Raw genomic sequence first — 230,686 nt, forward strand, 5'->3', positions numbered from 1 at the left:
GGCAACAGCATTGGCGAGCTGAAGGGGGGCTTGAGTGTGGTTATAGCCATATTGTGAACAATAAAAATAGTTCAATTCCCAATAACCTCAATACCTTATGTGTAGATTTAGAGTTAACGTACCTCTCTGCAGACCCTACTAACGCCAGTACACTAATGTCCCAGTATCAAATGGCGACGTTGAAAAAAAATATTCTGTTTCAACGTGAGAGAAGTCCAGGAGCCATTCGTTCTACTTCAGATTTAATTGTGTTTGGCTCTACACTTATTTCTCCACCAGATCCCGGGCCTAAAAATAGTGATGGGAAATATGAATGCGCGGCTATCGCTGTTGCTAAGTATATTATTGCTACGGCGGGAGTGACAAATAATGGCGTTGGGAGTGCTATTCAAAAACCCAGCACTGCTTTTGACAATAGTACCGACTGCGCGCCGACGCATAAAACGGGCAGTAGTGTACAAAGCGGTATTTGGAAAAATAGCAGCGGTCTTTATGAAGCAGTTGATGTCAAAAATGATATTTACCGAGATGAAACGCTAAACCCATTTAAAGATCTCTTTGGTTACGAACGGGGAGAATGGGAAAAAGCACGCGACGATACTGAATTTAAGTTCTTGAGTTACACGATGACCAGTGGTGATGTCGATTGTGTTTCGAAATTTAAAGGTGCTTTGGTTCTTGGTCAGCCCAACCAAGTATGGATTGATGGCAGCTGTCAACTGAACCAAGCATCGATTGATACAATCTCAACCATCCAAAATGCTCATCCTGGGACTTACCTTTTTTTGTTGGTGCATAATGGCGTGTTAGGGATTCGAGGGAGTGGCAGCATTCAAGGGGTGCTCTTTCACTTTAATAGTGGATTTGCCACTGATACGGTAAATTGGAATGGATTTGATGCTGAATTCATCGCGGATCTCAATGCTAATTTTGATGCACCGATAAAAAAACTGTACGACAGCAGTACCATTTTGACACCAAAGCACGCTACCTACTTACAGTCGGGATCCTTTCAATTTACCGGAGGAATGGCCTTTGATACCCAAGGGCAGATAGCACTATTTTATAACTCGCTAAGTTTGCAATATAACAGTGATATTGAAAGCAGTTTTTCCTTTTCGGTTCCACCTAGATGGCAAAAAGGTTCATGGAATGATCTCTAAACAGCAAGGATTTAGCCTAATAGAAGTAATGATATCGTTTGTTCTAATTGGTGTTGGGGCACTGGGGTTGGTCAAATTACAAGTGTTGGTTGAGCAAAAAGCGGATTTTGCCGTTCATAGTATCGAAGCACTACATTTGGCCGAACAAAAATTGGAATGGTTTCGTACCCGTGGCGCTTCTGCCGCGATTTCTACTCTCACGCCAGCGGATTTTGATAGTGATATTGTCAACGGACAAGATCACTCACACCCTTTTTATACCCTCAGTTGGTCAGTACCAACGGTCTCTCTATCTGGCTCACTGAAAACCATTTATATCGAGTCTTATTGGTATGATCGTCAGGGAAATAAGCAGTCGGTTGAGCTGAAAACCATGATTTCTCAGTTCAGTGAGTTTGATTAGTGTCTCGATGCTTATGAAAAAATGAAATGTTTGGCTTTGCAAATTGGTTGCTAAGTTGTATAAAAAAAGAGCATTTTAATGTGTTTAGATTGTTGTGGTGGAAGGTTATTTTTGCAAAATATGTCCCCGTTTTTGTAAAAACATGTGCAAGCTTGTGTTTTGGTGGTGGCTTTTTTATAGAATAACCGACGATTTATAGGCCGGCTAAATAAACAGATATAGGCCTACAGCAGCAACATCACATATGGAGTTACGAATGAGTAACCAAGTCGTAAAACAAGCACCATTTCCGAAGCCGAGCGGTATGGATCGCTTTTTAAATTTTATTGAACGTGCAGGAAATAAAATTCCTGACCCTGCGATTTTGTTCTTCTGGGCACTGATTATTGTTTGGGTTTCATCGGCACTGTTATCGAATGTGACGTTTGATTTGACCAACCCTCGAACGGGTGAAGCACTGCAAGTGAATAACTTGCTGACAGGTAAAGCGCTCGCGAGTTTTCTAGCCAATATGGTGACCACATTCACCAGCTTTGCGCCGCTAGGTATCGTGCTGGTTGCCATGCTCGGTGTGGGAGTGGCTGATTCTTCTGGGTTTATCACCACCGGCCTTAAGAAAATGCTAAATTTCACGCCAGCAAAACTATTGACACCGATGCTGATTTTGGTGGCGATAGTGTCGCATACGGCTGCTGATGCTGGTTATGTATTGGTTATTCCTCTCGGTGGGATTATTTTCCATGCGGCAGGGCGTCATCCACTGGCCGGTATTGCAGCCGCATTTGCTGGTGTTTCTGGTGGCTTTTCAGCGAACTTTATCCCTTCTGGTATTGATCCTTTACTCGCTGGTTTTACACAAACCGCCGCACAAATTTTGGATCCTCAATACATAGTGAACCCGCTGGCGAACATTTTCTTCACGGGTTTTTCTTCGGTGATCATCGTCGCGATTGGTTGGTATGTGACTGAGAAAATCATTGAACCTCGTCTAGCGAATATGCCTGTTGATGAGGATGCAGAGGTAGCGCCTGATCTAGGAACATTCAGCGCAACGGAATCGAGAGCATTTCGTTTTGCTGGCTGGGCAATGGTGGTAGGTATTGCATTACTAGTAGCGGCTTTGATCCCAGAAAACTCAGCGCTGCGTTCGCCTGATGGTGAGCTAACGGCCTTTTCTGCGCCAGTGATGAAGTCGATCGTTCCTTTAATTTTTATCTTGTTTATTATTCCTGGAATTGTGTATGGCCGAGTGGCTGGCACCTTTAAAAACAGTAATGACGTGATAAAAGCGATGTCTGGCACCATGGCTACGATGGGTGCATACATAGTGATGTCGTTCTTCTGTGCTCAGTTCTTATCGGCGTTTGGTCAGTCTAATATTGGTACTATGTTGGCATTGTATGGCGCCGAAGGCCTAAAAGCGATGGACTTACCCGGCCAAGCAACGATTGTGGGGATGATTTTACTCACGGCTAGCGTTAATTTGCTGGTGGGTTCGGCCTCGGCAAAATGGGCATTGATTGGTCCAATTCTGGTACCTATGTTGATGGCGGTAGGGATTTCTCCCGAGCTATCGCAAGCGGCTTACCGCGTCGGCGATTCGGTTTCTAACATTATCTCTCCACTGATGGTTTTCTTCCCATTAGTCGTGGTGTATTGTCAACGTTATGTAAAATCGACGGGCATTGGCACCTTGGCTTCAATGATGATGCCTTTCTCCATCGCGATGCTGATTGGTTGGACGCTGTTCCTGCTCGCTTACTGGGCTTTTGGTATTCCGCTAGGGGTGCAAGCACCTTACACATACAGCTTGTAGCGTTAACGTTATTTATCGAGTCTGAATTAAAAGCCCGCGAGTGTATCGCGGGCTTTTTCAATCTTATTTGTGCAGATGTTGCGCGTGAAATGCTAAGTGATCATCAATGAAACTTTGAATGAAAAAATAACTGTGATCATAACCTTTATGCATTAAAATCGTCATTTGTCTTCAAAAGTTAGGTTGCTGATGGATTTTCTGGCAGAACAGTTATCGTCCGCTAACGGTAAAGGCTAGTGAAAGAGAAAATAGGATATATGAATACACAGTTTACCTTTCAAGATCAAGAGTTTATGCGCCGAGCCATCGCGCTTGCCAATCTTGCAGAACAAGCAGGTGAAGTGCCTGTGGGCGCTGTGCTTGTTAAAGATGGCGAAATTATTGCTGAAGGTTGGAATACCTCTATTGGTCAACATGATGCGACAGCGCACGCTGAAATTCAGGCTCTGCGTCAAGCAGGTCAACGGTTACAAAATTATCGTTTGCTTGATACTACCTTATACGTCACTTTGGAGCCCTGCCCAATGTGCGCAGGCGCACTGCTGCATAGCCGAGTCAAAAGGATTGTCTTTGGCGCTCCAGATCTCAAAGCTGGGGCGGCCGGTACGGTGCTGAATTTATTTGAAAGCCAAGCCTCCTATCATTACGTGACGGTCGATAAAGGATTGTTAGAAGAGGAGTGTCGGGAGCAACTGCAATCTTTTTTAGACGAAGACGCGCAGAGATACAGGCGGAAAAACAGCGGAATAAGCAACAGAGTGAGGGTTTTTAGCAAACATCCACTTTGGGTAGATGTTTGCCGCTGAAGGTTAAACAGAGATTAATTGCATAAACGCACGGTTACGCCAGATAATTTTCTTTTTATTATTGGATAACATACGTTTACGACGGTTCGCTGCCACCGTTTTATTAAGGTGTTTTGATAGCTTTTTACGTTTCAGCATAAACAACCTCCTACTACTGAGTTTTGACAATGATCCCTAATGGTTTAGGGTGCCTTATGACAATTTTAATCTGCCTTTATAGCTCTGGATTGTTACCATAATATGAAACTTAGGAAACGATCTTTTTCACGTTTTGATGTATGGGCTGCACACTTGGAAATCAAGTGTGCAATTTTTGTTCAATGTGGAAGATTTAGCTATCCTTATGCTTATCGAGCTGCGGGGTCGAGATACTGATTATCCTGCGCCTCATCGGCCGATTGCATAGCTTCTACCGCGGCTTCCTCCTCCTCAATACTGATCACAACCAAATCATCAGTACCTGAACTATTGTCTATCCGTTTTTGTTGATCAACATGGCCAATAATACTTTGATAATAGCGACGAATATTTTCAACGTAGGCTTTAGCTTCATCACCTCGTGCATAACCATATCGGGTTTGGCTGAAGTATTTTTTCTGCCTCAACTGGGGGAGGCGATCTTTGACTTCGGTCCAGGAATCAGGGTTGGCACCTTGCTGTTTAGTTAAGCGCCTTGCATCCATCATATGCCCATAGCCGACGTTATAGGAAGCAAGAGCAAACCAAATTTTCTCATGTTCTGGGATCGAGTCTGGTATACGTTGCACCATCCGACGTAGGTATTCGACACCACCACGGATCGATTGTTCCGGATCGAGCCGATTGGTTACACCAACACTTTTAGCCGTTGGGAGGGTTAGCATCATCATGCCGCGCACTCCCGTGGGAGATTTAGCCAAGGGATTCCAGTGGGATTCTTGATAAGCTAAGGCGGCAATCAATCGCCAATCAAATTCGTCAGAATATTGTTGGAAAAGAGGCGACCATTTGGGGAGGCGCACATCGAGAGCTCTAATAAAGGCGCGCGTATCGACATAATCAAATGTACCGACGTGACCAATATATTTCTCTTCCAAGGCTGCTAGTTGGCCAGATTGTTTAAGGTTGCCAAAAAACTCAATCATCAAGGCGTATAAGCTTTCATCTTCAGAACGACGCATATACCAAGCGATGGGCTGATCTTCAGTTAATTCAAAGGCGATGGCTAAGTCAGGGTAGATTCGCTGCGATAGCGAGACTTCGACCGAATCAGCCATGGTAAACAGCAGTTCGCCATTCGAAACTTGTTTTAAAAGGTCGTTAACGTCGGCGTTATTATTCACATTGTACTGAAACTCTGGGTGGATCTGTTTAATGTCGCTGAGCGTATTTTCAAAGTGGGATTCATTCACGATAGCAAAAACGCTGTCACCTTCATGACCAGCAATCAGTTCCGGTTGTTTTTCCAGTAATTGTTTTAAATTTCTTGGACGCCAGTTGCCTTTCTTATAGACGACTTGTTGGCTGACATAGTAATAAGCGGGCCCTGTTCTGAACTCATTCAGATGTTGGTTGGACTGGCTTAATCCTGCTGCAATAACGTCGATTTCCCCATTTTTCAGTGCAGGAAAGAGACTCGATAACCGATAAGCGGGTTTCATCTCCAATTTAACCCCAAGCTGATTGGCAAATTCACGCGCCAGCTCGTAGTCAAGCCCCGCGGGGCCATCAGGGCCAATGTAGTAGGAGAGCTGATTGTTCAGCGTGCCCACTCGCAATACGCCACGTTCACGAATATGATCAAGCTCGCTTTTAGGATCGGAATCGATTTGGCAACCGACGACAAAAAGAGTGAGTAGGAAAATGGACAATGAGCGATGAAGCTGAGTCAGATAATTCTTTGGCATTTATGAGCGATCTCTTACATCAATTACTACCTTTATATCAAAGGCGGCCATATTGGCAAAGTTTCAGATCAAAAACGGATGAAAAAGTGTCGGTGATCACGCTAATGTGGTTGTATTTCAAATTTGACAAAAAAAGACGCAAACGGTTGCTTTTGGTGTTACGTCACAAAAAGAATTCCTTTATAATGCGTCCGAAATGACGAGGTGAAATTGGTATGTATTCGGTTTTCTTTTATTAAATTATTGTATTTTAATGATTTTGAATTTATTCCAATTACACTTCAACCCACTGTATAAGAGACCTAAGCACATGAGAATTTTGCGTGGCTCCCCAGCGCTTTCTGAGTTTCGTGTTAACAAACTCGTTGAACTTTGTCGTGAACAGCAACTGCCTGTATCGAGTATTTACGCGGAGTTTATGCATTTTGCTGATCTCTCTGCGGATTTAGACGCTCAATCCCTTGAAAAATTAGAGAAACTACTCACTTATGGTCCAACCATTCAAGACCATGAGCCACAAGGTCTTCTTCTGCTTGTGACGCCTCGTCCGGGCACTATTTCTCCTTGGTCTTCCAAAGCAACAGATATTGCACACAATTGTGGTTTAGTGGATGTGAAGCGTTTAGAGCGGGGTACGGCTTATTATATTGAATCCGAAGTCGCGCTTTCTGCCGAGCAAATCAACTCTATCCAAGCAATTATTCATGACCGAATGATGGAAGTCGTGTTTACCGATTTCGAATCGGTAACAGCACTGTTCAAAGTCGCAGAACCTGCCCCAGTGGCGTACGTTGACTTGCTGAATGGCGGACGTGCAGCGCTTGAAAAAGCAAACGTTACCCTTGGGCTTGCACTGGCTGAGGACGAAATTGATTATTTGCTCGAAAGCTTCATCACCAAGCTTGAACGTAATCCAACCGACATCGAATTAATGATGTTTGCGCAAGCAAACTCTGAGCATTGCCGCCATAAAATCTTCAATGCCGATTGGACTATTGATGGCGTTAAGCAAGACAAATCGCTGTTCAAGATGATCAAAAACACTTATGAAGTAACTCCTGATCACGTGCTGTCTGCCTATAAAGATAATGCCGCCGTCATGGTGGGTTCAGAAGTTGGGCGTTTTTTCCCTGATCCAGAGACACGCCAATATGGTTATCACCATGAAAAAGCGCATATTTTAATGAAAGTGGAAACACACAACCACCCAACGGCGATTGCTCCTTGGCCGGGCGCTTCAACGGGTTCTGGTGGTGAAATTCGTGATGAAGGCGCAACGGGGATTGGTGGAAAACCTAAAGCTGGGTTAGTCGGTTTTACTACTTCAAACTTGCGTATTCCGAATTTTGTGCAACCTTGGGAAACGGATTTTGGTAAACCGGGGCGCATTGTTACGGCACTCGATATTATGCTGGAAGGCCCGCTCGGTGGTGCGGCTTTTAACAACGAATTTGGTCGTCCCAACCTGCTAGGTTACTTCCGTACTTACGAAGAGAAAGTCAATTCTCACGCAGGTGAAGAAGTGCGTGGTTATCACAAACCAATCATGATTGCTGGTGGGATGGGGAATATCTGCGACGAGCATGTGCAGAAAAAAGAGATCCCTGTTGGCGCGAGCTTAATTGTGCTCGGTGGTCCGGCAATGAACATTGGCCTTGGTGGGGGCGCCGCTTCTTCTATGGCATCTGGTCAATCTGCGGAAGATCTTGATTTTGCCTCGGTACAGCGTGAAAACCCAGAGATGGAACGTCGCTGCCAAGAGGTGATTGATCGCTGCTGGCAACTCGGTGAGGCGAATCCGATCGCCTTTATCCATGATGTGGGCGCTGGTGGTATCTCAAACGCATTGCCTGAGCTTGTTGATGATGGTGAACGTGGCGGTATTTTCCAACTGCGTGATGTACCTAACGATGAGCCGGGAATGAGCCCGCTTGAAATTTGGTGTAATGAATCACAAGAGCGTTACGTACTGGCTGTAGCGCCAGAAAACATGGCGCGCTTTGACGCCATTTGCCAACGTGAGCGCGCGCCTTATGCTGTTGTGGGCATTGCCACTGAAGAGCGTGAACTGAAATTGGAAGATTCACATTTCGACAATACGCCAATTGATATGCCGATGGACGTATTGCTTGGCAAAACACCTAAAATGTATCGTGATGTGAAGACGCTGAAAGTTAATAATCCAGCACTTGATCGCCGTGATATCGAATTGAACGAAGCGATTGATCGAATACTGCGTCTCCCTGCGGTTGCAGAAAAAACCTTCCTCATCACCATTGGTGACAGAACCGTCACTGGTTTGGTCGCTCGTGACCAAATGGTTGGTCCATGGCAAGTGCCAGTAGCAAACTGCGCGGTCACTGCGGCAAGTTATGATACTTACCACGGCGAAGCGATGTCGATGGGTGAGCGCACGCCAGTTGCCTTGCTGGATTTTGGGGCATCGGCACGTTTAGCCGTGGGCGAAGCGATTACCAATATTGCCGCTACCCATATCGGTGATATCAAACACATTAAGTTGTCGGCGAACTGGATGTCACCAGCGGGTCACCCAGGTGAAGATGCTGGTTTGTATGAGGCAGTAAAAGCGGTCGGTGAAGAGCTTTGTCCTGCGCTCGGCCTGACTATCCCAGTGGGTAAAGATTCGATGTCGATGAAGACCAAATGGGATGAGAATGGCGAACAAAAAGAAGTGACCTCTCCGCTATCCTTGGTGATTACGGCATTTGCTCGTGTTGAAGATGTGCGTAACACCATTACGCCTCAGTTAAGAACCGATAAGGGCGAAACCTCACTGGTTTTGATTGATTTAGGTAATGGTAAGAATCGCTTGGGCGCAACGGCGTTAGCACAAGTTTACAAACAGTTGGGTGATAAACCCGCAGACGTAGATAATGCGGCGCAGCTTAAAGCCTTCTATGAAGCGATCCAAACCTTGGTCGCGAATCAGCAGATTATCGCCTATCACGATAAAGGTGACGGTGGTTTATTCGTTACTCTAGCTGAAATGGCCTTTGCTGGTCATTGTGGCGTGAAAGCCGATATTGCCGCGCTAGGCGATGATGCATTGGCCGCGTTATTTAATGAAGAGCTGGGCGCAGTCATTCAAGTTCGTCACCACGATTTAGAGACGGTGATCTCGACGCTAACGGCGCATGGTTTACAAGCGTGTTCACACGTTATCGGTCGTGTTGACGCTTCTGATGAGCTAGCCATTACCGCTGGTGAACAACCTATTGTTGTGCGTAACCGCACCGAACTTCGCACCATTTGGGCTGAAACCACGCATAAGATGCAAGCGCTGCGCGATAACCCGCAGTGCGCGGACCAAGAGTTTGCAGCAAAACAAGATAACAGTGATAAAGGTCTTAACGTCAGTTTGAGCTTTGACGTGCAACAAGATGTTGCGGCACCGTATATTGCTAAAGGCGTGAAGCCAAAAATGGCTATTTTGCGCGAGCAAGGGGTTAACTCACACGTTGAAATGGCGGCAGCGTTTGATCGCGCAGGCTTTGAAACAACCGATATACACATGAGCGACATCTTAACGGGTCAAGCGGTGCTTGAAGAGTACCAAGGCCTCGTCGCATGTGGTGGGTTCTCTTATGGTGACGTATTAGGCGCGGGCGAAGGCTGGGCGAAATCAGTGCTGTTTAATGTACAAGCTCGTGAACAGTTCCAACGTTTCTTCCAACGTGAAGATACTTTCTCGCTAGGAGTGTGTAACGGCTGTCAAATGCTGTCGAATTTGAAAGAGTTAATCCCTGGTGCGGATTTATGGCCGCGTTTTGTGCGCAATGAATCAGAGCGTTTTGAAGCGCGCTTTAGCTTAGTGGAAGTGCAGCAATCTGATTCACTGTTTTTTAATGAGATGGCTGGCTCGCGCATGCCGATTGCGGTTTCGCACGGCGAAGGGCGCGTTGAAGTTCGTGATACGGCACATTTAACGGCGATTGAACAATCGGGCACCGTTGCGCTGCGTTTTGTGGATAACAACGGCCATGCCACGCAGCAATATCCGAACAACCCAAATGGTTCACCCAATGCGATTACAGGCTTAACGACTCAAGATGGCCGCGTGACGATCATGATGCCGCACCCAGAGCGCGTGTTCCGCACGGTAGCGAACTCTTGGCATCCTGATTCTTGGGGTGAAAACAGCCCATGGATGCGTATGTTCCAAAATGCACGTAAGAACTTAGGGTAACTCACCTTGTCGCCAGTGAGAGAAACGACTTAGTCTTGTTATTCCAGCCGCTGCAACTCAGCGGCTTTTTTGTTTACTTTGAGGATGAATTTTTTGTAAAAAATGCAGAAAAAAATTGTGATTTGTGCTCTAATGCCGCGCTTACCAAGGGATGGTGTTCAACATCCGCCGCCATATAATATAATGGCGCGCGACAAACGTTGATGAGTAATCCCTTATTATTCCCTTAGGAAAACGAAAATGTCAGAAAGTAAAAAATTTACCATCAAAGTGACTGAAAAGCGCAATGGTTGGGCGGCGGAAATCGTACGTCAAGTGACCTCTCGTAGAAGTGTTGTTTCAAAGCGCGAAATGGGTTTTGAAAGCGAAGCACAAGCACAAGCTTGGGCGGAAAAAGAGCTCAGTGGCTTTATTGAGAACCAAGCAAAACGCAATGAGCGTAAGGCTCTGGCAAGAAAAGAGAAAAAAGCTTAGTGCAAAAAATCTGAGTGCTGTGCTTTAAGAACGGTTATTTGAACGAAAACCCGCTTTAAATTAGCGGGTTTTTTTATGCCTTAACGAAATTGACCGATTTGCGGTAAAAACTCAAAGCCTGCACTGGCTAAGCGAGCCTCTAATGCCGCGCGATCGATATCAAAGTCATCCGCCAGTTTATCGAGATCGCCATTAAAATCATCACGTAGCTTCATATTGATGATGCTCATCAGCATGATTGGATCCATCGAGGCAAAATTGGCTAAATTCATCACTTATCCTCGAAATCAGAAATCAGCAAGTTAGCTGCCGCAAAGGCTGCTTGCTCTCGAACCGCTTTTGGCAGCGATTCGTCTGCTGCGACATCATTCAAGGTTTTGATGGCGCAGGAGATTGCTTGAGGAATATAAGCTTGATCACCACTGCCTATCTGCGCATAAAGCTCGCGCACTAATTCACAACAACCGTAAACTTGCATAGATTAAATCCTAACTAATGATAATGGCTCTCAATATACACATTACGTTTGGCAAAGACAAAATCAGAACTTGCGTTTGCGCAAGCTCTGATTGCAGGTGATGAAACTTTAAGCGTTCACTTGCCGATCTAATTGTAGAAATAAAAAAGGTTGCCATTTAGGCAACCTTTTCAATAGCACACTTTATTAGGCTATTTGAGCATTAATAAAGGAGACTATTTCATTCATAGCAACGGCCGACTTCTCACCACTGCGGCGATGTTTATATTCGAAGTTGCCCTCATCCATACTGCGATCGCCAATAATGATGGTATGTGGCACACCGATCAGTTCCATATCTGAGAACATTACGCCCGGGCGCTCTTTACGATCATCAAATAGCACTTCAATACCAGCAGCAGTCAGTTCCGCATACAGTTTTTCAGCAGCTTGTTGGACGCGCTCTGATTTGTGCATGTTCATGGGGACAATCGCCACTTGGAAAGGCGCGATCGCGTCAGGCCAGATGATGCCGTATTTATCGTTGTTTTGCTCGATGGCTGATGCCACAACGCGTGATACACCAATGCCGTAGCAACCCATCTCTAAAATGGTGTTTTTACCATTGGAATCAAGAACGCCACAGTTCATTTTCTCAGAGTAGTTGGTACCCAATTGGAAAATATGACCCACTTCGATACCGCGTTTGAGCATTAGTGTCCCTTTGCCACATGGGCTTGGGTCGCCTTCAACGACGTTACGGAGATCTTCCACTTTCGCTAGCTCAACGTCACGGCCCCAGTTGATGCCAAAGTAGTGTTTGCCATCGATGTTGGCTCCTGCGCCAAAATCGCTCATGACGGCTACGCTGTGATCAACGATAAATGGCAATTCAAGGCCAACAGGGCCAAGAGAGCCTGGGCCTGCGCCAATCAGCGCGCGAATCTCTTCTTCGCTAGCCATTTCTAGCGGAGCGGCAACTTCAGCGAGTTTCTCGGCTTTGATTTCATTGAGTTCATGATCACCACGGATGATCAGTGCCACGATAGAGGCATCGATCTCATCAGAGGCTTTTACAAACAGTGTTTTAACTGTTTTCTCAATCGGTAGGCCATGCTGCTCAACCAATTCAGCGATGGTTTTGGCGTTTGGCGTATCAACCTGCGTCATCTCTTGAGTTGGCGCGGCGCGCTCAACGGCTGGCGCAATGGCTTCCGCTTTTTCGATGTTGGCGGCGTAATCCGATTCAGTTGAGAAGGCGATGATGTCTTCACCACTTTCAGCCAATACATGGAACTCATGCGAGCCGTTACCACCGATAGCGCCGGTGTCGGCTAATACTGGGCGGTAATCAAGCCCCATGCGATCGAAGGCTTTACAGTAAGCTTCGTGCATTGCTTGGTAAGATTTCTCTAAGCCTGCTTTATCAATATCAAAGCTATAGGCATCCATCATGCAGAATTCACGAGCACGCATCACACCAAAACGAGGACGTCTCTCATCACGGAATTTGGTTTGAATCTGGTACAGGTTCAGCGGCAATTGCTTGTAAGAGCTGACTTCGTTGCGTACCAAGCTGGTGATCACTTCTTCTGCTGTTGGACTAAGCACAAACGGACGAGTATGGCGGTCAGTAAAGCGAAGTAGCTCAGGGCCCATTTTCTCAGAGCGGCCTGTCTCTTCCCACAGTTCAAACGGTTGCACAACGGGCATCAAGGTTTCGATTGCACCGGCATTGTCGATCTCTTGACGAACGATGTTTTCGACTTTACGCAGCACACGTAGACCAGTAGGCAGCCAGGTATAAAGACCTGAAGCCAGCTTACGGATCATACCTGCACGTAACATGAGCTGATGGCTCACGACTTCTGCGTCGTTTGGAGTCTCCTTCAAAGTAGAAAGAAGATATTTACTGGTACGCATTCTATGGTATCCGTTTCATGATAGTTAAAAGCGCTCTCCAATGAGAGGCTAGAATTAAGCCGCTAATAATATCAGCCAATCGGCTTTGTCAAAAGCGTTCTATTGCGGTTACTGAGACTAAGTTGTTTGCGATAGTGAATTTTACGTTCAGATCGAACAGATTTACCGCATATTCTTTATGATCGATTTTATGTTTTTTATAGGCTGGGCGAGGGTCTTGAGCCAGCACTTGCTCAATGACGGCTTTAACCATGTCGTGATCTGCTCGCGCATTCAGTACCGTTAACGCCGCTTGGCTAAAGGTCACTGCGATCTTGTCGGGCTCGCTCTCGGCATAGCCACCGCTGGCTGTGGCTATCGAATCTGAATAGGGAATATAGGGTTTGATGTCAATGATCGGTGTGTTATCGACTAAATCTACGCTGCCTAGTTCCAAATAAACCTGATCACCTTGCTGAGTGACGCCTTTCAATTCAACGGCAGACATACCGATGCCGTTAGGTCGAAACGTGGCCCGTGAAGCAAATACGCCGATCCGCTCATTTCCGCCTAAGCGCGGTGGGCGCACCGTCGGTTTCCAACCGGCATCGAGGTTTTGGTCAAACAGAAAAAGTAACCAGACATGGCTAAATTGTTCGATACCTCGCACCGACTCTAAGCAATTAGCGTGACCGATGAGCTTGACTCTCGCGCTTGCGCTCGCCACTAGGCGAGGTTGGCGAGGAACGGCAAATTTTTCTTTATAAGGCGTTTCAATAGTGCCAATCGGAGCAATGGTGTGCATATCCGTACCCGTCTTTTTTCACGTTGGTTGAGAAAAATATCACATTTAAGCTTGCTTTTCTTCTTGGTAATGATTATTAATTGGCATGTTATAACATAACAATTTAAGTGAGAGGAAATTGATGAAAGACGGAATTCATCCGCCGTACCAAAAAGTGGTTTTCCACGACACCAGTGTGGATAAGTATTTTATTGTGGGTTCAACGCTAAAAACTGATCGGACGATAGAGTGGGAAGATGGCAACACCTATCCTTATTTCACCTTAGATGTGTCGTCTGAATCGCATCCGTATTACACCGGTAAGCAGCGAGTTGTTCAAAAAGAAGGACGAGTGGCGAATTTCAATCGTCGCTTTGCTCAGTTTGGTAAGGAGTAAACTATGAAAGTATTAAGTTCATTAAAAAGCGCAAAATCACGTCATCCAGATTGTCAAATCGTCAAAAGACGCGGTCGTTTATATGTGATTTGTAAAACCAATCCAAGATTTAAGGCGGTTCAGCGTTAATGAAGGGGAACGGTTGGACAGGCTAGTGATTGTCCAACCGTCAAAACGTGGTTATTTGTTCGCTTTAGCCAAAATGCGATCCAAATGGTTGGCAAATTCGCGTCGTTCTGTTTGAGAAAGCGCACTTGGTCCGCCAGTTTGGATACCGCTTGAGCGCATCGTATCCATAAAATCTCGAATATTGAGGCGTGCCTTGATTGTCTCTTTGGTATACAGCTCACCACGAGAATTGAGCGCCAAGCCACCTTTGGTTATCACTTCATCGGCCAGCGGAATATCGGAAGTAATGACCAAATCGCCCACTTCTACCCGTTTGACGATTTCGTTATCGGCAACATCAAAACCACTGGGGACTTGCAGTGAACGAATGTTAGATCTTTGCGGAATCGGAACGACATGATTGGCCACAAAAGTACATTCAACGCCCGTCCTTTCGGCTGCGCGGACAATGGTTTCACGAATTACTTTCGGACATGCATCGGCGTCCACCCAAATTTTCATCATTTAATTATTTCTCGGTTAGTTGTGCTTCAAGAGCTGCCACTCGAGCTGACAAAGCCGCTAGTTGTGTTTCAAGTTCGGCTATTTTGTTCGCGCTATTTTCCGTACTAACGCTCACTTCCACTTTGGGTACTCGGTGTGCATTCTTCCAGCTTTTGATGGTTGCAATCAAGGCTGGCATTGGCACTGAGGTGCTAAGACGCGATTTCACCAAAGCCACACTCGGTTCCTTTCCCTGTTTTTGTAAGAGAGTCAAGATGCTGTCTAGTTCTTGAGTGACATCTTTTGTGAGCATAGGTTGTCCTTTTGATGAGTTGCCGTGATCTTACCTTTTATTTGCCAAGAGCAAAAGTGGCGAAGTGTTGTAAGAGATCTCGCACATTGTTTGTAAGAAATCACAGTATTTAAGGAGGTTTTGGAAGATGGTTTTCTTATAACTATCTGTTTTTTATTAAAATATCTATTTCTTTAGGCCATATTGTTAAAAATAACATTTTTAGGTGATTGTTTCTTAAAGTCAAACGGGTAAATTGAACTCTGTCGGAAGGACTCTGACAAGGAATAATAAAGCACCAAGGTTTGGTCTCTTCAGGAAGAAGGCAAGGTTATTCACGAAGAATGATCACGCAGGATGCTAGGACAGCGTAAGGATACAACAGTTGGCAGGATGCGAGCTGCATGGATTGGCGATGGACACCTTGTGGATAAGGCAGGACAATATCGGGATGATGTTATGGACACCGCTCAAGGAACAAGTGATGAGTATTGACCGGAGTGTTAGTACCATGGAAAGTTTGGATACCGCTAGGATGGCGATGCAGGATGAGCCGAAGAATTGGCCACTATTATGGATGATGCATGGAGCACACGATTTAGTAGCCGGACTGCTGCGAGTGAGACTTTAAGCCTCGACACATGCGTGTTGAGGCTTTTCTTATTGCCTGCATTCTGGCTTTAGCGTGTTGTTGCTTCAAAAAAAGATCATATGATAAGTGCCGCAAAATAATAACAACAAAAAAACAATCTAGATCAATTACCTCATCGTTCGGTTGGTTTAATTTTCGGCTTCTTTGCAAAAATAGAGTACCAGATTTTATCTGGGCTAAGGCGTATTGCCCTGAGCCTAGTTGAGTATTTCGGTATCATTTTGCGGCTAACAAGGATTGTACGTGACAACCGTAACAAGAAGAACGCTTCTTCTCCCTTACACCGATTCGTTAGAGTCTGATTTTTTGATGCTCAATTGTTGCGCCAAAAATCGGGCACAGATGAATGGACCTAAAACGGTCGCTTCAGCAAAACAGCTTTTTCAACGAGTGCTTCATGATCCTCATTTGTACGCAATGGCGGTGTTAGATAATTATAACCGCGAATACATGGGACATTTGTTCATTGAATTTGACGAAGAGCGAGCAGAACTCGGTTTTCTGTTTGATAAATTGTATTGGGGCAAAGGTATTGCAACTGAGGCATTGAAGGCTTTTTTACCTAAAGCGGCCTACCAATTGCAACGACAAAAAATTACAGCCACTGCTAATATTGGCCACCATGCCTCTATTGCGGTACTCAAAAAACTCGGCTTTGAGCTGTTGGGTGAGAAAGAAGATGTTTTTGGCCCTTATTGGGAATTTGAGTTTACATCCGATGAGGCGGCAAATGAAAAGCAGATGGCCTAAAGCCTATCATTTGTAATTCACCTTGGTAGCAGTCATCACCTAGCGCAGAAAACTCAAACCAATAAACGGTATGCCAACGCCAGAGTCCTTCTGGCGTTTTGAATTTGTGGCGTCCAAAAGCAACGCTGATCAGCTGTAAGTCGAGTTGTTCACATTTTCGACTGATCGCTGCTTTTGCCAATTCGGCTTGGCGACGCTGTTGCCAGAAAAGAAAGCAGCCCAAGCTGAGTAATAAAATAGCCAATAGATCGCCTAGCATAAACATTCCAGTTATTGAGCTTTAGTTGTTTGTTGTAAGCGAATTAAGGCATCGGCTAATTCGATTGAAGGGCTAGAATGCAGCAGTGGCAGCAGTACCATTCGCAGTTCTGGCAGCATCACTAAATCCGCAAAGAGCTGGTTAAAGAGAGCTTGATTGCCTGTTTGCGCCAAGCGTAATAAAAACGTTTCGGCAAGCAACGGGTTAGACAATACATGCCACGTGCGCCCTGCAATGGCAATTAATATCTCTTGATGGCTCAAGCGTGGGCTTTGCAGAATACGTTCAACCAAGGTCGCGGTGAGTGCATTATCCGCACCTGATAAGGCTCGTATTAAAGCAGAGAGTAAGAACAAATCAGGTTCGTGGCTTTCGATGTGCAACATTGCCATCTCTTGCAAACGCAGCGCCAGCTTATCATTCAACGGTGCGCTATGTTCGAGCGCCCCCAGCAGGGCATACAAAGGCTGAGCGGGGAGGTGGTTTAGTGCTTTTCTTAGCAGCACGCTATTTTGTTCTTTGCTTAAACGAGCACAAATATCAGTAATGCCTTGTAAGCCGACCGTCTGCCAGTTTTCCCACCCTAAAGCCCCACTAAAATAGTGTTGCGCATACTCATAATATTGACTTGATGGTAGGTTCAACTGGGCGCGTATTTGACTGTGGAATACCGCCATTTTGTCGTCGCTCGGTTTAAAGGTATAAGGGTTATTGGCAAGCTTTTGCTGTTGCTCATCACTGAGATCTTGATGTAAACGTGACCCCATCGCTTCAAGTACAAACTTAATGAAGTTACCTATCTCCGCTTGTTTGAGTAGGCCACGTTCATCCAAAGAGAATTTAAGAAACCAGATCCAAGGTTGTTGGGCTTGGTTCCAATACGCGATGGCAAGATGAGCATGACGCTGCAATGGATAGGGATACGGTTGCTGACCTTTTTCTACTTGAGAAAAGTGTGTATTTTCAATCGGGCAGATGCGCCTTCCTAAATCAAAGATCCGATATTGGCTACCACTATTGGTGAGCAATTGGCTAAGCGTGTGAATGGTATCCATCGATAAAGTGGCCCTAATTTGTGTTCTTGAATAACTATCTTTGATCAATAACTCTCTTTGAACAATAAATGGTACTCTATAGCCCATTTTCAAGGTCACTTAGCAAATTAACTTGGTGAATAATGACAGTAAGCACAAAACTTACCCACCTGTTGAAGCAACTAGAAACTCAGTTACGCAATTCTCAGCGCTGGCAATCCCAGCCGCCAAGCGAAAGCGCATTGATGAGCACTGAGCCTTTCTCCATCGATACCCTTACTCCGGAGCAGTGGCTGCAGTGGATTTTCATCCCCAAAATGTTATTGGCAATTGAGCAGCAAGCTGAGCTTCCTCAAGGGTTTTCGCTCACTCCTTATTTTGAAGAGGCATGGCAACATCAAACGGAATTGGCTGAAGTGATTGCGCTGCTGCACCTGATTGATGAGGTAAGCCAACCATGTTAGAGATTCTGTATCAGGACGATGATTTGGTCGCCGTGAATAAACCCGCAGGAATGCTGGTGCATCGCTCATGGCTAGATAAACACGAAACGCAATTTGTGATGCAAACGCTGCGCGATCAAATTGGCCAGCATGTGTTTCCCCTACATCGATTAGATAGGCCAACTTCTGGCGTGCTCGTGTTTGCGCTCTCCAGTGAAGTAGCGGCGCAAATGATGCCGATGTTTGCCAACCATCAAATGGAAAAAACGTACCATGCGATTGTGCGTGGTTGGATTGAACAAGGGGATGTGCTTGATTACCCACTCAAAATCGAGCTAGATAAAATTGCCGATAAGTTTGCCAAACAAGATAAAGAAGCCCAAGAGGCGATCACCGCTTATCAACCATTAGCGACAGTAGAAGTGCCGTATTCAACCGGGCGTTTCCCAACCAGCCGCTACTGTTTGGTGGAAATGAAACCGCAAACAGGCCGTAAACATCAGCTGCGTCGTCATATGCACCATTTGAGTCACCCGATTATTGGTGATACCACTCATGGTGATGGCAAGCACAACCGCCTATTTCGCGATCATTATGACGCGCAGCGTCTGATGCTCCATGCCTCTGAATTACGTTTTACTCATCCGTTTACTGGCCAAACATTAGTGCTTAAAGCTGGTTTTGATGAGATATGGCAACGGCTGTTTACTCAGTTTGAGTGGAGCCAGCCGATATAAAAGCAAAACCCTCGCGATGCGAGGGTTTTGAGTATTGGGATGTAACTGAAAGTGGTGTAGCTTATCGAGCTATTCGGTTCATAAAGCCTTCAGTTAATAAAGCCTTCAGTTAATAAAACCTTCAGTTCATAAAACCGACAGCTTATAAAACGCTCGCTACTTTGCTAAATATTCTTGAATGGAGCGCTCGATGCCTTTGGCATCTAAACCTAATTCGGCATGCAGCTCTTCTTGTGTGCCTTGAGCGATGAATTGATCAGGCAAACCTAGATTGAGTACCGGTTTTAGGATTTTCTCTTTCATCATCAGTTCAATGACGCCAGCACCCGCACCACCGGCAATCGCATTCTCTTCCAAGGTCACGAGCACATCATGCTGCGCAGCCAGTTGGCGAATGAGTGTTTCATCAAGGGGCTTAACAAATCGCATGTCAGCCACCGTTGCATTTAGTTTATCGGCTGCTTCAAGTGCGTTTGGTAGGAAAGTGCCAAAGTTGAGGATCGCGATTTTTTCATGTGCGATAGCCGTGTCACATTGGCGCATAATGCGTCCTTTGCCAATCTCTAACGCACTAAATTGGGTTTGGATTTCGACTCCCATGCCATTGCCACGAGGATAACGCACTGCGCTTGGCCCTGTGTGTTTATGGCCGGTATAGAGCATTTGTCGGCACTCATTTTCATCGGCGGGTGCCATGATCACCATGTTGGGAATGCAGCGCATGAAGCTTAAATCAAACGCACCTTGGTGAGTTTGGCCATCAGCTCCGACTAACCCTGCGCGGTCAATGGCAAACATAACCGGTAAATTCATGATGGCAACATCATGGATCAGCTGATCATAACCCCGTTGTAAAAAGGTTGAGTAGATCGCCACTATCGGATGATCTCCCGCAATCGCCATGCCTGTCGCAAGGGTGACGGCATGTTGCTCAGCAATCGCCACATCAAAATATTGTTGTGGAAACTCTTTTGAAAAGCGAACCATGCCAGAACCTTCACGCATCGCGGGTGTAATCGCCATTAATTTTGGATCTTGCGCGGCCATGTCGCATAAAAAATCGCCAAAGATTTTAGAAAAAGTCGGTTTAGCATTGCTGCTTTTTGGCAGGCTAGTGTGGCTCGGGTCAAATTTAGGAACGCCATGGTAACCAATCGGATCTTTTTCGGCGGGCTCATAACCTTTGCCTTTTTTGGTCATGATGTGCAAAAACTGCGGGCCTTTGAGCTCGCGCATGTTGCGTAATGTCTTGATAAGTTCAATCACATCATGGCCATCTACTGGGCCGATATAGTTAAATCCAAGCTCTTCAAACAAGGTGCCGGGTACGACCATGCCTTTCAAGTGCTCTTCTGTGCGACGTACCAGCTCTTTGATAGGCGGTATGCCAGAGAGCACTTTTTTGCCCCCTTCACGGATCGAGGTATAAAGGCTACCGGAAAGCAGTTGCGCTAAATGATTATTCAGTGCGCCCACGTTTTCAGAGATCGACATTTCGTTGTCGTTGAGCACGACTAACATATCTGGGTGAACGTCGCCAGCATGGTTCATTGCTTCAAAGGCCATGCCCGCGGTGATGGCACCATCACCAATCACGCCCACCACTTTGCGATTTTTCCCTTCTTTACCTGCACTGATCGCCATCCCTAAGGCGGCACTGATTGAAGTGGACGAGTGGCCGACAGAGAGCGTGTCATATTCACTTTCTTCACGCCAAGGAAAAGGGTGCAGGCCATCTTTTTGACGAATGGTCGACATTTGCTCGCGGCGACCAGTTAAGATTTTGTGCGGGTAAGCTTGGTGGCCTACATCCCAAATCAGCTGATCAAAAGGGGTGTTATAGACGTAGTGCAGGGCAACCGTTAATTCAACCGTGCCTAAGCCTGACGCAAGGTGGCCACTCGACTGACTGACGGAATTAAGAAGATAGTTTCTTAATTCACCACACAATGCCGGCAGAACCTCTTTCGGTAGACTGCGCAGTTCATCGGGTGAATTTGCTAAAGCCAGTGTTGGGTATTTTGAAATATCAAGAGTCATAATTTTGCGCGCTTATAGTTTAGTTCTTGCGCTCGACGACGTATCGGGCGAACTCTTCGAGTGATTCTGTATTGTAGGGTATTGCTTCCAAGGCTTGAAGAGCTTCCTGTAACAGACTTTGTGCTTTGTCAATAGCACCTTGTAATCCTAGCAGCGCTGGGTAGGTACTTTTATTGAGTTGTTGATCCGAGCCTTGAGGTTTACCTAATGTCTCGGTATCGCTAACGATATCTAAAATATCATCTTGAACTTGGAATGCGAGACCAACGGCATCGGCATAGCGATCTAATTGTGGTAGTACCGCAAGCCCTTTTTCACCCGCCGCAAGCGCACCTAAACGGATTGCACAACGCATCAAGGCTCCCGTTTTATTGCGATGGATCTCCTCTAATTCCTGCACTGAAACCAGACGATTTTCCGCTTGCAGATCCAACGCTTGGCCTATACACATACCTTGAGCACCGGAAGCTTGAGCCAACATTTGGACCATCTTAATGCGGTTGACTTGCGCATGTTCGGCGAGTTGACCTTCTGCCAAAATAGTAAAGGCCAGTGTTTGCAGGGCATCGCCCGCTAAAATCGCGATGGCTTCGTCAAATTCGATGTGACAAGTGGCTTGACCGCGCCGCAATTCATCGTCGTCCATCGCGGGAAGGTCATCGTGGATCAATGAGTAAGCGTGAATACATTCTACTGCGCAGGCTGGGGTGTCGAGTTCATTTTGTGTACAACCAAGCATTTGCCCTGTGATATACACCAAATAAGGTCGAGCCCTTTTACCGCCAAGTAACAAACCGTAACGCATCGCGTCAATTAGGGATTGTTTTTGATGCGGTAAGCGGCATAACCAAAGGTTTAATTGGTCAATATTTCTTTGCTGATAGGAGCTCAGAGCCTCAATCATAGGGCACTCTTTCTACTAAGTTGTGGTATCTACTAGGTTACGATCGACCGTTTCCCTGTGACTTAATTGACAGGTTCATGTCACATAGCGAGCGATGAGATCGATAAATATGAGTCAGTAATCAGTATGTATCAGTAATACGTGCCTATTACTCAGGTAGTTCAGTAAAGTCAGAGAGTGGCGCTTCATCGCTCGCACTGAGCAAAATACTGACTCGCTGTTCCGCTTCACTTAACTTACTTTGTCCAGCACGAGCAAGGGATATTCCGCGCTCGAATTTTTTTAGCGCATCATCTAAGGCTAAATCGCCATTTTCTAGCTGTTCCACTAAGCTATCAAGTTCTTCGATAGTTGCTTCAAAGGACATATTTTCAGGTTTCTTGCTCGCCATAATCTTTTTATCTTGGTAAATATGCACGAAAGTTACCTTAGGGCGTAGTGATGGTCAAATTTAACCAACGATTTTTGTCTGAAAAGTCCCTCTTTTGGAACTGTCACTATCACAAATAATAAAAATAATAATACGATACTTAGCAACCAGACCGATATTTACTGAAATAGTGACGGTGACTCAGAATCTTGGCCATATCAGTGTGCTGGCAACAGTGCATCTTTACTTGGTTTAGGTATAAACTGAACAGAGAGAATTTCGGTATGATCCAATAATTTACTTAAAATTTTGAATCTATTGCCGATAACGGGTTTAAACTCATTATCGCAGGTGAGTAGCATGAGGAGTGCTTTGTGGATTTAGCAACGCTGTTAGGACTGATCGGGGGCATGGCTTTCGTTATCATGGCAATGATCTTAGGCGGAAGCTTGATGATGTTCTTCGACGTCATCTCGATATTGATTGTTGTTGGAGGCTCAACTTTTGTTGTCTTAATGAAATTTACGATGGGGCAATTTTTTGGCGCGGCAAAAATCGCAGGTAAAGCGTTTATGTTTAAAGCTGATGAGCCTGAAGATTTGATCGCAAAAATCGTGGAAATGGCGGATGCAGCACGTAAAGGCGGTTTTCTTGCACTAGAAGAGATGGAAATTACCAATAGTTTCATGCAAAAAGGGATCGATTTGCTGGTGGATGGCCATGATGCTGACGTGGTGCGTTCTGCGTTGCAAAAAGACATCGCTTTGACTGATGAACGGCATGATAAAGGGTCTAGTGTGTTTCGCGCTTTTGGTGATGTAGCCCCTGCGATGGGGATGATCGGTACTTTAGTGGGCTTGGTTGCCATGTTGTCTAACATGGATGACCCTAAATCAATTGGCCCTGCGATGGCCGTTGCGTTGTTAACCACTTTATATGGTGCAATATTATCTAACATGGTGTTTTTCCCTATTGCTGACAAACTTGCCTTACGTCGTGAACAAGAAAAGCTCAACCGTCGTTTAATTATGGATGGTGTACTGGCGATTCAAGATGGACAAAACCCACGAGTTATTGATAGTTATCTGAAAAACTACATTAATGAAGGTAAGCGTGTTCTTGATGTTGATAGCGAATAACGGAGCTTGTAATGGATGATGAAGAAAGCTGTAAATGTCCCCCTCCCGGTCTGCCGTTGTGGATGGGTACTTTTGCCGACTTGATGTCACTGCTGATGTGTTTCTTCGTACTGCTGCTCTCTTTTTCCGAGATGGATGTGCTGAAGTTTAAACAGATCGCAGGCTCTATGAAGTTTGCTTTTGGTGTACAAAATCGCTTGGAGGTGAAAGACATTCCCAAAGGGACAAGCATCATTGCACAAGAGTTTCGCCCAGGCCGTCCTGAACCGACACCAATTGATGTCATCATGCAACAAACCATTGATATCACCCAGCAGACATTAAATTTCCAAGAAGGTGATTCTGACCGTTCTGGTGGTATGCAGCGTGATGAAGGGCAATTGACTGGGGGGCAATCCCCAGAAACCTCAACACAGAGCAATCAAAATACCGAATCGGAAATGCAACAACAGCAAGCGGAATCCATGTCGCAAGAGATGGAAGTCGTCGAACAAGCCATCAAAAAGGCGTTAGCAAGAGAAATTGAACAAGGTGCAATTGAAGTTGAAAACTTGGGGCAGCAGTTGGTAATCCGTATCCGTGAAAGAGGTGCGTTTCCTGAAGGTTCTGCATTTTTACAACCTAAGTTTCGTCCATTGGTGCGTCAAATTGCCGATTTGGTTAAAGATGTGCCGGGGATTGTGCGAATTTCTGGCCATACCGACAATCAGAGAGTCGATTCTGAGCTGTATCGTTCAAACTGGGATCTTTCGGCTCAACGAGCGGTTTCTGTTGCGCAAGAGATGGAAAAAGTTCGTGGCTTTTCTCATCAACGACTTAGGGTGCGCGGTATGGCGGATACTGATCCTGTAGGGCCTAATGATACCGAAAGTGAACGATCACGTAACCGTCGGGTAGAAATCAGTATTATGCAAGGTGAACCGCTGTACAGTGATGAAGTTCCATCCGTTCAGTAGCTTACGTTGGATTATGTAAAAACACATAGACGAGCGCTAAGGCTCGTCTTTTTTATGGTTATCACCTCGTGTATAATCTTGCGCCCTTAGCGGTGTATCAGTAGCGAGAGAAACGCGCGGCTCATTGAATCACCACATTGCCTAATTAGATTGCGAATAGAACTATGAAATTTATTGTTAAGCCCCATCCGGAAATTTTTGTTAAAAGTGACTCAGTACGCAAGCGCTTCACAAAGATTTTAGAGTCCAATATTCGTATTATCATCAAGCGAAGAACTGAGTCAGTTGCGGTATTTAACCGCCGTGATCACATTGAAGTGACCGCACAAAGTGACCAATATTATCAAGAAGTCCTTGAAATTCTGACTCACACTCCTGGCATCCAGCAAGTACTCGAAGTGCAGCAATCTGAGTTTAAGGATATGCATGACATTTACGAGCAAGTGTTAGCGCTCAGCCGTAATAACATCGAAGGGAAAACCTTTGTCGTGCGTGCTAAGCGTCGAGGAAAGCATGATTTCACCTCAATCGATGTTGAGCGTTATGTCGGTGGTGGTTTAAACCAAGCGGTTGAGAGTGCAAAAGTTCAACTAAAAAAACCAGACGTTACCATCAACATTGAAATAGCCGATGAATTGCTCAATCAAGTGATTGCCCGTTATAAAGGTTTAGGTGGTTTCCCTCTTGGCACTCAAGAAGATTTATTGAGTTTAATCTCCGGTGGTTTTGACTCGGGTGTATCAAGCTATTTACACATCAAACGTGGCTCAAAAGTGCATTATTGCTTCTTCAATTTAGGCGGACCAGCGCATGAAATTGGTGTAAAGCAAGTGGCGCACTATTTGTGGAATAAATACGGCTCTTCAGCCAAAGTGCGTTTTATCTCGGTCGATTTCGAGCCTGTGGTGGCTGAAATCTTAGAAAAAGTAGATGATGGTCAAATGGGCGTGGTGCTAAAACGTATGTTTATGCGCGCAGCTGGAATGATAGCCCAGAAGTTAAATATTGAAGCTTTAGTGACCGGAGAAGCGTTGGGTCAAGTTTCGAGCCAAACTCTAACTAATCTTCGTCATATTGATGGCGTGACCGATACTCTAATTTTGCGTCCTCTCATCAACTGGGACAAAGAAGAGATTATTAAAGTGGCGCGCGAGATTGGGACAGAAGATTTCGCCAAAACGATGCCGGAATACTGTGGGGTTATTTCAAAAAGCCCAACCGTTAAAGCGGTGAAAGCGAAATTAGAAGCCGAAGAAGCAAAGTTTGATTTCTCAATTTTAGAGCACGTTGTGTACAACGCTCGTCAAATGGATATTCGTGATATTGAGAAAGAGAGCCAAGAGCAAGCACCTGAAGTTGAACAAGTGGCTGCAATCGAAAAAGATGCGGTGGTGCTCGATATTCGTAGTCCAGATGAGGAAGATGATAAGCCACTGCTGATTGAAGGCGTGGAAGTGAAACACTTACCTTTCTACAAGCTATCGACTCAGTTTGGCGATTTAGATCAATCTAAAACGTATCTATTGTACTGCGCGCGCGGTGTGATGAGTCGGCTCCAAGCTCTGTATTTGAAAGAGCAAGGCTTTAACAACATCAAAGTGTATCGACCTTAATCATTTTCTAGATACGGAATAGACCGCTCACGTTTTCGTGGGCGGTTTTTTTATAGTGAAAATCTATCAATAACAGCCATAAAAAAACACCGCCCTAAGGCGGTGCTAAAAAATTTGACAGACAGGTCAAAAAATAAATACAGGAAGTATTGCTTTGTTGCAGGGGATAACTGCACAAAACAGGGTGGTAGAATTCTACCCAACTCGAAATACGAGTTTGCAAACACAACATCGCAACAAAAGCCAATTGATTCATAACTGAATCAAGCCGTTCAGGCCTTGTTGCGGGGTGAAATATAGAATTTCTCTAGCCGCTCGGCAATGGACAATTTATAATGTTTCAGATTAAAAAAACTAATCTAATTTTTGAGTGTACCTATGTCCAGAAGATTGCCACCATTAAACTCGCTGAAAGTGTTTGAAGCGGCAGCTCGCCAGCTGAGTTTTACTCGCGCTGCGGAAGAGCTATTTGTGACACAAGCCGCAGTCAGTCATCAAATCAAAGCGTTAGAGGAATTTTTAGGGTTAAAGCTGTTTCGCCGTCGTAATCGTTCTCTGCTATTGACAGAAGAAGGGCAAAGTTACTTTCTCGACATTAAAGATATCTTTACCGCGCTCTCTGAAGCGACCGATAAGGTACTAGAGCGCAGTGAAAAAGGGGCGTTAACCATTAGTTTACCGCCGAGTTTTGCGATTCAGTGGTTAGTGCCACGTTTGGCCGATTTTAATCAACAAGAGCCGGATATTGATGTGCGTATCAAAGCGGTTGATATGGATGAAGGTTCGTTAACCGATGATGTGGATGTGGCGATTTATTATGGCCGAGGTAACTGGCCAGGATTGCGTGCGGATAAGTTGTATCAAGAGTTTTTGATCCCACTCTGCTCTCCTTCTCTGCTGTTAGGTCCTAAGCCTTTAGCAACACTGGACGATCTAACACGGCATACTCTGCTACACGATACTTCTCGTAAAGATTGGAAACAGTTTGCTAAAGAGAACGATCTTGAAGGGGTGAATGTCAACCACGGCCCCATCTTTAGCCATTCGACCATGGTGCTGCAAGCGGCGGCGCATGGGCAAGGTATCGCTCTGGGGAATAACGTGTTAGCTCAGCCAGAGCAGGAAGCGGGTCGCTTGATTGCGCCTTTTGACGAAGTGCTGATGACTAAAAATGCTTTCTATGTGGTCTGTCACGAGAAGCAGGCCGATATGGGGCGCATCGCTACTTTCCGTGATTGGATGCTCAAAAAAGCCAGACGTGAACAAGAGGTATTGTTAGATGAAGAGTAAGTTATTGCTCGCTATCGCGGCTTTTATGGCGGGCGTTGGTGTCGCTCTAGGGGCTTTTGCCGCGCACGGCCTAAAAGCGTATTTAACCCCTTACTTGCTTTCGGTGTTTGAAACGGGAGTGCAGTATCAATCGATTCACGCTTTAGCCATATTAGCGTGTGGTATTTTGCTGCATTGTCGTTTGGGATCGAAAGCACAAAAATATTTTTTCATTGCGGCAATTTGCTTTATCATCGGCGTCCTTTGTTTTAGCGGCAGTCTTTACGCTTTAGCACTCACGGGCATCAAGTGGTTTGGCCCGATCACGCCATTTGGTGGCGTGTTCTTTATGCTAGGGTGGGGAGTGTTTGGCTATGCAGCACTTAATATTCAAGAGGTGGACCAGTGAAACACGTAATGCTCTATTGTCGTGCAGGCTTTGAAAAAGAGTGTGCCGGAGAGATCCAAGATAAAGCGACTAAGCTAGAGGTTTTTGGTTTTCCTCGTGTGAAAAACAATACGGGTTACGTTTTGTTTGAGTGCTATCAGGCCGGTGATGCTGATAAGTTGGTTAAAGAGATCGATTTCCAATCGCTTATTTTTGCTCGTCAGATGTTTGCGGTAGCGGCGGAATTTAGCGATTTACCTAAAGATGATCGTATTTCGCCTATCTTATCTGAACTCGCCGAACTTGAGGGTTTTCCGCGTTGTGGTGACATTCGCATTGAAACGCCAGATACCAATGAAGCGAAAGAGTTGCTCAAATTTTGTCGTAAGTTTACCGTGCCATTGCGTCAAGCGTTACGTGGCAAGGGGATTTTGTCTAACAAAGAGTCGGCGAAGAGACCTGTGCTACATGTCTGCTTTATTCAACCCGGACACTGCTTCGTTGGGTATTCGTACACCAACAATAACTCGCCTTTTTTCATGGGCATTCCTCGTTTGAAATTCCCAGCCGATGCGCCAAGTCGTTCCACACTGAAGTTGGAAGAGGCTTTCCATGTGTTTATTCCTCGTGAAGAGTGGGACGAACGTTTGGCTCCGGGAATGTGGGCGGTAGACTTGGGTGCATGCCCGGGGGGCTGGACTTACCAACTGGTGAAGCGTTCGATGTTTGTTCATGCTATCGACAACGGTCTAATGGCTGAAAGTTTGATGGACACAGGACAAGTGAAACACCATGCCGAGGATGGTTTTAAATTTGAGCCGCCACGCAAGAACGTGACTTGGATTGTGTGTGACATGATTGAAAAGCCAGCTCGTGTGGCGCATTTAATGGGGCAGTGGATCCTCAAGGGTTGGGCGAAAGAAGCCATCTTCAACTTAAAGCTGCCAATGAAAGGGCGCTATGATGAAGTTTTACAAGATATTGAAAATCTGAAAGTTTTTCTGATTAAAAATGAGGTAAAGTTCCGCATGCAGGCAAAGCATTTGTATCATGATCGTGAAGAGATCACAGTGCATGTCCAATGCTTGTCGAACATCTCTCCGCACTAATGTTCTAACTAATGTTCTAATAGGTTAATTTAACGCTCCTTTCTAGGAGCGTTTTGCTATTCTGGATGGGATACTTGCGCTGAAAAGCGAATGTCTTGCAAATTAAAACCGAGCTCTATATCGGTCTTTAGTGTGGCAATGTGTTTGCAGACTCGCGCCATATCGATCTGCTCATCAAATTTTTTACGGTATTTCTTGGCCAAATCAGCACTGGCGTAGGCCTCTTCTATGTCGGGAAATTGCGTTAATATCTCTTTTGCCGCTTTGGGACCAATGCCGGCAATGCCGGGAACTTGGCTTGAACTGATGCCCGTTAATCCCCAAAAATCAGTTAATTGGCTCGGCTTTACGCCAAATTCCTGTTCAATAAAGGGTTGATCTAACCAACGATGCTGAAAGTAGTCACGAATTTGTAAAGTGGGGGAGAGCAGTTGGCAGTAGCCTTTATCGGTTGAAATGATCGTTACTTTTTCAGCGTGGCTTGCCACTTTAGTGGCTAAGGTAGCCACTAAATCATCGGCTTCATCACCTTCAGAGAGCAGTGAGTCAATCCCTAGTTCCCACCATGCTTGCTGAATGGCGTCCAAGCCAAGTTGTAGTGCTTCTGGCATCGGCTTTCGGTTCTGCTTATAAGTCGGTAGAAGTTGTGCTCTCCAACCTCGCTCTTGTAAGTGATGATCAAACACAGCGATGATATGAGTCGGTTGAGCTTCGTTAATAATGCGTTGCAAGGTGCGCGAGGTTGTCTCTATGGTTCTTACCATATCGTTAGGATCGGGTTGTGCGGAGTGCACCCGACGGATCAGATTCAAAGCATCAATGATGACAAGGTGTAAGGACATAACAACCAAAAAATAAGGGCTAAAGTAGCCCTTATTGTAATGATCTCACTTAATATTGCCACTCATCATGGCATAAGTCAGTTTAGCCTTTAATGATTGTGATTATTGGTTGCAATTTTATAGCAAGGTTCATAAGCACTGCCACCGGGTAGCTTCATTCGGTGTTGTGCGACGAAGTCTTTTAATAATAAATCCATTTTTTTCATTAATTGGGCATCGCCATCAATGATGAATGGGCCGTGACGTTCAATTTCTCGGATGCCTTCCGCTTTCACATTTCCGGCCACAATACCTGAAAATGCACGACGCAAATTGGCCGCAAGTACTTCTGGTTTTTGGTTTAGGTGTAAATCTAAATTGGCCATGCTGTCGTGAGTTGGTTCAAAAGTCAGTTGGAACTCAGGCTCGATTTTGAGAGACCAGTTGAAACTATAGGCATCACCACTATCTTTACGATGCTGACGAACCAGCGGCATCGCTTGGCTCATGATACGCGCCGCTTTTTCTGGGTCATCAATGACTATTTGGTAATGCTGGCGTGCTTTTTCACCTAATGTTTCGGCAATGAATGTGTCGATTGAACGGAAATAGGCTTCGCTCTCTTTTGGCCCTGTCAGTACAATTGGCATGGGTTGGCTTGCGTTATCCGGGTGCATCATAATACCCAAAATGTACAGCAGTTCTTCCGCTGTCCCTGCTCCCCCAGGAAAAATAATGATGCCATGCGCCATTCGTACAAAAGCTTCCAGGCGTTTTTCAATATCCGGCATAATCACCAATTCGTTCACAATCGGATTCGGTGGCTCGGCGGCAATGATCGACGGTTCTGTTAAGCCAAGATAGCGTTGTGCGGTATAGCGCTGTTTCGCGTGTCCAATTGCGGCCCCTTTCATTGGCCCTTCCATAGCGCCTGGCCCGCAGCCTGTACAAATATTCAGTTCACGCAAGCCCAGCTCATGGCCGACTTCGCGTGTGTATTGGTACTCGGTGGGGTTGATTGAGTGACCACCCCAGCAGACAACAAGATTAGGGATTGCTCCGGGAATGAGCGTTCCGGCATTGCGTAAAATACCAAACACAAGATTAGTAATGTGAGCGGCGTTGGTTAGATTTAAGCGCTGGTTATCGGCTAAGTGCATGTTGACATAAACGATATCGCGCAGGACCGAAAACAGATGCTCTTGAATTCCTTTGATTATCTGTCCATCTACAAAGGCATGCTCTGGTGGATTTGTTAGTTCTAGCTTGATACCGCGTTCTCGGCGCATGACAGTGACATCAAAAGATTTATATTTTTCAAGAAGTTCTTTCGAGTTATCAGTATGACTGCCGGAGTTTAATACCGCCAAAGTACAATTGCGGTACAACTGGTAGAGATTGCTTGAAGCGGTCTTTTTTAGACGCTCTACTTCGAGTTGAGAAAGCAGAGCCATGCTGCCTGTAGGGCTGATATGAGTAATCATACTGGCCTCCTTAATTGAAGGGTAAGGAAAATGTCCACGCTACGACTAAAGTTTATTTTTTATATATCCGCTTACATGGAGTATAGGTCATAGTTCGTTTAGTGGCGGATGTGCGATAGGAAGACATAACTGATTGAAATTACAGTATCAATCTAGTTCTTTTCGTGATTATTAGGAAATGTTTATACAAGTAGAGTGTGATAAGTAGCACGTTTTGTTTTAGTGTTGGTTAAATAGCGACCATTTTTGGCCGCTATTTTAGGGTTCTTTTTGTTGATGTTCGAACCGTGCTTTTGGTTATTTCCAAACTACTTGGTTATTTCGAAACTACTTGGTTATTTCCAAACTACTTGGTTAGAGCCGAAACTCTTGGCCTCAAGCAAGGAGCGGCGTAAACGTTCAAGTACTTCCTCTGGCGTATCGGAGTCTTTAAAACAGGTACTCGCGGCTGAAAGAGTAATCGTAATGCTTTTGTCTCTGAACTTGAAAGGCAGTTTAGACACATTACGTTGAATATTTTGTACTAGCTTGAAACAGTGATTATCTTCTTGATCGGGAAGTAAAATAATAAACTCTTCACCAGAGAAACGTGCCACGGTATCCGTATCGGATGCCTCTTTCGAAATCGTACGGGCAATAATCTTAAGGGCTTTATCACCTGCAGTATAACCAAAGCTATCGTTGATAGTTTTGAATTTATCAATATCAAACATCACGATTCGGAACGTATGCTGAGCTCTTATCCAGCGGCGATACTCTAGTTCAAGGTGATCATTAAAGGCGGTGCGATTATAGACTTTTGTCAGTGGATCAAGCAGCAAACGCTGTGATTGATCTTCCAATCGACGACGATAATCTTGGGTGAGCTCAAACAGGGCTTCCATTTGATTTTTGCCATAATTTAAGCATTCAATCAGTGCCTGCTCACGTTGCTCAGCATGACTTAAGCGTTCAGAAAGTGACTCCATTTCGCATAATATAGGTGAAATAGAGAGCTTAAGTTGGTCAACTGCCAAAGAGTCTTTAATTATGTTTTGACTTTGAGTGATTAGCGTAGTGAGCTCGGTGTTCATCTCTTGACGGTGTTCAAAGTAACTCTGGCTTTGGTTTGCGTTTTGTGCACTGCTTTTGATGTGTTTGGCCAGCGATGAGTTGACCTGCTCTAAAAATTTTTCTGACGTTTTACGCTCACTATTCGTGCCATCAATCACCAGTTTTAGAATCTCTAACGTCAACTCTAAGAGCGTTGATGTCGATACGCCAATCAATAGCTTGGCGCGGATATCTACCAGCAGATCCCCTGATTCGCCTTCAAAATCCAATTCAGTGATCAGGTGTTGCAGTTCATCGGATAGCTTGGTTAATAGCTCTCTATCTGCGACATGCAGTTCGCTGATGGCCGTGTTTGGGTTTGCGGTGATTATTTTGATTGCACGCTCATAAATCCCAAGCAGTTGAATCGCTCGTTCGGTTTTGGGTTTAGGTTGTGCTTCTGAAAAGCTGAGCAGATCACGCAAATCACGCTTAAGTTTGGCGGGTAAGCCCGCAACTCGAAGTAATGTTTCTCCACTATGTTTGATTTGAGAATCCAAATGAGAGTTTTCTTTTTCTATAGCCAAAGTCTGTTGTTTCAACATGCGCTCCAATACAGCTAAGCGAGGTATGAGCGTACTAACATCTTTTTGTTGTTCAAGCGCTTCACGAAGATCCGATAAATGGCTATTTAGCTGATGATCATCCCCCAGACACGCCAAGCTTAATGATGCGACAATCCGTTTTAGTACAGTGTGTTCTCGTCTAAATTTGAACGAAGTATCCCTGTGTGTCAAACGAACTTGTTCCAACTGAGTTTTCAGCTGCTGTAACTGTGTTTGAATATCCTGTTCGAGAGCGCCCATGTACAACTAAACTAAACTGCGAGGATCGTTAGGATCCTATTAATTGATTTATCGATAATAACAAATAAATTGACTACGTCACTGCTTTAACACATTGAATGCCGAGTAATTACCCATCTTTTAATAGTTTTTTGATACTCTCCTCATTCTTGTAAGAAGAATGCACTTTTATTAGCCCTTGATTGATAGCGTGCTTGCATGATTTGCGAATATTGCTGGAAGCAAAACTAGCGGCTGGGGCGTTATCGATCGCTTTTAAGTAGACCCAATGGCTTTCTTCGTCCCTGATACTTAGCTCACGAGCCGTGTTAGTGGCCATTAGCAGAATATCGAGTAGCTCTTTATCATTAATCGCCATGTAGGCTCTTGGTAAAAACGGGTAGTCGGCGATGCCCATGCGAATGGTACGATTTAAGCGGCGTTCAGGTTGGAATTCCTCTATCCATGCTTGAATTTGATCGAATGTGATCTCCGGAGGAGTATCGCGATCAGAGCTCGGCTCGATATAAAGCAGATTGGAATCGGAAAAGTGATAAATCCGATTCGGCTCATTGATTTTCGATTTTAAAAACTGACCAAATTGGCGCTCCAATTCTAAGCCAGCCGAATAGCCATGTTCTAAGTACATGTTGCGCAGAAAGGGAATGTCAATCATCACAAAGCGAAGGCGGTCACTCAGTGGCTCGTGGATGAGTTCACCAATATACCACTGCTCAAAATGCCGGCTGCTTTTTTGCAATGCCGAAGGAAGCTTAGCATTGAGCATGCGCAGGTTACGCAAGCGAGAGCGAGAATGGGTAAAGAGCGTGCTGTTGAGTTCATCGATTTCTTCATTTTGTAACTGGAGAAGGTAGCCTCTACGCAGTAGCAGTAAAAATAAAATGATTGAGATGATAAACAGAATAAAGGCGATCTTTTTGAACTTATTATACTCTTCTTGAGTTTTGATCAGCGCTTTTTCTTGTCCGACCAAATGTAGAGTTTGTTCTACAAATTCTTTTTGCTGACGAAAAGCATCTTCACTTATCTGGTTGAGTTTCTCTTGGCGTATTTTCGACAGCGCATTACTGCGCTTGATGTTCTCTAAGGCTTGTGCGTACTGACCGTTTTGCTCATAACCGAAGGCCAGTAACCGATAGGCATGCTCTTCAATCTCGTCATCTTGCATTGTTTTAGCAACACTTAAGGCATGTTGAGCGTTGCTGATGACCACATCGGCTTGATTCTGGTGAAAGGCTAATCCTGAATGCAGTAAGTAAGCCTGTGCCTTTAAACGAGGATAATCTTTCAGCTCAAGCAAGTCTTCAGCGCGAGTGAGATATTGGTCAGTTAATGGGTAGTTATAGAGATGAAGGTAGGTCGCCGCCAAACTAATACGCACTTCAATGACTTTTTCCAGATCATTGCGGCTCGTTTCGTGATCGATCACGTTGAAGTAGTGAACGAGCGCTAGATTGTATTTACCTTGTTGATAATAAACATCGCCCATACGCTGTAGTACATTGGCTAATGCAGGAGATTTATTATAACCATCATAAAAATCAGCCGCTTGAGACAAATGTTCTAAAGCTTTATCGAGCACTTTTCGTTCAAAAAAAAGCTGAGCCAGTAAGGTATTGGTTTTAGCGAGCAGGGCGCTTGAGTTGTTTTCAATTGCGCCCCAATAGGCAACTAGCAACTCAGATAAAGCGCGATTGTAAAAGCCATGAGTGAGAAAATGTTCACCAATGATAATCTGATATTCAATCACGGTTTTCGGTGAGGAGATCGAGTCAATGTAAGGTTTTAGATCAGCAAAAAGCTTATTGGCCAGTTCGATATCATTGGCTTTTGAGGCAATTTCTGCTTTGAGCAGGGTAATTTTATAATCGAGACCTTTTGCCAGTTGATCCGCATTTTTGATGGCATCATATTGAATGCTGATCGCGCGTAGCGCCTGTCGAGCTGTGCTTGCATCATTATTATTGAGCCAAATTAGACGAGTTTTGAGTATTTGTACATCAATGGCTAAATAAGGCAATTGATAGTGTTGCGTGAGCTGTTCGGCAAGTTTTAACGCGGCCAGTGCGGCATCCATATTGTGCAACTGGAACTCTGCTTTGGCTAAGATCTTTAATGCATCAATGCTACTACCTGGAGTTCTAATCAGACTATCGCTTTCATCGCGCGCCATCACAGAGGATGATTTTTCTGCTTTTTCGGCTAATTTTCGCTCAGCAAGATACTCAGTGGCTAGGCTCTTGGCTTGATTCGGCGAAATATCAATCAATCCATTGGCCTCATTTAACATCGGCGACGAGTAGATGGTGGCCTGTGAAGCTAATGAAAACAAAGCCAGAGTTAAACTGAGCAAAAGTGTCCAGCGCACGTTGATCATCCTAATGTAAATCCTTTATTGACGAGCCATACGTTGGTTATGTGTTGGCCGTTCTTGTTCGGTTGAGCGAAATGGGTTGATATCCAAACCGCCGCGGCGAGTGTATCGAGCGTATACCGTTAACTGTGTCGGTTGGCAGTATTGCATAATGTCGGTGAAGATACGCTCTACACACTGTTCGTGGAACTCATTATGTTCACGAAATGAGACGAGATAACGTAACAGTGCTTCTCGATCAATTTGTTGACCTTGATAATGAATTTCAACGCTGCCCCAGTCGGGTTGATTGGTGATTAAACAGTTCGATTTCAGTAAATGGCTGTGCAGTGTTTCATTGACTTGCTCACCACGCGCGGCACTTTTCAGTAAGCTAGCATCAAATTGGTAACTTTCAATCTCAATATCTTGCTCATCAATGCATTCGCCTTGCATGGTCACAATCGCTTGGTCAGTATAATCGCTCACCGGGTTGAGAGTGACACTGACTGGCGCGCCAGCACAGGCCGATAAATCGCGGGTTAAGCGCTGCGTTACTTCATCCCAATTGGCTATTTTGCTTTGATTATAGCTATTGAGGTAGAGCTTAAAGGATTTAGATTCAATCAAATTTGCACTTGTCGCAGGGATAGAAACCTCGCCGATTGCCACTTGTGGTAACCCTTTTGCATTGAGCCAAGAGAGTTCGTACAAAGTCCAAATGTCACAACCTTTGAACGGTAAGCTATCTCCCAAATGTAAGTCATCACGGTTCAGGCTGCGAGGTACCGGTTGTAGCAAGCTTGGATCGTATTGTTTTGCGTAGTCGGTTTTTTTGCCAAGGGTTAACCCTGCCAGCGCTTTGGCATCGGAATATTTGCTCATACTTTCACGTCAATTCGATTAGAATAAGCAGAATTTTACGCAATCCTAGGGTTGCTGTCATCACACAAGGCAGCGACTCATCAATTTTGGAGCACTTCATGGCACAAACTGCCGAGCAAGCCTTACTTTCATTTACTCAACGTTATCTTGACGCTTACCAAACAAAGCATGGCGAGTCTCCTCGTAATGATGAGTTGGCTGAGTTGGATTCCCCTTGCGCAGTGATGAACGACCAAGACAGTGTGCTGTGGAAACCCGTCGTCAGATCGGTTGCAGCTGATTTTTCTAACGTAGAAGCAGCGATTGAATTGACTCTACATTCTGATATTAAAGCCTTTTATGGCGTACAGTTTTGTGCGGACATGCCCGCTAAATGGCAAGGCAACGAGCTCGCTCTATTGCAAGTGTGGAGTGAGGATGATTTTGTTCGTTTGCAGGAAAATATCCTCGGTCATTTGGTGACTCAGCGCCGACTAAAACTCAAACCAACCGTGTTTATTGGTGCAACCGATGCGGAGATGGATGTAATTTCGATCTGTAACCTTTCTGGACATGTGATTTTAGAACGTTTAGGTACCGATAAACGCGACGTGCTGGCCGAAAGTGTGGCCGAGTTTTTCGCTAATTTAGAACCTGTGGTATAACGATGTACGTGGTTGAATTGCAGTTTGAGTGTTTTGATAACACGACTATCTCGGCGGTAGACAAAGCGATTAATGGCCTAATGGATGCCTTACGCTATAACGGTCAAGTGCTTGGGCGTGAATTCCCCATCGTTATGGGAGAGGGCGAGTTCTTTGTGCGGGTGGTTTGCCCAGAGCAAGAAAGCTTACACCCTAAGTATCATTCTGATTTTGTTAGGGTGTGCCTGAGTCGCTTGACGGAGGCTAGTTTGCTGGCTCCGAAAGTCCGTTTGTTGGGGCGCGATCTTAATTCCGAGCAAGCCGCTGATGATGTCTTGCTTAGCTGGCAGATACTTTACACCACTTATGTACACACTTGTTCCCCGCTGCGCAGTGGTGACACATTGCTGCCGATCCCTTTATATCGTAATTCTGCGACTTTAAATGGCGATCATAAAGCGGTGATCAAATGGCAAACAGAGTGGCAGGCATGTGATGAACTTCAGATGGCGGGTGGTTGCCGAGCAGAACACGCTGCACTGCACGAGATTTGCGATGTGGACAGTGTGCTGTTTATTAGAGGATGGGATTTACGAGGACGAATTGAGTTTTTGACCCACATCCCTACTTATTACTACCAGTATCGAGTTGGCGGCCAGAGCCTAGCGGACGAACAAGCCAGAAAATGCCCAAAATGTGGGGGAGAGTGGCTACTCGATGAACCGCTGCACGATATTTTCCATTTTAAGTGCGACCCGTGCCGTATTGTGTCCAACATGTCTTGGGATCATATTAAGTAAACAGGTGCGTGTTGTTGATACGAAAAAGCCGATACATCGCGTATCGGCTTTTCTGTTTTTATAGGCTTTTTTGCACAGGTAATAGGTTTATTAATTACCAGCCTTTTACTGCGCCACCGTCAAAAATTTTCGAAGCGGCTTGGTATACTTCTTCTGTTTGGTAGGCTTTAACAAAGTTAGTTACGTTTTCAGCATTCAGATTTTCTGCACGAGAAACAATGATATTGACATAAGGTGACTCTTTATCTTCAACGAACACGCCATCTTTTTCAGGCGTTAGATTAATTGAGCTGGCGTAGGTCGTGTTAATGATAGAGAGCGTGACATCGTCAAGTGAACGAGGCAGTTGCGCGGCATCTAACTCAACAATAGCGATGTTTTTTGGGTTGGCGACCACATCACGTACCGTTGCCAGTAGACCTGCACCGTCACGTAGAGTAATTAGGCCTTGCTGTTCTAGCAGCAGTAAAGAGCGACCAAGGTTGGTTGGGTCGTTAGGTACCGCAATGCGAGAGCCATCTTGAATCTCATCAACCGATTTCACTTGTTTTGAATAGCCAGCAATTGGGTAAACAAAGGTGTTACCTGCAATCGCTAATTTGTAACCGCGGTCAGCGATCTGTTGATCAAGGTATGGCTTGTGTTGGAATGCATTGATGTCAATCGAACCATCATCCAGTGCCGCATTAGGGGTAACATAGTCGGTAAAAGTAACGAGTTCTACATCTAGGTTGTATTTTCCTTTTGCAATTTTTGCTGCAACTTCCGCAACTTGTGCTTCAGCACCGGCAATGACACCCACTTTGATTTTATTGTTGTCGACCGCTTTTTCACCACAGCCTGCCAGCACGAGTGCTGAAGCGCTAACGGCGAGGGTAAGTAGAGCTTTAAGGCTAAATTTCATGATTAACTCCTTGTTATAAAACGAATCTGTGTTTTAACTTTATTGTGATTTAACGGTGGTCGACACGGCGGACAAACTTATCGCCAATCGATTGAATAATTTGTACTAAGACAATCAGCATCACGACTGTGACTGCCATAATGGTTAAGTCGTAGCGATGAAAGCCGTAACGAATAGCGACATCGCCCAAGCCACCGCCGCCAACGGTTCCGGCCATGGCAGAGTAACTTACTAGAGTGACCATAGTAATGGTGACTGAGTTGACAATCGTTGGTAGCGCTTCAGGAAGCAACACTTTACGAATAATTTGAATCGGCGTAGCCCCCATTGACTGCGCTGCTTCGACCAAACCAGTGGGCACTTCCAGCAATGCACTTTCAATTAAACGAGCGACAAATGGAATTGCGCCAATCGTCAGCGGCACAATGGCCGCCGTGGTGCCAATAAATGTACCGACAAGCAGTTTTGTCACTGGAATAATGGCCACCATGAGCACCAAAAATGGCACAGAGCGACCAATGTTAACGATGGCACCAAGAATGCGGTTCAGCTGAGTGTTTTCGAGAAGGCCGCCTTTTTTGGTGGTATGTAAAATAACCCCTAGTGGAATACCAACCACGAAACCGACGATGCCCGCGACAGCGACCATGTAGAGTGTTTGCCAAGTTGCCATTAGTAGAAGATCGCCATTCAGGCTTAACCAAGCGGTGATGGTGTTAAAGGACATAACCAAGTACCTCTACTTTTACGTTGTTTTCGCGAAGAAATTCAAGAGCGGCATTATCGTCCGACTCATTACCAAACAGTTCAGCGACCATCATGCCGAATTTAACGCCACCAGCGTAATCAAGATCTGAACTTAATATACTGACATCAATATTAAATTTTCGGGCAATTTGTGTCATCAAGGGCGCATCAACCGTCGCACCTGTAAACTCTAAGCGTACCAGCGGGTAGCTGTCTTTTACACGAGTGGCTTGTAGGCGAGTTTGGTAATCTTCTGGAATTGATAAATCGAGCGTTGAGCGAATAAATTGATGAGCCAAGGCGGTTTTAGGGTGAGCAAAAATCTCGCCAACTGTGCCTTTTTCAACCAGTTCACCGTCGCCAATAATGGCCACTTCGTGGCAAATACTTTTTACCACATCCATTTCGTGAGTAATTAGCAAAATGGTGATATTGAGCGTGCGGTTGATCTCTTTCAATAGCTCTAAAATCGATTGAGTCGTCGCAGGATCAAGCGCACTGGTGGCTTCGTCACACAGCAATACTCTCGGATCAGAGGCGAGCGCTCGCGCAATCGCAACTCGTTGCTTTTGGCCGCCACTCAGATTGGCAGGATACGTTTCGCGCTTATCCGTCAGGCCGACCAGTTGCAACAGCTCTGACACTTTCTTTTCAATGCTATTTTTTTCGACACCAGCCAGTTCAAGTGGCAGAGCAATGTTGCCAAATACTGTACGTGATGAAAGCAAATTGAAGTGTTGAAAGATCATGCCAATGTTGCGACGAGCTTGGCTGAGCTCTGATTTGCTTAGTTGAGTCAAATCAACGCCATCAACTACAATGGAACCTGTTGTTGGGGCCTCTAGCATGTTGACACAACGAATCAGCGTACTTTTCCCTGCACCTGACGAGCCAATCACACCAAAAATAGTGCCTTGCTTAATGTGAAGATTAATCTCTTTCAAGGCTTGAATTTCCTTATTGCCTTGAAAGAAAACTTTATTTACTTGATTAATTTGAATCATCGGAAAACCTGTGCAGGGATAACAGAATAAAATGTTGAACTCTCTCTCACTTATTGGACGATGCTATGGCTTAAATTGATTTAAGTCAATAGATATTTTTACGTCTAGACGTCTAAACGCCTTGGTGAATTAGGTAGTGATGAAAAAAATAAAGCGTGTAATAATCATCATATCTGGCGTGATATGAGAGAGTTATTTTGGCTAAACCTGCAGTGTTTTTAGATCGCGATGGCGTGATCAACGTTGATCATGGCTATGTTCATGATGAGCATGATTTTGAGTTTATTGATGGTGTATTTGAAGCCACTAAGAAGTTTCAAGACATGGGGTATTTGCTGGTTTTGGTGACCAACCAATCAGGTATCGCTCGTGGGAAATTTAGTGAAGAGCGCTTTTTATCTTTAACGCAATGGATGGACTGGAATTTTGCCGATCACGGTGTCGAGTTTGATGGTATTTATTACTGCCCGCACCATGCAGAGCACGGTGAAGGTAAGTATAAAGAAGAGTGTGATTGCCGCAAACCCAAGCCTGGTATGTTTATCTCCGCACGGGATTTTCTTGATATCGATATGGAAAAATCGGTGATGATAGGCGATAAAGCTGAAGATATGATGGCTGCACAAGCCGCAGGTGTTGGTACCCGAGTGTTAGTGCGTACCGGTAAACCCGTTACTGAGCAAGGTGAATTACTCGCCACCGTGGTACTTGATAGTATTCGCGATGTCCCTGCTTTTCTTGCACCGTAAAAATTCCCCCTTTGTGGAAGGCAATATGAATAAATCATGTCTTTTTATTGGATTCAGTGTTGCTTTTTTAGCGGCATGCTCACCACATTACGCGAACGATTCGCGCGTTGAAAGTGAGAACCAATTCCAGCATTATCAATGTCGCTCTGGTGAGCATTTTGATGTTGCGTATATTGAGCAACAGTCAGCCGTGCTCCGTATTGCTGGTCGCGAATATCCATTAATACAAATTCCAGCGGCCTCTGGCGTAAAATATAGGCTCGACGATAGCCAGCAAACTCAGCCTCAAACCGTGCTTTTACATACGAAAGGCGATGAGGCTTTGCTCGAAGTGGGATCAACGACTTATCAAGGCTGTACCACTCAATAATTCATTTAAGATAAGCGCATGCTATCTTCCATTTTTATTTACGCTATAGGTTCGCATGAGCAGAAAACTGACTATCTTGGATATTGCAAAACTGTCGGGTGTTGGTAAATCGACGGTTTCTCGTGTATTGACGAACGACCCAAAAGTGAAGCCTGAAACACGAGCAAAAGTGGAACGCGTTATCCAAGATTCTGGGTATGTGCCACTGAAATCCGCTCAGTTAATGCGTGGTGGCAGTGAGAAAGTGATTGGCGTGATTATCTCACGCCTTGAGTCACCGTCTGAAAACCGTGCCGTGGGGCGAATGCTACAGGTGTTGTATCAAAATGGGTACGATGTGGTGATTATGGAAAGCCAGTTTGATCGCACTAAAACGAACGAGCACCTTGAGGTTTTACATAAGCGTCATGTGGATGGTGTGATTGTATTTGGTTTTACCGATCTCGATATCACACAACTCAACCTATGGGCATCGCGAGCGGTTGTGATTGCGATGGATGCCGAGAAGGTCTCATCGATTAATTATGACAATTATGGTGTTATTCAAGGCGCGCTTGCTCATTTAACTGAGCAAAATCGAACCAATATAGCCTACATTGGAGTTGATCCTAGAGATAAAACGACAGGTAAATTACGTTTAGATTCGTACTTAGATTGGTGCAAGCAAAGCGGGTGCATTCCTAACTATCGTACTGGACGTTTGCATCATGAAAGTGCCTATCAACTGGTTGATGATGTGCTGAATGAGCAGACTCAAGCGATTGTGTGTGCCAGTGATACTCTGGCGCTTGGCGTGATTAAACGTCTCCAAGAATTGGGCCGAGATGATATTGCCGTCACTGGTGTGGGTGGTAATGAGCTGTTCTCTTTTCTTTTTCCTAATATTTACAGCATTGATCCTGGTTATGCTCAAGCAGGAGAAAAAGCTGCTAATCTTTTGATTTTACAATTAAATTCTGACATGGAACCTGCGCACATCACTCAACAGCCGCTGACAATATAACTCCTTATTTCTTAAAGTGAATTACAATTAGTCTGTGATCTTATTCAATTAATGGGATTGTTCCCATTTTTACCTTTTATTATTTATGTCAATATTGCACTTGCATCTGGGAATGTTCCCATTGAAAAAGAAAAACAGACAGTATTCCAATATAGGGTGGACAAAAGTATGGCCAAGATAGCGAAGCAAGACGTGATACGTCTTATCGAGCTGGTAGGTGGTAAAGAGAACATCGCCAGTGTGAGTCATTGTTTGACTCGTTTACGTTTTGTTCTAAATGATACAGACAAGGCGGATAAAAAAGGGCTAGAACAGCTGAGCATGGTTAAAGGGTGTTTTACCAATGCTGGGCAGTTTCAAGTTGTGATTGGTACTGAGGTGGACGAAGTTTACGCCATCTTAATTGGGCTTTCAGGCAAAGAAGCCGTTTCTAAAGATGAAGCGAAGAAAGCCGCTCGCCAAAACATGAACTTTTTAGAACGTGGTATTTCGCATCTTGCGGAAATTTTTGTTCCTTTGTTGCCAGCGATCATCACCGGCGGTTTAATCCTCGGTTTTCGTAATGTCATTGGCGACATTCGTATGTTCGATGGCAAAACCTTGGTTGAAATTAGCCAATTTTGGTCCACCGTCCATTCATTCTTATGGTTAATTGGTGAGGCTATTTTCTTCTTCCTACCGGTTGGCGTTTGTTGGTCAACGGTGAAAAAGTTGGGTGGGACACCGATACTGGGTATTACTTTGGGTGTGACTTTGGTTTCGCCTCAATTAATGAATGCTTATTTAATCGGTAAGCAGGTACCTGAAGTTTGGGATTTTGGCTTGTTTGTGATAGAAAAAGTTGGTTATCAAGCTCAGGTAATTCCTGCCATGTTGGCGGGTGTTGCTCTAGCGTTTATTGAGACAAACTTAAAGCGCATCATCCCTTCTTATCTTTATCTCGTTGTTGTGCCGTTTATCTCTATCATATTGTCCGTTATTTTGGCTCACGCTTTAATTGGTCCATTTGGCCGCGTATTGGGTGATGGCGTCGCGTTTGCCGCTAAAGCTGCAATGACTGGCGATTTTGCGGTTATCGGCTCAATGGTGTTCGGTTTATTGTATGCGCCACTGGTCATTACCGGGATTCACCACACCACCAACGCAGTGGATCTACAGTTGATGCAAGAAATGGGTGGTACGCCAATTTGGCCACTGATTGCACTGTCAAATATTGCACAAGCTTCGGCCGTTGTTGGGATTATCATTATCAGTAAAAAACAGGGTGAGCGTGATATCTCTGTTCCTGCGGCTATTTCGGCTTACTTGGGTGTAACAGAGCCAGCGATGTATGGTGTCAACTTAAAGTATAAGTTCCCAATGCTAAGCGCCATGATTGGTAGTGCTGTTGCAGCCGCAATTTGTGGTAGTGCCGGGGTGATGGCGAATGGCATCGGTGTTGGTGGTTTACCCGGTATTCTTTCGATTCAACCACAATACTGGGGTATTTATGGCATCGCGATGCTGGTGGCGATGGCCGTCCCAATTCTGCTTACTCTGTTTTTATACAAACGAGCTCAAGCTAAAGGCGAACTAGAGCCAGCAAGTGCATAACCTTTCATTCGAGTGGTGAGTTTTCACCACTCATTTTTATTTTGGTAAGTGAGTTGTCAATATGGTTATAACCAAGAGCGATAGTCAGTGGTGGAAAACGGCCACCATCTATCAGATTTATCCCAAAAGTTTTTGTGATAGCGGCGCTAAAGGAACGGGAGATATCAAAGGGATCATCTCCAAACTGGATTACTTGCACCGCTTGGGAATTGATGCCATTTGGCTGACGCCGATTTACTCGTCTCCGATGATCGATAACGGTTATGACATCTCAGATTATTACGGCGTAAACCCTCAATTTGGTAGCATGCAAGATTTTGATGAACTGCTGGCTCAAGCTCATCAAAGAGGTATCCGCATTATTATGGATATTGTGGTTAACCACACCTCAACCGAGCACGCCTGGTTTCAGTCGGCGTTGGGTGATAAATCAAGCCCGTATCGTGACTATTACATTTGGCAAGACCCGATTAATGGTCAGGCTCCAAATAATTGGCAGTCAAAGTTTGGTGGTAGTGCATGGGCGTTAGATGACACAACAGGGCAATATTATCTGCACCTATTTGCCAAAGAGCAGGCGGATCTAAATTGGGAAAATCCTCAAGTTCGTGAAGAAGTGAAGCAAGTGATTCGTTTCTGGGCTGAAAAAGGGGTGGATGGTTTTCGTCTCGATGTGATCAATTTAATCTCAAAAGCACAGGATTTCAGTGATGATCACCAAGGTGATGGCCGCCGTTTTTATACCGATGGCCCGCGCGTGCATGAATTTTTACAAGAGATCAGCCAAGCGGTTTTCCAACAGTACGGCAGTGTCACCGTGGGGGAAATGTCCTCAACAACGCTTGAGCATTGCCAGCAATATTCAAGCTTGGATGGCAAAGAACTTTCGATGGTGTTTAACTTCCATCATTTAAAAGTGGATTATCCGAACGGTGAAAAATGGACGAAAGCGCCATTTGATTTCTTGCAATTGAAGCAGATTTTCAACCATTGGCAAACGGGTTTAAATGGTAAAGGGTGGGGAGCACTTTTTTGGTGTAACCATGATCAACCTCGTATCGTGAGCCGTTTAGGGGATGATCAACGTTATCGCGTTGAGTCGGCAAAAATGTTGGCAGCATCGATTCATATGATGCAAGGCACGCCTTATGTTTATCAAGGTGAAGAAATTGGCATGACCAATCCCGGCTACACCGCTATTGAACAGTACCGAGATGTGGAAAGTACTAACATTTACGACATCATGGTGAACCAGCAAGGGGTAAGTCATGAAGCCATGATGGCCATTCTTGCACAAAAATCCCGTGACAATTCTCGCACGCCAATGCAGTGGAATGCAGAGCGCTTTGCTGGTTTTAGCCAAGGTAAGCCTTGGTTAGATATCGCAGAAAACTATCAAGAATTGAATGCACAATGCGCGTTAGCTGATGAGCAATCGGTGTTCTATTTCTATCGAGAGTTGATAGCGCTGCGCAAAAAAATCGGTGTAATTACCGATGGTGATTACACCGATTTGCTACCCGATCATAAAGAGATTTTTGCCTACCAGCGACGCAACGCGAAACAGGTGCTGATCTGTATCAATAACTATTATGGCGTTGACACTGAATGCGTGCTGCCAAAAGAGTTACCGATTGAGAAAGCAAAATACCTGTTAGGTAACTATACAGATATAAAACCACTCAAAGTTTTGGAACATCAAGTGCTTCGTCCGTATGAAACACGCGTAATTTTGTTCGATTTAGTATCCTGATTGAGTCCTACCCCTATAGGTTCAGTCATTTTTCAGCCCCGAATTTTCGGGGCTTTTTTATCGACTCTCTCCCATCTTACAGCGCTGTTTTTAAGCGGCGTATTTTTCTCATCCACCAGTGCCACTAAACCGATGGAATGGAGATCTGCCTTCAGCGGTGGGATCCGCTTAAATGACCAGCTCAGCCAAACCAATACTCAATCGAATGTGATGATGGATTACCCACAACAAGATGCTGCAATGTATTTGGACGATAGTGAAGTAGCCTTTCTTTCCACCAGTATCAGTTACTTCTTCTAATTCTTAATCACAGGAAAATTATTATGCTTAAGGATTAACTAGACTACTTAGTGACGCCAGTTTATAGAGCTATGATGTAAAGAAACGAAAAAGCCAGCTCGAAAGCTGGCTTTTTATCGTTCTCAATCGAGAAAATATGGTGGAGGGGGACGGATTCGAACCATCGAAGGCGGAGCCGGCAGATTTACAGTCTGCTCCCTTTGGCCACTCGGGAACCCCTCCGGGTATTTTCCTATTCTAAAAATAGGCTTGAATGATGTTTTCCCAACATATCAGTCAAGGTTTCTCTTACGAGAGAATATGGTGGAGGGGGACGGATTCGAACCATCGAAGGCGGAGCCGGCAGATTTACAGTCTGCTCCCTTTGGCCACTCGGGAACCCCTCCGGGTATTTTCCTATTCTAAAAATAGGCTTGAATGATGTTTTCCCAACGTATCAATCAAGGTTTCTCTTGCGAGAGAATATGGTGGAGGGGGACGGATTCGAACCATCGAAGGCGGAGCCGGCAGATTTACAGTCTGCTCCCTTTGGCCACTCGGGAACCCCTCCGGGTATTTTCCTATTCTAAAAATAGGCTTGAATGATGTTTTCCCAACATATCAATCAAGGTTTCTCTTACGAGAGAATATGGTGGAGGGGGACGGATTCGAACCATCGAAGGCGGAGCCGGCAGATTTACAGTCTGCTCCCTTTGGCCACTCGGGAACCCCTCCAGAGGGTTTTCATACAATGTGACTTATAGTGTTTATAACGACACTATTGGCTCACAGTATGCTTAAACAACGTTTTCCCAACGCATTGCTCAAGTGCGGAGCGCATGATAGCAAACTCGCTCTCTCTGTAAAGCCTTTTTCTTATGATTTTGAATTGAATGCTGCCTTTTTGGGCAAAGGAGTGAGGAATGGATAGTTTTGCTCTATTTATACTCTTCCCACTTGAAGCTGCAGCGGTGTTGGCTACGTTCGCTCACCCCAATCACATAGTTTATCTATGCTCATAGGGATGAACTTACTTGCCGCCTACCTGCAACTTCAAGTTGTTTGGGTATAGCCTGTTTGTGACGCCTAAAAAGCAGCCGGAGGAGGCTAAGTTATGACGTACATTACAGATATTTAATAAGATTTACACTCCTTGACGTTCGAGTGTTGTATAAGCAGTTACAATTCAAGCTGTCTATTTCTTGTTGAATAAAAACCATGAAAAACACGTCTATTCTTTCTTTAATGATGGTTACTTTGCTTACCACACCGTTAAGTTCGTTTGCTGCGCAAGCCTCGCAGGCCGTTGCGGTGGTCGCAGAGCGGGTGGCAACTCATCAAGTATCTCAGTCCCTTTCTCTGATTGGTAAATTAGAAGCTGAACGCGCAGTGGAGATCTCATCCGAAGTTTCGGGAAAGGTCAGTCATATTGCGATTAAAGCCAATCAAGAGGTCAAGAAAGGTCAGCTCTTAATTCAGCTTAATGATGATAAAGCCAAAGCCGCACTTTCAGAGGCTCAAGCCTATTTGAACGATGAACAGCGTAAGTTGAAAGAGTTTGAACGTTTGGTCAAACGGAACGCCATTACCCAAACGGAAATCGATGCGCAAAAAGCGAGTGTTGATATTGCTCAAGCACGTTTAGATGCAGCCAACGCAAATTTAAACGATCTGCACATTAGTGCGCCATTTAATGGCACCGTTGGTTTTATTGATTTTAGTTTGGGCAAAATGGTCAGTGCAGGGACGGAATTGTTGACTTTAGATGACCTATCGGTGATGCAGCTCGATATCCAAGTGCCAGAGCGTTACCTTTCGTTAATCAGTAAAGGTATGACGGTGACGGCGAAGAGTAATGCTTGGGCAAAAAACGAATTTACTGGCAAAGTTGTGGGTATTGATTCACGTATTAATCGTGAAACCTTGAATTTGCGTGTCCGTATTCATTTCGATAACCAAGATGGCAAGCTAAAACCCGGGATGTTGCTTTCTACTAAGTTGAATTTCCCAGCGATTGAAGCGCCCATTATCCCCGTTCAAGCACTCGAATATTCAGGCACTAAACGCTATGTCTATGTGATTGATAGCAATAATAAAGTAATACGCACGGAAGTTTGGCTTGGCGCGCGGATCGGCAATCAAGTGGTGATTGATAAAGGTTTAGCCATTGGCGATAAGATTGTGGTGCAAGGTATCGTGAATATGAGAAACGGTGTGCTCGTCACAGAAGTCAACGTGGATGGCTCACCGATACAAAAGGATGACAAGTAATGTGGTTATCCGATGTTTCAGTGAAGCGCCCTGTGGCGGCGGTGGTACTAAGCTTACTGTTGTGCGTTTTTGGTCTAGTGTCATTTTCTAAGCTTTCGGTCCGGGAAATGCCCGATATTGAAAGCCCGGTGGTTTCAATCAGTACTCGCTATGCAGGGGCTTCAGCTACTATCATTGAAAGCCAAATCACTTCTGTATTGGAAGATCAACTGGCGGGCATTAGCGGGATTGATGAAATTGAATCCACCACGCGTAATGGCATGTCACGGATTACCGTTACCTTTGAACTGGGTTACGATCTCAATACTGGTGTGAGCGATATCCGCGACGCCGTTGCGAGAGCGCAGCGCTCATTACCCGATGAAGCGGATGATCCAACCGTATTCAAAAATAATGGCTCTGGTGAAGCTTCTTTGTACATTAATCTCAGCTCTTCAGAGATGGATCGAACCCAACTGACCGATTATATCGAACGAGCTTTGATTGACCGCTTTAGTTTAATCTCTGGCGTCAGTTCTGTGGATGTGTCTGGTGGTCTTTATAAGGTGATGTATGTCAAGCTCAAGCCGAATCTGATGGCTGGGCGTGGTGTCACGACTTCTGATATATCAAGTGCATTGCGCAGTGAAAATATTGAAAGCCCTGGCGGGGAAGTGCGCAACGATTCGACAGTGATGTCGGTGCGTACCGACCGAGCGTACAAAACGGCGCAAGATTTTGACTATTTAGTGGTGAAGCGCGCAAGTGATAATTCGCCGATTTACTTAAAAGATGTCGCGGATGTCTTCATCGGCGCTGAGAACGAAAACTCAACCTTCAAAAGCGACGGTGTGGTTAATGTGAGTATGGGCATTGTGCCACAGTCAGATGCTAACCCCTTGGATGTGGCGCAGCGTGTCCATCAAGAAGTCGATAATATTCAGCAGTTTCTACCCAAAGGAACGCGCTTGGCCATTGACTACGACTCGACCGTCTTTATTGATCGCTCAATTTCGGAAGTGTATAGCACACTCTTTATCACGGGTGGTTTAGTAATTTTGGTACTGTACATTTTTATCGGCCAAGTTCGGGCAACGCTAATCCCAGCCGTTACTGTGCCAGTATCATTGATCTCTTCTTTTATGGCCGCTTATTATTTCGGATTCTCGATTAACCTTATCACCTTGATGGCGCTGATTCTTTCCATCGGTTTGGTTGTTGATGATGCGATTGTGGTGGTGGAAAATATATTTCATCACATCGAACAGGGAGAGAAGCCACTACTGGCAGCTTATAAAGGGACGCGCGAAGTCGGCTTTGCCGTGATTGCCACCACATTGGTATTAGTGATGGTCTTTTTACCGATCTCTTTTATGGACGGTATGGTCGGCCTGTTGTTCACCGAGTTCTCTGTACTTTTGGCCATGTCGGTTCTCTTTTCATCGCTAATAGCGTTAACTTTAACGCCCGTTCTCGGTAGTAAGATTTTAAAGGTCAATGTCAAACCAAACCGTTTTAATCGTTTTGTTGATCGTGTTTTTGGCCGTTTAGAAGCGGGTTACAAATCCTCTTTACGTTTTGCTATCCGTTGGAAATGGGCTGCACCGCTCATCATCCTTGCATGCGTTGGTGGTAGTTATTTTCTGATGCAGAAAGTGCCTTCTCAGCTCACGCCTTCAGAAGATCGCGGCGTTATTTTTGCCTTTGTGCGCGGAGCGGATGCGACCAGTTATAACCGGATGTCGGCTAATATGGATCTTGTTGAGCAGCGGTTAATGCCCTTGGTTGGCAAAGGTTTTCTCAAGTCGTTTAGTATTCAATCGCCCGCGTTCGGTGGGCAAGCGGGTGATCAGACGGGTTTTGTTATCATGATTTTGGATGACTGGAACGAACGAAGCATTACCGCTCAACAAGCATTAGGGCAGGTAAAAAAAGCGCTAACGGGAATTCCCGATGTACGAGTTATGCCCTTTATGCCCGGCTTTCGTGGTGGCTCTAACGAGCCTGTTCAGTTTGTGTTAGGTGGGTCAGACTATCCTGAACTCAAAAAATGGGCTGAATTGCTAAAAACGGAAGCTGAAAATTCCCCCTTTATGGAAGGTGCTGACACCAATTATTCCGAAAAGACACCTGAACTGGTGGTGACGATTGATAGGCAGCGTGCCGCGGAATTGGGGATCAGTGTCACGGATATTTCAGATACGTTAGAAGTGATGCTCGGCGGGAAGAGTGAAACCAGCTTTGTTGAGCGTGGCGAAGAGTATGATGTTTATCTCCGTGGCGACGAAAATAGCTTCAATAACGCCTCCGATTTAAGCCAGATCTACATGAGAACCGCATCCGGTGAGCTTGTTACACTCGATGCACTTGCGAAAGTGGAAGAAGTGGCATCATCAATCCGCTTGTCTCATTACAATAAGCAAAAGGCGATCACGGTTACTGCAAATTTATCGGCTGGTTACACGTTGGGCGAAGCGCTTGATTTTCTGGATCAGAAAGCCATTGAAACGCTACCTAGTGACATTTCCATTAGTTACTCAGGTGAGTCAAAAGATTTTAAAGAAAACCAATCGAGTGTAGCCATTGTATTTGCGTTAGCGCTGCTTGTCGCTTATTTGGTACTAGCCGCCCAATTTGAAAGTTTTATCAACCCGTTAGTGGTGATGTTGACGGTGCCGATGGGTGTATTTGGCGGCTTTCTTGGTCTATCAATTATGGGACAAGGTATCAACATCTATAGCCAGATTGGGATGATTATGCTGATCGGTATGGTGACCAAAAATGGCATTTTGATCGTTGAATTTGCCAACCAGCTGCGTGACCGAGGGGTTGAGTTTGAAAAAGCAATTATTGATGCTTCAGCAAGGCGCTTACGGCCAATCATGATGACCGCCTTTACTACTTTAGCAGGTTCAATCCCATTAATTATCTCGACAGGAGCAGGCTATGAAAGCCGAGTTGCGGTGGGTACGGTGATTTTCTTCGGTATGGGTTTTGCCACTTTGGTCACTCTATTTGTGATTCCTGCTATGTACCGTTTGGTCTCGGCATCAACACGCTCTCCTGGGCATGTGGAAGCTGAACTTAACCAAGAACTGCTGCACGATGTTAAATCCAGAAGTGTGCACTGATTAATGTACCAAGAGCCTGCGCCCTGCAGGCTCTTCTTTGTTCACCGCTCACACCTATTCCATTCACCGTTATCTATGCCCATTAGATGAACTCACATACGGTCGACCAGTCGAGTTAGCACATCAAGTTATTTGAATATAAAAGCAAGATATCAAATGGTTAATGTGGTTAATGCCATATTCGATAATCTATCAAAATAGCCAGATCTTTTTTCCTATTTAAATCTTAGGTACTAATTATAGATAGACTCAATTTTGAGACACCCATTGCAATGCACCTTGCGATACTCTATCCACCTCTTTAATACAGAGACAAAATGAAGTGAATGCATCAGTAATGGCCATGGAAAATAAAAAACTCTCTATCCTCATCGTATGCATGGGAAATATATGCCGTTCACCGCTTTCTGAAGCTGTTTTGAGCCAAAAAGCGCAACAACAAGGAATTAATTTGTTTGTTGAAAGCGCTGGTACTGTGAATTATCAAGTGGGCCGAAAGCCAGATCCCAAAGCAATATCTGTTGCTGAGCAGCGTGGCTATTCAATGTCAAATTTAAGAGCAAGGCAGGTTTGTTCTGAGGATTTCGAAAAATTTGATCTTATTTTTGCCTTAGATAAAGCCAACTTAGCGGATCTGATTGACATTTGTCCTGCTAGACATAAAGAGAAACTTTCACTGTTTCTATCGCATAGTCACATCGGTGTCACGGAAGTCCCTGATCCTTACAAAGGAAATATTCATATGTTTGAACGGGTTTTGGAACTGATAGAGAGCGGGGCTCAAGGGATCATCGAACATATATCTAAACAATATCAATTAAAGGAAAGTGCAATGAAACTTTGTGTGTAACACATAGAAAGTTTTATATGACTTTTTGAGTACCCACCCAAAAAACAAAGCAACAGTTTGACAATTTATTTCTACTCATCGTTTGTAGGTAGATGATTAAATATGGGTGGTTAATAAGTTTTATCTTATATACATAAAGCAAAAAATGTGAAGAAAATGCGCATTCTAGAGGCGACATCTAGTGGCGGTAGCGTATTTAACCGTTGCTATTCACCATTTTATCTACCTTTTTTGAAGACATAGCGTTGAGCAGTTTGTTCTTAAAAGTCATTTAGTTTAGCCCAAGGAAATAAATAAAGTGAAAAAAATACTCATTGCGTTTGGTACACGACCTGAAGCAATAAAAATGGCGCCTCTAGTTCATCAGCTTAAACAAGATAACCGTTTCGATACAAAAGTATGTGTCACTGGCCAGCACAGGGAAATGCTTGACCAGGTTTTAGAGTTGTTTGAAGTGGTGCCTGATTTTGATCTTAATATCATGGAACCAGGGCAAACACTGACGACAGTAACGACTAAAATCCTGAACGGTATGGAAACGGTTCTAAAAGACTTTCAACCCGACATCGTCTTAGTTCATGGCGATACCGCTACAACGTTTGCGACTTCACTTGCTTGTTATTATCAGCAAATTGCAGTCGGCCACGTTGAGGCTGGGTTACGCACCGGCAATATTTATTCCCCTTGGCCTGAAGAAGCGAACCGCAAGCTTACGGGTGCATTGACTCACTACCATTTCGCACCAACGGCAACATCTCAACAAAATTTATTGGATGAGAACTATTGCCTCGAGAACATCCATATTACGGGGAATACTGTCATTGATGCTTTGCTTATGATCCGTAACAAGATCCACAACGAAAAAGATCTCAACGCTAAGTTAGCTCATCAGTTTCCGATGCTTGATAGCAATAAAAAGCTCATTCTTGTTACAGGCCACCGTCGTGAAAGTTTTGGTGATGGATTTGAGCGTATTTGTGAAGCCTTATCCATCACAGCAAAGCGTCACCCTAACTGTCAAATTCTTTATCCTGTACACCTTAATCCGAATGTTCAAGAGCCCGTCAATCGTCTTTTAAAAGGCATCGAAAACATTTTCTTAGTGGATCCACAACAGTATTTGCCCTTTGTCTATTTGATGGACAGAGCACACATCATTTTAACCGATTCCGGTGGTATTCAAGAAGAAGCACCGTCGCTAGGTAAGCCTGTATTAGTGATGAGAGATACCACCGAACGACCTGAAGCGGTAAGCGCGGGTACCGTCAAACTGGTTGGGACTAACACACAACTGATTTGTGAAGAGTTAGACCGGTTGCTTAGTGATGAGCGCGCTTACCAACTCATGAGTCAAGCACACAATCCATACGGTGATGGCAAAGCCTGTCAACGTATCGCCGACATTCTAGCAAGATAAGATTTAAGGAAAATAAGATGTTTAATAAAGTCTCTGTGATTGGCTTAGGGTATATCGGCCTGCCAACGGCTGCCGTTATTGCTTCTCGTGGTATTGAAGTGATTGGTGTAGATGTTAATCAACACGCTGTCGATACAATCAACAAAGGTGAAATTCACATTGTCGAACCGGATTTAGATATCGTAGTTCGAAGTGCAGTGATGACTGGTAAACTAAAAGCAACCGTGACAGCTGAACCAGCCGATGCTTTCTTAGTGGCGGTACCCACACCATTTAAAGGTGATAATCACGAGCCCGATCTTAGCTATATCGAAGCGGCCGCTAAAGCGATTGCATCAGTTCTGGAAAAAGGCAACTTGGTGGTATTGGAAAGTACTTCCCCAGTTGGTGCGACAGAAAAGCTTTCTGCATGGTTAGCAGAGGCTCGCCCTGATTTAACTTTCCCACAGCATAAAGGTGATACCGCTGACATTAAAGTAGCGCATTGCCCAGAGCGAGTTTTACCGGGTTATGTACTACAAGAATTAGTCAGCAATGACCGAGTGATTGGTGGTATGAGTAAATCGTGTAGCGAGAAAGCGATGGCTCTGTATAAAACCTTTGTTAAAGGCGAATGCATCATCAGCAACTCTCGTACGGCGGAGATGGCGAAATTAACAGAAAACTCCTTTCGCGACGTCAATATTGCATTCGCGAACGAACTTTCCCTTATTTGTGAGAAATTAAAAATCAATGTTTGGGAATTAATTAAATTGGCCAACCGCCACCCTCGGGTCAACATATTAAACCCAGGACCAGGTGTTGGCGGGCACTGTATTGCAGTTGACCCTTGGTTTATTGTTAACAGCTGCCCAGAAGAAGCAAAACTGATTGCTGCTGCTCGTCATGTTAATGATGGTAAACCACACTGGGTCGTTGATCAGGTAAAACAAGCCGCAGATCAGTTCAAAAAACCAGTCATTGCCTGCCTAGGTTTGGCCTTTAAAGCCGATATTGATGATTTACGTGAGAGCCCAGCTTTAGACATCACTTTGCATTTAGCACAAGACAATATCGGAAAAATCTTAGCAGTAGAGCCAAATATCCACCAACTACCGGGTAAGTTAACAGAACATGATGTTGAGCTAGTCTCGCTAGAGCGTGCTTTAGAGTTAGCCAATATCGTTGTGGTGCTGGTTGATCATCGAGATTTTAAAGAAGCAGATAAAACGGCGTTTGCCAAGAAAGTCGTGATTGATACTAGAGGTGTGGTTGCTTGAGTTCAGCATTCGATCTAATTAAAGCTGATCTGTATCGTCATACAGGAAAGTTGTCGACGGGGTTACTCATCAAGAATCTGATGTTTAACCCTGGTTTTAAGTATATGTTTTGGTTGCGATTATGCCGAAGTGAAAATCGTTTATTACGTTCATTTGCTAGGCTAATGCATAAAAATTTATCCATTAGGTACCAAATACAAATACCGAAAGAAACCGATGTTGGCCCAGGGTTATACCTAGGGCATGGTACTGGGATAATTATCAACAGTACCGCGAAGATCGGTGCCAATTGCAATTTGAGTCCTTTTACTGTGGTTGGCTCTAATCACAGTAAAGCGGCAACAATTGGTGATAATGTTTACATAGGCCCTCACGTTACTATCGTTGAATCAGTGCATATTGCCAATGGTGTTGAAATCGGTGCAGGTAGTGTGGTGGTAAAAGATATACCAGAATATGGCGTTGTTGTCGGTAATCCAGGCCGAGTACTCAATCAAGGAAGTGTTTGCCGTTATATACAAAACCCATATCTGAAAAAGGAAGAATGATGAGGAAAATATTGCTTGTAGTTCCTCTCAGTACGGTTAAATGGGGGAATGATAATGCTGGTGGTGTTGATAGTGTTTGCCAGCAAATTATTCGTTTTTTGGCTGAAAATCCCCCAGACGGCTATATTTATGAAATACTTGCCATTAAGGTTGGAGTCTCAGATGTTGAATTTTTTAAAAAACAAGAGTTGCATGAACGCGTTACATTAACGTTTATTCCTAACAAAGGTAAAGTTAACGGGATTAAGCTTCCTGGATTTCTTTTTCAAAATTATCATTTAAATAAAATCTGTAATCGATTCAAGCCAGATATCGTCCATAGCCATCTATTGAGTTTACCTCTGTATCTACAACCTGGAATCAAATCTGTAGTAACACTTCATTCATATGGAAAAATTGGAAGAACGCCAAGAGGTAAAATGAATGATATCTTGTTCGAATATCTACTTCCATGTAGAACATTGCATTTGGCTAATAAGATCACATGCGTTGGTGATATTATTTTCGATGCAATAAGAGAAACATATCCAAATAAAATAATCAAGATAGGTAATCCTATTGATGATGCGTTTTTTAAAGGTTGTAATGACAAGAAGGTGAAAAATTCAACTATCCGTTTAGTTACGTGCTCAATTATAACTCCGAAGAAACAAATTGATAAAATGATAGAGCTTATGAGCGAACTATCTAAGCATATAGAGATAGAACTTATTGTCATAGGACCCGGCGTAAGTACATATTTGACTGAATTAAAGCGTAAAGCATCAGATTTGATGGTTGATAACAATATTCATTGGTTAGGTTCTATGTCACAACCTTTGATTTTTGAACAGTATAAAAAGTCTGATGCTGCCATTTTTTTATCTAAAGAAGAAACTTTTGGATTAGCACCGTTAGAAATGCTAGCTACAGGTCTCCCACTCATTTCGACCAGAGTCGGAATTTTAGATGAACAATATGCATTTTTCAAAGAAAGCGGTGTATTGTTTTTAGATCTAGAAAATACCACATCTTATGTAAAAGATTGCTTGGTTTTTTTAAATAAACCACATTATATTGACCTAGAATTGTTGGCCAATCGATTTTCTGCAAATAGTATTGTTCAGCAGTATCAGAATGTGTATCAGGAGTTAGAAAAGTGATAAACAAACTTTTCAAATACGCACCTGTACAAATACTATCAGCACTAAGTCTATTTGTCTTAATTTCAATTCAAACTCGTTTTTTAACCCCTAATGAGTATGGCTTATTAGCCATGCTTCTTGTTTTTTCCGAAGGTGCTAGAGCCGTACTAATACAATGGGTAAATAGCTGCCTAATCAGATTTTATTCAACTTCTGATGTGGATCTTAAGCCCAGTTTTCAATCTCAAACCACCCGGTGGCTAATTTATAGTTTACTAATGTCTAGTGTCGTTATAGCTGGTTGTATGCAGGTGTTTTCTAATTTTTCTTGGGCCAATTTCTCTGCAATTTATGCATTACTTATCAGTAAAAGCATTTATATGTATCTAATCGAGTGTGCCAGAGTTGAAGATCGAGTGTCGCTATACCGTCGCACAGTATTCTTGCAGGCAATGCTAGTTATGATCACTAGTTTTGTTATTCTAAGTTGGCATGCACACATTTTGTCTGCAATTTTTTCATTAGTGTTGAGTTATTTTGTCTCAATTATTATTGCTGGTTATAGTGGGAAATTTACTCTTAAATTAGATAAAACGATGCGTAAGGAAGTGCTCAACTATGGCATTCCTTTCATGGTCTCAGGTTTACTTGGTATTTTAGCATCTCGAAGTGATAGAGTATTGGTAGCCACCCTTGCCAATTTAGAGCAAGCAGGCTTATATGCAGCTATTGCCAATTTACTGCTAGGTATTATGGCCCTTGTCTTTATGATTGTTGCATTACCATCATTTCCAGAGTTAACTAAGGTTGTTGATAACAAAGAAAAACTCTATCAACAGCACCGCTATTATGGTGGTGTGTTATGCGCCTTAAGTCTGCCTGCAACCATTGGAATTTGCTTACTTGCGTCTTCGTTTGTGGAAGTGTTTTTAGGTGAGTCCTATCATGTGATGGATTTGAAAATATTTTACCTTTTAGCATTTTCAGCTTGGTTTCTAAATATTCGAGGTCATTTTTTAGACCATGGTTTTCAATTTATATTGAAAACAAAATGGATGCCACTCTTGACATTCTGTACTTTGGTAACTCAAATGGTTCTCTCATTCGTCCTGATTCCGCAATATGGTGCATTAGGTGCGGCAGGGAGTTTAGCTATTGCATTTTTCATCGGCGCACTATGCAGTCTTTGCATGGGAACATTCTTAGGCTACCGTTATCCATTACCGCAATGTTTACTCCAAACAGCCATTGCATCTAGTATTATGTCATTAAGTATTTTTTGTACTAAGTATTATGTGGCTGAATTTATTCCAGTAGTTAAGTTGTTATTACTCGTTGCTGTTAGTTGTTTATCATATACTAGCACTCATATCGTACTAAATAGCTTTTCTGTTCGAGATCATTTCAGTGATTGGAGAAGAAAACGTGCGAAGTGTTGATACCTATGTTCCTATTTTAATAGCGATCATGGCTTCTGTGTTTTTAGGTGGCTATCTTCTTGAAAACTTAGGAGTTAATTATGTTTCGGATGGTGGTTCCGCGCTACTTAAAATACATTTATATACATATGTTATTTTCGCCATGTTTGCTATTTTAGCAATGAAATTTGGACCGGCATGGTTTTGTGAACGACTTGGTTCATTTAATAAAACATGGTGGATTGCCATATTTTCTTTATCATTTGTCATTATATATGGATATTTTAGACACGGAACGTCTGGAATGGCATACCTCATCAATACTTTTCTTGCACCCTTGTTATTTATTCCTTTGCTTTCTAGTTTAGATGATCTTAAAAAAGATAAAGTTATTAAATTGATCTCATACTTGATATTGCTTAACTCAGTGATTGCCATTTTTGAATATTTAACAAGTTCTCGTGTCGTTGATATTGATTTTCAGGCATTTTCATTTTTTCGGTCAAGTGCCTTACTTACTCATCCTCTTAACAATGCACTAATTACGGCTAGCTTAGGGTTGTTAATATTTAAACGGACATTATTGCCGGGTTTTCTTTACATATTAATTACTCTATTAGGGTTGTTTGCTTTTGGCGGGAGAGCAGCATTAATTATATTCTCATGCATGTTTTTCTTATATTGCATCCCGAGTGGTTGGAAGTTTATAACGACAGGGATTAGAGGTGATAAAAGAAAGATAGCGCTATTCATGTTTTTAGGCTATTTTGCTTTAGTGTTCTTTGTATTTATCATCGTTGGTTCCGGTATTACTGAAAGAATTATGTCTAAACTTTATATTGATGGAAGCGCATCAGCACGTATAGATGTATTTTTCCTTTTTGATCAATTGACAGCTTCTGAATGGGTATTTGGTGCAAGCCATAGATTACTAGAGTCAATAGAATTATATATAGGCATAAGTGTTATTGAAAATTATTTTATAGGCTGGATTTTCACATTTGGTTTGATGGGGACAATTCCTTTGTCTATATGCGTTTTTCTAACATTATATTATTTTGCTAAAAATGGAGATATAGCATCTAGACTTGCTGTTGTTACATTTATGATTGTCGGTCTTACAAATAATTCATTAACAACAAAAACTCCAGTTTTACTCTTACTTTTTAGTGTGTTGTATTTAATCTCTGTTAGAAAAACACAGGCTAATAATTATTAATAATCAAATTATCAGGAGCTAGACTTTTAATGCCTAATGCTATTTTTTTCTATCGAATTTCTAGGTGGCTCTATCTTAAGAAAATTCCATTTTTACCAAAGTTTCTTCAACTTGTTATATTCATATTGTACAACTCGAAAGTTCCACCAGATGCTGATATTGGCAAAGGATCATTTCTAGTCGTAAAAGGTGTTGCTGTTGTTATTATAAATGGTGCAAAAATCGGCAAGCGCTGTCGAATAGGTATTGGTTGTCGAGTCGTTGGAAAAGGTCCATATAAAAAGGTTCCAGTTATCGGAGATGATGTTTTCTTAGGCCCAGGTTGTGTGATTGTTGGGCCCGTGATTATTGAAGATAATGTGGTCGTTGCGCCGAATTCTGTTGTCACAAAAAGTGTACCAAAGGGGGCTATTGTTGCAGGTATTCCAGCTAAAATTATTGGCAATGTGTCTGATTTAGATTATGACATTTTGAAGAATGAAAGCTATTTAGATGACACTGCACCTTTTATGAACTAATTTGAGGTTTTGATATTATGTTTTTAAGTAAAATATATAGAAAGTCCCCTTTGTTAATTCAAAATCTTCTTCTTAGTTGCCGGGCTATTATTAGAAAGTTTATTAGAGAGAATAAACATCAACAGTCGTTGACTCGAGATTTATTAGAGCATGATTATAATAAAGACCTTTTGAAAAAATATAGTGAACTTCAATTGGAGTTAGCGTTAAAAAATGCAATGAAAGCTAAGTTTTATAAGGAAAAGCTAAAAACCACTTCAGAAAGTGAAGGGTTAACACATTTTCCAATGATTAATAAAAATGAAGTTAGACATTGTGCTGAAGATTTCATTAATTCCACAGAAAAAACGGCACCGATTAAAGGGGCAACCAGTGGGACGACTGGTACACCTTTATCAATTAGTCAAAATATGCAATCCGTGATTCGTGAGCAGGCCTTTTTCGCAAGGCACCTTCAGTGGGCTGGATACAAAAAAGGTGACAGACGTGCTTGGATCCGTGGTGATATGATCGTACCAATGGAGCAAAAAGAAGCACCTTTTTGGCGTCATTCATGGTTTGAAAATATGCTCATGCTATCTTCGTTTCATATGGCTCAACAAGCTTTGCCGCTATACATTAAGGCAATGGTTGATTTTGGAGTGGACATAATTCAAGCATATCCTTCTTCGATTGCTACGTTAGCCCGCTATTTAGAGGCTAACCAAAGTTACTATCCGGCGAAGCTCAAATCCATTATTACTTCATCAGAATCGTTGTCTGCAGAAGATCGCCAAGTTATTGAGACGCGCTTTGGCTGCAAAGTGTTTGATTGGTATGGCCTATTTGAAAGGGTTGCTGCAATTGCTAATTGTGAGCATGGTCGTTATCACGTTCTCACCGATTACTCACATGTTGAGTTTTTAGATGCGGGAAATAGTACTCATGAAATTGTCGGCACTAATTTCAATAATAGCTACTTTCCTCTAGTCAGGTACAAAACTGGTGACCATGTCGTATTGTCTGACGAGAAGCAGTGTCCATGTGGGAGATTCTACCCAATAATTGAACATATTAAGGGACGTGTTGGTGATTATCTCGTCGGCGAAGATGGTCAAAAAGTGCATATCCTGAACCATATACCTAAAGGTGTCACTGGGATTATAGCATGCCAATTTGTTCAGAGTGAACGTGGACAGATTGTGGTGAAAGTGGTGGCGGATGCTGAGCAATTTAATGAAGAGCAGCAACAAAAGTTAATCGGTAATACTCAAGCTCGCTTAGGAAGCTCGTTAATTGTCACCATAGAAATGGTGGCAGCGCTTGAGCGTACCGGGAATGGTAAGATTCGACAAGCTATCTGTACTATCAAGGATGTGTTGTGAGAAAAGCGATTAATCTAATGGTCGCCACTGACCTGAAAGGTCAAGGTGGCGTGGCAACTGTGGTTTCAACGTACGCTGATTGCGGTTTTTTAGAGGAAAACCAAATCAAGTTGATTGCTTCACACTCAAGTTTAGACCACGGACAGAAATGGCGAATGACATTACGCTTTATGCTTGCTCTCTGCCAGTTGTTGTACTGCTTTGTACGTTACCGAGTTGGCCTTGTGCATATTCACATGTCATCACGAGGTAGCTATCGACGTAAATCTGTGATTGTGCGCCTGGTTAATGTTTTGAAAGGTAAGGTTATTTTACATTTGCATGGTGCTGAGTTTCGTGATTTCTATCGAGATGAGTGCAATGTGGATCAGCAAACTCACATTCGACGTACTTTTGCTATAGCTGATCATGTACTGGTACTATCCACTCAATGGCTGACATGGCTACAAGAGGTGATAGGACGAACACAAGGTGTTTCTGTGCTGTATAACGCCGTACCCAGTTTGGCTTTAGATCGCCATCTTGCTCAACCTGGTCGTATTGCCTTCCTTGGTCGTTTAGGCACGCGCAAAGGTGTGGGTGACCTGATTCAAGCTTTTGCGTTAGTCAAACAGCGTTGTCCTGAGGCGCAGCTTTATCTCGCTGGCGATGGCGATATTGAAATTTATCAAGCTATGGCTAATAAAATGGGGCTCGCTGACTCTGTGTACTGTTTAGGCTGGATTGCTGGTGAGGCGAAGACCAACTTATTGACTCAAACGGATATTTATTGCTTACCCAGCTATAACGAAGGCTTTCCAATGGGAGTGATAGAAGCCATGTCGGCAGGCATTCCTGTGGTAGCAAGCCGAGCGGGCGGGATTCCTGATGCAATTAGTAATGGTGAAGAAGGGCGTTTAATTGAGGCTGGCGATGTGGTTGCTTTAGCGCAAGCACTTGGCGATTTGATTGAGCAGCGTGCCGAAAATCAACGTATTGCCACGGCGGCTAAGCAAAAGTTTGTTGAAAACTTCTCTTTGCAGGCGGTGATCCCGCGTCTACAAACACTCTACGATGAGCTATTAAAATCATGAGATCGACGACTGTAGCTGACATTAGCCAATGTTTATTGAATAAAGCTCGTACAGAACAATTTGCTGGATATGACCCTTTTGATGGACTCAATTCAAGCTGGTTCAAGCGCTTGCCGATAAGCAAAGACTCGACTTTCGGCTTAGCATGGATCCAGTTGTTCAAACGCTCTCCCCTTAATCTTCGGCCATGGCTAGGTGTGCCCAAAGCGCGAAACCCTAAAGGCGTGGCTCTGTTTATTCTCGGATTAATCGAAGAGTATCAAGTGACCAAAGATCCCGCTTTGCTCACAGAAGCGGAGCAACTTGCGCTGTGGCTAGTGGCTCAGCGTTGTGATGAGCAAATCTGGCATGGTGCCTGTTGGGGGTATCATTTTGATTGGAAAGCGCGTGCATTCTTTGTTCCTAAGGGGAAGCCAAATGTGATCACGACAGTCTATGTCAGCCGTGCCTTACACCAATTGGGGCAACTGACGGGGCGAGCTGACTGGGTCGAGTTGGCGCTGCGCAGTGGTGATTTTATTGCTGGCCATTTATTGACTCAAAATGAGAGCGGGGAGTTTTTTGCGTATATCCCCGGGGAAACGGCGTTTGTGCACAACGCCAGTTTGTGGGCGGCAGCTTGGCTGGCCGTGGTCGGTCGAGAAACGTCTCGCCCAGACTACACTGAGTTGGCATTACGCATTGCGCGTAACAGTGCTCAGGCTCAAGCTGCCGATGGCAGCTGGGCCTATGGTACTCGTCATCATCATGTGTTTATTGACGGATTTCATACGGGCTACAATTTAGAAGCACTACACCTCATACGAACTACTTTAGCGACAAAGGAATTTGATGAGGTGATTGCACGCGGTTTTTATTTTTACAAGCAGCATCTATTTGAAACCGATGGAACAGCGAAATATTACCACAACAATCCTTATCCACTGGATCCGCACTCAGTATCACAGGCAATTATTACCTTACTCAGTGTTGGAGGTGAGGAGAGTGATGTTGTTTTGGTTAAACGCGTCATTCAGCGTGCTATTCAAACGCTGTACATGCCCGAGCGGGATCAGTTTGTTTATCAACGTAACAAACGTTTGGTTAATCGAATTCACTACGCGCGCTGGACACAGGCGTGGATGTACTTTTCATTCCGTTTTTATTTAAGAATTACCAATGAGGAATAACCGATTGAAACGCATTAATTTTCTTGGTAGCCCAATGGATGTGGCTTCGATGAGTGAAACTGTTGCTCTGATCCGCGATCGCATTTTGCGACAAGAGTTTACCCAGCATGTGGTCGTCAATGTTGCTAAGTTAGTCAATATGCGTAAGGATTCTGAATTGGCTCAGTCCGTGACCGAGTGTGACATTATCAATATCGATGGTATGGGTGTGGTTTGGGGCGCGCGCTTTTTAGGTCACCAAGTTCCCGAACGAGTGGCGGGTGTTGACTTGTTTCTAGAGCTCAATGCGATGGCTGCACAAGAACAAATGCCAGTGTTCTACCTAGGCGCAAAGTCGGAGATTGTTGAAAAAACGGCTGCGGCCATGCAGGCAAAGCATCCACAATTAGTGATTGCGGGTTATCACCATGGCTATTTTTGGGATGATGAGCACGCGATAGTTGAAAAGATCCGTCAATCAGGGGCGAAACTACTGTTTGTGGCGATCACGTCGCCGAAAAAGGAAAATTTTATCAACCGCTGGCAAGAGCAGTTGGGGGTTTTGTTTGTGATGGGGGTTGGTGGAACATTTGATGTTGTTGCAGGCCATGTTTCTCGTGCACCCTTATGGATGCAAAAATCTGGGTTGGAATGGTTATATCGTGTATTACAAGAACCTAGAAGAATGTGGAAGCGTTATTTAGTGACTAATAGTCGTTATGCTTGGCTACTACTTAATGAAAAAATAAAGCGAAAGAATTAAATTGGTCAAATGAAAGTAAACTTTAGTTTATTTTCAGGGAATCTATTAGTTGAATCAAATTTGTTTATTATTATTAATACTTAGTCAATGTGATTGTCTTAGATTTGATAAAGGCGGATCCTTTAATAAAAAGCGGATGTATTTTCTATAGTTATGAATTAGCCTTAGTGTCAGTTGTAAAAACAAATGGTTGTCTAACTTTAAAGGATCTATCATGAACAAACGTCATTATTATCTGGTCTCATGCTTGGCATTGTTATTTTCAACTGCTTCTTATGCGGAAGTGGATTGTGAGTTACAGCCAGCGATTGAAGCAAACCTTTCATTAAATCAAAACCAGTTGGCAAGTAACGGTGGGTACATTTCTAGTCAGCTAGGGATTCGTAATGAAAGCTGTGAAACAGTGAAGTTCAAGTACTGGCTATCGATTAAAGGTCCAGAAGGTATCTACTTCCCAGCCAAAGCGGTAGTTGGAGTCGATACAGCGCAGCAAGAGTCTGATGATCTTACTGATGGTCGTATGTTGAATGTTACACGTGGTTTCTGGGTTCCAGAGTATATGGCTGATGGTAAATATACTGTTTCTCTTCAAGTCGTTGCAGAAAATGGAGTAGTATTTAAAGCCAACCAAGAATTTGTTAAAGGGGTCGATTTAAATAGCCTACCTGAACTCAATGGTTTGACTATTGATATCAAAAATCAATTTGGTATTAATAGTGTGGAAAGTACCGGCGGTTTTGTTCCATTCACCATTGATTTAAATAATGGCCGTGAGGGAGAAGCTAAGGTCGAGTTCTGGATGACTGCGGTAGGTCCTGATGGTTTGATTATTCCAGTTCATTCCAGAGAAAAATGGATGATCACCGCTGGAAACACTTTTTCAAAAGTGCGTGGAATTAATTTCGATAAAAGCTATCCAGCGGGTGAATACACAATTAATGCTCAAGTTGTAGACACTGTTTCTGGTGAGCGAGTGGAACAGTCAATGGCAGTGGTAAAAAAATAATTTTACCTAGTCACTTAGTTGTATGTATAAAAACCGCCTTTGGTGGTTTTTATTGTATTTTTTGAATGATATAAGCAATATATTCTTAACGTTGAATTGCATTGTGGTCACTTACTCTTGAGCTCAATCAAATAGTTGTATCTTGCAGGTGGTGCGCACTTATCAATCTTTAGTAACATCCTGCATATGATAATTTTCATTATAAAGTTGTTCATTGTTTTTAATGTTAATAAATTTGCTTTTATTGTCAAGTGAGATGAATTTACTATATGGTGTTAATTGATACTGATTTCCTGTAATATTGACGTTTTCAAATGAAACGAGATTGTCTTGGCTATTGGTTCTGATGATGGCTTTATATTTATTTTCTATTTCAGAGTCAAAGTAAATTCTTTCAAATATATTATTGCTGATTTGAATGTTTTTGATGGATTGGTTGGTTGGGTCATTGATGCTAAAGCTTTGCAAACGTATACCTTGTTGAATGGCATCAAAAGTGTTACCTATAATGGAGATGTTTCCCCACTGAACATTTTGTTCCGTTCTAGAGTTTGGGTAAATATTGATAGCGAACCCATTTATATTTGAGAAGGTGTTTCCTGAGTAATAAACGTCAGAATAATAACTGACTTCATTTGAAGTCCCATTAATATTTTCAAAGTGATTACTAATAATTTTTGCACCTCTGGTATCCGCTCGTGCAGATAATTTTAATTTACACGCATTAAATTGATTATTGTCAATGATAATATCTTGCGTACCTGGCATTTCTGTTCCTACAGTCGCTTGCGTTGTGGTCACTTGAGTACAATGTTCAAAGCGGTTATGGCTAACTCTGATTGCCATAGATCCTGGTTGAATAGAGAGATCATTGCTTGCCGTCGTCATGCGCAATGCGGCGTCACCAAAGCGAGCGAATTTATTTTGAACCACTAAGGTACCTTTAGTGCTGCCAAGGTAGACACCTTGTTCTCCCCATATAGGTTTTAAGTCACCATTATTCAGCCCTTCAAAACTGAGACCTTGCAGTTTGATATTTTGTGTGTACATGATACTGAGTAAATACTCACCATTAAATGGACTACATTTCTTTAATTTACTGTGTATGGAGCCAATAATTTCAATGTTATTCTTTTTCTTTAAATAAAGGGTTTTGCAAATTTGATATTCGCCGGAGGGGATAATCAGTGTATCACCATTATTTAATTGATTCAGCGCATTTTGAAATGCGGATGAATCATCTTGTCCATCATTCGCAATGGCACCATATTCTATTACATTATGAGAAACGACTTCAGCGATAATGGCTGGGCTTAGGCTGAGTAAAATAAGTGAAATAAATATGTAATGCAAGATGTCACCCTCTTTGTGGAATTGGTTTTAGTATAACAGTACAAATAAAATGGTTAGTAAAAAAACGGAGAGATATTCTCTGCTGTCTATTTTTCTCAATTTTGATATGTCTCATTATTGAGGCGTTAAAGTAGGTGTACAGTATTGAGATAACCCTTCCAATTATTTATGATTCTGTAAGTTCTATATCGGTAATCTGTAGCACCAGTTCCTAGGTTTTAAAAATAATAATCACATAAAATCAACCAGATGCATATTGTTTTCTGGCTTTGAAATAATTAACCCAAAGTAAAGGGAGTCTTATAGATGACGTCTCAGTATATTGCACTTACTGTTGGCCTTTTGTCGTTAAGTAGCAACGTAGCTCAAGCCACAACGAATGAAGCCGAAGGGTGTATTATCAGCCGCCTAAATGGTGAAAAATATTGTTTGAATGTAGGAGAGCGCTCGGGATACTCCCTACCTAGCTGGATTTATGCTCATCCAGTCGATGTACAGGCTCCGAGTGGTGTCTCTGTCATGCTGAGTGATTGGGACAACCTGTCTTATAACCGTTTGGCTGTGTTCAATCGTTATACTGGCAACGAAGATCTTAAGAACGTTAAGGCCTACAACGGCGCTTATTTAGATTTTTCTAAACCACGCTCAATGCGAGTGCTGGCTTCTGAAACTTATCCTGAGGCTTGTATCGTTAGCCGCCAAACGGGTGAGCGTTTCTGCTTGAAAGAGGGTGAGCGCTCAGGCTACTCATTACCTGCTTATATCTATGCTCATGAAGTGGATGTGGAAGCGCCACAAGGTTTAGGTGTCATGCTGAGTGATTGGGATAACCTCTCTTATAACCGTTTAGCGGTATTTGGTGGTCATACTCAAAATGAGCAAATGCGAGCAGTCACAGCCTACAATGGCGAAACTCTTGATTTCTCAAAGCCTCGTTCAATGCGAGTTGTTCCTTATGGAGGTGACAGCTCTGCACTCAATATGAAGCTTAAGTGGTCTTGGCAAGGAAGTGCTTTCCAACCTAATTCTAACCAAGTGATGGTTACGCCGGTTGTCGCGCAACTGAATGATGACAATGGCGATGGCAAGATTGATGAAAAAGATGTCGCAGATTTGATCGTAGTGACATTTGAAGGAAACAAATATGCCAATGGCGGTTTAGTGCGTGCTTTAAGTGGTGTGGATGGTTCTGAGTTGTGGAGTTATGCGAATGGTGGTGTGGTCGCGGATGCGCGTTATTCTCCAGCTGTAGCCGATCTGGATGGTGACGGAATCGTTGAAATTGTTACAACCAACAATCGCGATCAATTCATCACGATTTTGGATAACCAAGGCAACATCAAAAAACAGATCCCAACCACAGAAAGTGGCTGGCGTATTGTTGGTGATATCACGTTGGCTGATTTAGACCATGATGGCAGCGTCGAAATTCTGGCTGCAGATGGTGTGTATAACTACCACACAGGTCTTGTGTTTAGTCATCCTTGGGCCCCTTCATCGATCAATGTCGATGTCGATGGCGATCAGCAACAAGAAGTGTTTTCGGGTGGTACTCTGTTTCAAAATAACGGCGCGATCAACTGGCAATACCATGCCAATGATGCAGTTTGGTTCTCTTCGCTGGTTAACCTAGATAATGATGCTGAACCAGAGATTATCGCTTCAGTTCCTGCTTCTGCATCAACTGGGCATAACGCACGTTTTGCTGTGCTAGAGCACGATGGCACCATTAAGTGGGAAATCAACAACACTGCCAATCCAGGCGGTGGCGTGCAGGCGGTATCTAACTTTTTAGGCAAAGCTCAAGCAGTAGAAACGACTGAGTTCTCAAAAATCTACGGTTATCAACCTAATAGCAATCCTGCTTCTATTGTTTTGGCGGTCGATGGCAAAATCTCTGTTCGCTCAGGGTTGGCCATTGATGCGATTGGTACTTCTGCTTCGACTTTAGTCGGTGGTACGGGAGGCAATCTTAATGCCGCAGTTAACGTCAAAGATATTAAAGCGATTGATCTGACTTGGGGTAAATACTATTGGGGCGGTTATCATTTATTGGCGCTCGATTTTAGAATGAGCAACGGTAGCGTGATTTCTATGGGCTCTAAAAACTATGCTTATTCCAAGCAGACCGAACGCTTTACTGTGCCAGCAGGTAGCCGCATTAAAGGCATCAAAGCTTGGACCGCGGGTTGGCTGTTGGACGGAGTTCAGTTTGAGTTAGCTACGCAAAATGGTACCAATGATCTGGATGTAAAAGGGATTGTTTACGCAGGCTATGCTGCTGTCGATATGTATAACAGCAAAGGCGAGCGTGTTTGGTCTGTGGCAAATGACGATACTGGTAGCGGTAAAATTGGTGTATCTGCCTATGACTTTGATAATGATGGTATCGATGAAGTACTCGTACAAGATCATGCTCATGTGCGTGTATTAGATGGAAAAACGGGTAAAGAACGTGCATCGCTAGCGCACTCCACAGCGACACTTTGGGAATATCCTATCGTGGTCGATCTGGAAGGTGACAACAATGCAGAACTGATTGTTGTTGCTAATGATTTTGATAAAAATTATGTGGGTAACCATGGTGTGTTTGTTTATGAATCTGCTGATGCATCCAAACCTTGGGCCAATGCAACTCGCATCTGGAACCAGCATGCTTTCCATCTGACGAATGTTACTCAAGATGGTGTAGTGCCTACAAATGCGACACCGAGTTGGTTGAGTCATAATACATACCGTTCGAGTACATTACGTGCAACGGTGGGTGGTGAGTCTCCAATTTTTGGTTACTCAAATACTCAGCAATCGCAACGTGTCGTGACGGCGGATAACCAGATGTATCTGCGTTCTGGTTTTGCGATCGATGCGATCGGCACGACGGCCAATAACTTGGTTGGCGGCCCGGTACAAGGTACTAACGGTGGTGTGCTAAGAGCACCGATTGCTCTTGAACAATTGCAATCCGTGGAAGTTACCTCTGGTCTTTATAACTGGGGGGGGTACCACATAGTGGCGATTAAGTTCACGATGAAGGATGGCTCTAGCGTGTTATTAGGTTCAACCCACTATGCGAGCAACACAAAAGTTGAAACGTACACTGTGCCGCAAGGTAAACGCATCAAGCAGATCAATGTTTGGACTGGTGGCTGGTTAGTTGAAGGCTTGCAGTTTGTATTCGATTAATTGATATCGTTTTAATTCAATGATTGAGAATCCCTCGAGATAATCGAGGGATTTTTTTTATTAATCAGATATGGAGTAGGAATCACTCTAAACGTATACCATTCCTACTTGAAGCTGCGCGGTGTTGGATACATTCGTTTACCTGCAACTCAAAGTCGTTTTTATATATCAGGAATATTTTGAACGAGTGACCAGACTCGGCATTGAATTTGACCAGTGTCCCATCAATAAACACAGCAAGAAATAAAGTGTTGTTGCGGGAGCTTGAAGTGGGAAATCAACACTCATATGTATCAACATACCGATAATAGCCATTAAAGACGCTAATCCGATCCCTTTCATTAACTTATTTCTGCGGTTTTTAAACGCATAAAATGCGCGTTGGGTGGCGACTAAGATCATTACACCCAATATCGAAACCATCACAAGGCCTGATTCTAATGTGAATTGGATGTAGTCATTATGAGCATGATCGTAAAACAGTTTTACTTTTCCTTGATTGTAGGAAGGGAAAGTGGAGTAGAAAGTGCCGGCCCCAAAGCCAGTCAGAGGCCTTTCTTGTATTGCGACTAGGGAATATCTGACCACATCATCTCTTGATTCACTTTCCAAGCTAGTTTCAATAAGACGTTGTTTCACTTTTTCTAATCCAAACCATTGGCTCACAATGAACGTATCAATGATGAATAAACTGATGATGAGCACATAAACACTTTTGGGTTTTGGTTTGTAAAAAAATAATAACAGCACACAACCTATAGTTAAGGCGATGAAAAAAGCCATATTACCCATTCTAGATCGAGTTAAGACTAATGCAATCAACATGATGACGAGCCCTAAACGTACAAAGGCTTTATCAGACAGCAACACGGCTAAAAACTGTTTAGTGATATTTCTCAATCCGGTTTTGTGTGAGCTATCGAGTTTGGCAATCAATAAGCCAAAGCCAATGCAGAGATTTAGCATTAGAAAATTGGCTAGATGGTTGTGATAGACAAAACTTCCAGAGGCTCTATTTCCTAGTGGTAGGTTGAAAATTATCGAATGATCTAGATTGAGTAGCAAAATCACGCCAGCGTAAAAGCCTTGGCAAATTCCACTGCTGACCATGACTACTGCGAGAAGTTTTAATTTTTTAGGTGTGTCGATAAGGACAAGAGCAATAAGACAAAACTGGAAATAGTGGAGCGATTTGATTGCAGAGACAAAGACTAAACTAGGATCCTGAGTTATACCAAGTTGTGGAATACTTTGGATGAATGACCAGCAAGTGATAAGCGCGATGGGAATGATGACTAATTTTCCCCTTATTAGACTGTTTTTCCAGTGCTCAAAAGAGTAGTTGAATAAACAGGCAATAAGCAGCAATGCAATCCAGATTTCATTGAATGACCATGCTAACGGGCGATTACTACCTAAGGGTATGGGTAGCCAAAATACAAAAATGAGAAATATTGGGAAAATGGATTTTTCTATTAGACGCATACTATTAATATCAATTAAGAAGGGCAGGAATATACCTGCCCTAAACTGGATGAAAGTATCGAATTAAACGATCAGTTTGGTGAAGCGGTACCACCGCCACTACCATTGCCGGTTCCAAGTGTTGTCGTGTTGCCTGGCACCGTTGCGACTGGAGGTAATCCACCAGGTAAAGCCGATGGAGTACCTGCTGCTGTCGGCTCCGTAATGGTCGCTGGGTCAGCGCCACCGGCGATTGCCGCAACAATCACATCAGTTGAGTCCATTAAATCCATTGCAATAACAGCATCAACGATAGCTTGAGCTGACTCTGGTGATTTAGTGACAGCAAGTTGAATGACTTGAAAACGCATCTCTTGAGGTGCATTTTTAACGAGTATTGCAGTCAAAGCTGCGACCTGGTCACTCGATATATGGTCAAATATCGTATTGAAGATCTCGAGTGCTAGTTGTGGGTGCAGAGTAGACGCTAGGTCCGCCATTTCTAGTGCCATGCTTGGGCATAGTTTCATCAAAGCTTGCAGAGAAATAATGGCATCGTCTGCTTGTTCCAAGCTGGCTCTTATTGTGTCTGTGGCCACTTTATGGTTTTTATAAAGTGAACAAGTAATTTCTGTTTCGGCATATAACCTTGAACTAGCCAGCAAAGCTGAAATAGCAATCCAAAATATCCATAGTGATTTTTTCATTGGTAAGTCCTAAAAGCCTACGATTTACTGTTGCGATGATTATAAGTGAAGTAGTACATCCAGTGATATCGCACTTCTGTTAATAAGGGTTCGATTCTCATTCTTAAGGCGTTTTTATGCGCGAGGTTGTCTTAGTCTGGAGTATAAGTTTGAAGATCGAAGTCTGCTAGCGACGTAATAGATTGTTGAGGCCATTATAATACCAAGTAAACTTGCCCCCAAATCGAGTAAAGAGAATGATCGTGAACTCGATAACATTTGTAAACTTTCATCAATTACGCAACAGGTCGAGACGATAACTATGGCGAGAAAGATGCTCTGTATAGGGGAAAGAGTGGCAGAAATGACTCGGATAAAAACCAAGGTAATGAATAGTGCAAGTGTAAAGTGGAGATAAATATCACCGCCGAGTGACTTTTCCAAAAATTTCGGTATCTCAGCATGAATATTCAGTGTTTTTGCCAGTGATAGCGAAGCCGTACCAAGAGAAAGCAAGGCTAACATGAACAAGGTGATAGGCCGTTTCATTGCATAATGTTTTATCATTGAACTCACTCTAGCACTCTCTTGCAGAGACTATTTTTCTCAGTATAACGCTGAGGGTTATAAATAATAGCTGCACAGGTAAATTTTAAGAGACCATTTGATTTTAGAAACTGGTAGGCTTCCCCTCGGCTTTGCGGATGAGCTAATGCTCTTGCGGCGTGATCAATAATGATAGTTCGCTGCGGCGCTGAAAAAATAGACCAATGGTTAAGGCCAATCTGGGAAAGAGAGTTGTTCACTTTGGGTGTAAAAGGCCCATATCGGTCGGCTTGTACAAAATAGAGATCAATATTCCCCCCTTTCAACTGAGTTTCAATCACCAATAAATCAGCCCATGTGTCTGGCCAAGTGGGTCTCAATAAAGTACTTTCCAAGTAGGCCTTTTTTGCATTGAGCAAGTGGCTTGCTTTATCTACATCATCGCCCAAATAGGCTTCCCACTCATAGACCTTACCCAGTAAATTGTGGTAGTGAGGATGGTCTCTGTGGTGCTGTAGTGCCTTTAGTATCATGAGCTTTGTTTCATTCACTTGCTCTAAAGTTACACCATCACTGTGCTTTGTCCAGTGGTCGATGTTTCTTTCTGTTGCTAGCGCGTAAATGGACGCCGTCAAAAAATGAAATGCAAAATAGAGAGTAACGAGTGCAGTTAGCCCAATGCTCAAACGCAAAGCATGGGCTAAAAAAGGGTGATTCGCGACCTTCATGGTTATTTTTCTGGGCCGTAATAGGATTGATATTGATGATAACCGCTATAATTAGAGGCTTTTTTGGTGTTCAGTTTGTTCAATATGACGCCATCAATTCTCGCTCCTTGCTGCGTTAAGCGTCCAACCACATCTCTAGCTACTTTAGTGCGTGTGTGTGGAGCATTGATCACCAGTATGGTCGAGTCCACGTACTGTGACAGCATAAATGCATCACTAACGGCTAAACACGGAGGTGTATCAATCACAATTCTGCTATAGCGTGTCTTTAGCTCTTCGAGTAGTGAGGCAAACTTAGGCGAGGAGATAAGTTCAAGAGGATTGTCTGTCACGACTCCAGCAGTCAAAACATCAAGCCCTGATTCTTCATCGGTATAGAGACACTCTTCTATGGTATGCGTACCTATGAGCAAGTTGCTCATTCCTGGCTGTGAACCAGAGATGCCAAAACGGTGTGCAACCGATGGTTTTCTCAAATCGCAGTCTATCAGCACTGTTTTTTCCATTTGTGCCAGTGAAAAAGCCAAATTGATACTCGAGGTTGTTTTTCCTTCCTCTGGCAGTGAAGACGTAACCATTACTACATGATGATCTTTGTTGGTGTTGGCAAGTAAATAGCTAGTCCGAACGGTTCTAATCGCTTCTGTTAGCTCTCGGTGTTTCGAATCAAAATAGGTTTTGAGCGTCAGAGGACCTCGAGTTTTTATTACCGGTACAATACCGAGCAAGCTTAGTGATAACTGTTTTTCGACCTGTTTTACATCAAGGAATGTATCGTTTACCGCATCAGCAATGAAAGCAACAACACACGCCAAACCAAACGAAGCGACAAACGCTAGCAATACAATCAGTTTACGATTCGGTTTGCTTGGTGCGAGGGGCGGATTGGCAAAATCGGTAAAACGAGCAATCGTAGCATTAAAGTCGCTCGATGCACTGGTCTCTTTTTGACGACTTAAAAAGAGATCAAACAGCTCTCGGTTTGTTTGGACTTCGCGCTTTAGCTCTGAATATCGTGCATTTTTTACGGATAGGCTTTGAAACTCTGATTTGCGTTTCTCAAGTTCCCGATGCAAAGAGCTTTCAGCTTGCTTAGCTGCTTGTAACTCATTGTTGATCCCATTTAATAACTGTTTTAGTTCGGCATTTAAATTGCGTTTTACAGAGGCTAACTCGGCTTGAGCTGATTTTAATTTTGGGTGTTTGTCACCATAACGTTTTGATAGTTCTGAGACTTTCTTTTCAGCTTGCACTTCAGCCAATTTGACATCTCGTATCGTCGGGTGGTTAGAGATCTCTGGGATAGATGCAAGGGCAGAGAGGTCACCATCTTGACGGCTGTACGTTTGAGCGACCAAATAAAGTGTTTCAGCTGCAACGCGTCTGTCTCTCGTTTTATTCAATTGAGAGGTCAGTTCTTCAAGTTCTTGGGATGCTAGGCTTTCAACGCCTTGGATATCAACGAGTCCTTCAGATTTTAAAAATGTTTGTAGTTGAGCTTCTGACGTTTTTAGTTGCTCGCGCAAATCACCCATGCGGTTGTTGAGCCAGCTATTCGCCTTCAGTTCAACTTGAAGTTTGTCTTCGATATGACTATCCATAAAGACGTTACCAATCTCATTGGCAATTTGAGCCGATAATTTAGGGTCTTTACTGGTGTAGAAAATATTCACTAGTTGAGTTTTTCTTATTGGGCTAACTTCTAGCCCACGCTTAAACTTAGCCAGAACCAATCGGCTAGTCCGATAGCTTTGGTCTTCCTGTGATATTTCTGCGGGCTTTTTCTTGAACGATTTCAGAACAGGAAACCATTCCAATACATCGAATTTAAACCCAGTTTTTTGATTATTTTCTACAGTAGGGTCAAATTCTGGGTGACTGGCAAGGTTAAGGCGTTTAATGACTTCCTCTGCGACTCGGTCTGATTTCAAAATCTCTATTTGAGTCAAATAGTATTCTTGGCTTTTGGTATCTAAACCATAGATGTCTTCAATCGAAACGGCTTTTGCTTGCTTTGATTCGATGATCAGTGAGGCGCGAGCGGTATATTGCGAAGGAATTGATAATGCAATCAATACCGCGATAGCGGTGACCATCGTAGAAAAAAGTAGAATACGCCATTTATAGTTGAGAAGAACATGGACGTACTGACGAACATCAATAACTTCATCTGAGTTCAAGTGATTTTTAATTAAAGAGTTTTCCATACAACTAAGTTACCTAAAAAAAGCTTTCTTCTACGGTGAGAATGTCACCAGGCTGAATTTTATGAAGTAATGTTACTTTTACTGGCTTGGCCTCAGGAGCATCACTTGATGATATATAGATCTTAGTTTTAGACGCTCGCTCTGTGAATCCACCCGCAATCGTAATGGCTTTGTTTACGGTTAACCCCGGATGATACGGGTAACTCCCGGATATCTTTACTTGCCCGTTGATAAAATAGGGACGATATTCGACTATGCTGACAAAAACATTGGGGTTAACCAGATACCCATCGATTAAACCATTGTGGATAGCAGTTTTTACTTCCTCAATCGTTTTTCCTTTCAGCTTAATTCGTCCCAAAAAAGGGTAATCAATGTTACCACTGTCACCTACACGCGTTTCAATAGATAACTCTGGTTCATCATAAACTTGAATCCGAATTTGATCCCCAACGCCTAACTTATAAAAACTCTCATTGGCCAATGTTGACCAGGAAAGACAGCTTAACAGAATGACTAAGAAGTACTTCATCGTAAGTTACATCACCCCTTCAATAGCAAAATAATACACATTTTGATCGTAGCTTAACGAACTGATATTGGAATCTCTCGATTCAAGTTGATAGCCGACTTTGAATGTTAGCCAACGACGAAAATCATAGCTCAGCGAAAGTGTTAGTTTACTGGTGTCATCGTCGCGAGCAGTGCTAGTGTAATTCTCGCTCAATAGAGAATAATCGACGTTAGAGGAGATGATGTCGCTCCAATTATGTGTCCAGTTTGCGTTATACACTTTGGTATCGATTGAATCACCGGTACCGTCGGTATCGGTTGATTTACGATTTGTTTTCAACTGCACCGCAGAGTATGTGCGGATGAGATAAGTGACATCAATATCCCATGAAAAAGAGTCAAAATTTTCTCTAGAAGAGGATTCAAAATCTTTATGTTGCATACCAACCTTGGCATTTCCCTGTAGTTTTCCTGTCGCGTCCCAAGAGGTACCAACATACCCCATATAATGGGTGCTGTCTTTGAGAGTTGAGCCAGGGGCTATATCACTATAATGCCTATCATTAACGATAATTTGGAAAACTAGCGACGTTTTTGGCAGCGCTTTATAGTACAGAGAGCTGTTGAATCGTAACTCATCCCAATTTTGGTATTGAGTAATAGTTTGGTTGTTTTTGTAGTCCAAATTACCCCAACCAAGGTTGGTTTCTATTCGACCTTTGGCGTCTTCGCCACCAAAACCGTAACCGAGGTTGAAGTTATTGGTGTTGTATTTGTTGTAGGACAAATTGAGTGTCGTATCGTTATCGCCACGCTGTTCATGAGTTAATGCAAGAGCATAACTTAAGTCAACTCGATGCTTGGAATTGAGTTCCCAGTCACTGGCTAAATCAAAGAAATGGTCAGTGTAGCTATCTTTGCTAGAGCTGAAAAAATCGCCTCTTTGTAGTCGATAACCTACGCGATGTTTCTGGCCACTTGTCGGCTCTATTGCTAAACCGATACCTGGCTCGAATACTGAATATTGGGAATGTTCGAGATCTTGTGACGCCTTTGCTAAGTTGTCGTTATAACCCGTTGATAAATTTAAAAAAGGTACAATGGCAATCCCTGATTCAGTCATAATTGGGTTAGGTTGTGGTTTTGCTTGTACGGCTGATAACGCAAAAAAAGCCAAACCAAAGGACGCGATTCTATTTAAATTAGTTGTGTTCATATGAGTATGCTTTTCCATTCTAGTAAGCATTCTTGCCTACAAATCCTTTAAATACGGTGAGAAATACGATTTTGATATCGAACCACAACGACCATCTGTGTATATAGTCCAAATCAAATTGGACACGTTTTTCCATTTTATCTAGCGTATCGGTTTCACCACGCCAGCCATTAATTTGTGCCCAGCCAGTGATTCCTGGTTTTACTTTATGTCTTAGCATGTAGCGGTTAACGATCGTTCTATACTGTTCATTATGTGCCACGGCGTGAGGGCGAGGACCAACAATTGACATTCGACCTTGTAGCACATTAATAAACTGTGGTAGCTCATCTAATGACGTCTTCCTAATAAACGCACCAAAAGGAGTCACTCGGGGATCATTTTTTGTTGCTTGTGTAACCTTGTTCCCATTGTCCATGGCACGCATGCTTCTGAATTTCCATACTTTGATAGATTTTCCATCCAGTCCATAGCGCATCTGTTTGAAAATAATAGGGCCTGGTGAGCTGAGTTTCACGCCTACCGCAACCGCAATAAGGACAGGGCTGATTAAAATCAAGATAAGACTACTTAAGACTAAATCTTCAAAACGTTTTAGCCACGTACCTAACCCATTGAATGGTGTATCAAAAATACTAAAAGCATTAACATCGCCGATGGTATACCAACGCGAATGCAGTAAATTGAAGGTAAAAAAATCCGGCACAATATAGGTATTCACTGTGCTATCCGAAAAGGCCTCTAGAATCTTGCTGATTCGATGCTGGGCTTGCATTGGTAGTGCTATGTACACACTTTTTACTTGACCGTTTTTGGCAAGTGTTAATGCATCATTAACTTTACCGAGCACCGGAATATCTCCTGCAATACGTTCATCACTTCTGTCATCGTAAAAACCAGCAAGTTGGATACCTAACTCAGGGTTATTAATGAGATTTTTCGATAGTTCTAGGCCTTGCGGTGTCATGCCTATAATGACCGCTTTGGTGGTGTGGTAACCTTTTTTATGCAGATAATAAATGACTGTAAATGCGACGAAGCGCCAAAGCAGTAATAAAGTAAATGAACCCACAAACCAGAAACCTAAAATTAAGCGTGAGAAATCGCTTCCTGTTTTTGTGAAATAACCAACTAAAGTTAAGCAGCCAACGGTTGAAGCCCAACAAAATGCAGTATGTAGAGTTAAAACTCTAAGTTTTGTGGTTCGCCAACCGCTATATATATCAAGGCTTTCAGCAATAAAGGAATAGAAAATAACCCCTAAAAGTCCCACTGATATATAAGACATGGTAACGATATGTGAGTGAAACTTAAGTGTAATATACATAGTGATCAGTATTACTAAACAATCTATCAGGCGGTAGAAAAATTTACCTTGATAGTTAGAAATACGGATCCTTCCTCTTTCACCCATTGTAGAAGCTCCTAACCGCTCAATTATTAAGGTAACGAATGATAATTATTTTTTAGCAGTCCATTCTCATATTAAGCACCGACGACTTCAACTGATCAGGTGCATCAAAAATAAGACGCGATGTGTGATATATAGAATGCATGACTGTATGTGGGTTTTTTCAATTTGAGATAGAGGAGTGGCGAAAGAAGACGCCTTGTGCAACTAAAAAGGTTCCCGTTAAAATGGGCAACCCAATCTTCTTTACGTGCGTGTGCTCGCATCAATAATGAAATTTTAATAATTAAGAATGGCGAACATAGTAAAGAAAAAGCGATATTTTCGGTAGATAGGGAGTGAGAATTGAGGTAAACCTATGTAATTGCCGTTTTACAAGGTGTAAAGCAGAATGGTTGACATTCGGCTTATCATTATCCAACTTACTGTTTAGCATGAGTTACCTTACCATCCATCATGAAAAAACCGCATGATAATTTCTGTAATTTGTTCTTTATGACCCAGATCAAATTATGTAGAATATGCGACATATTACGGTGACGAAAACGTTTGCTTTTGGTCGTTGTGTGGTTTTTTGAAACTTTCAGTAAAATCTGAGTCAGGAGATACAGATGCTTAAGCGTGATATGAACATCGCAGATTACGATGCGGACCTGTTCGCAGCCATTCAAGAAGAAACCCTTCGTCAGGAAGAACACATTGAACTTATCGCTTCGGAAAACTATACAAGCCCACGTGTAATGGAAGCGCAAGGTTCACAGCTCACTAATAAATACGCTGAAGGTTACCCAGGTAAACGCTATTACGGTGGTTGTGAGTTTGTCGACAAAGTGGAAACGCTGGCGATTGAACGTGCATGTGAATTGTTTGGTGCAGACTATGCGAACGTGCAGCCGCATTCAGGCTCACAAGCAAACAACGCGGTTTATATGGCTTTGCTTAACGCAGGTGATACCGTATTAGGAATGAGCTTGGCACACGGTGGCCATTTGACTCACGGCTCTCCTGTTAACTTTTCCGGTAAATTGTACAACATCATTCCTTATGGAATTGATGAGAAAGGCCAAATTAACTACGAAGAGATGGAAGCATTAGCGGTTGAGCATCAGCCAAAAATGATCATCGGTGGCTTCTCTGCTTATTCGCAAGTTTGCGATTGGAAAAGAATGCGTGAAATTGCTGATAAAGTAGGCGCGTACTTGTTCGTTGATATGGCGCATGTAGCTGGTTTGATTGCGGCGGGTGTTTACCCTAACCCAGTTCCTCATGCCCACGTAGTGACGACCACTACCCACAAAACACTGGCAGGTCCTCGTGGTGGCCTTATTCTTTCGAATGCAGGTGAAGACTTATATAAGAAGCTTAACTCAGCGGTGTTCCCCGGTGGTCAAGGTGGTCCTTTAATGCACGTTATCGCAGGTAAAGCGGTCGCGTTCAAAGAAGCACTAGAACCGGAGTTTAAAGAGTATCAAAAACGTGTCGTGGCTAATGCGAAAGCGATGGTGGCTGAGTTTTTAGATCGTGGTTACAACATTGTTTCAGGTTCCACAGAAAATCACCTATTCCTTGTCGATTTGATCGATAAAAATATTACAGGTAAAGATGCTGATGCAGCATTGGGTGCGGCTAACATTACAGTGAACAAAAACTCGGTGCCGAATGATCCGCGTAGCCCATTTGTGACTTCTGGTATCCGTGTGGGTTCTCCATCAATTACTCGTCGTGGTTTTACTGAGGCTGATGCAAAAGCACTAGCTGGATGGATGTGTGATATTTTGGATAACATGGGTGATGAATCTGTTATTCAAGCAACGAAGGCAAAAGTGTTGGAAATTTGTAAGCGTTTGCCTGTATACGCGTAGTTTTACGCACAAACAAAAAAGCTCCTGATATTCAGGAGCTTTTTTGTTTGGTCACTATTTATTATCAGCAATAAGAATAGTGGGTTCTCACTGTTTAATTTAATGCGCTTTACAGAACTATTTTGCAATGCTGAGCAATGTGCCAGACTTACATTGAAAAGAGTAATATTTCGTGCTCTCGTTAAATTTACCTAAGCCCTCACCATCACAATACTCAATATTAATATTGCGCATCGTATCAAGTGTTTTTTCGCTATTTAAGGCAAACTTAGAGCCGTCAGCGCAGACAATACGAACACGACCATCGTCACTCACCGAGTAAATGTTGACTTCAGTATTACAAAGCTCAAAGGAGGCTTCACGATAGTTATCTTGCTGAGTATTAGACGCGCAACCGGTCATTAAAGTAGCGGCAGCAAGGGCTAATGTACTGATCGTTTTCATGTTAATAAATCCTTAGCTTTATTGTCTATTTTCTATGTCGTTAGCCTATAGAACATAGAATCAATATTCAAGCTTCAATCACTACCAACCGAACTGAGTCCTACAAGCCGATGAGTGAACATCGGCTTTACCCAATGGTTAGCGTGTGGTTACTTCACTTCTAGCCCTTTGGCTTGCATATCCGCATGATAGGAGGAACGCACGAACGGGCCGCAAGCTGCATGAGTAAATCCAAGCTCTAGTGCGATCTCTTTAAGTTCGTCAAATTCAGACGGTGGGACATAGCGTTCAACTGGTAGATGATGACGGCTCGGAGCCAAATACTGACCCAGAGTGAGCATAGTGACGTCGTGAGCTCGAAGATCTTTCAATACTTCCACTATCTCTTCTTTTGTTTCACCAAGCCCCATCATGATGCCTGATTTGGTTGGGATAGTTGGATGTTGTTGCTTGAATTTCTTCAACAGTTCCAGCGACCATTTATAGTTTGCCCCAGGACGCGCTTTACGATATAGGCGTGGTGCGGTTTCTAAGTTGTGGTTAAACACATCCGGTGGGTTATCTTTGAGTAGTTCAAGGGCGATGTCCATCCGGCCACGAAAATCCGGTACTAACGTTTCGATACGGATCTCTGGGTTTAATGCTCTAATTTCACGATTACAGTCGGCAAAATGTTGGGCACCACCATCACGTAGGTCATCACGGTCAACTGAGGTGATAACCACGTATTTCAACTTCATATCCTTAATGGTTTGCGCCAGTTTTTGTGGTTCATTTGTTTCTGGCGCATTTGGCCTTCCATGAGCAACGTCACAGAATGGGCACCGTCTTGTGCAAATGGCGCCTAAAATCATAAAGGTGGCAGTTCCGTGGTTAAAGCATTCTGCTAGGTTGGGGCAAGACGCTTCCTCACACACCGAATGAAGATTGTTCTTACGCATGGCCGATTTGATCTCTTGAATGCGCTGGCTATCACTGGGTAGCTTGATTTTCATCCACTCGGGCTTACGCAAAACTTCTTTCTGTTCGGCGGCAGGCATATTTTTTACAGGAATTAATGCCATTTTGTCAGCGTCGCGGTACTTAACGCCTTTTTCCATTTGTATTGGTTTGCTCATGCTTTTTACCTTTGAAGAGGTGCTTCTGTGCTGAATTCTACTTGCTCGTAAGCCAATATGTTAACGAGTTCTTTTATTAGTTGTTTTTCTATGGTTTTCAGTTCTGTTGGGCCGCCCAGTTCACTGACTTGAGCCATTTCCAATCCCTGGTAGCCGCAGGGGTTAATGCGTAGGAAAGGAGAGAGATCCATATTGACGTTCAATGCTAAACCATGAAACGAGCAACCTTTACGGATCCGTAGCCCAAGAGAGCAGATTTTTTTCCCTTTGACATAGACGCCAGGGGCATCTGGTCTTGCGGCTGAGTCAATACGGTATGCTTGCAAGGTATTGATCACGATCTGTTCAATTTTGGTCACTAACTCTCTTACACCTAATTTTTTGCGGCGCAAATCGATCAAGAAATAAGCCACCAGTTGGCCTGGACCATGGTAGGTAACTTGGCCGCCTCGGTCACTTTGTACCACAGGAATATCACCAGTATCGAGAAGATGCTCAGCTTTACCTGCTTGACCTTGGGTAAAGACTGGTTGATGTTCGACAAGCCAAACCTGATCAGGTGTGGTTTCAGTTCTTGTATCGGTAAATATATGCATAGCTTCCCAGACAGGAAGGTATTCTTGGCGACCCAGACGTTTTACAACAAGCAAATTCAGCATCAACGTGACTCATCTACCGTATAAATAAAGTTTTTGCATTATAAACATCTTCCAGCGAATGAACTACCGATGAAGGCGATAAATTTGTCCTTAGTGTGATGGGGTGTATTCTAGCGGTATGATTTATATTAAAAAAGCAGCCAAAGCTGCTTTCAAAAAAAATTGAATAAATCAAATATATGAGAGGTTAGACATCTCGATTACGATTTTTGGGTTACAGAACCATACGCACTATGTCAATCTCGCCTAGCTCTTTATACAGTATCTCAACTTGTTCGATAGAGGTGGCGGTAATGTTAATCGATAAGGAGTGATAAGTCCCTTTTGCACTGGGTTTAACCCGTGGGCTGTAATCGCCTGGAGCGTGACGTTGGATAACTTCAAGAACCTTCTCTGGAAGTTCAGGCTTTGCATGGCCCATCACCTTGTAAGTAAATGAACAAGGAAACTCGAGTAAGTCTTTGAGTTTTGCATCAGAGTTGATAGTCAGCATAATGGAAGCTCCCGTTGATAATTCGATTTGCGGTGGCGAATACTACAGCGAATGTTGATGGAACTCAATAATCATAAAGCCGCGGTATGGCGGCTTTATTTTACCTTTTCTCAGGGAGATCAGAATAACCCTTTGAAAAGCAGAATGATGTAGTCCCAAAGACGGCTAAATATGCTGCCTTCATCCACATTTTCTAATGCCAAAAGAGGGTATTCAGCCACGTCTTTGCCATCAAGCTGGTAGTACAGCTTACCGACCACATCACCTTTGCTTATTGGCGCTCGCAGTTCTTTTTCAAGCACAAAGCTCGCACTAAGATCTTTCGCTTGACCGCGAGGCAGTGTGACGTAGGTATCTTCACTGACGCCAAGCGCCACTTTATCTTTGTCACCCATCCAGATTTTTTCTTCAACGAATGTTGCGCCTGCTTTGTGTGGTGCGACGGTTTCGAAGAATCTAAAGCCATAGCTCAGAAGTTTTTTGCTTTCTGATTTACGAGCATTTTCATCTTTGGTACCCATAACCACAGCAACGAGGCGCATTTTCCCTTCAGTTGCTGAGCTAACTAAACTGTATCCAGCATTGCTCGTATGGCCAGTTTTAATGCCATCTACGTTCATACTTTTATCCCACAGTAAACCATTACGGTTATACTGGGTAATCCCGTTATAAGTATACTTCTGCTCTGAATAAATACGATACTCGTTTGGGACATCACGAATCAATGCTTGGCCTAGTAGCGCCATATCATAAGGTGTTGAGTACAGATTTGGATTATCTAAGCCGTGCACGTTAGCAAAGTGCGTATTACTCATTTTTAGTGAACTTGCCCACGCATTCATTAGGTCAACAAAGGCGTCTTCAGAACCTGCAATGTGTTCAGCCATGGCCACGCACGCATCATTGCCAGACTGAATGATAATGCCTTTGTTCAGTTCTTCTACGGTAACTGTGGTGCCGACTTCAATGAACATTTTTGAAGAGTCAGGATAATTCTTCGCCCACGCATTTTTACTGACCACCACTTTATCTTGCGGAGAGATATTGCCACGTTTCAGTTCTTGGCCAATCACGTAGCTGGTCATCATTTTCGTCAAACTTGCTGGAGAAAGCTTGGTGTCCATCTCTTTTTCTGCCAGCACTTTACCTGAGTGGAAGTCCATCAATACATAGCCTTTAGCGGCAATCTGAGGAGCATCGGGTATGACGATCGGCGCAGAAAATACTGAGCTAGTAAAGGTTGCAGAAAGCGCAATAGAAGACGCTAAAATCGGTTTTAAGAATGTGTGTTTTTTCATGAGGAATGCAAATTTTCTTATTAACTGTCCATATCTTAACAGAAACGACCTATCAAACCAGAGCTTGAAGCAAGAACACTGGATTTGATGAGTCACTGAGTGACGGGTTGCGCTTTGATGAAGGCGGTCTCGTAACCGAGCAATTTAACTTTTTCTAGCGTTTGTTGAGTCAGCGCATCGTCATTAAATGGCCCTAAAAATACGCGATGAATGCTATTTACACTATCTACAAAGCTTTCAACCGTCAAAGTTTGACCTAATTGATCTGATAAAGTTCGTATTCTTTGCTCTGATTTTGAGGAGGCAACTTGGATAATGTATTGAGCCTTCTTTTTCTGTGGTGACGTCGTGATCGGTTTATCGATGGTGATGACTTCGATAGCCACATTCGCAGTCCCGGCTTGAACCACACCCAATTTGTAAGCGGCAGCGTAACTTAAATCAATAACTCGACCCTCATGAAAAGGACCGCGATCGTTTACCCGAACGATCGCAGTTTTTTTGTTATCTAAATTCGTTACTTTAACGTAGCTGGGTAACGGCAACGTTTTATGGGCGGCCGTCATCGAATACATGTCGTAGATTTCACCGTTGGATGTCAGATGTCCATGAAACTTTTTTCCATACCACGAGGCTTGGCCCTTTTCTGTAAATCCTTTGGCCTCTTTGACAATGGTGTAGTTTATGCCTCTCAAAGTGTAATTCTTGTTGCCACCCAAACTATAGGGTTCGTATTGCGGATGTGCATCTTCAATATGCTCAACCGAAAGTGGCGTGTTAGGGGCCACGTCATCTGTTATTGAATAGCGGCTTGAAGAGCTACAACCGATGAGAAATAGACTCGTTAATATAAAGATAAATAGGGAGTTTCTCATGCTTAGGTTGCCTTAGAAAATGCTTTTCGGTGAGTGTGGATAGACATCAGTATACCAAAGCCAGCCATGAGAGTGACCATGGATGTGCCACCATAGCTGATGAGAGCCAAGGGAACACCAACCACAGGTAAAATACCACTGACCATACCAATGTTGACGAAAACGTAAACAAAAAAACTGAGCACAATACTTCCTGCCATCATTCGCCCAAAAGCCGTTTGTGCGTTGCTCGCGAGGTAGAGTCCGCGTCCGATGATAAAGAGATAAATAGCGAGTAAGCACAAAATGCCAATCATGCCCCATTCTTCTGCAATGACGGCAAAAATGAAGTCAGTATGGCGCTCTGGTAAGAACTCAAGTTGTGATTGTGTCCCGTGTAGCCAGCCTTTTCCTGACAAGCCTCCTGAGCCAATAGCTATTTTACTTTGAATGATATGATAACCTGCACCGAGTGGATCGGATTCTGGATTGAAAAGTGTTCTGACGCGGGTTTTTTGATATTCACGCATCAAAAAGAACCAAAGTACGGGTATAAACGCACCTAAAGCAACGGCAGCAGAAAAAATGATTCGCCAGCTTATGCCAGATAAGAAAATGACAAAAATGCCGGAGGCTGCAATCAATATTGAAGTGCCAAGATCGGGCTGCTTCGCAATTAACACGGTAGGAATGAACACCATCAATAACGAAACAACTAAGGTCTGGATGGTTGGTGGAAGAGAACGTTTGCCTATGTAGCGAGCGACCATGAGAGGCACTGCGAGTTTGAGCAATTCTGAGGGCTGAAAACGAACAAAGCCTAGATTTAACCAGCGCTGAGCTCCCTTGGATGATTCGCCAAAAAACAGCACACCGAGCAGTAGTAGTACGCCACAGAAAAACATAAATGGCGCAAGAGACTCATAAGTTCTTGGGGAAATTTGTGCAAGAAAGATCATCACACCTAAAGCCAGTGCCATTCGCATAGCTTGACGATCCATCATGTTTAGGCTTTGACCGCTAGCGCTGTACATCACGATCAGCCCAAATCCCATCAATAACAAAATACCCAGCAGTAATGGCAAGTCGATGTGCAAGCGCTCAAAAAGCGCTCGATTTTGTCCTGTTGAAGGATCCAGTTCCATTATTGTTCAGCCTCTTTACCTAAAATAGCGCGGTCAAATATTTTCCTCACAACGGGGCCGCCATTGCCTGAGCCTCCGCCGGCGTTTTCGAGTACCAGAGTGACAATGAGCTTTGGATTGTCTACGGGAGCAAAACCAGTGAATAGGGCATGGTCACGAAGGTGCTCGGCTAACTCTTCAGCGTTATATACTTGGTTTTCTGCCAAACCAAATACTTGTGCAGTCCCAGATTTTCCAGCGCTGACATATTTCATATTGGTAAATGAGCGTCGTGCGGTTCCTTTACTACCGTGATTTACGAGGCGCATACCATTGATTGCAATATCCCAATAGCGTTTTGGCACCCCTTCGATCGGTGGCGATGTTTCTAGTTCTGAAAGCTCTTGTCTGCTGAACTCTTCACCATTTTTGAGCGTCGAACGCAATAAATGTGGCGCAATGACTGTACCATGATTAACCAGTACAGAAGTGGCTTTGGCTATCTGCATCGGTGTTGATGTCCAATACCCTTGGCCAATGCCGACCGGAATCGTATCACCTTGATACCAAGGCGTTCGGTGTCTTGCCATTTTCCACTCACGCGTTGGCATGTTCGCTTTACCTTCCTCGTAAATATCCAAGCCCGTATAGTCACCAAAGCCAAATTTCATCATCCAGCTAGAGAGGCGATCAATTCCTAAGTCGTAGGCTATCTGATAGAAGAAAGTATCGACAGACTCTTCGAGCGCCTTATTAATGTCCACTCGACCATGCCCCCAGCGCAACCAGTCTCGGAAGGGGCGCGTTTTGGAGTTTGGTATCACCCAATAACCAGGATCATTACGTGTTGTTGTTGGGGTTATAACCCCCTCTTGAAGTGCAGCGACGGCAATAAAAGGTTTAATCGTTGAGCCGGGAGGGTAAATACCAAGTGTCGCTCGATTGACTAACGGGCGGTCTGGGTCATTGAGAAGTTCGTTGTAGGCGGCGCTAGAAATACCATGTACGAATGGGTTTGGATCGTAGCTTGGACTTGATGCCATGGTAAGGACACCGTTATCTTTTGGATCGAGCACTACAATTGAACCTCGACGGCCATCTAACAACTTGTGCACATAAAGCTGCAGGTCAATATCTAAGCTTAAGACAATGTCTTTTCCTGCCACGGGAGGGACGTATTTTAAGGTGCGAATGATGCGTCCTCGGCTATTGACCTCAACTTCTTGGTAGCCTGCCGTCCCGTGCAGCACATCCTCATAAAAGCGTTCAATCCCCAGTTTTCCAATATCACGAGTGGCTTGGTAATTGGCTGAGCGCTCTTCGCGTTCTAGACGTTCCATATCTCGGTCATTGATCCTGGATACATAACCGATGACATGAGTGAGAACTTCGCCATAGGGGTAGTAGCGTTTTAGGCTTGCGCTTACTGATACACCGGGAAATTTGTGCTGATTGACCGAAAAAATAGCCACTTCTTGTGGTGTTAACTGTGTCAAAAGCGGCACTGAATTAAATCGGCGTGTCTGACGACGCTCTTTTTCAAAGGCAGCAATTTTTTCTGGTGAGATGGTTAGGTATTGCTGTAAGCGCGTGATCGTATCATCCATATCGCGCACTTGCTCAGGCGTGATCTCTAAGTTGAATACTGGGCGGTTTTCCGCGAGTAGCACACCATTGCGGTCATAAATTAACCCTCGATTAGGCGCAATCGGGACGATTTTGATTCGATTATCGTTGGATCGCGTTTTGTAATCTTGATATTGGTTAATTTGAATATGGTACAAATTGGTAAGCAGGACACCCACCAGCATTATGATCGCAATAAAAGAGACAATTGCTCGGTTGCGAAACAGCCGAGCTTCTGATTGGTAGTCACGAATTTGGCTACGCTTACGTAACATGAATAGTTATTCTCGGTGATAAGGGTGATTCGCCGTAATACTCCAAGCGCGGTACAAACTTTCTGCCATGACCACTCGAACCAAAGGGTGAGGTAGTGTTAACGGCGAAAGAGACCAGCTCTGCTCTGCGGCGGCTTTACATGCCGGAGAAAGCCCTTCAGGGCCACCAATTAAAATCGATACATCACGGGCATCAAGCTTCCAACTTTCAAGTTGTTCCGCCAGTTGTTCGGTATCCCAACGCTTGCCTGGAATATCGAGAGTAACAATTCTGTTGCCTTTTGGCACGGCCGCGAGCATGGCTTCACCTTCTTTTTGCAAAATTCTTGCAATATCCGCATTTTTGCCACGTTTGCCCGCTTGTATCTCCACTAATTCAAGTGGCATATCGTGTGGAAAACGTCGGCGGTACTCTTGAAAGCCTTCTTCTACCCATTTCGGCATTTTGGTACCAACGGCAATCAACTGAATTTTCAAAACTTAACTCCAAAGTTTTTCAAGCTGGTACAGATCACGGTGCTCTTCTTGCATAACATGCAACATGCTGCTGCCCATGTCTAGCACGACCCATTCACCTTCACTTTCGCCATCCATACCCAGTGGTTCCATGCCCACTTTTTTGACTTCAGTTGCGACATGTTCGGCAATCGAGGCTACATGTCGTTTTGATGTGCCTGTGCAGATGATCATGTAATCAGTGATATTAGATTTTCCCTTAACATCTAAGGTTTTGATATCAATGGCTTTCATATCGTCGGCTTTATCGGCAAGAAAATCTTTTAATTCATGGTGTAGCAAGCGTCATCTCCTTTAAAAATTGGTCTGGTTACTGACAAAATGGCGCGGAGTATAACACGCCTTCAAGCCAACTTTGATACAACGGACTGTGGCAAGCAAAATTCGACACTGATTTGCTGCAATATTGGCCAAGGAGAGGTTTCATACTGAGTTTTAGTTACTCTTTCGGCTTGGGTGAGTAATGCAATCAGCTGTTTGAGTCTATCTCTCGATAGTCTTTTTAAGCTTGCCGCGTACCAAGGTCGCTTGGATTGCCAAATTCGGTATTTATCAAAGGTTGAGCCAATCGGCATCTGGGTTACATCTTGATGCATTTGCAGCAGCAGCAGCAGCTCTTTTTGTAGGCTGCGTATCAGAATCACAGGCTCAGTGCCTTCGGTAATGAGCTGGCGTAAAATACGTTGTGACCGATTCGCTTGCCCTTCGAGCAGCGCATCGACCCAGTGAAAGACGGTGAAGTGGTTATGTCGGCTTAATGATTCTTCTAAGCGGATCAGCGTCAGTAAGCCATCTGGATAGAGTAGTGCGAGTTTTTCTAAGCTTTGAGATAGTGCGAATAGATTGCCTTCATGCCATTGCGCTAGCATCTGCACTGCTTCTTGATCTGGTTTTAGTCCCAATGTGCGGCAGCGAATCATGACAAATTGTGGCAGTTTGTTGATATCCGGGGTTAAGCAACTCACCCAACATCCTAGGCTTGAGAGTGTTTTAAACCATTTAGCGCTCTCTTGCGCTTTGGTTAATTTCTCGCCGATAACCACAAGCAGCACGTCAGGATGAAGTGATTGGCCTAGCGCGAGTAGTTCTTTTGCAGCGGCTGCATTTGCACCCGTTTCAGGTAATTCAATTTCAATGATTTTTTTGCTGGAAAATAAACTTAAAGCCTGGCAGCAGTCATAGACTTGATCCCAGTTTAAATGGGCATCGGCACTAAAACGGTGGCGTTCTTCAAACCCTTGCTCTAGTGCTTTTTTTTCTATCGCTACGCGTGATTCTTGCAACAATAACGGCTCATTACCGAACAGTAAGTAAAGCCCCATCAAAGGCTTTTTTAGGTGTTCGGTGAGTTTGTCAGCAAATATTCTCATTATTCGCCTTTAGTTTGCCGCAGGAGCCGTGAATTGTGACGTTTCGCCTTCAACGGTGTTGATCTCATAGTGTTGTTGGTCTGCTTGCTGTTGATTTTCTTGTTGTTCAAGTTGATGTTCATTGGTTGCAATATCGGCTTTTAAACGTGCCATTTGGCGTAAAATTTGAGTCGCAGCCAGTTTGCGCATTTCATCTTCAATCATGTCTCGCTCTACCGATTTAGCGAGAGCGGTTAATGGGTTATCAAGATAGCTACGAGTGACACTGGTTGAGAACGTTTTTATCCCTACTTCAGGTAGAGTGACGCGATACGATGCATTAAAAGTGAGTTCTTTTTCTGCTGCACGAGTATTTTGATAAAGCGAAAGGGTCCGCTCACCAACACTCTCACCTGTCAGATGGATGTTCGGCACCGTTTCGGCAGGGGGAACAATTTCAATGTCACTCATTCGTAATTGATTTTTTACCATACGAGTAAAGGTGCTGTATTGGTCATAGCTGGTGACAGAGACTCGATTGAGCTCTTCAGGAACGGAGTAATCGCCACGCAGATGAAAGCCACAAGCTGAGAGTAGGCTGCTCATAATAACAATTAACGATAATTTCAGAGAGTAAGACGAAATTTGGCGCATTGGGGTTAAGTTCTCATATATTTAGGTGACTTATCTTAGCGCTCTATCGCTCTGTGGGTAAGAACGCTAAGATAAATCAACAGGGCAGCGAGCCACCCTGCTGATAAACCAGTTATTACGACATTAGGCCACGATATTAGTTCGCCACGATGTTCAGTAACTTACCTGGTACATAAATAACTTTACGCACGGTTAAGCCATCCGTAAATTTCATGACGTTCTCGTCCGCTAAACCGAGTGCTTCAACCTGATCTTTACTTGCATCAGCGGCTACGGTCAGCTTACCACGAAGTTTTCCGTTAACTTGTAGGACGATCAGTTTTTCATCTTCCACTAGGGCCGATTCGTCGTAGGTCGGCCACACGGTATTATCTACATCACTCTCACCCAGTGCATTCCACAGTTCAAAGCTGATATGAGGAGTGATTGGGTAAAGCATGCTGACAACCGCTTTTAAAGCCTCGTCGAGAATGGCCCGATCTTGCACGGATTCTTGTGGCGCTTTAGTGAGTTTATTCATCAACTCCATAATCGCAGCAATGGCGGTATTGAACGTCTGGCGGCGTGCAATATCGTCAGTCACTTTGGCGATGGTTTTATGCACATCACGACGCAGCGCTTTTTGTTCACCAGTCAGAGAGGCGCTATCTACCGCTTCAGCCACACCTTTAGCGCTATGTTCTGCAACCAGTTTCCAGACGCGTTTTAGGAAGCGGTTAGCACCTTCTACACCAGACTCTTGCCATTCAAGCGTCATGTCAGCCGGAGAGGCAAACATCATGAATAGACGAACCGTATCGGCGCCATACTTATCAACCATCTCTTGCGGGTCGATACCGTTGTTTTTCGACTTAGACATTTTGATCATGCCTGAGTGCTCAACGTTGCGGCCTTGGTTGTCTACGGCTTGAGTGATGCGGCCTTTACCGTCGCGTTCCACTTTTACGTCAGTTGGCGCTATCCACTCTTTGGTGCCTTTCTCGTTCGTGTGGTAGAACGCATCGGCCAATACCATGCCTTGGCAAAGTAGTTGCTTGAAAGGTTCATCTGAAGTGACATAGCCTGCATCACGCAATAGCTTATGGAAGAAGCGTGAGTAGAGCAGGTGCATACAAGCATGCTCAATACCACCAATGTATTGGTCTACTGGTAACCAGTAGTTTGCCTTCGCTGGGTCTAAAATATCGTCCGCTTGTGGTGAACAGTAACGAGCGTAATACCAAGACGATTCCATAAACGTATCGAAGGTATCGGTTTCACGCAGTGCAGGATCGCCATTAAAGGTGGTTTTGGCCCACTCTTTGTCGGCTTTGATTGGGCTTGTCACACCATCCATCACAACATCTTCTGGTAGAATGACGGGCAGTTGATCAATTGGCACAGGGTGAACTTGGCCATCTTTGGTGGTCACCATAGGAATCGGCGCGCCCCAGTAACGTTGGCGAGAAACCCCCCAGTCACGTAGACGGAAATTAACGGTTTTCTTGCCTTTACCTTCAGCCTCCAGCTTGGCTGCAATAGCATCAAATGCTGCTTGGAAGGCTAAACCATCAAATTCGCCAGAACCAAACAGGACTCCTTTTTCAGTGTACGCAGCGCTAGACACATCGACTTCAGAGCCATCTTCTGGTTTGATGACTGGAATGATGTCTAGGCCATATTTGGTGGCGAACTCAAAATCACGTTGGTCATGAGCAGGTACGGCCATCACCGCGCCTGTACCGTAATCCATCAGCACAAAGTTGGCGATATAAATAGGCACTTCACGACCATTTAAAGGATGAATGGCCGTTAAGCCTGTATCCATGCCTTTCTTTTCCATGGTCGCCAGCTCAGCTTCTGCAACTTTGGTGTTCTTACATTCGTCAATAAAAGAAGCTAAAGCAGGGTTATTTTGCGCTGCAATGGTCGCTAATGGATGACCAGCCGCAATGCCCACATAAGTGACACCCATCAAGGTATCAGGGCGAGTGGTATAGACGTCGAGATCTGAATGACCGTTGACACCAAACTTGAGCTCTACGCCTTCTGAGCGACCAATCCAGTTACGCTGCATGGTTTTGACCATTTCAGGCCAGCCATCTAAGTTTTCTAAATCGTCCAACAGTTCTTGTGCGTAGGCGGTGATCTTAATAAACCATTGTGGGATCTCTTTTTGTTCTACTGGTGTATCACAACGCCAGCAGCAGCCATCTTCAACTTGCTCGTTAGCGAGAACGGTTTGGTCGTTTGGACACCAGTTAACGGAAGAGGTTTTCTTGTAGACTAAGCCTTTTTGATACAGCTTAGTGAAGAACTCTTGTTCCCAGCGGTAATATTCTGGCGTGCAAGTGGCGAATTCACGGCTCCAATCGTAGCCAAAACCCAGCAGTTTTAACTGGTTTTTCATGTACTGAATGTTTTCGTAGGTCCAAGGCGCTGGTGCCGTTTTGTTTTTTACAGCCGCATTTTCAGCCGGTAGGCCAAATGCGTCCCAACCAATGGGCTGCATGACGTTTTTGCCTTGCAGACGTTGAAAACGAGAGACTACATCACCGATAGTATAGTTACGCACGTGACCCATGTGCAGTCGGCCACTTGGGTATGGGAACATAGAAAGACAGTAGAATTTTTCTTTATTTGGGTCTTCACTTACAACGAAGGTCTTGTTGTCATCCCAGTGCTGTTGAACTTTTTGTTCAATATCTTGCGGGTTATATTGCTCTTGCATCGATGATATCCGGTTATCTTGGAATTTGTGAGTTCGGTTAGAACAGAGTCTAATAGATCGACATAGAATACCTAAAGCAGGGGTACACAACAATAGCCAATCTGGTTTGATGGAGGTGGGTGATGCCAAAACGTAAAACGAGTTACGAAGAGATTGTGGATGACGTGATTGAAACGCTCAAACATAGTCCTGATGAAATGTCCCAAGTTTTGCAAACGTCAGGTAAATTTGTAGATGCTGCTAACGATCTCACCAAAGATGAATTGGCGCTTATTTCTGCCTATGTAAAAGCGGATCTTAAAGAGTTCGCGGATAGTTTTGAAGAGAGTAAAAGCAGCCCATTTTCATTGATGATTACCAATTCAATTTGGCAGGGGCTTTTTGAAATCACCGATAAAACGAAAGTGGAATGGGTGGAGTTGTTTCAAGATTTAGAACGACAAGGTTTATATCAAGCGGGGGAGATGATAGGCCTTGGGATGTTAGTGTGTGACCATTGCGGGCATAAAACCCAGTATAATCATCCAACTGAAGTTATGCCTTGTATTCAATGTGGACAAACGGCTTTTGCTCGTCAGCCATTAAAACCTTAAGTGTTGCTGGTAGGAAAAAAAGGCGCTGAAATGCGCCTTTTTGAGTTTAAGAGTAATCTGAGTGACGTCTGGTCCATCCGACGATTAAACTGAGCAACACCCAGATGTAGAGCGGCCAAGTGCCGACAGCGTGATACGGCGTCTCTCCTTTGGTCGACGTGATGGTCGCTTTCAATACGGCCGTTTCGAATTGCGGGATCTGCTGCGTTATTTTACCTTTGTGATCAGTCACCGCGGTCACGCCATTATTGGTTGAACGAATGAGCGGTTTACCTAGCTCTAAAGCTCTCATCCGAGCGATCTCCATATGTTGCAATGGGCCATTTGAATGCCCAAACCACGCATCGTTAGAGAGGGTTAAGATAAAATCAGTTTCATCAGTAACATTCGCTCTGACTTGTTCATTGAAGATAATTTCATAGCACAGTGCCGCGGCTAGGTGTCTACCCTTGGCAATCAGATTCGGTTGAATATAGTCCCCACGGCTAAATGAAGACATCGGCAAGTTGAAAAAGGGTGCGATGGGCCTGAGCCAATCTTCAAATGGCACAAACTCACCAAATGGCAATAAATGATGCTTATGGTAGCGAGCGTCAGAGTCATAACGGTAGTCGCCATAAGGGTTGGTGCCAAGTACCAGAATGCTGTTGTAAAAAGATCGCTCAGGGCTTTGGTTGAGCACACCTGTGACAATCGAGCTATCGTTCATTTTGGCTGCAGAATCTAAGTTACTTAAATAAGAAGGGATCTCAAATTCAAATGCGGGAATCGCCGCCTCTGGCCATACGATAATATCTGCGTCCCAGTTTTCTCGACTGAGATCGGTGTAGGTCATGATGGTTGGCCAGCGCTGATTGGGAAGCCATTTTTCCGCTTGCTTAATATTACCTTGAATCAGTGCGACGCGAGTTTGTGTGCTGGGATCGGGAGTGACCCAATCGAAATTGCGTAGTCCAAACCCCGTCGCCAATATGGTCAGAGGAATGAGCACGAGTATCCAAGAGCGCTTGAGCCACGCCATGGCCAGAGCGCTAGAACAGAGGAGCGTGAAGAAGGTGACTAGCTCAACGCCTCCCAGTGGTGCGAAACTGGCAAGCGGGCTATCAATTTGACTATAACCAAGCCATAACCAAGGAAAGCCGGTCATCACCCAACCTCGAAGCCAATCGGTAATTAGCCAAAGCGCAGGGGTGGCTAATAAAAAATGGCTGATGGTGTCATGACGGAAAAAACGGTTGAGTAAGCCAGCGAAAAGCCCAGTATAAAGGGCTAAATAACCGACCAGTAATGACATCAGGAACAGGCTGGCAATTTTGGGCATACCACCAAAGGTATCAATACTGACGTGCACCCAACTGATGCCAAAAGCAAAAAAACCTAAGCCCCAGCAGTAACCGATCCATGCTGCTTTTTTAGCTGGTTGCTGATGAATGAGCAACAATAGCAACAGGGGGGTGAGTATGGCCAGCGGCCAAAACTGATAAGGAGCAAAAGCGAGTGGGGTTAATGCGCCAACAAAAGCGGCCGCAAGCGGCCGCATTAGGCGATGAAAAAATGCTTTAATCATCTATCTCATTCTGCTGATGTGAATGGGGTTATGTTACTCTTCTGCTATCACTGGAAGTGATTCAAGATCAGGAATAGTGACTTGCAGTTGAACCACTCGGCGGTTATCTGCTGCGGTGACTTTAAAGCTGTATTTGTCGATCTCTACAACTTCGCCACGGCTTGGCAGGTGGCCAAAGGCCGTCATCACCAATCCCCCTACAGTATCTACTTCTTCATCGCTGAACTTAGTACCAAAGGTTTCGTTAAACTCTTCGATGGTGGTCAGCGCTTTAACTGCAAAAGTATGTTTGCTGAGCTTACGGATATCCAATTGTTCTTCATCATCGAACTCGTCTTCAATGTCGCCAACGATCTCTTCCAAAATATCTTCAATGGTCACTAAGCCAGACACGCCACCGAATTCATCCACGACGATCGCCATGTGGTAACGCTCCTCTCGGAACTCCTTCAATAAGCGATCAACCCGTTTACTTTCTGGTACCACGACTGCCGGGCGGATCACTTCTAAAATGTTAAAAGGTGCACTGTCTGAGCCTAAATATTTGAGTAAGTCCTTCGCTAGTAGAATGCCTTCTACATGGTCTTTATCTTCACTGATCACTGGGTAACGTGAGTGCTGAGCATCGGTGATCAGCGCAATTAAGGTATCCAAGTCATCATTTTTATCGATAGTGACCATTTGTGAGCGTGGGATCATAATATCACGCACGCGCATCTCAGAAATCTCCATTACACCTTCAAGCATATCTCGTGTGTCATGGTCGATAAGGTCATTGATTTCAGAGTCGCGGATCACATCCACAAGCTCTTGGCGATCTCTCGGATCACCTTGAAATAATTGGCCTAGGCGTTCAAAGAAGGACTTTCTACTCGGACCTTCAGAATTCTGGGGGTTATCTTCGTTCATTGTTTCTCTAATTTTCCTCGCTATCAGATGTGTGATAGCACACGTATCGTACCGACTTTAGCGGTACTAGCTTCATTGTCTGGAGCTATTCCTTCTCAGCAATATACGGGTCTTCAAAGCCCATTTTTTGCAGAATTTCAGTTTCAAGAGATTCCATCTCTTCGGCTTCATCATCATCGATATGATCATAACCTAGCAGATGTAGACTGCCGTGTACAACCATATGAGCCCAGTGTGCCATCAACGGTTTTTGTTGCTCATCGGCTTCTTGTTCCACCACTTGGCGGCAAATGACAAGGTCACCGAGCAGGTCCAACTCTATGCCCGGAGGCATCTCAAAAGGGAAGGATAGCACGTTGGTCGGCTTATCTTTTCCTCGGTAATCGCGATTGAGCTGTTGACTCTCTTCGGAATCAACAATTCGCACAGTGACTTCCGCTTGTTCCTGAAATGGGGTCACCGCGTGAGTTAACCAATGGCTGAACTCATCAAAAGTAGGTAACCCTTGCTCATTTCTGACCGCTAATTGTAAATCTAGTTCGATACTCATTATTCACCAACGTTTTTTGTTGCGGTTACTGTATTCACTTCAGTAGAAACATCCACAGACTTTACTTCTCGCTCTTCACGACGACGTTGCTCTTGAGCTTTACGCTCTTTTTGGTCCTGAGCTTCCCATTTTTCGTAAGCGTTGACGATACGAGCAACCACTGGATGACGTACGACATCATCAGACAAAAAGAAGTTGAAGCTGATTTCATCAACTTCATTGAGTACTTCAATGGCATGGCGAAGACCTGAACGAGCGCCACGCGGCAAATCGATTTGTGTCACATCACCCGTAATTACGGCTCTTGAATTAAACCCAATCCGTGTCAGGAACATTTTCATTTGTTCAACGGTAGTGTTTTGACTTTCATCTAAAATAATAAAAGCATCGTTGAGCGTACGTCCGCGCATGTAGGCGAGTGGCGCAACTTCAATCACATTGCGTTCAATGAGCTTTTCTACTCGCTCAAAGCCAAGCATTTCAAACAACGCGTCATAAAGCGGTCGTAGGTATGGGTCGACTTTTTGGCTTAAATCACCGGGTAGAAAGCCCAATTTTTCACCTGCTTCAACCGCCGGACGTGTTAACAAAATTCGACGAACTTCTTGGCGCTCTAGCGCATCAACTGCAGCGGCAACGGCTAGGTAGGTTTTACCTGTCCCTGCTGGGCCGATACCAAAGCTGATGTCGTGCGTCACCATGTTAACGAGATACTGAGCTTGGTTAGGCGTACGCGGCTTTATCAGCCCTTTCTTGGTTTTAATGAAGACTTCTTTGCCATGTTGAATACTTGATTCAGACGGCTGCTCAAGGATCCCTGAATCTTTGATGGCTAGATGAATTTGCTCTGGTTCGATATCGGGAATTTGACCACGTATGGGCGAAGTATTGACGTACAAAGATTTGATAATATCTAACGCAGCAGCGGCAGTGTGTGGTTTACCGACTATGGTGAAAAACTGGCTGCGGTGATTAATTTCGACACCAAGACGGCGTTCTAATTGTTTGATGTTGTCATCGAATGGACCGCACAGGCTAGCAAGACGGCGGTTGTCTGAAGGTTCTAGATCTATCTCTAGCGTAACAATTTTATTGCTCAATGTTGCCTCTCAGTTTGCCATGGTACGATGCCCGATTACGACCGGGCACCGTATGACATTATGCTTAAACCTAAGGTGTAAAAGTGGCTACCCCTAGCTCATTTTCTCGACGTGTTTTCGCCATCATTTGCGTTGGTGAAATCACGGTGCGAAGATCCATCTCTTGTTCAGTGCGAACGAGTTCACCACGCAGTGAGTTGGCAAACACATCGACAATTTTCACATCGACAAATTGGCCAATCAGATCGGCGGAGCCTTCAAAGTTAACGACACGGTTATTTTCGGTACGGGCGCGAAGCTCCATGAGATTTTTCTTAGATGGGCCTTCGACTAATACGCGTTGTTCTGTACCTAACATCAAACGTGAGTAACGCATCGCTTGTGCGTTGATCGTTTGTTGCAGTTCATATAAACGCTCTTTTTTGGCGTCTTCTGATAAATCACATGGGTAATCAGCGGCTGGCGTACCCGGGCGAGGGGAGAAGATAAAGCTGAAGCTCATATCAAAATCAACGTCTTTAATCAGCTTCATTGTATCTTGAAAGTCTTTATCTGTTTCACCGGGGAAACCGACAATAAAATCAGAACTGATTTGGATCTCTGGGCGTGCCTTACGCAGTTTGCGAATAATCGATTTGTACTCAATCGCGGTGTGTGGGCGCTTCATCATGGTTAAGATTCGATCTGACCCACTTTGTACCGGAAGATGCAGGAAACTCACCAGTTCAGGTGTGTCTTCATAAACGGCAATGATATCGTCGGTAAATTCAAGTGGATGGCTGGTGGTGAATCGAATGCGATCAATGCCATCAATGGAGGCGACTAAGCGCAGCAGATTGGCAAATGAACAGATTTCACCATCGTGCATAGGGCCACGGTATGCGTTAACATTTTGCCCCAAAAGATTGACTTCGCGCACACCTTGCGCCGCGAGTTGCGCGATTTCATACAACACATCATCCATCGGGCGACTGACTTCTTCACCACGAGTGTAAGGTACTACGCAGTAAGTGCAGTATTTTGAACACCCTTCCATAATAGAGACGAATGCGGTTGCGCCGTCTGCTTTTGGTTCTGGTAAACGGTCGAATTTTTCAATCTCTGGGAACGAAATGTCCATGACTGGCGCATCGTTGGTTTGCGATTGTTTTATCATTTCTGGCAAGCGGTGTAGGGTTTGCGGGCCAAAAATAACATCAACAAAGGGAGCGCGTTCACGAATGTGATCACCTTCTTGGGTTGCAACACAGCCGCCAACGCCAATCACGACGCCTGGTTTTTTATCTTTCAATGTTTTCCAGCGACCTAGCTGATGAAAGACTTTCTCTTGTGCTTTTTCACGGATCGAACAGGTGTTAAGTAATAATACATCTGCTTCCTCTGGCTCTTCCGTTAGCTCGTAGCCGTTTGCAGCGTTAAGCAGGTCGGCCATTTTTGATGAATCGTATTCGTTCATCTGGCAGCCCCAGGTTTTAATTAGCAGTTTCTTACTCATCTCACTTTCGCTCGTCTTATTGGTCTAAATTGGTTGAACTAATGCTCAAATTGTAGCCGCCATCTCGGCGGTAAGCCGCGTATTGTACTGCTTTAAAAAGTCACTGACTAGTCATCCAATAAAATCTCTCACATGTTCCGTCATATCTAGATTTTTACCATAGAAAGTGCAGGGTTTTTGTGTAAAAAAATTCGCAAAAAAGAGCTGAAAACGTACAATGAAAATCGACTCAAAACTCAGACGATTAAGTATAAACAATGAACAATTTTGACGTGGTGGTGATTGGCGGTGGCATGGTTGGGGCGGCAGTGGCTATAGGCTTTGCTAAGCAAGGTCGCACGGTTGCTCTGGTTGAGGGTATAGAGCCTGAAGCGTTTACAATAGACCAAGCAATGGATCTGCGCGTATCAGCCATTTCGCAAACTTCGGTTCAGTTACTTACTGACTTAGGTGCATGGAATGAAATTGCACAAATGCGTGTTTGCCCTTATCGCCGCCTAGAAACCTGGGAGCACCCAGAGTGCCGTACTCGTTTTCATAGCGATGCACTCGGCCTCCCTCAGCTGGGGTATATGGTCGAAAATCGTCTTATTCAGATCGGATTGTGGGGGCAATTTGCGCACTATCCGAATTTGCAGGTTTTTTGTCCTGATAAGCTCAAACACATTGTGTTTGGCCAACAAAATAGCGTGCTTTTAGAGTCAGGCGCAACTCTTACTGCAACTTGGGTGATTGGTGCGGATGGTGCAAATTCTCTTGTGCGGCAACTGGCGGGAATTGGTATTACCGCGTGGGATTATCGACACCATTGCATGTTGATCAATGTCGAAACTCATCAACCTCAGCAAGATATTACTTGGCAGCAATTTTTTCCATCCGGCCCGCGCTCGTTTCTTCCTTTGCCGGGTAATCAAGCTTCTTTGGTATGGTATGACTCACCAAAACGAATTCGCCAATTGTGTGCGATGAACAAGCAGCAGTTAAAGGAGCAAGTATTGGCCTCTTTTCCTGAGGAGCTGGGTGATATTCATGTATTGCAGTGGGGAGCTTTTCCACTCACTCGCCGCCATGCACAGACGTATGCGAAACGGCAATGTGTTTTGGTTGGCGATTCAGCACACACGATTAATCCTCTGGCTGGACAAGGGGTTAATTTAGGGTTTAAAGATGTAAAAGCGTTATTAGCTGTGACACAAAATCAAGAAGCTTTAACACAAGCGCAATTGCGGAGTTATGAAACAAGCAGAAGGCCGGATAACTTAGTGATGCAATCAGGAATGGATCTGTTTTATAAAACGTTCAGCAACGAGATTTTGCCAGCAAAGTTGGTACGCAACGCGGTATTGAAGTTGGCCGAACATTCAGGCCCAGTGAAGGAAAAACTGTTAAAATACGCGTTAGGTTTGTAGTGCGATTTGAGCTGTTTTTATAGAAAAAAACGCTGCGAATCAGCAGCGTTTTTTTAAGTAATAAAAAGTCTAACGAATTACTTAGTTACACGTAGAACCGGTGTTTCACCAACAACAACGGTGCCAGAAAGCTTGTTCAGCTCTTTGATTTCGTCCATGTTAGAGATAACAACAGGTGTTAGTGTTGATTTTGCTTTCTCTTCAAGAAGCGCTAGGTCGAATTCGATAACAGTATCGCCTGCTTTAACCGCTTGGCCTTCTTGAGCGATACGAGTAAAACCTTCGCCTTTTAGCTCAACGGTGTCGATACCAAAGTGAACGAATAACTCAACACCGTCATCAGACTCGATTGAAAACGCATGGTTAGTTTCGAAAATCTTACCGATAGTGCCGTTAACTGGAGCTACCATTTTGTTGCCTGATGGTTTGATCGCAATACCATCACCAACAATTTTCTCAGCGAAAACAACATCTGGCACATCTTCGATATTGACGATTTCACCAGAAAGAGGGGCAATAATTTCAATCGCACCTGCATCTGAACTGTCGTCAGATACTAGCTTCTTAAGTTTATCAAACAGACCCATTGTGTCATGCTCCTAACGTTTAATTTTATTCTGTCGAATTATAGTATACCAATCGCCAACAATAGACGACCTATTTTTAGTCGTCTATCTCATTGGTATTAGCGAATTATTGCGTTTTCTTTGCGATGAATTTTTCCACACAAGCTTCGATTTCAGCTGCGGTTGGGAAAGAGAGTGCTTCTTCTGCCATCGCTTTAACTTCGGCGAAGTTTGAGTTACGGATCACTTTCTTCACTTTAGGGATAGAGATACCACTCATAGAGAATTCATCGAGTCCCATACCAAGTAGAAGTAGCGTTGCACGTTCATCACCCGCTAACTCGCCACACATACCCGTCCATTTACCTGCAGCGTGTGAAGCGTCAATCACTTGCTTAATCACGGTTAAAACTGCTGGAGAAAGTGGGTTATACAGGTGTGAAATCATCTCGTTACCACGGTCAACCGCAAGAGTGTATTGGGTCAAATCATTGGTACCAATAGAGAAGAATGACACTTCTTTTGCTAAGTGGTGTGCAATAGCGGCTGCCGCAGGTGTTTCAACCATAACACCAATTTCGATATTTTCATCGAACGCTAAGCCTTCCGTGCGAAGTTCTGCTTTGTATTCTTCAATGGCGTTTTTAAGCTCACGAATTTCTTCTACAGAGATGATCATCGGGAACATGATACGCAGTTTACCATGCGCAGATGCACGCAGAATGCCACGAAGCTGATCACGTAAGATATCACGACGGTCTAAGCTGATGCGAATCGCGCGCCAGCCTAAGAATGGGTTCATTTCTTTTGGCAGATCCATGTACGGGAGATCTTTATCACCACCGATGTCCATGGTACGGATAATTACCGCTTCACCACTCATCGCTTCGGCAACCTCTTTATAAGCTTGGTATTGCTCATCTTCAGTTGGTAGCGCACTGCGGTCCATGAATAAGAACTCAGTACGATATAAACCGACGCCTTCACCACCATTGCGTAAAATACCATCGCAGTCTTTTACTGTGCCGATGTTACCGCATACTTCAACTTGGTGACCATCAAGTGTGATAGCAGGTAGGTCTTTTAGTTTTGTGAGCTCTTCTTTTTCTGCGGCAAAATCATCACGAATTTTTTTCGCTTCTTCAAGCTGTGCTTCTGAAGGATTAATGATAATTTTGTTGTTCATGGCATCAAGAACAAGCATGTCGCCATTCTTTACTTTCTTAGTGATGTCGTTAGTACCAACAATCGCTGGAAGCTCCAGAGAGCGGGCCATGATTGAAGTATGAGATGTACGGCCACCGATATCACAAGCAAAACCCAGCACGTAATCAAGATTGATTTGTGCAGTTTCAGAAGGCGTTAAATCGTAAGCAACAAGAATCACCCGTTCGTTAATATCACTCAGTGAAACGATATTAATGCCGAGTGCATTTTTAACAAAGCGCGTACCGATATCGCGGATGTCTGTCGCACGTTCTTTTAGATACTCATCATCGAGAGATTCCAGAGCTGCAGCCTGCTCTTCGATAACGGTATAGATCGCGTTGTCTGCATGCATTTTGTCATTTTTGATGAGTGCTAAAATTTCTTCTTCTAGCTCTTCATCTTCAAGCAACATGATATGGCCTTCAAAGATGGCTTCTTTTTCTTCACCAAATGTTTCAAGTGCTTTTTGTTTGATCACTTCTAGCTGAGCAGAAGATTTGTTACGAGCTTCATAAAAACACTGAACTTCTGCTTCTACTTGATCATCTGAAATAGAGTGAGTATTTAGGACAATTTCATCTTCTTGAAGTAGCAGTGCTTTACCAAAAGCAATGCCTGGAGATGCTAGGATGCCTGAAATCATAGCGTTACCTTAAATTGGTCAACTGTAAACGGGAAAATATGGGCTATTGTACTAACGGTAATTAGTAGCTCAAAATGTAGACTATTTCCAACAAAGCCATTTTGTTTTCACAAAATGGCTTTGAAATAGTGGACCGGATTAATGTAGTTGGTCCATGAGAGCAACTAGGTGATCTACTGCTTGCTGTGCTTGCGGACCTTCAGCAGAAATAGTCACAACGGTACCTTTTACTAGGCCAAGAGTTTGAAGTTTGAATAGGCTCTTAGCACTTGCGCTTTTGCCGTTAGAAGTCACAGTGATGTCCGCGTCGAATACTTTTGCTTCTTTAACGAACTGCGCAGCAGGACGAGTGTGAAGGCCGTTTTCTGCAGTGATTTCTACTTGCTTCTCGTACATGTTATATACCCCAATTGATTTATTTTTGTTAGTTTCTTAACCAGAATAGCTTAACCGCTAAACGACCATTCTGCTAGCAGAGTAATGCCGTTTTAGTGTCATAGCTGATACTGATTTAAAGTTCATAATCGCGATTTCAATCTATGTCGTCATTCGCCATTATAGTTAATACGTTTCTGACTTCTTTATTTTGAAGCTTAAAATAAAACGAGGTGATATTACCAAAGGTGAGGCAAGGATCAACAAAAAAGCCCCTGCATGGGGCTTTTTTAAACGAAAATTTGATTTAACCACCTATTACTGTTGGTTCTCTTTCTCGGTAAATAGGTCAGAAAATAACGCTGTGCTCAGATAACGCTCACCTGAGCTTGGTAGTACAGCTACAATTGTTTTCCCTTCAAATTCAGGTAGTTCTGCTAATCTATTCGCGGCTACAATCGCTGCGCCTGATGAAATTCCAGCCAAGATTCCTTCCTCTTCCATGAGGCGTCTTGCCATTTTAATCGCTTCTTCTGATGTGACGGCTTCTACACGATCAATGAGGGATAAATCGAGGTTGCCAGGAATAAATCCTGCTCCTATACCTTGGATTTTGTGTGGTGCAGGCTTAATTTCATCCCCAGCAAGTGCTTGAGCAATGACTGGCGACTCCGCAGGTTCGACGGCAACCGAGATGATAGCCTTGCCTTTTTGGCCCTTAATGTAGCGGCTTGTTCCCGTTAAAGTACCACCGGTTCCGACGCCTGCAACGAACACGTCAATCTCACCATCCGTTGCGTCCCAGATTTCGGGCCCTGTGGTTTTTTCGTGGATTTGTGGGTTGGCTGGGTTATTGAACTGCTGCAGCAACAAGTATTTTTCAGGGTTGCTAGCAACAATTTCTTCTGCTTTAGCAATTGCGCCTTTCATGCCTTTCGCCGCTTCGGTGAGTTCAAGGTTGGCTCCTAAAGCTTTAAGCAGTTTACGGCGCTCTAAACTCATCGATTCAGGCATTGTCAGAGTCAGTTTATAACCGCGCGCTGCCGCCACAAAGGCGAGAGCAACTCCCGTATTACCACTGGTTGGTTCTACGAGTTCAATGCCAGATTTCAGTGTGCCAGCTTTTTCTGCTTCCCAAATCATGTTGGCACCGATACGGCACTTCACGCTAAAGCTTGGGTTGCGCGCTTCAATTTTCGCTAGCACCTTGCCTTTGCTAACCTTATTTAAGCGAACTAGAGGAGTGTTACCAATAGTCAGGGTGTTGTCTTCGTAGATTTTGCTCATTGCGATATTCCTTTATTACACACGTTATGCGTGTCTGGCTGTGTGATAAGACACGTGAGTGGATACAGATGCAGAATAGGTGTTAACCTTAAAACGTAAAAGGATTAAAAAGTTATAACTTATAGAGGGATATGCAGATTAAATTTCCTTGCCATCACTACTGCAGTTTGTTCTTAAATTCACCAACCCACATGGCTGTTGCACCGCATACAGCAACCGGCATGACGATTAAGTTAATAATAGGTATGGTGGTGAAAATCGACACTAAAACACCAAAGCCATACGCCTTGGTCTGTTTTTGTTTCAAATTGTGTCTCATCTGGTTAAAGCTCACTTTGTGGTTGTCAAATGGGTAGTCACAGTATTGGATGGCTAACATCCATGCAGTGAAAATGAACCACAGCAAAGGGCCTAAGGTTTGTCCTAAGGCAGGAATTAGGAGCAATAAGAACAAACCGATTGCTTTGGGTAAGGTATAGATTAATTTTCGCCACTCTCTTGCGAGGATACGTGGGATGTCTTTGACCATAGACCAGATGCCATCGCTGTTGATTGGAGCGCCAATTAATCTTTCTTCCACTTTTTCTGCGAGCAGCCCATTAAATGGTGCAGCGACGAAGTTAGCCAGCGTACTGAAGAAATAGGAGAAGGTGGCCAAGATAGTGATCGCGAGCAATGGCCATAAAACGTAGCTTAGCCAAGATAAAAAATCAGGGATTTGTCCAATCAACTGTTCTATCCATGTATTGAGATGATTGAATAGGTAAAAAAGGGCACTGCCGACGAGAATGACGTTGATGAGTAACGGTAGAATAACAAAGCGTCGAATGCCGGGGGTGAGCGCTAACTCTAGGCCAAAAAAGAAGTATCCAAAACCTGAACGTTGCTTAAATGTCATATCGTTATCCATGTGAATATCTGTTAATCAATGCTAAAAAGCTATTCTACTCAACCTGCTGAAGAAGAAAAGCGTGCTGAAAATCACATCATGTATTGAACTTATCACATTAAGTTGTTCTAAATCGGTACAAACTTTTGGTAAAGTACCCCAATAAGCTGATATAACCCACGTTGGTGACACGTTCAATTCAAGCTGGTAAAGCTGAGAATAACCATGCATCGAAAAACTGAGAGTGAAACATGCAGGAATTGCGATTCGTACTCATAATTGTTGGCGCACTAGCGATAGCGGCGCTGCTATTTCATGGTCTTTGGACCAGTAAGAAAGAAGGGAAGTCCAAGTTTGAGGATAAGCCCCTTGGTAAAATTGATGTTGACCACGACGATACCCAACCTGTAGCCCAGCGTTCATTTGCTCCGGAAGATGATTTCGAAATTATTCGCAAAGTACGTAAAGAGCCTGATTTCAGTGAAGCGGTTGACCCTCTCATTGACGGTTATTCGCCAAGCTTTGAACCTGAAAATGTGCTTGATGAACTCGATGATGTGCCCTCAATAGCGATGAAAACCGAATCCTCAAGCCTCAGTGAGCAAGATGATGTCGTTGCTGACGATAATCAAAAATCCGACGTTCAAGAAGCCGAAATGCAAGTTATTGTGCTGAATGTGCATTGTGCGGGAAATGATCCCTTTGTCGGCACCAAGCTTTTTGACAGTATGCAGCAAAACGGTCTTCTTTATGGTGAGATGGATATTTTCCACCGGCATGCCGATCTGTCAGGTACAGGGAAAGTGCTGTTTAGTGTTGCCAACATGATGCAACCCGGTACATTGGCACATCATGATCCTGCGGAGTTTACTACTCGCGGTATCTCATTCTTCATGACACTGCCTTGCTACGGCGAGCCCGATCAAAATTTTAAATTAATGCTTAAAACTGCCCAACAAATTGCCGATGATTTAGGTGGCAATGTACTGGATGATGCGCGTAATTTAATGACGCCTGATCGATTGGCAGCCTATCGGCGCCAAATTCAAGAATTTAAAAACGCACGCAACGCGTAGACGCGTAGAATAAACATCGACCATTAAGGGCTCCTCGTCGGAGCCTTTTTTCATGATCCGAGAGAATTATGATGCAAACAATAGAACACAAATTAAGCCAACTTCGTGAGACGCTCCATTATCATGCTGTGCGCTATTATGTAGAAGATAACCCTGAAATTCCTGACGCTGAGTATGATCGTTTGATGCGTGAGCTGCTTGAGTTGGAATCGCAGTATCCGGAGTTAGTCACAGCGGATTCACCCAGCTTGCGTGTTGGAGGTAAGCCTTTAGAGGGTTTTGCCCAGGTGAATCATGAAATTCCAATGCTCTCTTTAGATAATGTGTTTGATGAGAAAGAGCTTGATGCCTTTCACAAGCGGATGCAAGACCGGATACCGAGTGCCCACTTTAACGCTTTTTGCTGCGAACCTAAGCTTGATGGTTTAGCCGTGAGTTTGCTTTACGAAAATGGTGTGTTAGTACAAGCCGCCACGCGTGGGGATGGCGCGGTCGGTGAAAATATTACGGAAAACGTGCGAACGATCAGTGCTATTCCACTGAAGTTACAGGGAAAAGGGTGGCCCGTTCGTTTAGAAGTTCGTGGTGAAGTGTTCATGCCTAAAGCCGGTTTTGAGCGATTGAACCAACAAGCACTCAAAAAAGGTGAAAAAACCTTTGTTAACCCAAGAAATGCGGCCGCAGGGAGCTTGAGACAGCTCGACTCAAAAATCACAGCTCAAAGGCCGTTGAATTTTTATGCTTACAGTGTTGGTGTGATTGAAGGCGCTGAGTTAGCAAGCAGTCATTATCAGCGCTTTTTGCAGTTAAAAGGGTGGGGGCTGCCGATGTGCCCTGAAACACGTCTAGTCTCTTCAATGGATGAAGTGAAAGAGTACTACCAAAGTATCTTAACTCGTCGCGCCCAACTCGCGTATGAGATTGATGGCGTGGTGATTAAAATTGATGATATTGAATTGCAACAAAAGCTCGGTTTTGTCGCGCGGGCACCTCGCTGGGCGATTGCTTATAAATTTCCTGCCCAAGAAGAAATAACGCTCCTGAACGATGTTGAATTTCAAGTGGGCCGTACCGGGGCTATTACACCTGTTGCGAAGTTAGAACCTGTATTTGTGGGGGGAGTCACCGTCAGCAATGCGACATTACACAACGCTGATGAAATTGAGCGCCTAGGCGTGAAAATTGGTGATAGCGTTATTATTCGTCGAGCAGGCGACGTTATCCCACAGATTGTTTCGGTGCTGTTAGACAGGCGCTCTGATGCAGTGGTCGATATTGTTTTCCCGCAGTACTGCCCGGTGTGCAACTCTGACATTGAGCGTGTTGAAGGTGAAGCTGTCGCCCGTTGTACAGGGGGGTTAGTGTGTCAAGCTCAGCGCAAAGAAGCATTAAAGCACTTTGTCTCTCGCAAAGCGTTAGACGTGGATGGTTTAGGCGAAAAAGTGATTGAGCAGCTTGTTGATAAAGAGATGGTGAGCACGCCCGCGGACCTCTTCCGTCTAAAAGCAGGCCAGCTAACGGTGTTAGAGCGTATGGGACCAAAATCAGCACAAAATATCGTTAATGCACTGAATGCCGCCAAAATGACCACATTACCCCGTTTTTTGTATTCATTGGGCATACGTGAAGTCGGGGAAGCGACGGCGGCGAATCTTGCGCTCCATTTCGGGTCATTAGACAAAATTCGCCAAGCGACTCATGAAGAACTACTTGAAGTTCAAGATGTTGGAGTTATCGTTGCGAGTCATATCACATCTTTTTTTGAGCAAGATAAAAACCAACGGGTGATTAATGAATTGATCGAACTCGGTATCCAGTGGCCTAATATCGAAAAGCCGAGCCAAGATGCGATTCTCCCTTTACTTGGTAAAGTGGTGGTTTTGACGGGGAGCTTGTCGAAACTCTCTAGAAGTGATGCGAAAGCGGCGCTACAAGAGCTTGGCGCAAAAGTAACGGGAAGCGTCTCTAAAAACACCGATATACTATTTGCCGGAGAAGCGGCCGGTTCAAAATTAGTAAAAGCGCAAGAACTAGGGATCGAAATTCGCAGCGAACAAGATTTACTTGAGTTAATGAAAAGCTAATTTTTTAAGCATCCCTTCCTTCATAAAGCCTCAAAATTAATTTTGAGGCTTTATTTTTATCTCAAACCGCCACATTAAAATGTCCAGTAATTAGAAAAAAAGCCTTCATTTGCTTAGATGCCAATCAAGCAGAACGTTACTCTCTTTCAATTTATTATTGCGATGCACTTCAAGCTATTAGTGTGACATCTATTTGTATCATTTTGAAAGTTAATAAGTTTTTTATTTTTATATTTTGTTTTATGACTTATTAGACCTTGATCACTTACTTGGTCAAAGTTTGCCGTAGCTCATATTTTTTTAGATAAAAATTAAGTTCTCATTGATGTTTTCTGTTGCGAAGTTAGTCTAGTGAGCATGGATACACGATGTGTATGCAGGAAAAGAGAAAATCAGAAAATTAATGACTAATTTAGGTTTTCAACATAGGAAATGATTTCTCCCTTCGGCGGCCAACTTAAGGGGGAAATAAAAAACAGCTATATCTATTTTTTTAGGAGTTTTTCCATGGACAAAATGTTTAAACGTACTCTTTTAGGCGCTGCAGTTGCTATGGCGTCAACTGGTGCATTCGCAGTGTCTGAAACAGGTGCAATTGGTGTGCTATCTGATTTTAACGTGCAAGCGTACGGCGTTGCAGCAATTTCTATTTTCTATCAAGAAGACAATAATGGCTATGACTACGAAAACGAATCTCGTATTGGTTTCCGTGCTAGCAAAGATATGTTTGATAATGTCAACGTATTCATGCAGATCGAATCGGGTTACGTTGGTGAAGATGGTAAAGGCAGCACACTTGGTGCACGTGATACCTTTATTGGCCTGCAAGGCGATTGGGGTAAAGTACGTTTCGGTCGTATGCTGACCCCTCTATACGAAATTGTTGACTGGCCATACTCTAACCCAGGTTTAGGTCGTGTATTCGATTGGGGTGGCGACGTTAAAGCACACTACGATCGTAAAGGTGATATCGCTCGTTACGATTCGCCAGCCTTCGGTGGTCTAACTTTCAACGTTTCGGCTGGCCGTGGTAAAACAGATGTTAAAGATTCTGATCACGTAGGTTTTGGTGTCCATTACAACGTTGCTGATATCGTAACGTTGCATGGTGGTTATGAGTCTAACTCAAAATATGATGGTTCAAACTTTGATTCTAACGCATACATCGTAGGTTTTGAGCTACCTCTGCCTGCTGGCTTTGGCTTGGCTGGTGCATACAAATACAGCGAAGGTGAGTCTAAGACAGTTGCTGGTCAAGAAGGTGAGCAAGGTCAATACTCTCTGATCGGTCAATACTGGAACGGCCCATGGGGATTCAAAGTAGGCTACGCTGCTAACCTTGATTCTGAAGTGAACGGTGTAGAGCAAAATGATGATGATGAAGTATTGTCTGCACAGCTGATGTACGTGAAAGATGGTTTCGTACCATACATTCGTGTTGGTCAGCACGATGCATACAACTCTGATGATAAGAAAGGATTTGTACGTGTAGGCTTGGAATACGGCTTCTAATTTGACAAACCTCGCCTTTCTTTAATAAAACGCCGGCCTTGTGCCGGTGTTTTTACTCCATAAACAAGGACATAAATGATGAATTTATTTAAAACGACCATATTATTTTCAACCATCACCATGGCCGTTGGATGCAGTAATTTAGACAGTTCTAGTGTGTTCAATGATGTGGCGAAGAATGTCAAAGAAAGGCACAACTATGTTCAAGTTGTAGCAAAAGACATTACACCAGGAGCTAAGGCAATGTTAGGACCTGATATTGTAAAATCTGAGCTAAGCTATGTCGGTAATTTCCCTAAATCTGAAGGGGTAAATATTGAATATTCATATGTTGATATGAATGTCACTTATTTTAAAAATTATGACCAATTTGACACAGTTACTTACTCATCACAGAAGTTTCAAGTAGAAACATATCGTCCATTGGCTGAGACTTGTACCGAGCATTGTACGACTACGCAATGGTTTAAGTTTCCATTATCTCAAGAATATATTCATCAGCTGAGCTCGGATTCGGTTGTGTTTACGCTGACTTCATCAACAGGCAAAAGCCAAGTAGAATTTTCGGTGCCTAAAGCCTACTTCTTAGCCGTGATTGACGAGGCGAATTTCACCTTAGGCAGTTCAACGATACCTTCCAGTATCACGCACTCAGTGCAAGAGCAAGCGACTAAACCTATTGAAATGGTTCAATATTGGTTTGCTGAAGCTGATGTTAACGATCGGAAAATATTTGAAAACTGGGCATTTAGCAATCGAGATAACATTAGCCAACCTCTGACGGCAGAAAATAAACCACTAGATATGCTAGGGTACTGGTATGAGAAAGCGAATAAAGCTGAGAAGTCTCAGATTCTGAGCTGGTTACTAAATCAATAATCAAGCTTGCGATTTATCGTTATAAAAGGCATGGTTAAACCATGCCTTTTAAGTATTACACTTACTATGAATATTAGCCAAGTTTCTCAGTTAACAGCACTTACCGCTAAATCCATTCGTCTTTATGAAGAGAAGGGGCTGATATCGCCGCCCCTTCGTTCAGAGAATGGTTACCGTCATTATCAACAAGCGCATATTGATGATCTTTTACTTATTGCGCGATGCAAGCGCGTTGGTTTTAGTTTAGAGGAATGTAAATCCTTACTCGCTCTTGCCAACGATCCGTCCCGGACCAGTTTTGCAGTCAAAGAGAAAGCGCAAGAGAAGTTGAAACAAGTATCACAGAAGCTGGCAGAGCTTTCATTGATTAAGTTGCAACTAGAAGAGTGGATTACCGAATGTCCAGGCGACGGTGGTAGTGAATGCCCAATCATAGATAATTTGAAGGGGCAGTGTTGCCATAGCGACTTGAACAAGTCAGTGTGAAAATGAGCTCATTAGCTAATGAGCTGTGGAGGCACTCACTGCAATTTGGCTGCCTATAAGTGAAAAAGTGAAAAAGTGAAAAAACCAAAAGCAATGTATCACTTTTGGTTTTTATGTACTTTCTTACTGATGTTTACTCAATGAGGCTAGCTCTCTTTAGGCTCAACAATCAACACAATTCCTTCGACATTTACGACTTTAACCACAACATCGGCTTCTAGGTTTTGCTGGCATTTTGCTGTCCACGTCGTATCGCCGAGCTGTAATCGAAAAGTTGCCCCTTCTTGAACGCTCTCTTTAAGACGAGCTGTTTGTCCGATCAGCTGTTTCTGTTTCTGGTTCAGATCACGAGTCTCGTCACCATCATGGTCTGATTTAAATTGTTTACGCCACCATAACCAAGTCGTGACGAGTGATAAACTTGCAAAAGCCATCCACTGCAGTTGCCAACTGATGGGGAGCATCGCAAAGATAAGGCCAACGATGAGTGCGGAAATACCTAACCAAAGAAAATACCCAGCAGTTCCAAGCAGTTCCAATGCAACAAGCACTAAGCCTAATACGAGCCAGTGCCAATAATTCATTTGTTGTATTAGCTCTATCACGTTGGGCCTACTTATCTTGTGAGGATTTTAGGTTGAACATTTCAGCAATGCCAGCAACCGAACCCATCAACCCAGTAGCTTCTAATGGCAGCATAATGATTTTGCTGTTCTCTGCTTGACCAATGGCTTTAAGTGCTTCGGTATATCCTTGAGCGATAAAGTAGTTAACCGCTTGCATGTCGCCTTGCGCAATCGCATTTGAAACCATCTCTGTCGCTTTAGCTTCTGCTTCAGCAGCGCGTTCACGTGCTTCTGCTTGAAGAATTGCCGCCTGCTTTTCACCTTCAGCTTTAAGTATTTCAGACTGCTTTTGGCCTTCGGCGCGTAAAATTTGTGCTTGACGTACGCCTTCGGCTTCTAACACTTCAGCACGTTTATTTCTCTCCGCTTTCATTTGCGCATTCATCGCTGCGGTTAAATCCGCTGGTGGTTGCACATCTTTAATTTCGATACGAGTGACTTTTACACCCCAAGGGTTAGTCGCCTGATCGACTATCGATAACAATTTAGTGTTGATCATGTCACGCTGGCTGAGCATTTCATCCAGTTCCATCGAGCCCAGTACGGTACGCATATTGGTTAGAGTTAAGTTGCGAATGGCGTGTTGTAGTTCGCTAACTTCATAGGCGGCTTTTGCGGCATCAATCACTTGCACGAAGCAAACCGCGTCGATAACAACATTGGCGTTATCTTTGGATATCACTTCTTGTGCTGGGATATCAAGCACCTGTTCCATCATATTGATTTTTTGTCCGACGCGATCAATGAATGGAATAATGATATTTAAACCGGGGCGTAGGGTGTGTGTGTAACGTCCAAAACGCTCTACTGTCCAATTGCTCCCTTGTGAAACGGTTTTCACTGCAGAAAAGATAAATGAAATAACGACGAATACAAATACGCCAACGGCGACGAGTGAATCAATAGCCATAACGGTTCCTTTTAAGTATTAAATAATCCTAATGTTGATGTTCCTTTCTCTATTGAAACGGCCGCTGTGTTAGCTAAGTTCGTTCACCCCAATCATAGAGCTTATTGTGCTCATGGGGATGAACTCACTTGCCGACTGCCGGTATCTCCAAGTCATTTGGATATAGGAGCGATTCTCATCAACGTTTGAGCTTTGCTATTGATCATTCTCTATCAGTTATCGATATGGAACAAATGAAATAATGAGATTTGATACTGGTTTTTTAACAATCAAAGCAGAACGTTCCCACTTTAATTACTTGATATTATTAATATAATAGTGAATACAGCTTTCTGCGATAGAGATTTGCCACACTATTTCCTTGTCCAAGCGCACTTAATATGTCCATAAACACTTTTTTGAGCCCGCCATCGAGGCAATTGAGGTCGCTTTGTAAAAATGACCATAACAGCTCGAGAGCTTCTTCATTACGGTTAACTTGATGATATTGAAGCGCTAACTCACTTGCTATGTGAGCGTTGTTTGGCTCAGCGGAAAAAATCTCTTCTAATGCTTGAATCTCTGGGCTGTCAGCGGCTTGCTTGTGCAGCTCCAATTTGGCGATTAAGCCTTTATAGTAACCATCTTGATACTCTAGTGGGATGCGTTCCAGTTCTGTTTCTGCCGCTTCATACTGCTGAGTTTCCAGAAACACATCAGCGAGGGCCAGTTTGACCTCTGCTTTTGCTTTCATATCGTCAGGTAGACTTAGTAGCAAAGGTAGTGCTTGCGAATGTTGTGTTTGCTCTATCAGTGTTAAGGCTTGCTGTAGCGCAATTTCATCGTGGCTTGGCAAATGTTTTCTTAACATTGCATTCACCGTTTCTATGGTCTGAGCACCTGCTAAACCGTCGACCGCTTGACCATTAATAAATAGAGCGATTGTTGGCAGGGTTTGAACACCAAATTGCGCTGCCACTTGCTGTTCTTGCTGGCAGTTGAGAAGAGCCAATGTGAATGCGCCACTGTGCTGTTGCGCTACGCTTTGTAATTCAGGAATGAGTTGTACGCTCTCTTGATTCATGGGGGCCCAAAAATAAAAGAGAATAGGAGCCTCAACTGAGCGTTCGAACACCTCTCGAAAGTTGTGCTGATTGACCTCAACGATGTAAGGTGATTGCATGATATTTTCCTTGCGATAATCAAGTTTATAGTCTTAGAAATAGGGGTAAAAATTGGAATATCAAGGGCAAATGAAAAACGCTACCGTTAAAGTAGCGTTTTTTATCTCTCAAAGAGAGGGCAAGCAAAGGTGTTTATAATATTAAGAATAGTGTCAGCGCAACACCGACACTGAGCCAATTTAATTGGTGTAATGTCATATTCGTCGTACCACATGTAACGCTTGATGTTGGATTAACTGGGATACCCAGAGTTGTATAATGTCACATGAATGTTACGAATTAATGACAATCAGGTTGGTTGCGCTGCTTTGTACAGCCATTGGTCTAGCTATCGATAGGTATCACTTTTGTCATTATCGTATACCTTGCTATTCACAAAAAATATAGGCCAGTTTTGGTTAAGCACGATGTTGTAATATATTTTTCAACGCAGGTTCTAGGTGTGAAAACTGGAAGTGAAATCCTAGCTCGGTTAGCTTTTTAGGTTTTGCTCTAATACTGTCAAACAGTAAAACAGCCGCTTCACCCATTGCAAGGTTTAGAACCCATTTGGGAGTGAATAGTATGTGTGGCCGACGTAATGTTTTCGCCAATAGCTGGCTAAAATGCTTATTAGGTACGGGATGTGGAGCACAGAGGTTAAAAGCACCTTGCGCATGCGGCGTGTCTAATAAATAGGCTATCGCACGTGCCATATCTAATAAGTGGATCCATGGCATATACTGTTCACCCTTACCAAGAGGGCCGCCCAAGCCTAAACGGTAAGGTGGCAGCATTTTCTTTAAAGCACCACCATCGCTAGCGAGCACGATCCCGGTACGCAATAGACACACCCGAGTTTTTTCTGATTGCGCTTGGAGTGCGATGCGCTCCCATTTTTCGCAAACTTGATGAGGAAAACTTTGTTGGTGCACATGTAGTGTTTCATCAAACGGATGAGACTGCTGGTCACCATAATAGCCGACGGCCGAGCCACTGATGAAAACGGAGGGTGGTTCAGTACTGGCATGGATGAGTTCAACTAACCGCTCTGTTATTTCCCATCGGCTAGCACAAATGGTCGCTTTTTGCTGTTTGCTCCAGCGTTTGTCGGCGATCGGTTCTCCTGCAAGATTGATAATGGCGTCAAATTGATTCGCGTCTTTTAAACTCGCTAGGGAAGTCAGGTAGGTGATACTACCTTTGTCTACATGGGCGAGCTGCTGCTTAGCTCGCTCTATATCGCGTGTGAGGAGGTAGATATTGTGCGTGAAAATCTGTTTCATCAGCTCTTTACCGATAAAGCCAGTCCCTCCCGTTAATAGTATTTTCATGTTTCTACCTCATTGGTTTGTGCGATATCACCTAAATGGTGGTGATGAGAACGATAGCCATCTTAGTTAAGTGACGATGCTTGTTTGTCATCTAATCTAATATAGGAAACTTATTCAGCATACGTGAATTGTTCGTGGTGATAAATGACAATGTTTATCCATAACTAAAGATGACGAAGTGTGCTGAAATTCGTACAATCTGTAGTTCCAAAATACGGAGATAAAAGTATGAAGTTGTTTTTTGCTTCGGATTTACACGGTTCACTGCCTGCTACTGAAAAAGTACTCAGTCTATTTGAACAGTCAGGTGCAGACACTTTAGTACTGCTAGGAGACCTTTTAAATCATGGTCCGCGTAATCCTATACCTGATGGGTATAATCCGACCGCAGTTGCGGAGTGCTTGAATCGATGGGCGCCCCATATTGTGGCGGTCAGAGGTAATTGTGATAGCGAAGTGGACCAAATGCTGCTCGACTTTCCGATGATGATGGATTTTTGTTGGGTAGTTTTGGAGTCAGGAACTCGCTTTTTCTTAACGCATGGACATCAATATAATGCTCAAAATAGGCCACCATTAAAAAAAGGTGATGTATTGATCCATGGCCACTCGCACATCCCCATGGCGCAAAGTCAAGATGATGTCATTATTGTCAACCCAGGGTCCGCGACCTTTCCACGCAATGAATTTCCCCCAAGCTACGCGATTTATACGGATGGATTATTTCAAGTTATGGGGCTAGGGGGGCAACGACTGGCGCAATATCGTTTAATCGTTTAGCGACTAGTTCTTAAACCCGTCGCTATCCTATTTACCTGTTGTCTGAATGACCCAGATCTCGCTCTGGGTCAATGATATCTCTGACTCGTTGCTTAATAACCTTTGCTTCAGGGAAACCACCCTCATGTTTACGTTCCCAAATCCGTTGTCCATTGCACATGATTTCAAATCGTCCTCCCGTATCAGGGTAGAGACGCACAGATTCAATTTCTTCACTAAAAGTATGCAGTAACTCTTGGCTTAGCCAAGTGGCCCGAAGCATCCAATTACACTGGCGGCAATAGTAGATCTCAATATTGGCTTTTTCCATGATATCCCTTTTAGGCTGAAATAGATCAATGCACAGTAAAGGACCTTGTAGCCCTTTATTTGACGTCGTTGATGAGTGATATTTAATTGATAAATAGCACGGTTGAGCCATGACTCAAGCTCGTGAGCAATAATGTTTTTTCATTGACGACATCAATACGTCGGTTTTGTTGAGCATCCATTTTAAAAAACTGAGTGATAAGATCCAGTTGCTCAGGAGTAAAGTCTTTACTTTGACTCGAGCTGATGTCTTTAAACTCGGTAGGTGATATCAATAAATAACTATCACTGATATCCCAGGTACCTTTTTCTGAGATATTAATGAAGCTTTCACCTTCACCGCCGACAGAAAATAACTTCACATTTGACATTCGGATATAAGTGCCATTGGGTAAATATTTTACATTTGAAGTGACATCAACACGACGGATTGGCCCAACAGAATCATTCTGTTGACTGCGTTTTACTACAGTGACCATTTTTGATTGCCACTCTTGCGCCGCTAGGATCTGCTCGATTTTTAAATCGCTGCCCCAGTATAACCAACTACTGAATAGTGCCGAGACGACTAAGATAACAGCTGCTATTTTTTGATTAATCTGCATACTGAAGCCCCTATTTACACACGTTGGTTAAGTCATCTTGATTGGCTAAAATTCGCAAAGTGACATTTTCACCTGAGAATTCAGAGCTATGGATGTAATTTAGTACGAGCTGATTATTTTGCCCACCAGTAGCAATGACCTGCTTAGGAGCAAGCTCTCCAGTATGTGATTCATTGTATTTTTTAACGCATTTTTCAATCGAAGGTAGCCAGTTGGTAAGGTCTGGATGATTGAGCGGTGTATTCACCGCAATGTTATTATAGACAGCAATCTGCTTAAATTTAGATTGTGCTGGGCTTGTCAATAATAGTGACAAAATAGGTAAAAAAAGCGCTAAGACCAACATTATCTTACCTTGTAGCGTTAATTTTTCGCCCTCAATTTTTATTTTAGCTAGTGGAGCTGTTGCGGCTGTTTGAGCCATCGCTTCATCGGATAGTGAATTAGGCTCTGGTTGAATTTCTTTAATTGACTCACTTGCACTGGACAATCCCTCTTCAACATCGATAGTTGTATTTTTTTGTGAGTAAGGGGTTGCTCGAGTTACAGAGGCAATCATCTGATAACCTCGTTTCGGCACTGTTTTGACAAATTCTGGTGATTTAGTCTGATCTTTCAACATCTTTCTAAGTGTTGAGATCGCTTGAGTTAGGCTTGAATCATCGACTTCAAAACCTTGCTCACGCCAAACAAATTCATGCAATTCATGACGTGTAATCACCTCATTTGGACGTTCACATAGCAGAAGTAGAATTCTGCTTTCATTACTACCAAGGCGAACAATGTCCTGTTCATTTTCTAGATCAAGCAAAGAGTTACTATTGGGATCAAACGTGAATCGGTTAGCAAGGATAAATTTTGTGCCTATGTTACTCATGATAATCTTCTTATTGTTGGCATGTTTAACCGTCCATCAACCTAGCCTGCTTGGGTAAGCAATTGATGAAACATTATGCTGGTTTTTATTTTTTTTGATAAAAATTATGGCAAGCATAATCAAAATAAATAAAAAAACAGTGTTTTTATGATTATTGACCTTGAATTTACAATTGCCAGCCTCATCTTACTAGCAAATCATCCTTGGTTGCACACTCAGTGTGTGAATGAAAATAACTCAGATGTTATGGAGCTAGTATGAGCGAAACGGCTACTACCAATAAAGAAACTCGTGGTTTTCAATCTGAAGTCAAACAGTTACTTCATCTTATGATTCACTCTCTTTATTCCAATAAAGAGATCTTCCTTCGCGAATTAATTTCAAATGCCTCTGATGCTGCGGATAAACTTCGTTTTCAAGCGTTGTCTAATGCCGATTTATATCAAGGTGATGCCAACTTAGGCGTTAAATTATCGTTTGATACCCAAGCGAATACGCTGACCATTTCAGATAACGGTATTGGTATGAGCCGCGAAGATGTCATTGAACATCTAGGTACGATTGCAAAATCCGGCACAGCGGAGTTTTTCTCTAAACTATCCCAAGATCAATCTAAAGACTCTCAGCTTATCGGTCAGTTTGGGGTGGGTTTTTACTCGGCCTTCATCGTCGCTGATGCGGTCACTGTAAGAACTCGCGCTGCGGGTTTACCCGCTAACGAAGCGGTTCAATGGTATTCACAAGGTGAAGGTGAATATACAGTAGAAAGCATTAATAAAGAGTCTCGTGGAACCGATATCATTTTGCACATGCGAGAGGAAGGCAAAGAGTTCCTTTCTGAATGGCGTCTGCGTGATGTGATTTCTAAATATTCAGACCACATTGGAATTCCAGTTTCTATCCAAACCAAGGTTCGTGATGACGAAGGTAATGAGACTGAAGAGATCCAATGGGAACAAATCAATAAAGCACAGGCGTTGTGGACGCGTTCTAAGTCAGAAATCAGTGATGAAGAGTATCAAGAGTTCTATAAACACGTTTCCCATGATTATGCTGACCCACTGGTGTGGAGCCATAACCGTGTAGAAGGTAAAAACGATTATACCAGCTTACTTTATATTCCAGCGAAAGCACCTTGGGATATGATGAATCGTGATCATAAATCAGGCTTGAAACTTTATGTTCAGCGTGTATTTATCATGGATGATGCTGCGCAATTTATGCCGTCCTACTTGCGCTTTGTACGTGGTTTAATCGACTCAAACGATTTACCGCTTAATGTTTCACGTGAGATTTTACAAGATAACAAGGTGACTCAATCATTGCGTAATGCTTGTACCAAGCGTGTATTGACCATGCTTGAACGCATGGCGAGCAATGATGCTGATAAATATCAAACCTTCTGGAAAGAGTTTGGTTTGGTACTCAAAGAGGGGCCTGCAGAAGATTTTGCTAATAAAGAGAAGATCGCTAGCCTATTGCGCTTCGCCTCGACCGATGTTGACTCAGCAGAGCAAACGGTTAGTTTAGCGGCTTATGTTGAACGGATGAAAGAGGGGCAGGATAAAATCTACTACCTCACCGCCGATAGCTATGCAGCGGCCAAAAATAGCCCGCACCTAGAGCAGTTTAAAGCCAAAGGTATCGAAGTTATTTTAATGTTTGATCGCATTGATGAGTGGTTGATGAACTACCTCACTGAGTTTGATGGAAAAATGTTCCAATCCATCACCAAAGCAGGGCTAGATCTGAGCCAGTTCGAAGATGAAGCAGAAAAAGAGAAGCATAAAGAGACTGAAGAAGAGTTTAAATCGGTGGTTGAACGTACTCAGCAGTACCTTGGCGATCGTGTCAAAGAGGTCCGAACGACCTTTAAACTGGCAAGTACTCCAGCGGTTGTGGTGACCGACGATTATGAGATGGGTACGCAGATGGCAAAATTGCTTGCTGCGGCTGGTCAAGCGGTACCAGAGGTGAAGTATATTTTGGAACTTAACCCTGAACACGCGTTAGTGAAACGTATGGCTGATGAAGCGGATGAGCAAGCATTTGGGCGCTGGGTTGAAGTTTTACTAGGTCAAGCGACACTTGCTGAGCGTGGTTCGATGGAAGATCCGTCACAATTCCTGACCGCAATTAATCAGCTTTTGACTAAGGTTGAATAGCTAACTGGCTGACAAAAAGCTCGCAACTGCGAGCTTTTTGCTTTGAGTTGTGGCTATCTTCTGAGAACAAGCGGTATTTTAGGTAAACTTACAGCAAAGTGCTGGGTCAGATTACATTCTTTCGTCTTAATCTGGTTAGCGGCTTGAATTTGTATGTTAGAATGCACTGTTTGAATACGATTGGTAAGCTGCGTATGTCGCTCGCCGAATGATTATTCACTCGTTTCATTACCGTTATACCGAAACTTACCGTTGGTTTTAAGTCTCATCTGGCAGTGAGCTTCGGTATAAATCATAATTTTCTAAAGAGGATTAAACATGCGCATCATTCTTCTAGGTGCTCCAGGTGCAGGTAAAGGCACTCAGGCTCAATTCATCATGGAGAAATACGGTATTCCACAAATCTCTACTGGTGATATGCTACGTGCTGCGATTAAAGCCGGCACTGAGCTTGGTAAACAAGCGAAGTCAGTCATCGATGCAGGTCAACTCGTTTCTGATGAAATCATCCTAGGTTTAATTAAAGAGCGCATTGCTCAAGCTGATTGTGAAAAAGGCTTTTTACTTGATGGTTTCCCTCGCACGATTCCCCAAGCTGACGGTTTAAAAGCAATGGGGATCAATATCGATTATGTGATTGAATTTGATGTCGCTGATGACGTGATTGTTGAGCGTATGGCTGGACGTCGAGCTCACTTGGCTTCTGGTCGTACCTACCACGCCATTTACAACCCGCCCAAAGTGGAAGGTAAAGATGACGTGACTGGTGAAGATCTCGTCGTTCGTGATGACGATAAAGAAGAGACCGTTCGTGCTCGTTTAGGTGTTTACCACGAGCAAACAGCGCCACTGATCACTTACTACGGTAAAGAAGCACAAATGGGTAATACGAAATACCTAAAATTTGATGGCACTAAGCCAGTTGCTCAAGTTAGCGCTGATATTGAGAAAGCATTAGCATAATTGGCTCAGTATAGGCTTGTTAACTTTGTTATAGTGAAAGCGACCTAAACTAAAGGTCGCTTTTTTTATGAACTTTCCTACCGCAAATTCGTACTCAATAATTAACAATGAAATGGATGAATGGAAGTAATGCAAAATAATCAAAAACAGGGTGTGCTATTGGTTAACTTGGGAACGCCGAGTGAACCGACGGCATCGGCAGTAAAACGATTTTTAAGCCAATTCTTACATGACCAGCGTGTGGTTGATATGAGTCGTTGGATCTGGTGTCCATTATTACATGGTGTGATTCTTCCGCTGCGAGCCCCCAAGGTTGCTAAGTTATATCAATCTGTCTGGATGGAAGAAGGTTCCCCTTTGATGGTGTACTCTAAACGCCAAGTGCAAGCGTTAGAACAGTATCTCGGTACACCAGTGGAACTTGGTATGACCTATGGCTCACCAAGCCTTTTAGAGGGTATCAACGCATTATTAGATCGTGGCGTTGAAGAGATTGTGGTGCTGCCTCTGTACCCACAATATTCTGGTACTACTACGGCTGCCGTATTTGATGGCCTTGCCAAAGCGATGAAACGTATCCCTGTGACGCCCAATTTACGTTTTATTCGTGATTATCATAATCACCCTGCTTATATACGATCTTTGGCGAGTAAAGTCCGTGACTCTTGGCAACGTAATGGGCAGGGGGAGTATCTACTTTGTTCTTACCATGGTATCCCTAAGCGTTATGCAGATAATGGTGATATCTACCCACAGCACTGCCAAAAAACCACAGAACTTTTGGCGCAAGAACTTGGTTTGAATTCTGATCAAATAGGTATGACCTATCAGTCTATTTTCGGACGTGAGGAGTGGTTACAGCCTTACACGGATAAAACATTAGAAGCTTTGCCAAGCCGTGGTATTAAGAAATTAGATATTATTACTCCGGCCTTCTCGGTAGATTGTTTAGAAACTCTAGAAGAGATAGCTGAGCAAGGTAAAGAAACCTTTATGCATGCTGGTGGTGAGGCGTTTACTTACATTGAATGCCTAAATGATTCGGCAATACATATAGAAATGATGGCTTCACTGATAAAGCGATGCTGAGTTGAATTTGTTTCAAGTGCAAAAACGGTCACTATATGTGACCGTTTCTTATCATTATTCCCGAACTCACCCAAAAGCGCGGGATAGATTTGATACTAGACTAACTGAGTTTGTTGCTCTTCAACTTCTTCAGCGTAGCTTGTGGTTCTTTCTGCACCGTGCATCCAACGAACGAGTGTGTTAGAGCACAACAGTAAAATGACGCCGCCAATGGTTGCTGTTACTGCAATACCACTGAAGATAGCCATCGCACCAAGCTCTCCCACATGAGAACCTACATGGCCTGCTACATAATTCGCGATTGCGTTACAACCGAACCATGCTCCCATCATTAATGAAGCAAGACGTAGTGGAGCTAGTTTAGTGACAAGCGATAGACCGATTGGCGATAGGCACAGTTCACCCAAGGTATGAAAGAAGAAAGCACCAACAAGCCATAGCATTGACGTTTTTACGGTAGTGTCACCACCTTGCTCCATAACCGCACCAACCATACATAGGAAGCCTAGGGCTAAGAAGAACATCGCTAATGCAAACTTTATTGGCGAGTTTGGTTCACGCTTACCTAATTTTACCCATAATACGGCTAATACAGGGGCAAGAGTAATAATGAAAAATGGATTTAACGATTGGAACCAAGCCGCAGGTACCTCAAAACCACCGATCATACGATCAGTGTATTGCTGCGTATAAATGTTCATTAAACCACCCGCTTGTTCGAAACCCGCCCAGAAAACGATGGTAAATAAACTCATCACAAGGATAACTTTGATACGATCTACTTCTGCTTTTGTTAGTGGTTCTTTATTTGCTGATTTTTTCAGCTTTAGATCACGCTTCGCTGCTGGTTCACGGCCAATATCACCAAGCCATGATTGAGCCATTGCCATTTGCATCACAAGGCTGATCAGCATACCAATACCAGCCGCCACAAAACCTGCTTTCCAACCAAATGAGTTAGTAACAGAACCAGAGATCACACCAGCAAGTAGCGCACCTAAATTGATCCCCATGTAGAAGATGGTGAATGCGCCATCACGACGGTTATCACCTTCATTATATAGGTCACCAACCATTGTTGAGATATTGGGCTTAAATAGACCGTTACCGCAGATAAGCAATGCAAGGCCTAAATAGAAAGTGTGTAGGGAACCGATCCCCAATGCATCAGCAGGTAGTGCAAGAGTAAATTGGCCAATAGCCATTAACGCACCACCAATCAGAATTGAACGACGTTGCCCAAGATAGTTGTCGGCAAGATAGCCGCCAATAAGAGGTGTTATATAGACTAGCCCAGTATAAGTACCGTAAAGATCGAGAGCATCTTTGGTTGACCAACCTAGCCCCCCATTTATAGTCGCGTCTGTTATGTAAAGTACCAAAATGGCGCGCATCGCATAATACGAAAAACGTTCCCATAGCTCTGTGCCAAAAAGTAAAAATAGGCCCCTTGGGTGCCCAAAGTATTGATGTTGGTTTGTCATAAGAATTATTAGTATTTGAGATGAGAAAAATTGTGCTTTAGATATACATTGGCTTTTAGCGTATCGCAATGAGTAAAATCAGTGTTTCATTCTGGTGGTGTTGATTAACTTATTGTTTTTTAATAGTGGTTTTGTCTATCAGTAAAGTTTTGTTGCCTCATGAAAACTTATCTTTCATTACTGATTTGTTGAATTTTCCTTACTCGGACATAAAGTGTTTATTGTTGTGTTTGGTTTATTAGCCGTTTATTGAGAAGATGGATGATGTTAGGATTCAAGAAAAAGAAAAGCAGTAGCTAGGAATAAAATGAAACGTTGGTATTTGTTGTATTGTAAACGTGGCGATCAGAGGCGTGCTAAAGCACACCTTGAAAATCAAGGTGTCGAATGTTTCTACCCAGAAATTGAGTTAGAGAGAATTCTTCGGGGTAAGCGGCAAGTTGTTACAGAACCTCTTTTTCCTTCTTACATGTTCATTCACTTTGATTTTGAAATTGGGCCAACTTTTACTAGTGTTCGCTCTACTCGTGGTGTAGTCGATTTCATTCGATTTGGTCCGCATCCTAAGGAGTTAGACGGTGATTTGATCGGCGAGTTAAAGTCACTTGACCAAATCAAAAAACCGATGACATCGCTCAATATTCCTGAAAAAGGACAGGTGGTTAGGCTTAAAAGTGGGCAATTTTCAGGAATTGATGCCATTTATCAAGAACCCGATGGCGAGATGCGTTCGATTATGTTGGTTAAAATGATCAGCCAAGTGATACCGATGAGCATTGATAATAAGCATTTAGAATTGGATTCGTGATTGGCTCTCTACAGTAAGCTATTTAGACACATAAAAGGCGCATTCAGCGCCTTTTATGTTATGTATCACTCAAGGATTGGATCAGTACGCTTCATTGTGTACCGCTTTGACAGCTCGGCCTGATGGGTCAATACAATTTTTAAAGGATTCATCCCACTCAATTGCTTTGGCGGAAGAACAAGCCACAGAAGGACCTCCAGGAACGCATTGCGCAGCCGACTCTAACGGGAACAGCTCTTCAAAGATCTCGCGGTAAACATACCCTTCTTTTGTCGCTGGAGTATTATATGGGAAGCGGTATTTTGCTGTTTCCATCTGCTGATCGGTAATTTTTTCTTCAGCAACACTCTTTAGGGTGTCAATCCAGCTATAGCCCACACCATCGGAAAATTGCTCTTTTTGACGCCAAGCAATCGAGGCTGGCAGATAATCTTCAAAGCACTCACGTAGAATGTGTTTTTCCATTTTTCCATTACCACACATTTTGTCAGCAGGGTTAAGCCTCATCGCCACATCAATAAACTCCTTGTCTAGGAAAGGAACGCGTCCTTCCACTCCCCAAGCTGCTAAAGACTTATTAGCGCGAGCGCAGTCAAACAAGTTCAACGCCAGCAGTTTACGCACAGTTTCTTCGTGGAATTCTTGCGCGTTTGGTGCTTTGTGGAAGTATAAGTAACCACCGAAGATCTCATCCGCTCCTTCGCCAGAAAGGACCATTTTGATACCCATTGCTTTGATTTTTCGCCCCATCAAATACATAGGAGTAGAGGCTCGAATCGTCGTCACGTCATACGTTTCAATGTGGTAAATAACATCACGAATAGCATCTAAACCCTCTTGGATGGTATAAGTCATTTCGTGATGTACAGTGCCAATTTTTTCAGCCACTTCGCGGGCGGCTTTAAGGTCTGGAGCACCGTCTAAACCCACCGCAAAAGAGTGAAGCTGTGGCCACCACGCTTCTGATTGTTCATCATCTTCAATTCGCATGGCAGCGTAACGTTTCGCAATGGCTGACGTAATTGAAGAGTCCAATCCTCCAGAAAGCAAAACACCATAAGGTACGTCTGTCATCAGTTGGCGCTTAACGGCCGCTTCTAATGCTTGTTTTAGATCTTCTTTACTACTGCTATTGCCTTGGACTGCCGCGTATTCATTCCAATCTCGAATATAGTAGCGCTGCGGACCAGCCTCTTTCGAGCTGTAGTAACTACCAGGAGGAAATTCACTGATGGTTTTACAAACGCTCACCAACGCTTTCATTTCGGAGGCGATATAGTAGTTACCGTGTTCGTCATGGCCTTGATACAGAGGGATGATACCAATGTGATCACGCCCGATAAGGTACTCATCTTTTTCTTCATCATAGAGCACAAAGGCAAAGATACCGTTGAGTTCTTCAAGCAGCGCGGCACCCATGTCTGCATAAAGCGCTAATATCACTTCGCAGTCAGAGTCGGTTTGAAAATCGTATTTGCCTTGGTAACGAGCACGAATTTCTTTGTGGTTATAAATCTCACCATTGACCGCTAATATGTGCTTTTTATTTGGGCTATAAAGGGGTTGTGCGCCGCTGTTTAAACCGACAATAGAAAGGCGCTCATGAGCCAAGATTGCTTTTTCTGAAGCATAGATGCCAGACCAGTCAGGGCCGCGGTGACGCATTTTTTTAGACATCTCTAGCGCTATTGGGCGTAACGCTGTTGCATCACTTTTAATATCAAGAATGCCAAATATAGAACACATACAACTTCCTTTTGATGATTTTTAATCTGTTGGGCCTAATTTGCCATTTTGGTTAAAAAAAGCAACCATATGGTGTTGTTAATATCATATAAGACGCATGCTGGTGGATTTAATTTAAATAAAATGCATTTTATGTGAATTTTTTCTATTTGTTTTCTGTTTTTGAGCGCTGATGGGTAAATTATGCCCAACTAAGCTCTGGGGCCGTATTGAGTTGGGCATAGAAATGACAATGTTTTATCTAAAAATTGCTATGGCTTACCTAGACATTATTACGGTTTAGTAAAATTAGGTTGGAGCTGTTTACATACATGGCGGGCAAAACCGCTACCCGCTTCGTTATAGATGTTGAATGCCGCATCAACACCACTTTCCAATAGCGATTCCAATTGGTCTGGGTATTCGGCGATGGCTGCGATTTGTCCTTTAAAATTACGGTGTTGTAATTGAGACAGCGCGATTTGGTTACCTTGATGATGCGGCATAGCAAGCAGTACGAGTTTTACATTACCAGTGTCTAGAATGCGCTCCCAGAAATCAGGGTCGGTTGCATCACCAGCAATAACATTGCGTCCTTGTGAACGATGATCATGAGCAACCTCTTCCCGGACTTCTATGCCTAAACTTATTTTGCCATAACGAGAGTGCAATTCATCATATGCACCTGTACCAATTCGGCCCATCCCTAATATAAGTACCTGAGCGTGACCCGGGTTAATTAATTGATCTTTGGTGTTGAGTTTTTCTGCGGCATGTTCTTTCAACCATTGCCGTGAATGTTGGTAGAGTTCATGGCCTTTACGGCTTATTGGTGCTGCGATCACAAATGAAATGGATACCGCAATGGCTAACGCAACTAATATGTCACCCGACATCCACCCCATTTTAAAAGCAAGACCACCCACAATTAGCCCAAATTCACTGAAATTGAATAAAGACAAGGTGGCCAACAGTGAAGTCCTCACTCGGAATTTAAAGCGGTTGAGTACCCAGAAATAGAGAATTGCTTTGATTGGAAGCAGCAGTAAGATCAACAATGCGAGCGCAAACCCAGTCATTGTGGGTTGTTCTGATAGTCCAATGTTGAGGAAAAAGCAGACGAGAAACAGCTCTTTTAGATTAAAGAGTGATTTTGACAACTCAGATGCTTTGCGATGGCCTGCTAGCAGCATGCCTAAAATCAGAGCACCAAGATCGGGTTTCATCCCAACCAATTCAAATGATCCTGCTCCGACCACTAACGCAAAAAATATACCAAATAGAACAAGCATTTCACCGTGACCAACCCAGTCGAGCAGTTTGTAAAATAGTGGCCGCATAAAGGGCAGGATCAATAAAGTGGCAGCGTACCAATGAGGAAGTTTTCCAGTCGAGACAGTTAAAAATATGACAGCAAAGATATCTTGCATTACAAGAATACCGATGGTGATAGTAGCGTATGTCGCGTTCATTTCTCCTTTCTCTTGCAGTGATTTAACCGCAAAAACAGTACTGGAGAATGACAAAGCAAAACCAAGCAGAACTAATTGTTCAATTGACATAGAGGCTAGACTACTAACGCCTAAGTATTTGAATATCAATAAAGCAATGCTGAAAATCCCTGTAGAAAGGAGGTTATGAACTGTGGCGCCAGCCCAAATCTCTCTAGCCAGTAAGGTTTTAATCTCCAGCTTAAGTCCAATTGTGAACAGCAATAAGGTCACCCCTAAATCAGCTAGGAGTAAAATGGTGTCGCTGCTGTGGTAGCCGGCAGCATTAAGGCCAAACCCAGCAACTAAAAATCCAACCAATGGGGGTAAGTTGCACTTCAAGGCAATAAATCCTGCGAAAAAAGCTGCTGAAATTAGGATAAGTTCCATAGATTCCTTTGTAGTGCTTTGGTTTAAAAAGAATGCTTGAGTTGTAAAAAAAGCCGTATCACGACGACACAGCTTCCAATTGTGATTCGTTCGGTAGTTTATTCGCCAAGCAATTTTTGGAGTAAGACGCCATTTAACATTGCTCGTTTAATCATAGCAAATGCGCCGATAGTTGGTTGTTTATCAATTTGCGACGCGACTATAGGTAAATTGGAATGGAAAGTTTTGAGGGATTGATTCTCAACATTCCGCTGAATTGCTGGGAATATGATTTCTTGGGCTGATGTAATTTGCCCTGCAATCACTACTTTTTGTGGATTGAATAAGTTGATTGTCATTGCAATGGCTTTACCTAGTTGGTTACCCACTCGAATTAAGCTCTGTTTTGCGAGCTCATCACCGAGATTGGCGTGCTCACACACATCATTGATGGTAATGCTCTCGATATTCGAGAGGCTAGATTCATAGCCTTGAGCAATCAGTTTTTTAACGCGAGATATAATGGCCGGGTTTGCGGCTACCGTTTCCAGACAGCCGAAGTTTCCACATTGACACTGTTCGCCGAGTGGATCGATTTGGATATGACCTATTTCACCCACGTTACGGTTATAGCCTAGGAATACTTGACCATTGACGATAATGCCAGCTCCAGTTCCTCTGTGTACGCTGACCAGAATAGAGTCTTGGCAATCTTTGCTGGCACCGAAATAGTGTTCGGCAAGCGCCATACCGCGCACGTCATTGCCGACAAAACATTCAACATGAAAATTATCACGAATGATGTCACCTAAAGCGAGTGCATCAATAGCAATGTTGGGCATGTATTCTACGACACCCGTTTCTGGGTTGACTAAGCCGGGTAGGGCAATACCAATGGCAATGAATTGTTCGATTCGCTCTTGCTGTTGTTTGATAAAAGTATTGAGGTAAAAAAGGAGTCCCTCAATTAATTGTGTTTGGTGAGAATAGTGAAACTCGTGATAGTCAGACGCGAGTTCTTTGCCACCTAAATTATATAAACTGAGCTGGATGTAATCTCGACCTAAACGTACGGCAACAGAGTGAAAAGGGGCGACTTCGGTTGTTAATGAGATAGCCCTGCGTCCGCCAGTAGAGGCTTGTTGTGCGACCTCTTTAATGAGGCCGCGTTCTAGAAGTTGGCGGGTTATTTTTGTAACACTTGCTGGAGCAAGTTGGCTCACATCGGCAACTTGAATTCGAGATATCGGACCTTGTAGGTCGATCAATCGATACACTGCTGCGCTGTTGAGTTGTTTGACTAAATCTACGTTACCTATTTGTCCGCCATTCATTATCAATTGTGCTCGTATTGTCCGTTAACAACCGTCGCCTGAACATTGAAGTCTCTATCAAATGCAGTGAGGTTCGCCACCATGCCTTTTTTAACTCGACCTAGTTTGTGATCCACACCAATTGCTTTTGCCGGATATAGAGTCGCCATCCGTAGAGCTTCGTCCAATGCGATACCAACGTGCTCAACAGTGTTTTGCACTGCCTCAATCATAGTGAGTGCTGAGCCGCCTAGTGTGCCATTTTCATCAACACACTTGCCATCACGGTAATATACTTTCTTACCAACAAAAATAAAGTAATCCATGTTAGCACCTGCAGGAGCTGTGGCATCGGTCACTAATACAAGCTTTTCACCTTTGATTTTGTGAGCAATTCTGATGTTAGCATAATCAACATGGAAGCCGTCGGCAATAACGCCAGCATAAACCTCTGGGGTGTCATAAATTGCACCGACTACACCGGGTTCACGTCCAACCATCGGCGTCATGGCATTAAATAAGTGCGTGGCAAAGGTGATGCCTGATTCAAAGCTTTTACGTGCTTCAGTATAAGTTGCGTTAGTGTGACCAATCGATACCACAATGCCAGCTTTCACCAAACGTTCAATGTGTTCTGGATTGTTGTGCTCTGGCGCCAATGTCACTTTAGCAATCACATCGCTATTTTCACACATAGTGGTGATCATGTTGTCATCTGAAGGGCGGATGAAATCGACACTGTGAATGCCCTTTTTCATCACATTAAGATATGGTCCTTCAAGGTGTAAACCCAGTGATTGGTTTTTATATTGAGAGTGATATTCACGTGCGGCAGAAATCGCTTTGCGCATGTCTTCGTCTGAAGAGGTGATTAACGTTGGCAAAAAGCTTGTGCATCCTGATTTTAGGTTGGCTTTATGCATGATCTGCATCGTAGTCGCCGTTACTTCATCATTTAGCATCACACCGCCACAACCATTCAATTGCAGGTCGATAAAGCCTGGGCTTAGGTTTGCACCATTTAAATCTTGTGTCGCTATACCTTGTGGTAAATCCGCAATAGGACAGACCGCTTCAATCAACTCGTTGTTGATAATCACAGCATAGTCAACTAGCACATCACTGCCAGTGTAGATTTTACAGTTAGTTAGTGCGTACATAATTATAGAATCCTTATCTATCAATATCTTATGAATTTAGCTAGGCGACGAAATAAAAGGTGGAATGAGTCAGTCAAGTGCTTTCTTTTCTTACTTCAATTAGGTCGCGAATTATCTTGTTAGCAAACAGCGAATGCTGGATGACATTAAAATTAAGTGCTCGTTTTAACTGGGTTATTTGATGGTTATAGTTTGCATTTTATACGAAAAAAGCCAGTCGGGGTTGTTTAGCTTACATGCTATTCGGCTATGAAACAGGCAAATATTATCGCCTAACTTCCATTTTTTTTAATTGTAAAATAAGTTTTATGATCTCGCTAGCAAAAACCTTGGTATTTGGCAGATTGTGGTGATTATGATCACAAATGATAAGGTTTTAATTTGCGGAGCAAAATTAATATCATAAACTGAGTTTGACTAAATTGAGCGACTAAAATAAGTGGCTCAACCAAATACAAAAAATCCTAAATCCTATAGGGGGAACTTAAGGTGAATATTCTTGGATACTTTCAAAAAGTAGGCAAGGCGTTGATGGTACCAGTTGCCACATTGCCAGCTGCCGCAATACTAATGGGTATTGGTTATTGGATCGACCCAAATGGGTGGGGTTCAAACAGTGCCTTAGCTGCATTCCTGATTAAAGCTGGTGCTGCAATCATTGATAACATGTCTGTGCTATTTGCTGTTGGTGTGGCTTACGGGATGTCTAAAGATAAAGACGGTGCTGCTGCGTTGTCGGGTTTTGTTGGTTTCTTAGTCGTGACGACTTTGCTTTCTCCAGGAGCCGTTGCGCAGATCCAAGGTATTGATCCAAGCGTAGTTCCTGCTGCTTTTGGTAAAATCAACAACCAGTTTGTTGGTATTTTAGTGGGTATTGTTTCTGCTGAAATCTACAATCGCTTCTCTACTGTAGAACTGCATAAAGCATTAGCCTTCTTCTCTGGTAAACGTTTAGTCCCTATTTTGACTTCATTTGCCGGTATTTTTATTGCCTTCGTTCTGATGTATGTATGGCCACATGTTTATGGCGGTCTAGTATCGTTTGGTGAATCGATTCAAGGTCTAGGTTCTGCGGGTGCCGGTATCTATGCGTTCTTTAACCGCTTGCTAATCCCTGTTGGTCTTCATCACGCACTGAACTCAGTATTCTGGTTTGACGTTGCGGGTATTAACGATATTCCTAACTTCTTAGGTGGTGCGAAATCTATTGCAGAAGGTACAGGCATCCCAGGCGTAACGGGTATGTACCAAGCAGGCTTCTTCCCTATTATGATGTTCGGCCTACCTGGTGCGGCATTGGCTATTTACCACACATCGACAGCGAAAAATAAAGAGAAAGTTGCTTCTATCATGATTGCCGCTGGTTTTGCTTCATTCTTTACCGGTGTAACTGAACCTCTAGAATTCTCGTTCATGTTCCTTGCTCCTGCGCTATATGTGTTGCATGCGGCATTGACTGGCCTATCAGTATTTATTGCTGCTTCAATGCAATGGATTGCGGGTTTCGGTTTCTCTGCAGGCCTTGTGGATATGGTATTGTCATCACGTAACCCACTGGCGGTTAATTGGTACATGCTGGTGGTTCAAGGCATTGTGTTCTTTGCTCTGTACTATGTGATTTTCCGTACGGTCATTTTGAAATTTGGCCTTAAAACACCTGGCCGCGAAGATGATGATAGCGATAACCAAGTGTCAGGTGCGAAAGAGTCTTCTGAGCTTGCTAAACAGTACCTTAAAGCCTTAGGCGGCCATAGCAACCTATCTAACATCGATGCTTGTATCACTCGCTTACGCTTATCTGTTAATGACATGAGTGTTATCGATGAGAAAACATTAAAAGCATTGGGTGCAATGGGTGTGGTGAAACTAGGCACTAACAACCTGCAAGTTATTCTAGGTCCCCTAGCTGAAATCGTTGCAGGTGAGATGAAGTCTATCAACGTGAATGAAGATCTTTCTAGCGTAAAGCTTCCTTAATCACAATTGGTTATTAGGTCATTTTTAAAGCCTCTGCTTGTTGCAGAGGCTTTTCTCATTAATAGGATAAGCGCAACTGTGAAGGCGTTTTACGGCCGTCATCTTTTGTCTATTGTCTATTTCTTATGCCCTTTGCCAGAAATTTTGCTTAGTCTAACCAGACAAAAGGCAATGTCTTGAAATAATCGTAGGAAATACCCACTTTTTATTGTGTAAGAGCGGATAATTGTGGATTATTAGCGACAAACTTTCTGTTTCTGCAAGCATTGCTGCTGTTACATACAGAAAAATCTTCTGACGATACTAAATAATTTTGAGGTGCTATAGATGAGTGAAGCTGAGGCTCGTCCATCGAATTTTATTCGCCAAATCATTGATAAGGATTTAGCGGATGGCAAACACACAAGTGTGCATACTCGTTTTCCACCCGAACCAAATGGCTACCTGCACATCGGTCATGCTAAATCTATCTGCTTAAACTTTGGTATTGCTCAGGACTATCAGGGACAGTGTAATTTACGTTTTGACGATACAAACCCTGAAAAAGAAGATATGGAGTACGTTGAGTCAATCAAAGCAGACGTGAAATGGCTCGGCTTCCAATGGTCTGGTGATGTTTGTTACTCGTCAGATTATTTTGACAAACTATACCAATATGCGGTTGAGCTGATCGAAAAAGGTCTTGCTTATGTTGAAGAGCTCAGTCCTGAAGAGATCCGTGAATATCGCGGCACATTAACTCAAGCTGGTAAACCAAGCCCGTACCGCGATCGCAGCGTTGAAGAAAACCTAGCGCTATTTGAGAAAATGCGTGCGGGTGGTTTCGAAGAAGGCAAAGCGTGTTTACGTGCCAAGATTGACATGGCGTCATCCTTTATGGTGATGCGCGATCCTGTGCTTTACCGTGTTCGTTTCGCGGAGCATCACCAAACGGGTAACAAATGGTGCATTTATCCAATGTACGATTTTACTCACTGCATCTCGGATGCCTTGGAAGGGATCACGCACTCAATTTGTACCCTAGAGTTTCAAGATAACCGTCGTTTGTACGATTGGGTGTTGGAACATATCACGATTGATTGTCAACCGCATCAGTATGAGTTTAGCCGCCTAAACCTCGAATATACAGTGATGTCTAAGCGTAAACTCAACCAACTGGTTACGGAAAAATTAGTGGATGGTTGGGATGACCCACGTATGCCGACGATTTCAGGTCTACGCCGCCGTGGATTCACACCAGCATCGATTCGTGAGTTTTGCAAACGCATTGGGGTGACAAAACAGGAAAATATGATCGAATTCAGTTCGTTAGAGTCTTGCATCCGTGAAGACTTAAACGAACATGCGCCTCGCGCCATGGCGGTTCTTGACCCTCTAAAAGTGGTGATCGAAAACTTTGATGCCGATAAAGTGGAAACATTGACGCTTGCTAATCACCCAAATAAACCGGAAATGGGTGAGCGCGAAGTACCCTTTACGCGTGAGTTATGGATCGAACGTGAAGATTTCCGTGAAGAAGGCAACAAGAAATACAAACGTTTAGTGCTAGGCAAAGAAGTTCGCTTACGCGGCGCTTACGTAATAAAAGCAGAACGCATTGAAAAAGATGCACAAGGCAATATTACGACAATATTCTGCACTTACGATATGGATACTCTGGGTAAAAACCCGGCAGATGGACGCAAAGTGAAAGGTGTTATTCACTGGGTATCCGCCGATAAAGCCTTGCCAGCTGAAATTCGTTTGTATGATCGCCTATTTACCGTTCCCAACCCGGCGGCGGCTGACAACTTTGCCGAAACAATTAACCCAGATTCATTGGTTAAAATTAATGGTTTTGTTGAGCCTAGTTTGGTGTCGGCACACGCGGAGCAAGGTTATCAGTTTGAGCGCATGGGTTATTTCTGTGCGGACTCGAAAGATTCTAAACCAGAAGCATTAGTCTTTAACCGCACTGTTGGCCTACGTGACACTTGGGCAAAAATAGACGCAGAGTAAGCTTAAGTACTATTTAAAAAGGTCAGCCAGTGCTGGCCTTTCTTTTTATCATGATACTGTTTTTGTTTGAGCAAGCTCACTTAACGGGAAAAAATGTGTGAGATTCCTGCGATTATCGTAGTCGTGACACATTTTTTACCTTGCGTCCTATAGTTTTGCTACCGTTATCCGATATATTAAACAGATCATCGTATTTATTTATTCCAAGCACATAGCTGAGCCTTATATGCGTCAAATTTTTCAGCGTCTACTGTTGCCGATAGCAATGGTTGCCGTGACTCAGACTTCTATCGTTAGTGCCGAGAGCATTCGCCTGGTTGGGCCGAATGGTGAGATCCAGTCTTCTCCTCAATTCTCAGAAAATCTCACTCAAACTCGTAATCTTCAGTCGGCTAATAGCCAACCATCGACGTTTTTTGGACCAACTTTAGACAGTGACACTTTGTGGTCTATTGCTACTCGACTACGCCCATCGAATAACGTTACCGTTCAGCAAACCCTACTGGCTATTTATCGGTTAAACCCTCAAGCGTTCGAAAATCAAAATATTCACAGTTTGATCCCGGGTAGCAACTTACGTGTTCCATCATTGGCACAGGCAAATAGTGCATCCACGCAAGAAGCGGTCAATATCATGGCCGCGCATCAAGCCAAATTGAATGCTAATACGGCGCAGCCAACAACGCCTGTTACTGCGGCTTCTACAACTTTGCCTGAAAAAACAATTGCCTCTACTGCCGCTCAACCAGTTGTTGAAAAGGCGAAGAGTGAACCTGTGCTAAAAGAGATTGGCACACAAGTTGCCAAATCTGATACTGAATTACTGGCGCTTGAAGAGAAAAATCATAAGTTACGTTTGATGCTGGCAGATGTTCAATCTGAAGTTGATGCACTCAAAGGAGAACTCGGCGACGAAAACCGCATTCGCTCTGAAGTTGAGAAGCTACTTGATGAAGAACGTAGAAAAGCACTAGAGGCGCAAAAGCTTGCACCAAGTGCACTTGATCAACTGCTTTCCAACTCCTGGTTGGTCGCCGCTCTCGCCCTTATTCCTGGCTTGTTAATTGGTTTATTGGTCGTGATGTTGCTTGGTCGCCGATCCAAACCAACAGAGCAGCCAGCTGTCACTCAAGGCAATCAAGAGCCCATAACGCCGATGGCTGTTGGCAGCGTTGAAGATATCGACGATGATTTAATGCTGAATGATGACTTGTTTGGTGAGTCTGATGATAGTGAGAAGTTATTTGGTGATGATACATCATTGGATGATGAAATCGATGACAATGCAGGGCAAGAATCTGACATTTTTGCCGATTTAGACGATACAGATTTAGACTTCAACCTCGAAGGTGAAGATGGCGAAGACCCATTTGCAAGTATCGGTGATGATGGTGATCTTGCTGCGGATTTAGAAGATTTGACCGCTAGCAGTAACGGCATCAGTGTCGCTGCTGATGAAAAAGCCGTCGGTCTCGATGAGATGGCCCGAGCTTTAGACGAAGTGTTATTAGATGAAGATGACGGCGAAACAGAATTTGATTTATCCGATAACGATGATGCCATTTCTGAAGATGACATTGACGCCTTATTGGCTGGAGATGGACAAGCTGAAGATCTCGAAAGCGATACTTTAGATCAATCTCTACTGGACGATTTATTTGCCACCAATAGCAATGACGATAATGACGATAGTTTTGACTTTGATTCATTACTGGATGAGTCCGAAGGTGATTTCAACTTGGATTCAGAAGAGCCCGAGTTGGCAAAACCCGACGGCAGTTTTGATTTAAAAGAAGCAGAACTTGCGTCAGACAGCGAGCTTGATGATCTGTTTGCCACGATTGAGGCACAATCAGACCTTACTTCACCTGAACCAGCTTCCGATACGGCGCTGCTGGATGAATTACTAGAAGAGCAAGATGAAAACATTCTAGCAATCGATGGCGACAGTGTTGAGTTGCTCGATGAGTTGCTCGGTGATGATGAAGAAATCGAGACAGATTTATCGGAAAGTACCGACTTACTTGAAGAACTTGTGCAGCCCGATAAAGACATAGCTTTGAGCGAAGAAGATGTTGATGATCTTGACTTCTCTGGTGATCAAACTCTGTATGAGTTATTGGGTGAAGAAAATACGGAATCCGAGCTTGAAACCAAGCTGGGTGATAATAGTACAGAGCTATTGGACGAACTATTTACTGACAATGGTTCTGAATTACTTGGTCTTGAAGAGGACCAAGATCAAGAAGCTACTGACGATAAGGATAGTGCCATTGAAGAAGATGGCACAGCATTATTTGAAGAGTTGCTGGAAATCGAGCAGCATGCTCAGACTATCGAAGAGAGTGAACAGCAAAATAGCGAGTTGTTAGACAATCAAAACAATAGCGTAGACGATTCCGAGTTTAACAGTGACATCTTCATTGACGATCTACTGAATGCTGCTCCCGAAAAAGATCCTCTACTTGATGATGAGCAGACGGGAGTGGTTGATGGCGACATAAATGAAGAGTTTGTTGACGACTCCTTTGATTTCAATCCTGAAATTGAAGGCGCGAATTACCCAGAACTTGCTGAGCCAACACCACCAGAAAACAATCTATTTCCAGAAAACAATCTATTTCCAGAAAACAATCTATTTCCAGAAAACAATCTATTGTCAGAAAATAAGATAGAAACAGAATCGATTACTCAGCCGGAAGGGATACCAAATGAGTTCGGCACACCGCAAGATGAAGATTGGGAGCTGGGTGAGTCCAAGTCTATCAGTACAACTGAAGCGGAAGCTGATCTATCTCAGGATGAGTTAACGGAATTAAAACTTCCAGACAATGATATAGATGAGTTCGAAGAGGAGGATCTCTTAGCCTCATTCACCGAGCCTTCGCTGGAAGAAAAGAATGAAGACGAGAGCGAACTGACGGATCTTAAGCTGCCAGAGTACACAGAAGAAGACGCGCTGGCGGATGCGATAGCCGAGCCTCAAGAAACAGCGTCAGAACCTGTTGCTCAAGAAAATTTTGCCGCAATTGATGAAGAGGCGTTGCCTGAGTTCAGTGAAGAAGATGCACTTGCTTCAATTAACGAGCCGCCTCTAGAAGAAGAAAAGGAAGACGAGAGCGAATTGACGGATCTTGAGCTGCCAGAGTACACAGAAGAAGACGCGCTGGCGGATGCGATAGCCGAGCCTCAAGAAACGGCGTCAGAGCCTGTTGCTCAAGAAAGTTTTGAAGCGATTGATGAGCACGCCTTGCCTGAATTCAGTGAAGAAGATGCACTTGCTTCAATTAACGAGCCGCCTCTAGAAGAAGAAAAGAAAGACGAGAGCGAAGAGAGCGAATTGACGGATCTTGAGCTGCCAGAGTACACAGAAGAAGACGCGCTGGCGGATGCGATAGCCGAGCCTCAAGAAGCGGCGTCAGAGCCTGTTGCTCAAGAAAGTTTTGAAGCGATTGATGAGCAAGCCTTGCCTGAATTCAGTGAAGAAGATGCACTTGCTTCAATTAACGAGCCGCCTCTAGAAGAAGAAAAGGAAGACGAGAGCGAAGAGAGCGAATTGACGGATCTTGAGCTGCCAGAGTACACAGAAGAAGACGCGCTGGCGGATGCGATAGCCGAGCCTCAAGAAACGGCGTCAGAACCTGTTGCTCAAGAAAGTTTTGAAGCGATTGATGAGCAAGCCTTGCCTGAATTCAGTGAAGAAGATGCACTTGCTTCAATTAACGAACCAGCACTAGAAACAGATCAACAGCCGCTTTCAGTAGACGATGACGCAAACGAGTTGCAGAGTATTTCAAAGCAGGAGTTTGATGAGAAAGCCTTAAAAGATTGGCTAGATGAAGAAAGCATATCCCCTGCTCCGTTCACGTTTGACCGCCCACTCGATGCCCGCACTATTGATAGTGCGGGTATGGATATTGATGCAATGTTAGAGGTTGGTGGCGAAGATTGGAATGGTTTTAATTTAACGCCAGATCAACAAGCTTCCATTCCAGATGACGTGCCTGAAGAAGAGCGAGCGGTTTGGAGTGATGATATTCAAACCGACGAGCCTCAAATTCTTGATGAAAACTGGGAGATTCAAGAAGAGATTGATGATTTTGAAACCCAAAAGAGTCAGTACATGACCATTGATGAACTAATGGCTCAAGTTGAGGGTGAAGAGGGGATCAGCCCTGAAGATGAAGAACTCAAGTTAGATGTTGGTTTAAGTGAATTTCCGGATGTGATTGGTGACATTGGTGATATCGATGTAGACAATAACTCTGAGGCGGCGGGTAAACTGGATCTTGCCAAAATTTACATCGAAATGAACGATGATAAAGGGGCGATAAAACTGTTAGAGGAAGCCATTGTTGATGGTAGTGATGATATTCGACGAGAAGCGAAATCTTTGATTGACAGCATTAATCGCCGAGCTTAAAAACAAACGAGGCCGTGAATATACGACCTCGTTGTGATTGAATCGCCTTTTCTGACTTGCCGATGATCTGAACTTCACATTGACGGTGGTTGGGGTGTAGATGACTTGCCGATTAGAATTTTTTTTTGATTGCGATTATACTGCCCGACCCATTTTCAAAGAGAATCAGATGATGAGAATCGCTTTAGGTATTGAGTACAATGGTTCTCAATACTATGGTTGGCAGCGACAACGTGACGTTAAAAGTGTCCAAGAAGAATTAGAAAAAGCACTCACAGTTGTGGCGAACCATCCGGTTGAAGTATTGTGTGCGGGGCGCACCGATGCAGGGGTTCACGGCACAGGGCAGGTGATACATTTTGATACTACGGCTTGCCGAAAAATGGTCGCTTGGACAATGGGTGTCAATGCTCATTTACCAAAAGATATCGCTGTTCGTTGGGCAACTGAGGTTTCAAGCGATTTTCACGCTCGCTTTTCGGCTACAGCACGCCGTTATCGCTACATCATTTATAATCATGCTTATCGCCCTGGCATATTATCTTCAGGTGTCAGTCATTATCATGGCGATTTAGACGTTGAGAAAATGCAGCAAGCAGGGCAGCTTTTATTGGGCGAAAATGATTTCACCTCTTTTCGCGCTGTGCATTGTCAATCTAATAGTCCTTGGCGAAACGTCATGCATTTGAATGTGACTCGCCATGGCCACTATGTCGTCATCGACATTAAAGCCAACGCCTTTGTCCATCATATGGTGAGAAATATCACTGGTAGCCTCATTGTCGTCGGCCGGGGTGAGCAGCCTCCCGAATGGATAAAATGGCTGCTTGAAGCCAAAGATAGAAAACTGGCAGGAGCAACAGCCAAAGCCGAAGGACTATATTTGGTTGCTGTTGATTATCCAGAAGAATTTTCTTTACCCAAAGAATCGCTTGGTCCACTATTTTTAGCTGATCATTTGAGCTGATCGAGCGTAAAGCGTTCAAAGCAGAGTCGCAGTGTGTGTCGAAATAACAGCCAGAAAATAGGTACAACCAGTTTTTTGTCTACACTAAGCATTTTATATGTTTTAATCCTCACGCATAAATCCCAAATTTGTATCTTTCGCAATCACGCGAGAGAGTTAAGAGTAAAGGTCTTCCATGAGTTGGCTTGAAAAGATTTTAGAAAAAAGCAATATCGTAACTTCGCGTAAAGCATCCATCCCTGAAGGGGTTTGGACTAAATGTACTTCTTGTGAGCAAGTGTTATATCACGCTGAGCTTGAGCGTAATTTGGAAGTGTGCCCTAAATGTGATCATCACATGCGCATGAAAGCACGTCGCCGCTTAGAGACTTTTCTTGATGAGCAGAATCGTGTCGAGATTGGTGACGAGTTAGAGCCGCAAGATAAACTCAAGTTTAAAGACTCAAAACGTTATAAAGAACGCCTTTCAGCCGCTCAAAAAAGCAGTGGCGAGAAAGATGCTCTTGTGGTGATGCAGGGCGAACTATTGGGTATGCCTCTGGTTGCTTGTGCTTTTGAGTTTTCTTTCATGGGTGGTTCAATGGGGTCTGTAGTTGGTGCGCGTTTCGTACGAGCTGTTGATGCCGCTATAGAAAACAACTGTGGTTTGGTGTGCTTTTCTGCCAGTGGCGGCGCTCGTATGCAAGAAGCGTTGATGTCATTGATGCAGATGGCAAAAACCAGTGCAGCGCTTGAACGTCTATCGAGCAAAGGATTACCTTATATCTCGGTCATGACTGACCCTACCATGGGTGGTGTATCAGCAAGCTTAGCGATGCTTGGCGACATCAATATTGGTGAACCTAAAGCACTGATTGGTTTTGCAGGTCGCCGAGTCATCGAACAAACGGTACGTGAAGACTTACCTGAAGGTTTCCAACGCAGCGAATTCCTGATTGAGCATGGTGCGATTGATATGATTGTCGATCGCCGTGAAATGCGCCAACGCGTAGCTGGATTGATCGCTAAATTGACCAATCATAGCTCACCATTGGTTGTTTCTGTTGACGATTCACCGATTGAACCTGATTACGCTGTACCAGAAGCGCACGAAAAAGGGTAAAGTAGGCACTAACACTAACTGCTTAATGGTTATAAACGTTAGATGACTCAAAACCTTATCCCACAAGCCACATCCTCTCTTGCGATGTGGCTTGATTATTTAGCGAATCTTCATACCTCCGCTATCGACCTTGGCTTGGATCGCGTTCAAGCTGTGGCTCAAAAAGCGAATCTTATTAAACCTGCACCTACCGTAATTACCGTGGCTGGAACGAATGGTAAAGGCTCGACCTGTGCATTAATGGAAGCCATTTTATTGGATGCAGGTTATCGTGTGGGCGTTTATAGCTCACCTCATCTTATCCGTTATAATGAACGCGTGCGTATTAATGGGCTTGAGCTCAGCGATGCACTGCATACGCAAGCCTTCGCTTTTGTTGAAGCGCAACGGGGTGGCATCAGTTTAAGCCTATTTGAGTTCGGTACATTGGCGGCGCTGCGTTTATTTCAAACGCAAGCGGTGGATGTCATTTTATTGGAAGTTGGGCTAGGTGGCCGACTTGATGCGACCAATATCGTGGATCACGATGTTTCTGTGATTACTAGTTTGGCGATTGATCACGTGGATTGGCTCGGCGATGACATCAATGTTATTGGCTATGAGAAAGCGGGGATTTATCGCGCAGGTAAACCCGCGATTTGCGGCCAGCCTAAGCCACCACCAACGGTTGCAGCGCATGCCGATGATATTGGTGCGGAGATGTACCAAGTCGGTATTCAGTTTTCCTATGAACTGGCCTCTGAAACAACGTGGAATTGGCGAAGTGGTCCATTTGAGTTATCTGATTTACCGCTCCCTCGCTTGCCTTTGCCTAATGCGGCTACGGCATTAATGGCACTCGGCTGCTCCGGTTTGGCTGTGAGTGATGTCAATATCGTCAATGGGCTGAGCAACGCAACACTTGCTGGGCGGATGCAAAAAATCAGTGATAGCCCCGAAATCATTCTTGATGTTGCACATAATCCCCATTCGGCTGAATATTTGGTGGCGCAGCTCAAACAGCGTTACGCACACAAAAAGGTCCATGTAGTGATTGGCATGCTGCATGATAAAGATGTGAAGGCCACGCTTCATCAACTGAAATCAATCGCTAACCTTTGGTATCCTGCTTCATTAAGTGGCCCTAGAGCCGCGCAAGCGAATGAACTGTGTCAGTACCTTGAGCCTGGCGTTAAACCGTTTGCTAACCCAGTCAGCGCTTTTGAAGCCGCGATGACACAAGCCGATAGCAATGATGTCATTATCGTGGTTGGGTCGTTTCATACTGTGGGTGAAGTATTAGAGCACTGGCAGAACAAAGGAGTATAAATGGCAAGTAAGTTTCAGAGCCGCTTGGTAGGAACAATTATATTGGTGGCGATAGGGGTGATAGTGTTGCCTGATGTATTAGATGGCAAAAAGACTCACTACAAAGAAGATATTGCCAGCATTCCAATTAAGCCTGAATTAGACAGCGACGTAGAGAAGTTTGAAATTCTCGACCCCGTTGAAGATCAAGTCGCGTTGCCCGATTCGCCTGTTGAAGTGATCGCACAAACTAACCAGAGCGATGCAGCAACGCAGAGCAAGCCACTCACTGTGAAAGTGAAAGAAACGGCGGAAAGAAATGATTACCAAGATAGTGCTTGGCTCATTCAGTTGATGGCATTAAAGAATGCCGAAAACGCAAAAACCGTGGTTAAAGATCTGCAAAAACGGGGTTATCAAGCTCATACTAAGCAAGAAAATGGCTTCACTCGGATCATTATTGGCCCAGATGTTTCCAAAACCAAGCTTGAGCGTCAACTCTTAGAACTGGAAAAAATTACCGGTGCAAAAGGTCAATTGCTCAAATTTAAACCACTAAACCCATAAGAAAACGTTTGCGTCGCGTTTTTTTCTGTTAAAATGCGCGCCAACTTAAGATGTAGAACTCATGAATTGGTTAGATATTGTCATTTTAAGTGTGATCGGCCTATCGGCATTGATCAGTTTAGTCCGTGGCTTTGCTAAAGAAGCGTTGTCATTAGTGATATGGTTCGGTGCATTTTTTGTCGCCAGCCAATACTACGCAAAACTTGCGGTGTATTTTTCAAATATCAAAGATGACATGTTTCGTAATGGCGCGGCCATTGCAGCACTGTTTGTTGCAACACTCATTGTCGGAGCGATCATTAACTATGTGATTGCTCAATTGGTACAAAAAACGGGCCTATCAGGAACTGATCGGGTACTGGGCATTGTTTTTGGAGCATTGCGTGGTGTGTTGATTGTTTCAGCTGCCTTGTTTTTTATGGATGCGTTTACCGCATTTCCAAATTCAGAGTGGTGGAAGAGCTCGCAATTGGTACCGGAATTTAGCCGTATCATTGCGCCGTTCTTTGAGCACTTACAAGCAACATCAAGTTTTCTCTCTGGCGCGATTTAGCGCCAGTTACTGTCGCAAATCGAGGATCAGGACATGTGTGGTATTGTTGGAATCGTGGGTACAACGCTGGTAAACCAGTCAATTTATGACGCGTTAACGGTATTGCAGCATCGTGGCCAAGATGCCGCTGGTATTTGTACCATAGAAAGCAATCGTTTCCGTCTGCGTAAGGCGAACGGTTTAGTGAAAGATGTCTTTGAAGCAAAACACATGCAGCGTCTTCAAGGAACGGTGGGTATTGGACATGTGCGTTATCCTACTGCGGGTAGTTCGAGTGCCTCAGAAGCTCAACCTTTCTACGTTAACTCCCCGTTCGGTATCACGCTTGCTCATAACGGCAACCTCACCAATGCCAACGAAGTACGCCAGAAGTTGTTTGAAAAAGATCGTCGCCATATTAATACCACTTCAGATTCCGAAGTGCTGCTTAACGTCTTGGCGCATGAAATTGATACAGTCAGAGGCAATGTAACCGCAGAAGATGTGTTTCGTGCTGTCGCCAATGTACATCGCACCATTCGCGGTGCTTATGCTGTTGTCGCGATGATCATTGGGCATGGGATGATCGCGTTTCGTGACCCGCATGGTATTCGTCCTATCTGCTTAGGTAAACGTGAAGTCGATGGCCGTACCGAATACATGGCCGCTTCGGAGTCGGTGGCGCTAGATGCTGTCGGCTTTGATTTTGTGCGTGACCTTGCCCCCGGGGAAGCGGTGTATGCGACCTTTGATGGCCAGCTATTTACTAAACAATGTGCCGATAATCCAACACTTAACCCATGCATTTTTGAATTTGTCTACTTCGCCCGCCCAGATTCGTTTATCGACAAAATTTCGGTTTACAGCGCGCGCGTAGAAATGGGTAAAAAGTTGGGTGAGCGCATCAAGAACGAATTTGCTGACTTAGATATTGATGTCGTGATCCCCATTCCTGAGACTTCGTGCGATATCGCATTGCAAATTGCACAAGCGATTGATATTCCATATCGCCAAGGTTTTGTCAAAAACCGCTACGTTGGCCGCACATTTATTATGCCGGGCCAGCAACAGCGTAAAAAGTCGGTGCGCCGTAAACTCAATGCGATTCGTTCTGAATTTAAGGGCAAAAACGTGTTGCTAGTGGATGACTCGATAGTACGTGGAACTACGTCAGAGCAAATTATTGAGATGGCTCGTGATTCTGGTGCAAACAAGGTGTACATGGTGTCAGCCGCGCCTGAGATCCGTTTCCCTAACGTCTATGGCATTGACATGCCAAGTGCTAACGAGTTGATTGCTCATGGTCGAGATGCCGATGAAATTGCGCAGCGAATTGGTGCCGATGCTCTGATTTTCCAAAATCTGGAAGATTTAGTCGATGCCGTCGGCATGGGTAACCGCGATATTGCAAAATTTGAAGCGTCGGTATTTAACGGAGAATACGTCACGGGCGATATTGATCAGCAGTATCTTGATTTTCTTGAATCGATGCGTAGCGACGATGCAAAAACGGTTCGAGAAATCCAGCAAGATCTCGCCAACCTAGAGATTCATAACGAAGGCGCGTAATCGAGCGCATCTCTCCAAATAGGCTGCAAAGAAAAAGGCTTCCATCTAGGAAGCCTTTTTTGTGCTCGTTAACAGGGTTTGACTAAAGGATCATTGCCGCAATCCAGCCAAACACAATCAGTGGAATATTATAATGGATGAAGGTTGGAACCACCGTTTCCCAAATATGTTCGTGCTGGCCATCCGCATTTAGGCCTGACGTTGGCCCCAAGGTGGAATCTGACGCTGGAGAGCCAGCATCGCCCAACGCAGCAGCGGTACCCACTAGCGCAATGGTCGCCATAGGCGAAAAGCCAAAGGCGAGGGCGAGGGGCACGTAAATGGTTGCGATGATTGGAATCGTTGAGAAGGATGAACCAATGCCCATAGTGACCAACAAACCGACGATCAGCATTAATAAAGCCGATAACGCTTTGTTGTCGCCAATGCTTACTGATAAGGCTTCGACGAGCGACTCAACGCCACCGGTGGCTTTCATTACGGCGGCAAATCCGGCCGCTGAAATCATAATAAAGCCAATCATGGCCATCATATGTACACCTTTGGTGAACACATCGTGCGTCTCTTTCCACGCAATCACACCACCAAAGGTGAAGACCATAAAACCAGCCAGTGCGCCGATGATCATTGAACCTGTGGAGAGTTGTACGGCAAGTGCCGTGATAATACCGAGCGCGGCAATCAAAATATGCTTTTTGTTGATCGCTTTTGGTTCGGTATTAATGACGGTATGTTCCGTCTCTTGATACTGGCGAGGTTTACGATAGGTAAAGAAAATGGCGACCAGTAAGCCAAAAATCATCCCAGCGGCGGGTAGCAGCATGGCAATCGGCACTTGGCTTGCCGTTACGTTTTCAAGGCCATTATCGCGTAAATTCTTGAGCAAGATATTATTGAGGAAAATCCCACCAAAGCCGACAGGCAAGACCATATAGGGCGTGATAAGGCCAAAAGTGAGCACGCAAGCAATCAGGCGACGGTCAAGCTTCAGCTTGGCAAAGACGCCCAATAGCGGTGGAATTAAAATCGGAATAAAGGCGATATGGACAGGAATGATATTTTGCGATGACATGGTAACCAGAACCAGCGCGACCAGAACCGCATACTTCAAACCTGTGGTGGCCGCGCCATGCTCTTTGCCATGGATACGCTTAATCACGTTTTGCGCCAGTAAGTCAGTAATACCAGATTTAGAAATCGCGACGGCAAAGGTGCCTAGCATCGCATAACTTAGTGCGATGGTTGCACCGCCGCCTAAGCCACTTTCAAATGCAGAAACAGCGTCATTTAAACTCATCCCTGCAACTAAACCACCGACGATCGCACTGAATGTTAGTGCGACGACGACATTGACCCGCATCAGCGCAAGAAGCAGCATGATGCATACAGAAATTACTACAGGATTCATATATTTCTCGGTTAGTTGTGTTTACTTGTTATTGTTTTCTGAAGGTTCAACAAGTGGCCATCCGCCAAGGGCCTTCCATTTGTTGACGATACCGCAAAAAAGTTCGGCTGTTTTTTGCGTATCGTATAGCGCTGAATGCGCTTCTCTATTGTCAAATTCCATCCCAGCGGATTTGCACGCTTTGGCCAAAACGGTTTGCCCATAGGCTAAACCACTTAGCGCAGCGGTATCAAAAGTCGCAAAAGGGTGGAAAGGGACTCGTTTTAGCTTGCAGCGTTCACTGGCTGCCATCACGAAATTCAAGTCAAAGGTAGCATTGTGCGCCACCATGATCGCGCGGCTACAGTCATTGTCGCGTTGCTCTTTTCGGACTAGCTTATAAATTTCTCTGAGTGCTTCGGCCTCGCTGACGGCACCGCGTAATGGGCTAAATGGGTCACGAATGCCATTAAACTCAAGCGCCTCTTTTTCAAGGTTGGCACCTTCAAAAGGCTCAACATGAAAGTGAATCGTCGATGCTGGGTGCAGATCACCTTGTTCATCCATACGCAACGTAATCGCGCAGATTTCTAATAGTGCATCGGTCTTTGCATTGAAACCGGCTGTTTCGACGTCGATGACGACGGGAAAATAACCGCGGAAACGCTTTTTCAGTGTCAATGCTTCATTTACTTCAGTCATGCTAGCTCTTGGTTGTGTGAGAGGGCTGGCATTATTACAGATTCTTTCTACGATAAAAACCAAACACGTTAATAAATGCAGGTTTCACTATGCGTTGGATAGTGCGGTGATGTGGCTAGATTTTTGCATTAACTTAGTCAATAGAAAGCGAAGCGGCAATTTTCCGCCATCGTTGTAGTATCGCTCGGAGAATAAAATCGTTATGAATAAATGGGTTACTGCCACTATTGTGATGACCAGCATACTGACATCTTTTGCCCCTATGGCGATGGATAAGCGTTATGTGGCAACACCACAGCAGTCTACGTGGCAGATGGTGACGAATACCCCTTTAGAGTGCCGTTTGGTCCATCCGATCCCTAATTACGGTGACGCTGAATTCTCTTCACGTGCGAATAAGAAGATTAACCTCGATTTTGAACTCAAAATGCGTCGTCCAATGGGCGAAACTCGCAATGTAAGTTTAGTGTCATTACCACCGAGTTGGCGTCCGGGTGAGAGTGCAGACCGTATTACCAATTTGCAATTCTTCAAACAGTTCGATGGTTACATCGGTGGTCAAACAGCTTGGAGCCTGCTCAGTGAGTTGGAAAAAGGACGCTATCCAACCTTTAGCTACCAAGATTGGCAAAGCCGAGATCAGCGTATTGAAGTGGCTCTCTCGTCGGTACTGTTTCAAGATAAGTACAATGTGTTTAGCGATTGTGTGAGCAATTTGCTGACGTACAGTTTTGAAGATATCTCATTTACGATTCTGCATTATGACCGCGATAATGTGCAACTCAATAAAGCTTCGCAAAAACGGCTTGCGCAAATTGCCGACTATATTCGCTATAACCAAGATATTGATTTGGTGCTGGTTTCTACCTATACCGACTCTGTTGATAGTCGAGGAGTGAGTCAGGATCTTTCTGAGCGTAGGGCTGAGGTATTAAGAGATTACTTTAAATCACTGGGGTTACCTGAGGATCGCATTCAAGTGCAAGGCTATGGTAAACGTAGACCGATCGCCGACAACGCATCACCCATCGGCAAAGATAAAAACCGTCGCGTGGTTATCTCATTGGGCCGAACAATTATCTAATAACGCTAGAGCAAAAAAGCAGCCCATTTTAAAGGCTGCTTTTTGTGATGTTATCCGGGAAACCTTACGCATCTAGTTTATATAACTAGCCGATGCTGCAAAGAGGCTTATCCTTCTAAACCTGCTGATGCTTGTTTGTTTTGGATAAGTTCAATCATGTAACCATCAGGATCTTTCACAAAAGCGATATGCGTGGTGCCACCTTTTACTGGGCCAGCTTCACGGGTCACATTACCTCCAGCTGCTTTAATCGCGTCACAGGTGGTATACACATCTTCAACACCAATCGCGATGTGGCCAAAAGCACTACCGAGGTCATAGCTTGTGGTGCCCCAGTTATAGGTCAGTTCGATCACCGCACCCTGAGATTCATCGCCATAACCCAGAAATGCCAATGTGTATTTGTATTCTGTATTTTCATTAGTACGAAGCAGTTGCATACCCATGACCTTGGTGTAAAACGCGATCGATTTTTCTAAATCGCCTACGCGTAGCATGGTGTGCAAAATACGACTATTTGACATGTTGAGCTCCTAACTTTCTGATGAAATATCTATCTCCACCCGACCACTGTGGCGATGATGTTGGCTTACGTCCACCCACTCCAATCACAGAGTTTATCTATGTTCAAAGGAATTTGTTTACTTACTGCCTACTTGCAGAGTTGAGTCTTTTGGGAATCTGGTTAAATTTTATAGGTCAGTTTTATCAGAGAATTCGCAAAGATCTTCAATGATACAACTGCCACAACGCGGCTTTCTTGCGACACAGGTGTAGCGACCATGTAAGATCAACCAGTGATGAACATCAACTTTGAATTCTTTAGGGACGACTTTGAGCAGCTTTTGTTCCACTTCATCAACATTTTTACCCAGTGCAAACTTGGTTCGATTTGAAACACGGAAAATATGCGTGTCAACGGCGATGGTTGGCCACCCAAAAGCGGTGTTCAATACCACATTGGCTGTCTTTCTGCCAACGCCGGGCAGCGATTCTAATGCTTCACGGCTCTCTGGCACTTCTCCTGCGTATTGATCCAATAAGATACGGCAAGTTTTGATGACGTTTTCTGCTTTAGAATTGAATAAACCAATGGTTTTGATGTATTGCTTTAGCCCATCAACGCCAAGCTCAAAGATGGCTTGTGGCGTATTAGCAATAGGGTAAAGTTTGTCAGTGGCCTTATTAACGCTGACGTCAGTCGCTTGAGCGGAAAGCAGTACTGAGATCAGTAACTCAAACGGTGTGCTCCATTTTAGCTCGGTTTCTGGCTTAGGGTTATTGGCCCGTAAGCGCTCGAGGATCTCGACTCGTTTGACATTATTCATCGTTTGGAAAACTTCCTTATGATTTCGCTAAGCGTTGGTGACGCGTGCTCGTTCTATGACGGGCTTTTGTTCTTTAGGTTGGCGAGCAGCCAGATTTTTATCGATGATATTTTTAGCTGCAATCAAAAAGCCAACACCAATAAACGCTCCAGGCGGCAGGAGCGCAAGCAAAAAGCTGTTGTCAAAATGGAAGACCTCAATGCGTAAAATGGTTGCCCAATGACCCAGTAATAAATCAGCACCATCAAACAGTGTGCCATTGCCAATTACTTCACGCAGTGCGCCCAAAATGACCAGAATAGTGGTCATTCCCATGCCCATCCAAAATCCATCTTGTGCTGAAGGCAATACTGCATTTTTTGAGGCAAATGCTTCGGCGCGACCGATGATGATACAGTTGGTCACAATCAGAGGAATGAAGATCCCTAGCGATAGGTACAGGCCGTAAGCGTAGGCATTCATTAACAGTTGTACGCAAGTTACTAGTGCGGCGATGATCATCACAAACACAGGGATACGAACTTCTTTGGGGACATAATCTCGTACTAATGAGATGGTGACATTTGAACAAACGAGAACCAGCAATGTCGCAACGCCTAAACCTAGCGCATTGGTGACAGTGGAAGAAACCGCTAGTAAAGGGCACAGTCCAAGTTGTTGAACGAGCGCAGGGTTGTTGCTCCACATCCCATTTTTAATCAGTGTCTTATGATCACTCATTGCTGGCTCCTTTACAGTCAAAAGGTTGTGCTAATAGTGCTTCTCGATGTTGATTCACAAACTGAGCGGTATTTTTCACCGCTTTGACGACGGCTCGCGGCGTAATCGTCGCTCCAGTAAACTGATCAAATTGTCCCCCATCTTTTCGCACTTTCCAAGTCTCGATATTTTGCTCAGTGACTTGCTTGCCAGTAAAGCTCAATATCCAATCAGTGACGCGTAAATCTATTTTGTCACCTAACCCCGGTGTTTCTTGATGAGACAGAACGCGAGTCCCTGTGATGGTGCCATCGTGCTTGATGCCAATAATTACCTTGATCGCGCCGTTATAGCCATCAGGTGCGATGGCTTCAATAGCCAGTCCACTCGGTTCACCGTTTTGTGTGGCAATATAAGCGTGCATAGGTTGGTCTGTACCAAGTGCAGGGTCAGTCACCAGTGTACAGGATTTGTACAGTTCGTTGTCGTGCAAACTGTGCGGGATCACTTGGTTTAAAATCGATTGCAGTTGAATCTGCTCTTGCTTGGTTATTTGATCTTTTGTTAGGTATTGGGTTAACGCTACAACACCTGTTGAAGCACAGGCAAAGATAGCGAGAATCAAACCGTTATTGCGAATGGCGGTTAACATAGCGCTCCTTAATGCCCGTAGGTTCGAGGTTTAGTGTAGTAATCAATCAGTGGGACACACATGTTGGCAAGTAATACAGCGAAGGCTACTCCGTCAGGGAAGCCCCCCAACTGCGGATAATGAAAATCATCATGCCAATAAATGCGCCGTAAATTAAGCGACCTTTGACGGTTGTGGAAGCGGTGACAGGATCGGTTGCGATAAAAAAAGCGCCGAGCATGGTCGCGCCCGAGAGCAAATGAAACAAGGGCGAGGCGGTCGCTCCCGGCTCAATAAGCGCAGTGAAAGCACTTGCCATTACTAAACCACACAGCACCGCAATCGGGATGTGCCAGTTGATCACACGCAGTTTGATCAATAATAAGCCGCCAGCTAAATAGGCAAGGTTAACCCATTCCCAGCCAACCCCAGCTAACCCACTAAATTGAGGCTGGCTCATCGCTTCATGCAGAGTCTCACCGTTATGTAATCCGGTTTTTACGGCGTCCAATGGGGTGGCCATAGTGACACCATCGATACCCGTTCGGATTTGTTGTAGTGATAAACCTTCTACGTTGAAGCCACTGAAAATAAGTGAAAATGCATCACTAAACGAGCTAGGATCCGGTGCTAATTCCGTTGGAGCAATCCAACTGGTCATTTGCACAGGGAAAGAGATAAGCAAAACCACATAAGCAATCATGGCGGGGTTGAATGGGTTTTGTCCTAGTCCGCCGTATAAGTGTTTTGCAATAATGATGGCAAAAATAAGGCCAATAAAGATAACCCACCAAGGGGACATCGGAGGAATGGCAATGGCCAGAAGCCAAGCCGTGACCACGGCGCTGTAATCTTTGATTGCCAACAGTGGTGAGCGCTTACGCAGTAGCATAACCGCAGATTCAAAAGCCAAAGCGATGATGATAGCGAGCATCAGTTGAATGAGAGTACCCCAACCAAAGAAGTAGCTTTGCGCGATAAGCCCCGGTAAGGCGCACAAGGCGACCCACTTCATCAGTTCTGATGTGCTGCGTTTGCTGTGTGCATGGGGGGAGCTGGCAATAAAAAAGGCCACTAATTATTCTCCTCAGAATTATGATTGTTTTTCGCTTGTGCCGTTTGCTGCTCGGCCTTGCGTGCTTTGGCGCGAGCAATGGCGGCAGCGACTGCCGCTTTTTTGGCATCCTCAGGTTGAGCAGGCACAGGTTCAAGCGTTGGCTGAGGTTCACTCGGCGCCGTTTGCTGTTCTGCTTTGCGCGCTTTGGCGCGAGCAATGGCGGCAGCGACTGCCGCTTTTTTGGCATCCTCAGGTTGAGTTGGTGCAGCTTCAAGCGTTGGCTGGCGATCACTTGGCGCCGTTTGCTGTTCTGCTTTGCGCGCTTTGGCGCGAGCAATAGCAGCCGCGACTGCCGCTTTTTTGGCATCACCAGTTTCTGCTGGTGGCGCATCAGCACTGGTTTGCTGCGCTTTTTTCTCGCGAGCTTGACGTTTGCGCTCTTCGCGCAATTTAACCATTTCAGCGTTATCTGGCTCGACTTGACCTGCTTGCAGTGCTTCGGCTTGCTTGGCTTTAGCGCGTGCAATAGCCGCAGCAACAGCGGGTTTTACGGCGCTTGGGTTGTTTTCTGTTTGTGCTTTTTGCGCTTGAACGCGAGCGATGGCCGCCGCAATCGCATCGTCGCCGCCTGTGTGTTTCATCTCTTGACGACGTTCATCGGCTGCTTTTTTGAAACGATTCTCGCGATCGGCTTTATCGCGTTCTAAACGTGCTTTTTTCTCTTCGAAACGTACTCTGGCACGTTCAGCGGCTTCTGATTCTTGTTGGCGAGTTTTTATCTCGGCCTTGGCTTGACGATAGTATTGCACCAATGGAATTTCACTGGGGCAAACATAAGCACAAGCCCCGCACTCAATGCAATCTTTGAGGTTCAGTTCTTCACACTTATCATATTCTTCCGCTTTCGCGTGCCAGAACAATTGCTGAGGCAATAAGGAGGCCGGGCAGGCTTCCGCGCACTGACCACAGCGAATGCAGGCCATTTCATGTTGTGAAGAGGCAATCTCTTTACGAGTGGGTGCCAGAATGCAGTTGGTGGTTTTGGTGATCGGAACTTGTGAATGAGGCAGGGTGAACCCCATCATCGGGCCGCCCATGATAAGACGCGGTAATTTTTTATCTGCCTTATAGCCAAATTGTTCGAGTAAATATTGTACGGGTGTGCCTAATAAAACCCAGACATTCCGGGGCTGTTTAAACGTATTGCCCGTTAAGGTGACTACGCGGTTAATCAGGGGTTCGCCATCCATGACGGCGCGTTTAATCGCGTAGATAGAGCCAACATTTTGTACCATCAAGCCAATATCGGCTGGAATTTTACCCGCAGGCACTTCTTGGTTGGTCAGCAATTTAATTAACTGCTTTTCACCACCAGAAGGGTATTTGGTTGGGATCACGCGGATCACGATGTCTTTATGTATTGCGGCGGCTTCTAACGCTTGAATTGCTTCAGGTTTGTTATCTTCAATACCGATGATGGTTAATTTGGGCTTAAGAATGTGCTCTACAATACTGATCCCATCGATGATCTCTGCGGCATGGTGCTGCATGAGTACATCATCGGCCGTGATGTAAGGTTCACATTCGGCGGCGTTGATGATCAAAATATCAGTATGAGCGAGGCCTGATTGCATTTTTTTTGCAGTAGGAAAGCCGGCGCCGCCCAACCCTGAGATGCCAGCTTGACGAATGATTTCAATCAATTGCTCTGGGGAGTGTTGTCGATAATCAGCCAGTGGTGCGCGCACTGCCCACTCATCTTGCTGATCAGGTGTGATGACAATACACATTTCACTTAACCCAGAAGGGTGCGCCGTGGTGCGCGGTTCAATGGCGGTAATGATGCCAGAGGTTGAAGCGTGTACAGGCAACATGAAGGTTGAGGTGTATTGTGTCAGTGGTTGGCCTTTGAGTACTTTATCGCCAACACTGACCAGTAAATCACCGGCTCGGCCAATATGCTGTTTGAGTGGCAAGACAATTTCTTGCGGTATACTGGCATGAGTGAGTGCCGTTTGATTTGATTGTTGTTTATTTTCTGGCGGGTGAATGCCTCCAGGGAAGTTCCAGAGAGTGCCAGCTTTGATTTGTTCTATTAATGACAACATACCAATCCTTAATTCACGCTTTTCTGCGCACGTGAGGCAGAGTCGGTAACATCAACAACAGCAATCGCGTTCATTTGCCACTTCCAAGTATCGGTCGTAGTTTCTACCGGGATCATTTCAATACAGTCCGTTGGGCAGGGAGCAACACACAGATCACAGCCAGTACATTCTGACTTGATCACGGTATGCAGAGCCTTAGTTCCACCAACAATGGCATCTACGGGACAAGCTTGAATGCATTTTGTACAACCGATGCACATATCTTCATGAATGAAGGCAACGGTTTTGACCTTATTATCAAGATCATGCGCAGACTCTTCGGCTTCAACGCCCATTAAGTCAGCCAATTTTTCAATGGTTGCTTGGCCGCCGGGCGGGCATTTATTGATTTTATCGCCATTGGCAATGGCTTGTGCATAAGGGCGACAGCCCGGATAGCCACATTGACCGCATTGTGTCTGCGGTAAAATCGCATCAATCTGATCGACGATAGGATCGGCTTCTACTTTAAAGCGAATAGAGGCAAAACCTAAGATAGCGCCAAACACAGCGGCCAATGCGACAAGTGCAAGAATAGCGATGAGTATTGTGCTCATATTACAACTTCACCAATCCTGTAAAACCCATGAAGGCGAGTGACATAAGACCTGCGGTTATCATAGCAATGGATGCCCCTTTGAAGGGCGTTGGTACGTCGGCTACGCCGATGCGTTCGCGCATGGAAGCAAACAGAATCAATACCAATGAGAACCCAACCGCGGCACCAAAACCATAAATAATGGATTGAATGAAGTTATGATTTTCGTTGATGTTGAGAAGCGCAACCCCAAGTACCGCACAGTTGGTGGTGATAAGAGGAAGGAAAATCCCGAGCAGGCGATATAACGTTGGGCTGGTTTTGTGTACCACCATTTCGGTGAACTGCACCACCACGGCGATCACTAAAATAAAGCTCATGGTGCGTAAGTACTCAATACCTAACGGTTTAAGGACATAGCTTTCTACTAAATACGCACACACTGACGCTAGAGTTAGCACGAAAGTCGTCGCTAACCCCATCCCTATTGCGGTTTCTAGTTTTTTTGATACGCCCATAAAAGGACATAGCCCTAGAAACTTTACCAGTACAAAGTTATTGACCAGCACAGTGCCGATTAATAACAAAAAATATTCGGTCATAGTTATATAAGTCTTAAGTTCCGATCTGGTGATTATCGTGCTTTGCCAAGCGAATAACAACCAAGGAAAGATAAGGTTTTATACCTTTGACGGAATTTTGTACGCTGCTACGCCAGTATTAGGTTGATATGGGGCGTTATAAAGCAGTGTCAGCCGGCTATTTTTTATGTGTCGAAAAATGGGCTTGACTTAAATAACACCAAGTCAGTACATACTCACTGTCAGGCCAGTGGTAACCAACGCTGATTGTGTATGACGGGTTTAAAAAAGGGTGAAGATCAGTGTGAATCTGAAAAATGAGCCGCTTGGCGTGTTTGTCAACGTGGATCAGCTCTACCACGTGAAAATCAAGAACCTGTTCAACCCATGGATAAATGGCTTTATAAATCGATTCCTTCGCGGAAAAAATCAGCGTAATAAAGCTCGCTAATTGGGCAAAGTGATGAGCAAAAATGTGCTCTGCGGGTGTCATTACTTGCTGGCGAATATCACAGAGCCATTCATCTCGTATGAGTTGTTCAATATCAATACCAAGAGCGGCACACGCTTGAGTCTGGTGAGTGGCGGCTGCGATAGCGTAGCCATGGCAATGGGATATTGAGCCTACGATATTTTGCGGCCAAACCGCTTGATTCCCCTTGCCAATCTCTAACGTTAGCGACTGTGATTGATCCAGTTTGGTTAGGCAGTGTTTTGCACACATCCTGCCAGCTAAAAATTCACAATGGCGTTTTAGCACGGCTTGGTTTAAAGAAGAGGGCAGGGAGATCCCTTGCTCTTCAAGTTTATTTTTGTATTCAGGTAGATACTTCACTTCAAGCTGGTGGTATTGGATGAAAGATGGCCAGTTTGGAATGATGAGCATGCCTATTTTACCTATCGAGTGAGTGAACTTGTTCGATGCGTCGCCTGCGTGGTGACGTTTATCTCAGATTGAGTGAAAAATCACTCCCCCAGTCAAAAACAAAGTGTTGATGTCTAGGAGAGTGAGTCAGAGTGACTAACTAGAACTGGTAATCAGCGACTATGCCAAAGGTGCGTGGACCACCGACTTCGTAGAGATCACTTTTCTGGCGAATCACGTACTCTTCATCAGTGACGTTTTTCACGTAAGCGCGAATAGTCAAATCGTTGAGAGTGTAACCTGCATTCAGATTGAACACGGTGTAATCGCCAGCCGTTTTACTCTCTGTGTTGGCTAAATCGGTATAGTAATCGGAAACGTGGTTAACACGAGCACCAAAAAATAGACCAGAATCTAAGTGTTGAGTAAAGCCCGCACCTGCAGACAGTTTAGGAGCGTAACTGAACTCATTGCCTGAGAGATTGGTGGAGGTACCGGTTGGTCCTTCGCTGATGTCCGTTTTAAGAAGACCGACAAACGCAAACAGGTCGAGCCCAGAATCAAACCAGTAAGAGGCTTCAACTTCCGTACCGTAAGTTTTCCCTTTCGGTATATTGGTGATATAGGTGTCGAAGCGTTTTCCGCTCTCACCAGAGACCGAAGTTTGATAATTTTTGTAGTCGTTGTAGAACAGGTTAGCAGTAAGATCCAGCTTGTCATCCAGGAAGCTTGAACGAGAACTTAGCTCGTAGCTCCAGACTTTTTCTTGTTCAAAAACAAAAACTTCTTCTTTGTACTCGTTATAGCCTAATCCACCAGCATTGTAGCCTTTACGGGCCGTAAGACCGAGGGTGGAGTGATCTGAGACATCAAGTAATAGACCAATCTTAGGCAATAGGATGCCGTCATCTTCATCGGCTTTAAAATCGAGTGGTAGGGTAGCGTGATCGAAATCTCGCTTCAGTTCATCTCTTTCATAACGTGCACCTAATAATAGCTGCCAGCGATTATCCAAACGAATTCTTGAGTCAAAGTAGATTGAGTTGGTTAAAACTTCATCTTTACGTTTTAATGAATCTGTTTCGGTGTATTGATCTTTGAAGAAGCTGGCTAGGCCTAGAATCGCATTGTACCTTTCATCAAGTGATTGATATGTAAGCTTTGCTTCTGCGGTGTAGTTATCTTCATCCACATCACCATACCAATTAGTATCAGGATAAGCTTTGAACTTGGTGGTGTAGTTACGATGGGCGACTAAAATATCCGTTGTCAGTTCATCATTAATCACATAATTGACGTCTAGGTTGATATTCCAGCTTTTGGTTTCTTGGCGACGCGTGCCACTTTTGCTATGCAGTTCAAGTGTGCCCGGCTTGGTAACGAAGTTGGTATATTGCCCCTCTTCATTACGGCTACCAACCGTTAGCTTGGCTGTTAGCTTGTCATTTCCTTGAGGTTTCCACAATAATTTACCACGGACATTATAGGATTCGAGCTCGGAAGGATCCCAAGGGTACTGATCGCCGTTAGGCAGAGAGTAATCGATAGGGGTATTGCCTTTGGTACCTTCGGCGGCAAGACGAAACGCTAAAGTATCTTCAACCAGAGGTGCCGACACGACCCCTGCGAGATGATATTTACTGTCTTCATTTTCATAACCAGCGCGAACTTTACCCTCACGGTGGAACGTTGGATCCTTAGTTTTGATCACAACCGCACCGGCAATACTATTTCGGCCTTGGTTGGTGGATTGCGGCCCTTTATAGACTTCCACTTGTTCTGTATCCCACAGTCCAGCTTTACCAAACGCTTCTCCAGACCAAGATTCAGACACGCCGTCTACCGTGGTATTGACGCGAGGTGTTGCGCCTGTCATGAAGGTCAGAAAACCTTCGCCGGGGCCACGTCCATCGACCCCACGAATGTGTGGAATGCCCGAAGGTGCATTGAGTACGTTGGGTACGCGGTCGAGCAGATCGTAGTAATCTCGGCTTTCACCATCATCCATTTCATCGGTGAATAGGGTGAGCGAACTGGTGTTTTCGGCCAGTGTTCCTCCCAATTTCTCACCCACCACAACCACAGTATCTTGCTTTCTCTGCGGCTCTTTTTTTTCGAGCTGTTCCGCGACAACATTTGCGCTAGTACTAACGCAGAGGATGCCAATCAGTGTGGCGAGTTGAGTCTTATTGATATTTCTGACTGCCTTACCACTACCGTTATTCATATCCATGGGCTTCATGACCTAAAAGTTCCTTAATAGAAAAAATGATGTTACTGCAACCATTATCAAATCAACTGTTGCTGGTTGTAATGTTAATGATAATTGTTATTATTTGCAATATCATCAATGCGGTTTTATGCTACTTAGCTTCTATGTTTCAAAAATACTAGGCTTGATATGGGGTGGTTTTAGTGATGGCTGTTAATCAGGAGAGCTTACAAGAGAGGGCTGAGCTCAATGAGGTGTTGGCCCGTTTTATTCAAGAGGGCGGCTCTATTGGTGACGAGTTTTGGTGGGCACATGTGCAATCGATCGGCATGCCTTATGTAATTGAAATAAATGGCGAATATGCAAAGTTGCTTTTTTTATGGCGTGAGCCGAAGCAGAGTGTGGCCGCAAATAAAGCGATCTACGTTGATATTAATGGTGTCACCGATCATCACAGTTTTTCGATGGCGAAGTTTACTCATATCGATAATACCGATGTGTGGTTTTATATCGATAGCGTCAAACAGAGTTGGCGAGGAGGGTACTCTTTTATTCCTGTCCCAGAAGCGTTAGTGCAGCCGAGTTACCAAGGTTCATACGATGCAATGCGCCACCAACATCGGCAATGGCTACGTTCCATTTTTCCACTGAGTTGCGCTGATCCACTGGCTCAAAATGATTTGTCAAAATGCGAGTGGGGGCGCGCGAAAACACCTTGTCATATGCCTAAAGCGCTTACGCAAACAGAGTGGCTCGGTTTCGATTCGGCGCAAGGTCAGTGCTTCAAAAGTGCTGATTCGACCTTTACTTGGCGCAGCACTTTGCTCGGTACATCGCGCGAGATTTGGCTTTATTCGACCGCGCAAAGACCCACCACTGAGCCGTTACCCTTGGTATTGATGCTCGATGGCCGTTTTTGGTCTCAATCGATGCCAGTTTATGAGGCTCTGTCACAGGCGACCCACAGTGGAAAGCTTCCAGCGGCGCTCTATGTGTTGATTGATGAAATTAGCGCTCAACAACGCAGTGATGATCTCAGTTGTAATCCGCTGTTTTGGCAAGCCGTGATGGAGGAGTTACTCCCCTCGATTAACGAGCGCGTCAGAGTAACCCGCGATGCAGACCAAACGGTGATCGTAGGCCAGAGTTTAGGGGGCTTAGCGGCAATGTACGCGGCATTACACTGGCCGCAGCGATTCGGTTCTGTGGTTTGTCAATCGGGTTCGTTTTGGTGGCCCGATTTCTCGATCGTTAAACCCCCCAGTGAATATTGTCCACCGAAAAGCGACTCGCGATTCAGCAAAATGAGCCAAGAGGTACATCAAGGTTTAGGTGCCAATTCACGTCTTGCGCTTTTCCTCGAAGTGGGTAGTGGCGAAGACATCATGATCGATTTAAGTCGAGATCTATACCAACAATTGGCTTCACAACAGCATCGAATTCAATTTCGTCTGTTTGACGGCGGTCACGATCGACTCTGTTGGCGCGGCGGGATCATCGATGGCTTGTCATATGTTTTAGAACCTTATCTTTAATTTTCAGCGGTAGAGAGAAATATGTCAGAAAAATACACCAACCCTTTTGATGAATCTAAGCATCAATTTTTAGTGCTGATCAATTCGCATAATCAATACAGTTTATGGCCAGAATTCAAAGCCATTCCCGCTGGTTGGCAAGCCATCCTTGGACCGAGGTCAAAACAAGAGTGTTGCAACTACATCGAAGCTCAGTGGTTAGATATTCGAGCTTAAACCAAACGAGTTTTGACTCCTGCAATAGCGGCGCTGTTCATTCATGCTTGTTAAGCGGGGTAACAAAAAGGGACATAGGCAATGACTTTTGTTAGGAATAAAGAGATGCACAACTCATCAGTGCAAGAGGATCAGTGGCCTCTTATCGGCACACAGCAAGGTATTTGGTTTGCCGAGCAGATGATGCCCAATCCAGAGCAATTTAATGTTGCCCACTACGTGGTAATTCAAGGTCAAATCGATATTGAGTTATTTTCAAACGCGGTAGCCATCGGCTTGCAAGGCGTTGATTCCCTCCACTGCCATTATTTAGAGAGCGATGGCAGCGTGAGGCAGCAGTTTTATCCTGCGGATGAAGAAGGGCAGTGGCTTGAAATCCTCGACTTTTCACAAGCCGCCTTGCCAGAAGAGTCGGCTCGGGAGTGGATGAAGCACGATCTTGCGCAGCGGTTGGACATTTCATCAAGAAAGAGACGTTTCCGACACTGTTTAATTGATGTTGGTTCAAGCAATGCACCGCAATGGTTTTGGTATCAACGTTACCATCATATTGATGTGGATGGGTTCAGTGTGAATGCCATCAGTCAATACATCTGCCAACTTTATAACCATTGGCGGATTGGCGCTGCGAAACCTCAAGAGTTCAGCGCTTTTAGTAATGTAATTCAAGAATATCAGCAATTTTTAGACTCAGCAGCGCGCCAGCAGGCGTACGACTTTTGGCAAACGCAAGCGGATCATTTACCCAATGTTATTTCGCTCACCACAGGTAGCGCAGCCAATACATCATCGAGCACGATCACTCACACCGTGCCATTAATCGGTGGAGAGTGGTTAACTCGCTATAGTCCACAGTTGTTACCCGCCGAGCTTGCGATGGCGATGGTATTTGCTTATCTCCATTTACATTCTGGGCAAGAGCAAGTGTGTGTTGGTGTCCCCTTTATGCGCCGAATGGGCAATGCCGCCACTTGTGCCGCTGGTGCGGTAGTGAATGTACTGCCGATGGCGCTGTCACTTCATCCACAAATGAGCATTATTGATGTGGCGCGAGAGATGAATAAAACCATCCGCCAAGTTCGTCGCCACCAGATGTATGACGCTGAGCAGATCCAACGTGATTTGGGATTAGTAGGCCAGCCGCTCTATGGCCCGATACTCAACTTTAAACCCTTTGAAGCTGCATTGAGTTTATCTGGCGTAGAGACTGAGACACATATCCTCTCGGCAGGTCCGATTGATGAGATTGAATTTTCGCCAGTGCTCGATGGTCAGACACTGAGTGTTAATATCACGGCCAACAGCACCAAATATAGCCAAGAGTCATTAGAACTTCATGCCGCTCGTTTCGTTGCGATGGTAGAGCAGATTGCCAACCATCCAACACAGCCACTTGATTTGGTAGAGTTAATCCCGCCGAGCGAGAAGCAGCAGATTACTTTGTGGTCGGTGGGGCCACAACATGAACATGAAACAGAGCAAACTGTGCTGGATGTATGGCAGCAGACGGTTGAGAGCAAGCCAAACGAAGATGCCTTGGTGTTTAAACAGCAGCGTTGGACATTTGATGCCTTCAATCACCTCATTGAAACTCGAGCGGATCAACTGATTACCGCGGGCTTGCGCCAAGGTGATATTGCCGGTGTCGCGTTACGACGTGGGCCTGAAAGCGTCGTGACTATGCTAGCGATTTTGCGAGCGGGTGCGATTTACCTGCCTATCGATCTTGATTATCCCATAGAACGTATTGAATCGATTGTTGAACAAGCACGCCCTTGGTGCTTAGTTGTGGAGGAGAATGAGCAAAACATGGCTTATTCATCGATAAGCTACGTTCCTAGGTTTATTGCTCTTCCTGAATTGGCTCGCATTCACACAGCGCCACAACCCAAACCGACGATCAGCCACGGCGATGTGGCTTATATCATCTTTACTTCAGGTTCGACTGGCCACCCCAAAGGAGTCATGAACACACATGGAGCGCTGTTGAATTTACTGCGCTCTCATCAAGGTTCGATTTTTTCTGCGGCCATCAGCAAACTGGCGACACGTCGTCAGTTACCAGAACAAGCTATTACTGTTCGTGCGGCGCATACGACGTCATTCTCCTTCGATGCTTCTTGGGAGCAAGTACTCTGGATGTTGTCTGGCCATACTATGTATTTGTATGACGATGAACAACGGAAAGACGCCTACGAACTGGTTCAGTATGTTGCTGAAGATAATATCGATGCTCTTGATTTACCGCCTTTACTGTTTGATCAAATGCTCGATAGTGGATTAATGACGAGCGCTCACGTGCCGACGTTAGTTTTGATTGGTAGTGAAGCCATACCACAAAAGCTTTGGTCACGTGTGAGTGAGTTTCCCGAACTGCTGGTGGAAAATTTTTATGGACCAACCGAATTTACGGTTGATGCGATCAGCGCTTCGCTTGATGCAGATGCATCGCCTGTCATTGGTCGACCCATTGCCGGTGCTTGTGTTTACGTGCTTGATGAAAATTTAGAGCCTGTCGCTATTGGTGAGGTGGGTGAGCTTTATTTATCGGGTGCGGGGTTAGCAAAGGGCTACCTCAACCAGCCAAGTATGACAGCAGAACGTTTTGTGGCGAACCCCTTTGCGTATGGCAAGATAATGTACCGCACTGGTGATTTGGTGAAGTGGCGAGACAATGGGCTACTGGATTTTGTTGGCCGGTGTGATCACCAAATCAAAATTCGCGGTTTTCGTATTGAATTGGGCGATGTAGAAAGTGCTATTAATGCGATTGATGGTGTTAATACGACGGTAGTCGTAGCAGAGCCTGTTGGCGATACTCATCGTTTATTGGCTTACTGTACTTTGGAAAAAGAGGCTCCGGGTGAGTCAGTTCAACCCACGTTCACAGATCAAAGACTGCAAAGTCTTATCGCACAGGCGCTGCCTGACTATATGCAGCCAGCCAATGTGATGATCTTGGATGCTTTCTCTTTGAATGTGAATGGGAAAATCGATAGAAAAGCGCTCCCTAAGTACTCGGCAGGCACGCGTAGCGAACGCGTGGCCCCAATAACCCAACCAGAGCAGCTGTTATGTGATGCGATCACCGAGCTACTCGGTGTCAGTGACGTAGGAATGTCAGATGACTTCTTTAATCTAGGTGGAGACAGTATTTCGGCGATGAGCCTTGGGACGCGATTGCGCACGGCGGGCTATGATCTACGACCCAAAGCTATTTTTGCAGCCCGTCAACTGGGTATGATGGCGAGCCAAATGGCGCCACTACAGCAACAACAGCGCGAGAAACAAGAAGGTATTATTCGGCCTCTACCTATGTGGCAATGGTTTGAGGAGACATTTTCTAATACAACCAGTTATGTGCAAAGTGTGCTTGTTGAGGTGGAAAGCGACACCCAATTAGCGCACTTACAAGCCAGTTTAGTGCAACTGGTCGCCAACCATTCCGTGTGTCGCTTGGTCCAAAAAGAACAGCAATACCATATTGAGGCGCTGCAAAATCTTGATGTAAAAAACTGGGTTGAATCGGTTTCGGTTGAGAGGCTAGATGGCAACGTGTTGGACAGTCTGTTTAGCCAGCGCAGTCAGTCGATGTCAATATCATCGGGTCAGCTATTACGCTTGATGATGATAACGGAGCGCAGTGGGCGTAAAAGTCTCATGATCCTTGCTCACCATTTCCTTATCGATGGTGTCTCTTGGCGAATATTGCTTCCGCAGTTGCAGGCATTAACTCAAGCACAAGTCACAGGTGAAGTGGCGGTGATTTCTGAGGAGGTTACCGGTATCCATTGTTGGTCAAAAGCGCTGTATCAACATTTAGCGGTCGCTGCTGCGCAAATGCCATTTTGGCGAGCGCAGGCACAGCGTGCTGTTGCTCCCATCAAGGATCCTGTCGATAAAATACGCATGGCGCATTGGCGTACGCCACTCTCTCATGCCGTTACGCAGCCGTTATTGGAATTACCCACACACCAGACGAATCTCGATATTGAAGAGATGCTATTAGCGGCGGTCACGGGGGCGATCGCAAGACTTTATGGGTGTGAAGAGATTAAAGTGAACGTCGAATCTCATGGCCGTGAAGAGTGTAAAGAGGGGATCGATCTCAATCAAACCCTAGGGTGGTTTACCACTGAATATCCGTTGATCATTAGCGTGCCAAAGCAGGGTGATTACCGCGAACGGTTACGTGAAGTGAAGCAAAGTAAGCGCAGTGTGAAAGATAAAGGGCTAGGTTATATGGTGCTGCGCTATCTTGATAATCCGTATCGAGATGAATTACGCACGCTGGCGAATACACGCCAACCGTCACTGCTGTTTAATTACCTTGGCCGTTTCCAAAGCAGCGATGGTCAGTGGTCACCACAGCAATATAGTGGGCAGTTTGCCGATACATTTGCTGTCACCTTAAACAGTGAACGGGCATTGCAGCATCCCTTAGAGCTAAATATTTTCGTCGAAGAATCGGTAACGCCGCGATTGGTGCTCAACTGGTCTTGGAATGCTCATCTGCTCAGCCAACAGGAAATGGTGTCGCTGAGCCAACAGATTGAAAGTGAGCTGCTCAAAATACAGCAAGCGCTACAAGTTGGCGATAGTGCTGAGTTGGACCTCTCTGTGCCTGCTGACTATACCGAGCCGGGAATCACATTGCGACAAGCGAGCCTATTGCAACACCACCATGGCAAGTTAGCGGATGTACTGCCAGCATTGCCTTTGCAAGAAGGATTGCTGTTCCAATCTCAATTAGGGGATAAAAATAGCAGTTATAACTCCACCACGCGTCTTACTTTCCAAGGTCAACTGTCTGAGCATCGCGTGAGCGAAGCGCTTAATGCGGTGATTAGGCGTCATCCGCAGTTGCTCGCTCGATTTGATAGTTCGATATTGGGGCGCACCATACAGGTGATGACGCAGGTTAATCCAAGCTGGCCACTGACACGTTATGGCATAACAAACATGAGTGGTGATCAGCAAAGCACACTGCTCCTTTCAGCACATCATCTGGTAGTCGATGGCTGGTCAACGCCGATTTTATTGAATGATTTTCTTAGTGCATACGCCCAAGGGGTCTCGAACTTACCTCCTGTAACCGTCGGCTATGCTCATGTTGTGAGCCAGCTAACGCAGCGTGATAAAACCGTTGCGACCGAGCTTTGGCGCAAAGTATTAGCTGATGTTCAGCCGAGTCTGGCTTTTGATGATATTCCGCTTAGTGAGGAAGTTAACGAGCATCAGTTATGGCTATCAAAGCATAAAACGGATCAGTTAAATCAGTGTTTACGACATCATGGCTTAACCATGAGCACCTTAATGCAAGGCCTTTGGGCGAGTATTCTCGCCAGCATGACGGGCCGCGAAGAGGTGGTTTTTGGTACGCCAATCTCTGGTCGGTTCAGCCGTATTGCCGGTATTGATGAACAGATAGGGTTATTCAGTAATACCGTGCCGGTGCGTGTGACACTGCAACCTCACCTTAGTTTGAGTGAACAATTAAAAGCGCACCAAGCGATCCAAATCCAATTACTGGAGCACGATGAACTTGGCTTGGGTGAGATCCAGCAACTGGTGGGCGGAAAAACACTCTTTGATACTTTGCTGGTGGTCGAAAACTATCCAGATCATAGCGGTTGGTACCAGCAAGATTTTAGCGGCGCGAAATTAATGGCTATCCACAATCGTGGCTATACCCATTATCCATTAACCATTCTCGTCTTACCGGGAGAGCAACTGCATATCCTGTTTGAATATCGAGACCGAGTCGGCGTAGCAAAACAGATCGTACAACGATTTGAACAAATGCTGGATGAGTTTATGGTTTCGAGTGATAAGCCTTTCGCTGAATGGGATCTGCGGTTAAGTGGCGAAATTGAATTGCAGCAACGCGTCAACCAGACCAAAACCGCCGTTGAACGCATGACACTGCGTGATTTGATGATCACGCAGCAACAACGTTCTCCACATCAGTTGGCTTTAATTGATAGTGAGCACCGTTTTACCTATCAAGCACTGGCTGAGCAGGTGGCCGCCATTGCCGATTTGCTGCTTCAGCAAGGTGTTAAGGCCGGGGATATTGTTGCTGTTGCCTTGCCACGCAGCGCAACCTTGAGCTTGGCGATCTACAGTATTATTGAATGTGGTGCGGCTTATTTACCGTTGGATGTTGGCTACCCGGATGAGCGCTTGGCCTACATGATCAATGATGCTAAGCCTGCGCTGATCATCACTTGCTCTTCATTCACCTCACGTTTTGAAGGTTTAGCGGCGCTATTGTTGTTGGATAAGTTACCAGCCCCCGTGCGCGCAGAGCGGCAGAACCGCGCAGATGGGCTTACCCCCTCAAATGCGGCCTACTTGCTTTACACTTCAGGTTCAACGGGTAACCCCAAAGGGGTGTTGGTTTCTCATCAAGCGATTGTCAACCGATTGAAGTGGATGCAGCACCAATATCCCTTGAGCTCTGATGATGTGGTATTGCAAAAAACGCCGTGCAGTTTTGATGTCTCCGTGTGGGAGTTTTTCTGGCCCTTACTGGAAGGGGCGAGCTTAGTGATGGCTCCGGCTGAAGCGCATAAAGACCCTGAATGGTTATTGCAAATAATTGACGATTATCACGTGACCACGATGCACTTTGTACCTTCAATGCTGGCAGCTTTCATGGCCTCAATTGAAGCAACTCACCCAACGGGTTTCACCGTAGCACCAAGCCTCAAGCAAGTATTTTGCTCAGGTGAAGCGCTTGCGAAAGAGCTCTGCCATCAGTACGCACGTAGAATTAATGCACCGCTGCATAACTTGTACGGCCCGACGGAAGCGGCGGTTGACGTGACTTACTATCCAGCTTACGGCGAGGCATTAAACGCAAGCGTTGGCCGTAGTGCACCGATTGGTTTACCGGTATGGAACACCCAAGTTTATGTGCTCGATAGCTTTTTAAGAGCGGTACCAATCGGTGTGCCGGGCGAGCTCTATCTTGCTGGCGAGCAATTAGCCATCGGTTACTTTAATCGCAGTGCGTTAACGGCGGATCGGTTTATCGCCAATCCGTTTACTTGTGGCGAGCGAATGTACCGCACTGGTGATGTCGTACGTTGGTTAGCGTGTGGCTCGATTGAGTATTTAGGACGCAGTGATGATCAGATAAAAATTCGCGGGCAGCGTGTGGAACTGGGTGAAATTGAAAGCGCATTACAGGCACTTCCTGCGGTAAAACAAGCGGTGGTCTGTGCTCAGACGCTCGCTACTCATTCAGGTATGTTAGGCGCTGATGAACGGCAAATTATCGGTTACGTCATCGCGCATGATATGAGCGTAACGAATGGCGAGAAGCTACGCGCTGAACTTTCCGAACATTTACCAGCCCATATGGTTCCCGCGGCTATCGTGTTACTGGATCACTATCCGCTTAGCGCCAACGGTAAGCTAGATAAAAAAGCATTACCGCGGCCAAATGACGTCGCAGTACGGGTAGGGCGCAAGGCTCATCCGGGCCTTGAAACACAATTGGTGAGCTTATTTGCTCAAGTATTGGCTGTCGAAACACTGTTTGCTGATGATGACTTCTTTACGCTCGGCGGGCATTCACTGCTGGCGATGAAACTAGCGGCAGATATTCGAAGAGCGCTAAACCTACCTGTCACAGTGGGTCAAATCATGGTCAATCCTACGGTGGAGAAACTGGCGAGTTTGCTGCTGGATGACGATGCTTTTAACGACCCCACCTTAGCTGGTTTTGGCGAAGTGCTACCTATCCGTGCCGGAAGTGGCTCAGCACTTTTTTGCGTCAACTCTGCTTCTGGCTTTGCTTGGCAATACACAGGGCTACCTAAATATCTGACAGGACATTATCCCATTTATGGTTTGCAATCACCTCGGCCCGGCGGAGCGATGGCGACCAGTGAAACGATGGAAGAAGTGTGTGATCGTTTATTACCCGTCTTAAGAGAGATACAGCCATTTGGACCTTACCATCTATTAGGCTATTCATTTGGCGGGATTGTGGCACAAAAATTGGCCGCGAAACTTCAACAACAAGGTGAAGAGGTGCACTTTTTAGGGTTACTGGATACCTATCCACCGGAAGGTCAGAACTGGGATGGCCCGATGGATGAAGAAGAGCAGTACGAAATTGAGCGTGAAAAAGAGCAGTTTCTGGCCATCAATGAGCTAACCGATATTGAATTAGATGAGCAACGTTTGGCGATGTTCAATGAGATTACCGCTAACTATGAAGATGCGGTACGTCTACTTGCACAGGCACAAACGTCTGATTATCAAGGTCCGGCCCACCTTTTCGTGGCGCAGCGCACAGTGCCAGATGGTTATGATATTGATGATCATTGGCAATCTTTTGTCGGCCAGTTGATTAAACATCAGTTTGATTGTTCACATGAAGATATCTTGGCCCCAGAAAATGTACGCCAGATTGGCGAATGTTTAAATACGCTGCTGGAGTCGAAGGCTGCACTGAAAAAATAACAAAAACCACCATCGACGAAACCAGTGCGTATCAAGGCTGGTTTCGTCTTAATTTTCGCGATGTTTTGAAAGCATTACATTCTGGTTTGAATAGACAATAGTATGAATATAAAGAATATATTTTTAGATTTTAGCCTACTGAAAAACAACCCACATTTCCGAATGGTCTTTATGGCCCGCATGATGTCAGTGCTTGCTCTTGGCATGATGACGGTCGCGGTGCCGATACAGATACATCAAATGACCGGTTCGACCTTGCAGGTAGGTCTTATCATGGCATTGGATGGTATCGGGATGTTTGTTGGCCTGTTGCTTGGAGGCATACTGGCCGATAAGTACGATCGCCGTCGATTGATTTTGTTTGCGCGCGCGACCTGTGGCATTGGGTTTGCTGCATTAGCATTCAATAGCATAGTCGCGCAATCCTCCTTAGCGGCTCTCTATATACTCTCGGTGTGGGATGGTTTTTTTGGCGCTATGGGTATGACGGCCTTGATGGCTGCTTTACCGACCATTGTTGGGCGACAAAAATTACCTGAAGCTGCCGCATTGAGCATGCTAACGGTTCGATTGGGTATGGTTCTTTCGCCAGTGATTGGCGGCTTACTGATCACTGTCGGTGATGTCAGTTGGAATTATATTGCGGCTTCTGTTGGAACGCTCTGTACGCTGATCCCACTGTTTAGATTACCTTCGATGAAGCCGCAACATCATACGCCAGAGAATCCATTTCAATCACTGTATGAAGGTGTTCAATTTCTATTTTCAAACAAAGTGGTTGGTTGTGTGGTGCTGTTTGGCACACTCGAAACATTAGCAACTGCGATTAGAGTGATGTTCCCTGCGTTAGCTTTAGTCTCATTTCAGGGTACCGCCGCTAACGCAGGTGTGATGTATTCGGCCATTCCGTTGGGGGCGATGTGTGGCGCACTGACTTCAGGTTGGGTAAAACAGTCGCAAAAGCCAGGAATGGTCTTAATCTACGCGACGTTAGGCTCATTTTTAGCGATTGTGGCTATGGGGCTTGTGAATAATTTTTGGTGGTTTGCTCTCATCTTAGTTGGCTATGGTTATTTGGGTTCGGTCGCTTCTCTGATTCAATATTCGATCGTACAAGGACACACTCCAGATCACCTGCTAGGCCGCGTAAGTAGCCTATGGACGGCGCAAGATGTGTCGGGAGACTCGATTGGATCACTCGGTTTAGGGGCGTTGGGTAAAGTGTTAGCGCCAACGATGTCGATCCTCACTTTTGGCTTGGGTGCAACGGGAATTGGTGCGTTGATGGTGATGGCATTTCGCTCATTACGCCAAGCGACTCTGTTTGATCCAGCGCTTATCGTTAACACAAGCTCAGAACCTAACGTCTCCTCAGATGAGGTCACTTCCCAACCTGCGGCGCAAACGATGAATTAGCTATTCGTTTTGTGGTGGGCTCTCGTTGTGTTGTCGTGAGTCGAGAGCGATATTTTACATATGATTGAGAATTAATCTCATTAGCAATTGATTTTTATGTGTAGACTGCTTTAGTATTAATGAAATGATAATTGTTACCATTTGAGTGGCAATTGTCGACGAATACGAGTCTCTTATTTCTGAAGTCGTTATTGGCTTTAAGGCATCACGAACGAGAAAAGCCTCTTTTAACAAGGATTATATTTATGGCGATTCCCAAAATAGCCAGCTACTCCATTCCGTTGGCTGAAACATTTCCGAAAAATAAAGTTCATTGGCATGTCCAAGCCGATAGAGCGGTACTGCTCATTCACGATATGCAAAAGTATTTTATTAACTTTTTTGATCAGTCTCAGGCACCCGTTCCTGAGTTATTAGCGAATATTTCAGAGCTGAAATCACTGGCTCGTCAGGCCAATATCCCCGTGGTGTACACAGCACAACCTCCTAACCAAGACCCTGTAGAGAGAGCGTTACTGACTGATTTTTGGGGAACAGGGCTGACAAAAGATACCGAGATTGTGTCTGAGCTTTCACCTGAAGACGGGGATATTCAATACACCAAATGGCGTTATAGCGCGTTTAAGAAAACGCCGCTGCTGGAGTGGATGAAAGAGACACAGCGTGACCAGTTGATCATTGTGGGTGTCTATGCACATATAGGTATCTTATCAACGGCGTTAGATGCTTTTATGTTGGATATACAGCCTTTTGTGGTCGGTGATGCTGTGGCTGATTTCTCTTTGGAAGATCATCATCATACGTTGAAATACATCACAGAGCGTGTTGGCTGCGTGACTTCGCTTGAGGCACTAAAACCACAAATGATCCACAGACAAGAGACCAGATTATTGAGCCTTGAACAGATGCGTCAGCAAGTGGCTGAGCTATTGGATCTCGATTTAGATGAAGTGGATGTAGATGAGAAGCTCACTTTTCTTGGCTTAGATTCTATCCGTGCGGTTACCTTATTTGAATCATGGCGCAAGATGGGCATAGAGTGCGCCTTTTCAGAGATGATTAAATATTCAACTTTAAGAGAGTGGTGGCATGTGATGGAGCCTAGTGTTGTTGCTCAGTCGTCACATCAAGTCACGGACACGCGTTCCACTGAAGAGCAACCGGTTTGAGTATACTGGGCGACTAGACTAGCGAAAGAGAACGCATCGCCCAGAAAAAGCCGATATCGACGATATCGGCTTTTTCATCTTCACGTTATTTTGAGCGCCTGTATTGCCATGATTAGTGAGAGTATTGCGTTCTTAACCATTTCTTGTTGACTTTGCCCACGGGGGTTTTGGGTAATTCATCGACGAAATGGATGTGATCAGGGATCTTAAATTCTGCTAATCCTTGAGCGTGTAAAAATCGTTTCAGAGTAATGGGTTTAAGCGTTTTACCATTATCTGGAACGACAATGGCGCAACTGCGTTCACCAAGAAACTCATCAGCAATAGCAACCAAAGCCACATCATGAACATCCTGATGTTGAAGTAGCAGGTTTTCAACCTCTTCGGCTGCGATTTTTTCTCCACCACGATTGATCTGATCTTTCTCTCGTCCCGTGACGATAATATTTCCTTCAGCCGTCCTACGCACTCTGTCACCTGTGATATAGAAGCCTTGGTCGGTGAATGAGCGCTGGTTATGTTCTGGAGCTCGGTAATAACCTCGAATCGTATAAGGGCCTCTGGTCATGAGCAAGCCTTCCTCACCCATGGCGGCGGGCTCACCCTCATCGTTGATTATCATCACTTCATCATCAGCTGAAATTGGACGTCCTTGAGTAGTAACAATCACGCTGAGTGGGTCATCAAGTCGTGTGTAATTAACCAACCCTTCAGCCATTCCAAACACTTGCTGTAATTGACAGTGGAGAGTCGTCGGTAAGCGCATTGCTGCGGCCTCACTAAACTTCGCCCCGCCGACTTGTAGCAGAGTGAGGCTCGCGATGTTTTCTGTAGCGGACTCGGCGTATTTCATCCACAGTAGCGCTAACGGTGGCACTAGCGCTGCGACAGTAATGTGGTGCTTCTCAATTAAACGGAAAGCGGTGTGCGGTGTGGTATCGGAAGCGAGCACGACACAACCGCCAGCGTAAAAGACGCCCAGTGCACCGGGCGAGCTGAGTGGAAAGTTATGCGCAACGGGAAGAACACACAAATACCTCGTGTGTGGGCCAAACTGACAAATTTGAATGCTACCAAGTACGCTATAAGCGTAGTCATTGTGCGTACGAGGGATCAATTTGGGAGTACCGGTCGTTCCGCCGGAAAGCTGGAAAAAAGCCACTTGATCAGCAAAAACCGAATCAGTAACAGGATCGTCTCCCGCGCAGTGGTAAAGCGTATCTAATTCCTGAATTTGCTCGTGTGAGGATTGACCGCAAACAATGGTATGCAAGAGAGAAGGGCAACTACTTCGTAGTTTCTGCGCGGTCTGCTGCGCGTCAAAGCCCACGATATCGTCTGAAAAAATATAGGCTTTGGCGTGAGTATGTTGGCAAAAATAGCTCAGCTCTAGATAGCGGTGTGCTGGCAGAGCTAGAACCGGTTTAATGCCCCGCATGGTCAAGGCAAAAAAGCAGAGATAGAATTCAGCACGATTGGCCATTTGTAGTACGACATTATCACCCCGCTGCAAACCTAGGGAGCTCAAGCCAGCCGCAAGGCTTATCATTTTCTGATATAAATTTTGATAGCTGTACTGGCCGAACTCATCAATCAGTGCGATGGCGTCAGGGCTTTTTTTGACGGAATCACTGAAATAATCAAATAAGGTTCTTTGTTGCCAGTAGCCTTGTTCACGATAGCGCTGGCTGAATTGCTCAGGCCAAGGGGTAAAATCGGTCGGGTTAAGATTATTCATGACCACTCCTTAGGCGGTAAGTAATTCATCAATTTCAATACCAGCGGCTTTCAAAATGGTGCTCATTTTTGCCCCTGTTTCATCGAGTTCACTCTGCGGTGAGGATTCATTCACAATGCCAGCTCCAGCGAACACACTCATCTCATTTTGGCTCACTTCCGCGCAGCGTATCGTGACAACCCACTCGCCATTCCCCCGAGCGTCGCACCAACCGATCATGCCAGTGAAGTAGCCGCGGTCGAAGGTTTCGATCTGCTTAATCGCTTGGTAAGCCGATAATCTTGGATAACCACACACTGCGGGTGTTGGGTGTAACTCTGCTGCAATGCGTAGCGAGTTAATCATCGGATCATCGGCTTGTCCTTCAAGCACTGTTGATAAATGCAGCATCGTTTCGGTTTCAATCACTGACGGGACCATAGGGGTAAATAAGTTATGGCAGTAGCGGCTGAGTACTTTCTCAACTTCCTCGACGACGAAGGCATGTTCATTCAGATCTTTTTGCGTATCAAGTAATGAAGCGGAGCGTTGTTGGTTTTGCACCGCGTTGTTTGATTTAGGCCGCGAGCCCGCTAGGGGGTTAGAAACGATAAACCCGCCTTTCTTCGCCAACAACAACTCGGGACTGGCTCCCATTAACTTGGCGTTAGGGCCAATTTCAGTAGAAAAAGTGTAGCCATTGCGATTGATGGACAACAGATTACGCAATAAACGAGTTTGATCGATGTGTTGTGGAGTCGAGAGTTTCACTAAACGTGATAGCACCACTTTTGATAGTTCGGTGGTATTAAACAGCTCAAGTAAGGTTGTGACTCCTTGTTTGTAGTCGTTGCCTGTTGGCGGTGAAACAATGGTCGCTTTGTGGCTCTGCTGCTCCTCTTTTTCACTGGCCCGCGGGCTACCAGAAACATAGAGCTTTTCTGGAATAAAGAAACGCGTCGCCGTCTCTTCATTAAAAGGAATCGTCGCAAATAAAATAGGATTATCGTACTCATCTGTTTTTGCTGCTTCTAGCATCTTGGTTGCTTGATCCGCCAGCTCACAGAATGGGATCGCCTGATTGAACTGATGAGCAATTCCCACGCCAAGCATGGTGTTGTGAGGCGAAGCAAAAAAGAAGGGAGATTCTTTTAAGTGCTCATCCAATAGCTGATTAGCCATTTTTGAAAACCCAATAACTTCACGTTTCATCACCAAAACTCCATTAATAACGTGTTACGCCTAATTGCTTATTATTTTACAAACCACTAAAGTACGCAGATTATATATGATAATAATTATCAATAACAAATGATAATTAATGTTATTAACTGAGGATGAGATTCGGTTATGGCTATGGTTTAGTGTGGATTTAACGGAGTAAAGTTAGGAAAATGATGAAATTAGACGAAACGGTTTTATTGACTGGAGCCGGACAGGGGATTGGTTATGCGGTATTGGAATCTTTACTGGCGAGCGGTTATCGAGTTGTAGCGACGGATAGAAATCACCCCCAATTAACTCAGCAATTAGCGAGTTTGAACGAGCGCTATACCGAGCAGCTTCATTGCTATGAGCTTGATTTACAGCATCATGACGACGTAAAAAAAAGGGTACAAGAACTGAATGAGCGCTATCAGTTTAATCATTTCATCAGTTGCGCGGGCATATTGCACCTTGGTTCAATAACCGAATTATCGATGTCAGAGGTCAAAGCGATGTTTGATGTCAATACGTTTGGCACCTTAGCCGCTTTGCAAGGGGTAGCGATAGGAATGAAAGCGCGCAAGCGTGGCAATGTTATTGTGATTGGCTCTAATTCAGCGAATACGCCTCGGCTCAATATTGGAGCATATGCGGCATCTAAATCGGCTTTGCATATGTTGGTCAAGTGCGCAGCTCTTGAGCTTGCAAACGATGGAATTCGATGCAATATCGTTAGCCCAGGCTCAACACGCACCGAAATGCAAACGCAGTTATGGAACAGCGAATATGGTGAAAGAGAAGTGATAAAAGGTAATCTTGAACAGTACCGTTTGGGGATACCCCTTGGCAAAATGGCGGAGCCCGAAGACATTGCTGGGGTTGTTATGTTTTTGATGTCCAATGCAGCAAGTCAAATCACCATGCATGATTTGAGAGTGGATGGCGGCGCTACGCTCGATAATTAGGTGAAGGCCGCTGACGGTAGGCAAGGTGAAGCAAGTAGGAGCTTCACCTTAGTGGTCGTTTACACTGGAGCGGGCTGACAATATTGCTGCTGTTGAAGTGTTGCGACCGCATCATCGAGCGTATTTAAAAAGCACATTGTATCCTCCCAACTTAAGCACTCATCAGTGATCGATTGACCGTAGCAGAGCGGGCCTTTATCCAAAGCTTGGCTACCGCCTTGCAAAAAGCTTTCGCACATTACCCCCGCAATGTGGCGCTCTCCAGACAGCAGTTGCTGGGCTATGTTGTTTATTACATCCAATTGATTCTTAGCGATTTTTCCACTATTGCCGTGGCTGCAGTCAACCACTAGCCTACTACTGAGTTGGCTATGGTGTAATTGATAAGCCGCACTTTTAACACTGTGACTTGCATAGTTTGGCGTGACACCACCACGCAAAATAATATGGCAATATGGATTACCTTGAGTTTGCACCGCAACCGGTTGTCCATTCTCACCCGCCATAATCAACAGATGTGAATCGTTAGCGGCATGAATCGCATCGATTGCAATTGTCGTATTGCCGTCAGTACCATTTTTAAAACCAATAGGGCAGTGCAATGCTGACGCGAGTTGGCGATGCGGTTGTGATTCAGTGGTTCTTGCGCCAACCGCACCCCAACAAATAAGGTCCGCGATATACGGAGCGATATGCGTATCTAAAAACTCAGTCGCTGTTGGTACACCTAGTGCTAAGACTGACTTGAGTAATTCACGGCTAGAGTTGAGCCCTTTGAGTAAGTTAAATTGACCGTTGAGATCAGGGTCAACCATGTATCCTTTCCAGCCAGTCCGCGTTCTCGGTTTTTCAAAATAGGTTCGCATCACCAACTTGAGAGTGCTGCTGAACTGTTTTTGTGCCTTTGCGAGTCGTTGTGCATAGTCAATTGCAGCCTCAGGGTCGTGGATTGAACATGGCCCAATAATCACCAACATCCTTGAGTCACGACCCGCCAAGATATTTTGAATATCTTGTCTGTGTTGGTGAACGGCCATTGATCGTTGATTATCGGTTTCTGATGATTGGTCTAGAAGGTAGAGATTGGGTAAAGGAGTGATTGATGAAGCGTTCATCACATTATGTAGAGATTTCATGGGCACTATCCGCATAAACATTACGATGTAATGATAATTATTATCATTAATTATTTTCGATAGTGTGAAACATTTGTACAATTGTCAATATGTAAACAGATTTAAATCAAAATGGGGGAACGCGTTTAAAATGAGCTGGTAGCAATGATCAATCACTAATATGTTTGTGATGATTGTGCTTTTTTATGCCCATTTGGCTGGTATTCTTGTATATACATATTTTTATCAAAGAGATTTCACTATGGACATATCTCAGGTTGATATCAATTCTCTACTGATTCTTAAGAGTTTACTCGAAGAAAAGCATGTCTCGAATACAGCACTGAGAATGAATGTTAGCCAATCGTCAGTCAGTCGTGCACTGCAAAAGATGCGCACGCTATTTTCCGATGAACTTTTGGTCCGAACCCATTCAGGCTATGAGTTAACGCCGAAAGCCTCGAATATTAAGCAAGACATCAATTTGGTGATCAATAGTTTAGAAGTATTGGTTAACAAACAGTCCTTTACTCCCCAAACGACGACAAGTACTGTACGATTTTTTGGACTCCAGCCGCAGATCAATACCTTAATGCCCACGGTGATTAGTGAGATTCGCTGTCAAGCGCCGAAAATGACCATTAGTATTGATACTACAGCTAAACGGCACTTCGAAGCCTTGATTGCGGGTGATGTGCATTTTGTTCTATCCGCTCACCAGCCCCCCAGTTCCGATCAAAATTTATACCGAATGACAGTAGCCAAACGTGAGTTTAAACTGCTCATGAGTCGGGAGCATCCGCTTGCCGAGCAAACTCTCTCGGCGGACAAATTACTCCATTGCTGCTTCGGACAAATTTCTTTGCAGGGAGAAAAAACCCTCTCGTTTGAACATAAATTTATTGAGCTTGGCTTAGTCGATAAAAAGAATCGCCTATCGGTCCCTGTCTTGCTCAGTCATTTCAGTTCTGCTGCGAATATCGCAGCGACAAGCGATATCATCTTCCACCTGCCAGCCGCTTACGCCGACGAGGCATGTCTAGATAGTCGCTTAATCACAAGAGAAGTCCCGAGCGAACTCCGCTTAGAATTTACCTCGGTATATCTCTATTGGCACAAGCGATTTCATGATGATGCGATGTGTGAATGGGTGCGTTCGATTTTCAAACAATACTATGTAGAAGATCATACGGAAAATCTGATAATTGCATAACTTGCAGTAGCGTTATGCAATATGCGGATAGTGATATTCGCATTCCCAAATACGATTCTAGTTGCTAATTATTATTACTACACATCTAATTGATAACAATTATCAATAGCGATATGGATGTGCCATTATGCAATCTGCCCTCTTTACTCGTCATTCTTTATCTACGATTGCAGTTAAACTCAGTATCATGGGGTTAAGCGTCGGTGTGCAGGCCCCAGTTCAGGCAGAAGAGATTGCCAAACAAACAATGGAGACCTTGGTTGTTACCGCCTCGGGTTATGACAAGGTCGTCACGGAGGCACCTGCATCGATCAGTGTGATTGACCGTGAGCGACTTGACAGCCGTTCCTACAAAGACTTAACCGATGCCCTGAAAGATCTACCGGGTGTGGTGATCACGGGGGGTGGGTCGCGTCAGGAAATTTCGTTACGAGGGATGCCTTCTGAATATACCGTTATTCTTGTCGATGGACGCAAACAGTCAGGTCGTGAAACACAAGTAAGTAGTGGGGGCGGTTTTGAGCAGGACTGGTTGCCACCACTCAATGCCATTGAGCGTATCGAAGTGGTCCGTGGCCCGATGTCGACATTATATGGTTCTGATGCGATCGGTGGTGTTATCAACATCATTACCCGCAAAGATTATCAGCAGTGGCACGGTAGCCTTCGCGCTGAAGCGACACTACAAGAAAATACGCAATCAGGTGACTTCTATCAAGGAGAGCTCTATGCTGCCGGTCCGCTTGTGGATAATTTACTCAGCGCTTCACTGTCAGGTTTGTATCAAGAGCGTAAAGAAGATGAGATCTTGTATGCCAATGGTGGTAAAGAGCTGCAAAGTTATCGCGCATCGTTTTATCTCACGCCAACGGATAACGATACGCTGACCTTCGATTATACCTATCATGATCAGCAACGCATCAATACTGAAAATAAGTCTCGAAAGGCAAATGCAGAAACCAATAACCATCGTCGCTCTTTCGGCTTGGCTCATTCTGGTACTTATAAGTGGGGACAGGGCCAATCGTATTGGACCCATGAAAAGGTAGAAAATGTGGGTCGTCAACTGGAAGTAGAAAATACCAGCGTCAATACACAATGGTCGATACCTGTTGGCGAGCATTATCTGACGGTGGGGGCCGCTTACGAAAAACAGCAACTGGATAATCGCCAGTTTTTGTTTAAAAACACCCAGTGGTCTTTGTATGCAGAAGATGAATGGTATTTAACAGACTTGTTAGCACTAACGGCAGGGCTTCGTTTGGATGATAATGACCAATTTAATACTCAACTGAGTCCACGTTTGTACGGCGTTTATACCTTAAATCACCATTGGACGGTAAAAGGTGGGCTCTCGACAGGGTATCGTGCACCCAGTTTGACGGAGATGGAAGGCGATTGGGTACAAGAAAGCTGCAATGGTCGCTGCGAGGTCTTTGGCAACCCAGATCTGAAAGCTGAAACATCCGTCAATACGGAAGTTGGGCTCTATTTTGTTGGCGATGACACGCTCACGTCGAACGTCACGCTCTTTTACAACCGCTTCGAGAATAAAATAGATACGGTCAATCTTGATGCAAACTGCACTGGCCGAGCTTGTGATGCAACCTACATCAATATCGAAGATGCTAAGACGTATGGAGCGGAAGTCTCTATCTCGAAAAATATTACGCAGACGCTGAATGCGGCGGCAACCTATACCTATACCGAGAGTGAGAAACAGTCCGGTGAGGATAAAGGATTACCACTCACTCAGATGCCTAATCATCTAGTGACCATTAATACCGATTGGTCTGTGGCAGATGATCTCAATTTATGGGCTCGGATCTCTTATCGAGGTGAAGAAAAACAAGCTATCACCAAAGATTCGAGTAACGTTTTAGCCCCTTCTATCACCTATTTTGATCTTGGTAGCAATTGGCAACTGAACGCCAATGTCAAGCTCATGGCGGGCATCTACAATCTGTTTGATCAAGAAACTACTTATCAAGAATACGGATACGTGGAAGGTGGGCGCCGTTACTGGCTTGCCATCAACACGTCATTCTAATATCCCTTTTAAACAACACTCTTCTGGTGATAAATGATCGCCAGAAGAGTTGAGAATTGATCATGAGAAAAGTTATTTATTTCCTGCTGCTGTGTGTCTTTACATCACCAAGTTTAAGTGCAGACGTTAATGCGAGAGTGAGCAAAGATATTGTCTATAAAACCATTGATGGACAAGATCTTAAGCTCAATGTCTATTTTCCTAAGACGTCCAGCGCTGAGCGTCCACCGTTACTGATTTGGATTCATGGTGGAGCATGGAAGAGAGGCAGTAAAGAGGCGATCGAAACGGATAATCGGCGACTGCTTGATTCGGTACTTGATCAAGGCTATGCCCTTGCAGCTGTTGATTATCGGTTAAGCGGGCAAGCGAGCTTTCCTCAACCGGTGATCGATATTAATGACGCGATCAATTTTTTGCATCAAAGGTCAGATGAGTACCATTTTGATGCTAAACAAGTAGTGCTGATGGGCCGCTCTGCTGGTGGGCATCTCGCTGGGCTAATAGGGACGCTCAACGCTCATCGCGAGTTGGGCTTTCCGTTTGAGCCAAAATACCAAGTCGCGGCAGTGGTGAGTTTCTTTGGGCCGATGGATTTATTAGCTCTAGGCAATGCGAAAGGCGACAAAACTACTCAAAATTCATCGGTTTCTAAATTTCTCGGCGCTATTCCAGCTCAAGCTCCGGAGCTGGCGAAACAAGCCTCTCCGATCAGCTATGTTTCAGCCCAAACTCCACCGTTTCTTTTGCTGCATGGCAACAAGGATAAACAAGTACCGATAGTGCAAAGTATTGAGTTTCAAAAACAGCTTGATCAACATGGAATTGAGAACCAACTTTTGATTGAACCAGATGTGGGCCACAGTGCGAAAGTCTTTGATACGGAGAAATATGTGCCTGCCGTTATTACTTTTATCCAACACTATTTACCGGTAAATAATTGAAGTCAATTGTCAATTATTATTGGTGACAGAGTGAAATGTAAATAAATGCAAAATGAATGGAGAAGTAGTTTCATTACTTTAACATTAGCTCGTGTACGATATTAAGAGGTCATTGTAATGAAAATAGCAACAGTGGTGCTAACAACCCTTATCAGTATTGTCATACTAGTTGGTTGTAGCGCGAGAAATAGGAATGAGACCACACAACTCCCTGTTCAAAAACAAACGATCGTTTATAAGACCGTGAACGGAAAAGAGTTGGCGTTGGATCTTTATCTACCCAATCAGAAACAAGCTACACCTTTACTCGTATGGGTTCATGGTGGGGCATGGATGCGCGGATCGAAAGATGAATTTGTCACTAAAAATGGGCAATTAGCGAACACGTTATTAAACCATGGCTACGCTGTCGCGGCGGTGAATTATCGCTTAAGCAGCGAAGCTACGTTTCCTGCACCTGTAGCGGATATTAACGATGCGATCAATTATCTGATCGATCACCATCAGCAATACTCTTTAAAGAGCGATAGCGTTGTGATGATGGGCCGCTCTGCGGGTGCGCATTTAGCGATGTTAGTGGCGACGTCTAATGCTCATGACAGTGGTTTTTACCTAGCAGGGCATGAGCCGCGTTATAAAGTATCCGCGGTTGTGGATTTTTTTGGACCGAGCGATCTTGTTGAGTTGAAAGGAAACAGCGGGGAAATCGATCATGACGCGCCAGACTCATCACAAGCCAAAATGCTGGGTAAATCCCCAAGAGAAGATGCTGATTTTGCTAAATGGGCTTCTCCAACAACTTATATTGATAACACAACGCCACCTTTTATTCTCTTTCATGGCCTCAATGATACGACAGTACCGTATAGCCAAAGTGAGTATTTAAAAAGTGTGCTTGATAATTATAACGTAGAGAATCATCTTTATTTGGTTGAGGGGGCTCACCATGGTGACCCGATCTTTGATACCGAGCCCTATGTAGTCAAAGTGCTGGACTTTATTCAGGCGAATTCAGGCGAGCAGTGAGTGATTAAAATGCATAGCTGTGGCATACCGCAGTAGATAATTTCCATGAAATTCTCCGGCTAAAGGATGCTATGTGACTGACAGAGCTAACTCATTTAATTATCTACAAATTTATGTCGGATACCCCGAATCGCTTGAGAGAAGACCTGAGAGAGGAATGCTCGGTATAAGGGGCGTTGTTTGGGTAGAAAATGAAATTGAAGGAAGAATGGATGGAATAACAAACTGTGTCCTTTTCTTTGATATAAATGTGCCACTTTGCAAAGTGGCTTCTAGCTCTATGGGTATTAGTGTTCCAGAAAACGTACAGGTCAAGCCTATAGGCTCTGGTGTAGTACGAGAAGCCTTTATTCCAGTCGTCCCTTCGGTGCAGCTTGGTGAGCGTTTGGGGTTGCCGACAGAAGGCTACTACTACCATTTTTACAATGGCCGCTTAGTTCAAGAGTACAAGCTGCTTGGCAATGGCAAGTGGGCATTCTACGCGACACGTTCAACCCACGAGCAGCTCAATGATGAGCAAGGCTATAACATCTATCAAAGCGCCATTCTGGTTTACTGGAAGCTCGAAGGTAAAGACGTTGAAAACCAACATCTGATTTATCTTGAACAGCCAATTACCCGAGAAGAGCTCGACAACCTCAATGATGACTGGTTGGCTCAACATGGTATCCAGCTTGATATCAACGAATTGCTTGCTGCACCCAAACAATCTGTCGCTGAAAGGCAAAACACTCAACCAGCGGAAACGCAGAAAGCAGAGAGTAAACCAGAAACGCATACTGTTGGGACGGATTCTAAAACCAACCAACGAGAATCATGGGGAGCCATTGCAGAACAATATGGTTTGTCGGCGAAACAGTTACTTGATTTGAATCCAAAGTACAATGCCGATCCGATGTCGTTGAAAGTCGGGGATACGCTGACCATTAAGGCCGTCGAACAAGACCAGACACTCCAGAAAAAGCGACCGATTTACCTCCGCTCTCTCCTTGTATCTATAGCTGCTTGGCGAATACGCATTATGATTATTCTGACTCGCTTATCTCAGGAACCCAGTTTAAGGCGATAAACAGCGATAGTCTGTTTGAGAAAGAATTGCCCGTCACGAACTTAACCACCATCACCACGGCTTCTAAAGCAACCGATTATGGTAAAACGGCACTCCTTGCGATCCCCGCAAATGGCGCAGCAACAAACCTTGGTATTCTGAGCTCCAGTACGACAAATACTATAGGCACATGGTCGATTTCAGGAGAAGCGTTAGCAGGCTTTGCGCGAATGGGGGGCTTTCTAGTCGCCGCCTTATGGCCGTCTCAGCTTGCGGATGGTACCTTAGACGGAAATCCAGATTTTGCGGCCAATGACACTACGACGATGCGTGTACGTTTCAATATGTATACGGACGAAAATGGTAAACAGCAAGTGGTCGGCATCAAAACGGGAGAGGGTAGTGCCTATGGTGAGCGAGTTGCGAAGCGTGAAGCGGTACAGAAAGGACAGCACTTTGTTGCTGAGCTAGATAATGGGATTACCATTACATGGACACCGGATGGTTCAACGGATGTACTGACACCTGATACTGTATTACCCGAAAATGATCAGCTCGATGTACACAACATTTGGGTGCGCCCGATTGAAGAACATCAACAAGAGATATGCACGGCTCTCTACCCCGAGGAAGAGCTTGCTGAGTATATTGTGACTTTCCCTGCGGATTCTGGCGTGTCCCCCTTGTACTTAGTATTTAATAAGCGTAGTGCTGGAATTACTATGGTAAAACCACTGGAAGTAGGCACTTATGGCGACTTAGCGCCAAGAAGCAAAAAGGATGGAATGGATATAGATCATATTCCATCTCAGGCGGCATTGTTAAGAGCTGCCGAAGAAATGCTTGGACGTCCTTTAACTGCTGATGAAAAGAAAGAAATTATTAACTCAGGTGCTGGAGTAGCGATCCCGAGAGAGATTCATCAAAAGTGTAGTGAAACATATGGTGGAAGAAATAAACTTGAAAAGCAGCAAGTTGATTCAGGTGATCTAGAAGCGGCAGTAAATTCGAATTTTGATGCGATTAAGACATGTTTAAAAGAAAATGGCTACACTGATGAGCAACTTGAGGACGCTAGAGAAGAGCTCCACCGCTTAGATAAAGCAAATGGATGGTATTAGATGAACTATTTAGATTTTATTGGCTGCACTTATCAAGACCTTGTGAAAAACCCTAAGTTTGCAGCGTTAATAACAGGTAATGTGCCATCGACGATGGATGGCTACACTGAAGAATTTTACATTCGAACTTTTGATAATGGGCTGGAGTTTCAATTTGACGCAAACAGCAGCGTTCTAAAATTGATTGTTGCCACGAATCCTAACTTCTTTATGGGCGACTTAAAGAATATCTCATCCAAGGAACTAGTTCATCAGATGATGGGGAAACCTGTTGAGTCGATGTTAGAGAAAAAAGTACCAGTACTTGGTGTTGTCGGAGCTTGGGACAAGTACAAGTCTGTGAATGGTCATGCTATTCAAGTCTTATATGAGGTTGGCTCTGCCAAGGTCAAGAGTGTTTTTTATCGATAACATATACCTTCAAACTGGTGTATTGAGACAAAAATAATGGGGAGCATGATTGCTCCCCATTGTCGTTTTTACCGCTGCTGGTGGCATTACTTTTCTTTGATGGCTTCACTGCCTTCGGCATTGTGATGGTTGGAAGAAGAAATGCTGGCGTAGAGCCGATAAAAAACAGATTAAGAATCGACGCTTGTGGTAGACAGTTCGATGAGCTGCGCTCTGACAAATATATCGAAGTCGAAAAGGTTAGAGCTCATTCTGGTGTAAGAGCGAATGAAATAGCCGATTCGCTAGCCGTTGATGCCGCTAGAAGCAATATCGATTGATGTAACAATGCGGTTTGTCAGCATAATCCAACAAGCCGCTATTGCCTGTTATTTGCGTTTTTCTAGATAACATATATCTGAAGGTGGATGCGATTTGGGGGCGAGGTCGGGCATTCGACTAACCGCTCTCTTAGCAAGTTTTTGCCCCAAACCTTGTTATCGAGTGGTTTACAGCGTTTTGCTGATAACTCATCATGCTATACATTACCTAATCTGACGAAAACATTTTAGTTCATCAGGTTCAACATTCATTTTTATCTAATTACCGCAAATTACTTGCAAAAGACCCTATCGTTTGCTTGAATGCGTTTGCTGTTCGCGAACAGCGAACGATATGGAGCAGGGTTATGCTAAAACCACAAGATCTATTAGTTACTTTTAAAATTTTGAGTTTTGAAATAGGTTATTCATCAGTAGAGAACAGAAATCACGACTTAAAGAAAGTTCCATGGGTAATATTTGAATCAATAAGTGTTTACGACAGGGAAAAGGATGAGGTTATCGTTTCTGATGAACCAGATGACTTTGAGGTTGCAGATCTAGAACTAATTGAACAGTTCATCCTCGATGGAGAGTCAGCAGAAGAACGAGCTAGTTGGACTTATAGAAAGTTGGCGCAACAACTTTTTATGTCCCTTAGTGAGGTAAGCCAAGCAATCAAAAGAGCGAGTAAAGCAGGGTTATTGATAAAAAGAGGGAACAAAGGTGTCCGGGTAAATAAGACTGTACTCATTGATTATGTCCGTTTTGGCGCTGGTGTTAGCTTTTTTGTCGAGCGTGGGAAAGTTGTGCGAGGTATCCCAACTGCTAATGCTGCTTCATCATTTGAAAACATATTTGCCTCTTCCGCTGAGTTTCCTACCGTCTGGCCTTGTGCCCGAGGGACGGTTAAGGGAATCGCAATAGACCCTATCTATAAATCAGTACCTAAAGCGGTTATGATTGACCCTTGGCTATATAAGCATCTGGCATTATTAGATATTTTTAGAATTGGTAGTGCGAGGGAAAAAGAGGAAATGCTACCTTACCTACTCAAGTTGAAGGAAAATTTATGACAGAACACGAAGCGTTAATACTACCCATTGCTCATTCTTTGGGTGAGGACTTATTGAAGCAGGTTGCATTTGTTGGTGGGGCCACAGTATCTCTTCACTTAGATGATGCACAGCCTATTGATATCAGTAGTACTAAAGACGTGGACTTTATTGTTTCTGTTTCTAGTTATTATGGTTATCAGCAATTGTCAGAAGAGTTAGGTCGCAGAGGATTCAAATTGTCTATACCCGAAAAAGGCGATGAAGCACCAATGTGCAGATTCGAATGTGAAGGTATTTTAGTTGATGTGATGCCTGATAAAGAGGACGTTCTAGGGTTTTCAAATCCTTGGTTTCAAGTTGGGCTCAAAGAGTCTGTCCCGTACACATTGCCTGATGGGTTAGAGATAAAAATAGCACAAGCTAAACATCTATTGGCTACAAAACTTGTGGCATTCGCCACCCGTGCACAGGATATGCTGAGCAGTAAAGATGCTGAAGATATTGTCGTGCTTGTCAATGGCAGAGACTCGTTGCTTGACGAAGTAAAAGAATCTCCCATTGATCTTAGGGAATTTATTCAAAAGGCAATGTCAGAATTCAAAGCGAACTCTGACTTTGATTACTTGTTGATGAATGCATTGGATGGTGAAGAAGAGGAAAGAATCGAAATAATTGAAGAGCGTTTTAATAATTTCTCATCTAAGGAGTTTCTTCTTTGACCCCTAGCATTTTAGCTTGTGAAGCAGGTGGCTTTGAGCAAGTCAATGCTGATTATGCAGATTATTGGCCAGCTCAGGGTGGACACTTCTATGTTGTTTGCGATGGCATCGATCATAACGAGAACACTGTTGCTGCTGTTAGTGAGTTTTGTGAGCTGTTAAAAGATGAGTTTTCAGCGAGCATCATTGGTGATGAAATTACTCTCGAGAATGCAATCATAAATGCTGTAAGGTCACTTGAGCATAGGAGAGCCAGTTTTGCATTTTGTATGACCGCAGCATTGAAATTACAGGATCGGTTAGTCGTTGCGCACTGTGGTGATTGTCGCTTAGGATTCTTAACGCCTGAAGGTGTTGATTGGCAAACAAAGGATGACGTTCCTCACCATCAATTGTATCACCGAGGAGTGTTGGATAGTGAGATGTACCTGAAAGCACGACACTTGGTTTCTTGTAAGATTAAACCAGCCTTTAGAAGAGAAAGCCTAAAGGTATTCTCGTTGGACAATTCAGCCCCCCAGTGCATGTTGCTATGTAGTGACGGCTTTTGGTCATATGTAGAGGTGGATCTTGAAGAGACTCCGGTTCTCAATGTAGAAATAATTGATAAAATGCTGCCAGAATTGACAAGCAGTGCATCTGATAATTTCAGTGTCATCTTGGTCTAGCTATTGGACGAAATTACACTTCCGAATAAAAAAACGAATAGTTGTCTAAAGGCGTGTCAGCGGGCTCATTTCTTGCGCGTTCAGGGCAAATACTCATACACATTCTAGTAATACGATTTTACCTTACCAAAAGCTATCTCCTGTTGTTCTCTAAAAAGTACAACGAAGGCCCCCTAACCTGAATAGAGTCTTCACTTTCAACCTAATATGTCTTGTAGTTCAAGCTACTGCTGCCAATCACCCAGTACCTATGCAGTCGTTCCGTAAGCGCGTCATAAACCCCACATTCTAATCATCCTCAGTCCGCCATAAGATCAAATCTCCAACCACAAGGAGATCTGAAATGGCAAAACGGCGCACCAACAAAGAATGGCAAACCCTGTTTGAAAAATACCAATCCAGTCAACTATCCCAGCGTGTTTTCTGCGAGCGCCATAGTCTGAGTCTTTCGACCTTTTATGCAAAGCGTCAACAATTGCAGTGCTTTGGGCAATCTCAAACTGGTGGCTTTATCAAAGCAGAAGTTATCGAAAAAACGACTCGCTACCAAGTAACTCAAACACCCGTCGCCAACATGACATTATTTATTAATGACGCTGAACTCAGCATTCCACAGGGTACACCTGCCTCGTATCTGGCAGAGTTAATCGGAGCACTATCATGAAACGAATGTTGAGCGCCCCGAATGTTTACCTGTATCGGGAGTTCGTGGATTTTAGAAAGTCTATCAATGGTCTGGCGGCGATTATCGAGTCCGAAACCGATTTGCCGCTCGGCACGGGCGCACTGTTCCTATTTACCAATAAACAACGCGATAAAGTCAAAGTGTTGTATTGGGATAAAACGGGTTTTGCCCTGTGGTACAAACGGCTCGAAAAAGCCAAATTCAAATGGCCCACTCAAGAGAAAAAACAGGTCTACACCCTGACTCAATTTGACTTAGATAGACTATTATCTGGCTTCACAATAATCGGCCATAAACCGATGAAAATAGACAATTTCACAATGAGTTAATCTCGATAAAAGTCAGTTATACCAAGCCTTGACGTGGTGTTTTTAGTATAATCAATGCCATGAAAAAGACGCCCGATATTAACCCAGAAAGCCAAGACATCGCCGAGCTTCAAGCTATGGTGAAAGCGTTGATGTCGGAGAAAAAAGAGTGGCAACAAGAGCGCCAATCCTTAATTGAGCAGTTTAAACTGGCCCTTGACCGTCAATTCGCCAAACGCTCGGAAGCGTTAAAGCCGTATAACGAAGCACAGGGTGACCTCTTCAATGAAGCGGAATGTGAAGCGGCGAAAGTTATCGTCAGGAAACCTTGTTCACCCAATCAGGTATCGAGTTATCGAGAACGACCATGGCAAGGTGGGTAATCCAGGTGAGTGAAAAGTTCAAACCGCTTTATCAGGCACTGAAGGCTCACTTACTCGAACAAGTGGTGGTTCAGGCCGATGAAACGCCGCTCAATGTGCTCAAGGAAGACAAGCAATGTTACATGTGGTTGTACTGCTCGGGAGCCGACTCCCCTGAAGCTAAACTCCCTGACATGAAAAATATCGTCTTGTTCGACTATCAAAACAGTCGCGCGAGAGTGTGCCCCGTGAACTTCTTGGGTGATTACTCAGGCTATCTGCAAAGTGATGGTTACGCGGCTTATGATGGATTAACCAACGTCACCAATGTCGGTTGCTTCGCTCATGCACGTCGTAAGTTCATGGAAGCGAAGAAGCTTCAGGGTAAGGGTAAAACAGGTAAAGCGGATGTGGCGTTAGCCAAAATCCAAAAGTTGTACGCACTTGAATCTCGATTAAAACTGGCTTCGGTCGAAGAGCGTTGGGCAGAAAGACAAGCGCAGGCTAAACCGATGTTGGATGACTTCTATGACTGGTTAACCACGCAGAAAGTCATCGAATCGAGTCCTCTTGGTAAAGCCATCAAGTACACCTTGGGTCAGTGGCCTAAGCTGATACGCTATGTTGAAGATGGGCATTTATCTATCGACAACAACCGAGCGGAACGCGCAATCAAATCGCTGGTCATTGGCAGAAAAAATTGGTTATTCTCGACGAATCCACTTGGTGCTGATGCGAGTGCTTTGCTGTATAGCATCATCGAGACGGCGAAAGCGAACGGACTGATACTCTACGATTACATGGTCAAATGTATGAAAGAACTGGCAAAGCCAGAGCCTGATATCAACTCACTGCTTCCTTGGAACTTCTCATACTAAAACGCCCCGTGGGATCATGGGGCGCATATTATGTTAGTGACGGCAGCTTTGGAATAAATCCAGATTAGAGTCGTAAGCTTCAGTTTTGACATCCATTATGCCAAGCATGGAGTGGAACACATGATCTTGTGAGTAGCTTTTCTCTTGAGCGTGTTTTTTTATGCAGTCAGTATCAATGGATTTTCCTTGTTTAAAACCTTGAGACATCCACACCATCATCGGTACTTGAGTTTGAGTAATGGGCGCCAGAGCATAAGGCATACCATGTAAGAACAGTCCATTTTCACCTAATGACTCACCGTGATCAGAAATATAGAAAAGCGCGGTATTGTATTTTCCTTCCAAGTTTTTTAGCTTTTCAATGGTTTGTGCCATGAAAAAGTCAGTATATAAAATCGTATTATCATAGCTATTTACAATTTGTTCTACGCTGCAGTTTTCGATATCAGCGCGTGGACAATCAGGTTGAAATACGGCCATTTCTTTCGGATAACGCTGGAAATAAGTGGGGCCATGGCTACCAATTAAATGCATAAGCAACATCCGGTTGCCGTCCATATTTTCACTGTGTTGCTCAAAATTTTCTAACATCGCCATGTCGAAGCAGGTATTTCCATTACACATTCCATCAATACGGTTGCGATTAATTTCGAATTTGTTGATATTTTTAGCGACGTCTTTATCGCCACCATCATTTTCTATCCAAAATAAATCGATTCCAGCCCGCTTCAGTATGTCTAAAACGTTATCTTGGTTGTCAGCGACTTGGCGCTTATAGTTATCTTTAGTTAAAGACGAAAACATGCAGGGGACTGAAACTGCAGTAGATGTTCCGCAAGATCTGACATCTTGAAATGAGATGATATCCAACTCTTTTGTATATTGATTAGTTGGGCGAGCATAACCGTTAAGCTCATAGTTTTGTGAACGAGCGGTTTCACCCAACACAAATACCATTAAAGTGGGTTTATTCTGTGCAGTCGCAAGCGCTTCCGGTGTCTGTGTTGCATCTAACCCTATTTCTTTATAGATGATGGGGGCCTCTAAATAGGTGCGATTGACATATTTAGCGATGCTGTAAACAAGGTGGGTAGGGATAATCAATTGGTTTAGATGACTATTATTCCGCCCTACAGATGCATAATCCTGATAATACATCATAGCAACAGTGCCAATTACAACGAGAGATAGAACCATGGATATTAATTTTTTACTAATAAGACTAACCACCGACTTAGCTTTTTTTATTGGCGTTGCCAGCAGTACTAACGCAGGAATAATGCCCATTCCAGTAATCCACAGTACGGAGTAAAGGCTTAGGTAAGAACTTGCTTCACTCGAGTCAGTTTCTATGATGTTAGTGACCATATCTGAATCAAACAGCGTACCGTAATTAAAGCCCGCATAACTCACCGCCGCAGAGAGCAAAATTAAAATGGCAAAAAACGGTTTGGTGATCCATGGCCAACTGATTAGATTAAACAGGAAGTTAAAAGTTGCCAAAAAGAAAATGGGTATAGAAATAACAAAGCCTATTTTTACTCCATCAAGCCGAGAAAATATTTCGTTGAGTGCTGAGTAAACAGGTAGGTTGACTATAACAACAAAATACAGTGCTAGGAAGAAACTAATACCTACATAAGAAAACGAATAATTTTTAAACAATAATTTCATTCAACATACCAAGATAAAAAACCATGTAAACACAGCAAAAAGTAGCGCAATCAAAACAGCGGCAGACCCTATATCTTTGGCTCTGCCACTGAGTTCATGCCACTCACTACCCACGCGGTCAACTACAGCTTCAATGGCTGAATTTATCAGTTCCACGATAACGATTAGCACTAGACTGCCTATCATTATTAACTGTTCTAATTTGTTGATAGGTAAGGTAAAAGTAACCGAAATTAGAATGGCAGAGGTGATGATCTCTTGCCTAAATGCGGCTTCATTTTTCCATGCAGCTTGAAGCCCTTTTATTGAATAACCGGTAGCGTAAAATAAACGACTCATTCCTGTACGGCCTGGTTTCATAAACTTAATAACCTATTAATAATACTCTGAATAAAAGCGTCGATTACTTTTATTCAGAGTATTGAACATTCGAATATTTTAAATTATAAAATACTATTGATAGAAATAATTGTAATTTATTGTCTTGGGAGTGTAATTTTTTGTCATTAATATTGAATAATCTGAATTTAAATGCTTTAGTTAGATCAGAAACACCAAGTTATGCCCTTTCTATATTTTATGGGTTGGTGTTCTCTATTATTCTTAAGAAACTTAGTGCATTAAAATTAAAATAAAGTTATTTATAATACTTCCCAATAGGATGGAATTTATTTTTATTCATGCCTTAATCTACTATCTCATGATGCTTTTAACCTTAAGAGTCGTTGAAATTTATGCTCAATAAAATCAAGTCTTACCTCGGGCCTCTTTATCCGATTTTTGCTGTTTTCCTTGCGGGGATTGCTATCTTTTTTATTTCTCGTTTGGGGCTTGCTATCTGGCATTTTGACCGGGTGAGTGATGCCAATGGGTGGCTGGCCATTTTCTTAAGTGGCTTGCGAGTTGACATTGTGTCTCTTTGCTACTTGCTCATTTTGCCAGCGTTGTTGTCTAGCCTATTATCTGGAGATCACGCTGTCGGTCGTTGCTGGCATTGGCTTTTACGCGTTTGGATCACCGGTGGTTTATGGTTGATTGTTTACATGGAAGCAGCAACGCCGTCATTTATTACCGAATATGACCTGCGACCAAATCGAATATTTGTTGAATACCTTATTTATCCCAAAGAAGTATTTAGCATGCTTTGGAGTGGCTATAAATTTGAACTTTTCCTTGGTGGTGTGGTTTCCGCATTCACGCTTTTTGTTGGTTGGAAATGGAGTAAGCAGCTTGTTTCGAACTTAAGTTTTCCTAAATGGTACTGGCGTCCAGTGATTGCTATTTGTGTGGTGGCTATTGGTGTTTTGGGAGCGCGTTCTTCACTGGGTCATCGTCCGTTAAATCCGGCGATGGTGGCTTTTTCTAGCGATCCTTTGGTTAATGATTTAACGCTAAATTCCTCATTTTCAGCGATTTTTGCTGCCAAACAGATGAAATCTGAAGCGAGTGCTTTCGAGTTTTACCCGAAAATGGATAAGCAGGAGATCGTCCAAGAAATTCGTGCGTCCATGAATGTCGACAACAAAGATTTTGTTTCCTTACAGCAACCTAGCATGGCCACGCACCAAGCCACCTATCAAGGTCAACCTAAAAATATTGTAATCCTACTGCTTGAAAGCCACGGAGCACGTTATGTTAGCCGTCTTGGTGGTATTGATACGTCACCCAATATCGATAAATTGATTGATGAGGGATGGGCATTCACCCGTTTCTACGCAACTGGGACACGTTCCGTTCGTGGTATTGAAGCTATGACTACTGGTTTTTCTCCGACTCCAGCACGTTCAGTAGTCAAGTTAGGTAAAAGCCAAACAAACTTCTTTTCAATTGCTGATTTATTAAAGTCTCGAAATTACCACACACAATTTATCTACGGTGGTGAAAGCCACTTTGACAATATGAAGAGTTTCTTCTTGGGCAACGGTTTTGTCGATATGCAAGACTTCCCAACTTTTGAGTCTCCTAAATATGTTGGTTCTTGGGGCGCGTCGGATCAAGATCTCTACAATAAGGCAGATGAGCAATTTACCAAGATGAGTCGTGAAGGTAAGCCGTTCTTTAGCCTAGTTTTTAGCTCATCGAATCACAGCCCATTTGAATATCCTGATAATGTGATTGAACCGTATAATGAGCCAAAGCAGACAGTTGAAAATGCAGTGAAATATGCAGACTATGCGCTTGGAGAATTCATTGAGAAAGCGAAAAAATCACCTTATTGGGATAATACTGTATTCGTTGCTGTCGCGGATCATGATGCCAGAACTCAGGGTAACCAGCCCGTTCCAGTTGATTATTTCCGAATTCCTGCGGTGATTTTTGGTGGTGGCATTGAGCACCGACTTGATGATCGCCTCGTTAGCCAAATTGACCTTGCGCCCACACTGCTTTCCTTGGCCGGTATCAGCAGCCAAAATCCGATGATCGGGCACGATTTAACTCATGAGGTCCCTGCCGATAAACAGCGTGTAATGATGCAACGAGATAAGAACTATGGTTACATGACGGCAGACAACCAACTGGTTGTAATCCGACCAGAGCAAGGTATTTCGACTTATCAATATGATTTTAAATCAGATACTTTGACAGAAAAAGAGTTGGATCCAGAAGTGGTTAAACGTGCCCATGCTAATGCGATGTGGGGAAGTTTAGCGTTCAAAGAAAACTACTATACTGCTTCCGATTCATACTGATCCAATATTCATAACCTAAAAGGCGAAATGCTCGCCTTTTTAGTTTGAAGCCTAGAACCATCCTTACGATTATGCAGGCAAGGCTCAGCGCTAAGCTTGCATTTTTTATTGATTGATCGTTTTCTGTGTCGGAAAAGATCGCTGCTAAGGAATGAAGTCTTAAGTTACGCCCGTTATTTTTGTTTAGAGAGTAAGTAAAAAGGAAATACCGATGAAAACCATACACTCAGTATCTGATCTGTAACAAATGCTGGTCAATACTTTATTGTCGTTCATCTTTAGGAGAATCCATGACCACCATGGTGGTGATCGATTTCACGGTTAAACACTCACCAAGCACATCGGCGTGAAAACGTTTATAGGCGCTGAGATCTTTGCTTTCGACGCGCAGTAGATATTCGTTCATCCCGGTAATATTGTGGCATTCGACCACCTCCTTGGCGTAGCGCACATGTTCTTCGAAACTGAGTTGTGCCTTTTTAGTGTGGCTGTTTAAGCCAATCGCCACATAAGCGACAAACCCGACATCAAGTTGGGTTTTATTTAAGACCGCTCGATAGCCTTTAATGATCTGTTTACGCTCGAGATCCTGCACGCGACGCAACGTGGCTGAGGGCGATAAGCCGACACGTTCAGCCAGCTCGACATTCGAGACGCGCCCATCAAGTTGTAGTTCTTGCAATATTCTTTCGTCAAATCTGTCCATGGCTGCTTTTTATTGCTCAATATTGGTGATATTGACCAATATAAGCACAATATTGCCAGCCGATACCATTATTATTTGTTCATCATTATTAAATAGAGAAAGAAGATGGATTACACACAATGGTGGCCACTGGTGGCTTTTGCTTTTGTTTCGACCTTTTCACCGGGTCCAAACAACATCATGCTGATGACATCAGGTGCAAATGTGGGCTTTATGCGCACTATTCCGCACATGCTTGGTGTAACGTTTGGTTTTAGCATTATGGTGCTGTTGGTTGGTGTTGGGTTAACGGGTTTATTCCATCGTTATCCTATGTTGCAACAAGGCTTGCAAATTGCCTGCACCATTTATTTGGTCTATTTGGCGATAAAAATTGCGTTGAGTAATCCTTCGCAGGGAGAGAAACAGTATCAACCGATGTCATTTTTTTCGGCTGTACTGTTTCAGTGGGTCAACCCCAAAGGTTGGTCGATGGCGCTGACTGCGGTGAGTGTATTTAACCAAAGTGCGAGCTGGGCGCAGTTAATGCTGATTTCATTGGTGTTTGCTTTGGTGAACATTCCGTCGGTCAGTGTTTGGACTGCGGCGGGTAAACAGTTGAGCCATTGGATGAATCACCCAAGTTATGTCCGCTGGTTTAACGGTGTGATGGGCGCGTTGCTGTTACTGTCCGTTGTTCCTATGCTGTAGAGATTTGGTGAGACGTTGCTGTGTGGGAGCATTATCAACGCAGCAAAAGAAAGTGGGTACTGAGCGACCCACTTTGTTTGTCTAGTTAGCCTGACGTTAACCGTTCGCTATATTGCCGATAAAATTAACGCCAATATTTGCGGTCAGAGTATGCGCAGGCACATCACTAACGGATAGACAGTGGCGTATGCCAATGCAGAGGCGCCACTGTTTTCACGCAGCTTTTTACCAAGCACAATCTCGTTGGTGACGACTAAGCGCTGTACTCGCAGCTCCGTGCCGCGTGTCGAAAGTGATGCATCGACCTCTTTATCAATCACCAAGCGTGCTTTTTCTAACGCTTTTTTTATCGCCGGTCAGATGAAGCAAATCATTCACTTCAACTCGTGAATCGGGTTTGGGCACTGAAAGGTGTTCACCACGTTTGGGGCGCGAGCAGACAATATCGCCATCACTGAGCGCGGGAATGTCTTTTAAGAGCAGACCATTTAAGTTTGGGTTTTTAATCGCAACGTTAGTCTAGTCTGTACTCTTTTCACTAGTGATATTCGTTTGGTTTCGTCCGGTGCTTTTAGCTTGATAGAGCATGTTGTCAGCCAATTTAATTAACTGCTCTGGTGAATGGGAACCTTCTAGGTCGACTGCGCCTCCAATACTGATGGTTAAAAAACCGTTTTCAGCCGCTGGATGGTCTATACACAGTGTTTTGATCTCATCTTGAACAAGGTTAGCAACGTACCAAATACCTTCTTGGTCCGTCTCAGGAAGAATCATGGCGAATTCTTCACCACCATACCGTGCAGCGATGTCGGTTGGCCTTCGACAGCATTGATGCAAAGTAGTGGCGACTTTTTTTAAACAATCATCACCTTCAAGGTGACCAAATGTGTCGTTGTATTGTTTAAAATAATCAATATCGATCAGCAATAAAGAGAGAGGCTGTTTTTTTCGGTAAGCTTGTGCTAGGTGAGACTTTAAGTGTTGATCGAAATAGCGGCGATTATTAAGACCAGTAAGGCCGTCTAAATATGCCAATGATCTCAGTAGGTCTGCTTGGTACTTTAGAGTTAAATGAACCTTGATTCTATTTTTTAATGTATTGATATTAAATTGTTTTTTTAGAAAATCAACGCCGCCGGCTTCCCAGCATGCATCTTGGTCTTCTTGGGCGGTTAATCCGGTAATAAAAATAACAGGTATATCAGCGATAGTAGGGTCATTTTTGATCAAGCGGCAGGTTTGTAAACCATCCATTTCTGGCATGATGACATCGAGTAGCACCAAGTCGGGCTGACTTTCTTTGCAAACGTTGATCGCTTGCGTTCCAGATGTCGCCATCAATATCTGATAGTCATCTTTCAATAATTGATATATGAGCTGAATATTAGTCGGTTGATCATCAACGATGAGTACCGTGAAGTTAGTTTTCTTGCTGAAGTTTGGTAAACCGTAATTAGATAGCATCGGAAAACTCTTTGTTTTTCATGATTTCTTTTAGTATTGCAGTTGCTTGTTCAAACGCCAAACTTTGCACTTGTTCTGCAAGTTGTTTTGTTAACTCTTCATCAATCATATTTAATTGTGCTGAGATTTCTTCAAATAATGTCGTTGCTTCCATATTTGAAGTATTGAAACATCTCCCGAGCATGAGCAGTTTTTCTCTAAATATTGCTTTATCCATGGCAACTGGTGTTGTAGTCGTTGGTTGCTCGTTGCTGAGTAAATTCATCAATGATCTGAGGTGTGATTGGGCAAATAGTACGTCAGCCAATAAGCCACTATTTCTGCTCATCGTCTCTGTGGTTGCGATTGAACATTCGAATTCCGCTTTTGCTAACTTTCCCGACAATTGTGTAAGTCCACAGCTTTCTGAGCCACTTTTTAAACTGTGGTAGATACGCAATGCGACATCAGTAGCAATTTCAGTAGATTGCAGTTGTGATATAGCATCTTGCATATCAATGACAAATTGATTGATTACTTTTAGATAAAAGGATAAATCGCCGATTCGATTTATCGCTTGATTGAGTTTAATGCCATGTTTATCTGCATATTCTTGAGCTTGTGTCGATATTTTTTGATTATGGGGAGCTACAACTTGTTGTTTTGCTGGGAGGGTTTTTTGAGTGACGAAGTGTTGAATTTTTTTTACCACATCAGTGATCTCGAAAGGTTTCGCAATATGGCCATTCATACCAGCAGCTAAAGAGGTGGCTTTGTCTTCAGGGCGAGCATTAGCTGTCATTGCTAATATTGGAAGTTGATGAAACTTCATCTCTTGTCGGATCTTACGAGTCGTTTCATAACCATCCATACCGGGCATTTGAATATCCATCAGTACTAGGGAAAACTGCTGATTTTCCAGTATATCTAGTGCTTTAAAGCCGTCCTCAGCTTCGATAATTGTTGCGCCACATTGGCGGAGTAATTCGGTTGCGACCAAGCGATTGGTCGGATTATCTTCAACCAGCAATATGCTGATACCAGATAAGCTATCGTTTGAATTTATTCGATGGAATGTTTCTGCAAATACGGCATCTTTACTTTGCCGTGTATTGATAATGGTTTGTTTGATTAGCTCTGGCGTTACTGGCTTTATCAGCACGGTTTCTAAAAGTTCATGGGTGTCTTCTAAATGTTTGTCGAGAATTTCTAGGCCAAAAGCCGTAATCATGATGACTAACGGTATTTTTTTGAGATTTTTCTGGTTTTTGATGGATCGAGTAAGAGCCAAGCCATCCATATCAGGAAGTTTCCAGTCAACAAATGCGAGATCAATCACTTCGTTTTGTTGAGCTAAGTGGTGTAGTTGTGCTAAAGCTTCATCGGCGTTGGGCGCAGAAAACACTTGGCAGCCTAGTTTTTGGAGTATGTCTTGAAGAATTAAACGTGCGGTTTCATTATCTTCTACCACTAATATTTTTAAACCCTGTGTCAGATGCGAGTAAGTGTCATTACAAACAGGTGAGAAGTTTAATGTGATGGTGAACATAAATTCACTCCCCTTATCAAGTTGGCTTGTCACGCTAATGTCACCTTGCATCAGGCTCACTAACCGTTTTACGATCGATAAACCTAATCCTGTACCACCATACTTTCGGCTAATTGACGACTCAGCTTGGCTAAATCCATTAAAAATAATGGCTTTCTGTTCTTGAGTCATCCCAATGCCAGTGTCAGATACTTTAAAAAGTAAGGTACAGTTATTATCTGATATGTGCTGTGTTTCTATGGATATTTTGATTTCACCACTATTGGTGAATTTAATGGCATTACCGGCTAAATTTAATAATATTTGTCGTAAGCGCAGGCTATCGCCGATCAAGATGGTTGGAACATCAGGCGCAACATCATAGATGATCTCGATGTCTTTCTCTTGAAGGCTTGACGACAGTAGTACCGCCGTTTCTTGCAACAGATCTGGCAGTGAAAATGAATATTGCTCTAATTCGAGCTTTCCTGCCTCCACTTTAGAAAAGTCTAAAATATCGTTTAAAAGAACGAGTAGAGACTTGGCTGCACTTTGTGTTTTACTTAAGTAGTCTATTTGTTGGCTACTTAAATTGGTATTGAGAGTCATCTGTAATAACCCCAAAATAGCATTCATTGGGGTTCGAATTTCATGGCTCATATTCGCCAAAAAATCAGACTTAGTTCGGTTTGCGTACTCCGCTTGCTCTTTGGCTTCCGCGAGTTCTTTCTCTTTTTGTAGCTGTTCCGTTAAGTCATAAGCAATACCTAAGAAGCCGACTAACTGACCGTAGTCATCTATTAATCCACCGACATAAAGTTTAACCGGAATGTGTTGGCCGTTTTTACTGATGTAAGTCCAGTGATTAATATCGGATTTGCCTAATTTTGCTTTAGCGACAAAAGCATCAAACCCGACTTCTACAGTTTCTCCTAGTTCTAACGATAGATCTTTTGCTCGTCGAGCTACCTCTTCAGATAGGTGAAATATCGCTGGTGTTTTTTTTCCCACCAGTTCACTGGCACTGTAACCGATCAGTTTTTCTGCAGAGGGGTTAAATATAGTGATTAATCCATCTAGATCCGTCGCGATAATAGCGTAACCAGCACTGCTCAAAATGCTGCGCTGTAGAGCATTCGCTTGCGAAATCTCCTCTGTTCTTTGGTTGACCAATTTTTCTAGTTGAAGATTGGTTTCTGTCAGTACGGCTTCCCTTGCTTGAGCGATCTCTATTTTGTGCTTGGCGAACTGAGCTCGACGGGAACGCATCATTTGAATGATAAAAACAGTCAACATAAGCAACAATGTGGCCGTTAAGATCTCTTGATAAGTTTGGTTGTAAGCATCTAATGGTAGAGATTCAATAAACTTGTTGGTAGCAATCAGATTGAGTTCCCATTGACGTCCAAACAAATCAATAGTTTGGGTTACTTGATAAGAGGTCTTATCTTGAATTAAGCCACGGGTGAAAAAATGCTTTGAATTATCGTCATTAATGTCACTGATGGTTAGAATAACCTCGTCATTGAGGCCAGCCACAACACTTAATACTTCATCTATCAAAATAGGCGAATAGCTCCAGCCTCTCAGCTGACTTAATCGCTCTTCTATAGAAGATGAATCCGCTATTTTATTGGTGTTGTACACTGGCATTAGCATTAGAAAGCCTTGCTGTGTTTTTTTATCGGCTTGCACGAGAGTAATAGGAGCGGTAAGGCGTACAGAGTTACTTTTGGCAGCCTCTAATGCGGCAGCTCGGCGCATTGCCTCTGAACCAATGTCTAAGCCGACCGCCTGTTTATTGTGGTCTTCGGGTTCAATGTATTGGATAACAAACAAGCTGTTATTATGCTCTGAAAGCGAGCGAATATTGAAGGTTTTATCGGGTCTATCGCGACGAGCTTGTTCGATGAAGGCTTTTTTTTGCCCCGGTTCAACAAAACGGATGAATCCAAAGCCACGAGCTCCTGGAAACTCTTTTGGATAGTCACGGGTCTGGGTATAGCGAAGCATCTGCTCATAATCAAATGCATCGACTCCAGCTGTTATCACCGCGCCTCTAAAGCCACGTAGCCCGTATTGATATAGCGTAACCTTTTCTGCTACCCCATTACTAATCTGCTGTAATCGTGAAGATAAGTCATGCTGTACATGTTCAATTCGCTCCGCTTTATGCATTTGATTAAAGTGACTTGCGGCAAATAAACCAAAGACAAGAATAAGCAAAGGCAGCCAAAGTGCGTTTAAGATGGTTTTATTTAATTTCAAAGTGGCTTTGGGTTGTTTTTCTTTTGATAGATCCATTACTTTTCCCTGCTAATTACATGCTTTTTATCGTATTACCACTTGTTTTGATATTTTTTCAAATACCTATAATAACTTTAGCAGGATATTTCTAATTGGATAGAAATGCCGTAGACGCGCCAATTCCCTATCCACTATATACCCTTCCTACTTGAAGCTGCAGCGGTGTTGGCTACGTTCGTTCACCCCAATCACATAGTTTGCCTATGCTCATGGGGACTCACTCACTTGCCGCCTACCTGCAACTCCAAGTTGTTTGGGTATAGATATGCAAATTTGTGTACCGGAACGAATATTAAATTTTCTAGATAACGGATTGTTTTGTTAGATAACTGATTGTTTCGTTAGATAACCGATTGTTTTGTTGGATAACTAACCATTTTGTTAGATAAGGGTTAAATTATCCATTTCCTGTGCCTTACTCACCACTATTTTTATCGAGAAAATAGCCCATACCGCGTTTAGTTTTAATCAGTGCTGATGAGAAAGGGTCATCAATTTTTTTGCGTAAACGACGCATATACACATCGACTACGTTGGTTAGGGGATCTTGATGGAGGCCCCAAACATTAGCAAGAATCCGTTCTCGGCTAAAAATATGACCGGGTTTATGCATCAATAGCTCTAATATGGCGAGTTCTTTGGCGGTTAACTCAATGGTTTGTCCTGCCCGTGTTACGGCCATGGTTGATAAGCAGAGCGTTAAGTCTGCAATGTGTAGAGTGGGCATTGGCGCAGAGTCAGAATGTCGACGTTGCAGCGCATCTAGGCGAGCCAGTAACTCTTCAAAATGAAAAGGTTTTGCCAGATAATCATCCGCACCAATGCGTAGGCCCCGAACCCGTTCTTCAACTTCGCCCAGTGCAGAAAGCATCAAAATGCGCACATCAATACCGGCTTCACGTATTTGCTGACAAAGAGTTAATCCATCGGTGTGCGGAAGCATTCGATCTAAAATTAAAATATCGGGCTCGCCGCTTATGAGTGTTTCAAGTGCGTATTGCCCATCATTTAGTCGCTGAATGTGGTGACCTTCTGCTTTGAGCCCTCGCTCAATAAAGTTGGCAATTCTGGCATCATCTTCAATTAAAAGAATTCTCATAATTCTTCCTCTTCCAGTTCAAAGGTAAGTGTAACGGTTGTGCCTTGAGCCAGTTGGCTTTGGAATGCGATGGTTCCGCGTTGCTGTTGCACAATGTTATAAGCCAGCGTTAAACCAATCCCCAAGCCATCAGGGCGATAGCGTTTGCCGTTTTCGGACCGAAAATAGCGTTGGAAAATCTGTGCGAGGTCCTCTTGGTCAATGCCAATACCGTGATCTTGCAATTGAAGATGAAATTGCTGGGGCTCAACTAGCAGAGTGAGCGTAATAGGCTGGTGATGTGGATCATAGCGCAATGCATTATCGACGATAATTCGCACGGTCATCAGTAGCTTATCTAAATCAGTATGAAAGATCCGAGCTTGCCAGTTTGCCTGTTGTGGGTGAAGACATTCAAGTTGCACTTGATGCGCGTGAGTTAAAAGGGTGGCTTGTCTCGTCACCGACTGCCATAGACTCTCTAAGGTGATAGGGATAAGAGTCGGTTGGAACAGCTTTTCATCTTGACGGATAAGCAGCAATAAATCGTCGATCCGGTAGGAAAGGTGGGTTGCCGATTCATTGATACGCTGTAGCGTTTGTCGATACTCTTCATCACTATTTTGACGACTGCGAAGGGTAATTTGCGCTTCTCCTAAAATGGCCGTTGCGGGAGTACGCAATTCATGGCTAACGTTCGCAAAAAACTCTTTCTGCTGGCGTTTAGCTTGCTCCAATGTTTCGAGTGCATTGGCGAGTTCTTGGGTGCGTGCAGCAACTTCTCGCTCAATGAGTTGACGCGAAGCGATCTCTTTTTGCTGCGCATTTTCAAGGCTTTGTGCCATGTAATTAAAATGCTGCGCTAGGGTTCTGAGCTCACTTGGCCCGCTGACCGATACTCGATGGTTAAGATGGCCTTGTTCTAAAGCTGAAGTGCTTTTTAGCAGCTCCGCTAACGGTTTGGATAAGGTGCGCAGTAACCAGCCTCCTAGTAGCAAGCCAAAGACTACCCCCAGTAATGATAAGGTTACAATGACATTTTCTACATCAGATAATGATTTCATCGCTGCCGCTTCATAGCGTGCAGTACGTTGTTTCTGTAGAGAAATAGCTTGATTCAGCAGCTGGCGTAGGTCGGTATTATCCACTTTATCAAAGGTGTCACTGAGTAAAAGCCAGCGATCATTATTGTCTGTGATTTTTGCGATTTCCCAGGATCGAAGCGCTGTTTTTAATCGTCCAAAGTTAGTTTCAAAGAGAGAGATGACTTTGATTTGCTGAGTGATCTCGGCAAAGTCTTGGTTGGTGATACCGTGTTGCTGTGCTTGCTCGGTTAGCAAATAGAGCTCGCTGAGCAAATCTTCAATCTTTGAAAAGCGCATGTCTCGTTTGAGCGTGCTGCCATCTTTGGTCAATAAATATTCGGCAAGCCAAATTTTCAACTGCTGTTTTTCCGTGCTCAACTGCATAAAGCTTTGCAAGATTTGATTGGAGATCTGCCCGCGCTGAATGTGCTCATTAGCGACGTTATTTGACCATAAAGAGGTGCCAGCTTGGGCTAAGATTAGGGTGAGTAACAGAGCCAGTACGAGAGATAATTGATAACGAAACATAATGATCGCCGCATAAATTCAATAGGTGAGCAGAGTAAGCGATCCGTTGGTATTGGGTAAAGAATATTCATCTGAAGTTAATCTAAGCGCATGGTTTAGGTTCATCGAGAGGGCGTAAATTACTCCCATCAACTACATTAGTTCCATCAACTACATTAGTTCCATCAACTAGATAAGGTCTTCATCATGCAACGTACACATAAAAGAATTTCCATTTCAGCATTATTACTCTGCGGGTTGTTACCGCTGTCCGCTCAGGCTTCTAATTTATTGGTTAATAACAATATTAGCCATCAAGAGGTGCTTGATGCCCAGCAAGCTTGGGGAGAAGCGTTAATCAAGATCAGCCAGACTTATGAGCAAAAAGGTCATGCCGAAGCGAAGAAGTTGGCAAAGCAAGTATTAGACCAAGCGTATGGCTATCAACAAGGTGCGGTGCTTTTCAAACCTACGCTTGCCAGTGGGGAGCAAACCTTTCGCACAGAAGTAGACGGAGCGCTATCGTATTTTGTCGGCAGTGATAAGCAATACCCACAAGATTCTGGTTTTGCACTAAAAGGTTGGAAGGAGTACAGCTTTGATAACGCAGCAGTCTACATCAACGGTGATGTGGCCTTAACCATGGGGCATGTCAAGCTCATCGACAATAAAGGAAAGCAAACCTTGGTGGATAAAAGCTGGGCATTTAAGAAAGATGAACAGGGCCAACTGCGAATTGTTCTGCACCATTCATCACTGCCATTTCAGCCTTAACTGAGGGGAAAACTTTTAGATGTGGGTGATGGTAATACACCCACATCGCAGGTTTTGCAGTAGTGCCAGTTAAACGCCAGCACGCTTGAGCAGGCCAGCCATCAGTGGCGAGCTTGAACGAACCTGTTTTGATTTGTTCTGTAATGTTTTAGCCAACGTCGGGTTATTGATGCTTTTGGCAATGTAGGCCATTGAATGATAGAAATCTCCTGCAGATTTCATTTTATTGGCGTCATTTAACGGCGCTAATAACTGCACCATAGCTGTGCCACTCATTGCTTGTTGGGTGGCGTACTCTTGTACTGCATCGAGTAGAAGATCGAGATCGACCATCGCTTCGGCACTTTCCACACCATGTTTTTTCATCTCTTTGCGGTTACGTTTACGCATTTGCTTAATGACAAAGGCCGGTTTGTTGAGCTTTTTAAAAGCAAAGTAACCAAGAACCACTGCAAGCACGACACCGCCCGCCACATAACCCCAAATAGAACCGGAAGATTCAACAACAGGCTTTAGGGTTTCAACGGTATATTCAACGGTAGTAGGTGTATCAGACATTATTATTTCCTTAGAATGCAGCTTCAAAATCAGAAGCTATTAATTAATCTGGCAGGGGGAAAAGCGCCTTGCGATGAATCAAAGATCCATGAAAAGGAGAGCTTCTGCCTCACATTACTCTCTTTTTTGGGGTGAGGAGGCAAGAAAGCAAGCCCATTTTAGGGATTATTAATGAGTTTGTTGATAATTGTGCGAGTTGGTCACACTTGAACAATAACATCCGGCTTATTCATGGTTATTTAAGAATGCTCTTAACTCGTGTTCATTGATAATGGTTAAGCCTTGTTCTGTTTTGGTAATTAACCCTTTATTCATGAGATCTTTCACGGCGCGCCGATAAACTCGACCAGAAGTACCAAAGCGTTCCGCTTCTTGGTTTACTTTTTCAAAACCGCCGAGTGCGGCTCTGGTTTCTTTTTGTATCAGTAAATCGTAAGCAATATTGTAAGTAATAGGATGAAGCAGCCGGTTGGTATAAATATCCATTGAGTCTTGGTAATCTTCCGCTAGACCCGCAGCAAAGAAAAACATCATTTCAGGGTGAGCATGCAGTGCTTGGGTGAGTGAGGTCAAGGAAATGGTATCAACTTGTAAATGCTCATCAGCAACCACAGTCCATTGGCAAGGCGTTTGAGTAAAATACTCCATCTCACCGAAAATGTGATAATCACAATTGGTTTCACCAAGTTGAAAACGCCGTCCATTAGCGGCAATGATACTCATCGATACACGACCAATTGGGACGATATACAGATACTCCAGTTTTTCGCCTTGACGAAGGATTTCACTTCCTACATCAAGGTAACTGCTAGTAACTTGGCACTGATAAATCAGATCGTTAAACGCTCGATTTTTGTCAGATAAGAATGATTGGAACCGACCTGAAGCATAAGGGCTAATCTTCATAGTGAACTCATCAAGGGATAGGTGCGGTAAAGCTAATCAGACTTTGCCATTATTACAACACATTCTATTATTTTGACCATGGACTGTGCTTTAGATCGTGTTTAATACAAGCGGCGCATACGTTACCGCTTAATATTATTTATCTGGATGAAATATCAAGAGTTAGATTTGTTTATAGAGTGCTTCTAAAGCCGCTGTTGCCGCTAATTTTTCACCAGCCATCATTGCGTGGTCAGCATTAACATATTGTTCAACGCCTTCTTTCACATCTTGTTGATACAGCACTACATTGTTTAGAATTGAAGCGACCTCAAGCCCACGCAGACGCCCTATAGTCAGTAATGCTGAGGTTTCCATATCTGCACCTAGCACGCCTTTTTTATTCCAGTAATGCGAGATTTGTTGCTCTTCATCGGTGTAGAAACTGTCATGGGAACGCACCACGCCTAAATGATAAGGTGTTGATTGGTTAGCTAAAAAACAATTCAATTCTTTGAGCAAACAAAAGCTCGCATAGGCAGGGTAAGCCGCCTTTATGTATGCTTGAGAACCCCCTTCATCGCGTACCGCACCCTCAGCGACAATTAAATCACCTAATTGAATCTGAGTTTGCATTGCACCTGCGGAGCCGACGCGCACAATGTGTGTAGCGCCGCACTGTTTAAGTTCTTCAATCGCAATGATCATCGATGGAGCTCCAATTCCAGTACTACAAATGGTGACTGGTTTACCTTTATATTGGCCGTTAAATAAACGGTATTCGCGATTTTCAGCCAATAACTCGGCATCATCGATTAAAGCGGCGATCCGATTGGCTCGGTCTGGCTCTCCACACACGATAACATGTGATGATACTTGGCTCTCATCTACACAAATGTGAGGTTGTTTGCTCATGCTAGTGCCTCTTTACTGTCACTAGTCCTCTGTTTCTTCTTGTTGTTCATTTTTGCTGTACGTGCCCATTCGCGAGTTCCGTTGGCCGCAATGAACATCAAAATGGCGTATTGTACAGACATAGCATAGACACCTTGAGTGGCATAAACACCCACACTGATAATATTGATGACAACCCACAGTGCCCAGTTTTCGACGTATTTACGTGTCATCAAAATTTGTGCAACAATCGACAAAACGGTCATGGCTGAATCCCAAAATGGGAATGCATCGGGTTCTAACACTGGTTGTGCCAAATTTGCACCAACTATATTCAGGCTATCAACTGCAATGTTAGCTAATGCGAAAAAGAATGGGTCTATATAGAGAGTGAGCAAAGCAATGGCAACAACGCTTAATACGGTGGTGATCATTAACTTCGGTTTACTGAGCCAGCGAACTTGCAAGGTATCACCATCAGCATTTGGTCTTGTCCAAGCGTACCAACCGTAAACGTTCGCACAGAAGAAAAAGAGTTGTAGCAGAAGTAAACCATACAATTGGATCTGGAAGAAAATCACTGCAAACAGTGTGACGTTCAACAAACCGAAAAGGTAATTAATGGTTTTTTCTTGACTGGCAAACCAAATACATAATAGACCGAATACTGTGCCGAAAGCTTCAATCCAGCTCATGGCATAACCGCCACTAATCGGAATATTAACGAGCGTATTATTGATATCCAGTAGGGCAAAGAGTTCCATGCTGATGTCCTTTATTATTGTTGTAAGAGTGATTGTTTTCGAAGAGATGATAATAAAGTAGGCATTGGTAGTGCAGGGAGGACATATGTCCTCCTTCATATCTGCGTGATCATATTTTTGCTAATTCAACTATCAAAATTTAAGTGGTAGGTATGCCACTTAAATCCGTTACGAGGCTAGAGTTATTCTCAAATTCCTAGATATAAGAATTGTCATTCCTATTGGTGTTTTGGTGCATAATTATTTGGTGTGTATACCGCACTGGCTGGTTTCTCGCTTGATGGAAATGGATGAGAAAACCACACTCAAAACTTGGACTGTGATGGAAACACTGCTTGGTAGCATCGCGTTTGTGATTGTCGCTGTCCTAAGCTTCTTATTATAAAAAGCGTTTTACTATAAGGTTATGAAATGAAAACTCTTGAACAACGATTGAAAGAAATCAAAATCGTCCCTGTGATTGCGATTAATGATGCTAGCCAAGCGGTCCCTTTGGCCAAAGTGTTGGTTGAAAATGGGTTGCCATGCGCGGAAGTGACCTTTAGAACAGAAGCGGCTGCAGAATCGATTCGTTTGATGCGTGCCGCCTACCCAGAGATGCTGATTGGCGCAGGGACAGTACTGACCACGGCACAAGTAGACCAAGCCATTGAAGCGGGCGTGGACTTTGTAGTCAGCCCCGGTTTTAACCCAACCACGGTGAGATATTGCCAACAGCGTCATGTGGCAATTGTTCCGGGCGTCAACAACCCAAGTTTGGTTGAGCAAGCGATGGAGATGGGTTTGCGCACATTGAAATTCTTCCCAGCTGAGCCTTCCGGTGGCGTGGCCATGCTCAAAGCATTGACGGCGGTTTATCCGGTCAATTTCATGCCAACAGGTGGCGTTAGCCCAAGTAACGTTCAAGAGTATTTGTCGATTAAATCCGTAGTGGCGTGTGGCGGTACGTGGATGGTACCGACAGATCTGATGGATAAAGGTGATTGGCAGGGAATTGCAGAATTGGTGAAAGCGCTATAAACCGTTCTATTTTCTTTAAGAACAACGGCTTACTTTCGGTAAGCCGTCTTTTCCTTTTATGCGCACCTCCGACCATTAACGATAAAAGTAATCGAGAGTAACGCGCGATCAAAAATCTCGTTACAATCGTTCCTCTACTCATTTCACGATAAGCCAAGCTATGTACGCAAACCGACGCGCAGAATTAATTTTAGTTATCACGACCTTATTGGCCGCTGCGGGCTGGGTGTTTTCCAAACAAGCCATTCAAGGCCTACCGCCTTTTGGCTTTATTGGCGTGCGCTTTCTTTTGGCGTCGCTGTGCCTACTGCCATTTTGTCTTAAAGCGCTGCGCCAAGCCTCACTGCACGATTGTTTAAAATCGATGGGTGTGGGCGTGTTGCTAGGTGGCTCGATTTTTTGCTGGATCCACGCGATTTCCATTAGCGACACGCTAGGCGAGGGCGCATTCATCATGAGCCTCTCTATGCTGTTTGTTCCGTTATTAGCATGGCCGCTGTTTGGCACTAAACCGGCGCGCGCATTTTGGTTGTCGCTACCCATTGCACTGATTGGGCTTTTTTTACTGTCGTGGAATGGGGAGTGGGTCGTCGCGACCAGTCAGCTGTGGTTTATGGCTGCGGCCTTTAGCTTGGCATTACATTTTAACTTTAACAGTCGTTTTTCGGCTAATCTGCCGCCGATGTTGCTCACTACATTACAACTGTTTGTTGGCGGCTGCCTTGGTGTATTACTCTCTTTACTGTTTGAGTCATGGCCAGATCAAATAAGTTTGATGACATGGAAGTGGCTTGCTCTGAGCGTATTACTCGCCACCAGTTTGCGGTATTTGATGCAAACCGTAGGTCAAAAGCACGCCAACCCCACTAATGCGGCGATATTAATGCTGCTTGAGCCAATCTGGACACTGGTTCTGAGCGTGCTGATTTATGATGAATCGATGCCAGAGAATAAGATTTTCGGCTGCGGCTTGCTGCTCTGTTCGCTTCTTTTCTATCGAATGGGCCATTTTCGTCATCGCTAAAAGAGCCAAAACGTGAAGCGAAATTAAGTTGCTAGAGAGCTCTAAGAAGCATTGAGTTCCTTATACCTTTTAGGAAGAAAACAGACATTACGCACGTTTATGACGTAGGGCCATCACGTTTTATTGAGTCTGGTAAGTCGTTTTTGGACAAAACTTTGTCAGTGCATTTGCTAATTTAGCAAATCATCAATAAATAAAGGTATGGAAAGCCGCTTAGCTTGGTGTTTAGTATTGATGGTGCATATCATAATCTAGTTATTTAGAAGCGTCAGAAAGGGAGGCCTTCTGGGTCAAATACTACTTCTCTCAGGATTTCAATTGTTTCTTTATAAACTTCTTCAGGACTTCTTTCGTCATCGTAACCCGAACCAGCGTTCATTGCTGGCTTCTCTAATGATTCGACAGCTCTATTAATAGCATCCTCTAACTTTTGTCTATCTGAATCAATCTCTAGCCTTGCTGATTCTAAGGATTCATTCATTTCTTGAGCCGAATTAAGCTGAGCCAACACCTTAGCCATACCATTGTGTACTTTCTCAACTTCATCATTTAGTTCCTTTCTTTCCTGCTCCCAGCTCTCTAACTCTTTATCACGTAACTTAATCTGGTGTTCTTGTGTAGATTCAAGTTTATTCCTAGCATCTTTAACATCATGCTTCTTACGTGATTCACCAAGAGTATTAAGAACTAACAAATCTAAACCTAGTTGTAAGGCAGGTATAAGGAGTATGTAACCAAGAGATACAATTGCAGGTAGGAACAGCCCATACCACCAACCAACTTGTAGACTTTTAGCTAGTGCAACCTTATTGGGTAAGGTTTCAAATGTGAATTGAAGTACAACTGAGTGATTGACCACTAACCAAGAGAAGATGAAAGTAGCTATCAAAGGTGTTTTTAGTCGTTCAACAACTGTATCACTAATCGCTTTACCTACTGCTTTATGCACACCACTTTCCTAATCCAAACCAACAAGCAAGCATACAATAGCATACCAAATACCAAAATTCGCACACATAAGCGCTACCATTATTTCATCGAGTTTAGTGAAACAACCTGAACGTCTCCCTCCTCTTTAACCCTCAGATAAACAACAGCTAAATAGTGCAGTGACAGGCTGAATTTGGTCACTTAGATAGAGGTATAATCTGACTTTACTTCCGTATTTTTGGAATTATTAAATGTAGGTCAAATTATACTTCAGTGACCTGAGTTGCTAATCGGTCGTAGCCAATAATGGGACAAAATTGAGTTTCATGGGATCGTAGATTTGTACTCCATGAATTACCTCAGGCATGGAAAACTCAGACAGGCAAAAGGCAAGATTCATAGAGAATCAATGCGTGGGTTCATATCGACGCTATTTTGATCGAGAAGGGCAGTTCAAGTAGAAAAATCAGGCAGGGGATGCGGCTCCTGCCTGAGGGCGGTACAGCTTAGAAGTGGTAAGCGACGGTTGCGCCAACGAGCCATTGGTTCGCGCTTTCTACGATTGGCGAATGGGCGACATCCGAGCCTAAACGGGTGTAAGCACTGGTTTGGGTGATTTCCCAACGGTCATTAATTGGATAAACCAGTTTGTAACCTAGGTTGTAAGAGAAGTCGCCACCTGCATGGTAAGCTTTACGCTGTGCGGTCGCTTCTTTGTCTTTCACACCGAAATAGTAGTTGTTGTAATCCGAACTCTGGTAACTAATGCCCGCAAAAGGTACCAAATCAACAGCACCTAAATCGATGATATGGAAGTAGTTAACGCCAGTTTTGTAGCCTTTATTTTCGTTGAGAATATCGTGTTGGAAGTAGGTCGATACGGTACCGTCACCCAGCGCGATATCGGCGTTTAAACCCAGATCAACCGTGGCTTTACGCTTATCCATTCCTTTAACGCTGTTTGCTGAATCTTGGTCATAAGTAATGCCGCTGCCCGTCAGGTAAGTACTTAGATTAAGGACATCCCCTGTGTTACCAAAGAAGCGGTAGTTAATACCGGTGAGGTCTGCATTCAAATCTTCACCGTGGTAGCCAAAGTTCAGCAAAGCACCATAAGACTTGTCTTGATCCTTGAGTAGGTCAGTGCTGCCAAAAGCACCCACTTCCGCAACCCATTGACCTTCGTGGGTATAGATATTGCCGTTACGAATGTACGTTTGGGCAGCTAAAGTGTTGCCCGCGATAAGCGATGCTGTAATAAATAGTGCGATCTTTTTCATTATGTCCTTCCATTTAAGGGCTTATGTTTGGATATGAACACTGTACAAAATCGATAGAGAGGATAATATCAATAGTTTGTATGGCTATGTCTGACTTTCGTCAAAGCGGCTTATACTTGCCCTACTCGTTGCAGCGTTAGTCTGTTGCCCTGTTTCAATATCTCTTCCAAGTGCCTGCTAACCGTATTGGCCATACGGTATTAAACCTTGGGCAATTGAAAATATTGCAAGAAATGATCACCTTATCGGTGTTGTTCATTTTCATACCGCAGATCCTCGGAATGCTTGCGAAAAGTACTGGTTTATTCTTTTGTAGGATTATTCCTACCTTGCATCAAGGTGTTGATAAATATATATTTTAATCAATGATGTTCTAACGCGGTATCCATTGGCAATGGCGAGCAGTCCCGTTAAACTAGTTATATATTGGAATCAATATCACGAGAATAAATTTGTTGCGTATTTACTTGCCGTTAGTTTTAGCGTTTTACTTACTTTTTAATCATGCTTATGCCGCTGATTATTTGTCAGATTCAGACCGTATCTATTTAAAAACAAAAGAAACTATTGTAATGGGGGTGCTGTCTGAACCTTGGTTACCTTATTGGGGCGGAATTGAGAATAAAACCGGCATTCAGCATGATTATGCGGTAGGCATAGAGAAAGATCTGGGGATAAAAATTGAATATCGAAGCTACCAATCGATAACGACGCTTATCACAGCTGTGCATAATGGCGATGTAGACTTCGCTATTGGTTTTAGTAAAACAGAAGAGAGAGAAAAAAATCTTTTATTCACCTTACCGTTATACGATAACCTACGAGTGATTTGGTTAAGAGATAAGAAACTAAAACAGCAAGATATAAATAATTTGAAATGGGTCTGTGTACAAGGTTCTGCCTACTGCGACATACTGGAGCAGAGCCATTATCCACATATATTGCTAGCACAAAGTTTCTTAGAATCGGCCGAAATGATAAAGCAAGGCTTAGCCGATGCAACGATAACTAACTATATATCACTCAATCATTATATCAGCCCTAACTCTGGGTTTGATGGAGATATTATTTCAGATGGTCGATTAGGTATCGAAAGAAATAGAATTATTTTACCAATAATAAATGATCAACTAAAAAATATTTTTGACAAACTCATTCTAGCTGAAGCTACAGGTAATACCGATAATAAGATAGATTCGACTAATATATATTTTCTAAATAACCAAGATAGCTTAGAATTACTAAGCCAAGAAAATGGCAATCAAATTGTCAGATACACCATAGAAGAAGATATATACCCACTCTCTTATTGTGATGAAGGTGATAATCAGGTAAAAGGATATGTTCATGATTTACTGAAGCTCATTGAGTCAAAAAGTTTTCTTCAATTTCAGTATGTGCCTGCTAATGGCAGAGATATTAGACAGATGCTTATCGATAATGAAGTCGATTTATTGCCTTCATTAAATGTTGATGATATCGATAATCGTGATTTTCTAGCGACTCAACCTTACACTAATTTACAATTTGGTTATGTGGTCACTAAAAAGCCTTTTCAACAGAAGAAATTAGCGATATTAGATCGTACTGGTTACTTATATAGCCACTTAAAAAGCTATGAAGATAATAAAAAAGTTAAAGTTTATAGAGATATTAAAAAGGTTATTCTAGATTTGAAATCTGGTAAAATCACTCATGCCTTAATGAATCAAGATATTATAAATCAGCAAATGGCATATTTTGGTGATAGGTTTTTGATACTTCCAGCAACAGATAGTGAAGGTTATTCTATTAATATAGGTATGGTTTTTCGAAAGGATGAGTCGATATTGTCTGAAATGCTCAGCCGATCTTTAACTATGGTAACTGAGTCTGAGATCAATGAACTAAAATCACGCCATAAGAAAGTGAATGTGAATTATGGCTATGATAAGCAGCAAGTTATAATCTATTCCTTGGTTGCAATGTGCATTTTTTTGTTTTTGTTATTATTTGGAATAATTATTTTCTATAAGTTAAAAAGCTCCTTAAAATACAGTCAAATCAGTTCAAAACTTTCAGAAGTTCAAGTGCAATGGCTGACAGATTTGCTCGATAAAATACCCAGCATGATCTTTATTTCAGATGTGAATGGGAAAGTAGTGTTATCTAACCGCTCATATAATCAATGTAGTAAGGCTTCTTTAATTAGTAATGACGTGAATGGTTTCATATGTGCTGGAATCGGATCTGTGGATCTGTCGAATAAACACTATCAGATTGATGAGAAGTATTATGTCATCAATCATGAATCGATTGCGCATCCCAAGAGTGGGGATACCTATTATTTGACCGTTTGCAGTGATATCACTGAACTCAAGTTATCAGAATTAGCACTACGTGACTCTAATAATAAGGCGCTAGAAGCAGTAGATGCGAGGAATCATTTTTTAGCGGTTATGAGTCATGAGCTTAGAACGCCGATCGCCGCTATGCTAGGGTTGATGGAAATTTTATCGACTCGAATTAAAAACGAGGAGAGTCATTTACTACTCACGAATGCAATTCGTTCTGCTGAGAGAATTAAGCATCATGTCAATGACATTTTAGATTTTTCAAAAATGGAAGCTCAGCAGTTACAACTTGATATGCGACGACATAATATTTTAGACGAGCTATGTCCAACTATCAGAAGTTTCGAAGCGAGTGCCTTACTAAAAGGGATAGAGTTTGCTGTTGATTGGGTGCCGACAAACATTATTTACGCCAAGTTTGATGCATTACGTTTAAATCAAGTGATTTCCAATGTACTGGAAAATGCTGTCAAATTTACCACGTCAGGTAGGGTTTCAGTTCGCGTTGAAATGACTGAAGAAAAGGTTGTGTTTGCTGTGAAAGATACAGGGTGTGGGATGAGTGAATCTCATTTGGATTCGCTATTTAAGCCTTTCATACAAGCCGATAAAACCATTACACGGCGGTATGGTGGCACTGGACTTGGTATGTCGATAGTCTGGAACTTGGTTAATCTTATGGGCGGCAAGATTACGGTCTCTAGTGAATTACAACAAGGAACTGAAGTGACGATAGTGATCCCTATTTGTGGTGAACTCACTTCTGAACCCTTGACCCAACGTGGTTATCGATGCCGTGATGAACGGGTTAAAGAGTGGCTAAGGTGTTGGCAAGTATCAGACAGTCAAAGCGATGCATCATTGTTCGATTTTGACATGATAATGACCAAAAACAACCTCTACCCTGACTTGCTTATTGGCAAGGTAAAAGATAGTGAACAAGTGCTTGTTCAACCGAAAAAAATGAAACTTTGTGGGCATGTTTTAGTGGTTGATGATGACGCGATTAATCGTTTGTTATTAAAAAAACAGCTGCACGAACTTGGTGTGCAAGCAACGATCGCTGGTGATGGAGAAGAGGCATGCCATCTTTTACAAAGTGAAGACAGCCAGTTCGATTTATTACTAACGGACTGTCATATGCCTAAAATGGATGGTTTTGCTCTCACAAGGTATGTAACGAACCATATTCCCAAAGAAAGGTACAAGGTTATTATTGGTTGTACGGCTGAAGACTCACGTTTGATTGCAGAGAAGGCATACCAGTCGGGTATGGAACATGTGTTGTATAAGCCTTACACGTTGGCGTCTCTGTACACTATGTTGAGTGGTTATCTTTCTATATATCCTTTAGTAAATGCTGACTCAAAAAGCTGGCTTGAGAGCTTTTTACCGGGTGAAAAAAGTGAAATTGCTTCTGTTGTGGCAGAAGCTTTGGCTGCCGAAGTCGATGCACTTGAAAAGCATGATTCTGATTACAAAATGATAGCTCATCGTGTTAAAGGCTCTGCAGGAGCACTTCAATTGGATTATCTCGCGAGTCTAGCGGTGAGCTTGGAGCGCGAATTAGAACCACAAGCTATGATATCAGCAAGACAAAAATTAATAACGGAAATGAAACTCGTGATTACACAAGCGCAAGAATGGTTAAATACACGACAGCAGGCAGATGACGAATGAACATTTTGATTGTCGAAGATGATCGAATTCAAGCGACGAGTTTGAAACTGAAACTCAGACAACTCGGGTTGAATAACGTCGATATTGCAACGAATGGCCATCAAGCATTGACTCTATGTTTAGAGAAGAATATATCACTGGTTTTCTGTGATATTCATATGCCAGAAATGGATGGGGTAACGCTCTTGTCGATGCTAGGAGAGAAATACCCCTCACTTGGTATCATCATACTGAGTGCGGTTGATGATGCTGTTTTAGATCTCACCTATAACATGTGCTGTTTAGCGGATTTTAATTTTGTTGATGTTTTACGAAAACCTTACTCTGTTGAGCAGCTTGAAAGTCTGATCCAGTCCTACCATCTAAAATATGATCAGCAGGCGGCAAGTATTGTACCGATCTCATTAAGTGATAAAGAGATAGAAACAGCCTTTAATGAGGATTGGTTGTTCAATTATTATCAACCTCAGTTTGATTTCAAAACGGGAGCCATGGTTGGCGTTGAGGCACTTGTTCGACTTGATCACCCAATTCACGGAGTGCTGAGCCCTGCGCACTTCCTGTCTCTCATTGAAGAGCTTAATTTGATGGATAAGCTGTTTTTAATTGTTTTGGATAAAGCATTATCGGCTTTAGGCCGTTTGTCAGCCGATCTCCAGCTATCAATCAATATCTCCCAGAGTAATTTACAACAGCTGATCTGTGACCCCATTCTTACTCTCTGTCACAAATACGCGTTTCCCACTGATAAACTCACACTCGAGCTCACGGAAGATCATGTCTATAACGGTACGACAGCATCACTGGCTAATCTTGCGCGTTTAAGGATGCATGGTGTTGGTCTATCCATTGATGATTTCGGTACTGGTTATGCCTCCTTAAGTCAGCTTTCGAAGCTGCCTTTTACTGAACTTAAAGTGGACCAAAGTTTTGTTCGCGATCTCTCCACCAATTATAAGAATCAGCAACTGACCAACATGTGTTTATTACTCGCTCAATCCTTGGGTTTACACTGTGTTGTCGAAGGCGTCGAGGATGAAGATACATGGCAATATTTACGTCATTTAGGCGTTGATACTTGCCAAGGCTATTATTCGGCTAGGCCGATGCCGATTGGCGATCTTGCTGAACTGTATAGCAAAAACATCAGTAAGCAGTTAAGTCACCAAAGTATTGATGATGGCGTGCATTGCTTATTAGTTGGCGAAAATTCGATCAGCGCTAATGCCCTAAGAAAAATGTTGATGAGAGAAGAGCGCGTGACACAAGTTGCTCTTGCCAATGATCTCGATTGCACTACTAAAAAATTACGTGATTTACCTTTTAATTTAGTCGTGGTGGATAGCTATTATAGTCACGATGCGCGTTTAGAGTTGTATCAGCATATAGAGTCGATAAATTTTAAGGGAAGACTTATTTTTCTCAACGAATATCATGCAACAATAGCCGCAGGTTTGACCCAGGCTCGACACATTGTCAAATCAGCTGCACTGACTGACACCATTCAGAGCTTGATGGGAGAGGTTGGACAAACTGTTAGTTTTCAGCCGAGTTTTCGACTCAATGAAAGGCTATCCAGCAGAGAGTTGAGTGTGGCAAATTTGTTGATTCAAGGTTTGACCAATAAGCAGATAGCTAATCAACTGGATATTAATCAGAAAACAGTCAGTACTTACAAAGCGAGAATTCAAAGTAAATTGGGCATTCGTTCGGCCATGGAGTTAATTCGCTACATTGAGCTCGATCATCTTAATTGAGCTCGATCATCTTAGTGCCCGTTTGAGCATTGCTAAACTGAGTGCCAGCAGCCTGCGTAAGCATTAGGTTACATTTTCGGTCAAAGTGTTTATTTATTATTACCAATCAGCGCCGTGTTAATTTATTGTTAATTTATTGTCGGTTGATTTTAGTGACACCCTTCACGGATTTTATTTCCAGATGACAGGATTATCCCTTTAAGTTAGATCTAACGTAACTAAGATGTTAAAAAAAGGCTGATTATCCAGCGTGATGTGCTGAAAAAACACTCAACACTAGATGATTCGGTACTATGGTCTGACCAGATGATTCTTGATAACTTTAATTCACTGAGTTTGAGTTAATTGTTGGGCTATTCATCTATTTCATTGGGTAAACCATAGAATTATGCATTTTTTTGCTGCGATTTTATGGCAACTTACTTCAATGGTTGCTAATGTGTGCCGCTATCCTTATGAGTTTTTAGATTTTTCTGCTTAGTTTTTGCGCTAAATAAATCTAAAGTTCTAGTGTTACTAGAAAACTCTTAAGGAAGTCATGGATGCAAAAATAAAAACTTGGAGTTTATGCATGTATAAAAATAAAATCACCCAAGCCCTTCTTCTAGGGGCGGGTATGGCCGTTGCTGCCACTTCTACTTTTTCTCTCGCCGCTGATGTTCCAGCGGGCACTAAGTTGGCTAAAGTTCAGGAAATCGTTCGTGGTAACGGTACTGAAGTCGCCACACTCGATCCTCACAAATCTCAAGGTGTTCCTGAGTCGCACGTTATTCGCGACTTATTGGAAGGGCTTGTGAACCAAGACGCTGATGGTAAAACTATTCCTGGTGTCGCAGAAAGTTGGGAAACGACGGACAACAAAACCTTTATTTTCCATTTGCGCAAAAATGCAAAATGGTCAAATGGCGATCCTGTCACGGCTGGTGATTTTGTTTTCAGCTTCCAACGTGCAGTCGACCCTGTAACGGCTTCTCCTTACTCTTGGTATATGGAATATACCAAGATGAAAAATGCCAAAGAGATTATCGCAGGAACGAAAGACAAAAGTGAACTTGGCGTTAAAGCTAAAGATGACCATACACTCGTTGTTGAACTTGAAGATGCTGTGCCTTATTTCGTCATGATGATGGGCCACACAACCGTGAAACCCGTTCATAAAGCAACCGTAGAAAAGTTTGGTGACCAATGGACCAAGCCTGAGCATTTTGTTGGCAACGGTGCTTATGTTGTTGATCAATGGGTTGTGAATGAGCGTTTAGTATTAAAACGTAACGAGCAATATTGGGACAATGACAAAACAGTCATTAACAAAGTCACCTTTTTGCCCATAGAAAACCAAGTATCAGAAATGAACCGTTTCCTAGCAGGCGAAATCGATATCTCTTATGAATTACCCACCGAGCATTTTAAGCGTCTGAAGAAAGAACACCCGGAATCAGTATCGATTCAGGGTAACTTGTGTACCTATTACTATCTGTTCAATACCAAAAAGGCACCATTTGACGACGTTCGCGTACGCAAAGCGATTTCTTACGCTATCGACCGTAACATTGTGAGTGATGCGATTTTAGGTCAAGGCCAAAAACCAGCTTATTTCTTAACACCTGAAATTACGGCTGGCTTTAATCCTCAAATGCCAGCATATGGCAAGATGACGCAAAAAGAGCGCGATGCAGAAGCGGCAAAATTGTTGGCTGAAGCGGGCTTTAATGAAGACAACCCTCTGAAATTTAGCCTCCTCTACAATACATCGGAAAACCACAAGAAAATCGCTGTAGCATTGGGTTCTATGTGGAAAAAAACGCTCGGTATTAATGTCGTATTAGAGAACCAAGAGTGGAAAACGTATCTAGATTCTAAAGATCAAGGTAACTTTGAAGTGGCACGTGCTGGTTGGTGTGGTGACTATAATGAAGCATCTTCATTCCTAACCTTAATGGTGAGCAATAACACCACCGGTGGTTTGCACTATCAAAGCGCTGAATACGATGCAATTATTGATAAAGCGTTGAAATCAACCTCTGAAGAAGAGCGCACTAAGCTATATCTGGATGCTGAAAAACTATTAACCAAAGATATGCCGATTGCCCCTATCTATCAGTATGTTAAATCTCGTTTATTATCTCCTAATGTAGGCGGCTTCCCGATGAATAACGCGGAAGAGAAGATCTACTCAAAAGATCTCTATATCAAAGCAAAGTAAGCTCCTTACGCTGATAAAAATATAACGACTTAGACACTGCATGTAGCTATTTTCAGATAGTAATTTACATGCAGCGTCTTTCTAATTTTCATTGTCACAGACTGAAAGAGTGAGTTTATGCTTAAATTCATCGCAAAAAGGATATTGGAAGCGATACCAACCATGTTGGTGTTGATCACGGTATCTTTCTTTCTCATGCGTTTCGCTCCGGGTAACCCATTCTCAAGCGAGCGCCCTTTACCACCGGAAGTAATGGCCAACATTGAGGCCAAATATGGCTTAGACAAACCTGTGTCTGAGCAATACTTCACCTACTTGACCAATATTTTACAAGGTGATTTTGGCCCATCATTCAAATACCAAGATTATACGGTGAATGAATTGATCGCCGTTGCCTTGCCTGTCTCGGCCAAAGTCGGCTTTATCGCGTTTATTTTTACTGTTATCGCGGGTGTTTCTATCGGTACTATTGCCGCACTAAAACACAACACATGGATTGACTACACCATCATGTCGACGGCAATGATTGGCGTGGTGATGCCGTCGTTTGTTCTCGCCCCAGCTTTAATTTATCTCTTCTCCTTGCATTGGAAAATATTCCCGGCTGGTGGTTGGTTAGATGGAAGTTTCCAATATTTAGTGCTGCCAGTGCTGGGTATGTCGATGCTCTATATTGCCACCTTTGCCCGCATCACCCGTGGCTCAATGATTGAAACACTCAACAGTAACTTTATTCGCACGGCACGCGCGAAAGGATTGAGTTATCCCTATATCGTTGTTAACCATGCGTTGAAGCCAGCTTTACTGCCTGTTGTGTCGTATATGGGGCCTGCGTTTGTCGGTATTATTACGGGGTCTGTGGTGATTGAAACGATTTTCGGTCTACCGGGTATCGGTAAGCTGTTTGTTAACGCTGCATTTAACCGCGATTACTCATTGGTGATGGGTGTGACCATTTTAATTGGTTTCCTATTTATTCTTTTCAACGCCATTGTTGATATTTTGCTTGCGGTCATTGACCCGAAAATTCGCTACTAACAGGGACGTATGGTTATGTTAACGAAAAGAGAAAACCTAGCCGCGGTTGAGAAGTTTTCTGAAAACTTAGAAATAGCGGGCCGCAGCTTATGGCAAGATGCGCGAATTCGCTTTATGCGTAACAGAGCGGCAATGGTCAGTTTGTGTATTCTGACGATGATGACCCTTGCGGTGATCGTACTACCGATGATGGCCCCGTATACCTATGACGATACGGACTGGTATTCAATGCACGTTGGGCCCAATGCGGATCACTGGTTTGGCACCGATAGCCTTGGGCGTGATTTGTATGTGCGTACCTTAGTGGGTGGACGAATCTCGCTGATGGTTGGCGTAATGGGCGCGTTGGTTGCTGTTCTGATCGGCACACTTTATGGTGCGGCGTCGGGCTTCATCGGCGGTAAAGTAGACCGCATTATGATGCGTATTTTGGAGATTCTATACGCTGTTCCTTTCATGTTCCTTGTGATTGTTTTGGTCACGTTCTTCGGCCGCAATATCGTACTTATCTTCGTCGCTATCGGTGCAATTGCATGGCTTGATATGGCGCGAATTGTGCGTGGCCAAACCTTGAGCCTACGCAGCAAAGAGTTTATTGAAGCGGCGCATGTGTGTGGCGTCAGCAACTGGAAAATTATTACACGTCATATTGTGCCAAACGTGTTGGGTATTGTAGCGGTCTATTCGACGCTATTGATCCCAAGTATGATTTTGACAGAGTCATTTTTATCTTTCCTTGGTCTTGGTGTTCAAGAGCCGATGACAAGCTGGGGAGCACTTCTACAAGAAGGTTCACAAACAATGGAAGTCGCTATTTGGCAACTTGCTTTCCCAGCCGCGTTCATGGTGGTCACCCTGTTTTGCTTTAACTATGTCGGTGATGGTCTGCGTGATGCGCTTGATCCTAAAGACCGATAATTAAAAGATTAAGGAAGCAATAATGAGCTTATTAGATGTCAAAGATCTGCGGGTCGAATTTACCACTCAAGATGGTATTGTCACTGCTGTTAACGATTTAACTTTTTCACTGGAGCAAGGCGAAACCCTCGGTATCATAGGGGAGTCTGGCTCTGGTAAATCGCAAACCGTGTTCGCTATTATGGGCCTACTTGCCAAAAACGGTATTATCACGGGCAGCGCAAAATTTGAAGGGAAAGAGATCCTCAATTTGCCAGAAAAAGCCTTGAACAAAGTGCGTGCTGAACAAATTGCGATGATCTTCCAAGACCCAATGACGTCACTGAATCCTTATATGAAGGTCAGCGAGCAGTTGATGGAAGTGCTGATGCTGCACAAAGGAATGAGCAAGTCGGCCGCATTTGAAGAGTCGGTACGTATGCTAGAGGCGGTTAAAATCCCCGAAGCGCGTAAGCGAATTACCATGTATCCGCATGAGTTTTCTGGCGGTATGCGTCAACGCGTTATGATTGCAATGGCATTGTTATGCCGGCCTAAGTTACTGATTGCCGATGAACCCACCACTGCATTGGACGTAACGGTGCAAGCCCAAATTATGGATTTGTTGAATGAACTTAAAAGCGAATTCAATACCGCCATTATCATGATCACCCATGATCTGGGTGTGGTTGCGGGTTCATGTGACAAAGTATTGGTAATGTATGCTGGGCGTACGATGGAATATGGCTCTGTGGATGAAATTTTCTACAACCCGAGTCACCCTTACGCTGAAGGTTTATTAAAAGCCATTCCTCGTTTGGATACGGAAGGTGAAATATTACCAACAATTCCTGGCAACCCACCTAACTTGCTACGATTGCCACCGGGTTGTCCTTATCAAGAGCGCTGCCACCGAGTGACTGAACGCTGTAAACGTGAAGCACCTATTTTATTGCCATTTGCCGATGGCCGCCAACGTGCCTGTTTTTCTGATTGGGAGGCTTGGGTTAAATGAGCGAACAAAAACCATTATTACTGGATGTAAAGAACCTCAAAGTTCACTTCAACATTGCCTCTAAATCCGCATGGCCGTGGTCTAAACCATCCAACCTAAAAGCCGTAGATGGCGTTAATGTGCGCCTATATGAGGGTGAAACTCTCGGCGTCGTAGGCGAATCAGGCTGCGGAAAGTCTACTTTTGCGCGAGCGATCATTGGTTTAGTCGAAGCCACCGAGGGTGAAGTGGTGTGGCTAGGAAATGATTTGACGAAAATGCATGAGGTTGAGCGTCGCAAAACCCGTAAGCAAATTCAGATGATTTTCCAAGACCCACTGGCGTCATTGAACCCAAGAATGTCGGTTGGCGATATTATTGCAGAGCCACTTCAGACCTTTTATCCAGAACTTTCGAAGCAAGAAGTAAAGGACCGTGTAAAAGAGATGATGACAAAAGTTGGTTTATTGCCGAACGTCATTAACCGCTATCCCCATGAATTCTCTGGTGGTCAGTGTCAACGTATTGGTATTGCCCGTGCGCTCATTTTAAAACCGAAAATGATCATCTGTGATGAGCCAGTTTCTGCTTTGGATGTTTCAATCCAAGCGCAGGTGGTTAACCTGCTCAAAGAGTTGCAAAATGAGCTTGGTTTAAGTTTGGTTTTTATTGCCCATGATTTATCGGTAGTGAAACACATCTCTGATCGTGTACTCGTGATGTATTTAGGCAATGCGGTCGAGCTTGGCACCTCTGAGGCGTTGTTTGCGAATCCATCACACCCTTACACCAAAGCTTTGATGTCGGCTGTGCCAATTCCAGATCCGAAACTGGAGCGTGCTAAGAAAATTCAGATGCTAGAAGGGGATTTACCTTCGCCAATCAACCCGCCTTCAGGATGTGTTTTCCGTACCCGCTGTCCTCAAGCGACGGAAATCTGTGCACAGCAAAAACCGCAGATTAAAGGCAGTGATGAACATGCTGTGTCTTGTTTGCATGTCGAACTCTAAATTTAGCCTGTGACAGGTTTAAGCGCGACGCATTTCTGGGTCGCGCTTTTTTTATCTGTGCGCTTAGGTATAGACAAATCGGGTATAGATAAATCGCACTGTTCAAAATTTCTGAATAACAAGGACAACTTCCTCCGGTTTTACCATTTTCTCTCCTACTTATAATAAAAAAGTCATCGGAATGAGGAGTGGAGATCATGGGAAAATTAGTTGAAGGCGTCTGGCACGATGTTTGGTATGACACCAAAAGCAGCGCTGGGCATTTTGTACGCGAAGACGCAGGATTCAGACACTGGGTCGACAGCCAGCCAGATGCACGATTTCAACCAGAATCGGACCGTTATCATCTGTATGTCTCTTTGGCATGCCCTTGGGCTCACCGTACATTGATTTTTCGCCAGCTTAAATCACTCACCGAACACATTGATGTTACTGTCGTTTGCCCTGATATGCTGAGTGAAGGTTGGTCTTTTGGTATTCCTGAACCTCTGTTCGGCTATACCAAGCTCCATCAAATCTACACCAAAGCAAAGGTAGATTATTCAGGGCGAGTAACTGTACCTGTGCTGTGGGATAAGAAGACCAATACCATTGTTAGCAATGAATCTGCTGAGATTATTCGCATGTTTAACAGTGCATTTAATGAGTTAACGGGTAACCAGCACGACTACTATCCGCAAACACTCAGCAAAGCTATCGATGAATGGAATGCGTATATCTACCCTAATATTAATAATGGCGTCTATCGATGTGGCTTTGCGACCACGCAAGAGGCCTATGACGATGCTTATGATGCACTTTTTACGGCGTTAGATAAGGTCAACAATCATCTAGCGACGCATCGCTACCTGGTTGGTAACCAGATCACTGAGGCAGATTGGCGTTTATTCACGACACTTATCCGTTTTGATGCTGTTTACGTCGGGCATTTTAAATGCAATAAACAGCGTATCGCCGATTATGAGAACTTAAGCGGTTACTTAAAAGAGCTTTACCAAATCGACGGTATCAAACAAACGACCGATTTTTACCACATCAAACGCCACTATTATTTCAGCCATATCGGCATTAACCCAACTCAAGTGGTACCTAAAGGGCCGGATCTTGATCTTGATACTCTCCATGAGCGCGGCTTTATTGGGCTATAACGAGGGTGGAATTGTGCTATAAAAAAGGCTCTTATGTGATACATAAGAGCCTTTTAATCAGCAAGTTAAGCTAAGAATGTTATTTTGTTTCTTGGCTTGCTTGAATCGCCGTCAACGCGATTGTGTAAACAATGTCGTCAACCAATGCACCGCGAGACAAATCGTTTACTGGTTTACGCATGCCTTGCAGCATTGGACCGATAGAAACAAGGTCTGCTGAGCGTTGTACCGCTTTGTAAGTTGTATTACCTGTGTTTAGGTCAGGGAAGACAAATACCGTTGCTTTACCAGCGACTGGAGAGTTTGGTGCTTTAGAAGCCGCCACGTTTTCCATGATTGCAGCATCGTATTGCAGAGGACCGTCGATAATAAGATCTGGACGTTTCTCTTGAGCAATGCGCGTCGCTTCACGCACTTTATCTACATCAGCACCTTTACCTGATTCACCGGTCGAGTAAGAGATCATCGCCACGCGTGGGTCAATACCGAATGCTGCTGCAGAATCGGCCGATTGAATTGCGATTTCAGCGAGCTGTTCAGCATTTGGATCTGGGTTGATGGCGCAATCACCGTATACCAACACTTGATCAGGCAATAGCATGAAGAAGATAGAGGATACAATCGAGGCATTTGGCGCGGTCTTAATGATTTGGAATGGAGGAACAATGGTGTTGGCTGTGGTATGAACTGCACCAGAAACCAAACCATCAACTTCACCCGCTTCTAGCATCATGGTGCCTAAGAAGACTGAATCTTGCAGTTTTTCACGAGCCACAACTTCGGTCATGCCTTTTGAACCACGCAGTTCAACCAAGCGAGCGACGTAGTTTTCGCGCACTGAGTCAGCATCGATAATTTCAACGCCAGCACCTAACTCAACACCTTGTTGCGCAGCAACGCGGCGGATTTCATCAGGGTTACCAAGCAGAACACAAGTCGCAATACCGCGCTCTGCACAAATAGACGCCGCTTTAACCGTGCGTGGCTCATCCCCTTCAGGAAGCACAATACGTTTACCTGCACGACGAGCATATTCAGTTAACTGATAACGGAATGCTGGCGGGCTAAGGCGACGAATACCTTGCGTGCCTTCAGTGAGCGAATTAATCCAAGGACCATCGATGTGGCTAGCAACGTGATCGCTAATGAACTCGATACGCTCTTTATCGTCAGCTGGAACTTCTAGGCTAAAGCTTTGTAGGTTGAGTGACGTTTGCCAAGTGTTACCTTGCGCTTTAAAAATAGGCAAGCCGCTTTCAAAGGCTGGTTTACATAGGTTCACAATCTCTTGTGGCATATCGTAACCGCCAGTCAGCAGCACCGCACCAATTTCAACGCCATTCATTGCGGCCAGAGAGGCGGCAACAATCACGTCAGGACGATCGGCCGATGTCACTAAGAGTGACCCTGGCTTAAAGTGCTCAATCATATGTGGCAAAGAACGCGCACAGAAAGTGATGCTTTTAATACGGCGAGACTTAATTTCACCTTCATTAATGATTTCAGCTTTCAGGTGTTTGGCCATATCAATAGCACGAGTCGCGATAAGATCGATACTCCAAGGCACGCAACCTAACACACGAATTGGGCTGGTGTTGAAGATCTGCATCACTTCTAAATTGGCTTGTTTCGCGCTATCTGCATCATCAAAAATTTCTGATAAGTCAGGGCGAGTGCGGCCTGCTTCATCAACAGGGGCATTAAGCTTGTTGATAATAACACCTGAAATGTTTTTATTTTTTGTTCCACCAAAGTTTGAGCACGCAACTTCAATACGCTCTTTCAACTGAGTTGGGTTGTCCGTTCCCGGTGTCGCGACAAACACAATTTCTGCGCCCAGAGTTTTGGCAATTTCTGCGTTCACTTGGTTCGCGAATGGGTGTTTACGTGTTGGCACAAGGCCTTCAATCAGCGTTACTTCAGAATCTTGATTGATGTGGTTGTAACGCTCAACGACGGTTTCAAGCAACACATCCATCTTTTCGCTACCGATCAACGTTTCTGCCGCTGACATCATCATCGGTTCTGCAATGCTGATGTCGCTGTTGCGACCGATAATCGTTGAAGTGAGATCAGGTTGATCGCCACCCGAGCGAGGTTGTGCAATAGGCTTATAAAAAGAAACGCTAACACCTTTACGCTCCATGGCGCGAAGGACACCCATGCTCACGCTGGTAAGACCAACACCAGCGCTGATAGGGATAAGCATAATAGTACGGGACATGAGTAGAGTACCTCAAACTATTGAAATCAATCTAACCGAAACTAGATTGAAAAAGGAACAAAGCCCAACATGACCTTCTTCGGAAATAAGCCTGCTGACCTAAATCGCTAGAAACTAAGGGTTGAGCCCCGGTAAAAAACTGGCTAACTCAGAGAGTTAGCCAGAAAGTCAATTAAAGACCTGCCAGACGAGCAGTATCTTCAGCAATCACTAGCTCTTCATTGGTCGAGATAACCATAGCTGGAATACGGCTGTTTGCCGTTGTGATCACACCTTCGCCGCCAAAACGTGCTTTTAGGTTTGCTGCGCTGTCGACTTCGATACCGAAGATAGCCAAACGGTTTAGTACCATTTCACGGATAGGGCCTGAGTTCTCACCGATACCACCAGTGAAGACGATAGCGTCTAGGCGACCGTCAAGGCTTGCTGTGTAGCCAGCCACGTATTTCGCTAGGCGGTGGCAGAACACGTCCATTGCACGAGTCGCTTCTTCTTTCTCACCGTAGTTATCTTCAACAAAACGGCAATCCGAAGTCACTTGAGTTAAGCCTTGTAGGCCAGACTCTTTGGTTAGCATAGTGTTGATTTGATCAACAGAGTAACCCAGTGCATCGTGCAGGTGGAAGATGATTGCAGGGTCGATGTCACCACAACGTGTACCCATCACCAAACCTTCAAGAGGAGTTAGACCCATTGAGGTATCAACTGATTGACCGTTTTTGATCGCACAAACAGAAGCACCATTGCCTAGGTGACAGTTGATGATGTTAACTTCTTCCACTGGCTTGTTGAGTAGGCCTGCAACTTCACGAGTGATGAATAGGTGTGAAGTACCATGCATGCCATAACGACGGATACCGTGCTCTTTGTACAGATTGTACGGAAGAGCGTATAGGAAAGACTCTTCAGGCATAGTTTGATGGAACGCAGTATCAAACACAGCTACGTTTTGAAGCTCAGGGAAGTTTTTCTTAGCGGCTTCGATACCGATGATGTGTGCTGGGTTGTGAAGCGGTGCAAAGGTTGCAGCGTCTTGAATACCTTTTAGTACATCATCAGAGATAAGTGCAGATTGAGTGAACTGCTCACCACCGTGTACGATACGGTGACCGATAGCGCCAAGGTCAGCTTTAAGCTCTGGCTTAGAAGCAAGAATAGTTTCAACCATAAACGCGAGTGCTTCTTCGTGCGCTGCACCTTCGCCTAGTTGCGCTTCGTGTTTACCGTCAAGTTTCCACTTGATACGTGCCTCAGGAAGGTGAAGACATTCAGCAAGACCTGATAGGTGCTCAGCACCTGTTTCTGCATCAACAACAGCAAATTTAAGAGAAGAACTACCGCAGTTTAAAACTAAAACTAGCTTAGACATGTGTGACTACCTGTAATAATCGTTTAAGATAAAAATCAATCTCAAGAATAGTAGAAGCGTTGTGGAGCGCTACTATTCTCGGTTAATAAAACTTGAATTTCCGTATCATGAGACGGGGCTTTTAACGTAAAGTCGTCGTGCATTCCTTGCAGATTTCATCTCGGAGTTGCCTAAATTGTAAATAACGGCAACAATGAGATTGAGGGCTGGCAAAGAATAGCGATAATGGGCCAATATAACAAAAAAAAATTGAAATAATATTAACTTCTATCAATTTTTTACTAGATTAGTTGAATCATTAAACTATTTTTTAGTTTGATGGGCAGCATTGAGAGTGAGGGCGCGCTATGAATAACAAAGTTGGAATCGTTCACAGCCTGAAAGATGGTCAGAAATATATGGATGTTTGGCCTGTGCGCAAAGAACTAGGCCTCATTTTCCCTGAGCAACGGATCATTAAAGCCACGCGTTTTGGCGTGAAGGCTATGCCAGCTATCGCCGCAATCAGTGTCCTGACACAGATGGTTTTTGAAAATACACAGGCGATGCCCCAAGCAGTGGTAGTGGCACTCTTTGCCATAAGCTTACCGCTACAAGGTATGTGGTGGCTGGGAAATCGCGCCAATACCCAACTTCCACCTTCGCTTGCTGGGTGGTACAGAGAGCTGTACCAGAAGATTGTCGATACCGGTTTTGCTTTAGAGCCAATCAAAGCGAAGCCGAGATACAAAGAGCTGGCGGTTATCCTTAACCGAGCATTCCGCCAGTTAGATGAAGCCGCGTTAGAACGCTGGTTCTAGCCCGCCGGTTAGCTGGTTAATAAAAGACAAAGAGGGCTTCCGCAGTGAACTCCTCTTTGTTATTCAACGTTCGCCTTATTCTTAGCTCTCTTTTTGTTACTTTACTGTTAAACCTCACTTCCCTTTGGCCTGAGTTACTGGTAATAATGTTGTCAGTGACGCTCAGTGCGCGTACATAAAAATATAAAAACACAACATCCAACATCTATACCCAAACGATATGAAGCGGTAAGCAATCTGCAATGGGATAAATCCTAATGTGGCACAGGTTAACTGTGTTTAACGGGATGAGCGCATTTGCTAGCACTGCTACCGCTTTGACTAGGAAGGGTATAATGCTTAAATCAAGGAGTTAAGATGAAAGCAGGCAAAGCCATTGTTACCGCCGTTTTTGCAGGAGCAGTATTACTCTCTTCAACTAGCATTATGGCCAAAACAGCGAAAGTCGCCGTATCGCAAATTGTTGAGCACCCAGCTTTAGACGCAACCAGACAAGGTTTACTTGATGGTTTAAAAGCAAAAGGTTATGAACAAGGTAAAAATCTAGATTTTGATTTTAAAACCGCGCAAGGCAACCCAGCTATTGCTGTTCAAATTGCGCGCCAATTTGTCGGGGAAAATCCTGATGTGTTAGTCGGCATCGCAACCCCCACGGCGCAAGCGCTCGTTTCTGCAACCAAAACTATTCCTGTCGTGTTCACGGCGGTGACCGATCCTGTCGGTGCTAAATTGGTGAAAAAACTTGAGCAACCGGGCAAGAACGTGACCGGGCTTTCTGATCTATCGCCAGTTGAACAACACGTTGAGCTGATCAAAGAGATCATGCCAAATGTGAAATCTATCGGCGTAGTGTATAACCCCGGTGAGGCCAATGCAGTGAGCTTGATGGAACTGCTTAAATCGAGCACTCAAAAACATGGCATTAAACTTATTGAAGCGACAGCCTTAAAAAGCGCAGACGTACAAACCGCGACACAAGCGATCGCCTCAAAATCAGACATCCTTTACGCCTTAATTGATAATACCGTCGCCAGTGCGATTGAAGGGATGATTGTTTCGGCTAACCAAGCTAAGACCCCAGTATTTGGCGCAGCAACCTCTTATGTTGAACGCGGCGCGGTTGCGAGCCTTGGTTTTGATTATTACCAAATTGGCGTACAAACCGCAGACTATGTTGTCGCTATCTTGGAAGGCCAAGCACCGGGTAAACTGGATGTTAAAGTGGCCAAAGGGTCTGATTTAATGATCAACAAAACCGCAGCGGAAAAACTGGGCGTAACTATTCCTCAGTCAGTACTTGATCGTGCTACGAGCGTAAAATAAAGACCATTCAGAGCTAGAGCGAAGGCTTTAGCTCTGTTTAAGCAGAGAAAGGAGTTGTTATGTCTGCTTTTGCTTTTTTTGGCGCTCTAGAGATAGGGCTGCTGTACGGATTGGTGGCATTGGGTGTTTACCTCACTTTCCGTGTCCTTGATTTCCCCGATTTAAGCGTTGACGGCAGTTTCCCGATGGGCGCTGCGGTGGCCGCCACGGCGATTGTGGCAGGTATTAACCCTTGGGTTGCTACAGGAATGGCAATACTTGCGGGTGCCTTTACTGGTTGGGTGACTGCATTTCTTGCGGTTCGCTGCGGTATTTTGCATCTATTGGCGTCGATTCTCACCATGATTGCCGCCTTCTCCATCAATATTCGCATTATGGGACGCCCCAATATTGCTCTGCTTGGCGAGGAGACCATTCTTACGCCTTTTGAAGCCATGGGTGATTCGGTTTACATTCGCCCGTTGGTCGTGGGTGTATTGGTCTTGATTTCGGCCTGGTTTGTGGTGCGATTATTAAACAGTGACTTT

General features: G+C 43.9%; 190 protein-coding genes, 4 tRNA genes and 8 pseudogenes (2 of these 202 running past the window's edge). 102 read left to right on the forward strand and 100 right to left on the reverse strand.

Features of this window, described 5'->3' with window-relative positions:
* The 3 genes from CCZ37_RS03605 to CCZ37_RS03615 all read left to right on the forward strand — a co-directional run.
* Positions 1 to 1,163, forward strand: partial view of a hypothetical protein gene (locus tag CCZ37_RS03605; protein ID WP_094499769.1) — the 3' portion only. 145 nt of this gene lie to the left of the window's left edge; only the last 1,163 of its 1,308 coding nucleotides appear in the window; its start codon lies beyond the left edge, outside the window; it ends in the stop codon at positions 1,161 to 1,163.
* Entirely contained in the window at positions 1,153 to 1,566 is a 414-nt protein-coding gene (locus tag CCZ37_RS03610) for a type IV pilus modification PilV family protein (protein WP_010319496.1), read from the forward strand. Before CCZ37_RS03605 ends, CCZ37_RS03610 begins: the two co-directional genes overlap by 11 nt.
* A 256-nt stretch (positions 1,567 to 1,822) precedes the next feature.
* Positions 1,823 to 3,382, forward strand: coding sequence for an AbgT family transporter (locus CCZ37_RS03615; protein WP_010319495.1), 1,560 nt, complete (start codon positions 1,823 to 1,825; stop codon positions 3,380 to 3,382).
* 63 nt (positions 3,383 to 3,445) lie between these two features.
* Here CCZ37_RS03615 and CCZ37_RS19280 read toward each other — a convergent pair.
* Positions 3,446 to 3,547 (reverse strand): annotated as a pseudogene (locus tag CCZ37_RS19280) (S-formylglutathione hydrolase); the annotation flags it as partial.
* A gap of 92 nt (positions 3,548 to 3,639) precedes the next feature.
* Here CCZ37_RS19280 and tadA point away from each other — a divergent pair.
* Positions 3,640 to 4,154, forward strand: a pseudogene (tadA, locus tag CCZ37_RS03625) (tRNA adenosine(34) deaminase TadA).
* Positions 4,155 to 4,191: 37 nt separating this feature from the next.
* Here tadA and CCZ37_RS19565 read toward each other — a convergent pair.
* Together CCZ37_RS19565 and mltF are read right to left on the reverse strand one after the other, a co-directional pair.
* Positions 4,192 to 4,326, reverse strand: a complete 135-nt coding sequence (locus CCZ37_RS19565) for a hypothetical protein (protein ID WP_010319492.1) — start codon at positions 4,324 to 4,326, stop codon at positions 4,192 to 4,194.
* Between the two features lie 209 nt (positions 4,327 to 4,535).
* Complete coding sequence (gene mltF, locus CCZ37_RS03630) at positions 4,536 to 6,074, reverse strand: membrane-bound lytic murein transglycosylase MltF (RefSeq protein ID WP_094499770.1); 1,539 nt, start codon at positions 6,072 to 6,074, stop codon at positions 4,536 to 4,538.
* 310 nt (positions 6,075 to 6,384) lie between these two features.
* On the opposite strand from mltF, the gene purL reads away from it, so the two are divergent.
* Together purL and CCZ37_RS03640 are read left to right on the forward strand one after the other, a co-directional pair.
* Positions 6,385 to 10,281: a phosphoribosylformylglycinamidine synthase gene (purL, locus tag CCZ37_RS03635; protein WP_094499771.1), complete on the forward strand. Its 3,897-nt coding sequence runs from the start codon at positions 6,385 to 6,387 to the stop codon at positions 10,279 to 10,281.
* Between the two features lie 240 nt (positions 10,282 to 10,521).
* Positions 10,522 to 10,755, forward strand: coding sequence for a DUF3622 domain-containing protein (locus tag CCZ37_RS03640; protein WP_010319076.1), 234 nt, complete (start codon positions 10,522 to 10,524; stop codon positions 10,753 to 10,755).
* A gap of 80 nt (positions 10,756 to 10,835) precedes the next feature.
* Here the strand turns inward: CCZ37_RS03640 and CCZ37_RS03645 are convergent, their stop codons facing one another.
* The 4 genes from CCZ37_RS03645 to tsaA form a co-directional block, all read right to left on the reverse strand.
* Positions 10,836 to 11,027: a DUF4250 domain-containing protein gene (locus CCZ37_RS03645; RefSeq protein WP_010319077.1), complete on the reverse strand. Its 192-nt coding sequence runs from the start codon at positions 11,025 to 11,027 to the stop codon at positions 10,836 to 10,838.
* The gene (locus CCZ37_RS03650; RefSeq protein ID WP_010319078.1) at positions 11,027 to 11,233 is read right to left on the reverse strand and encodes a YaeP family protein; all 207 of its coding nucleotides are present in this window, start codon (positions 11,231 to 11,233) and stop codon (positions 11,027 to 11,029) included. The genes CCZ37_RS03645 and CCZ37_RS03650 overlap by 1 nt, the downstream gene beginning before the upstream one ends.
* 186 nt (positions 11,234 to 11,419) lie before the next feature.
* On the reverse strand, positions 11,420 to 13,135 hold the full coding sequence (locus tag CCZ37_RS03655) for a proline--tRNA ligase (protein ID WP_017047972.1): 1,716 nt from the start codon (positions 13,133 to 13,135) through the stop codon (positions 11,420 to 11,422).
* Positions 13,136 to 13,223: 88 nt separating this feature from the next.
* The gene (tsaA, locus tag CCZ37_RS03660; RefSeq protein WP_017045586.1) at positions 13,224 to 13,919 is read right to left on the reverse strand and encodes a tRNA (N6-threonylcarbamoyladenosine(37)-N6)-methyltransferase TrmO; all 696 of its coding nucleotides are present in this window, start codon (positions 13,917 to 13,919) and stop codon (positions 13,224 to 13,226) included.
* A 121-nt stretch (positions 13,920 to 14,040) separates the two neighbouring features.
* Between tsaA and CCZ37_RS03665 the strand changes: the two genes are divergently transcribed.
* Together CCZ37_RS03665 and ykgO are read left to right on the forward strand one after the other, a co-directional pair.
* On the forward strand, positions 14,041 to 14,295 hold the full coding sequence (locus CCZ37_RS03665) for a type B 50S ribosomal protein L31 (RefSeq protein WP_010319081.1): 255 nt from the start codon (positions 14,041 to 14,043) through the stop codon (positions 14,293 to 14,295).
* Positions 14,296 to 14,298: 3 nt separating this feature from the next.
* Complete coding sequence (ykgO, locus tag CCZ37_RS03670) at positions 14,299 to 14,424, forward strand: type B 50S ribosomal protein L36 (RefSeq protein ID WP_010319082.1); 126 nt, start codon at positions 14,299 to 14,301, stop codon at positions 14,422 to 14,424.
* Positions 14,425 to 14,475: 51 nt separating this feature from the next.
* Here ykgO and CCZ37_RS03675 read toward each other — a convergent pair whose 3' ends face one another.
* Together CCZ37_RS03675 and CCZ37_RS03680 are read right to left on the reverse strand one after the other, a co-directional pair.
* A complete protein-coding gene (locus CCZ37_RS03675; RefSeq protein WP_026027673.1) occupies positions 14,476 to 14,925 on the reverse strand; it encodes a YaiI/YqxD family protein in 450 nt (149 codons plus the stop codon).
* A 7-nt stretch (positions 14,926 to 14,932) separates the two neighbouring features.
* On the reverse strand, positions 14,933 to 15,220 hold the full coding sequence (locus CCZ37_RS03680) for a hypothetical protein (protein WP_094499772.1): 288 nt from the start codon (positions 15,218 to 15,220) through the stop codon (positions 14,933 to 14,935).
* Positions 15,221 to 15,683: 463 nt separating this feature from the next.
* Here CCZ37_RS03680 and CCZ37_RS19000 point away from each other — a divergent pair, with 463 nt between their 5' ends.
* Positions 15,684 to 15,830, forward strand: coding sequence for a hypothetical protein (locus CCZ37_RS19000; protein WP_167372378.1), 147 nt, complete (start codon positions 15,684 to 15,686; stop codon positions 15,828 to 15,830).
* Between the two features lie 258 nt (positions 15,831 to 16,088).
* Positions 16,089 to 16,601, forward strand: a complete 513-nt coding sequence (locus tag CCZ37_RS03685; protein WP_094499773.1) for a GNAT family N-acetyltransferase — start codon at positions 16,089 to 16,091, stop codon at positions 16,599 to 16,601.
* Here CCZ37_RS03685 and CCZ37_RS03690 read toward each other — a convergent pair.
* Both CCZ37_RS03690 and CCZ37_RS03695 read right to left on the reverse strand, forming a co-directional pair.
* Positions 16,561 to 16,860 carry a DUF3301 domain-containing protein gene (locus tag CCZ37_RS03690; RefSeq protein WP_017045584.1) on the reverse strand — a complete coding sequence of 100 codons (300 nt, stop codon included), beginning with the start codon at positions 16,858 to 16,860 and terminating at the stop codon, positions 16,561 to 16,563. The two genes, CCZ37_RS03685 and CCZ37_RS03690, sit on opposite strands and share 41 nt — an antisense overlap.
* An 11-nt stretch (positions 16,861 to 16,871) precedes the next feature.
* Positions 16,872 to 17,915, reverse strand: coding sequence for a DUF3549 family protein (locus CCZ37_RS03695; protein WP_094500786.1), 1,044 nt, complete (start codon positions 17,913 to 17,915; stop codon positions 16,872 to 16,874).
* A gap of 122 nt (positions 17,916 to 18,037) precedes the next feature.
* Here CCZ37_RS03695 and CCZ37_RS03700 point away from each other — a divergent pair, with 122 nt between their 5' ends.
* Both CCZ37_RS03700 and truC read left to right on the forward strand, forming a co-directional pair.
* Positions 18,038 to 18,358: a YqcC family protein gene (locus tag CCZ37_RS03700; protein WP_094499774.1), complete on the forward strand. Its 321-nt coding sequence runs from the start codon at positions 18,038 to 18,040 to the stop codon at positions 18,356 to 18,358.
* Entirely contained in the window at positions 18,352 to 19,074 is a 723-nt protein-coding gene (gene truC / locus CCZ37_RS03705; RefSeq protein WP_017044189.1) for a tRNA pseudouridine(65) synthase TruC, read from the forward strand. The genes CCZ37_RS03700 and truC overlap by 7 nt, the downstream gene beginning before the upstream one ends.
* A gap of 156 nt (positions 19,075 to 19,230) precedes the next feature.
* Here the strand turns inward: truC and dxs are convergent, their stop codons facing one another.
* From dxs to xseB, 3 genes are all read right to left on the reverse strand, one after another.
* Positions 19,231 to 21,114 (reverse strand): 1-deoxy-D-xylulose-5-phosphate synthase, encoded by a 1,884-nt coding sequence (dxs, locus tag CCZ37_RS03710; protein WP_010319091.1) that lies wholly within the window; start codon positions 21,112 to 21,114, stop codon positions 19,231 to 19,233.
* Positions 21,115 to 21,133: 19 nt separating this feature from the next.
* Positions 21,134 to 22,018, reverse strand: a complete 885-nt coding sequence (gene ispA / locus CCZ37_RS03715; protein WP_017044191.1) for a (2E,6E)-farnesyl diphosphate synthase — start codon at positions 22,016 to 22,018, stop codon at positions 21,134 to 21,136.
* A gap of 148 nt (positions 22,019 to 22,166) precedes the next feature.
* Positions 22,167 to 22,409, reverse strand: coding sequence for an exodeoxyribonuclease VII small subunit (xseB, locus tag CCZ37_RS03720; protein ID WP_094500787.1), 243 nt, complete (start codon positions 22,407 to 22,409; stop codon positions 22,167 to 22,169).
* Between the two features lie 353 nt (positions 22,410 to 22,762).
* Between xseB and pomA the strand changes: the two genes are divergently transcribed.
* The 6 genes from pomA to rlmM all read left to right on the forward strand — a co-directional run bounded on the left by pomA (position 22,763) and on the right by rlmM (position 28,862).
* Positions 22,763 to 23,527, forward strand: a complete 765-nt coding sequence (gene pomA, locus CCZ37_RS03725) for a flagellar motor protein PomA (RefSeq protein WP_010319094.1) — start codon at positions 22,763 to 22,765, stop codon at positions 23,525 to 23,527.
* 11 nt (positions 23,528 to 23,538) lie between these two features.
* On the forward strand, positions 23,539 to 24,483 hold the full coding sequence (locus CCZ37_RS03730) for a flagellar motor protein MotB (RefSeq protein ID WP_010319095.1): 945 nt from the start codon (positions 23,539 to 23,541) through the stop codon (positions 24,481 to 24,483).
* A gap of 164 nt (positions 24,484 to 24,647) precedes the next feature.
* Positions 24,648 to 26,096, forward strand: a complete 1,449-nt coding sequence (thiI, locus tag CCZ37_RS03735) for a tRNA uracil 4-sulfurtransferase ThiI (RefSeq protein ID WP_094499775.1) — start codon at positions 24,648 to 24,650, stop codon at positions 26,094 to 26,096.
* Positions 26,097 to 26,474: 378 nt separating this feature from the next.
* Positions 26,475 to 27,386, forward strand: a complete 912-nt coding sequence (locus CCZ37_RS03740; RefSeq protein WP_094499776.1) for a transcriptional regulator GcvA — start codon at positions 26,475 to 26,477, stop codon at positions 27,384 to 27,386.
* Positions 27,376 to 27,774, forward strand: a complete 399-nt coding sequence (locus tag CCZ37_RS03745; protein WP_017044195.1) for a DUF423 domain-containing protein — start codon at positions 27,376 to 27,378, stop codon at positions 27,772 to 27,774. Before CCZ37_RS03740 ends, CCZ37_RS03745 begins: the two co-directional genes overlap by 11 nt.
* A complete protein-coding gene (gene rlmM / locus CCZ37_RS03750) occupies positions 27,771 to 28,862 on the forward strand; it encodes a 23S rRNA (cytidine(2498)-2'-O)-methyltransferase RlmM (RefSeq protein WP_094499777.1) in 1,092 nt (363 codons plus the stop codon). Before CCZ37_RS03745 ends, rlmM begins: the two co-directional genes overlap by 4 nt.
* A gap of 56 nt (positions 28,863 to 28,918) precedes the next feature.
* Here rlmM and xni read toward each other — a convergent pair whose 3' ends face one another.
* From xni to queF, 5 genes are all read right to left on the reverse strand, one after another.
* Positions 28,919 to 29,704, reverse strand: coding sequence for a flap endonuclease Xni (gene xni, locus CCZ37_RS03755; RefSeq protein WP_167372379.1), 786 nt, complete (start codon positions 29,702 to 29,704; stop codon positions 28,919 to 28,921).
* Between the two features lie 89 nt (positions 29,705 to 29,793).
* Positions 29,794 to 31,167 carry a nucleotide 5'-monophosphate nucleosidase PpnN gene (gene ppnN, locus CCZ37_RS03760; RefSeq protein WP_010318184.1) on the reverse strand — a complete coding sequence of 458 codons (1,374 nt, stop codon included), beginning with the start codon at positions 31,165 to 31,167 and terminating at the stop codon, positions 29,794 to 29,796.
* Between the two features lie 335 nt (positions 31,168 to 31,502).
* Positions 31,503 to 33,065 (reverse strand): GGDEF domain-containing protein, encoded by a 1,563-nt coding sequence (locus CCZ37_RS03765; RefSeq protein ID WP_094499779.1) that lies wholly within the window; start codon positions 33,063 to 33,065, stop codon positions 31,503 to 31,505.
* Between the two features lie 109 nt (positions 33,066 to 33,174).
* The gene (locus CCZ37_RS03770; RefSeq protein ID WP_094499780.1) at positions 33,175 to 35,442 is read right to left on the reverse strand and encodes a tetratricopeptide repeat protein; all 2,268 of its coding nucleotides are present in this window, start codon (positions 35,440 to 35,442) and stop codon (positions 33,175 to 33,177) included.
* A gap of 15 nt (positions 35,443 to 35,457) precedes the next feature.
* On the reverse strand, positions 35,458 to 36,303 hold the full coding sequence (queF, locus tag CCZ37_RS03775; RefSeq protein ID WP_010318181.1) for an NADPH-dependent 7-cyano-7-deazaguanine reductase QueF: 846 nt from the start codon (positions 36,301 to 36,303) through the stop codon (positions 35,458 to 35,460).
* Between the two features lie 98 nt (positions 36,304 to 36,401).
* On the opposite strand from queF, the gene syd reads away from it, so the two are divergent.
* Positions 36,402 to 36,947, forward strand: a complete 546-nt coding sequence (gene syd / locus CCZ37_RS03780; protein ID WP_047688882.1) for a SecY-interacting protein — start codon at positions 36,402 to 36,404, stop codon at positions 36,945 to 36,947.
* A 2-nt stretch (positions 36,948 to 36,949) separates the two neighbouring features.
* On the forward strand, positions 36,950 to 37,726 hold the full coding sequence (locus tag CCZ37_RS03785; protein WP_094499781.1) for a Zn-ribbon-containing protein: 777 nt from the start codon (positions 36,950 to 36,952) through the stop codon (positions 37,724 to 37,726).
* Positions 37,727 to 37,820: 94 nt separating this feature from the next.
* Here the strand turns inward: CCZ37_RS03785 and CCZ37_RS03790 are convergent, their stop codons facing one another.
* From CCZ37_RS03790 to metN, 3 genes are read right to left on the reverse strand one after another with little or no spacing between them, the layout of a single operon-like run.
* Entirely contained in the window at positions 37,821 to 38,630 is an 810-nt protein-coding gene (locus tag CCZ37_RS03790) for a MetQ/NlpA family lipoprotein (RefSeq protein ID WP_010318177.1), read from the reverse strand.
* A 49-nt stretch (positions 38,631 to 38,679) separates the two neighbouring features.
* Positions 38,680 to 39,357: a methionine ABC transporter permease gene (locus tag CCZ37_RS03795; RefSeq protein WP_094499782.1), complete on the reverse strand. Its 678-nt coding sequence runs from the start codon at positions 39,355 to 39,357 to the stop codon at positions 38,680 to 38,682.
* The gene (gene metN, locus CCZ37_RS03800; RefSeq protein ID WP_094499783.1) at positions 39,347 to 40,381 is read right to left on the reverse strand and encodes a methionine ABC transporter ATP-binding protein MetN; all 1,035 of its coding nucleotides are present in this window, start codon (positions 40,379 to 40,381) and stop codon (positions 39,347 to 39,349) included. The genes CCZ37_RS03795 and metN overlap by 11 nt, the downstream gene beginning before the upstream one ends.
* A gap of 197 nt (positions 40,382 to 40,578) precedes the next feature.
* Here metN and gmhB point away from each other — a divergent pair, with 197 nt between their 5' ends.
* The 6 genes from gmhB to CCZ37_RS03830 all read left to right on the forward strand — a co-directional run bounded on the left by gmhB (position 40,579) and on the right by CCZ37_RS03830 (position 46,149).
* Positions 40,579 to 41,130 (forward strand): D-glycero-beta-D-manno-heptose 1,7-bisphosphate 7-phosphatase, encoded by a 552-nt coding sequence (gmhB, locus tag CCZ37_RS03805; RefSeq protein ID WP_013857382.1) that lies wholly within the window; start codon positions 40,579 to 40,581, stop codon positions 41,128 to 41,130.
* A 25-nt stretch (positions 41,131 to 41,155) separates the two neighbouring features.
* Entirely contained in the window at positions 41,156 to 41,500 is a 345-nt protein-coding gene (locus tag CCZ37_RS03810) for an MliC family protein (protein WP_094499784.1), read from the forward strand.
* Positions 41,501 to 41,555: 55 nt separating this feature from the next.
* Positions 41,556 to 42,503 (forward strand): trehalose operon repressor TreR, encoded by a 948-nt coding sequence (treR, locus tag CCZ37_RS03815; protein ID WP_094499785.1) that lies wholly within the window; start codon positions 41,556 to 41,558, stop codon positions 42,501 to 42,503.
* Positions 42,504 to 42,671: 168 nt separating this feature from the next.
* On the forward strand, positions 42,672 to 44,096 hold the full coding sequence (gene treB, locus CCZ37_RS03820) for a PTS trehalose transporter subunit IIBC (RefSeq protein WP_094500788.1): 1,425 nt from the start codon (positions 42,672 to 42,674) through the stop codon (positions 44,094 to 44,096).
* 61 nt (positions 44,097 to 44,157) lie between these two features.
* Positions 44,158 to 45,849, forward strand: a complete 1,692-nt coding sequence (treC, locus tag CCZ37_RS03825; protein ID WP_094499786.1) for an alpha,alpha-phosphotrehalase — start codon at positions 44,158 to 44,160, stop codon at positions 45,847 to 45,849.
* A 132-nt stretch (positions 45,850 to 45,981) separates the two neighbouring features.
* Positions 45,982 to 46,149 (forward strand): hypothetical protein, encoded by a 168-nt coding sequence (locus CCZ37_RS03830; RefSeq protein WP_244187282.1) that lies wholly within the window; start codon positions 45,982 to 45,984, stop codon positions 46,147 to 46,149.
* A gap of 137 nt (positions 46,150 to 46,286) precedes the next feature.
* Here the strand turns inward: CCZ37_RS03830 and CCZ37_RS03835 are convergent.
* The 4 genes from CCZ37_RS03835 to CCZ37_RS03850 form a co-directional block, all read right to left on the reverse strand.
* Positions 46,287 to 46,371, reverse strand: a tRNA-Tyr gene (locus CCZ37_RS03835).
* 79 nt (positions 46,372 to 46,450) lie between these two features.
* Positions 46,451 to 46,535: transfer RNA gene (locus CCZ37_RS03840), tRNA-Tyr, on the reverse strand.
* Between the two features lie 79 nt (positions 46,536 to 46,614).
* Positions 46,615 to 46,699: transfer RNA gene (locus tag CCZ37_RS03845), tRNA-Tyr, on the reverse strand.
* 79 nt (positions 46,700 to 46,778) lie between these two features.
* A tRNA-Tyr gene (locus tag CCZ37_RS03850) sits at positions 46,779 to 46,863 on the reverse strand.
* Between the two features lie 483 nt (positions 46,864 to 47,346).
* Here CCZ37_RS03850 and CCZ37_RS03855 point away from each other — a divergent pair.
* The 15 genes from CCZ37_RS03855 to CCZ37_RS03925 all read left to right on the forward strand — a co-directional run bounded on the left by CCZ37_RS03855 (position 47,347) and on the right by CCZ37_RS03925 (position 65,216).
* Positions 47,347 to 48,399, forward strand: coding sequence for an efflux RND transporter periplasmic adaptor subunit (locus CCZ37_RS03855; RefSeq protein ID WP_094499787.1), 1,053 nt, complete (start codon positions 47,347 to 47,349; stop codon positions 48,397 to 48,399).
* Positions 48,399 to 51,509 (forward strand): vibriobactin export RND transporter permease subunit VexH, encoded by a 3,111-nt coding sequence (gene vexH / locus CCZ37_RS03860; protein ID WP_094499788.1) that lies wholly within the window; start codon positions 48,399 to 48,401, stop codon positions 51,507 to 51,509. Before CCZ37_RS03855 ends, vexH begins: the two co-directional genes overlap by 1 nt.
* Positions 51,510 to 51,831: 322 nt before the next feature.
* Positions 51,832 to 52,359, forward strand: coding sequence for a low molecular weight protein-tyrosine-phosphatase (locus CCZ37_RS03865; RefSeq protein WP_094143538.1), 528 nt, complete (start codon positions 51,832 to 51,834; stop codon positions 52,357 to 52,359).
* Between the two features lie 298 nt (positions 52,360 to 52,657).
* A complete protein-coding gene (gene wecB / locus CCZ37_RS03870; RefSeq protein WP_010318579.1) occupies positions 52,658 to 53,776 on the forward strand; it encodes a non-hydrolyzing UDP-N-acetylglucosamine 2-epimerase in 1,119 nt (372 codons plus the stop codon).
* Positions 53,777 to 53,793: 17 nt separating this feature from the next.
* Positions 53,794 to 55,035, forward strand: a complete 1,242-nt coding sequence (gene vpsB, locus CCZ37_RS03875; protein ID WP_094499789.1) for a UDP-N-acetyl-D-mannosamine dehydrogenase VpsB — start codon at positions 53,794 to 53,796, stop codon at positions 55,033 to 55,035.
* Positions 55,032 to 55,583 carry a serine O-acetyltransferase gene (locus CCZ37_RS03880; RefSeq protein WP_094499790.1) on the forward strand — a complete coding sequence of 184 codons (552 nt, stop codon included), beginning with the start codon at positions 55,032 to 55,034 and terminating at the stop codon, positions 55,581 to 55,583. The genes vpsB and CCZ37_RS03880 overlap by 4 nt, the downstream gene beginning before the upstream one ends.
* A complete protein-coding gene (locus CCZ37_RS03885) occupies positions 55,541 to 56,725 on the forward strand; it encodes a VpsD family glycosyltransferase (RefSeq protein ID WP_244187283.1) in 1,185 nt (394 codons plus the stop codon). The genes CCZ37_RS03880 and CCZ37_RS03885 overlap by 43 nt, the downstream gene beginning before the upstream one ends.
* On the forward strand, positions 56,722 to 58,146 hold the full coding sequence (locus tag CCZ37_RS03890) for a lipopolysaccharide biosynthesis protein (RefSeq protein WP_094499792.1): 1,425 nt from the start codon (positions 56,722 to 56,724) through the stop codon (positions 58,144 to 58,146). Before CCZ37_RS03885 ends, CCZ37_RS03890 begins: the two co-directional genes overlap by 4 nt.
* Positions 58,115 to 59,344 (forward strand): VpsF family polysaccharide biosynthesis protein, encoded by a 1,230-nt coding sequence (locus tag CCZ37_RS03895; RefSeq protein WP_244187284.1) that lies wholly within the window; start codon positions 58,115 to 58,117, stop codon positions 59,342 to 59,344. Before CCZ37_RS03890 ends, CCZ37_RS03895 begins: the two co-directional genes overlap by 32 nt.
* A gap of 29 nt (positions 59,345 to 59,373) precedes the next feature.
* On the forward strand, positions 59,374 to 59,862 hold the full coding sequence (locus CCZ37_RS03900; RefSeq protein ID WP_094499794.1) for a serine O-acetyltransferase: 489 nt from the start codon (positions 59,374 to 59,376) through the stop codon (positions 59,860 to 59,862).
* A 17-nt stretch (positions 59,863 to 59,879) separates the two neighbouring features.
* Entirely contained in the window at positions 59,880 to 61,226 is a 1,347-nt protein-coding gene (locus CCZ37_RS03905; protein WP_094499795.1) for a phenylacetate--CoA ligase family protein, read from the forward strand.
* Positions 61,223 to 62,299 (forward strand): exopolysaccharide biosynthesis glycosyltransferase VpsI, encoded by a 1,077-nt coding sequence (gene vpsI, locus CCZ37_RS03910; protein ID WP_208613926.1) that lies wholly within the window; start codon positions 61,223 to 61,225, stop codon positions 62,297 to 62,299. The genes CCZ37_RS03905 and vpsI overlap by 4 nt, the downstream gene beginning before the upstream one ends.
* A complete protein-coding gene (gene vpsj, locus CCZ37_RS03915; protein WP_094499797.1) occupies positions 62,296 to 63,468 on the forward strand; it encodes an exopolysaccharide biosynthesis protein VpsJ in 1,173 nt (390 codons plus the stop codon). Before vpsI ends, vpsj begins: the two co-directional genes overlap by 4 nt.
* Complete coding sequence (gene vpsK, locus CCZ37_RS03920; protein ID WP_094132041.1) at positions 63,458 to 64,210, forward strand: exopolysaccharide biosynthesis glycosyltransferase VpsK; 753 nt, start codon at positions 63,458 to 63,460, stop codon at positions 64,208 to 64,210. The genes vpsj and vpsK overlap by 11 nt, the downstream gene beginning before the upstream one ends.
* Positions 64,211 to 64,424: 214 nt before the next feature.
* A complete protein-coding gene (locus CCZ37_RS03925; RefSeq protein ID WP_167372380.1) occupies positions 64,425 to 65,216 on the forward strand; it encodes an RbmA family biofilm matrix protein in 792 nt (263 codons plus the stop codon).
* 162 nt (positions 65,217 to 65,378) lie between these two features.
* On the opposite strand, the gene CCZ37_RS03930 is transcribed toward CCZ37_RS03925, so the two are convergent.
* On the reverse strand, positions 65,379 to 66,569 hold the full coding sequence (locus CCZ37_RS03930) for a right-handed parallel beta-helix repeat-containing protein (RefSeq protein ID WP_094499799.1): 1,191 nt from the start codon (positions 66,567 to 66,569) through the stop codon (positions 65,379 to 65,381).
* 306 nt (positions 66,570 to 66,875) lie between these two features.
* On the opposite strand from CCZ37_RS03930, the gene CCZ37_RS03935 reads away from it, so the two are divergent.
* Positions 66,876 to 69,752, forward strand: coding sequence for a beta-prism lectin domain-containing protein (locus CCZ37_RS03935; protein ID WP_094499800.1), 2,877 nt, complete (start codon positions 66,876 to 66,878; stop codon positions 69,750 to 69,752).
* 168 nt (positions 69,753 to 69,920) lie between these two features.
* Here the strand turns inward: CCZ37_RS03935 and CCZ37_RS03940 are convergent, their stop codons facing one another.
* The 7 genes from CCZ37_RS03940 to vpsL form a co-directional block, all read right to left on the reverse strand.
* The gene (locus tag CCZ37_RS03940) at positions 69,921 to 71,237 is read right to left on the reverse strand and encodes an O-antigen ligase family protein (protein WP_094499801.1); all 1,317 of its coding nucleotides are present in this window, start codon (positions 71,235 to 71,237) and stop codon (positions 69,921 to 69,923) included.
* Between the two features lie 71 nt (positions 71,238 to 71,308).
* Positions 71,309 to 71,923 (reverse strand): hypothetical protein, encoded by a 615-nt coding sequence (locus tag CCZ37_RS03945; RefSeq protein ID WP_094499802.1) that lies wholly within the window; start codon positions 71,921 to 71,923, stop codon positions 71,309 to 71,311.
* Between the two features lie 551 nt (positions 71,924 to 72,474).
* On the reverse strand, positions 72,475 to 73,176 hold the full coding sequence (locus CCZ37_RS03955; protein WP_094499804.1) for a VpsP family polysaccharide biosynthesis protein: 702 nt from the start codon (positions 73,174 to 73,176) through the stop codon (positions 72,475 to 72,477).
* A gap of 2 nt (positions 73,177 to 73,178) precedes the next feature.
* Positions 73,179 to 75,383 (reverse strand): exopolysaccharide regulatory tyrosine autokinase VpsO, encoded by a 2,205-nt coding sequence (vpsO, locus tag CCZ37_RS03960; protein ID WP_094499805.1) that lies wholly within the window; start codon positions 75,381 to 75,383, stop codon positions 73,179 to 73,181.
* Positions 75,384 to 75,396: 13 nt separating this feature from the next.
* Positions 75,397 to 75,915 carry an exopolysaccharide export protein VpsN gene (vpsN, locus tag CCZ37_RS03965; protein ID WP_017045832.1) on the reverse strand — a complete coding sequence of 173 codons (519 nt, stop codon included), beginning with the start codon at positions 75,913 to 75,915 and terminating at the stop codon, positions 75,397 to 75,399.
* A 6-nt stretch (positions 75,916 to 75,921) separates the two neighbouring features.
* Positions 75,922 to 77,112: an outer membrane beta-barrel protein gene (locus CCZ37_RS03970; protein ID WP_094500790.1), complete on the reverse strand. Its 1,191-nt coding sequence runs from the start codon at positions 77,110 to 77,112 to the stop codon at positions 75,922 to 75,924.
* A 19-nt stretch (positions 77,113 to 77,131) separates the two neighbouring features.
* Positions 77,132 to 78,526: an exopolysaccharide biosynthesis glycosyltransferase VpsL gene (vpsL, locus tag CCZ37_RS03975; RefSeq protein ID WP_094499806.1), complete on the reverse strand. Its 1,395-nt coding sequence runs from the start codon at positions 78,524 to 78,526 to the stop codon at positions 77,132 to 77,134.
* Between the two features lie 608 nt (positions 78,527 to 79,134).
* On the opposite strand from vpsL, the gene glyA reads away from it, so the two are divergent.
* Entirely contained in the window at positions 79,135 to 80,385 is a 1,251-nt protein-coding gene (glyA, locus tag CCZ37_RS03980; RefSeq protein ID WP_010319607.1) for a serine hydroxymethyltransferase, read from the forward strand.
* 117 nt (positions 80,386 to 80,502) lie between these two features.
* Here glyA and CCZ37_RS03985 read toward each other — a convergent pair whose 3' ends face one another.
* The 13 genes from CCZ37_RS03985 to leuS form a co-directional block, all read right to left on the reverse strand.
* Positions 80,503 to 80,829 (reverse strand): hypothetical protein, encoded by a 327-nt coding sequence (locus CCZ37_RS03985; RefSeq protein ID WP_010317326.1) that lies wholly within the window; start codon positions 80,827 to 80,829, stop codon positions 80,503 to 80,505.
* 149 nt (positions 80,830 to 80,978) lie between these two features.
* Positions 80,979 to 81,947, reverse strand: a complete 969-nt coding sequence (gene lipA / locus CCZ37_RS03990; RefSeq protein WP_010317327.1) for a lipoyl synthase — start codon at positions 81,945 to 81,947, stop codon at positions 80,979 to 80,981.
* Between the two features lie 5 nt (positions 81,948 to 81,952).
* Positions 81,953 to 82,606 carry a lipoyl(octanoyl) transferase LipB gene (gene lipB, locus CCZ37_RS03995; RefSeq protein ID WP_094499807.1) on the reverse strand — a complete coding sequence of 218 codons (654 nt, stop codon included), beginning with the start codon at positions 82,604 to 82,606 and terminating at the stop codon, positions 81,953 to 81,955.
* 214 nt (positions 82,607 to 82,820) lie between these two features.
* Positions 82,821 to 83,099: a DUF493 family protein YbeD gene (gene ybeD / locus CCZ37_RS04000; protein WP_010317329.1), complete on the reverse strand. Its 279-nt coding sequence runs from the start codon at positions 83,097 to 83,099 to the stop codon at positions 82,821 to 82,823.
* A 119-nt stretch (positions 83,100 to 83,218) separates the two neighbouring features.
* On the reverse strand, positions 83,219 to 84,397 hold the full coding sequence (locus CCZ37_RS04005; protein ID WP_094499808.1) for a serine hydrolase: 1,179 nt from the start codon (positions 84,395 to 84,397) through the stop codon (positions 83,219 to 83,221).
* Positions 84,398 to 84,489: 92 nt separating this feature from the next.
* Complete coding sequence (locus tag CCZ37_RS04010; protein ID WP_094499809.1) at positions 84,490 to 85,272, reverse strand: septal ring lytic transglycosylase RlpA family protein; 783 nt, start codon at positions 85,270 to 85,272, stop codon at positions 84,490 to 84,492.
* A gap of 2 nt (positions 85,273 to 85,274) precedes the next feature.
* On the reverse strand, positions 85,275 to 86,396 hold the full coding sequence (gene rodA / locus CCZ37_RS04015; RefSeq protein ID WP_017043436.1) for a rod shape-determining protein RodA: 1,122 nt from the start codon (positions 86,394 to 86,396) through the stop codon (positions 85,275 to 85,277).
* Positions 86,396 to 88,276, reverse strand: a complete 1,881-nt coding sequence (gene mrdA, locus CCZ37_RS04020; protein ID WP_094499810.1) for a penicillin-binding protein 2 — start codon at positions 88,274 to 88,276, stop codon at positions 86,396 to 86,398. The genes rodA and mrdA overlap by 1 nt, the downstream gene beginning before the upstream one ends.
* A 6-nt stretch (positions 88,277 to 88,282) precedes the next feature.
* On the reverse strand, positions 88,283 to 88,753 hold the full coding sequence (rlmH, locus tag CCZ37_RS04025; RefSeq protein ID WP_010317339.1) for a 23S rRNA (pseudouridine(1915)-N(3))-methyltransferase RlmH: 471 nt from the start codon (positions 88,751 to 88,753) through the stop codon (positions 88,283 to 88,285).
* Positions 88,754 to 88,756: 3 nt separating this feature from the next.
* Positions 88,757 to 89,074 carry a ribosome silencing factor gene (gene rsfS, locus CCZ37_RS04030; RefSeq protein WP_094499811.1) on the reverse strand — a complete coding sequence of 106 codons (318 nt, stop codon included), beginning with the start codon at positions 89,072 to 89,074 and terminating at the stop codon, positions 88,757 to 88,759.
* A gap of 62 nt (positions 89,075 to 89,136) precedes the next feature.
* Positions 89,137 to 90,162, reverse strand: coding sequence for a DNA polymerase III subunit delta (gene holA, locus CCZ37_RS04035; RefSeq protein ID WP_010317344.1), 1,026 nt, complete (start codon positions 90,160 to 90,162; stop codon positions 89,137 to 89,139).
* A gap of 9 nt (positions 90,163 to 90,171) precedes the next feature.
* The gene (locus CCZ37_RS04040; protein ID WP_010317347.1) at positions 90,172 to 90,795 is read right to left on the reverse strand and encodes an LPS-assembly lipoprotein LptE; all 624 of its coding nucleotides are present in this window, start codon (positions 90,793 to 90,795) and stop codon (positions 90,172 to 90,174) included.
* Between the two features lie 136 nt (positions 90,796 to 90,931).
* Positions 90,932 to 93,505, reverse strand: coding sequence for a leucine--tRNA ligase (gene leuS / locus CCZ37_RS04045; protein ID WP_094499812.1), 2,574 nt, complete (start codon positions 93,503 to 93,505; stop codon positions 90,932 to 90,934).
* Between the two features lie 122 nt (positions 93,506 to 93,627).
* Here leuS and CCZ37_RS04050 point away from each other — a divergent pair, with 122 nt between their 5' ends.
* Positions 93,628 to 94,098 carry a zinc ribbon-containing protein gene (locus CCZ37_RS04050; RefSeq protein ID WP_010317351.1) on the forward strand — a complete coding sequence of 157 codons (471 nt, stop codon included), beginning with the start codon at positions 93,628 to 93,630 and terminating at the stop codon, positions 94,096 to 94,098.
* A 46-nt stretch (positions 94,099 to 94,144) separates the two neighbouring features.
* On the opposite strand, the gene lnt is transcribed toward CCZ37_RS04050, so the two are convergent.
* The 5 genes from lnt to miaB all read right to left on the reverse strand — a co-directional run bounded on the left by lnt (position 94,145) and on the right by miaB (position 99,719).
* On the reverse strand, positions 94,145 to 95,665 hold the full coding sequence (lnt, locus tag CCZ37_RS04055) for an apolipoprotein N-acyltransferase (protein WP_094499813.1): 1,521 nt from the start codon (positions 95,663 to 95,665) through the stop codon (positions 94,145 to 94,147).
* 33 nt (positions 95,666 to 95,698) lie between these two features.
* Positions 95,699 to 96,574, reverse strand: coding sequence for a CNNM family magnesium/cobalt transport protein CorC (corC, locus tag CCZ37_RS04060; RefSeq protein WP_010317353.1), 876 nt, complete (start codon positions 96,572 to 96,574; stop codon positions 95,699 to 95,701).
* 85 nt (positions 96,575 to 96,659) lie between these two features.
* Complete coding sequence (ybeY, locus tag CCZ37_RS04065; protein ID WP_010317354.1) at positions 96,660 to 97,124, reverse strand: rRNA maturation RNase YbeY; 465 nt, start codon at positions 97,122 to 97,124, stop codon at positions 96,660 to 96,662.
* Positions 97,124 to 98,224: a PhoH family protein gene (locus CCZ37_RS04070; RefSeq protein WP_017045820.1), complete on the reverse strand. Its 1,101-nt coding sequence runs from the start codon at positions 98,222 to 98,224 to the stop codon at positions 97,124 to 97,126. Before CCZ37_RS04070 ends, ybeY begins: the two co-directional genes overlap by 1 nt.
* A 70-nt stretch (positions 98,225 to 98,294) precedes the next feature.
* Complete coding sequence (gene miaB / locus CCZ37_RS04075; protein ID WP_013857327.1) at positions 98,295 to 99,719, reverse strand: tRNA (N6-isopentenyl adenosine(37)-C2)-methylthiotransferase MiaB; 1,425 nt, start codon at positions 99,717 to 99,719, stop codon at positions 98,295 to 98,297.
* Between the two features lie 257 nt (positions 99,720 to 99,976).
* Here miaB and CCZ37_RS04080 point away from each other — a divergent pair, with 257 nt between their 5' ends.
* Positions 99,977 to 101,128 (forward strand): 2-octaprenyl-3-methyl-6-methoxy-1,4-benzoquinol hydroxylase, encoded by a 1,152-nt coding sequence (locus CCZ37_RS04080; RefSeq protein WP_094499814.1) that lies wholly within the window; start codon positions 99,977 to 99,979, stop codon positions 101,126 to 101,128.
* Between the two features lie 77 nt (positions 101,129 to 101,205).
* Here the strand turns inward: CCZ37_RS04080 and crr are convergent, their stop codons facing one another.
* The 5 genes from crr to cysZ all read right to left on the reverse strand — a co-directional run bounded on the left by crr (position 101,206) and on the right by cysZ (position 106,118).
* Positions 101,206 to 101,715 carry a PTS glucose transporter subunit IIA gene (gene crr, locus CCZ37_RS04085; RefSeq protein WP_010317358.1) on the reverse strand — a complete coding sequence of 170 codons (510 nt, stop codon included), beginning with the start codon at positions 101,713 to 101,715 and terminating at the stop codon, positions 101,206 to 101,208.
* Between the two features lie 106 nt (positions 101,716 to 101,821).
* Positions 101,822 to 103,546: a phosphoenolpyruvate-protein phosphotransferase PtsI gene (gene ptsI, locus CCZ37_RS04090; protein ID WP_094499815.1), complete on the reverse strand. Its 1,725-nt coding sequence runs from the start codon at positions 103,544 to 103,546 to the stop codon at positions 101,822 to 101,824.
* A 138-nt stretch (positions 103,547 to 103,684) separates the two neighbouring features.
* Complete coding sequence (locus CCZ37_RS04095; RefSeq protein ID WP_010317360.1) at positions 103,685 to 103,942, reverse strand: HPr family phosphocarrier protein; 258 nt, start codon at positions 103,940 to 103,942, stop codon at positions 103,685 to 103,687.
* Between the two features lie 297 nt (positions 103,943 to 104,239).
* Positions 104,240 to 105,208: a cysteine synthase A gene (gene cysK, locus CCZ37_RS04100; protein ID WP_010317362.1), complete on the reverse strand. Its 969-nt coding sequence runs from the start codon at positions 105,206 to 105,208 to the stop codon at positions 104,240 to 104,242.
* 157 nt (positions 105,209 to 105,365) lie between these two features.
* Positions 105,366 to 106,118 (reverse strand): sulfate transporter CysZ, encoded by a 753-nt coding sequence (gene cysZ, locus CCZ37_RS04105; protein ID WP_029626789.1) that lies wholly within the window; start codon positions 106,116 to 106,118, stop codon positions 105,366 to 105,368.
* Positions 106,119 to 106,348: 230 nt separating this feature from the next.
* On the opposite strand from cysZ, the gene zipA reads away from it, so the two are divergent.
* The 5 genes from zipA to cueR all read left to right on the forward strand — a co-directional run bounded on the left by zipA (position 106,349) and on the right by cueR (position 112,134).
* Positions 106,349 to 107,173 (forward strand): cell division protein ZipA, encoded by an 825-nt coding sequence (gene zipA, locus CCZ37_RS04110; RefSeq protein ID WP_094499816.1) that lies wholly within the window; start codon positions 106,349 to 106,351, stop codon positions 107,171 to 107,173.
* A 68-nt stretch (positions 107,174 to 107,241) separates the two neighbouring features.
* Positions 107,242 to 109,257, forward strand: a complete 2,016-nt coding sequence (gene ligA / locus CCZ37_RS04115) for an NAD-dependent DNA ligase LigA (protein WP_094499817.1) — start codon at positions 107,242 to 107,244, stop codon at positions 109,255 to 109,257.
* Positions 109,258 to 109,764: 507 nt separating this feature from the next.
* Positions 109,765 to 110,769 (forward strand): chitoporin, encoded by a 1,005-nt coding sequence (gene chiP / locus CCZ37_RS04120; RefSeq protein WP_094499818.1) that lies wholly within the window; start codon positions 109,765 to 109,767, stop codon positions 110,767 to 110,769.
* A gap of 75 nt (positions 110,770 to 110,844) precedes the next feature.
* Complete coding sequence (locus CCZ37_RS04125; protein WP_094499819.1) at positions 110,845 to 111,648, forward strand: hypothetical protein; 804 nt, start codon at positions 110,845 to 110,847, stop codon at positions 111,646 to 111,648.
* A 66-nt stretch (positions 111,649 to 111,714) separates the two neighbouring features.
* On the forward strand, positions 111,715 to 112,134 hold the full coding sequence (gene cueR, locus CCZ37_RS04130; protein WP_094499820.1) for a Cu(I)-responsive transcriptional regulator: 420 nt from the start codon (positions 111,715 to 111,717) through the stop codon (positions 112,132 to 112,134).
* 146 nt (positions 112,135 to 112,280) lie between these two features.
* Here the strand turns inward: cueR and CCZ37_RS04135 are convergent, their stop codons facing one another.
* From CCZ37_RS04135 to CCZ37_RS04150, 4 genes are all read right to left on the reverse strand, one after another.
* Positions 112,281 to 112,739, reverse strand: a complete 459-nt coding sequence (locus CCZ37_RS04135) for an NfeD family protein (RefSeq protein WP_094499821.1) — start codon at positions 112,737 to 112,739, stop codon at positions 112,281 to 112,283.
* Between the two features lie 7 nt (positions 112,740 to 112,746).
* Positions 112,747 to 113,670 carry an SPFH domain-containing protein gene (locus CCZ37_RS04140; RefSeq protein WP_010317377.1) on the reverse strand — a complete coding sequence of 308 codons (924 nt, stop codon included), beginning with the start codon at positions 113,668 to 113,670 and terminating at the stop codon, positions 112,747 to 112,749.
* Positions 113,671 to 113,977: 307 nt separating this feature from the next.
* On the reverse strand, positions 113,978 to 114,832 hold the full coding sequence (locus CCZ37_RS04145) for a thioredoxin family protein (RefSeq protein WP_064624786.1): 855 nt from the start codon (positions 114,830 to 114,832) through the stop codon (positions 113,978 to 113,980).
* Between the two features lie 399 nt (positions 114,833 to 115,231).
* Positions 115,232 to 116,146, reverse strand: coding sequence for a TIGR01777 family oxidoreductase (locus tag CCZ37_RS04150; protein WP_094499822.1), 915 nt, complete (start codon positions 116,144 to 116,146; stop codon positions 115,232 to 115,234).
* 228 nt (positions 116,147 to 116,374) lie between these two features.
* Between CCZ37_RS04150 and yfcE the strand changes: the two genes are divergently transcribed.
* The gene (yfcE, locus tag CCZ37_RS04155) at positions 116,375 to 116,926 is read left to right on the forward strand and encodes a phosphodiesterase (RefSeq protein WP_010317384.1); all 552 of its coding nucleotides are present in this window, start codon (positions 116,375 to 116,377) and stop codon (positions 116,924 to 116,926) included.
* Between the two features lie 31 nt (positions 116,927 to 116,957).
* On the opposite strand, the gene CCZ37_RS04160 is transcribed toward yfcE, so the two are convergent.
* From CCZ37_RS04160 to CCZ37_RS04170, 3 genes are all read right to left on the reverse strand, one after another.
* Positions 116,958 to 117,236 carry an Rdx family protein gene (locus CCZ37_RS04160; RefSeq protein WP_094499823.1) on the reverse strand — a complete coding sequence of 93 codons (279 nt, stop codon included), beginning with the start codon at positions 117,234 to 117,236 and terminating at the stop codon, positions 116,958 to 116,960.
* 82 nt (positions 117,237 to 117,318) lie between these two features.
* Complete coding sequence (locus tag CCZ37_RS04165; protein WP_094499824.1) at positions 117,319 to 117,840, reverse strand: regulatory protein ToxS; 522 nt, start codon at positions 117,838 to 117,840, stop codon at positions 117,319 to 117,321.
* 10 nt (positions 117,841 to 117,850) lie between these two features.
* Positions 117,851 to 118,717, reverse strand: coding sequence for a winged helix-turn-helix domain-containing protein (locus CCZ37_RS04170; RefSeq protein WP_010317389.1), 867 nt, complete (start codon positions 118,715 to 118,717; stop codon positions 117,851 to 117,853).
* Between the two features lie 257 nt (positions 118,718 to 118,974).
* Here CCZ37_RS04170 and htpG point away from each other — a divergent pair, with 257 nt between their 5' ends.
* The 3 genes from htpG to hemH all read left to right on the forward strand — a co-directional run bounded on the left by htpG (position 118,975) and on the right by hemH (position 122,934).
* Positions 118,975 to 120,882 carry a molecular chaperone HtpG gene (gene htpG / locus CCZ37_RS04175; RefSeq protein ID WP_010317391.1) on the forward strand — a complete coding sequence of 636 codons (1,908 nt, stop codon included), beginning with the start codon at positions 118,975 to 118,977 and terminating at the stop codon, positions 120,880 to 120,882.
* A 318-nt stretch (positions 120,883 to 121,200) separates the two neighbouring features.
* Positions 121,201 to 121,845 (forward strand): adenylate kinase, encoded by a 645-nt coding sequence (adk, locus tag CCZ37_RS04180; RefSeq protein ID WP_010317393.1) that lies wholly within the window; start codon positions 121,201 to 121,203, stop codon positions 121,843 to 121,845.
* A gap of 120 nt (positions 121,846 to 121,965) precedes the next feature.
* The gene (hemH, locus tag CCZ37_RS04185; protein WP_010317395.1) at positions 121,966 to 122,934 is read left to right on the forward strand and encodes a ferrochelatase; all 969 of its coding nucleotides are present in this window, start codon (positions 121,966 to 121,968) and stop codon (positions 122,932 to 122,934) included.
* 95 nt (positions 122,935 to 123,029) lie between these two features.
* On the opposite strand, the gene CCZ37_RS04190 is transcribed toward hemH, so the two are convergent.
* Positions 123,030 to 124,418, reverse strand: a complete 1,389-nt coding sequence (locus tag CCZ37_RS04190; protein ID WP_094499825.1) for a peptide MFS transporter — start codon at positions 124,416 to 124,418, stop codon at positions 123,030 to 123,032.
* A gap of 307 nt (positions 124,419 to 124,725) precedes the next feature.
* On the opposite strand from CCZ37_RS04190, the gene rfaH reads away from it, so the two are divergent.
* Complete coding sequence (rfaH, locus tag CCZ37_RS04195; RefSeq protein ID WP_094499826.1) at positions 124,726 to 125,226, forward strand: transcription/translation regulatory transformer protein RfaH; 501 nt, start codon at positions 124,726 to 124,728, stop codon at positions 125,224 to 125,226.
* An 81-nt stretch (positions 125,227 to 125,307) separates the two neighbouring features.
* Here the strand turns inward: rfaH and asnB are convergent, their stop codons facing one another.
* From asnB to nagA, 4 genes are all read right to left on the reverse strand, one after another.
* Positions 125,308 to 126,972: an asparagine synthase B gene (asnB, locus tag CCZ37_RS04200; protein WP_010318486.1), complete on the reverse strand. Its 1,665-nt coding sequence runs from the start codon at positions 126,970 to 126,972 to the stop codon at positions 125,308 to 125,310.
* Between the two features lie 272 nt (positions 126,973 to 127,244).
* Positions 127,245 to 128,831 (reverse strand): cation:proton antiporter family protein, encoded by a 1,587-nt coding sequence (locus CCZ37_RS04205; RefSeq protein WP_010318485.1) that lies wholly within the window; start codon positions 128,829 to 128,831, stop codon positions 127,245 to 127,247.
* 98 nt (positions 128,832 to 128,929) lie between these two features.
* Positions 128,930 to 130,144: a DNA-binding transcriptional regulator NagC gene (gene nagC / locus CCZ37_RS04210; protein ID WP_010318484.1), complete on the reverse strand. Its 1,215-nt coding sequence runs from the start codon at positions 130,142 to 130,144 to the stop codon at positions 128,930 to 128,932.
* A 2-nt stretch (positions 130,145 to 130,146) separates the two neighbouring features.
* A complete protein-coding gene (nagA, locus tag CCZ37_RS04215) occupies positions 130,147 to 131,283 on the reverse strand; it encodes an N-acetylglucosamine-6-phosphate deacetylase (protein ID WP_010318483.1) in 1,137 nt (378 codons plus the stop codon).
* 489 nt (positions 131,284 to 131,772) lie between these two features.
* Here nagA and nagE point away from each other — a divergent pair, with 489 nt between their 5' ends.
* The 9 genes from nagE to purF all read left to right on the forward strand — a co-directional run bounded on the left by nagE (position 131,773) and on the right by purF (position 145,705).
* The gene (gene nagE / locus CCZ37_RS04220; RefSeq protein WP_010318482.1) at positions 131,773 to 133,260 is read left to right on the forward strand and encodes an N-acetylglucosamine-specific PTS transporter subunit IIBC; all 1,488 of its coding nucleotides are present in this window, start codon (positions 131,773 to 131,775) and stop codon (positions 133,258 to 133,260) included.
* A gap of 327 nt (positions 133,261 to 133,587) precedes the next feature.
* Positions 133,588 to 135,258, forward strand: coding sequence for a glutamine--tRNA ligase (gene glnS, locus CCZ37_RS04225; RefSeq protein WP_010318481.1), 1,671 nt, complete (start codon positions 133,588 to 133,590; stop codon positions 135,256 to 135,258).
* A gap of 226 nt (positions 135,259 to 135,484) precedes the next feature.
* Positions 135,485 to 139,681, forward strand: a complete 4,197-nt coding sequence (locus tag CCZ37_RS04230; RefSeq protein ID WP_094499827.1) for a FimV/HubP family polar landmark protein — start codon at positions 135,485 to 135,487, stop codon at positions 139,679 to 139,681.
* A 172-nt stretch (positions 139,682 to 139,853) separates the two neighbouring features.
* Positions 139,854 to 140,648 (forward strand): tRNA pseudouridine(38-40) synthase TruA, encoded by a 795-nt coding sequence (gene truA, locus CCZ37_RS04235; RefSeq protein ID WP_010318479.1) that lies wholly within the window; start codon positions 139,854 to 139,856, stop codon positions 140,646 to 140,648.
* A gap of 175 nt (positions 140,649 to 140,823) precedes the next feature.
* On the forward strand, positions 140,824 to 141,750 hold the full coding sequence (gene accD, locus CCZ37_RS04240; protein WP_094499828.1) for an acetyl-CoA carboxylase, carboxyltransferase subunit beta: 927 nt from the start codon (positions 140,824 to 140,826) through the stop codon (positions 141,748 to 141,750).
* Positions 141,751 to 141,792: 42 nt separating this feature from the next.
* Entirely contained in the window at positions 141,793 to 143,058 is a 1,266-nt protein-coding gene (gene folC, locus CCZ37_RS04245) for a bifunctional tetrahydrofolate synthase/dihydrofolate synthase (RefSeq protein WP_094499829.1), read from the forward strand.
* Positions 143,059 to 143,604 (forward strand): SPOR domain-containing protein, encoded by a 546-nt coding sequence (locus tag CCZ37_RS04250; protein ID WP_013857291.1) that lies wholly within the window; start codon positions 143,059 to 143,061, stop codon positions 143,602 to 143,604.
* 61 nt (positions 143,605 to 143,665) lie between these two features.
* Positions 143,666 to 144,157, forward strand: a complete 492-nt coding sequence (locus CCZ37_RS04255; protein ID WP_010318475.1) for a CvpA family protein — start codon at positions 143,666 to 143,668, stop codon at positions 144,155 to 144,157.
* A 33-nt stretch (positions 144,158 to 144,190) separates the two neighbouring features.
* A complete protein-coding gene (gene purF, locus CCZ37_RS04260) occupies positions 144,191 to 145,705 on the forward strand; it encodes an amidophosphoribosyltransferase (RefSeq protein WP_013857289.1) in 1,515 nt (504 codons plus the stop codon).
* Positions 145,706 to 145,787: 82 nt separating this feature from the next.
* Here purF and CCZ37_RS04265 read toward each other — a convergent pair whose 3' ends face one another.
* Positions 145,788 to 147,113 (reverse strand): Na+/H+ antiporter family protein, encoded by a 1,326-nt coding sequence (locus CCZ37_RS04265; RefSeq protein WP_010318473.1) that lies wholly within the window; start codon positions 147,111 to 147,113, stop codon positions 145,788 to 145,790.
* A gap of 21 nt (positions 147,114 to 147,134) precedes the next feature.
* Positions 147,135 to 147,794: a ribonuclease T gene (gene rnt, locus CCZ37_RS04270; protein ID WP_010318472.1), complete on the reverse strand. Its 660-nt coding sequence runs from the start codon at positions 147,792 to 147,794 to the stop codon at positions 147,135 to 147,137.
* Positions 147,795 to 147,996: 202 nt separating this feature from the next.
* On the opposite strand from rnt, the gene motY reads away from it, so the two are divergent.
* Positions 147,997 to 148,878 (forward strand): flagellar protein MotY, encoded by an 882-nt coding sequence (motY, locus tag CCZ37_RS04275; protein WP_010318471.1) that lies wholly within the window; start codon positions 147,997 to 147,999, stop codon positions 148,876 to 148,878.
* A 107-nt stretch (positions 148,879 to 148,985) separates the two neighbouring features.
* On the opposite strand, the gene gloA is transcribed toward motY, so the two are convergent.
* The 10 genes and pseudogenes from gloA to fvtA form a co-directional block, all read right to left on the reverse strand.
* A complete protein-coding gene (gene gloA / locus CCZ37_RS04280; RefSeq protein ID WP_017043475.1) occupies positions 148,986 to 149,402 on the reverse strand; it encodes a lactoylglutathione lyase in 417 nt (138 codons plus the stop codon).
* Positions 149,403 to 149,570: 168 nt separating this feature from the next.
* A complete protein-coding gene (gene nth / locus CCZ37_RS04285; RefSeq protein WP_094499830.1) occupies positions 149,571 to 150,206 on the reverse strand; it encodes an endonuclease III in 636 nt (211 codons plus the stop codon).
* A gap of 27 nt (positions 150,207 to 150,233) precedes the next feature.
* A complete protein-coding gene (locus tag CCZ37_RS04290; protein WP_010318468.1) occupies positions 150,234 to 150,926 on the reverse strand; it encodes an electron transport complex subunit E in 693 nt (230 codons plus the stop codon).
* Positions 150,919 to 151,557 carry an electron transport complex subunit RsxG gene (rsxG, locus tag CCZ37_RS04295; RefSeq protein WP_013857283.1) on the reverse strand — a complete coding sequence of 213 codons (639 nt, stop codon included), beginning with the start codon at positions 151,555 to 151,557 and terminating at the stop codon, positions 150,919 to 150,921. Before rsxG ends, CCZ37_RS04290 begins: the two co-directional genes overlap by 8 nt.
* An 8-nt stretch (positions 151,558 to 151,565) precedes the next feature.
* Positions 151,566 to 152,611, reverse strand: a pseudogene (rsxD, locus tag CCZ37_RS04300) (electron transport complex subunit RsxD).
* The gene (rsxC, locus tag CCZ37_RS04305) at positions 152,611 to 154,701 is read right to left on the reverse strand and encodes an electron transport complex subunit RsxC (RefSeq protein WP_094499831.1); all 2,091 of its coding nucleotides are present in this window, start codon (positions 154,699 to 154,701) and stop codon (positions 152,611 to 152,613) included. The pseudogene rsxD and the gene rsxC overlap by 1 nt, the downstream one beginning before the upstream one ends.
* Positions 154,702 to 154,709: 8 nt before the next feature.
* Positions 154,710 to 155,297 carry an electron transport complex subunit RsxB gene (gene rsxB / locus CCZ37_RS04310; protein WP_010318464.1) on the reverse strand — a complete coding sequence of 196 codons (588 nt, stop codon included), beginning with the start codon at positions 155,295 to 155,297 and terminating at the stop codon, positions 154,710 to 154,712.
* Position 155,298: 1 nt separating this feature from the next.
* Positions 155,299 to 155,880 (reverse strand): electron transport complex subunit RsxA, encoded by a 582-nt coding sequence (gene rsxA, locus CCZ37_RS04315; protein ID WP_010318463.1) that lies wholly within the window; start codon positions 155,878 to 155,880, stop codon positions 155,299 to 155,301.
* 157 nt (positions 155,881 to 156,037) lie between these two features.
* Positions 156,038 to 156,745, reverse strand: coding sequence for a 4'-phosphopantetheinyl transferase family protein (locus CCZ37_RS04320; RefSeq protein ID WP_094499832.1), 708 nt, complete (start codon positions 156,743 to 156,745; stop codon positions 156,038 to 156,040).
* A 139-nt stretch (positions 156,746 to 156,884) separates the two neighbouring features.
* Positions 156,885 to 158,966, reverse strand: coding sequence for a TonB-dependent siderophore vanchrobactin receptor FvtA (gene fvtA, locus CCZ37_RS04325; RefSeq protein ID WP_094499833.1), 2,082 nt, complete (start codon positions 158,964 to 158,966; stop codon positions 156,885 to 156,887).
* 164 nt (positions 158,967 to 159,130) lie between these two features.
* Here fvtA and vabH point away from each other — a divergent pair, with 164 nt between their 5' ends.
* The 5 genes from vabH to CCZ37_RS04350 all read left to right on the forward strand — a co-directional run bounded on the left by vabH (position 159,131) and on the right by CCZ37_RS04350 (position 171,753).
* The gene (gene vabH, locus CCZ37_RS04330; RefSeq protein ID WP_094499834.1) at positions 159,131 to 160,471 is read left to right on the forward strand and encodes a vanchrobactin esterase VabH; all 1,341 of its coding nucleotides are present in this window, start codon (positions 159,131 to 159,133) and stop codon (positions 160,469 to 160,471) included.
* A gap of 21 nt (positions 160,472 to 160,492) precedes the next feature.
* Complete coding sequence (locus CCZ37_RS04335; RefSeq protein ID WP_013857274.1) at positions 160,493 to 160,687, forward strand: MbtH family protein; 195 nt, start codon at positions 160,493 to 160,495, stop codon at positions 160,685 to 160,687.
* Between the two features lie 105 nt (positions 160,688 to 160,792).
* Positions 160,793 to 169,168, forward strand: a complete 8,376-nt coding sequence (vabF, locus tag CCZ37_RS04340) for a vanchrobactin non-ribosomal peptide synthetase VabF (RefSeq protein WP_094499835.1) — start codon at positions 160,793 to 160,795, stop codon at positions 169,166 to 169,168.
* Between the two features lie 102 nt (positions 169,169 to 169,270).
* A complete protein-coding gene (gene vabS, locus CCZ37_RS04345) occupies positions 169,271 to 170,584 on the forward strand; it encodes a vanchrobactin export MFS transporter VabS (RefSeq protein ID WP_094499836.1) in 1,314 nt (437 codons plus the stop codon).
* A 245-nt stretch (positions 170,585 to 170,829) separates the two neighbouring features.
* Positions 170,830 to 171,753, forward strand: a complete 924-nt coding sequence (locus CCZ37_RS04350) for an isochorismatase family protein (protein WP_208613927.1) — start codon at positions 170,830 to 170,832, stop codon at positions 171,751 to 171,753.
* A 112-nt stretch (positions 171,754 to 171,865) separates the two neighbouring features.
* On the opposite strand, the gene vabE is transcribed toward CCZ37_RS04350, so the two are convergent.
* A complete protein-coding gene (gene vabE / locus CCZ37_RS04355; protein WP_094499838.1) occupies positions 171,866 to 173,497 on the reverse strand; it encodes a 2,3-dihydroxybenzoate-AMP ligase VabE in 1,632 nt (543 codons plus the stop codon).
* A gap of 3 nt (positions 173,498 to 173,500) precedes the next feature.
* A complete protein-coding gene (locus tag CCZ37_RS04360; protein WP_019281787.1) occupies positions 173,501 to 174,688 on the reverse strand; it encodes an isochorismate synthase in 1,188 nt (395 codons plus the stop codon).
* 176 nt (positions 174,689 to 174,864) lie between these two features.
* Here CCZ37_RS04360 and CCZ37_RS04365 point away from each other — a divergent pair, with 176 nt between their 5' ends.
* Positions 174,865 to 175,641, forward strand: a complete 777-nt coding sequence (locus tag CCZ37_RS04365; protein ID WP_094499839.1) for a 2,3-dihydro-2,3-dihydroxybenzoate dehydrogenase — start codon at positions 174,865 to 174,867, stop codon at positions 175,639 to 175,641.
* 59 nt (positions 175,642 to 175,700) lie between these two features.
* On the opposite strand, the gene CCZ37_RS04370 is transcribed toward CCZ37_RS04365, so the two are convergent.
* The gene (locus CCZ37_RS04370; protein WP_094499840.1) at positions 175,701 to 176,777 is read right to left on the reverse strand and encodes a 3-deoxy-7-phosphoheptulonate synthase; all 1,077 of its coding nucleotides are present in this window, start codon (positions 176,775 to 176,777) and stop codon (positions 175,701 to 175,703) included.
* A 241-nt stretch (positions 176,778 to 177,018) separates the two neighbouring features.
* Here CCZ37_RS04370 and CCZ37_RS04375 point away from each other — a divergent pair, with 241 nt between their 5' ends.
* From CCZ37_RS04375 to tnpC, 13 genes and pseudogenes are all read left to right on the forward strand, one after another.
* Positions 177,019 to 177,969: a LysR family transcriptional regulator gene (locus tag CCZ37_RS04375; protein WP_094500791.1), complete on the forward strand. Its 951-nt coding sequence runs from the start codon at positions 177,019 to 177,021 to the stop codon at positions 177,967 to 177,969.
* Positions 177,970 to 178,096: 127 nt separating this feature from the next.
* Positions 178,097 to 180,019 (forward strand): TonB-dependent receptor domain-containing protein, encoded by a 1,923-nt coding sequence (locus tag CCZ37_RS04380; protein ID WP_094499841.1) that lies wholly within the window; start codon positions 178,097 to 178,099, stop codon positions 180,017 to 180,019.
* 62 nt (positions 180,020 to 180,081) lie between these two features.
* Positions 180,082 to 180,963 (forward strand): alpha/beta hydrolase, encoded by an 882-nt coding sequence (locus tag CCZ37_RS04385; RefSeq protein WP_094499842.1) that lies wholly within the window; start codon positions 180,082 to 180,084, stop codon positions 180,961 to 180,963.
* A 117-nt stretch (positions 180,964 to 181,080) separates the two neighbouring features.
* Positions 181,081 to 181,989 carry an alpha/beta hydrolase gene (locus tag CCZ37_RS04390; protein ID WP_244187285.1) on the forward strand — a complete coding sequence of 303 codons (909 nt, stop codon included), beginning with the start codon at positions 181,081 to 181,083 and terminating at the stop codon, positions 181,987 to 181,989.
* Between the two features lie 259 nt (positions 181,990 to 182,248).
* A pseudogene (locus tag CCZ37_RS19140) lies at positions 182,249 to 184,158 on the forward strand (T6SS effector antibacterial DNase); the annotation flags it as partial.
* Positions 184,159 to 184,569 (forward strand): hypothetical protein, encoded by a 411-nt coding sequence (locus CCZ37_RS04400; protein WP_094499843.1) that lies wholly within the window; start codon positions 184,159 to 184,161, stop codon positions 184,567 to 184,569. It abuts the pseudogene before it with no gap.
* A gap of 124 nt (positions 184,570 to 184,693) precedes the next feature.
* Positions 184,694 to 184,889: pseudogene (locus tag CCZ37_RS18835) on the forward strand (RNase H family protein); the annotation flags it as partial.
* A gap of 347 nt (positions 184,890 to 185,236) precedes the next feature.
* Positions 185,237 to 185,944: a helix-turn-helix domain-containing protein gene (locus CCZ37_RS04405; RefSeq protein ID WP_094499844.1), complete on the forward strand. Its 708-nt coding sequence runs from the start codon at positions 185,237 to 185,239 to the stop codon at positions 185,942 to 185,944.
* Positions 185,941 to 186,645, forward strand: a complete 705-nt coding sequence (locus CCZ37_RS04410; protein WP_094499845.1) for a hypothetical protein — start codon at positions 185,941 to 185,943, stop codon at positions 186,643 to 186,645. Before CCZ37_RS04405 ends, CCZ37_RS04410 begins: the two co-directional genes overlap by 4 nt.
* Complete coding sequence (locus tag CCZ37_RS04415) at positions 186,642 to 187,313, forward strand: PP2C family protein-serine/threonine phosphatase (protein ID WP_094499846.1); 672 nt, start codon at positions 186,642 to 186,644, stop codon at positions 187,311 to 187,313. The genes CCZ37_RS04410 and CCZ37_RS04415 overlap by 4 nt, the downstream gene beginning before the upstream one ends.
* Positions 187,314 to 187,656: 343 nt before the next feature.
* On the forward strand, positions 187,657 to 187,977 hold the full coding sequence (tnpA, locus tag CCZ37_RS04420; RefSeq protein WP_094499847.1) for an IS66 family insertion sequence element accessory protein TnpA: 321 nt from the start codon (positions 187,657 to 187,659) through the stop codon (positions 187,975 to 187,977).
* Positions 187,974 to 188,327, forward strand: coding sequence for an IS66 family insertion sequence element accessory protein TnpB (gene tnpB / locus CCZ37_RS04425; protein ID WP_094499848.1), 354 nt, complete (start codon positions 187,974 to 187,976; stop codon positions 188,325 to 188,327). The genes tnpA and tnpB overlap by 4 nt, the downstream gene beginning before the upstream one ends.
* Before the next feature lie 59 nt (positions 188,328 to 188,386).
* A pseudogene (tnpC, locus tag CCZ37_RS04430) lies at positions 188,387 to 189,546 on the forward strand (IS66 family transposase).
* A 33-nt stretch (positions 189,547 to 189,579) separates the two neighbouring features.
* Here the strand turns inward: tnpC and CCZ37_RS04435 are convergent.
* Together CCZ37_RS04435 and CCZ37_RS04440 are read right to left on the reverse strand one after the other, a co-directional pair.
* Positions 189,580 to 191,220, reverse strand: coding sequence for a phosphoethanolamine transferase (locus CCZ37_RS04435; RefSeq protein WP_094499849.1), 1,641 nt, complete (start codon positions 191,218 to 191,220; stop codon positions 189,580 to 189,582).
* A complete protein-coding gene (locus tag CCZ37_RS04440; protein ID WP_094499850.1) occupies positions 191,221 to 191,580 on the reverse strand; it encodes a diacylglycerol kinase in 360 nt (119 codons plus the stop codon). It abuts the gene before it with no gap.
* A gap of 374 nt (positions 191,581 to 191,954) precedes the next feature.
* Here CCZ37_RS04440 and CCZ37_RS04445 point away from each other — a divergent pair, with 374 nt between their 5' ends.
* The gene (locus CCZ37_RS04445; RefSeq protein ID WP_094499851.1) at positions 191,955 to 193,910 is read left to right on the forward strand and encodes an LTA synthase family protein; all 1,956 of its coding nucleotides are present in this window, start codon (positions 191,955 to 191,957) and stop codon (positions 193,908 to 193,910) included.
* A gap of 262 nt (positions 193,911 to 194,172) precedes the next feature.
* Here the strand turns inward: CCZ37_RS04445 and CCZ37_RS04450 are convergent, their stop codons facing one another.
* Positions 194,173 to 194,616, reverse strand: a complete 444-nt coding sequence (locus CCZ37_RS04450) for an Lrp/AsnC family transcriptional regulator (RefSeq protein ID WP_094499852.1) — start codon at positions 194,614 to 194,616, stop codon at positions 194,173 to 194,175.
* A gap of 105 nt (positions 194,617 to 194,721) precedes the next feature.
* On the opposite strand from CCZ37_RS04450, the gene CCZ37_RS04455 reads away from it, so the two are divergent.
* On the forward strand, positions 194,722 to 195,306 hold the full coding sequence (locus CCZ37_RS04455) for a LysE family translocator (RefSeq protein ID WP_094499853.1): 585 nt from the start codon (positions 194,722 to 194,724) through the stop codon (positions 195,304 to 195,306).
* A gap of 143 nt (positions 195,307 to 195,449) precedes the next feature.
* On the opposite strand, the gene CCZ37_RS19715 is transcribed toward CCZ37_RS04455, so the two are convergent.
* The 5 genes from CCZ37_RS19715 to CCZ37_RS04485 form a co-directional block, all read right to left on the reverse strand.
* Complete coding sequence (locus CCZ37_RS19715) at positions 195,450 to 195,626, reverse strand: hypothetical protein (RefSeq protein WP_244187286.1); 177 nt, start codon at positions 195,624 to 195,626, stop codon at positions 195,450 to 195,452.
* Between the two features lie 199 nt (positions 195,627 to 195,825).
* Complete coding sequence (locus tag CCZ37_RS04465; RefSeq protein WP_094499854.1) at positions 195,826 to 196,770, reverse strand: diguanylate cyclase domain-containing protein; 945 nt, start codon at positions 196,768 to 196,770, stop codon at positions 195,826 to 195,828.
* On the reverse strand, positions 196,760 to 200,581 hold the full coding sequence (locus CCZ37_RS04470; RefSeq protein WP_094499855.1) for a PAS domain-containing hybrid sensor histidine kinase/response regulator: 3,822 nt from the start codon (positions 200,579 to 200,581) through the stop codon (positions 196,760 to 196,762). The genes CCZ37_RS04465 and CCZ37_RS04470 overlap by 11 nt, the downstream gene beginning before the upstream one ends.
* Before the next feature lie 418 nt (positions 200,582 to 200,999).
* Positions 201,000 to 201,683 carry a response regulator transcription factor gene (locus tag CCZ37_RS04480; RefSeq protein WP_010318418.1) on the reverse strand — a complete coding sequence of 228 codons (684 nt, stop codon included), beginning with the start codon at positions 201,681 to 201,683 and terminating at the stop codon, positions 201,000 to 201,002.
* Complete coding sequence (locus tag CCZ37_RS04485) at positions 201,680 to 203,275, reverse strand: sensor histidine kinase (protein WP_094499856.1); 1,596 nt, start codon at positions 203,273 to 203,275, stop codon at positions 201,680 to 201,682. The genes CCZ37_RS04480 and CCZ37_RS04485 overlap by 4 nt, the downstream gene beginning before the upstream one ends.
* 186 nt (positions 203,276 to 203,461) lie before the next feature.
* On the opposite strand from CCZ37_RS04485, the gene CCZ37_RS04490 reads away from it, so the two are divergent.
* Complete coding sequence (locus CCZ37_RS04490) at positions 203,462 to 204,028, forward strand: phosphoribosyl-AMP cyclohydrolase (RefSeq protein WP_094499857.1); 567 nt, start codon at positions 203,462 to 203,464, stop codon at positions 204,026 to 204,028.
* A gap of 69 nt (positions 204,029 to 204,097) precedes the next feature.
* Here the strand turns inward: CCZ37_RS04490 and CCZ37_RS04495 are convergent, their stop codons facing one another.
* From CCZ37_RS04495 to pnuC, 4 genes are all read right to left on the reverse strand, one after another.
* Entirely contained in the window at positions 204,098 to 204,586 is a 489-nt protein-coding gene (locus CCZ37_RS04495; protein ID WP_167372382.1) for a hypothetical protein, read from the reverse strand.
* Positions 204,587 to 204,811: 225 nt separating this feature from the next.
* Positions 204,812 to 205,492: a Crp/Fnr family transcriptional regulator gene (locus CCZ37_RS04500; protein ID WP_010319102.1), complete on the reverse strand. Its 681-nt coding sequence runs from the start codon at positions 205,490 to 205,492 to the stop codon at positions 204,812 to 204,814.
* Between the two features lie 162 nt (positions 205,493 to 205,654).
* Complete coding sequence (locus CCZ37_RS04505) at positions 205,655 to 206,386, reverse strand: nucleoside phosphorylase (protein WP_010319101.1); 732 nt, start codon at positions 206,384 to 206,386, stop codon at positions 205,655 to 205,657.
* On the reverse strand, positions 206,383 to 207,129 hold the full coding sequence (pnuC, locus tag CCZ37_RS04510) for a nicotinamide riboside transporter PnuC (protein ID WP_010319100.1): 747 nt from the start codon (positions 207,127 to 207,129) through the stop codon (positions 206,383 to 206,385). Before pnuC ends, CCZ37_RS04505 begins: the two co-directional genes overlap by 4 nt.
* 259 nt (positions 207,130 to 207,388) lie before the next feature.
* On the opposite strand from pnuC, the pseudogene CCZ37_RS04515 reads away from it, so the two are divergent.
* The 3 genes and pseudogenes from CCZ37_RS04515 to CCZ37_RS04525 all read left to right on the forward strand — a co-directional run.
* Positions 207,389 to 207,514 (forward strand): annotated as a pseudogene (locus tag CCZ37_RS04515) (GntT/GntP/DsdX family permease); the annotation flags it as partial.
* A gap of 26 nt (positions 207,515 to 207,540) precedes the next feature.
* Complete coding sequence (locus tag CCZ37_RS04520; protein ID WP_010318570.1) at positions 207,541 to 208,149, forward strand: bifunctional 4-hydroxy-2-oxoglutarate aldolase/2-dehydro-3-deoxy-phosphogluconate aldolase; 609 nt, start codon at positions 207,541 to 207,543, stop codon at positions 208,147 to 208,149.
* A gap of 160 nt (positions 208,150 to 208,309) precedes the next feature.
* Positions 208,310 to 209,173 carry a DMT family transporter gene (locus CCZ37_RS04525; RefSeq protein ID WP_094499859.1) on the forward strand — a complete coding sequence of 288 codons (864 nt, stop codon included), beginning with the start codon at positions 208,310 to 208,312 and terminating at the stop codon, positions 209,171 to 209,173.
* A 268-nt stretch (positions 209,174 to 209,441) separates the two neighbouring features.
* Here the strand turns inward: CCZ37_RS04525 and CCZ37_RS04530 are convergent, their stop codons facing one another.
* Together CCZ37_RS04530 and ompV are read right to left on the reverse strand one after the other, a co-directional pair.
* Positions 209,442 to 210,122, reverse strand: coding sequence for a hypothetical protein (locus CCZ37_RS04530; RefSeq protein WP_010318572.1), 681 nt, complete (start codon positions 210,120 to 210,122; stop codon positions 209,442 to 209,444).
* Positions 210,123 to 210,609: 487 nt separating this feature from the next.
* A complete protein-coding gene (ompV, locus tag CCZ37_RS04535; RefSeq protein WP_094499860.1) occupies positions 210,610 to 211,383 on the reverse strand; it encodes an outer membrane protein OmpV in 774 nt (257 codons plus the stop codon).
* A gap of 143 nt (positions 211,384 to 211,526) precedes the next feature.
* Between ompV and CCZ37_RS04540 the strand changes: the two are divergent.
* From CCZ37_RS04540 to CCZ37_RS04580, 9 genes and pseudogenes are all read left to right on the forward strand, one after another.
* Positions 211,527 to 211,745, forward strand: a pseudogene (locus CCZ37_RS04540) (DMT family protein); the annotation flags it as partial.
* A 90-nt stretch (positions 211,746 to 211,835) separates the two neighbouring features.
* A complete protein-coding gene (locus tag CCZ37_RS04545; RefSeq protein ID WP_244187287.1) occupies positions 211,836 to 215,396 on the forward strand; it encodes an ATP-binding protein in 3,561 nt (1,186 codons plus the stop codon).
* On the forward strand, positions 215,393 to 217,153 hold the full coding sequence (locus CCZ37_RS04550; RefSeq protein ID WP_094499862.1) for an EAL domain-containing protein: 1,761 nt from the start codon (positions 215,393 to 215,395) through the stop codon (positions 217,151 to 217,153). The genes CCZ37_RS04545 and CCZ37_RS04550 overlap by 4 nt, the downstream gene beginning before the upstream one ends.
* A gap of 571 nt (positions 217,154 to 217,724) precedes the next feature.
* Positions 217,725 to 219,356 carry an ABC transporter substrate-binding protein gene (locus CCZ37_RS04555; protein WP_157729197.1) on the forward strand — a complete coding sequence of 544 codons (1,632 nt, stop codon included), beginning with the start codon at positions 217,725 to 217,727 and terminating at the stop codon, positions 219,354 to 219,356.
* Between the two features lie 117 nt (positions 219,357 to 219,473).
* Complete coding sequence (gene oppB / locus CCZ37_RS04560) at positions 219,474 to 220,394, forward strand: oligopeptide ABC transporter permease OppB (RefSeq protein WP_013856495.1); 921 nt, start codon at positions 219,474 to 219,476, stop codon at positions 220,392 to 220,394.
* Positions 220,395 to 220,409: 15 nt separating this feature from the next.
* Positions 220,410 to 221,312, forward strand: a complete 903-nt coding sequence (oppC, locus tag CCZ37_RS04565) for an oligopeptide ABC transporter permease OppC (protein WP_094499864.1) — start codon at positions 220,410 to 220,412, stop codon at positions 221,310 to 221,312.
* A gap of 22 nt (positions 221,313 to 221,334) precedes the next feature.
* Positions 221,335 to 222,306: an ABC transporter ATP-binding protein gene (oppD, locus tag CCZ37_RS04570; RefSeq protein ID WP_094499865.1), complete on the forward strand. Its 972-nt coding sequence runs from the start codon at positions 221,335 to 221,337 to the stop codon at positions 222,304 to 222,306.
* On the forward strand, positions 222,303 to 223,295 hold the full coding sequence (gene oppF / locus CCZ37_RS04575; RefSeq protein WP_010319732.1) for a murein tripeptide/oligopeptide ABC transporter ATP binding protein OppF: 993 nt from the start codon (positions 222,303 to 222,305) through the stop codon (positions 223,293 to 223,295). The genes oppD and oppF overlap by 4 nt, the downstream gene beginning before the upstream one ends.
* Before the next feature lie 197 nt (positions 223,296 to 223,492).
* On the forward strand, positions 223,493 to 224,443 hold the full coding sequence (locus CCZ37_RS04580; protein ID WP_094499866.1) for a glutathione S-transferase family protein: 951 nt from the start codon (positions 223,493 to 223,495) through the stop codon (positions 224,441 to 224,443).
* Positions 224,444 to 224,522: 79 nt separating this feature from the next.
* On the opposite strand, the gene pta is transcribed toward CCZ37_RS04580, so the two are convergent.
* Together pta and CCZ37_RS04590 are read right to left on the reverse strand one after the other, a co-directional pair.
* Positions 224,523 to 226,667 (reverse strand): phosphate acetyltransferase, encoded by a 2,145-nt coding sequence (pta, locus tag CCZ37_RS04585; protein ID WP_010319730.1) that lies wholly within the window; start codon positions 226,665 to 226,667, stop codon positions 224,523 to 224,525.
* A gap of 172 nt (positions 226,668 to 226,839) precedes the next feature.
* The gene (locus CCZ37_RS04590; protein WP_094499867.1) at positions 226,840 to 228,036 is read right to left on the reverse strand and encodes an acetate kinase; all 1,197 of its coding nucleotides are present in this window, start codon (positions 228,034 to 228,036) and stop codon (positions 226,840 to 226,842) included.
* A gap of 347 nt (positions 228,037 to 228,383) precedes the next feature.
* Between CCZ37_RS04590 and yfbV the strand changes: the two genes are divergently transcribed.
* The 3 genes from yfbV to CCZ37_RS04605 form a co-directional block, all read left to right on the forward strand.
* On the forward strand, positions 228,384 to 228,836 hold the full coding sequence (yfbV, locus tag CCZ37_RS04595) for a terminus macrodomain insulation protein YfbV (RefSeq protein WP_094499868.1): 453 nt from the start codon (positions 228,384 to 228,386) through the stop codon (positions 228,834 to 228,836).
* A 357-nt stretch (positions 228,837 to 229,193) separates the two neighbouring features.
* The gene (locus tag CCZ37_RS04600) at positions 229,194 to 230,159 is read left to right on the forward strand and encodes an ABC transporter substrate-binding protein (RefSeq protein ID WP_010319727.1); all 966 of its coding nucleotides are present in this window, start codon (positions 229,194 to 229,196) and stop codon (positions 230,157 to 230,159) included.
* A 59-nt stretch (positions 230,160 to 230,218) separates the two neighbouring features.
* On the forward strand, positions 230,219 to 230,686 hold the start of the coding sequence (locus CCZ37_RS04605) for an ABC transporter permease (RefSeq protein ID WP_094499869.1). 477 nt of this gene lie beyond the right edge of the window; 468 of the gene's 945 nt are visible here — the first part of the coding sequence; its start codon is at positions 230,219 to 230,221; its stop codon lies beyond the right edge, outside the window.

Origin of the sequence: Vibrio qinghaiensis (genome assembly GCF_002257545.1) — a bacterium.
Taxonomy (GTDB): domain Bacteria; phylum Pseudomonadota; class Gammaproteobacteria; order Enterobacterales; family Vibrionaceae; genus Vibrio; species Vibrio ordalii.

Bases quoted from the DNA above. Each gene is read 5' to 3' on its own strand.
- CCZ37_RS03610 (WP_010319496.1), top strand. From the start codon at position 1,153: ATGATCTCTAAACAGCAAGGATTTAGCCTAATAGAAGTAATGATATCG.
- CCZ37_RS03615 (WP_010319495.1), top strand. From the start codon at position 1,823: ATGAGTAACCAAGTCGTAAAACAAGCACCATTTCCGAAGCCGAGCGGT.
- CCZ37_RS19565 (WP_010319492.1), bottom strand. From the start codon at position 4,326: ATGCTGAAACGTAAAAAGCTATCAAAACACCTTAATAAAACGGTGGCA.
- mltF (WP_094499770.1), bottom strand. From the start codon at position 6,074: ATGCCAAAGAATTATCTGACTCAGCTTCATCGCTCATTGTCCATTTTC.
- purL (WP_094499771.1), top strand. From the start codon at position 6,385: ATGAGAATTTTGCGTGGCTCCCCAGCGCTTTCTGAGTTTCGTGTTAAC.
- CCZ37_RS03640 (WP_010319076.1), top strand. From the start codon at position 10,522: ATGTCAGAAAGTAAAAAATTTACCATCAAAGTGACTGAAAAGCGCAAT.
- CCZ37_RS03645 (WP_010319077.1), bottom strand. From the start codon at position 11,027: ATGAATTTAGCCAATTTTGCCTCGATGGATCCAATCATGCTGATGAGC.
- CCZ37_RS03650 (WP_010319078.1), bottom strand. From the start codon at position 11,233: ATGCAAGTTTACGGTTGTTGTGAATTAGTGCGCGAGCTTTATGCGCAG.
- CCZ37_RS03655 (WP_017047972.1), bottom strand. From the start codon at position 13,135: ATGCGTACCAGTAAATATCTTCTTTCTACTTTGAAGGAGACTCCAAAC.
- tsaA (WP_017045586.1), bottom strand. From the start codon at position 13,919: ATGCACACCATTGCTCCGATTGGCACTATTGAAACGCCTTATAAAGAA.
- CCZ37_RS03665 (WP_010319081.1), top strand. From the start codon at position 14,041: ATGAAAGACGGAATTCATCCGCCGTACCAAAAAGTGGTTTTCCACGAC.
- ykgO (WP_010319082.1), top strand. From the start codon at position 14,299: ATGAAAGTATTAAGTTCATTAAAAAGCGCAAAATCACGTCATCCAGAT.
- CCZ37_RS03675 (WP_026027673.1), bottom strand. From the start codon at position 14,925: ATGAAAATTTGGGTGGACGCCGATGCATGTCCGAAAGTAATTCGTGAA.
- CCZ37_RS03680 (WP_094499772.1), bottom strand. From the start codon at position 15,220: ATGCTCACAAAAGATGTCACTCAAGAACTAGACAGCATCTTGACTCTC.
- CCZ37_RS19000 (WP_167372378.1), top strand. From the start codon at position 15,684: ATGAGTATTGACCGGAGTGTTAGTACCATGGAAAGTTTGGATACCGCT.
- CCZ37_RS03690 (WP_017045584.1), bottom strand. From the start codon at position 16,860: ATGCTAGGCGATCTATTGGCTATTTTATTACTCAGCTTGGGCTGCTTT.
- CCZ37_RS03695 (WP_094500786.1), bottom strand. From the start codon at position 17,915: ATGGATACCATTCACACGCTTAGCCAATTGCTCACCAATAGTGGTAGC.
- CCZ37_RS03700 (WP_094499774.1), top strand. From the start codon at position 18,038: ATGACAGTAAGCACAAAACTTACCCACCTGTTGAAGCAACTAGAAACT.
- truC (WP_017044189.1), top strand. From the start codon at position 18,352: ATGTTAGAGATTCTGTATCAGGACGATGATTTGGTCGCCGTGAATAAA.
- dxs (WP_010319091.1), bottom strand. From the start codon at position 21,114: ATGACTCTTGATATTTCAAAATACCCAACACTGGCTTTAGCAAATTCA.
- ispA (WP_017044191.1), bottom strand. From the start codon at position 22,018: ATGATTGAGGCTCTGAGCTCCTATCAGCAAAGAAATATTGACCAATTA.
- xseB (WP_094500787.1), bottom strand. From the start codon at position 22,409: ATGGCGAGCAAGAAACCTGAAAATATGTCCTTTGAAGCAACTATCGAA.
- CCZ37_RS03730 (WP_010319095.1), top strand. From the start codon at position 23,539: ATGGATGATGAAGAAAGCTGTAAATGTCCCCCTCCCGGTCTGCCGTTG.
- thiI (WP_094499775.1), top strand. From the start codon at position 24,648: ATGAAATTTATTGTTAAGCCCCATCCGGAAATTTTTGTTAAAAGTGAC.
- CCZ37_RS03740 (WP_094499776.1), top strand. From the start codon at position 26,475: ATGTCCAGAAGATTGCCACCATTAAACTCGCTGAAAGTGTTTGAAGCG.
- CCZ37_RS03745 (WP_017044195.1), top strand. From the start codon at position 27,376: ATGAAGAGTAAGTTATTGCTCGCTATCGCGGCTTTTATGGCGGGCGTT.
- xni (WP_167372379.1), bottom strand. From the start codon at position 29,704: ATGTCCTTACACCTTGTCATCATTGATGCTTTGAATCTGATCCGTCGG.
- ppnN (WP_010318184.1), bottom strand. From the start codon at position 31,167: ATGATTACTCATATCAGCCCTACAGGCAGCATGGCTCTGCTTTCTCAA.
- CCZ37_RS03765 (WP_094499779.1), bottom strand. From the start codon at position 33,065: ATGGGCGCTCTCGAACAGGATATTCAAACACAGTTACAGCAGCTGAAA.
- CCZ37_RS03770 (WP_094499780.1), bottom strand. From the start codon at position 35,442: ATGATCAACGTGCGCTGGACACTTTTGCTCAGTTTAACTCTGGCTTTG.
- queF (WP_010318181.1), bottom strand. From the start codon at position 36,303: ATGAGCAAATATTCCGATGCCAAAGCGCTGGCAGGGTTAACCCTTGGC.
- syd (WP_047688882.1), top strand. From the start codon at position 36,402: ATGGCACAAACTGCCGAGCAAGCCTTACTTTCATTTACTCAACGTTAT.
- CCZ37_RS03785 (WP_094499781.1), top strand. From the start codon at position 36,950: ATGTACGTGGTTGAATTGCAGTTTGAGTGTTTTGATAACACGACTATC.
- CCZ37_RS03790 (WP_010318177.1), bottom strand. From the start codon at position 38,630: ATGAAATTTAGCCTTAAAGCTCTACTTACCCTCGCCGTTAGCGCTTCA.
- CCZ37_RS03795 (WP_094499782.1), bottom strand. From the start codon at position 39,357: ATGTCCTTTAACACCATCACCGCTTGGTTAAGCCTGAATGGCGATCTT.
- metN (WP_094499783.1), bottom strand. From the start codon at position 40,381: ATGATTCAAATTAATCAAGTAAATAAAGTTTTCTTTCAAGGCAATAAG.
- CCZ37_RS03810 (WP_094499784.1), top strand. From the start codon at position 41,156: ATGAATAAATCATGTCTTTTTATTGGATTCAGTGTTGCTTTTTTAGCG.
- treR (WP_094499785.1), top strand. From the start codon at position 41,556: ATGAGCAGAAAACTGACTATCTTGGATATTGCAAAACTGTCGGGTGTT.
- treB (WP_094500788.1), top strand. From the start codon at position 42,672: ATGGCCAAGATAGCGAAGCAAGACGTGATACGTCTTATCGAGCTGGTA.
- treC (WP_094499786.1), top strand. From the start codon at position 44,158: ATGGTTATAACCAAGAGCGATAGTCAGTGGTGGAAAACGGCCACCATC.
- CCZ37_RS03830 (WP_244187282.1), top strand. From the start codon at position 45,982: ATGGAATGGAGATCTGCCTTCAGCGGTGGGATCCGCTTAAATGACCAG.
- CCZ37_RS03855 (WP_094499787.1), top strand. From the start codon at position 47,347: ATGAAAAACACGTCTATTCTTTCTTTAATGATGGTTACTTTGCTTACC.
- vexH (WP_094499788.1), top strand. From the start codon at position 48,399: ATGTGGTTATCCGATGTTTCAGTGAAGCGCCCTGTGGCGGCGGTGGTA.
- vpsB (WP_094499789.1), top strand. From the start codon at position 53,794: ATGTTTAATAAAGTCTCTGTGATTGGCTTAGGGTATATCGGCCTGCCA.
- CCZ37_RS03900 (WP_094499794.1), top strand. From the start codon at position 59,374: ATGCCTAATGCTATTTTTTTCTATCGAATTTCTAGGTGGCTCTATCTT.
- CCZ37_RS03905 (WP_094499795.1), top strand. From the start codon at position 59,880: ATGTTTTTAAGTAAAATATATAGAAAGTCCCCTTTGTTAATTCAAAAT.
- vpsj (WP_094499797.1), top strand. From the start codon at position 62,296: ATGAGATCGACGACTGTAGCTGACATTAGCCAATGTTTATTGAATAAA.
- vpsK (WP_094132041.1), top strand. From the start codon at position 63,458: ATGAGGAATAACCGATTGAAACGCATTAATTTTCTTGGTAGCCCAATG.
- CCZ37_RS03925 (WP_167372380.1), top strand. From the start codon at position 64,425: ATGAACAAACGTCATTATTATCTGGTCTCATGCTTGGCATTGTTATTT.
- CCZ37_RS03935 (WP_094499800.1), top strand. From the start codon at position 66,876: ATGACGTCTCAGTATATTGCACTTACTGTTGGCCTTTTGTCGTTAAGT.
- CCZ37_RS03940 (WP_094499801.1), bottom strand. From the start codon at position 71,237: ATGCGTCTAATAGAAAAATCCATTTTCCCAATATTTCTCATTTTTGTA.
- CCZ37_RS03945 (WP_094499802.1), bottom strand. From the start codon at position 71,923: ATGAAAAAATCACTATGGATATTTTGGATTGCTATTTCAGCTTTGCTG.
- CCZ37_RS03955 (WP_094499804.1), bottom strand. From the start codon at position 73,176: ATGAAGGTCGCGAATCACCCTTTTTTAGCCCATGCTTTGCGTTTGAGC.
- vpsO (WP_094499805.1), bottom strand. From the start codon at position 75,383: ATGGAAAACTCTTTAATTAAAAATCACTTGAACTCAGATGAAGTTATT.
- vpsN (WP_017045832.1), bottom strand. From the start codon at position 75,915: ATGAAGTACTTCTTAGTCATTCTGTTAAGCTGTCTTTCCTGGTCAACA.
- CCZ37_RS03970 (WP_094500790.1), bottom strand. From the start codon at position 77,112: ATGAACACAACTAATTTAAATAGAATCGCGTCCTTTGGTTTGGCTTTT.
- vpsL (WP_094499806.1), bottom strand. From the start codon at position 78,526: ATGGGTGAAAGAGGAAGGATCCGTATTTCTAACTATCAAGGTAAATTT.
- glyA (WP_010319607.1), top strand. From the start codon at position 79,135: ATGCTTAAGCGTGATATGAACATCGCAGATTACGATGCGGACCTGTTC.
- CCZ37_RS03985 (WP_010317326.1), bottom strand. From the start codon at position 80,829: ATGAAAACGATCAGTACATTAGCCCTTGCTGCCGCTACTTTAATGACC.
- lipA (WP_010317327.1), bottom strand. From the start codon at position 81,947: ATGAGCAAACCAATACAAATGGAAAAAGGCGTTAAGTACCGCGACGCT.
- lipB (WP_094499807.1), bottom strand. From the start codon at position 82,606: ATGCTGAATTTGCTTGTTGTAAAACGTCTGGGTCGCCAAGAATACCTT.
- ybeD (WP_010317329.1), bottom strand. From the start codon at position 83,099: ATGCTGACTATCAACTCTGATGCAAAACTCAAAGACTTACTCGAGTTT.
- CCZ37_RS04005 (WP_094499808.1), bottom strand. From the start codon at position 84,397: ATGAAAAAACACACATTCTTAAAACCGATTTTAGCGTCTTCTATTGCG.
- CCZ37_RS04010 (WP_094499809.1), bottom strand. From the start codon at position 85,272: ATGAGAAACTCCCTATTTATCTTTATATTAACGAGTCTATTTCTCATC.
- rodA (WP_017043436.1), bottom strand. From the start codon at position 86,396: ATGGAACTGGATCCTTCAACAGGACAAAATCGAGCGCTTTTTGAGCGC.
- mrdA (WP_094499810.1), bottom strand. From the start codon at position 88,276: ATGTTACGTAAGCGTAGCCAAATTCGTGACTACCAATCAGAAGCTCGG.
- holA (WP_010317344.1), bottom strand. From the start codon at position 90,162: ATGAGAATATTTGCTGACAAACTCACCGAACACCTAAAAAAGCCTTTG.
- CCZ37_RS04040 (WP_010317347.1), bottom strand. From the start codon at position 90,795: ATGCGCCAAATTTCGTCTTACTCTCTGAAATTATCGTTAATTGTTATT.
- leuS (WP_094499812.1), bottom strand. From the start codon at position 93,505: ATGCAAGAGCAATATAACCCGCAAGATATTGAACAAAAAGTTCAACAG.
- CCZ37_RS04050 (WP_010317351.1), top strand. From the start codon at position 93,628: ATGCCAAAACGTAAAACGAGTTACGAAGAGATTGTGGATGACGTGATT.
- lnt (WP_094499813.1), bottom strand. From the start codon at position 95,665: ATGATTAAAGCATTTTTTCATCGCCTAATGCGGCCGCTTGCGGCCGCT.
- corC (WP_010317353.1), bottom strand. From the start codon at position 96,574: ATGAACGAAGATAACCCCCAGAATTCTGAAGGTCCGAGTAGAAAGTCC.
- ybeY (WP_010317354.1), bottom strand. From the start codon at position 97,124: ATGAGTATCGAACTAGATTTACAATTAGCGGTCAGAAATGAGCAAGGG.
- miaB (WP_013857327.1), bottom strand. From the start codon at position 99,719: ATGAGTAAGAAACTGCTAATTAAAACCTGGGGCTGCCAGATGAACGAA.
- CCZ37_RS04080 (WP_094499814.1), top strand. From the start codon at position 99,977: ATGAACAATTTTGACGTGGTGGTGATTGGCGGTGGCATGGTTGGGGCG.
- crr (WP_010317358.1), bottom strand. From the start codon at position 101,715: ATGGGTCTGTTTGATAAACTTAAGAAGCTAGTATCTGACGACAGTTCA.
- ptsI (WP_094499815.1), bottom strand. From the start codon at position 103,546: ATGATTTCAGGCATCCTAGCATCTCCAGGCATTGCTTTTGGTAAAGCA.
- CCZ37_RS04095 (WP_010317360.1), bottom strand. From the start codon at position 103,942: ATGTACGAGAAGCAAGTAGAAATCACTGCAGAAAACGGCCTTCACACT.
- cysK (WP_010317362.1), bottom strand. From the start codon at position 105,208: ATGAGCAAAATCTACGAAGACAACACCCTGACTATTGGTAACACTCCT.
- cysZ (WP_029626789.1), bottom strand. From the start codon at position 106,118: ATGGATAACGATATGACATTTAAGCAACGTTCAGGTTTTGGATACTTC.
- zipA (WP_094499816.1), top strand. From the start codon at position 106,349: ATGCAGGAATTGCGATTCGTACTCATAATTGTTGGCGCACTAGCGATA.
- ligA (WP_094499817.1), top strand. From the start codon at position 107,242: ATGATGCAAACAATAGAACACAAATTAAGCCAACTTCGTGAGACGCTC.
- chiP (WP_094499818.1), top strand. From the start codon at position 109,765: ATGGACAAAATGTTTAAACGTACTCTTTTAGGCGCTGCAGTTGCTATG.
- CCZ37_RS04125 (WP_094499819.1), top strand. From the start codon at position 110,845: ATGATGAATTTATTTAAAACGACCATATTATTTTCAACCATCACCATG.
- cueR (WP_094499820.1), top strand. From the start codon at position 111,715: ATGAATATTAGCCAAGTTTCTCAGTTAACAGCACTTACCGCTAAATCC.
- CCZ37_RS04140 (WP_010317377.1), bottom strand. From the start codon at position 113,670: ATGGCTATTGATTCACTCGTCGCCGTTGGCGTATTTGTATTCGTCGTT.
- CCZ37_RS04145 (WP_064624786.1), bottom strand. From the start codon at position 114,832: ATGCAATCACCTTACATCGTTGAGGTCAATCAGCACAACTTTCGAGAG.
- CCZ37_RS04150 (WP_094499822.1), bottom strand. From the start codon at position 116,146: ATGAAAATACTATTAACGGGAGGGACTGGCTTTATCGGTAAAGAGCTG.
- yfcE (WP_010317384.1), top strand. From the start codon at position 116,375: ATGAAGTTGTTTTTTGCTTCGGATTTACACGGTTCACTGCCTGCTACT.
- CCZ37_RS04160 (WP_094499823.1), bottom strand. From the start codon at position 117,236: ATGGAAAAAGCCAATATTGAGATCTACTATTGCCGCCAGTGTAATTGG.
- CCZ37_RS04165 (WP_094499824.1), bottom strand. From the start codon at position 117,840: ATGCAGATTAATCAAAAAATAGCAGCTGTTATCTTAGTCGTCTCGGCA.
- CCZ37_RS04170 (WP_010317389.1), bottom strand. From the start codon at position 118,717: ATGAGTAACATAGGCACAAAATTTATCCTTGCTAACCGATTCACGTTT.
- htpG (WP_010317391.1), top strand. From the start codon at position 118,975: ATGAGCGAAACGGCTACTACCAATAAAGAAACTCGTGGTTTTCAATCT.
- adk (WP_010317393.1), top strand. From the start codon at position 121,201: ATGCGCATCATTCTTCTAGGTGCTCCAGGTGCAGGTAAAGGCACTCAG.
- hemH (WP_010317395.1), top strand. From the start codon at position 121,966: ATGGAAGTAATGCAAAATAATCAAAAACAGGGTGTGCTATTGGTTAAC.
- CCZ37_RS04190 (WP_094499825.1), bottom strand. From the start codon at position 124,418: ATGACAAACCAACATCAATACTTTGGGCACCCAAGGGGCCTATTTTTA.
- rfaH (WP_094499826.1), top strand. From the start codon at position 124,726: ATGAAACGTTGGTATTTGTTGTATTGTAAACGTGGCGATCAGAGGCGT.
- asnB (WP_010318486.1), bottom strand. From the start codon at position 126,972: ATGTGTTCTATATTTGGCATTCTTGATATTAAAAGTGATGCAACAGCG.
- CCZ37_RS04205 (WP_010318485.1), bottom strand. From the start codon at position 128,831: ATGGAACTTATCCTAATTTCAGCAGCTTTTTTCGCAGGATTTATTGCC.
- nagC (WP_010318484.1), bottom strand. From the start codon at position 130,144: ATGAATGGCGGACAAATAGGTAACGTAGATTTAGTCAAACAACTCAAC.
- nagA (WP_010318483.1), bottom strand. From the start codon at position 131,283: ATGTACGCACTAACTAACTGTAAAATCTACACTGGCAGTGATGTGCTA.
- glnS (WP_010318481.1), top strand. From the start codon at position 133,588: ATGAGTGAAGCTGAGGCTCGTCCATCGAATTTTATTCGCCAAATCATT.
- CCZ37_RS04230 (WP_094499827.1), top strand. From the start codon at position 135,485: ATGCGTCAAATTTTTCAGCGTCTACTGTTGCCGATAGCAATGGTTGCC.
- truA (WP_010318479.1), top strand. From the start codon at position 139,854: ATGAGAATCGCTTTAGGTATTGAGTACAATGGTTCTCAATACTATGGT.
- accD (WP_094499828.1), top strand. From the start codon at position 140,824: ATGAGTTGGCTTGAAAAGATTTTAGAAAAAAGCAATATCGTAACTTCG.
- folC (WP_094499829.1), top strand. From the start codon at position 141,793: ATGACTCAAAACCTTATCCCACAAGCCACATCCTCTCTTGCGATGTGG.
- CCZ37_RS04250 (WP_013857291.1), top strand. From the start codon at position 143,059: ATGGCAAGTAAGTTTCAGAGCCGCTTGGTAGGAACAATTATATTGGTG.
- CCZ37_RS04255 (WP_010318475.1), top strand. From the start codon at position 143,666: ATGAATTGGTTAGATATTGTCATTTTAAGTGTGATCGGCCTATCGGCA.
- purF (WP_013857289.1), top strand. From the start codon at position 144,191: ATGTGTGGTATTGTTGGAATCGTGGGTACAACGCTGGTAAACCAGTCA.
- CCZ37_RS04265 (WP_010318473.1), bottom strand. From the start codon at position 147,113: ATGAATCCTGTAGTAATTTCTGTATGCATCATGCTGCTTCTTGCGCTG.
- rnt (WP_010318472.1), bottom strand. From the start codon at position 147,794: ATGACTGAAGTAAATGAAGCATTGACACTGAAAAAGCGTTTCCGCGGT.
- motY (WP_010318471.1), top strand. From the start codon at position 147,997: ATGAATAAATGGGTTACTGCCACTATTGTGATGACCAGCATACTGACA.
- gloA (WP_017043475.1), bottom strand. From the start codon at position 149,402: ATGTCAAATAGTCGTATTTTGCACACCATGCTACGCGTAGGCGATTTA.
- nth (WP_094499830.1), bottom strand. From the start codon at position 150,206: ATGAATAATGTCAAACGAGTCGAGATCCTCGAGCGCTTACGGGCCAAT.
- CCZ37_RS04290 (WP_010318468.1), bottom strand. From the start codon at position 150,926: ATGAGTGATCATAAGACACTGATTAAAAATGGGATGTGGAGCAACAAC.
- rsxG (WP_013857283.1), bottom strand. From the start codon at position 151,557: ATGTTAACCGCCATTCGCAATAACGGTTTGATTCTCGCTATCTTTGCC.
- rsxC (WP_094499831.1), bottom strand. From the start codon at position 154,701: ATGTTGTCATTAATAGAACAAATCAAAGCTGGCACTCTCTGGAACTTC.
- rsxB (WP_010318464.1), bottom strand. From the start codon at position 155,297: ATGAGCACAATACTCATCGCTATTCTTGCACTTGTCGCATTGGCCGCT.
- rsxA (WP_010318463.1), bottom strand. From the start codon at position 155,880: ATGACCGAATATTTTTTGTTATTAATCGGCACTGTGCTGGTCAATAAC.
- CCZ37_RS04320 (WP_094499832.1), bottom strand. From the start codon at position 156,745: ATGCTCATCATTCCAAACTGGCCATCTTTCATCCAATACCACCAGCTT.
- fvtA (WP_094499833.1), bottom strand. From the start codon at position 158,966: ATGAAGCCCATGGATATGAATAACGGTAGTGGTAAGGCAGTCAGAAAT.
- CCZ37_RS04335 (WP_013857274.1), top strand. From the start codon at position 160,493: ATGTCAGAAAAATACACCAACCCTTTTGATGAATCTAAGCATCAATTT.
- vabF (WP_094499835.1), top strand. From the start codon at position 160,793: ATGCACAACTCATCAGTGCAAGAGGATCAGTGGCCTCTTATCGGCACA.
- vabS (WP_094499836.1), top strand. From the start codon at position 169,271: ATGAATATAAAGAATATATTTTTAGATTTTAGCCTACTGAAAAACAAC.
- CCZ37_RS04350 (WP_208613927.1), top strand. From the start codon at position 170,830: ATGGCGATTCCCAAAATAGCCAGCTACTCCATTCCGTTGGCTGAAACA.
- CCZ37_RS04365 (WP_094499839.1), top strand. From the start codon at position 174,865: ATGATGAAATTAGACGAAACGGTTTTATTGACTGGAGCCGGACAGGGG.
- CCZ37_RS04370 (WP_094499840.1), bottom strand. From the start codon at position 176,777: ATGAAATCTCTACATAATGTGATGAACGCTTCATCAATCACTCCTTTA.
- CCZ37_RS04375 (WP_094500791.1), top strand. From the start codon at position 177,019: ATGGACATATCTCAGGTTGATATCAATTCTCTACTGATTCTTAAGAGT.
- CCZ37_RS04380 (WP_094499841.1), top strand. From the start codon at position 178,097: ATGCAATCTGCCCTCTTTACTCGTCATTCTTTATCTACGATTGCAGTT.
- CCZ37_RS04385 (WP_094499842.1), top strand. From the start codon at position 180,082: ATGAGAAAAGTTATTTATTTCCTGCTGCTGTGTGTCTTTACATCACCA.
- CCZ37_RS04390 (WP_244187285.1), top strand. From the start codon at position 181,081: ATGAAAATAGCAACAGTGGTGCTAACAACCCTTATCAGTATTGTCATA.
- CCZ37_RS04400 (WP_094499843.1), top strand. From the start codon at position 184,159: ATGAACTATTTAGATTTTATTGGCTGCACTTATCAAGACCTTGTGAAA.
- CCZ37_RS04405 (WP_094499844.1), top strand. From the start codon at position 185,237: ATGCTAAAACCACAAGATCTATTAGTTACTTTTAAAATTTTGAGTTTT.
- CCZ37_RS04410 (WP_094499845.1), top strand. From the start codon at position 185,941: ATGACAGAACACGAAGCGTTAATACTACCCATTGCTCATTCTTTGGGT.
- tnpA (WP_094499847.1), top strand. From the start codon at position 187,657: ATGGCAAAACGGCGCACCAACAAAGAATGGCAAACCCTGTTTGAAAAA.
- tnpB (WP_094499848.1), top strand. From the start codon at position 187,974: ATGAAACGAATGTTGAGCGCCCCGAATGTTTACCTGTATCGGGAGTTC.
- CCZ37_RS04435 (WP_094499849.1), bottom strand. From the start codon at position 191,220: ATGAAATTATTGTTTAAAAATTATTCGTTTTCTTATGTAGGTATTAGT.
- CCZ37_RS04440 (WP_094499850.1), bottom strand. From the start codon at position 191,580: ATGAAACCAGGCCGTACAGGAATGAGTCGTTTATTTTACGCTACCGGT.
- CCZ37_RS04445 (WP_094499851.1), top strand. From the start codon at position 191,955: ATGCTCAATAAAATCAAGTCTTACCTCGGGCCTCTTTATCCGATTTTT.
- CCZ37_RS04450 (WP_094499852.1), bottom strand. From the start codon at position 194,616: ATGGACAGATTTGACGAAAGAATATTGCAAGAACTACAACTTGATGGG.
- CCZ37_RS04455 (WP_094499853.1), top strand. From the start codon at position 194,722: ATGGATTACACACAATGGTGGCCACTGGTGGCTTTTGCTTTTGTTTCG.
- CCZ37_RS04465 (WP_094499854.1), bottom strand. From the start codon at position 196,770: ATGCTATCTAATTACGGTTTACCAAACTTCAGCAAGAAAACTAACTTC.
- CCZ37_RS04470 (WP_094499855.1), bottom strand. From the start codon at position 200,581: ATGGATCTATCAAAAGAAAAACAACCCAAAGCCACTTTGAAATTAAAT.
- CCZ37_RS04480 (WP_010318418.1), bottom strand. From the start codon at position 201,683: ATGAGAATTCTTTTAATTGAAGATGATGCCAGAATTGCCAACTTTATT.
- CCZ37_RS04485 (WP_094499856.1), bottom strand. From the start codon at position 203,275: ATGTTTCGTTATCAATTATCTCTCGTACTGGCTCTGTTACTCACCCTA.
- CCZ37_RS04490 (WP_094499857.1), top strand. From the start codon at position 203,462: ATGCAACGTACACATAAAAGAATTTCCATTTCAGCATTATTACTCTGC.
- CCZ37_RS04495 (WP_167372382.1), bottom strand. From the start codon at position 204,586: ATGTCTGATACACCTACTACCGTTGAATATACCGTTGAAACCCTAAAG.
- CCZ37_RS04500 (WP_010319102.1), bottom strand. From the start codon at position 205,492: ATGAAGATTAGCCCTTATGCTTCAGGTCGGTTCCAATCATTCTTATCT.
- CCZ37_RS04505 (WP_010319101.1), bottom strand. From the start codon at position 206,386: ATGAGCAAACAACCTCACATTTGTGTAGATGAGAGCCAAGTATCATCA.
- pnuC (WP_010319100.1), bottom strand. From the start codon at position 207,129: ATGGAACTCTTTGCCCTACTGGATATCAATAATACGCTCGTTAATATT.
- CCZ37_RS04520 (WP_010318570.1), top strand. From the start codon at position 207,541: ATGAAAACTCTTGAACAACGATTGAAAGAAATCAAAATCGTCCCTGTG.
- CCZ37_RS04525 (WP_094499859.1), top strand. From the start codon at position 208,310: ATGTACGCAAACCGACGCGCAGAATTAATTTTAGTTATCACGACCTTA.
- ompV (WP_094499860.1), bottom strand. From the start codon at position 211,383: ATGAAAAAGATCGCACTATTTATTACAGCATCGCTTATCGCGGGCAAC.
- CCZ37_RS04550 (WP_094499862.1), top strand. From the start codon at position 215,393: ATGAACATTTTGATTGTCGAAGATGATCGAATTCAAGCGACGAGTTTG.
- CCZ37_RS04555 (WP_157729197.1), top strand. From the start codon at position 217,725: ATGTATAAAAATAAAATCACCCAAGCCCTTCTTCTAGGGGCGGGTATG.
- oppB (WP_013856495.1), top strand. From the start codon at position 219,474: ATGCTTAAATTCATCGCAAAAAGGATATTGGAAGCGATACCAACCATG.
- oppC (WP_094499864.1), top strand. From the start codon at position 220,410: ATGTTAACGAAAAGAGAAAACCTAGCCGCGGTTGAGAAGTTTTCTGAA.
- oppD (WP_094499865.1), top strand. From the start codon at position 221,335: ATGAGCTTATTAGATGTCAAAGATCTGCGGGTCGAATTTACCACTCAA.
- oppF (WP_010319732.1), top strand. From the start codon at position 222,303: ATGAGCGAACAAAAACCATTATTACTGGATGTAAAGAACCTCAAAGTT.
- CCZ37_RS04580 (WP_094499866.1), top strand. From the start codon at position 223,493: ATGGGAAAATTAGTTGAAGGCGTCTGGCACGATGTTTGGTATGACACC.
- pta (WP_010319730.1), bottom strand. From the start codon at position 226,667: ATGTCCCGTACTATTATGCTTATCCCTATCAGCGCTGGTGTTGGTCTT.
- CCZ37_RS04590 (WP_094499867.1), bottom strand. From the start codon at position 228,036: ATGTCTAAGCTAGTTTTAGTTTTAAACTGCGGTAGTTCTTCTCTTAAA.
- yfbV (WP_094499868.1), top strand. From the start codon at position 228,384: ATGAATAACAAAGTTGGAATCGTTCACAGCCTGAAAGATGGTCAGAAA.
- CCZ37_RS04600 (WP_010319727.1), top strand. From the start codon at position 229,194: ATGAAAGCAGGCAAAGCCATTGTTACCGCCGTTTTTGCAGGAGCAGTA.